This is a genomic window from Parvibaculum sp. (assembly GCF_039973015.1).
In the GTDB taxonomy this organism is placed as follows: domain Bacteria; phylum Pseudomonadota; class Alphaproteobacteria; order Parvibaculales; family Parvibaculaceae; genus Parvibaculum.
This window is the reverse complement of the sequence record NZ_JBDWLT010000003.1, coordinates 1-230085: the sequence shown is the minus strand read 5'-3', so window position 1 is coordinate 230085 and position 230085 is coordinate 1. Positions and strand designations below refer to the sequence as shown.

Below are 230085 nucleotides of genomic sequence, written 5' to 3'. Positions count from 1 at the left end.
CGGATGCGGCTCATGAGGTGGGAGGAATCGTAACAGTCGGTGCGCGGAGCGTCGGAGGAGGACGCACCCCGCCTATTATATAAACATACTGGCGGCGTCGCCGCCGCTCCGCGCAACCTTCCTCTTTTGAAGGCCGCACATGCCTTGCGGAGCTAAACCTGTTTGCGCTTGCTGCCATGCGTCTCCAACGCGGCAAGAATATCCGCCGGACGGAACGGCTTGGCGATGTGGTCGTCCATACCTGCCTCGAAACAGGCCTCGCGATGATGTTCCATCGCATTCGCCGTGAGGCCGAGGATCGGCATGGCGAAGCCCTCCTCGCGCAGCTTCTTCGTCGCCGTCAGGCCATCCATCACGGGCATCATCACATCCATGAAGACGATATCGAAATCCTGTTCCTTCACGGCTTCAAGCGCCTGGGCGCCGTCGAAGGCATAGACGGGCTCGATCCTCGCTATCGAGAGAACCGAGCCGATGACCTTGCGGTTGACCGCATTGTCCTCCACCACGAGAACGGAGAGCGGCGCATTCGGCTGCGGCGCGGTGCCGGACGTTTCCTCGATGGCTGCGGCGGGGGCTTGCGCTTCCGCAGAGGCGGTGCCGGCCGCCAGCGGAAGGCTGACCGTGAAGAGGGAGCCTTTCCCTTCGATGCTCTCGACCCGCACCGAACCCTTCATGGCGTCGACGAGGCGCTGAACGATGGCGAGACCAAGGCCCGTGCCCTCGATCTGGTTCGACGCTCCGTCCTGCACCCGTTCGAATTCCCGGAAGATGCTGTCCAGTTTCTCCGCCGGAATGCCGCGCCCCGTGTCGGCCACACGCACAACCAGTTCAAGCCCGTTGCCGCTGTGGCGTACCTCCGCCGTCAGCGTTACGTCGCCTCGTTCGGTAAACTTCACGGCATTGCCGAGAAGGTTGAACAGAATTTGCGAAATACGGTCGGGATCGCCCTTCAGCCAGGTGCGCGTCGAAAGCGGCAGCACCGCATTGAATTTCAGTCCCTTGCTTTCGGCGCGCGCCGCCATCATGTCGCAGACGGTACGCAAAAGCGTTTCGGCATTGAAGTCGCGGCTGTCGATCTCCACCTTGCCTGCTTCGAGTTTCGCCATGTCGAGCACGTCATTGATGATCGAGAGCAGCATCTCTGCGGAACTGCGCGCCGTCTTGACCAGTTCGAGCTGGTCGCCGCTCACGCCGCTGTCCTGCAGCATGTCGAGCATGCCCATCACGCCGGTCATGGGTGTGCGGATTTCATGGCTCATCGAGGCGAGGAACGAGCTCTTGGTGGCACTTGCGCGCTTTGCCTCGTCCCGCGCGGCAACGAGCTCGCTTTCGGCCTGCTTCTGGGCAGAGATGTCCTGGATCTGTGAAATAAAATAGAGCGGTACGCCATTCTCGGCGCGCAGGATGGCGACTGCCAGATACGCGGAGATGATATCGCCATTCTTGTGATAGTAGCGCTTTTCCATCTGATAGGTGTTGCGCGTACCCTCGATACATTCGTGAAGAAGATCGAGATCGTTCTCGAGATCGTCGGAATGCGTAATATCCAGGAACGTGTGCTCCCGAAGTTCCTTCTCGGTGTAGCCGAGCATCCGGCACAGCGCCTCATTGACCTGGAGCCAGCTTCCATCAAGGCCAACAAGTGCAATACCGTGGGCAGCCCCCATGAAGGCCATACGAAACCGCAGATCGCTCTCACTTGTCAGCGTTTCCGTCGTGCAGTCCTGGAGCAAACCTCTCGCCGTGGTTTCGGTGCGTTCGACACAGAGGATGCGGACCGCAACCGGATCGGTACGCAGTGTGAAGCTGGCCGTGTTCATCGCGCCCGGGGTGCAGGTGTCCAGCCAGCGATGCAGCAGCTTCATGGCCGGGGTCGCATCCGCGTTTCGGGTTTTGAGGGTTCGCGGTACATTGCGGGCGTCGAGAACAGTGGAATGGAGTTCGAGATCGCCACTCGCTATGTCCCACGTCCAACTGCCAATAGAAAAAGCCTCGGCAAAAGCATCGAAAAGATGCGCCGGAAAATCTGCAGTGCCGGGCCCCTCGGGCGGCTTGCTCTGTCTCGAAGTTTGCATTCGAACTATCCAATGAACCGGGCTTTTTACCCCCAGCGAATACCGGCTCGTTCAGGATTGTTACCGCCCGGGGCTTAACCACAGGTTTCCATTAACCAAATTGCGTGTTTCAACTGCCTGCAGGAAACCAGGACTTTGACGAGAGACAGGTAAACCTTCGGGTTTCGGGCCGGGATTAGCGGGAGGCTTTCGTGGACGCCTATCAGGTTCTTGTCGCCGTCGCGGCTCTCATCATCGCCTATGGGCTTGTCTCCGGCAGCCGCGCGGGCCGGTACATCACGGCCCCCATGGTCTTCACTGTCGCGGGGGCTGGCCTCGCCACCTTTGGTTTTGGCGGCAATGGCGGCGTTGCCCAGAACGAGATCGTTAACGAGGCGATGCGGCTCCTTGCGGAATTCGGCCTCGCCATCTTGCTGTTCACCGATGCGGCACGGATCAATCCTTCCCATCTCAGGAAAAACGATCTGCTGCCCACGCGCATGCTGCTGGCGGGCTTGCCCGGCACGGCCCTGCTCGGCTTCGCCATCGCCTTCCTGCTCTTTCCCGATGCGCAATGGTGGGCCCTTGGACTCATTGCGCTCATTCTCGCACCAACCGACGCCGCGCTGGCCCAAAGCGCCATCGCCAACCCGAAAATGCCGGAACGCATCTCACAGACGCTCAATGTCGAAAGCGGGCTCAATGACGGGCTCGTGCTGCCGCCGATCCTCATCGTGCTCGGCATTGCAGCTGGGCATGGCAATGAGAACGGCATCGCCGCAACGGTGGCGGCGCATCTCATCCTCGGGCCGCTTGCAGGCATCGTCATCGGCTATGGCGGGGGCTGGCTCGTCCGCCGCGCGGTACACGCTCGTGAAATGACACCGCTCTTCCAGAGGCTGTCCGCCCCCGCGCTCGCCATTATCGCCTATGCGGGGGCCGAAGCCATTTCGGGCAACGGCTTCATTGCGGCCTTCGTGGCGGGCGGAATGCTCCCCCTGACGCTCCACAGGTACAACCCGGCGCAGCGTCTTGAAGATTTCGCGGAGGCAGAGGCAAGCATTCTGACTTCCGCTCTTTTCTTCCTGTTTGGCGCCTTGATCCTGCCGCTGGGCGCTCCCTTGTGGGACATGGCGGCGCTGCTCTACGCCATCCTCAGTCTGACGGTTATCCGGATGCTGCCGGTTGCACTTTCGCTGGCGGGGGCGGGCCTCAGCACCGCCACAACAGGGCTTCTCGCCTGGTTTGGGCCCCGGGGAATCGCCTCCGTCCTCTACCTTCTGATCGTCATTCAGTCGCTTGGCGGGGAGACCCCCGACCGGATCGTCTCGGTCGTTTCGCTGACGGTTCTGATTTCAATTTTTGTTCACGGCATCTCGGCAGCGCCGCTCGCCGCCCTTTATCTGCGCCAGGCCAGGGGCGGCAAGCAGGATGGCTGAGCAATGTCGCAATCCGGTCAAAATCCGGGCCTAGAGATTTCAGCGCTTGGGGTTTTGAGGCGACCAGCAATTCGAAAGGCATAACGATGAAAAGAACCGGAGTTTTCCTTGCGGCCCTCGCTATGAGCGCGATCAGCGCCGCGCCCGCTTTCGCTGCGAACGTATACGAGACGCTTAAAAGCAATCCGCAATTCTCGACCCTGACGAAGATCATCGAGGCGAATGATCTCAAGTTCCGCTACACAGAGGGCAGCATCACGGTCTTTGCGCCGACGGACGAGGCGCTGGCGAACCAGCCGGGTGGTATCGACGACCTGCTGGCAGGCGATAATCCGAGCAACAAGGAGAATGCGCGCGCGCTGCTGCTCTACAGCATCGTGAGCGGCCGCCACGTACCCGCCCGGCTCGAAGGCAAGGTGACGGAGGCGACGACGCTCCAGCGCGGCAAGGTGAAGATCGACGGCACGAAATCACCCATCCATTACGGCAGCGAGAAGTTCGGTTCGAATGTCTCGGGCGAGGCCATCGAGGCATCGAACGGGGTCATCATTCCCGTGGACGCGCTGGCGATCCCGGTCTTCGAGGATGAGACTCCGAAGGCCGAAAGCAGCGCGCAATAATCGGCGTCAGACGTTGTAGCTTTCTTCAAGCTGCTGCTTGATCTCGCGCGGGGTGAGCCGGGTGTAGTCCTTGTTCACCTCGCCGAGCAGCTTCTTCTTCGTTTCCTCGGAGAGATGCAGCCGCAGATTGCCGAGCATTTCCGGCGGCGCAACAAGGATCAGATTGTCGAAATCGCCGGTCCGGGACTTCTCCTTGAGAAGTTCACCGATGTCTCGAGCGAAATCGCGTTTCGCCTGCTCGTGCCAGTCAACTGGCGGTTCATAAGCCGAGCGGCGGGTGCCGACGCTCTCGAAAGTACGTCCAGGCTTGTCCGTTCCCTGCTCACGCGTGGGGGGATTGGGTAAATTGATATCCGGCAGGGCGACCACGGGGTCCGCATTGCGCTTCTCGCTGGCGAGAAACCGGCAGGTGCCGCCATCTGTCACGACAATCCAGATACATTTCGGCTGCATCGAAACCTCCGCATCCTGTTATCCCCCTCACAACACATAGTGACAGGATGGGACGCGGCAAGGTAGCCGGACCGGAAGGATGCGCCGAAAGGTCTCAGCCTTCCTTTTTCTTCTCAAGCGGCGGCACGATCCGAATATGCAATTCCTTGAGCTGCTTCTGCTCTACTTCCGAGGGTGCCTGCATGAGCAAATCCTGCGCCTGCTGGTTCATCGGGAACATGGTGACCTCGCGCAGGTTCTCCACGCCCGCCAGCAGCATCACCATACGGTCGATGCCGGGAGCGAGACCGCCATGCGGAGGCGCGCCATATTTGAAAGCGTTGAGCATGCCGCCAAACTTCGTCTCGACGACGGATTTGTCATAGCCTGCAATTTCGAAGGCCTTGTACATGACATCCGGCTTGTGGTTGCGCACAGCACCCGAGGAAAGCTCAACACCGTTGCAGACGATGTCGTACTGGAAAGCCGTCATGCCGAGGATCTCGTCGGCGTCGTCCTTGTCGAGTGCGAGGAACTTGTCCAGCGGGTAGTTCGGCATCGAGAAAGGATTGTGCGAGAAGTCGATCTTCTTCTCATCCTCATTCCATTCGAACATCGGGAAATCGACGATCCAGCAGAACTTGAAGACGCCCTCTTCCACAAGCCCGAGCTCGGTGCCGGCACGAGTGCGCGCCTGACCGGCGAAGCTCGCAAACTTCGCGGGCTGACCGGCAACAAAGAAGACGGCGTCGCCAGCTTCGAGACCAAGCTGAGTGCGGATCGCATCCGTACGCTCCGGTCCGATATTCTTCGCGACCGGGCCCGCGCCTTCCAGTGCGCCGCCCTCTTCGCGGAAGAAGATGTAGCCGAGGCCCGGCTGGCCTTCGCCCTGCGCCCAGGCATTCATGCGATCGCAGAAGGCACGGTTACCACCGCCCGGGGCCGGGATCGCCCAGACCTCGACCTTCGAGTCCTTCTCGATCATGCCCGCGAAGACCTTGAAGCCGGAACCACGGAAATGATCCGTGACATTCTGCATCTCGATCGGATTACGCAGGTCGGGCTTGTCGGAGCCATATTTACGGATCGCATCGGCATAGGGAATGCGCGTGAAGGGATAGGAAGACACCTTGCGGTCGCCAGCGAATTCCTCGAAGAGGCCATGCAGCACCGGCTCGATGGCGGCAAAGACATCGTCCTGCGTGACAAAGCTCATCTCGACATCGAGCTGGTAGAACTCGCCAGGCGAGCGGTCGGCACGGGCGTCCTCGTCACGGAAGCAAGGGGCGATCTGGAAGTAGCGGTCGAAGCCCGCCACCATGATCATCTGCTTGAACTGCTGCGGGGCCTGCGGCAGCGCATAAAACGTGCCGGGGTGCATTCGCGAGGGAACAAGAAAGTCCCGCGCGCCTTCCGGGCTCGAAGCCGTCAGGATCGGCGTCTGGAATTCATTGAAGCCCGCATCGGTCATACGGCGGCGCACCGACGCAATGATCTTCGAGCGCAGCAGAATGTTCTTGTGCAGCGTCTCGCGACGGAGATCCAGAAAGCGGTAGGTCAGACGGATGTCTTCGGGATAGTCCGGCTCGCCGAAGACCGGCAGTGGAAGATCCTGCGCCTCGGAGAGCACCTCCATGGAGGAGACGGCAATCTCGATATCCCCGGTCGGCAGGTTCGGATTTACGGTCTCCGCGGAACGAGCAACCGCCGTGCCCTCGATGGAGACAACGAATTCGGAACGGACCTTTTCGGCGAGCCCGAAAGCTTCGGCCCGGTCCGGGTCGAAGACGAGCTGGGTGAGCCCGTAATTGTCACGCAGGTCAATGAAGAGGAGACCGCCATGGTCTCGCTTGCGGTGGACCCAGCCCGACAGGCGGACTGTCTCGCCCACATGCGACTTGCGAAGCTCGCCACAGGTGTGGCTGCGGAAACTGCTCATATTCTAAGGCCTTGGAATTCCAGAACGAATCGGCGGAGGATAGCAAAAGACATACCCTAGCGAAGGGGAAAAGCGCACGGATCAGCCGCCCTTGTCAAGGGCGGGAGGATTGGTGTGTTCCCTTATCTCGCGCGCGACAAGATATCCAGGATCGGCTATAGAGCGGCGCATGGAAATCATTACGACGAATGAGGCCTTGCGGGCCGCTTGTGACCGGCTTTCAACTGCCGGCTTTGTCACCGTCGATACCGAATTCATGCGGGATTCGACCTTCTGGCCCATCCTGTGCCTGATCCAGCTCGCCGGACCCAGCGACGAGATCATCATCGATCCCCTCGCTCCCGATATCGATCTCGCACCCTTCTATGCCCTGATGAAGAACCGGAAGGTCGTGAAAGTTTTTCACGCGGCGCGGCAGGACATCGAAATTTTCTATCATGAGGGCGACGCCATCCCGGACCCGCTGTTCGACACGCAGGTCGCGGCCATGGTTTGCGGCTTTGGCGACTCCGTCGGCTACGAGACGCTGGTCCGCAAGCTGACCGGCGGCAGCGTCGACAAATCCTCGCGCTTCACGGACTGGTCGCGGCGTCCGCTCTCCGAGAAGCAGCTCCAGTACGCGATGGCGGACGTGACCTATCTGCGTACCATCTACGAAGTGCTGGCGAAACGGCTCACACAGACAAAGCGCTCGCACTGGGTGGGCGAGGAGATGGCCGTCCTTCAGGATCCCGAGACCTATGCGATGCGACCGGAGAATGCCTGGAAACGGTTGAAGATGCGTTTTCGCGGCCGCCGCGGGCTTGCCGTCCTCATCGAGGTCGCTGCCTGGCGCGAGCGTCAGGCGCAGGAACGCGACATGCCGCGTTCGCGCATCATGAAGGATGACGCGCTCTATGAGATCGCAACGCAGCTTCCCAAGAGCGTGAACGACCTTGACGCACTCCGCGCCGTGCCGAAGGGCTTCTCGAACAGCCGGGGCGCGGCAAGTCTCATGGAAGCCGTCGAACGGGGGCTCTCCATGAAGGAAGAAGATATTCCCGTCGTCGAAGGGCCTGAGCCCCTGCCCGCCGGGATAGGTCCGCTGGTGGAGCTGCTCAAGGTGCTTCTCAAACAGAAATGCGAAGAGCACGACGTTGCGCAAAAGCTCGTGGCCAATGTCAGCGACCTTGAACTGATCGCCGCCCATGCCGAGGCAGATGTCGGCGCGATGAAGGGCTGGCGGCGGGAACTTTTCGGGGAAGATGCATTGCGCCTCAAGCACGGCGAACTCGCCATCGGCGCCAAGGGAAAGCGGATCGTGCTGATCGAAACGGGGAAAAAGTAGCGCGCGCTACTTGCCGATCTTGATATCGCTCTTTCGGCCTATCGCCTTTGCCAGCGCAGCGAGACGTTTGGCCACGATCTCGCCTGCCAGCGCCTCATATTTCTTCGGCAAGACCAGGGTGAGCATGTTCTTGCCAACTTCGAAACGTGTCTTCGGCAACATACCCATCGTGGCGCCCGAAAGAGTGAAAGCGAGACGGAGCGCGAGGCCAAGGGTCAGCGCCCGATCATTGTCGCGTTCGGGAATATAGGCCGAGAGATTGCCAATCATCTCCGGCTCTCCCCTGCCCTCATGACGGTGATAGCCAACACGCGCAAGATAGAGCCTGCCCTGATGGTCGATGCCGGAGAAGGGCGCGAGCAGGATCTGCGTCATTGCATGATGCGCACGATAGTCTGGATGCACGTACCAGCCGATATCGGCAAGGATGCAAGCTGCATGTCGCAGCCGCGCTTCTTCCTCTATTTCGCCCAGCACGTCGTTTGCAAAAAGAGGTGCCGTCCATTTGAAGAACTCGTTGCCGTGTTGCGGAAACCGCGCGAGGCGTCCAGCGAGATCGCGGCAACCTTCGATCAGCGGATCCTTCTGCTGTTCCTTTTTGTCGAGACTTTCGAAAAGAATTCCTTCGCGAAGACCATAAGAAGAAATCACGATTTCCTTCGCCCGTGTGGCGGCAATCAGCTTGTCGAGCACCAGCGCACCGAAAGGCAATGCTTCGACACGGCGCTCGGAAACATCGGGAATCTGTGCAAGCGATTTCGGCCCCAGCCTCTCTATCACCCGTGAGATATCCGCGGCATCGCGCGCAGGGATTACATATTGATGCAGCACATGGATCGGGTAATTGCGCTGCGCCATGTGAATGCGCGCCAGATTTCGCCAGACCCCGCCCACCGCGTAGATCGGTTTGCCTTGATAGTCCTTCAACCATGGCTGCTCGCCGAGCGCCCGCTCGACAAAGGCTTCTGCCTCCGCAAGGCTGCCATGCGAGAGGTCCATCAAACGGAGAGGGCCAAGCGGCAGCGTCGCACCGGCACCCGGCTTCCCGCCGGAAACAGGTACGACTTCGAGACTGCCGCCACCGAGGTCGCCGACCAGTCCCTCCGCATCTGGAATACCGGAAAGGACGCCCTGTGCAGAAATTCGGGCTTCATCGAGACCCGAAAGAAGCATGATCTTGAAGCCGCATATTTTCTCGGCCCGGTCGAGGAAATCCGCCCCGTCTTCCGCATCGCGTACGGCTGCGGTTGCCGCGACCACGAGGGTCGTTATTCCAATCTGCTCGCGCAGGGCTATGAAACGGCGCAGCGCGTCCAGCGCCCGCTCAATCCCCTTTGGGTCCAGACGGCCCGTCGAAGCGAGGGAGCGACCAAGACCGGCCATGACTTTTTCGTTGAAAACGAGCACCGGGTTGCGCTCGACGCTTGCATAAACGACGAGGCGCACCGAATTCGAGCCAAGATCGACAATGCCGAACCGGCCTCCGGCTTTTCCGCGACTCACAGCCTGACCTCCGCCGTTCGCCGCAAAGCAGACTTACGCCGACTTGATGTCGAACTTCGGGGGGATGTTTTTCTTGAGAGAGGTGCCACGCCCGGAAAGGCTCGCGTTATTCATGAAATAGGTATGGGCGTTGAACGGTTCGTCACCCTCCCGCACCCTGATCCGCGTATACGTGCCATCCGGTTGCAGTTCGTAACTCTGCTGGTTGTCCTTGAGGTTGGCAACCATGATCTGGTCGAGAACCTGATCGTGAACCGTGGGGTTCAGGATCGGGACAAGTATCTCCACCCGGCGGTCGAGATTGCGGGGCATCCAGTCGGCAGAGCCGATATAAACCTTCGCCTGGTCATTCGGCAAGCCATGACCGTTGCCGAAGCAGACAATACGCGAATGTTCGAGGAAACGCCCGATAATGCTTTTCACTCGTATATTCTCGGAAAGGCCCGGCACACCGGGGCGCAGACAGCAGATGCCGCGCACGATGAGATGGATTTGCACGCCTGCCTGGCTCGCCTGATAGAGCGTGTCGATAATTTGTGCATCGACGAGCGAATTCATCTTCGCCCAGATCGCCGCCGGGCGTCCTGCCTTGGCGTGACCTATTTCTGCATGAATATCGGTAATGAGCCTCGAACGCATGTTGATCGGCGAGATCGCGAGAAGTTCGAGATCCTTCGGCTCTGCATAACCCGTGATGTAGTTGAAGACCTGCGACGCATCATGTGCAAGACGCGGATCGCAAGTGAACATCGAGCAGTCGGTGTAAATCTTTGCGGTGACTGCGTGGTAGTTGCCAGTTCCAAAATGCACATAGGAGCGGAGCTGCCCGCCCTCGCGGCGCACCACCAGCGATATCTTCGCGTGGGTCTTCAGTTCGATGAAGCCAAAAACGACCTGTACGCCGGCGCGTTCGAGATTGCGCGCCCACACGATATTGGCCGCTTCATCGAAGCGTGCCTTGAGCTCGACCAGCGCCGTAACCGACTTACCGGCTTCCGCAGCCTCGATCAGCGCCTCCACGATCGGGCTGTCCTTGGAGGTACGGTAGAGCGTTTGTTTGATCGCGACGACATCAGGATCGGCTGCGGCCTGACGGATAAACTGCACGACAACGTCGAACGATTCGTAGGGATGATGAACGACAATGTCCTTGGAGCGGATGGCCGCGAAGCAGTCCCCGCCATGGTCGCGGATACGCTCCGGGAAGCGCGCATTGTAGGGCGGAAATTTCAGATCCGGCCTGTCATCCACGATGAGCTGGCTTGTCTGGGCGAGACCGAGAAGGCCTTCGACGGACACGAGTTCGCGCTCGGTGACGCTGAGTTCATGCACAACGAACTGGCGGAGCGACGGCGGTGTGCGTGCCTCGATCTTCAGGCGGATAACGCTGCCGCGACGACGGCGTTTCAAGGCGCTCTCGAAATAGCGCACCAGATCTTCGGCCTCTTCCTCGATTTCGATATCGCTGTCGCGCAACAACCGGAATGCGCCCTGCCCGATCACCTTGTAGCCAGGGAAAAGTCTGTCGAGGAACAGACCGATCATGTTCTCAAGGCTGACAAAGCGAATGCCTGGTTCGCCCTCGCGCGCAGGCAGCCGGATAAAGCGTTCCACCTGCGTCGGCACAGGCAGCAGCGCATCCATGAGCTTGCCGTCCGAAATGCGGCGAAGCTGCAGGGCCAGCGCAAAGCCAAGGTTCGGAATGAAGGGGAACGGATGCGCCGGATCGATTGCAAGCGGCGTCAGGACAGGGAAAACCTGTTCGAGGAAACGCGTCTCCAGCCAGGCGAATTCGTCCGGGTTCACTTCTTCGGGTTCAAGAACCGCAATGCCGTTATTGCGCATCTCCTGGCGGAGCGACACCCACTGGCGCTGCTGCTCGCGCATGAGATGGTTCGCCATCGCATTGACGAGATCCAGTTGCTGGGCCGGCGTGCTTCCGTCCTGGCTCAGCGTCGTCACGCCCGCACTCACTTGCCCGCGAAGGCCGGCGACGCGAACCATGAAAAACTCATCAAGGTTGGAGGCCGAAATCGACAGGAAGCGCAGCCGCTCAAGCAGCGGGTGGTTCGTGTTCTGCGCCTCTTCCAGCACCCTCATGTTGAAGGCAAGCCAGGATGCTTCCCGATTGATGAAACGGTCGGGACTGTCGGCGGCCACGCCCGGAACGTCGGAGGATGCCGGGAGCGTCTCCTTGGCGTCGGTTTTAGCGGCCGGGCTCTGCTGGGCGGTCGTCATGAGATCACTTCTGCAAAAAAGGGAGTAAGTGTCTGCTATGGCTGAATATTATGACAAACATATGACCGAGTCATGACTGCGGGCTTACGATTGCCCCCCGGATCAGTCCCGCCCAAGGATTTCCGCGGCCAGAGGCACCGTAATCGGCCGTTTTCCCGAGAGAGAGGTGCGATCAAGCTCCTCAACAATATTTCGTGCCGCCGCCACCGAACGCTCGATCCGGCTTGCCACATAGGAGACGACCTGCGGCGTCACGCGGAGCTGTCGGTCGTCGAAGAGCTTCACAAGGATGCCGGAAAGCAACGCATCATCCGGCGCCCCCAGCTCAGCCACCGGGAGGGCGCGAAGCCGCGAGACGAGATCGGGCAGCTTCAGGGGCAAGCGGGCGACGGGCTCACGCGCGGTAATGAGGAGCGAGGCCCCCTCCGCCCTCACCAGATTGATCAGATGGAAGAGCACACGCTCGCCTGCCGGGTCGAGGGCCGCAAGGTCTTCAAGGATCAGCGCGCCTTTTGCGACCGAGGCGGGAATATCGGCTTGGGCAAGTTTTTCCGCGACGATCATTTCGGCACCCGATGCAGCGCGCCAGACCTCGGCGAGATGCGTCTTGCCGCTGCCCTCCGGGCCTGCAAGCGCAACGACGCGGTCCGGCCAGTCCGGCCAGGAATCGATCAGCGCAACGGCGGCCTCATTGGGCGGCGCCACGAGAAAATCCTCCCGGCCGGATGCCGGGCGGTGGCCCAGTTCGAAAACGAGCTGCCGTATCATGACTAGCTGTCGGTATCGCGAGGGGGAATCACGGCGCCGGGCGTGTCACCGAGATAGAGCTTGCTCTTGCGATATTGCCCGATGCCGAAGCGCGCCAATACACCCAGCGCGGCGGCAATCGGAAGAGCAAGCAATGCACCTACGAAGCCGAATAGCGCCGCGAAGGCGAAGATCGCAAACATGACCCAGACAGGGTGAAGCCCGACGCGATTGCCGACAAGCTTCGGCGACAGGAAATTTCCCTCGATGAACTGGCCGATAGCGAAGACGCCGACCACCATGCCGATCTGCACGTAGTCGGGCCAGAACTGGAAAAGCGCCAGGGCAACGCCGATGATGAAGCCGAGAATTGTTCCGAGATAGGGAATGAAACTGATGATGCCTGCAAGAATACCGACGATGAGGCCAAATCTCAGACCGACCACGGTGAGGCCGACGGCATAGATCACGCCGAGCACAAGGCAGACGATGACCTGGCCGCGCACGAAACCTTCAAGAACCGCATTGATGTCTCGCGCGAGACGACGGATCGTCGGCTGATGGTCGCGCGGGAGCAGCGCATCGACGCGCTCCACCATGCGGTCCCAGTCGAGCAGCATGTAAAAAGCGACGACAGGTGTCACCACGATGAGCGATATGAGGGCGACGAGCTGAAGACCTTGCGAGCCGAGCGACGTCACGAGGTTCACAAGCCAGTCGAGCGAACCGCCGAGGCTCTTCGAGATCGCCTGCTCCACATCCGGGCCGTGAACGCCAAGGAGACGACCGAGGCGGCCATCGCCAACCTGCAGCAGGAATTCTTGTCCCCGCTGCAAAACGGCGGGTGCAATCTCGACCAGCGCCACAAGCTGATTGTACAGGACCGGAACCAGCACAATCATCAATATGATCGCGATGAGGATGAAGGAGATCGTGATCACGCCGGTCGCAGCGCCACGCGAAAGACCGTATTTCTCCAGCCGGTCGGCCAGCGGATCGAGAAAATAGGCGATCGCCATGCCGGCAACGAAGGGCAGCAGAATACCCTTGAGCAACCATAGCATGAGGATGAAGACGGCGATGACGGCCGCCCAGATGGCGATCTGCCGCTGGATACTCATGCGTGTGACTTCTCCTCCCCGGCTCGGGTTACTGGCGGACGCTGAGATGCCAGCGCGGCGACGCACGCACCGGCGCGATCCCCGGCTCGGCATTCATTGGCGCCACGTCATCCTGGAAGGCTGGCCCTTCGTCTTCGGCCTGTGCCGTGCCATCGGACAGTTCGACATTCTGTTGGGCCAGCGACAGAGCCAGCATTTGCGTGCTGCCTTTGTGCGAGATGCGTATCTCCGCACCATGTGCGGCAATGCCGGCGACTTCCATATTCTGTACGAGCGGCGTCGAGGTAAGCCCCTTGCGGATCGTCTCCCATTCGGAAAGCGTGGAGAAATCGGCCTGTACCGTGAGCGTCGACAGCGTGCCGTCGCGCACGATGATCTGGCGTTTCCACTGCACGGCAAGGGAACTCATCATATCGGCCGCCGCAGCCTTCATGAGTGTGGTGGCATCACGGCCTTCTGCCTGATAGCTGCCGCTGAGCGGGTCGGCAGGAACGGAACCGTGATGGGTCACCTTCACCTCAAGAGAGCCACCATCAGCGCTCAACGTCGCCTCGGCCACGACGACTTCCGCCGTACCATAATTGGCGGCGAGACCAGCAAGAGCTGCCTTCGCTTCCTCGGTGTTCGAGATAGCCGTCTCGGCGGGCACACTGTTCATTTCCATGATTTCGCCGATGGGCAGCATGAGCGGCGCCAGCTCATCTGCGGGGCGCAGCGATGCCCATGCATCGCGCCAGGGGTTGCTTTCTTCCCACAACACCAGTTCGCCGCCTCGCCGGAGGACAGGAAGCAGAAGTGCAGGCCGCGCCTGCGTCTCCGCAAAGGGAAGGCCCGCGCCGCGCAAGAGGCGGCGCACAGCTTCCGGCTGGAAGCTCACAATCATGTCGGCGATATAGCGGGTGGAGCTCGTCTTTTCGCTCGCCACCTGAAAGCCGCGAACCGCATTCTGCGCGGTCGCGTCGTCCACATCCGGGAGGGAACCCCAGTCGTCGGGCAAGGTCAGCTTCTTCATCATGGACGTCAAGGCAAGGCGCTGTCCTTCGGCCTGGGCAGCGCTGCGGGCGGCCGTGGCACTCTCCGCGGTCTTGTCCACATGAACGCCGCGCACGGTGAAGACATCGGCCGCCGCGGCGGACCCCGAAATGGCTGCGGCAAAGACGATGGCGCAAAGCGGCGCCAGCAGAAGCCTGAAGGCAGAAATCATGGATAGACCCTTGATCCGTCTCGATATTCGGCGATTCAACGTGCCGCCGTGACGCACACTATAGCACCGGGAAGCGGGCGCGAAGGCTGCCCCACAAGCTTTTTCGCCTTTCTCTTGCGCCGAGAGGCGATTTCGGGTGATTTGTGCGCTCCACAGCCCAACCGAGTCCCGTTAGAGAGCGTCATGGCCCCCACTCCCCCGAAGGACCGTCCGAACCGCTATACTTATGCCGGAGCGGGCGTCGACATCGATGCCGGTAACGAGCTTGTGCGCGCGATCGGGCCGCTTGCGGCTTCCACGAAGCGAACCGGCTCGGATGCGGCGCTTGGCGGCTTTGGCGGGCTCTTTGACCTTGCCGCCTGCGGTTTCAAGGATCCGGTTCTCGTCGCGGCCAATGATGGCGTCGGCACCAAGCTCAAGGTCGCCATCGAGGCCGACATACACAGCACCGTCGGTATCGATCTCGTCGCCATGTCGGTGAACGATCTCGTGGTACAGGGCGCCGAGCCCCTCTTCTTTCTCGACTATTACGCAACAGGCAAACTGCATGTCGACGTCGCGCGGGATGTCGTGGCAGGTATCGCCGAGGGCTGCCGCCAGGCGGGCTGTGCGCTGATCGGCGGCGAGACGGCGGAAATGCCCGGCATGTACGCCAAGGGCGATTATGACCTCGCCGGTTTCGCGGTCGGTGCCGTCGAACGCGACAAGATATTGCCGCGCGGTGACGTTCAGCCCGGCGACGTGCTGCTCGGCCTTGAATCCTCGGGCTTTCATTCAAACGGCTATTCGCTCGTCCGCCGGATTGTCGAGGACAACCGGATTTCCTATTCCGCGCCCTTCCCCAATGGCGATGGTGCGAGCATCGGCGAAGTGCTCCTCGCACCGACGCGCATCTATGTGAAAGCGATGCTGAAGGCAATCCGCGAGACCGAAGCCGTGAAGGCGATGGCGCATATCACGGGCGGCGGTTTCGTCGAAAACATTCCCCGTGTTCTGCCCGAGGGCGTCGCCGTCGAGATCGACGGTGGCTCCTGGGCGATGCCCCCCGTCTTCCGCTGGCTGATGGAACTTGGCGGGCTCGAAGATGCCGAGATGGGCCGCACCTTCAATTGCGGCATCGGCATGGTTGTCGTTACCGCAGAAGATGAGGCTGACAAGGTTGCCGCCGTGCTCACTGAAGCAGGCGAGACCGTTCACCACATCGGGCGCCTCACGGAAGCCGCAGCGGGCGAGCCCCGCGTGCTCGTGAAAGGCGCGTTGGGCAGCAAGGCGTGAAGATCGGCATTCTCATCTCGGGTCGCGGCTCGAACCTCAAGGCCCTGATCGACGCCTGCGAGGAACCCGGATTTCGCGGACATATTGCGCTCGTGATTTCCAACAGACCGGGAGCAGCCGGTCTCGCCATCGCCGAGTCGGCTGGCATCCCGACGCTCGTCATCGACCACAAGGAATTTACGACGCGCGAGACATTCGATGCGGAACTCGACCACGCCCTGACCAAGGCCGGTGTCGAACTCGTCTGCAATGCGGGCTTCATGCGCATCCTGACAGACGGCTTCGTCGAGAAGTGGCGTGACCGACAATTGAACATCCACCCTTCCCTGTTGCCGGCCTTCAAGGGACTGCATGTGCATCAGCGTGCCCTCGATGCGGGCGTGAGGATTACGGGCTGCACGGTCCATTTTGTGCGGCCGGAGATGGATGAAGGGCCAATCGTGGCGCAGGCGGCCGTGCCCGTGCTGCCCGGCGACACGGCAGAGACGCTTGCCGCGCGCATTCTCGAGGCCGAACACAAGCTCTACCCGCTGGCGCTTCGCCTCGTCGTGGAAGGCCGCGCACGTGTCGTCGGAGAGCATGTGATGCTGAACGATGCGGATGGCACGGATATCCCGGCACCATTGTTCATGCCCGGGTTTCAATAAAAAAGCCCCGCCGTTTCCAGCGGGGCCCTATGCACTTCAGCGGCAGATGAAATCAGCCGACGATTTCGTCGTCCTTGAAGAAATACTTGATCTCTTCGGCGGCCGTTTCGGGCGCGTCGGAACCATGAACAGAGTTCGCCTCAATGGATTCCGCGAAATCCTTGCGGATCGTACCGGCATCTGCGTTTTCAGGGTTGGTCGCGCCCATGACTTCGCGGTTCTTCGCGATGGCGTTTTCGCCTTCGAGCACCTGAACCACAACCGGGCCGGAGATCATGAAAGAGACAAGATCGTTGAAGAAGGGGCGTTCCTTGTGAACGGCATAGAAGCCTTCGGCCTGCGCCTTCGTCATGTGGATACGCTTCGAGGCGATGACCCGGAGGCCTGCGCTTTCGAAACGATCAATGATCTTGCCGGTGAGATTACGCCGGGTCGCGTCCGGCTTGATGATCGAGAAGGTCCGTTCGAGGGCCATTGCTCTGCTTTCCCAATTCTGCAGGTGGAAGATTTGGCGCGGTTTATAGCCGGGCTTGGTGACGCGGGCAACCTGTGGTGCTAAAAGCCCGCTCATCATGTTGCACATTAACGATCTCACCTTCCGGATGGAGGGACGCCTCCTCCTCGACCGTGTCACGGCTGCCATTCCGCCGGGCCAGCGGACGGGCTTTGTCGGCCGTAACGGCACCGGCAAATCCACGCTCCTGAAGCTCATAACCGGGGAATACGGCCCGGAAACGGGCAGCGTTACCTTCCCGAAAAGCTGGCGTATCGGCATGGTCCGGCAGGAGGTTCTGGCTGGCCCGACCTCGCTGATCGACACGGTACTCGCCGCCGATGTCGAACGGTCGTCGCTGCTGGCAGAGGCCGAGACAGCGACCGATCCGCACCGGATCGCGGATATCCATACGCGGCTCGCTGACATGGGCGCTCATGCGGCCCCGGCCAAGGCGGCCACCATTCTCTCCGGCCTTGGCTTCGACGAAGCAGCCCAGGCGCGGCCCTGCTCCGACTTCTCGGGCGGCTGGCGAATGCGCGTTGCGCTTGCGGCGGTGCTCTTTTCCGAGCCCGATCTTCTGCTCCTCGACGAACCGACCAACTATCTCGACCTCGAAGGTACGATCTGGCTTGAGGATTATCTGCGCTCCTACCCCTATACGGTTCTCATCGTCAGTCATGACAAGGATCTTCTGAACAATGTGGCGCAGAACATCCTGCACCTCGAAAACCAGAAACTGAGTTTCTACAGCGGCAATTACAACCGCTTTGACCGCACAAGGCGCGAAAAGCTGATGCTCCAGCTTTCGATGAAAAAGAAGCAGGACGAGGCGCGCCGCCACATGGAAAGCTTCGTCGAGCGTTTCAAGGCGAAAGCATCGAAGGCTCGTCAGGCCCAAAGCCGCATGAAGGCGCTCGCGAAGATGGAGCCCATTGCGGATGTGCTGCAGGAACGCGTGTTACCGTTCCGTTTTCCGGCACCGGAAAAGCCCCTCGCCTCGCCGATCATCCGGCTTGAACATGCGAGTATTGGCTATGAACCGGGAAAGCCCGTTCTGCAAAACCTCGACCTCCGTATCGACCACGACGACCGGATCGCCCTTCTGGGGGCAAACGGCAACGGCAAGTCGACCTTCGCCAAACTGCTTTGCGACCGGTTGCAGGTAACGTCCGGGAGCAAATTCGCTTCCAAGAAAATGCGCATCGCATATTTCGCGCAGCATCAGCTCGACGAACTCAACATGGGCGAGACGCCCTATGAACATTTCCGTGAGTTGAAGCCCGATGCAACGCAAGCGCAGGCGCGCGCCATAGCCGGTTCCTATGGATTCGGTGCGGACAAGGCGGACACGAAAGTCGAAAAGCTGTCGGGTGGCGAGAAAGCACGGCTGCTTTTTGCCATCGCGACCTTTCACAAACCCCACATTATTATTCTCGACGAACCGACCAACCATCTCGATGTCGACAGTCGCGAAGCGCTCGTTATGGCAATCAACGAGTATGACGGCGCGATCATTCTGATCAGTCATGACAGACACCTGGTCGAGACATGTGCCGACAGGCTCTGGCTCGTCGCGGATGGCTCTGTCGCGCCTTACGAGGGTGACCTCAACGACTATCGGAAGTGGCTTCTCGATCCCGCGCGGCGAGTAAAGCCGCTGACGGCGGATGCAGAAGAGGACGGTGCCGCCGAAGCGCCACCGCCGCGCCCCTCCATCGACAAGCGCGAAGCGCGCCGTCTCGCGGCGCAGAAGCGTGAACAGATGGCTCCGCTAAAAAAGAAGACGCAGGCAGCCGAGAAGGAAATCGCCCGCCTGCAGAAACTTGTCGAAGAACTCGATGCGAAGCTTGCCGATCCCAAAGTTGCGGGCGATACGAACACAATGACAGCAACAGCGAAAGAACGCGCCGACATGCTGAAGGCTGTCGCCAAGGCGGAAGAGGTCTGGCTTGAGGCGAGCACCGCTTACGAAGAAGCCATGGCAGCGGACTGACCAAAATACGGGTTGGCAGGCCGCCGCCTTTTGCTAGTCGACATCACTCCGTGTGGCCGCTTCTAGATTGAATCCTTCCGTCAAAACGCCTGCTTCGACGAGACCACCGACGATCTCCCCATCATGCCCCGGGACGATGATAATTTCCGGCTCTGCCTCGTTTAGCTCTTTGAGCGCCTTAAGCTGTCCGAAGACAGCGTCGCGGTCTTCTTGCAGGAAAAATTGGGTGACAAGACGTGCCCGCTCGCGTTGAACAAGGATGTTTCGGTACTTCCATGCGACATCGCCGATGAAGAGAACCTCCGAACCATCCGCCATCTGGACATAGACCATCTGACTGCCGGGCGAATGGCCAGGCGACTTGATGACGGCCAAGCCGGGCGCGAGCACTTCGTAATGCTCATAGACGAGCGGCGCGTAGTCGTCGAGAGCACCGTCAGGGAAGCGCGCGGGTACGCTTCGCTCGGGATGATCGACCTGCTCCTGCGTCAGCCGTGTCGCCGGTAGAACGGCGGGAAGGTCCGGGTGCAAGGTAAGGCCGCCAATGTGATCCATATGCTCATGCGTGATGACAATCAGCGAGGCTTCGCTCAACGCCTCTTGCACACGCGCGAAGGCTTCTGGATCGAAAGACGCAAGATTGCCGCTCCCCAGCCGTTCATCGAGCGCAGTATCGACAACCACGCTGAGATCGGGATAGACAAGCCTGTAGGAGAAAACTGGCATCTCGCGCGAACGCCAACCGTCCCCCGCCACAATGGCTGTTGCGGGAAAGCTGAACGATCCGACATTCTCGAACTCGATCTTTTCCGGCTTGTCACCGGGGACGGCCCCGACCATGCGTCGCACCTTGCCTATATCGAACTCGTAATAGGCATCTTCCGGCATGCTGCTTTCGACAACGAACCAGTAATAGGCTGCGCCGCCGACAGCGACCAGCACTCCCAATGCGATGAGACTTCTCTTGAGCCAGACCGGCATAACTTCCCCCCTACCTGTGCGGCCCATCATGATCCGGCCCCTGTCGCGGATCAATCCATGAACTGCGTATGCGGACTATGCTTTTTTGCACAGTCTCACGCCTTCTTTTCCCACCGGCCTTCTATACCGGCCAAGATGGCCCCTATTTCAGCAGACCAAGGTCACGTGCCGCATCCAGAGAATTCGTCAGCGCAGACCACCACTGTGGCTCTGGCACCCCGGAACACCACCAGATGACGGGACTGATGAAACTGTACAGGACCGCCAGCCGGTAGCGATCATAGAAAGCAGCCTCCTCTACAGGTGAACCACAAGCCGCCATTTGACTGAGATAGACGCCTATCATCTCTTGCTCCCACTCCCTGCGCAGGTTTGGTGGAAGATTCAACGCAAGTGCGTGCGCCAGATCAATCTCTCCAAATCCGATCATCGGCATACCCCAGTCAATGAGACACGCGCGCTGTTCGGGAGAAAAGAGCGCGTTTCCAAAGTGCGCGTCCCCGTGAACGATCACATCGGCTTGAGCTCCCATCCGCTGTATCTGATGTTCGAGGTCGCTCAAGTCGGTCAGAAAGCTCTCAACCGCACGATCTACTCGTTCATGAATCATGGCGATGAATGAGCCCAGCACCAATTGAAAGAAACTCAGCCTCTGCTGGATCGTGCCAGCCGGAAGATCAGCCGCGACCTTTATCCATTCACTCTGGATTCTTGAATGACGCCCTGTTAGTCCATGCAATGTTGCCAGCGCTTCCACAAAACACCGACACTCCATGCGGGTCGGCGCAGGGCTGCAGGCTGAGCGATGTGACCCGGACAAGTCCTTGATGAATAACCTGCCGGTCTGATCCCCTTCAACTATCAGCAAGCACTCAGGAACGAGCCAGCTTGGCAAGAGTGGCGCGATGTGACGGTAGAATTGTCGTTCCCTCTCAGCCAGCCCAGCGACATCTGCCGCGCCCGACTTTTTGAGGATCACACTCGTGGACAGCGAATCCAATCGAACACGGTAGACCTCCGAGTGCGCGAGCGTCTGCAGTGGTTCGACATGAACATCGTGAAGGGAAAGGTTTCTGAATCCTTCGAGCGATACGAGGTGGTTGTAAGTTTCTTCGACCATGTCCCCTCTTGACGTAAGGACTTTGATTTCGGTTTGGCGACCAAGCGAGCGCGGACATGCACCCGTAACTTTCGCACCTCCCGAACCAAGCTGGAAACTGTGCCGAAACTCTATGCCTTCTTTTCCCAGCGGCCCTGATCGCTTTGCTGCCAATAGGTCGCGTCGTGACCTTCAGCCTTCAGTGTCTTCCAGTGTTCGCGAGCTGCGGCAACGGCCGTTTCGTCCCTTCCCTCAAACATCAGCACACAACGCTCATAGGCATCGATAGAGGCCGGTTCCGCTCCATCCACGAGAAAAAGGACGCTCGCTTCGTTTGGATTATCGTCCTCAACAGTGAGGAAAACAGGCATGAGCGCCGCAGGACCATCATTGCGTGTACCGTGTGGCAGGAAACTGTCGTCGCTATAGGTCCACAGCGCGCTGTTGATAGCCTCCAGCCGCTCCGGACCACCCGCTTTCACGATGACCTTCCAGCCTCGTTCCAGCGAGCGCTCCAGCAATTGCGGCAACACCCGTTCCAGAGGGGCATTCTGCAAGTGATAGAACAGAACCTCCGTCACAGGCCTCTCCCTCAGCGTTCGTAATGATCCGTGACAAGACGGTTGAGGAGGCGCACACCCCAGCCCGATCCCCAGCTCTGGTTCGTCGCCGTTTGCGGCGATGCCATTGCCGTTCCGGCGATGTCCAGATGCGCCCAAGGCAGCTTATTCACGAAACGCTGCAGGAATTGTGCGGCGGTAATTGAGCCGCCATCACGACCGCCCACGTTTTTCATATCGGCAAAGCGGGACTCGATCATCTTGTCGTAGGCATCGCCCATGGGCATGCGCCAAACCTTCTCGCCTTCGGCATCGCCCACCTCTGCGAGTTGTTTCGAAAGCTTGTCATCATTCGAAAAGAGGCCCGCATATTCCTTTCCAAGCGCGACCATGATCGCCCCTGTCAGCGTCGCAAGGTCAATCATGAATTTCGGCTTGAAGCGGTTCTGGGTGTACCAGAGAGCGTCGGCCAGCACGAGACGGCCTTCAGCATCCGTATTGATGACCTCGATCGTCTGGCCGGACATGGAGGTAACGATATCGCCGGGACGCTGCGCCTTGCCGTCCGGCATATTTTCAACAAGACCGATAACACCGATGGCATTGACCTTTGCCTTGCGCGACGCAAGCGTGTGCATCAGGCCGGTGACGCAAGCCGCACCACCCATATCGCCCTTCATGTCTTCCATGCCTGCCGGGGGCTTCAGCGAAATGCCGCCCGTGTCAAAGCAGACGCCCTTGCCGACGAAGGCAACGGGTTTCTCTCCGGCCTTCCCCCCCATCCAGCGCATGACAACAAGCTTGCTCTCATGCTGGGAGCCGTACCCAACGCCCAAAAGCGAGCCCATACCGAGCTTCTTCATTTGAGCTTCACCGAGAATTTCGACCTTCATGCCAAGCTTCGACAGCGCTTTTGCGCGTTTCGCGAATTCACCCGGGAAAAGGATATTGGCAGGTTCGTTGACGAGATCGCGGGTAAGGAAAATACCCTCGGCAACGCTGGAAAGCGGACCGTATTGCTTGCGCGCGGTGGCCGGCGCGCGCGTGAGTATGGCAACCGACTTCAGATCGCCTTTCTTCTCGTCTTCCTTCTTTTTCGTCTTGTACTTGTCGAAGCGATAAGAACGCAGCTTCGCGCCAAACGCCACATGGGCGGCAGCGTCTGCGGCGGGCAATTTCGGCGCTGAAATGCCATCCAGCACAATAGAAAGGGTGCCCTCTTTCGTCTTCGCAACCCGGCCGGCCAGTTCGCCGCCTGCCTTTTCGAGGCTGGTGGCGGAAAGATCGCCGGATTTACCGAGGCCGGCGAGCAACACGCGACCGGCACTCACCCCCTGGGGGCCAACAAGCTCAAGAACAGTCCCCGCCTTGCCCGTAAAGCCCGCAGCCTTCATCGCCCTCTTCAGCGCGCCCCCCAGCTTCGTATCGAGATCTGCGGCAAGGCCACGCAGAGTGGTTCCTTCGGTGACGAGGACTGCCAGAGCCCCCTGCTTCGTGAGCGAAATATCGGCGAAAGTGACGTTCATTCAGGGCCTCATGTGATCTGCCGTGCGACGGCGGTCCGTCTCGCATCTTTTACCGGGCTCTGAAATAGGATAACCATTGCTTCAGATAGCCCGGCAACAAGGCGCATATCCTAGCTGAATCGGTGCAGAGGAAAAGCCATGCCTCGCCATTCAGGCTGCCGAGATCCCGGCAGATTGGTCCGGAGCGTTGCCCAAAGCATATGCGGGCACACATAATCCGGAGAGCCGGTGGGGAGCCGGAGATTAATGCTGAAAAGCCTGTCTCAATATCTGTTTCTACAGGCGCTGGGCCCTTTCATCGTCGCAAGCATCGTTCTCACCGGCATTATCTGGCTGACCCAGGCGCTCCGAATGCTCGACGTGCTGATCACGCAGGGGCAAACGCTGGTGACCTTTTTTGAGCTGACGGCTTTGGCACTGCCCAGCACACTCGTCATCGTACTGCCAATCTCGCTCTTCTGCGCGATTCTCTACACCCTGCACAAGCTGATCAGCGACAGCGAAATCGTGGTGATGTTTTCGGCGGGAATCAGCCGATCGGTCATCGCGACGCCTTTCCTCGCGATCGCCCTTGCGACTTCCGCACTTATTCTGCTCTTCAGCATCTATGTCGCTCCGGCTGGCTTGCGAGAACTGAAAAGCCAGCTCTATGAGATCCGCTCCGACGTGGCCACAGCGATGATCCGGGAGGGGACTTTTGCCAACCCTGCTCAGGGGCTTACCGTCTATGTGCGCGAGCGGACATCGGATGGCACCACCTACGGTATTCTCGTGCATGACAGCCGCAATCCGAAGGAACCAATCACCTATATGGCCGAGACGGGAAGCCTCGTTGAAGGCCCCAGTGGACCGCTTCTTGTCATGTTCAACGGGAACATCCAGCGCATTTCCCGAGAGGGCGACCGGGAGATGGGGGCGGCGACCCTCCTGTATTTCGACAAATACACTTATGACCTGTCGCAATACATCGATACCAAACCAAGCTTTAGCTACGAGGGTCGGGAGCGCTATTTCAGCGAATTGATCGATCCGGCCCGAGACGACACATATGGGCAGACTCATCGGAAGAAGCTGCTGGCCGATGCCCATGAACGGCTCGTCGAAGGTGTCTACCCGACCATGCTCACGCTAATCGCGCTGGCCACGCTACTGCCCGCCCCTTTCAATCGGCGAGGTTACGCTTCGCGAATGGCTCTTGCGGCCGTGCTCGCACTCGCGATTCGCCTGCTCGGTTTCGTGCTCGCCAACGGGGCTTCGACTTCGACCTATTTGATCCCGCTCATGTATCTGGTTCCGCTTGCCGTTTGCGGTGTCTGCATTGCCATTATTGCGGGCGTCCGCTTCGATTTCCTGTTCCAACGATTCAGGGCCGCCATGCCCGGGGGGCGCGCATGAACCTCTCGTGGACCCTGTCGCGCTATCTCGGAAAACAGTTTCTAACCGTGGTGCTCATCACCTTCGCGATCTTCTTGTCACTCATCTTCATCATTGAGCTGGTAGAGCTTTTGCGCAGGGGCTCAGACAAGCCGGGAGTCAATTTCGGAATTCTTTTCTCCATGGCTCTCCTCGAAGTCCCGCGCCTCGGCAGCAGAACACTTCCCTTCGCCATCCTCTTCGGCGGAATGGCGGCTTTCCTGCGGCTGAGCCGGAATAACGAACTTATTGTCGCGCGCGCCGCCGGCGTCTCTGTCTGGCAATTCATTGCCCCCGCACTGGCAGTAGCATTCGCGATCGGTACCTTCGTTATCACGATCTACAATCCAGTTGCCGCGACGCTGACGACCCGCTTTGGACAGCTGGAATCCAAATATCTCGAACAGCGAACGAGCTTCATTGCCGTGTCCGCGAATGGGCTCTGGCTTCGTCAGGCGGATTCAAACGGCCAATCTGTCGTCCATGCGCAGCACATAGACGGGAGGGGGCTCAAACTCGATGAAGTCACGATTTTCCTTTACGGGCAGGGAGACATATTTCTCGGACGTATAGATGCGGCGACCGCCCTGCTGAAGCCGGGGCATTGGCAGCTCGATGACGTGTGGGTGCTGATGGTCGATGACCAGCCAAGGCATTTCGAGACCTACCGGCAGGAAACCTCCCTCACAGAAAGCCAGATTGAGGAAAGCTTTGCCCGGGAAGAGAGCATCTCCTTCTGGGAGCTACCTCACTTCATAAATACGGCCGAGGCTTCGGGCTTCTCTGCTCGCAGGTACCAGATCTATTTCCACCAATTGCTGGCCACTCCAGCCATGCTCTGCACCATGGTGCTCGTCGCAGCGGTGTTTTCCATGAAGACGAGCCGTATGGGTGGCCTTCTCCAAATGGTGCTTGGGGGCATTCTGGCGGGATTTGTGGTCTATTTTCTGGGAAACCTATCGCTTGCCCTTGGACTTTCCGGGATTCTCCCGACGGCCCTGGCCGCCTGGGCACCTTCGATAGTCGTCATGCTTTTGGGGCTTGCGGTTCTCTTTCACCTCGAAGACGGTTAGAAATCGAGGGTCGTTCGTGATGGGCGATTCTGGACGACCGGGGGACTTAAATACAAGTGATTGAGGGGCAGCGGATGAGTGTGGGCAGCAAACGCAGCCTCCTTTTTCTGGCGACGGTGTTGATACTGGCGCCACCGGTCGCATTGCCTGCGAACGCCCAGCAGTCCCGCGATCCGGACCAGCAGCCTTCACCTGACTTATCCTTTCCGGAGTCCGGTGAAGTCCTGATGCAGGCAGACGAGCTTTCCTACGATAAGGAAACCCGGATCGTTACAGCCTCCGGGAATGTGGAACTGGCCTATGGTGAACGAGTTCTGGTCGCCGACCGTGTCACCTACAGCGAAACCAGCGGTGTTGTGACGGCAGACGGGAATGTCGCGTTACTCGACCCGCAGGGGGATGTCGCCTTCGCGGATCATCTGGTCCTTCGCAATGAGATGCGCGATGGCGTGATTGACACGCTCAAAGTTCTGCTTAGCGACAACTCGCGCCTTGCCGGCCATAGCGTGGTTCGCAGTGGCGGCAACATCACGACGCTTCATCGCGGCGTCTACAGCCCGTGCGATATATGTGAGGAAAAAGGTCAGACGACACCACTCTGGCAAATCAAGGCCTTCCGCGTCATCCACAACAAGCAGGAAAAACGCATCATATATGAAGATGCGTTCATGGAATTCTTCGGTGTCCCTGTACTTTATGTGCCCTATTTTTCGCATCCTGACCCGACCGTGAAACGCCAGTCCGGCTTCCTGCCGCCCACCATTGCGAGTTCGAGTGAGCTTGGTCAGGAAGTCGAAGTGCCGTATTTCTGGGCAATCTCTCCGGATAAGGATATGACGCTTATCCCTCGCTTCACGACAAAGGAAGGCCCCGTATATCAAGGCGAATACAGGCAGCGTTTCGAGAGTGGCCGGATGGAAGCCTTCGCCACCGGGACATGGCCGCGAACGCGTCAGACAGCGACGCCGGGGGACACAGATTTCCGAGGAAGCTTGTTCGGTGATGGTGAGTTCGATATCGACGAATACTGGAAATGGAGCTTTCGCACCGAGCTAGCCACAGATGATACTTATCTGCGCAAATACGATCTATCGAGCGCGACGGACCTTATCAACAATATCAACGCGACTTATGTAAACGGCCGCAACAGCTTTACGGCAGACGCCTATTACTTCCGGGGCCTGCTTACGACCGACAGTGAGTCCACAACCCCTTGGGTCGCGCCGGTGCTTCAATATGAATATGCTTATCCCGACCAAATTCTTGGGGGCAATATCGGCCTGTCCGCCAATGCCATGATCCTTGGGCGCAACGATGGCCCTCAGTCGCGGCGCGTTTCCAGTACTGTCCGCTGGGACAAGCGGGAAACCTCGACGAGTGGTTTCGTCTATCGTCTGTTTGGCAGCCTGAGAGGCGATATTTATTCAGTTGAGGACGTTCCAAATACCGCCGTTCCGGGAAACGATTTCGAACCGCAGACGATCGCGCGCGCGTTGCCCACGATAGGAACAGAATGGAGCTACCCTCTTGCTCGCTCGGATGGTGGCGTGCACCAGGTCATCGAGCCCATCGTACAGCTCATCTATTCGCCGAATGTGGGGAACACGGTCGAAATACCCGACGAAGACTCCTTGAGCTTCGAGTTCGACGACACCAACCTCTTCTCCGAAGACAGGTTCTCGGGTCTTGATCGATGGGAAACAGGCGCGCGAGCAAATGTTGGCGTACGCTATTCCATCTACACACCCGACGGAGCACAGGCGAATGCGTTGTTCGGCCAAAGCTACCGGTTGGAAGACAATACAAGCGTCGCGGCGGAAACTGGACTGAGAGACGAGACCTCGGACTATGTCGGCCGCGTAATGGTCTCGCCTTCCAATGATTTTCTGGTTGTCTACCGCTTCCGCATGGATGACGAGCGTTTCAAGGTCCGGCGAAACGAAGTAAACCTGCTGGGGCGACATGGGCCTGTCAGCGCCGAACTTGGCTATGGTTACTATGCGGCTGACCAATCCGTTACTTTTCAGGAGCGCGAGGAAATTTACCTGGGTTCGGTCCTGAAACTCGACGAGTATTGGCGTCTTTTCGGCCAGACCAGACGCGATCTCGCCGACGACCGAACCGTGGCAAACCGCATCGGCGTGGGCTACGAGGATGAGTGCGTGGATGCCTCCCTCATGTTCAGCCAGTCTTTCTATAGCGACCGAGACTACGAGCCTGACAGTTCCGTCATCTTTCAGGTCACCTTCAAGACTCTGGGAACGGGCAGCCCGGCTGGGGCACGAGGGTTCGAGTGACCTTTAGCCGCATCGGTTCCAAGCTCCTGAAAAATGGCGTTTTTCTGCCCTTCGGATCGGTTGATCGGAGGCTTGATTCAAGTATTCTGTCGGCCCGGAACAGGTGGAGACCGGACGCAGAACGCGTCCAAAAGAAAGAAGCCATGAAATTAGCGGATGTATTTGCGAGCGGCTCGCCGCGCGGGGGGCGCAAACTGCTCCGGATTTTGCCCGGCCTGACGGCGGCGCTGCTGCTGGTTCTTGTGACCTTGCCTGACCGTCCGGCAGTCGCCCAGGAGTCTTCTTCAAGCGCTTTGATCGGCAGTTCCGATTCACAGGCTATTGCCGCGATCGTCAATGACCAGGTGGTTTCGTCCTATGACCTTGATCAACGCATCAAGCTCGTGCTCCTGAGTTCGGGGATACCCAATACACCAGAAAACATCGCGCGCATTCGCGGCCAGGTTTTGCGCTCGCTGGTCGATGAGCATTTGCAACAACAAGAAGCCCAGCGACTCAATGTCGAAGTTGCTCAGGAAGAAGTCGAAAAGGCATTCGAGCGTATTGCCCAACGCTCCAACATGTCCGTCGACCAAATTAGCGCTGCTTTGGAAGAAGGCGGCGTGGCACGCTCAACGCTTGAAACGCAGATCCGCAATGACATTGCCTGGAATCGCGTCGTTCAGCAGCAGTTCGGCCCTCTCGTGACAGTTGGCGAGGGAGAAGTCGATGAGGTGATGCAGCGTCTTGAAGAAGAATCCGGGGAACCGCGTTACCTCGTTGCGGAAATTCTCGTCACCTTCGACAATCCGGCGCATGCGGACGAGATTGCCGCGGGTACGCAGAGACTGGTGGACCAGATCCGGCAGGGAGCACCCTTCGAGGCTGTTGCACGTCAGTTCAGCCAGTCTGCTTCCGCAGCAAATGGTGGTGACATAGGTTGGGTGCACAAGAGCCAGCTTCCCGATCAAGTTGCGGACATCGTGACCCAGATGCAACCGGGGATGGTGTCGGACCCGATCCGGACCCTTACCGGCTTCTACATTGTGCAGCTGAAGTCCATGCAAACCGGTACAGGCGCGGACCCGATGATGGATCAATATTCGTTGATGAAGATCCTTCTGCCTCTCACGCCGGATGCCGGCCAACAGGCTGTCGCAAGGCGCGCGCGAGAAGCGGAAGAGTTCCGGGCACAGGTCTCCTCTTGCGATGAAGCGTCGACGCTCGTCAAAAAGTATGTAAGCGGTCAGGCGAGCCCTGCCGAGAACGTCATCGCTGGGCGACTCCCGGCACAGACCCGACAGGCGATAGCTGGTGTTCCTGTCGGCAAGGCGACCGCCCCGCTCCGCTCCGAATATGGAGTGGAGATGATTGTGGTCTGCGGACATCGGGCCGCTCAGGGTGAAATGCCGACACGGGACCAGATCGACAATTCGCTTTACGAGCAACAGCTTTCAATGATGGGACGTCGCCACCTGCGCGATCTGCGGCGCGATGCGGTTGTCGTCTACCGCTGACGGCATCATTTTCACACGGTCCCTTCAGGGTGCCGGGCATGACAAGTAACAAGGATATTCGACCGCCTATCGTGCTGACGATGGGGGAGCCTTCGGGAATTGCTCCGGAGATCACACTCAAGGCATGGCTCGCTCGCGGTGAAATTCCCATGCCTACATTTTTCGTTGCTGGAGATGCGGACCTCTACCGGCAGGTAGCGATGGCTCTGGGCATGAACGTTCCCGTCGAAGAAATTCGGGTGCCCGGAGAAGCGAAAAACGTCTTCTCCCGCGGCCTTCCCGTTTTGCCCATTGCGCTGAAGAATCCGTCCGTACCGGGGAGCCTCTCTCCTGCGAATGCCTCTGCCGTACTCTCCTCGATTGACCTCGCGAGCGACCTCGCGCTCGGTGGAGAGGTGAGCGCTATCGTTACCAACCCAATCCACAAGCGTGCTCTTTACGAAGCCGGGTTCAACCTGCCGGGCCATACGGAGTATCTTGCCGGACGCTGTGGTGGAGCGACCCCCGTAATGATGCTGTCCTGCCCCGGGCTGAGAGTTGTCCCCGTCACCGTGCATCTTTCGCTCGGAGCAGCAGTAGCCGCGCTTAGCGCAGAAGCAATCATCGAGCAGGGGCAAATCCTTGCGCAATCGCTCATTACCGATTTCGGTATTGACCGGCCCCGTATCGCCGTCGCAGCTCTTAATCCACATGCAGGAGAAGAGGGGCATTTGGGGCGCGAGGAAATCGAGATCATCGCACCTGCCATCAAGACACTCCGCACACGGGTGCCGAAAGCAGAGATTCGTGGACCTGCGCCAGCCGACACCCTTTTCCATGCCACTGCTCGCGAAGGCTACGACGCAGTTCTTTGCATGTATCATGACCAGGCGCTGATCCCGCTCAAGACGATTGATTTCGACCGTGGCGTCAATACGACGCTTGGCCTGCCTATCGTGAGGACTTCCCCCGATCACGGGACTGCTCTCGATATCGCCGGGCGCGGGCAAGCACATGCAGGCAGCCTCATCGAAGCGATCCTTGCGGCCGATCACATTGCGCGTCACCGAGCCTCAACATGACCCCAGCCGCCCTGCCCCCTTTACGAGAAGTCATTTCCCGCCATGGCCTCGCCCCTCACAAGTCGCTAGGACAGAACTTCCTTCTCGATCTCAATCTGACGGGACGTATCGCCCGTTCGGCTGGCTCCCTCGAAGATCATGACGTGGTTGAGGTCGGCCCGGGGCCGGGCGGTCTGACGCGCGCATTGCTGGATGCCGGCGCCCGACGGGTTGTCGCGATTGAAAGAGACCATCGTTGTATTGCGGCGCTCAACGAAATTTCCGATGCATATCCGGGGCGCCTCAATGTCGTGGAAGGCGATGCGCTGGCAACCGACATGGAAAGACTGGTCGCTCGCCCAGCCCGAATTGTCGCGAACCTACCATACAATATAGCAACGCCGCTTCTTGTCGGCTGGCTGCAAACCGAGCCGTGGCCAGCATGGTTCGACAGCTTGACGCTCATGTTTCAGCGGGAAGTTGCGGAACGCATTGTCGCCACCCCTGGCGGAAAAGCATATGGCCGGCTTGCCGTTCTCGCTCAGTGGCGCACCCGGCCTCGCATTCTCTTTGATGTCGACCGGCGAGCCTTTACGCCTCCGCCTGCCGTCACCTCTTCCGTGGTTGAACTTGTGCCGCGAGCGGAGCCCCTTGCCGAGGCGAACCCACGCGCTCTTGAACGCGTGGTGGCAGCCGCATTCGGGCAGCGCCGCAAGATGCTCCGTGCGAGTCTCAAGTCGCTTGGAGGCGACCCTCTGCCCCTTCTGGAGGCAGCGGAGATCGAACCGACCCGGCGCGCCGAAGAACTCAGCGTCGAAGCTTTCTGCGCGCTCTCCCGCGCCTTCGCAGCAAGTCGCTAAAGGCAGCCAAGCAAGGTTGTAGGCTCGCGCTCCCCATGCCACATTGTCGGCCAAACAAGCCGCCAGGCGGCCAGGATACGTAGTCAGGAGGCATCCCGCATGAAGTCCGAAGCCATCGTCGAATACGGCCAGCCCTTGCAGATCGTGGACAGCGAGACGCCTGAGCCGAAAGGCACCGAAGTCCTGCTCAAGGTCACGCATTGCGGTGTTTGCCACTCCGACGTCCATATCCATGACGGTCATTTTGACATGGGCGGCGGCAACCAGCTCGATGTACGCGCAGGCCGCAAGCTCCCCTTCACACTTGGTCACGAGATCGAGGGTGAAGTCGTAGCCGCCGGTCCGGACGCCGAGGGCGTCGAAATCGGTGTTCATCGGGTTGCCTATCCCTGGATTGGCTGCGGCGAGTGTCCGACCTGCAACCGCGGTGACGAACATCTCTGCAACAAGCCGCGCAGCCTCGGCATCAACGTGGCGGGCGGATATGCCACTCATGTGATTGTGCCCCACCCCCGCTACCTGCTGGACTACAAGGGTGTCGCCAACGGACTTGCCGCTACCTATATGTGCTCTGGCCTTACCGCTTACAGCGCCATGAAGAAACTTGGCGACATCAGCCCTGAAGAGCGCGTGATGGTGGTTGGTCTCGGCGGCGTCGGCATGATGGGCCTGCAGTTCGCGAAGGCGCTTTTCCCCGCCGAGCCGCTCGGCGCAGATGTGGACGAGAACAAGCTTCAGTCGGCAAAGGGCAGCGGTGCCCACGAGGTCTACAACCCGAAGGACCCCGAAGCGATCAAGAAAGTACTGGCCGACACAAATGGCGGCGTCCCCGCCGCGGTCGACTTCGTCGGCTCGGAGGCCTCCCTTAAATTTGCGACCAGCGTCGTCCGTAAGGGCGGCCGGGTGATCGTGGTGGGGCTTTTCGGCGGCGGCTTCGCGATGCCGATCCCGCTCTTCCCCATGCGCGCCATCACGATCGGCGGTTCCTATGTGGGCTCGCTCGGCGAGACCCATGAAATGATGGAGCTTGTAAAAGCAGGCAAGATCGACCCGATCCCGGTGAGCGAACGTCCGCTCGGTGAAGGCTCAAAGTCGCTCGACGATCTGCGCAACGGCACTGTCATGGGGCGTGTCGTTCTGAAGCCGTAGACAAAAAAGCTGTGAGACGCCACTGCGTCTCACAGCTTCCTCTCGAAACAATCAGATTTCATTCGGCACGGCGCACCCATGCGTCCGGCCAATGCGTGATATTGCCCGACAGGGTTGATTCATTAAATGGCCAAGCCGGTTCTTCAAGCTTGAATCCCGGATTCTTGGCTACGAAATCCCGTGCAGCTTTTGCAGGATTATCGCTATCCCAATCAGGGCGCCCGCGCGGTGCATCCGTCAGATCCTGCATAAGACCATCTGTTGCAACAATCCATGACCCTTTGGAAACCAGAGGTGCATAGGCTTCCAGTTCGTCCATGACATGCTTGTACGAATGGTCAGAGTCCAGCACGACGAGAACTTTCTCACCCGGTTTGATGCCATTGCGAATCTGTTCGACGATCGAAGCGTCCGTGGATGAACCCTCGATCAAAGTAATCAAGTCCGCGAAAGGATGATCTTCGATCCGCTTCCGGTTATGCGGGCGAATTTCTATATCAACCGCGATGACACGTCCCTTACCCATAAGCCGGCAGAGACTCGCGGAAAAGATCGCCGAACCGCCGTGTGCGACGCCGGTCTCCACGATGACGTCTGGCTGCAATGCCCACGCGGCTTCCTGATACCGGACAATATCCTCCGGCAACTGAATGATGGGGACGCCCAGCCAGGAGAAGCTGTAGGAATACTTCTGGTTCCAGCCCACCTTGACCCAAAGATCGGACAGCAACCGAAACGCATCATCGCTATAGAGGTCCAACGTTTTACCGTCGGCCTTCACGACCTTCTTCTCCGTATCGATCTCTAGCTTCATTCCATTCTCCTCAGTCGATTGGCACCAATCGCGCGTTGAGGCCAACCTCGCGAGCAGTTGCAGCAATTTCATCAAAGTAATTCGGGTTCATGACGAACACGGTCTTCGTTTTCCTCGAAATCGATTCTGCGGGCGGTACGACCAGAAGACCCGAGCGCGGTAGATACTTCCCTTGTTTGGCAGGATTGACGTCGATTACGTGATCGATGATCTGTCCTTCAGGGTCTGCGAGGATTGCAAAGCTGACACCTTTTGCTCCCGCCCCCCAGAGGGCGACTGTACCCTCTTCACTGGCAGCAGCAATTTCTGTTCTCCATCTCTCGATGAATTCCGCCCTCACCCTGTGCAGTGGTTCGTGAATGGAGGCAACCGGTTCACCGGGTTGAACACCTCCTGAAGCCACAGCTTCCGCCCAAAGATATTGCCCGCCAAATACATGCCGGACACGCGGAGAATCGAACCCGGCTTTTTCCAGGGCGAACGCCAGAGAACTGGCGGTAAACAACGAGCAATGTTCGTAGAAGAAATCCTGCATGGCACGATTTTGAAGTATCCATTCGACGCAAGGCGTCTCAACCCACAGGCGGGCGGTTGAGTCTTGCCCCAGCGCATCTCGTATCGCACTGAGAAAGCCCACAGGATCGGGCACATGTTCGATGGTGTGTCGCGTCGCAACGACATTCGGCTCGTTTTCGAGGCGAGAAGCTGTGTCCTTGTTGAAATAAACTCGATGAATACGGCTACCTGCCGGGCCTGTCGCCTCAGAGCCACGCCAGGCCGGATCGAACCCTTCGGCCGATTGCAAACGCTCCCCCGCAGCAGCAATGACCTCTTCAATGAACCGCCCCTGACCGCAGCCAACCTCCAGATAGACAACGGGAGTATCGGCAGACGCTGAGGCAACTACGTCTCGAGCGCGATCTCGCATATGGTTTCGAAACGATGGCGAGTATGTTTGATCGTTCTCATACTCCTCGTCGTAAACAATAAGCGAGGGATCGAAGGCGAGATTCCAGGTGAAGCCACATCGGGGACAGGCCACAAACTCAAGCGGTCCAAGAGCGGCTGCCTTACCCTCTGCGGGTGTTGCATAAATTCTGTTCATGAGGATCGGCATAGCGAGCGGCTCGTCCAGACGCGATGCAGTGGTCCCCCCACATACAGGGCAGTTGGCGCTCATCGGGTAGCTCCATTCTCAACATGAGTCCGCCAGAACCCGAGTGCGTCGGACAGCCCCTCGTCCAATGAACGGCTGCTCTTGAACCCAACTTCCGTGCCGAGCCGATTTGCATCCGCAACTATGAATGGAGGCTCGCCCTGACGATCAGGTAAGGCGCCTATCCGCACAAGCTCAGGCCTTCCCGAAAGCTCGCCCAGCCTCCGTGCTATGTCTGCAATGTTGTGCCCCTCGCCCGTTCCGATGTTTACCGCACCTTCCACTTTGGACAAGGCAAGAGCCGCCAACGCAGCGCCTGCGTCTCGTACATCCATGAAATCGCGGAAGGCCGTGCCCCGAGAGCAAGGCGCATCTCTTCCCGTTATCAAGTTGCGCGCCACCGACGACACAAGTCTGTTCGCTGCTTCATGGGGGCCATAAAGAAAAAAGAGCCTTCCCCATGCAAAGCTTGTTTCTTCCCCGGTGAATCTGGCTGCGAGCACGCGGCGGCAGGCGTCCTTGCTTGTGTCGTACAGAGTATGAGAGGCAAGCGGTGTATGTTCTTCAACGCAAGGGCTGGCGGCCGGCCAATCATATTCGTAGCACGTACCAACCCCGACAAACCTCCTCACACCGCTTTCTGCCGCAGCAGAGGCCAGCCTCATGGTTGCGGCTGTCCAATCAAGGTTCGAGGGATCGGTCCAGAAGAGACCTGGCTCAACGTACCAGGCGAGATGAAGAATGCAGTCCGGGCGGGTTGTCTTTACCAGCGCTTCAGCTGTGCCGTCCGTCAGCAGGTCCGCCCGGTGCCAAGTGACCTTTGCGTCCGGCGCTGGGCGACGGCTGGAAACAGCGTGGACCTCAACATCGGAAGAGGGCAGCGCGGCAAGAACCTGCCGTCCAACAAAGCCGGATGCCCCGGTTAACAATATCCGCATGTCCAGCGTCCGGCGCCCTCAACTTCCGCAATTTCTGATATTTTGTAACAGAATTGCCGTCGCTGCCCCAATTGAATAATAGATTCGCGCCCTCGCTCTCAGTGGCGTTTGCCCGTGATCTGCCTCAACTGGCGGCGAACTGTTTTCCAGAAGCGGTACACCCGAACATTCGCATATCTCAGAATGTATGGTGAAAGCAGCAAGCGCTCCCATAGCGGCCAGTCAAGCCGCCGAAGTTCGGCGAAGCAGGATTTTCGAAAAGCACCACGCATCTCCCACATAATGCGGGCTGGCTCCTGCGCAGAGTATCTAGCCGCCTCAGGTTGGCCGACATAGAGCTTCGCCGCGTTGTTGCCGGTGACGCTTTCGGTGAGGATAACCGGCACCATCGCCATATGATCCCATGCCCAAATGTATGGGTAATTGGCGCGTGTACGAGACAGGATTTCCATCAAAGTCGGCTTGTGCCAGAGCCCGTAAATGCTACTCGCACTGAGGCGCATGAGCATGTGCCCAACCCGGCGTGCACGAAGTTTCTGACCAGGCAAGATGAAACTATTGACGCCAGCAATCGAACCGTCCCGCCGAACAATAACGGTTTCGGGGCCCGCAAGCCTAATCCGCGCGTCCTCATCAAACTTCCCCTTGAGCTCCTCGACATATTCGGCATTCGACCAGTCATCATCGGCTCGCCACATGAAGAGATCGGATCGCGCCATTTCGAGCAGCGAAAAGAAGTTGGGAACGGGACCGACATTACTCTCGCGGCGAACAACGCGAAACCTTGGATCACGATCCGCGAACCCCTGCGCAATATCGGCACTACGATCCGTCGATGCATTATCGGAAACAATCACTTCGATATCACGATAGGTCTGCGTTCGAAGACATTCGAGACTTCTCTCGAGTGTTGCCGCGCCATTATAGACAGGAACGCCTATCGTGATCGTCGCCATGAGTGTCTCCCGTCAGCCCGACACGACCGCAAGCTCCGGCACGGCCGTCACAAACTGTGCGCCCCACCCGCGCGCATGGTCGAGTTGCCGCATGACCTCATCGCGGATGTTCCAGGGAAGGATAACGATAAGGTCCGGGCGATCCGCTTCGAGATGCATCTCGTCTACGATGGGGATGCGGCTTCCAGGCATATACTTCCCCTGCTTCGCTGCTGCGCGGTCCACGACATAGGGGATAAGGTCGGGGCGAATGCCGGCAAAGTTCATCAGCGTGTTGCCCTTCGCCGCCGCTCCATAGGCACCAACCTTGAGCCCCTTGCGCTTCGCGTCAATGAGGAATGCAACGAAGTCGTCCTTCACTTTTTCGGCCTTCGCCTGAAATCCGTTGTAGAAAGCCGAATTCTCTATCCCCGCTTCCGCCTCGATCCTCTCCATTTTTGCAAGGCGGTCCGTGCGCTCGCGTTTACCCGTATCGCTGCGCTGCGCAAATACCCGCAGGCTCCCGCCATGGGTTGGCAATTCCTCGACATCGAAAACAGAAAGGCCGTTCGCCGCAAAAATGCGTGCGACGGCGGCGAGCGACAAATAGGAATAATGTTCGTGGTAGATCGTATCGAACTGGGTCTGGCGAACGAGATTGAGAAGATGCGGGAATTCGAAAGTCGAGACGCCTTCCGGTTTCAGAAGACGCTTGAATCCCGACACGAAGTCATTGATATCCGGCACATGGGCAAGAACATTGTTTGCGGCAGTGAGGTCCGCCTGCCTGCCCGCTTCCGCCAGTTCCGTGGCAAGCTCGACACCGAAAAACCGTTCGATTATGTCGATGCCCTTCTCCCGCGCTGCGGCGGCTGTGCTCGCTGTCGGCTCGATGCCGTAGCAGGGAATGGCCTCCTCCTTCACGTATTGAAGAAGATATCCGTCATTTGCCGCCACCTCGACAACCATGCTGTCACGATCGAGACCAAATCGCGTTGCCATTTCATCGACATAGGCCTTCGAATGCTTGAGCCAGCCCGATGAGGTCGAGCTGAAATAAGCGTAGTCGCTCGCGAAAAGCTCCTCACGGCCCGCATGGTCTTCCGTCTGGACAAGCCAGCAATTCGTACACACGAGTACGCGTAGCGGATACCAAACCTCGGGGCCAACAAGTGCTTCCCCCGTCAGATAGGCGTTGGAAGGCGGCGAGGCGCCGAGATCGACAAAAGTCTGTTCAAGCGGTGTACCGCAATGCCGGCATTTCACGAAACTACCTCATTCCTTCCCACCGCCGAGAAGCGGGTGATTTCTGTCGCGCTCAGAACGCTCACCAATCCTGAGCGGCCATTCTATGCCAAGTGCCGGATCGTCTGCTCTTACACCACCCTCGGCACCCGGCGCGAAGGAAGCCGAATGGAGATAGAGCATTTCAACATTGTCCGTTAGCGTCTGGAAGCCATGTGCGAAACCCGGTGGAATGAGAAGGCTTGTCGCATTCTCATTCGAGAGCCGCTCACCATGCCAACGGAGATAAGTTGGCGATCCTCGCCGCATGTCGACCGCGACATCAAAGACCTCACCGGCAAGACAAGTGACGAGCTTCGCCTCTTCATGCGGCGCATTCTGGAAGTGCATGCCGCGTACCGTTCCGGTCTTTGCGGTATATGTTCGGTTCATTTGAACGACAGGCCAGAACCATCCGGCCTCGCGTAATTCATCCGCGCAGAAGAGCCGTTCCAGCCAGCCACGCTCATCGCCCATGCGCTTCCGTTTCAGCACGACGACACCCTCAAGCGGCATTCGTTCAATGTCAAAGCGGGCGCTCATGAAGCTTCACCACGATAGAGTTTTTCATACGCGGCAATCTGATCGAGCGTGCGTGCGCGCATATCGGCTTTTGCATTGAACGCACGATACCAGTCCGCGAGCCAGGAGACGCAAGGCGTTCCGGCAAGCTGATCTTTCCAGCCGAGAACGGAACGCGCTTTCCGGCTGTCGATCTCAAGCGTCATCATCTCGCGCGGGCCGGTATCGTTTGCGGGCTCCCAAATACAATCCGCGCCAAGCGCTGACTGAACGGCATTCGCCAGCTCCGCAACAGTGAGAGGGACGGCATCGTGCGGCGGTCCGAAGTTGAGAGCTGCCGGAAGTTCTGCCCTCTCGGTCAGGGCGCGAGCATAGGTGAAATACCCGCAAAGGCAGTCGAGCACGTGCTGCCAAGGCCGCGCCGCAGCGGGGTTGCGCAGCACCAACGGTTGTCCTGCCTTCAGTGCGCGCCAGATGTCCGGCACAAGCCGGTCTTCTGAAAAATCCCCGCCGCCGATCACGTTGCCCCCGCGCGCCGTCGCCACGCGCACACCCTTCTCTTCAAAGAAGGACCGGGCATAAGACGAAGTGATAATCTCGGCTGCAGCCTTGGAAGCCGCATAGGGATCATGGCCACCGAGCGGGTCTTCCTCGCGAAAGGAGACACCACGCTCCGCATTTTCGTAAACCTTGTCGGTGGTGACGACGAGAACGGATTCCAGCGTTTCCACACTGCGCAGTGCCTCAAGAAGATGGACGGTTCCCATCACATTGGCATCGAAGGTGCCGACCGGATCCACGTAAGAGCGGCGGACAAGCGGCTGGGCCGCCATGTGGAGAACGATCTGCGGCGCCGCTTCCTGTACCACGCGGTGCACCGCATCAATGCCTCGCAAGTCTGCGAAGTGAGAGCGGATCGAACCCGCAATATTCGTGAGGTCAAAGAGATTCGGATCGGTATCAGGTGCGAGCGAAAAGCCCGTAACGTCGGCACCCATTGACGCGAGCCAGAGCGACGCCCACGAACCCTTGAAGCCGCTGTGCCCTGTCAGCAGGACGCGCTTGCCGCTCCAGAACGCTTTGTCGAGGCCGTCGATCTTCAACTAGTCCCTCCATACCTTCCAGGGAGCCTTGCCAGCCGACCAAAGCTCCTCCAGATAATTCTTCTCGCGAAGCGTATCCATTGGCTGCCAGAAGCCGGAATGCTTGAAGCTCATGAGCCCGCCATCGGCGGCAAGCCCCATGAGGGGGTCGGCTTCAAAAGGTGTTTTGTCACCTTCGATGCGATCCAGCACCGAAGGTTCGAGTGCGAAAAAACCGCCATTGATCCAGGCGTTATCCCCGGGGGGCTTTTCGATAAACCGCCGAACCTGATTTCCCTCAAGTTCCAGCGCGCCATAACGTCCCGGCGGGATAACGCTGGTGAGGGTCGCTTCCTTACCGTGCGATTTATGAAAGGCGAGAAGCGAGGCGATATCCACATTCGCGACGCCGTCTCCATAGGTCATGAAGAATGTTTCATCCGGGTCAAGGTAGTCGCGCACCCTCTTGATGCGGCCGCCAGTCAGCGTGTCCTGGCCGGTATCGACCATTGTGACGCGCCAGGGTTCGCTCGCTTTCTGATGATAGGTGATCTGGTGGTTCGCCGTATCAACCGTCACGTCCGACGAATGAAGCACATAGTTGGCGAAGTATTCCTTGATCATATATCCGCGATAGCCGACGCAGATCACAAAATCGTTGAACCCGAAATGGGTATAAATCTTCATGATATGCCAGAGGATCGGACGCCCGCCGATTTCGATCATCGGCTTTGGCCGAAGCTGGCTTTCCTCGGATATGCGCGTACCGAGCCCCCCGGCCAGTATCACCACCTTGGTCATTTTGTCCCCACCCTAAAGCGCCTCGCGCAATTGTTTCACAAAGTTGGAAAGACCCGTGAGCCGGCGGCGGCGAAGACGCTCAGCCTTCAGGATCGCCTGCAGCTCGGCAAAAGCCTTGTCCATATCTTCGTTGATGATGATGTACTCATATTCCTGATAGTGACTGATTTCGTCGGAAGCTTTGGCCATACGCTCCGCAACGACCTCGGCAGGGTCCTGCGCGCGCGCTTTCAGGCGTTTTTCAAGATCGTGCACAGATGGCGGCAGGATGAAGACCTTCACGATATCTTCCTGCGCCGTCTCATCGAGTTGCTGCGTACCCTGCCAGTCGATGTCGAAAAGAACGTCTTGTCCGCGGGAAAGCGCATCTTCCACAGGTGCCTTCGGTGTCCCGTAGTAATTCCCGAAGACCTTGGCATGTTCGAGGAACTCGCCACGATTGCGCATGATCCCAAAATCTTCCGTACTCAGAAAAAAGTAATCCCTGCCCTCCTGCTCACCGGGGCGGGGTTTGCGCGTTGTCGCAGAGACCGACATTTCGATCTCGGCATCGCTTTCCAGTAGACGGCGCGACAGCGTCGTCTTGCCCGCACCTGACGGCGAGGACAGGACAAGCATCAGGCCACGCCGATGAATATCAATCCCGGTCATCTGACGGTGTTACTCCACATTCTGAATCTGTTCACGGAACTGATCGATTACCGCCTTCAGATCGAGACCGATCCGTGTGAGGCTGACATCCGCGGCTTTGGAGCAAAGCGTGTTCGCCTCGCGATTGAACTCTTGCGTGAGAAAGTCGAGACGTCGCCCCACAGCCTCCTTGCTGCCGAGCAATTCGCGAGCTTGCTCGACATGGGCCTTCAACCGGTCGATTTCCTCGCGAATGTCCGCGCGGGTTGCAAGCAGCGCCGCTTCCTGCGCAACGCGATCTTCTGCAATTGCAGTCGCATCTCCCAGCAATTCCTGCAATTGCTCCTTGAGCCGCGATTGCAGGGCAGCAGGGGCCGCCGCCGGACAATCCGCCGCCGCGTACGTCAACCGCTCAATTTCGCCGACATGGCCGGTCAGTACCGCTTCGAGCTTCGCGCCTTCCTGAGCGCGGGCCTCCGCCAGCGCTTTTGCCCCCTCGGCAAATGAAGCCGTCAGCGCGGCTTCCAGGGCCGACTTCGCTTCCTCGTCCGCCGCCACGTCTTCGGCATTCTCCAGCACCCCCTTGAGGGCGAGGATGCCTTCCGGCCGGGGGGGCATGACCTCGATGTTTTTCTGGAGGTCTTCAATTGCTTCCAGCACAACCTGAAGCGCAGCGCGATTGACACGAAGAGGCGCGGCTTCGCCTGTACGCTCGAGTACGAGATTGATCTGACAATTGCCGCGCTTCAGATGCCGCGCGAGCTCTGTACGCAATTTCGTTTCGATGCCGTCAAGACCGGCCGGCAGGCGCAGCCGGGCATCGAGCCCCTTGCCGTTGACGCTTCGCAGCTCCCAATGCCAGCGCACGGCGCCATGGGCACCCCCGACGCGGGCAAAACCTGTCATGCTATTGAGCGGCATCGCGTTTTCCCGGAATCACTTCGATATGGTGGGGACTATAACAGCCACAAACCGGCTTTTCTCTCGCCTATCTGAGACCCGTCTGACCAGCTTATTTGTCCTTCTGGCGCTCGATCTGCCGCCATTCACGGACGCGTTGCTGGTGTTCCCGGAGTGTGCGGGAAAAGGCGTGGCCACCCGTCCCGTCTGCAACGAAGTAAAACTCGTCTGTCTCCGGCGGGTTCAGCACGGCCTCGAGGGACGCCTTGCCGGGATTGCAAATCGGCGTGGGCGGCAACCCGTCCACGAGATAGGTGTTGTAGGGCGTCTGACGATCGAGCTCACTGCGGCGGATGGGCCGTCCCAGCGCGCCCTTGCCGCCGACAAGGCCATAGATAATCGTGGGGTCGGACTGGAGCCGCATAGGCACGTTGAGGCGATTCACAAAAACCGCGGCGACCCGGGGACGTTCGGAAGCTACGCCCGTCTCCTTCTCAACGATGGAAGCAAGGATGACCGCTTCCTCGCGCGTATCGAATGGCAGATCTTTCGCGCGGTCTTCCCAGATTTCATCCATCAGGGTACGCGCTGCCTCCTTCATATCGGAGACGATTTCCTTGCGCGTTGCGCCACGAGTGAAGCTGTAGGTTTCCGGCAGAAGCGAGCCTTCCCGTGGCGCGGGCGGCGTCTCACCGACGAGAACCGGGTTGGCCTCCACCAGCAACATGATCTGCTCGCTGGTGAGCCCTTCGGGAATGGTAATCCGGTGAAGAATAGAGCGCCCCTCACGCAGGATGCGCATGATCGAAGCCATGCTGGCCCGGGCGGGGATTTCGTACTCCCCGGCCTTGAGATCACCCTCAGCGCGATTGAAGCGGACGCCGGCAAGGAAGATCACGGTATCGGAAATCACGCCGGCCTTGTCGAGGCGGCTTGCGATGGCGCGGACGCCGAGGCCCGGATCGAGCATGACCACACGGGATTCAGCATGAGGCCCCGCGGCCTCGAACCGATATTTTCCATAGAGAAAGACAGTGCCTGCCAGAGCGAGCCCCAACAGGGGCAGACAAATTGCCGCTATCAGAATGAAGCGCACCCAGCGGCTACGAGGCTTTCGCGATGCGGGCCCGGCTAAATTTTCGGTTGGAGTTGCCTTGCCCTCTTCAGGCGCGGCAGGAGTATCGCCACCGTCCGTCAACCATCGACCTTTTTCATGACCAGCGACGCATTCGTACCGCCGAAGCCGAAGGAGTTGCTCAGGGCGTAGTTTACTTCCTTCTTGCGTGCCTCGTTCGGGACCAGATCGATCAGCGTTTCGGTCGCCGGATTGTCGAGATTGATCGTGGGCGGCAAAATGCCGTCTCGCATAGCCAGAAGGCAGAAGATCGCCTCGACCGCCCCTGCCGCACCGAGCAGATGACCGATTGATGATTTGGTCGACGACATGGAGACTTTCTCGACCGCGTTGCCGAGAAGACGGGTGACGGCGCCAAGTTCGATCGTATCAGCCATTGTGGACGTGCCATGCGCATTCACATAGTCGAGGTCCGAAGCCGTGATCCCGGCGCGCTTCAACGCGGCCTGCATGGAACGGAAGCCGCCATTGCCGTCCTCAGGCGGGGCCGTCACGTGATAGGCATCGCCCGAAAGGCCGTAACCGACGATCTCTCCGTAAATCTTCGCCCCACGCGCCTTGGCGTGTTCATATTCCTCAAGAACGACAACACCCGCCCCCTCGCCCATCACAAAGCCGTCGCGGTCCCTGTCATAGGGGCGCGAAGCCTTTTCCGGCGTGTCGTTATACCCGGTGGAGAGGGCGCGGCAGGCAGCGAAGCCCGCAATTCCGATGCGGCAAATGGCGGATTCAGCGCCTCCCGCCACCATCACGTCAGCGTCGTCCAGCGCGATCAGCCGCGCGGCATCGCCAATGGCATGGGCGCCCGTTGAACAGGCCGTCACGACCGAGTGGTTAGGCCCCTTGAGGCCATGTTCGATAGAGACATAGCCCGAGGTGAGATTGATAAGCCGGCCGGTGATGAAGAAAGGACTTACCCGGCGGGGGCCCTTCTCCTGCAAGGTGAGGGCCGTTTCGGCAATACCTTCAAGCCCGCCGATTCCCGAGCCGATCATCGTACCCGTGCGGCACTGCTCTTCTTCGGTTGTGGGCTTCCAGCCGGCGTCGGTCAGCGCCTGCGTAGCGGCCGACATCGCATAGACGATAAAATCGTCGACGCGCTTCGATTCTTTGGGGTCCATCCAGTCGTCGGGGTTGAAGGCGCCTTCGCCCTCACGCGGCACCGGCATGGCGATCTTGCAGGGAAGATCCGAGACATCGAATTTCTCGATCTTCCGGGCACCTGATTCACCCTTGAGAATGCGCTTCCAGGTGGTCTCAACCCCGCAACCGAGCGGAGAGACCATGCCCAGACCTGTTACGACCACACGCCTCATGCCGATGAAAACTCCCGTCCCGGTCAAGCCACCGGAAGCAAACTGCAAATAGGGCGGAGGGCCGAGAGCTTGCGCTCCCGGCCCTGCCAATCAAACCGGTATCAGGACTTTGCGTTCGCTTTGACGAACTCGATAGCGTCCTTGACGGTCAGGATCTTCTCGGCGGCATCGTCCGGGATTTCCACACCGAATTCTTCTTCGAACGCCATGACCAGCTCGACGTTATCGAGACTGTCAGCGCCCAGGTCGTCGATGAAGCTCGCGTTCTCGGTGACCTTGTCCGCGTCGACGCCCAGGTGCTCGACCACGATCTTCTTCAAGCGTTCAGCGATATCACTCATTTCAAGTCCTCAGATCTTTTGGTTTTAACCGGCCTCGCACATCCCGCTGCTCGCTGTAAGGCATCGAGGACTGGATGTGATCGAATTCGGCGGAAAGGTTGCCCCTCTTCTGGCCCATTTCAAGGCAGAACCGCAAGCCAAATCGAGGGCTTAGGTAACACACTTTTTTGCCCTGTACCAGCAAACGCGCGCGGGCGACGCAACTCTCTACACAGGTGATTTCTCGTTTGTTTTCAGCATCTTGCAAGAAAACAATCGTCAGATCATCGCCATGCCACCATTCACGTGCAAGGTCTGGCCCGTGACATAGGCCGCCTCATCGCTCGCCAGATAGACAGCGGCGGCAGCGATTTCCTTTGCCTCGCCGAGTCGGCCGGCCGGAATGGTCGACATAATACGCGACTGCTGCTCCTCGTTCAGCGCGTCCGTCATCGCGCTGCGGATGAAACCGGGAGCGATACAATTCGCGGTGATGTTGCGGCTCGCAACTTCCTGGGCGATCGACTTCGTCATGCCGATCATGCCGGCCTTGGAAGCGGCATAGTTCGCCTGCCCCGGATTGCCTGTCACGCCGACGACAGAGGTGATGCCGATGATGCGGCCCCAGCGGCGCTTCATCATGCCGCGCATGACACCCCGCGAAAGACGGAAGGCAGCGGTGAGGTTCACCCGAATAACCTCTTCCCATTCCTCATCCTTCATTCGCATGAAGATGTTGTCGCGCGTGAGACCCGCGTTGTTGACGAGGATATCGAGACTGCCGAGCGCTTCTTCCGCCTGCTTCGGCAGCGCGTCGACAGCCTCTGAATCCGAAAGATTGCATGGCAGCACGCGGGTGTGTTCACCAAGCTCGGAAGCCAGCGCGTCGAGCGCTTCCTTGCGTGTACCCGACAGCGCCACCGTCGCGCCCTGCCCGTGCAAGGCTCGCGCAATGTCGGACCCGATGCCGCCCGACGCACCGGTGACCAGCGCGCCCTTGCCTGTGAGATCGAACATGCCGACTCCTATCATTCAGATGGTCTTGAGAAACGCCTCGACGTCGGCAGGCGTACCAACGGCGAGAATTTCGGGTTCCGTTGCAATGCGCTTCACCATGCCGGACAGCGCCTTGCCGGCACCGATCTCCGCATAGGATCCGACGCCCTGGGATTCCATATAAAGGACGCTTTCGCGCCAACGAACCATACCCGTCACCTGCTTGACGAGGAGATCGCGGATGGTCGCAGGGTCCGCCACTTTCGAGGCCGTGACATTGGCAACCAGCGGAACCGAGGGCGCCTTCAGGTCGACAACGCCAAGCGCCTCTGCCATTTCGTCGGCAGCGGGCTGCATCAGCGGGCAATGAAACGGCGCGCTCACGGGGAGGAGCATGCTGCGCTTCGCCCCCTTGGTCTTTGCGATTTCGATCGCACGTTCGACGGCGGCCCTTGTTCCGGAGACGACGACCTGCCCGCCGCCATTGTCGTTCGCCGCTGTGCAGACATCGCCCTGTGCCGCTTCGCTGGCCACTTCCGCCGCCTGATCGAATTCGAGACCAAGCAGCGCCGCCATGGCCCCCTCGCCCACCGGCACGGCACGCTGCATCGCCTGTCCGCGGCGTTTCAGGAGGCGGGCTGTGTCCGCGATGCTGAAGGTGCCTGCCGCAGCAAGCGCAGAATATTCACCGAGCGAATGACCTGCGACGAATGCCGCCTTGCCGTCGAGGTTGAAGCTACCTTCCTTTTCCAGGGTGCGGATAACCGCGAGGCTCACCGCCATGATCGCAGGCTGGGCGTTCTCGGTAAGAGTGAGATCCTCCTGCGGACCTTCCCACATGAGCTTCGACAGCTTCTGGCCGAGAGCATCGTCGACCTCGTCGAAGACTTCCCGGGCAGAAGCGAAGGCCTCGGCGAGTTCGCGGCCCATGCCGACCGACTGCGATCCCTGGCCGGGAAAGATGAAAGCCCTCGTCATTGTCGCTCCCTATGTCCCGCCCGCCGTTTCAAAGGGCAGATTTCCGCGCTTTTTCACCGTTCGGGGACTCGACCCCCCGGAGGCGCCAAGTGATACCTTGTGCAGACCTCGAGTCAAGCGGCCCGGCAAGCCAGATACCCCTTGCTTCGCCTCGGCTTTTACGTATATTCCGGCGCTTCTGAAGGCCTTGGTTGGAGGCTGAACGGAACACTGTGTCCGCGAGGGTGCAGCGGGACGAAAGTCCGGGTTCCGGTGTCTCCGCTTCTTTGGTGGTCCTTTCGAGCCTTTTGAGGGCTCAAAGGGGGCTTTGCGCCGGGGCCGGTTAAAAAAGGAAGGCTCAATGGCTCTATACGAGCATGTTTTCATTGCGCGGCAAGACGTGTCGCAGCAGCAGGTCGAGACGCTCACCGAGCAGTACTCGAATATCCTCAAAGAACAGGGCGGCAGCGTCAGCAAGACCGAATATTGGGGTCTTCGCAACCTTGCATTCAAGGTGAAGAAGAACCGCAAGGGTCACTACACGCTGATGAATATCGATGCACCGCACGCCGCGGTCGCGGAGATGGAACGCCAGATGGGCATCAGCGACGATGTCATCCGCTTTCTCACGATCCGCGTCGAAGAGCACGAGGGCGAGCCGTCGGCCATGATGCAGAGCCGTGGCGACCGTGGTGATCGCGGCGATCGCGGCAGCCGCTTCGGCGACCGTGGAGACCGGGGCGATCGTGGTGATCGCGGCAGCCGTTTCGGCGGCGACCGGGACCGCGGCCCGCGCCGTGACCGTGAAGAAAATTCGGACGGAGGCAACGAATAATGAGCACGACATCTCAGCCCGCGCGCCGGCCCTTCTTCCGCCGTCGCAAAACCTGTCCGTTCTCCGGCGCCAACGCTCCGAAGATCGACTACAAGGATGTGAAACTTCTGCAGCGCTATGTTTCCGAGCGCGGCAAGATCGTTCCTTCGCGCATCACGGCCGTTTCGGCCAAGAAGCAGCGTGAGCTCGCCCGTGCCATCAAGCGCGCGCGGTTCCTCTCGCTTCTTCCCTATGTGATCAGCTAGGGCCCGAAAGGAGAAAAAGCGATGCAAGTCGTACTTCTGGAACGGGTCGAAAAGCTCGGCCAAATGGGCGATGTCGTCAAAGTGAAAGACGGCTTCGCGCGCAACTTCCTGCTGCCTCGCAAGAAGGCGCTTCGCGCCACAAAGGCGAATATCGAGCAGTTCGAAGCCCAGCGCACACAGCTCGAAGCCCGCAACCTGGAACTCAAGAAGGAAGCCGAACAGGTTCACGCCAAGGTGAACGGTCAGGCTTTCACCGTGCTGCGCCAGGCGGGCGAGACCGGCATTCTCTACGGTTCGGTCAGCACACGCGATATCTCGGACGCCATGACGAATGGCGGCTTCTCGACCGCCCGCAATCAGGTCGTTCTCGACAAGCCGATCAAGATGATCGGCCTTCACGATATCCGTATCGTGCTTCACCCCGAGGTTTCCGCCACCATTTCGATCAACGTGGCGCGGACCGAGGAAGAAGCGCAGCGGCAGGCGGAGGGTGAAGACCTGACGCGGCGTCGCGACGATGAGGACGAGGACACCCAGGAAGCTGCCGAATTCTTCGAGTCCGAAGAACTGGTGCCTGAGGACGGGGAAGCGGAAGCCTCCGAAGGCGAAGGCGAGGAAGAGGCCGACAAGGCCTAAGCCTTTCCTGCACAACGGAAATTTGAAGGGGCGCCCATGTGGCGCCCCTTTTTATTTTGGAACCCGCACGGATGAATAGCGTTCCTCTTGCAACGGCTTGAGGATTAACTTTAGATAGATTCCAGAAAACTTGTCCGCGCCGCATCCCCCCAACGCGCGACGGGACCGGATGGGGCATCTGAAATTCAATCCTCGGTACGGGAGGGTTCGATGCTTTTCAGTGCGCTTCTCAGGAAGATCGTCAAACGAGGTTCGTTGACGACAATCGAAGCCGACGGCAAACGAAAAGAGTTCGGCGACGGCTCGGGAGAGCCTGTCGTGGTTCGTTTTCATGACAAAACGGTCTCGACCGAGATCGCGTTCAACCCCTATCTCAAGCTTGGCGAAGCCTTCATGGACGGAAGGCTGACCATCGACAAGCCGGCGACGATCTATGAATTGCTCGACCTGCTGACGTCGAACCTGGGACGCGATTTCGCGGGGCCTGCCTTCGAAATCTATGGTGCGCTGCGCCGCATGAAACGGCGTATCGACCAGCACAATCCCGTGGGCAAGGCGGAGAAGAATGTCGCCCATCATTACGACCTCGACGGCGGCATCTACGACCTCTTCCTCGACCGCGACAAGCAGTATTCCTGTGCTTATTTCCAGCGCCCGGACATGACGCTGGAGGAAGCGCAAACCGCAAAAAAGCGCCATATAGCAGCGAAACTGGCCATCGAACCGGGGATGCGTGTGCTCGATATCGGCTGCGGCTGGGGCGGCATGGCGCTGACGCTGGCGGAGGAAACGGGCGCGGAAGTCGTGGGCGTCACGCTGTCCCGCGAACAGCTGAAAGTGGCGCAGCGCCGCGCGGAAGAGCGCGGGCTTTCAGGCCAGGTCGAGTTCCGCCTGCAGGACTACCGCCTCATCAAGGAGAACTTCGACCGCATCGTTTCGGTGGGCATGTTCGAGCATGTGGGGGTCGGTCACTACCGGGAATATTTCGACGGGGTGATGAAGTTACTCACGCATGACGGCGTGGCGCTGATCCATACGATCGGCCGGCTGGACCCGCCTGGTGCCACTAACCCATGGATTGCAAAGTATATTTTCCCTGGAGGCTATATCCCGGCGCTGAGCGAGATGTCCGGCGTCGTGGAACGCTCCGGCCTCTTCATGACGGACATCGAAATCCTCCGGCTTCACTACGCCGAAACGCTGCGCGAATGGCGGCGGCGCTTCATGGAAAGGCGCGAAACGGCGGCGCGCATCTATGACGAACGCTTCTGCCGGATGTGGGAGTTCTACCTCGCCGGTTCCGAAACATCCTTTAGAAACGAGGGGATGGTCGTTTTCCAGATGCAGATCGCCAAGCAGATCGATGCCCTGCCAATGACCCGCGACTACATGCATGACGAAGAGCGCCGGCTGAACGGCGCCGGCAAACCGCAGCAGCAACGCCTGATGGCGGGCGACTGACTTGTCCCCTGCCCCGGGGACAAACCGGGCCGACTGTCATCGAAACGTCATCAAACCGTCACATGACGCCGCGACGGCAAGCGGGCCGGGGATAAGAGCGGGCCTGTCCGGCCCCTGCCCGGCCCCCGTTCACCCCCCTATTCGCCCCTGCTCACCCGGCCCTCGCCTGCCCCTTGTCCCCGGTTTGCGGGACAAGGCCACAAGCCCGATGCCTGGCAAGGCGCTTCGTGCCCGACTCATAGTAAACTCGAAGCCATCCACAGCTTCTCCTTCGGCAAAGCTTATTGATTTCAACGGCTTGCCGGAAATCTCCACAGTTACCCACAGGGTCTGGAGAAGAAAGCTGGGGACGAGCGGAAATATCCCCGCATTTGAAGGCCACCGCCCGGCCGCTTCGTTTAGAACTTGTGCCCATGGACAATACCACCGCCGCCTATTCCCAGATGCCCGACGCTCATTCGCATGACGAGGGCTCCCCCGCCGAATACAGAGTGCCCCCGCATAACATCGATGCGGAGCAGGCGCTGCTTGGCGCGATGCTCGTGAACAATGAGTCCTATGACCGGGTTGCGAGCTTCCTCGACCCAACACATTTCTTCGATGCCGTACACGGACGAATTTACGAAGCGGCGGCGAAGCTCATCACGCAAGGGCACCTCGCCTCTCCCGTCACGCTGAAGAATTTCTTCGAGCGCGACGCGGCGCTGGCCGAGATCGGCGGCCCGCAATATCTGGCGCGGCTCGCGGGCGCGGCAACGACCATCATCAACGCCGAGGAATACGGGCGGACGATCTACGACCTCGCCATCCGCCGCGAGCTCATCACGGTCGGCACCGATATTCACAACCGCGCCTTCGATGCGCCGGTGGACGACACGCCGGGCGCGCAGATCCTCGACGCGGAACAGGCGCTCTACCAGCTTGCCGAACAGGGCAAATATGAGGGCGGCTTCCAGAGCTTCCATGAGTCGCTGAAAGTCGCCATCGACATGGCGGCCGAAGCCTATAAACGCGACGGCGGCCTTTCCGGCATTTCGTCCGGCCTGCGCGACCTCGACCACCGGCTGGGCGGGCTGCAACCCTCCGACCTCGTCATCCTTGCGGGACGCCCCTCCATGGGCAAGACGGCGCTGGCGACGAACATCGCGTTCTCGGCGGCGAAAGCCTACAAGGCAGAGCACCACGCGGATGGCAGCGTGACGGCGAAGGACGGCGCGATTGTGGGCTTCTTCTCGCTCGAAATGTCGGCCGAACAGCTCGCCACCCGTCTGCTGGCGGAGCAATCCGGCGTACCGTCGGAAAAGATCCGGCGCGGCAATATTCACGAGGACGAGTTTCACCATCTGGTCGACGCGGCGCGCGACCTGCAAAGCATCCCGCTCTATATCGACGATACGGGCGGGCTGACCATCGGTACGCTGGCGGCGCGCGCAAGGCGGCTGAAGCGCCAGCGCGGCCTCGGGCTTCTCGTGATCGACTATCTGCAATTGTTGGCGGGCTCCGGCAAGTTCGGCGACAACCGCGTACAGGAAGTGACGCAGATCACGACCGGGCTCAAGGCGCTGGCGAAGGAGCTGAACGTGCCCATTCTGGCGCTGTCACAGCTTTCGCGACAGGTGGAAAACCGCGAGGACAAGCGGCCGCAGCTATCGGACCTGCGAGAATCGGGCTCCATTGAGCAGGACGCCGACGTGGTCATGTTCGTGTTTCGCGAGGAATATTACGTCTCGCGGCGCGAGCCGACGGAGGGCACGCCCGAACATCTTCAGTGGCAGGAGGAAATGGAGCGCGTGCACGGGCTCGCCGAATGCATCATCGGCAAGCAGCGCCACGGGCCCACGGGGACGGTCAAGCTGCAGTTCCAGGCGGATGTGACGAGGTTCTCGGATTTGGATCAGGTGCATACGGAGGATTTTGAGTAGAGGGCGCTAGACATCACTAGTTCCTAATCCTTCCTCGCGTTGGTCGCTATCCCTCGCCACGTCGAATTTTCAATTAGAGTCGAGCGGACGATCTTCAGTTTTTCGCATCCGTGAATTGATCTCAAAGTGCTTACGACCGACGCTTTCTGGACTATAGGCATCCATGGACTGAGCGTAATGCTCTTGATCCAGTTCAGATCGATTTCGAGATCAAGAGAGCCGAGGAGCTCATTCCTATTTACATAGACTGCCCGATACTCCACTTCATCCACATATGGCGCACGCTTCAGGAAAGGAAGTTCGGCCGCATTGAGTTTGGGAACGCTCTTAAGATCGCCCAACATTTTGTAGTTCATATACTGCGCCGTGACGCCTTCTGTGTCCTCCAGCATTTTGATTAGCGGCTTGCGGAGAAAGTCGATGCACACGCCATCTGGACCGCCGGAAAAGACTCGCCAGTGATGATATGTTTCCTGACTTTGTGTGAAACAAAGCGCCAGGACAGTTTGCGCGTCGATCTTTTGCTTATACTCCGCCATGAAATGCGCGTCATTCTTATCGTCCCAAGATGCTGGACTCAGCAAAGTGATTTTCTGTGTCTGAAGAACGTGGATAAGCGAGGCCAGGTTTGTAAACCTGCGCAGGACAGTTTTCAGTCTCCGTGGTTCCTTGGCGGACATTTCTCCCTCCCCCGTAGCGATCAGCAAGCATTGAAGCTAGTCATGCATCCTGCCACAGCTTTGGATGAAGCGGGTGGCGCTCACGTCGAATACAATCGCCCTTGCTGAGGGAACCAATGGGTCCCGGCCTGCGCCGGGATGACATCTGTAGGTGTGGTGACGGCTAACAACAAACGTCATTGCGAGGAGCGCAGTTGCGCGACGAAGCAATCCATCGGGCCTCTCGGGTTGCAGCGGTCTTCCTATGGATCGCCGCGCCTCGCGCAGCGAGGCTCGCGATGACGGGTGTGGGGAGAGTGTGGCGGGTGAACGCCGATGCTGCGGCAAGGGGCGCTGCGAGTGGGTCCCGGGAATGAATCCCGGGATGACAGTTGTGGGGTTGGATGGTGCGGTGCATCCAGCGCACCTGCTGCTCAATCGTAGCAAATACCCGGATTCGTGGTGCCGGTCGTTACAGCATCGATCTCACCGCTTCGCGTGACGCGAATATCGCGAATTTCGCCGAGGCCGCAATTCTCCGCAAGATTCACGCCCTCGAAGGTCCAGCCTTCCGCCTCGGCGGTCGCATCTCCGGCTTCACACAGTGACACTGCGCGCTTGTCCGGCGCTTCGTCGATGACGAAGCCAAGCTCCTTCTTGAGATAGAGCAGGTTCGCTGCCCCCGCGAGCGACTCCACTTCGCGGAAACGTTCATCGAAATCTTCGCGTGACAGGACGTAGTCGAAGGATGCTCCGTCGTCCGTCAGCAGAATGACCGAAACACCTACCGACTGATAGAAAGCCAGGATGGCGAGCGGAAGACCGAAGCCCTGCTTTTCCCTGTCTCTGGCATATTGCCCTTCGATCAGATCATCCGCGTTCGTTGCTGCCGGATGAAAACTCCTCAATGCGACGGGGAAACCGAAGGCGTCGCGCAGCTTGTCATGGAGATTGCGGGCCTTAGTCCGCTCTTTCTTCATCATCGCCCTGAATTCCGCTTCGTCGAAATAAGGACTGCCTTGTTCCTCTTCGATCCGGCGCCGCTGATATTCCTCCCCCTGCTCTTCGAAGAAGGCGTGATCGAAACGCAGAAGGGAGAGACGGCACTCATAGGCGGCGGCATCGGTGTCGAAGCGCAGGCCCTTCATCCGGGACAGATTGCAGACCTCGCCGAACCGGGTGGCGACAGCCGCATCGCGGGGCGACGCCGGGTCGAGCGGCTCGGCCAGTGCCGTGGAGGACGGGCGGCAGAATTCCGCAACTTCGGCGCTTACGCTTTTCGTTCCGGGTTCCGCACACGCCGAGAGAAACGAGACAAGAAGAAACGCCGCAACCATTCGCGCCAATCTCATCTTTCACTCCCCTGCCCCATCTGTCCTTTCGGCAAGGCTATTCCGGGGTGCGGCGGGCGGCAACACGGTAAAGCTTCATGGATCGCCGCGCCACGCGGAGCGAGGCTCGCGATGACGACGGGGGAGAGCGTCAAGCGCATAAGCCGCCGCTTACCCCTCCCCAAAATTTGCGATGCAAATTTTGACCCTCCCACAGGGGGAGGGTGGGAAGCCACGCCGTGCGTTTGCTCGCAATGACGTTGAATGGAACGTCAGGACCCTTCCTCTTTCCCCCGGCCGGCAAAGCGGTCGGCGAGGTTTTCCAGTCCGTGGGCGGAGGAAATGTGGAGGTCGCGCTGGGGAAAGGGGAATTCGATGCCGTTTTCGTGGAAGGCATCCCAGATCGCGAGGCGGATGTCGCTGGCGATATTCACCGTGCCCTTTTCAGGGTCGGTCACCCAGATGCGCAATTCGAGATCGACCGATGAATCGCCAAAGCCCAGGAGGCGGACGACGGGCTTGTGCAGCTCGTCTTCCAGCACACGCGGCTGCGCGGCGGCGGCCTTTGCCATGAGTTCCATCGCGGTGCGGACATTGGAGCGATAGGAAATGCCGACGCCGACGCGCAGGCGGATGGCGCGATCCGTATAGGACCAGTTGATCACCTGCTGGGTGATGAGGTCTTCGTTCGGGATCAGATATTCCTTGCCGTCGCGCGTCGCGACCGTGACATAGCGCCCGCCCATCTTCTCGATCCAGCCATAGGCATCGCCGACCTCGATGACGTCGCCGGGCTTCAGCGAACGGTCGAGCAACAGCAGGATGCCGCTGAGAAGATTCGACACGACCTTTTGCAGGCCGAAGCCGAGGCCGACGCCGAGCGCGCCGGAGAAGACGGCAATCGCGGTGAGATCGACGCCAACCGTGGTGAGCGCGACGACGACCGCCGCCGCGATGACGGCGATGCGCAATATCTTGAAGATGAGAAGGCGGGCGGCGGGCGTGACACCTTCGAGATGGGCCATGCGGGCATCGGCAAGCTTCAGCAGGAAGCCGGCGATGAGAAGGAAGGCACCGAACAGCACCAGGCTTTTGACGATGCCGAGAATGGAAATGCGGAAATCGCCCGCCGTGAAGGCGGCGGCGTCGAGCAGCGCGTAGAACGGGACAAGCCAGCCAAGAAGCGCAAGCGCCGCGACGAGCCAGACGAAAGTGGCGATGAAGGAAGCCCAGCCGGGCTGGCGGATGAAGCCGGTGACGAAGCGGATCACCACCCAGGCCGTCAGCAGATTGCCCGCGATACGCAGCAGTTCGCCTTCGATGCCAAACGGCTCGCGCAGGCCATAGACGAACCAGACGAAGAGCATCGCCGCCAGCGCGGGGATGAGAACCGGGAGCCGCGCAATGGGCTCGGCCAGCGGCTCGCGAAAGCGGAGCCTGCCCGCGCCATGCGCCGTGAAGCGCGCGAGCCCCGGCACGACGAGACGGCGCACCGCCAGTGCAACAAGAACCGCAAGGAGGAGAAGACCGAGCTGAAGCAGCGCGGGCCAGCTGAAGAGATGGGTGTTCGCCCATGTTTCCGCGGCGCGTGCGGCCTCGTTCATATCCATCCAGCCGCCTTGCATCGGGTTCCCGTCCGCCATTGGCATCAAAGACCGATTATGACCTTCGCCGCCGCCGGGGCAACAGCCAGAGAGGATCTTGCTGGCGGCGTCAGATTGGCGGCATCAGGCGGATTGCGTGAGCCGGCCGGAGAGGCAGCGCTCGGGCGGCAGTGTGACGGTGACGGTGGTGCCGCGCCCCGGTTCGCTCTCGATGGTGAAAAAGCCGCCATGCTGATCGGTGAGGGCCTGCACGATGGAAAGGCCGAGGCCGAGGCCTTCATATTTGCGGGCGAACTGGTCTTCGACCTGGCCGAAGCGGGCGAGCGCCTTGGGGATGTCGCGGCTGGCGATCCCGATGCCGGTATCGGCGACGGCGATGACGAAGCCCTCGGGCGTTGCGTCGAGACTGACGGTAATGGCGCCGCCCTCGACGTTGAACTTGATCGCATTGCCGACGAGATTGGTGACGATCTGGCGAAGCTTGCGCTCGTCGGCGAAGACAGGCGGCAGGCCGGAGGGCGCGTCGAGACGGCAGGCAACGCCCGCGCTGTCGGCCTTCTGTTTCGTCGTGTCGAACACCTCGCGCACAAGGGCATCGACCCGGACCTCCTCTTCCACCAGCGTATCGGTGCCGGATTCGACGCGGGAGATATCGAGGATATCGCTGACGAGATCGAGAAGATGGGCACCCGAACCGTTGATGTGACTCGCATAGTCTGCGTATTTGGCATGGCCAAGCGGACCGAACATTTCGAGCTTCATGGTTTCGGAGAAGCCGATGATGGCATTGAGCGGTGTGCGCAATTCATGGCTCATGGTGGCGAGAAATTCGGACTTGGCGCGCGAGGCCTCTTCGGCCTGCATCAACGCATAGCTGAGATCTGCGGCACGCGCTTCCAGAACCGCATTGGCCTCGACGAGATTTCCATGCAGCACGTCGCGCTCGCTTTCCACGCGGCGGAACTTGAGCACGAAGGCACGGGCGTGAAGCGCCGTGACGAAGAGAACCAGTAAATTCGAGAGTTCCATCGACGAGCCGATGACCTTCATGCTCGAAAGGATTTCGTAGACGAAGTAGACCATCGCGGCGAGAAGAACGATGAGCGCGTCCTTGCGGGCTTCCTTTTCCGTCAGCAGGGTGCGCAGGATCATGCCGCCAACCGCGACGACGATGACGCCCCAGAGAAGCTGGAAGGGCTCGCGCAGCAGCGTGATCGTACCCGGCGCCAGGAAGGGGGCGATGAAAAGCGCGAAGAGGCAGAAGGCGGCGGAGATGGCATAGATGAACTTGTCGATCCAGATCACCCTGCCCTCACGGAAGAGATAGCAGATGAAGGCGTAATAAGCGGGCGCGATCAGGAAGAGGGAGAGATATTCGAGATCGTATTTGCGCGCTTCCGGGAAGGCCGGCAGGTAATCCCAGACGAGGTTGCTGACGAGGAAGACGCGCAGCGCGGACGCGGCGCAAAGCGCGGCGAAGATGAAATGGCCGCGGGAATTGCCGATGGAGCGGCCGACGGCGATTGCGACAAGGGCGGCGATGAGCAGCACCATGCCAAGCGCCGTGGGAAGTGCGCTCGCCCGGCGCTGCATGGAATCCATCTTCTGCAGGAAGCCGACGGACGGCACGTCGACGATGCCGCCCTGCTTGTGGACATAATTGGCGAGCTGAACGACGAGGCGGAAATCGCGGAGACCGTCGGGCAGCGCGATGACCGGCGCGGTCGGATTGACGGCGACGAGATGTTCGGCATCGGCGGGATTACCGTTGCGATGGAGAAGTTGCAGCTTGAGCTCGCCGTAGCGCCCCTTCGAGACCGCATGGATCGCGTAGACGGAGCGCGTGGTGCCCATCGACAGGGCGAGGAACTGGGACGTGTAGGGAAGAAACAGGTCGAGGCAGTAAGTGGCGACGCCGTACCCCGTTGAGACATCCGTGGTAAGTGCCGGCCCCCAGACATCGGGAAGCGAGACTTTCTCCGGCGTCAGCCCCTCAATGCCGGCATCGCAGCCTGCTGCGAAATGCGCCGGCGTCACAAGCTCTCCTCGATAGACGCGCCAGCCGGTGCCGAGGGTCAAAGAGCCTTTCTCGGGAAGGCTCTCTGTGGCCGTGGTCTCGATGCCCTGGCTTCCCCGCGCGGCAACGGGCCCCGCGACGGTGGCGCAGACCACCAGTCCCAGGACGAACAGGGCGGCCAGCTTCATCGGCCGCGAAAACCCCTCCCAAATCCGAAACATCAGAGCGCCCTCCAAAGGCACTCCGAGTGTCGGCCGATAACATTAAGAAGTTCTCCCAGAAAACACGATTCAAGGGTTAGGTTGCAGCCGTTTCACACCAGCTCTGTACGGTATTCGTGTGCGTCTCCATTTGGTACGCAAAGTAAAAAAATCATTTTCGTGCGGGCTGGAACGACACGCGGCGCCCCGGGCGCGATACGTAATTTTGCCTCATTAACCCTCCAGTTTTTCAGCAACTTCCCCTTCATCCGCGATCCGCTATGATCCGCGGGAACCGAACGACAAGCGGCCCGGAGGGCCAGGCGCCCTGCCCGATACGTCACACCCCATGAAGACACCCGATATGAGTGAAGCAGCGCAGGAGACCGCAGCAGGCGCGATCCTGACCGTCGATCTCGATGCGGTGGCGGCGAACTACGCCATGCTGAAGAAGCAGGCGGCAGGGGCCGAGGTCTCGGCGGTTGTGAAGGCGGATGCCTATGGGCTGGGGCTTGGGCCGGTGGCCAGACGGCTGGCCGCCGAGGGGTGCCGGACCTTCTTCGTGGCGGACGCCAATGAAGGCGCGGCGCTCAGAGAGATGCTGGCGGATAAAACCATCCCTGACGCGATCATCTATGTGCTGAACGGGCTCTTTCCCGGCACGGCGGGACTTTACGCCAGAGCGCGGCTGCGGCCCGTGCTGGCCTCACTGCCGGAGCTCGCCGAGTGGCGGGACGCCGGGCCCGAAGTGACCGGGACGCTCCCCGCCGCCCTCCATTTCGACACGGGCATGAACCGGCTCGGCATGAGTGCCGCCGATGCGGCGATGCTGGCGCAGGACGAGACGCAGACGGCCGGGCTGGAGATTTCGCTGGTGTTGAGCCACCTTGCCTGCGCGGACGATGCGGCCCATCCGCAGAATGCGAAGCAGCTTTCGTGCTTCCGCGAGATATGGGAACGGCTGGGGCCGCGCTTTCCGGGCGCTGTCGCGAGCCTGGCGAACTCGGGCGGCATATGGCTCGGGCAAGACTATCATTTCGGGCTGGTCCGGCCCGGCGTCAGCCTTTATGGCGGCAATCCGTTCACGGGGCGCGCCAACCCCTTCCGCCCGGCGGTTCGCGCGGAGGCGCGGGTGATCGCGCTGCGCGAGGTCGCGCCCGGCGAGACCGTCGGCTATGGCGCCACATGGAACGCGGGCGGGGCGCCCCGGCGCGTGGCGATCCTGGGCGCGGGCTATGCCGACGGCTATTTCAGGGCGCTGTCGTCCGGGGCGAGGCCCGAATCGGGCGGCGTGGTACATATCGGGGGTGCGGCCTGCCCCATCGCGGGCCGTGTCTCTATGGATATGGTGGCGGTGGATGTGAGCAGCCTGCCGGAAGGCGCCGTGAAACGCGGCGACATGGCAGAACTGATCGGCCCCCACGTCACCGTGGACGATGTGGGGCTTCGGGCGGGGACGCTCGGCTATGAAATTCTGACAGCACTGGGCAGGCGCTACATGCGGCGATACATTCCCGGACCGAACGGCAAGAGAGACAAGGAAGGCAGGGGGCAGGCGTGAACGTCTTCGCGATCATCGGGCGGGTGGTGCTCAGCACACTTGCCGAAATCGGCGCGCTGACGCGCTTCATCTGGCTCTCGGTGAGCCATATCTTCCGGCCGCCCTTCTTCTGGCGGCTGGTGGCGCAGCAGATGCTGAGGATCGGCTATTTCTCGCTGCCGGTGGTGGCGCTGACGGCCTTCTTCACGGGCGGTGCGCTGGCGCTGCAAATCTATTACGGCGGCAACTCGTTCAATTCGGAATCGATCGTCGCGACCATCGTCGCGCTCGGCATCACACGCGAACTCGGGCCCGTTCTCGGCGGGCTGATGGTGGCAGGCCGCGTCTCGGCTGCCATCGCCGCCGAACTCGGCACGATGCGCGTCACCGAACAGATCGATGCGCTGACGACGCTTTCGACCAACCCGCATAAATATCTCGTTGTGCCGCGGGTGGTCGCCGCCGTCATCACGCTGCCGCTGCTCGTGTTCGTCGCCGACATCATCGGCATCATGGGCGGCTTCGTGGTCTCGACCGGATCGCTCGACTTCAATGCGGGCGTCTACATCAAGAATACGGCGGACTTCCTGAAGCTCGACGATGTGACCTCCGGCCTCATCAAGGCAGCGGTTTTCGGTTTCATCATTGCGGTGATGGGCTGCTTCCACGGCTTCAACTCGAAGGGCGGCGCGCAGGGCGTGGGCCGCGCGACGACAAATGCCGTGGTGACGGCCTCCATCCTGATCCTTGCGGCGAACTACGTCATGACGTCGCTGCTGTTTGCGAATTGAGGCGGGCCATGAGCGAAGCAAAAATCGAACTCAGGAACGTCCACAAACGCTTCGGCAAGAAGGTCGTTCTGGACGGGATCAACCTGACCGTACCGAAGGGCGAGTCCCTCGTCGTGATCGGCGGCTCGGGCACCGGCAAATCGGTGATGATCAAATGTGTGCTCGGCATCATCCGGCCGGACAGCGGCGAAATTTTCGTCGACGGCAAGAACGTGCTGAAGATGGATACGGGCGAGCGCGAAAAGGTTCTGCGCAAGTTCGGCATGCTGTTTCAGGGCGCGGCGCTGTTCGACAGCCTGCCCGTCTGGGAGAATGTCGCCTTCGGCCTCATCCAGGGCCGCAAGATGAAGCGGAAACAGGCGAAGGACATCGCCATGGAGAAGCTCGCCAAGGTGGGCCTCGCGCCGGAAGTGGGCGAACTCTACCCGGCGGAGCTTTCGGGCGGCATGCAGAAGCGCGTCGGCCTTGCGCGCGCCATCGCGGCGGACCCCGAGATCATCTTCTTCGACGAGCCGACGACAGGGCTCGACCCGATCATGGCGGACGTGATCAACGACCTCATCGTGGACAGCGTGAAGGATCTCGGCGCGACGACGCTTTCGATCACGCATGACATGGCGAGCGCGCGCAAGATCGCGGACAAGGTGGCCATGATCTACAAGGGCAAGATCATCTGGTCGGGCTCGCGCGCGGAAGTGGACAATAGCGGCAATGATTATGTCGACCAGTTCATCCACGGGCGCGCGGACGGACCGATCCAGATGGAAGTGCTGAAGCCCTGACCCCCACCCGAACGGCTTCGCCGTTCGACCTCCCCGCAAGGGGGAGGTGGAGATAATTGCATGGCCCGCCAATCCCGCACATTCGTCTGTCAGTCCTGCGGCTAACCTCCGGCAATGTGAGTTGAGGCCACGATGAGACGAAAGGCTCTTGCATCAAGCGTATTCCTAATCGTTTTTTTGGTGGGTGCTTTCGTCGTCGGCTTTTTTGTGGGAGGGGGAATTCTGGTAGTTGGGCCGGCCTTCCTTGTTGCCGCAGCATGGCAATTGATCAACGTCAGCAAATTCAGATGCCAAGTTTGCGGCAAGTCTCTGTATGAAAGGCGCTTCTTTTTTCAATCCATTTGGCCAGCTCGCAAATGCGCTTTCTGCAAAGCTGACATTTCCAAGCAGTAAAGCGCTTCAAATATCCCCTGCCGTTCTGTTAGATACCTCAAAGGAAACTCATGGCCCGCCAATCCCGTACCTTCGTCTGCCAGTCCTGCGGCGCGGTGACACCGCGCTGGGCGGGGCGCTGCGAAGCTTGCGGCGAGTGGAACACCATCGTCGAGGAGGCAGGCGCGGCCGGCGGCGTGGGCGCGGGGCCCGCAGCGAAGACACTGCAGGGCAAGGGCCGCAAAATCGAACTCGTGGAAATGAGCGGCGAGAGCGCGGAGCCGCCGCGCTATGTGACGGGCGTCGGCGAGTTCGACCGGGTGACGGGCGGCGGACTGGTGCCCGGTTCCGCCCTGCTCGTTGGCGGCGACCCCGGCATCGGCAAATCGACGCTGCTCTTGCAGGCGATGGCGGCGCTCGCGAACAAGGGCCATTCGGTCGTCTATATTTCGGGCGAAGAAGCCATTGCACAGGTGCGGATGCGGGCACGCAGGCTCGGCCTCGCGGAAGCGCCGGTGCAGCTCGGCGCGGAGACAAACCTGAAAGACATCATCGGGACGCTCGAAGGCCATAAGGCCCCGGACGCTGTCGTCATCGACTCGATCCAGACCATGTGGGCGGACAATCTGGACAGCGCGCCCGGCACCGTGTCCCAGGTGCGGGCTTCGGCGCAGGAGCTCGTGCGCTTTGCCAAGAAGAGCAATACGGCGGTCATTCTTGTCGGCCATGTGACCAAGGAAGGCCAGATCGCGGGGCCGCGCGTGGTCGAGCACATGGTCGATGCTGTGATCTATTTCGAGGGCGAGCGCGGACACCAGTTCCGCATCCTGCGCGCGGTGAAAAACCGTTTCGGCCCGGCAAACGAGATCGGCGTCTTCGAGATGGGCGAGCTTGGGCTGGCCGAAGTGCCGAACCCCTCCGCCCTCTTTCTGGGCGAACGCGACGGGGGCACGAGCGGCTCGGCGGTTTTCGCCGGGATCGAGGGAACGCGGCCCGTACTCGTCGAAATTCAGGCGCTGACGGCGCAAAGCACACTCGGCACGCCGCGGCGCGCCGTTGTCGGCTGGGACAGCGGGCGGCTCTCCATGGTGCTGGCGGTGCTCGAAGCACGCTGCGGCCTGTCGCTCGCGGGGCAGGACGTTTACCTCAATGTGGCGGGCGGGCTGCGAATCAACGAGCCCGCTGCGGACCTTTCCGTTGCGGCGGCGCTCATTTCCTCGATCACCGGGACGCCGCTTCCCAGCGACTGTGTGATCTTTGGCGAAATCAGCCTGTCGGGCGCGGTGCGCCCGGTGAGCCAGATGGATGCGAGGCTGAAAGAGGCGGAAAAGCTCGGCTTTACGCGGGCAATCCTGCCCGCAGGCGCGGGCAAAGGCCGCAGCGGAGCCGGCCTGAAATTCACGGAAATTTCGGATCTTGCGGGTCTTATTGCCTGTCTGGCGACGGAAGAGCAAAAGGGCTCGAAGGGACGCCGCGCCGGGGATATGTGATAGAATTGAACCGAGTTTCCGGGAGAGAGTTTTGACGCTTTTCGACCTCATCGTCATTGGCGTATTGCTGGTTTCCAGCGTGCTGGCGCTGTTGCGCGGTTTTACCAGCGAAGTGCTTTCGATCATCGCATGGGTGGTTGGCGCCCTTGCAGCGCTGTGGCTCTTTCCCTATCTAACGCCGGTATTGCGCGGCGTGATATCGCCGCCCTGGCTTGCGGCCGTGATTGCCGCCGTCGGCATCTTCATCGTCGCCTATGCGATCTGCGCGGCCCTGACCTCGCGCTGGACCGGCGGGCTGATGGACCTGCATGAACGCGCGGAGCTTCTGGACCGGACGCTCGGCTTCATTTTCGGACTGGCGCGCGGCCTGCTGATCGTGACCATCGCCTATCTCTTCTTCGCCTGGCTGGTGCCCGACCCGGACGACCAGCCGGACTGGATACGCAACGCAAAGACCCGGCCCACCATCGAGAATACGGCTGCCCTGCTCTTTTCGCTGGCGCCGGAACCCGGCAACGGCGCCACGAAGCAGCAGACGAAAGAGCCGGTCCGCCCGGCTCCCCGGCAGAGCGCCCCGGCGCCGCGTCAAGAAGCCGCGCCCGCCCCGGCAGCACCGCGGCAGACCGCCCCCGATTCCGGCGCTGACACGGAGAGGGCCCCGGGGTATAACCCGTCCGAACGGAGGGGGCTCGACCGCCTGTTCGAGAACACGACCGGGGAGTAGATGTCCGCTTTTTCTGGAGTCCCAGCGATGTCCGACCAGATGCAGCTCGCTCTCTCCGCGCCCTCAACGGCGCGAAAACCGGCGGACGAACGTCTTACCCTCAGCGACAATGAATTGCACGACGACAAGCTGCGTGAGGAATGCGGCGTCTTCGGCATATTCGGGCATCCCGATGCGGCGGCGCTGACCGCGCTCGGCCTTCATGCGCTCCAGCATCGCGGACAGGAGGCGGCGGGCATCGTCGCCTATGATGGTGAGCACTTCCATTCGGAGCGCCGGCTTGGCCTTGTCGGCGACCACTTTTCGTCCGCCAAGATGATCGACAGGTTGCAGGGCGAAATGGCCATCGGCCATGTGCGCTATTCGACGACGGGTGAAACGATCCTGCGCAACGTGCAGCCGCTGTTCGCCGACCTCTGGGGCGGCGGCTTCGCGGTCGCCCATAACGGCAACTTCACCAACGCGATCACGCTGCGCAACGACCTCGTGCGCGACGGCGCGATCTTCCAGTCGACCTCCGACACGGAAACGATCCTGCAGCTTGTCGCGCGGAGCCGGAAGCCGCGCGTGATGGAGCGTTTCGTGGACGCGCTTGCCCAAATCCAGGGCGCCTATGCGCTGGTGGCGCTGACCAACAAGAAACTGATCGGCGCGCGCGACCCGCTGGGCATTCGTCCGCTGGTGCTGGGCGAACTTCAGGGAGCGCCGATCCTTGCCTCGGAGACGGTGGCGCTCGACATTATCGGCGCAAACTTCGTGCGCGAAGTGGAGCCCGGCGAAATCGTTCTCTGCACACGCGAGGATGGCGAGATCAAGATCGAGTCCATCCGCCCCTTCCCCGAGCAGGCGGTGCGGCCTTGCGTGTTCGAATATATCTATTTCGCGCGGCCGGACAGCATCGTGGGCGGCAAGAGCGTCTATAATGTACGCAAGCGGCTCGGCCAGGAACTCGCGCAGGAATCCGGCGTGGAGGCCGATGTCGTGATCCCGGTGCCGGACTCGGGCGTACCCGCCGCCATCGGCTATGCGGCGGAAAGCGGCGTACCCTTCGAGCTCGGCATTATCCGCAATCATTATGTGGGCCGGACCTTCATCGAGCCGACACAGCATATCCGTCAGCTCGGCGTGAAGCTCAAGCACAATGCGAACCGCGCCATCGTGGAAGGCAAGCGGATCATCCTCGTCGATGACAGCGTGGTGCGCGGCACGACCTCGATCAAGATCGTGAAGATGATGTATGAGGCGGGCGCGAAGGAAGTGCATCTGCGCGTGGCAAGCCCGCCGATCACGCATCCCGACTTCTATGGCATCGACACGCCGGAGCGCGAACAGCTTCTCGCCTCCAACTACGATCTCGAAGGTATGCGCGCCTATATCGGCGTCGACAGCCTTGCCTTCATCTCCGTGGACGGGCTCTACCGCGCGATGGGATTCAACCATCGCGACGATCAGCACCCGCAGCTCACGGATCATTGTTTCACCGGCGACTATCCGACGCTGCTGGTCGACCGCGACGGCGAACAGCGGACAAGGCAGCTATCGCTTCTCGCCGAAATCGCCTGACGGGATTCCTTGAATGAGCGGACGTTTGCAGGATCGCATTGCGGTCATCACCGGCGCATCGCGCGGCATCGGGCGCGCGGTGGCGCTTGGCATGGCGGCCGAAGGCGCGCATGTGATCCTCGTTGCGCGCACCGTCGGCGGACTTGAGGAAGTGGACGACGAAATCCGCAAGGTCGGCGGCAAGGCGACGCTGGTTCCCTTCGACCTGACGGACCTGCCCGCCATCGACCGGCTCGGCGCGACGATCTTCGAACGCTGGGGCAAGCTCGACGTGTTCGTCGGCAATGCCGGCATGCTCGGCACGCTGACGCCGCTCAGCCACATGGAACCGAAGGACTGGGAAAAGACGCTCGCCGTCAACGTGACCGCGAACTGGCGGATGATCCGCTCCTTCGAGCCGCTGCTGAAGCGCTCCGATGCGGGGCGCGCGATCTTCGTGACCTCCGGCGCGGCACATAAATGCAAGCCCTATTGGGGCGGCTATTCGATCACCAAGGCGGCGCTCGACGCGATGATGAAGACCTGGGCGGCGGAAATCGAGAAGTCGCCGATCCGCGTGAACTCGATCAGCCCCGGCCCGACGCGCACCGCGATGCGCAAGAAGGCCATGCCGGGCGAAGATCCGACGACGCTGACCAAGCCCGCCGACCTCGTTCCGCTGTTCATCGAACTCGCCCTGCCCTCCTGCACCCGCCACGGCGAGATCATCGAATATGCCAAGGTGAAGGCCTAGTTCCAGAGGGAACTTCCCTCCTGTCTTTCCGTTCCTTCAGGGGCACTTACTCCCGCATCGATCTGACTGTAAGCTCCCCCGCAATGCGGCGGCGAAGAGAGCGAGACCGAGGGATATGGCTGGGGGGAAACAAGAGGGGCGCGGGGACAGCTATTCGTTCCTGCCGGAGAGCGGGGCGACAAGTGCCCTGATCGCGGCGTTCGACTGGTCCACGACATCGCTCGGCCCCATCGAAAGCTGGCCGCAAAGCCTCAAATCCACTTTAAGCGTGGCGCTGCGTTCGCCCGTACCGATCGCTATCCTGTGGGGGCCGGACGGCGTGATGCTTTATAATGATGGCTATGCCGAAGTCGCAGGCGGACGGCACCCCACGCTTCTTGGATCGAAGGTACTGGACGGCTGGCCGGAGATTGCCGATTTCAACCGGCATGTGATCGAGACCGGACTGGCGGGCGGGAACCTTGCCTATCGCGACCAGGAACTGACGATCAAGCGGCACGGTGCGCCGGAGCAGGCCTGGTTCAATCTCGACTATTCCCCCATTCCTGACGATGACGGCAACCCGGCCGGCGTGATCGCCATCGTGGTGGAGACGACGCGCCGCATTCGCGCGGAAAAGCAGCTCGAAAAAGGTTTCGAAACGCTGCGCAGCATGTTCGAGCAGGCGCCGGGCTTCATGGCGATCCTGACCGGCGAGAAGCACAGCTTCGCCATGGTCAACGCCGCCTATATGCAACTCATCGGACACAGGGATGCGCTCGGCAAGCCAGTGGCGGAAGTGCTGCCGGAAATCGTCGAGCAAGGCTTCATCGAATTGCTCGACCGGGTCTACACGACCGGAGAGCGCTATGTCGGGCGCGGCATTCGCGTGGCGCTGCAACGGCAGCCGGGCGCGGCGCCCGAAGAACGCTTTCTCGACTTCCTTTTTCAGCCGGTGATCGGCGATGAAGGCGAGACACGCGGCATTTTCGTGCAAGGCCACGACGTGACCGAGCAGAAACTCGGCGAGAACGCATTGCGCGAAAGCGAGGAGCGTTTCCGTCTTCTTGCCGAAAGCGCGCCGGTGAAACTGTGGATGGGCGATACGGGAGGAAGATGCGTCTATCTTAACGCGGGGCTTCGCCGGTTCTGGGGCGTGACGCCCGACGAAGTGCCGGATTTCGACTGGATGGAGACGGTACATCCCGAGGACAGGGAAACGCTGAACCAGTCATTCGCAAAGGCGATGAAGAAGAATGAGCCCTTCTCCGTCGAAGTTCGTTTTCGCCGGACGGACGGGGCCTATCGCATCATCAACACCTCGGCCCAGCCCCGCTTCGGGCGGCATGGCGAATTCGAAGGCATGATCGGCGTCAATGTCGACGTGACGGAGGCGCGCCGCGCGGAAGAGGCGCAGCAGGCGCTGAATGTCACACTCGAACAGCGCGTAAGCGAAGAGATATCCCAGCGTTCGAAGGCTGAAGACGCGCTCCGGCAGGCACAGAAGATGGAGGCCATCGGCAAGCTCACCGGTGGTGTCGCCCACGACTTCAACAATCTGCTGCAAGTGGTATCGGGTAATCTGCAACTGCTGACGCGCGATGTCGCGGGCAATGAGCGCGCGGAAATGCGCGTCGGAAATGCGCTGGAGGCTGTCAGCCGCGGCGCACGGCTCGCCAGCCAGCTTCTCGCCTTCGGCCGCCGCCAGGCGCTCGAACCGAAGGTCGTGAATGCCGGGCGCCTCGTGACCGGCATGGGCGACATGCTCAGGCGAACCATCGGCGACGGCGTCGAAGTGGAGACGATGGTTTCGGGCGGGCTGTGGAATACGCTTGTCGATCCGGGCCAGCTCGAAAATGCCGTGCTGAACCTCGCCATCAATGCGCGCGACGCGATGAACGAGACCGGCAAGCTCACCATCGAAACCGGCAACGCCTTTCTCGATGACGAATATCTCGTCAATCACCCGGAAATTTCGCGCGGGCAATATGTGGTGCTTGCCGTGACGGATACGGGCTGCGGCATCGAGACGGATGTGCTGCCGCAGGTTTTCGAGCCATTCTTCTCCACCAAGCCGCAGGGAAAGGGCACCGGCCTCGGGCTCTCGATGGTCTATGGCTTCGTCAAGCAGTCGGGCGGCCATGTGAAAGTTTATAGCGAGCCCGGCCAGGGTACGACGGTGAAACTTTACCTACCGCGCAGCATGGAGAAGGAAGACCTTTTGCCTGCGAACCGCAGCACGCCGGTCTCTGGCGGCGACGAGACCGTTCTCGTCGCGGAAGATGACGATTCCGTGCGTTCGATTGTGATCGATATGCTGGAAGACCTTGGCTACAGGGTGCTGACGGCGAAAGACGCGGCAAGCGCGCTCACGGTTATCGAGAGCGGCGTTCACATCGACCTTCTGTTTACCGATGTCGTGATGCCCGGCCCGCTGAGGAGCATCGAGCTTGCAAAGAAGGCGCAGGATCGCCTGCCCGGTCTCGGTGTGCTCTTCACTTCGGGGTACACGGAAAATGCCATCGTGCATGGCGGGCGGCTCGACGCGGGCGTGGACCTTCTATCCAAGCCCTATACGAAGGAAGCACTGGCGCGAAAGCTGCGGCAAATTCTGGGCCCGCGCAAAGAAGCACCGGCGCGGCCGGCCAGCCCAACGGCGGTGCGCAGTATTCTCCTTTGCGAGGATGACATGCTTATCCGCATGAGCACGACGGAGATGCTGGAGAACGCGGGCTACAAAGTGAGCGAAGCGGGGAGCGGCAAGGAAGCTCTGGCGCATCTCAACAGCGCGCCGCACGATGTGCTGATCGCGGATGTAGGCCTTCCCGACATGACGGGCGTGGAACTTGCCGAGCAGGCGCGGGCGCTTCACCCGGATATGCCAATCGTCTTCGCGACCGGGCATTCGATGGTTCCGGGCGCGGAAAAACTCGATCGTTCGGTGCTCGTGCCGAAGCCCTATGACGTCAAGCAGATGACGTCGGCCGTCGAGAAGCTTCTCGCCGAAGACTGAGCTTCAGTTGTTCCGCTTCTTCTTTCCGGCGTAGGGGTTCTTGCCCTTGCGCATGAAAAGACGGATGGGCACGCCGGGCAGATCGAAGGTTTCGCGCAGTGCGTTCACGAGATAGCGGCGGTAGGAGGTCGGCACGTCGTCGGCGCGGCTGGAGAAGACAGCGAAAGTCGGCGGACGAGACTTCACCTGCGACATATATTTGAGGTTTACCGGGCGGCCCTTCGCGGCGGGCGGCTGGTGACGGGAAACGGCCTCCGTCAGCCAGCGGTTGAGGCGCGCCGTCGGCACACGTGCATTCCACAAGGTATGGACACGCTCGATCGCGGGCATGAGCTTGTCCACGCCCCTGCCCGTCAAGGCGGAGAAGGTGACGATGGGCACACCGCGGATCTGCGGCAGAAGACGCTCCAGCTCTTCCTTGAGCATACGCAGCACTTCCTGCGGCTCCTCGACGCGGTCCCATTTATTCACGGCGATGATGAGGCCGCGGCCTTCCTGCTCGACGAGATCGGCGATGTGCAGATCCTGACGCTCGAAGGCCTGCGTCGCATCAAGGAGGACGACGGCAACTTCGGCAAAGCGGACAGCGCGGAGCGTATCGGCGACGGAAAGCTTTTCGAGCTTCGCGGTCACCCGGGCGCGGCGGCGCATACCTGCCGTGTCCCAGAGCTTCACGCGACGGCCGCGCCACTCCCATTCGATGCCGATGCTGTCGCGCGTGATGCCGGCTTCGGGGCCGGTCAACATCCGGTCTTCGCCAAGCAGCTGGTTCACGAGGGTCGACTTGCCGACATTCGGGCGGCCGACAAAGGCGATGCGGAGCGGCGCTTCGAGGTCCGGCTCGTAGGGGGCGTCGGGATCGAAGCCTTCGGCGACTTCGGCTTCCTCGGCCAGCGCATCGTCAAGCGCCTGTTCGGCCTCGCTCTCCTCCAGCCCCTTCGCGAACTCGGCCAGCGCATCGTAGAGGTCAGAGAGGCCTTCGCCATGTTCGGCGGAAAGCGGCAGGGGCGCGCCGAGGCCCAGCTCGTAGGCCTCCATGCGGCCCGACTGGCCGGCCCCGCCCTCACACTTGTTGGCAGCAAGGATGACCGGCGTCGGCGATTTGCGGAGGATCTGGGAAAAGCGGCTGTCGAGCGGGGTCACGCCCGCGCGCGCGTCGATGAGGAAGAGGCAGACGTCCGCCTCGGCGACGGCAAGCTCTGTCTGGCGGCGCATGCGCGCCTCAAGGCTGTCGCCGCTCGCCTCTTCGAGGCCCGCCGTGTCGATGACGGTGAAAAAGAGATCGCCGAGCTGCGCATCGCCCTCACGCCGGTCGCGCGTGACACCCGGCGTATCGTCAACCAATGCGAGCTTTCGGCCCACGAGCCTGTTGAACAGGGTGGACTTGCCGACATTGGGCCGTCCAACAATGGCGACCTTGAATGACACTTTATGCGGCCCTTCTCATGCCGTTTTACGAGGGCTCATGCTCTTCGCGGGCCGCGAAAGCCGCCCCTTACTTCAACGCGATGAGCGAGGCTGAGTCCGTCAGAATATAGAGCGTTTCGCCGGCGACAACCGGCGCAATCAGCACATCGTCCGGCAGGTCGATGCGGCCAAGAATTTCGCCGGTATAGGGCGAGACGGAGGTCGCATCGCCATTGGACGAAACAAGGACGAGACGATCGCTCACAAGCACAGGGCCGGACCAGACGATCGGGTCTTCCCTGTCATCCGGGTCTTCCCAGCGAGGCATGGGCGTGATCCAGCGGATGCGGCCATCGCGGCGCGAGATTGCAAGCAGTTCCTGCGAATTGGTGATGAGGAAGAGATAGTCACCCGCAACCCAAGGCGTCTGCACGCCGCCGATATCACGCGTCCAGGCCCGCTCGCCGGTGCGCAGGTCAATGGAGACCATGCGGCCCGAATGGCTGACCGCGAAGACCCGGTCACGATCGATGACGGGACGGCCCGCAATGTCGTTCAGTTCGCTGAGCGAGGTCAGTGTTCCGGTGCGCGTCAGCGAATCCGACCATACCGGCGTGCCGTTCGCGACGCGCAGCGCCACGAGTTCACCCGAGGAATAGGGAGAGATGACGACGGAGCCTGCAACGGCGGGGCTCGGCGAACCGAGGATGCCCGCGCTTTCCACGATGCCGCGATGACGCCAGAGCACCTCGCCCGTTTCCTGCGCGAAGGCGATGGTCTGGTTGTCCGCCGTGACAGCAAAGACGCGGCCGCCATTGGCGGTGGGCGCAGAGCGGAAAGGCTCACCGAGGCTCTGCGTCCAGACGACGGCGCCGCTGCCCGCGTCGAGCCCGTGGCCGGTGCCGAAGCCGGTCACAGCGAAAATCTTGCCATTGTCGAAGGCGACACCGCCGCCCCGGCCTTCATCGGCATCTTCACCTTCAGGCACGAGATCTGTTTCCCAGAGCCGTTTGCCGGTCTTCTGGTCGAAGGCATGGACGGTCGACTCGGCATCGAGAACGAATATCTTGCCATCCGCAATGACGGGCGAAGCGGTGAGCTGAGCGACGCGGCCGGAGCCTGCGCCGGCATTGACCGACCAGAGGCGATCCAGCGGGCCGGGGGCCGCAAGGTGGTAATTCGCGTTGTCAGTGGCACCGCCGGGCTGCGGCCAGTCCGCGTTCGCGTAAGGCTTGGGCAGGATGACGAGTTCATCGGCGATGGCGGGGTCTACCTCGAGGGTCGAACCAAGCTCCATGACCGAGAGACGTTTGCCGGGCAGCACCGTCTTGTCTTCGGATGTGAAAATACCCGTCACGCTATCGCAGCCCGCCAGCGAGCCGAAAGCGAGAGCGACCATCGCCACGCGCAGGAGGGTTCCGCTTTTGCGCGCCGCAACCGACATGAATTCCGTCGTCATCGCCATTACTCCGTCTCTGCCGGGGCTGCCGGGGCTTCCGGTGTGGTCTCTTGAATGTCGTCTTCGGATGTGTCCCGGGGGGTCTCGGACGGCGCTTCTTCCGCCGCGGCCGGCTCCACAATGCGCGGCAGATTGGGCGCAATCAGCGCCTGCATGACATGCGCGCGGTCGCGCAGGCCGGGAGGCGTCGCCTGATTGGCGATGATCTGCTTGACGCTGGTGTCAGCCGTCTGCCACTCGCCGGCCTTCAGGGCTGACAGGGCAACAAGCTCCAGCGCGTAACCCTGCCAAGGCGAATCGCCGGAGGTATAGGGTGCCATGCGCGCTTTCATGTCGTCATGGCTTGCAGTATCGACAACGAGGAGACCTGCCTTGATCGCGGCAAGGCCACGGATGATGGAGGGCACGCCGCCATCGTTCGAGACCTGCTCGTAAATCGCGCGGGCGGCATCCGCCTCGCCTACCGCAAGACGAATATCGGCCTCGCGCAAGAGGGCCAGCGTCTCGTAGCCGCCACCCATTTCAGCGGCGAGCCCGGCAAAGGCTTCGGCAGCCTCGGCGGGTGCGGCATCGGCGGTTTCCTTCACAACGGCATTATAGGCCGCCGAATCCGCAACCCGGGTCGAATGGACCCAGGCGCGCCAGCCAACGAAAGCGGCCGTTATGAGCACGATGGCTACGGCAAGGCCAATGACCCAGGTTCCGTATTTTTCCCAAAGTTTGCTGAACTGCTCGCGGCGAAGGTCTTCTTCGACTTCGCGAAAGAGATCGGTCACAAGAATACTCCGCGGAGAATGCTATGGGCACAGGCAAGGCGCCCGGCGCCTGCCCCCTGCAGGCGGCGCAAAATAGCCCGGTCAGGGCCTATTGGCAAACAGCGTTGCGGGGCCCGAAGGCCCCGCGGCAAAGTTCTCAATTGTTTGAGCTGTTTTGCTTTTTCATGCTGTAGGTGTGTTCGGCCGCAGGAAAGCTGCGATCCCGCACGGCGCGGGCATAGGCTTCCGCCGCGCCGGCGATCTGAGCCCCCAATGTGGCGAACTCGCGGACGAATTTCGGCGGCTTGGGCGAGAGGCCCAGCATATCCTCAAGTACCAGAATCTGGCCGTCGCATTCAGGCGAAGCACCGATTCCGATGGTCGGAATGTCGATCTGGGCGGTGATTTTGGCCGCGAGAGGCTCGGCCACACCCTCCACGACGACGGCGAAGGCACCGGCTTCCGAAACCGCCTGCGCATCGGCCTCGATGGAGGCCCATTCGCCGGTTTCGCGGCCCTGCGCCTTGAAACCGCCCATGACCTGCACACTTTGCGGGGTGAGGCCGATATGGGCCATGACGGGAATGCCGCGGTCGACCAGATAGCGGATGGTCGGCGCAAGGCGGGCGCCGCCTTCCATTTTCACGGCAGCGCAGCCCGTTTCCTTCATGACGCGGACGGCATTGCGGAAGGCGACCTCGGGGCTTTCTTCATAGGAGCCGAAGGGCATATCGACCACGACGAGGGCGCGCTCGGTGCCGCGGACCACGGCGGAGCCATGCGCGATCATCATGTCGAGGGTGACGCCCAGCGTCGTCTCCATGCCGTACATGACCATGCCGAGGCTGTCGCCCACGAGCAGGAAATCGACGTAGGGATCGACGTAGCGGGCCGTATGCGCGTGATAGGCCGTGAGCGAGACGATGGGCTCGCCGCCCTTGCGCGCACGGATTTCCGGCACGGTGATGCGCTTGATCTTCGAGTGAACGGACATTCGGATCATCCCTTGTCAGGAGCCGCACGAAGCTGCCCCATCTAAATGGGCATTCGCGCGGGACTTTGCGATGGCGGCCGGATGCCGCGGCGAAAAGGGCTTACATAACAACCCTTTAGGCGCCTCCCAGCGCCTTTGCTGATCCTTATGGGCGGACCCTACCTAAATCGGGGCCAAAGCGCAATCAGAGCGCGGAGGCGGGCTCCGCAGCGGCTGGCGCGCCCTCCCCGCCCGGCAGACCGACAATCTCGCGATAGGCGACGGAGAGCATGGTGACGCCGATCATCGATGAATAGAGATAGATCGGAATATTGAGCAGGGCTGAAGTGAGCATTGCAGCACCGTTCGTGCTGTCGGCGAACACGCTCATAAGAACAAGCCCCGCGATCAGGCTGTAGATCAGGCTCACGACCATGAGGGCGAGCTGCACCAGGACGTTGTAGCCCAGCAGCCGCCAACTGTTCCCCTCTGTCCGATCAAAGGTTGCGCGAACGGAGCCGCGGCCGCCAAGGGCCGCGTCTGGCAGGGCAATTGAAATCCGCACGAAAAGCAGCATCAGAAGAAAGAAAACACCGAGGAACAGGACCGCCCCCAACGCGCCCGGACCGGAGCCCTCGCCTCCTTTCGCCAGATAACCCGCAATGGCGCTACCGGCCACAACCGGGATCATGGCGAAGATCATAACCAATGAGAGTTTGAGAATGGTGATGACATAGCGGCCATCCTCACCGCGCCAGATGGCAAGGGGGGCACCGCTCGCCCCCGGCCGCTCGCCAAGGAGAACAAAGCGATGCCAGCGAACGGCGCAGGCCGCAAAGAGGAGCATCACCACGATGACGAGAATAACAATCAGAAGGCCGGAACCGCCACTTACCGGCGGAACCGTTTGCGCAGTGCTGCCCACCGGCTGCCTGAGCATCTCCATATACCAATGTGCGAGATCGGACTGCCAGAGCAAGGCGCCGCCGATTACCATCACTGTCAGCATGGCAAGGAGCGGCAAGGCGGCGACGCCGATCAATTCGAAATAGTGCCTCGTGACGCCCGAGAAGACCTCGCTCACGGAACGAAAGACCGGCAGCTTTCTCATGACTTTCTTCCCCCAAGGAATCGACAGCGCTCCTCCCCGGAACGGCGCTTTTACTTTAGCGGGGGAGGCCGCGGGAGCAACCCGGAAAGGGGTCAGTAATCACCATTGTCGGGCGCCTGCGTTCCGGCCGGGCCTATCAGCTCGCGATAGGCGATGGAGAGAATGGCGATGTTCACAAGGGCAAAGAAGATGAGCACGAGGCTCAATATGCCGACTGCAACAAGGCGCATGGCGAAGCTGCCTTCGAGCAGCGCGCCGACAAGCAGGGCAACTATGAGCATGGGCAGGACGACGGCGGCGAAGACCAGAACGAGACGCCAGAAATTTCCTCTCGTGCGCTCAAGTACGAGACGCGGATTTATCGGATCGCCCACGGAGACCGCAGGCAGGAGAAGGGTCAGCCGGGCCATGAAATAGATGCCCACCATGATGAGAATGACGCCGAGGAAGCTCACGAGCGAGGCGGTCATATTGGCCGGCATGAAGGCGGGCGCCACACTGAGCACAAAACCCGGCACAAAAAGCAGCGTCAGAAAGACGGAAACCACGAGATAGCGCGCCTCGCGGCGGCCAAAGGCGATGTGGAAATGGCCGGACGGTGCATCGCCAAGAAGAATGAAGCGATGCCAGGCAACGGCGATGACGGGCCAGAGAAAAAGCGAGGCCAGATTGATCAGAACGGCGGCCACACGCTGTTCCTCGATATCAACGAAGACGCTGGCGATAGAAAGTCCGAGATAGAGCAGGCCCGGAAGCCAGATGAGGCGCACCATCTCGCCGAGATGTTCCCAGGCGCCGCGATAGGCTTCGCCAATTGTCTTTACAACGTCGAGACGCGCTGTCATCGCGAACCGTTCCCCAGAATTTTTCCGCGGTAGACCTTGTTCTCGGGCTCGAGGCTCAAGGCCGTCATGTAATATTTGCGGGCATCGCCTGAATTGCCGCGCGCTTCGGCGATAGCGCCGCGCACATACCACGCGCCCGCGCTTTTCGGGTCGAGGTCAATCGACTTCTGGATGTCACTCAATGCGGCATCGTAGTCGCCCATCGCGCGCAGCGCATTTGCACGGTTCTGGTAGAGGAGCGGATCCTTCGGTGCGATGCGGAGCGCGCGCGTATAGTCGCCGATCGCGAGCTCATATTGCTCCGTCGTCTTGTAGGCGACACCACGATTGATGAGGGCGGCGATCAGGTCCGGGTCGGAGAGTTCGCCGGAGTCGATGGCGCTGGTGCAATAGCGGATCGCGCCCTTGTAGTCGGCCGTGGCGAATTTTTCGTAGCAGATGTTATTGTCGCCAATCGCGTCCGCACCCGCCGGCAGCGGCGCTGCCAGCAGGCCAGCGAGAACAAGGGCAAATCCCGTTTTCTTCAGCATCTCGTCTCCCGGTCAATATTCCGACCGGGAGACTACCCCTTCCCGCCCTTACGAGAAAGCGGCGACAGCGACGGCCGTGTTCATGAAATCGCGGAAGCGAAGCCATTTGCCGTCTTTCAGAGTGATGACATGCACAAAGTCGGAGTCGATGGTCCGGCCTGTCGCAATCGCCGTGAGGTTCAAGTGGCCGGTCACGACCACCTTGTCCCGCTCGGAGATGAATTCTTCGGCGTCGAACTGGCATACCTCGACCGAGGAAAGCACCCGCTCGAAGAAACCACGGCACTTCTCGGGACCGCGATAGATACCCGCATAGGGAATGACCGGCGGGCCATAGAACTCGATGATAATTTCCGGGTGGAGAAATTTCACGATGCCCGGAATGTCCTTTGCGCCGAAGGCAGCGAAGAGTTTCTTCGTGGCCGCGAGGTTGCGTTCGATTTCTGTGTCCCCGATTTTCTGCGAAATGTTCATTCGGCTGCTCCCTTCATGCGCGGCTCGAAGCGAAGCGTGAGCCGGTCTAGACCGTGATTGAGAAGGCTGGCGCGCTGCGGCCTTGGTGCTTCATGACCGAGCGAAACATTACCCATACGGTCGAGGATCGCCTCGATGAGCGCCCTGCCCTCCATGCGCGCGAGAGCCGAACCGAGACAATGATGAATGCCGACGCCGAAGGTGAGCTGCTTGTTGAGGTTCGGCCGGGTGATGTCGAAGGTTTCGGGGTCCGGGAACATGGCCGGATCGTGATTGGCGGCAGCGAAGAAGAGCGCGACCCATTCGCCCTGCCTGATGAGCTTGCCACCGATCTCGATGTCCTGTGTCGCGACGCGGAAGAGGCGCTGCGGCGGGCCGCCATGACGCAGGCTTTCGTCGATGAAGGCACCAACAAAGGAACGGTTCTCTGCAAGACGCGCTCGAAGCTCCGGCATGATGGCCAGATTGTGCATGAGATTGCCGAGCAGAAAGGTCGTCGTTTCAGCGCCCGCCACCACGAGCGTGATGCAGAAGCGGATGACTTCATCGAGCGTCAGCTTTTCGCCGTCGGCCTCCGCCTTCAGCAGTGCCTTGATGAGCGAATCCGGTACACATTTTCCGGCCTTCATCCGGCGGTCGACCTCGCCGACGGTTTCGATGAAATAGCCGACGAGTTCGGCGTTGCTCGCCTCGCGCTCGGCGGGGCGCAGATCAGCCGAGAGCATGAAGGCGGTCGCCCAGTTGCGAAAGCGGTCCACGATCTCTTCGGGCAGGCCGAGCAGCCCGACCATGACCTGCGCGGGAATACGCGACGCGAGCGCCTCCATCACCTCGACGTCGCCCGTTCCGATTTCCGCGACCATGCCGCCCACGACAGCACGGACACCGGGCTCCATTTCCTCGATGCGGCGGCGGGAAAAAGCGAGATTGACGATGCCGCGAAGGCGGTCGTGCTCGGGATTGTCATGATTGACGAGCATCAGGGTCGGTGCGGAAGACTGTTCCTGGAGCGGATCGCGCGAGGAAAAAACCCGGTGGTCGCGCGCGGCCGCCGAGACCTGATCGTAGTCGAGAAGTACCCAGGCGGTGACGGGTTCGTCAGCCTCCGGCACCGTCCCCGGCGGGTAATCGCGATAGCCATAGACCGGAGCGAAAGGCCGAAGCCGCTCGTAGAGCGAATAGGGAGCGGCGATGGTATCCCCGCGCGGCAAGGCGGCCACAAGCGCCTCCGCCTCCTGCTCACCGGCAAGCCAGACGTTCTGCATGAAATCCTCCCTCTTTGTGCGATGCGCGCCTCCACGCGCTTATTATTTATTTCAGAAATTGTTTCTTTTGTAAATTGTTTAACCGATGATGGATGGCGCGGCAGGGCCTAGAATGAGCGCAGGATTCGGGCGCAGAGGAGTGAGCGCCCGCCGAGGAGGCAGTGTGACGACGAAAAAGATGAGTGAGACAAAGGCCAGGCGGAAATCGGCCATCCCCGATGCGGCGCTGCTTTTTCTCGAATATTACTATCCAATCCACTATCAGGCGGGGATCGGAGTTGAGGACGCGCTGCGCGGCGGCATGCTCAACCGTCATCAGGTGGCGATGCTCTGGCTCATCCATTCGGAAGGCCGCGAGGGCCGGGAGATGAACCGCAAGGCCATTGAGCGCTCGCTGGAAAGCTGGTTCGAAATCTCGGGTGCTGCGATCACCAAAGCGCTTCGCGGCATGGCGATGCCGCCGCTCGAACTGGTACAGCTCGTGGAAGACCCGCGCTCGGCGCGCGAAAAGATCGTTCGCCTCACGCCCAAGGGCGAGACCCATATGAAGAAGATGATGGCGGGCGGCGAGGCCTATGTGCAGCGGATCATCGACCATATGAGCGATGAGGAAATCGCCCAGGGCCTTCATTTCTTCAAGCGCATTTCGGAGATCGTGGCAGGCTTCCGGCAGGAATGAACCGCCTCTTGCCGGAGCCCGGCGGCGCTGTTATAGGCACGGCGCAATAAACGAGCCGTCCAACTGTCTGTGGCTCGATCCGGAGTACCCGACATGAATGCCAATCCCGTCATCGCCATAGCGGGCGCGACCGGCGCCGTGGGCGTCGAGATGATCCGCTGTCTGGAAGAACGCAACTTCCCGGTAAAGGAACTGAAGCTGCTCGCCAGCGCGCGCTCGGCCGGCAAGACGATGAAATTCCGGGGAGAGGACATTCTCGTCGAGGAACTGACGGAAGAGAGCTTCAAGGGCGTGGACATCGCGTTCTTTTCGGCAGGCGGCAGCATCTCGAAGAAGTTTGCCAAGGCGGTGACCGATGCGGGCGCGGTGATGATCGACAATTCGTCGGCCTATCGCATGGACCCGGATGTGCCGCTGGTCATTCCGGAGATCAACCCGGAAGCCGCCTTCCAGCACAAGGGCATCATCGCCAATCCGAACTGCTCGACCATCATCGCGATCACGCCACTCTGGCCGATCCACAAAGTGAATCCGGTGAAGCGGCTTGTCGCGGCAACCTATCAGGCGGCCTCGGGCGCGGGCGCGGCGGCGATGGAAGAACTGGAACAGGCGACGCGCGCCTTCCTCGATGGCGAGCCCTTCGAGCAGAAGATCATTCCGCATCCCTACCCCTTCAATGTGTTCAGCCACAACTCGAACATCGACCCGGAGACGGGCTACAACGAGGAAGAGCTGAAGATGGTGAAGGAGACGAAAAAGATCTTCGCTGACCCGGACATTCGCGTGACGGCGACCTGTGTGCGGGTGCCGGTCTTGCGGGCGCATTCCGAGGCGCTCGACTTCGAATGCGAAAAGCCGATTACCCCGGCGCAGGTGCGCGAAATTCTTTCCGGGGCGCCGGGCGTGAAAATCGTGGACGATCTCGCCGAGAACTATTTCCCGATGCCGAAGGATGCTTCCGGCCAGGACGATATTCTCGTCGGCCGTATCCGGCAGGACATATCGGACCCTTCGGGCCGGTCGATCGCGATGTTCGTCGCGGGCGACCAGCTCCTGAAGGGGGCGGCGCTCAACGCCGTGCAGATCGGCGAAATCCTCGTCCGCGCGGCGTAGGCCTCAGGGGCGAGCGCCAACAAGCGCGAAGGATGCGCCCTGCGGATCGAGCGCCTGTACGATCCAGGCGTCGCCTGGCACCTGATGCGGCCCCATTGTGACGGAGCCGCCCTTCTCGCCGATGCGCGCCATGGCGGCATCGATATCATCCACGCAGAAATAGAAGTTCCATTGGGGGCCGGGGCCACCCTCCTGCATCTTCATCATCGCGCCGACGGGCTCACCGCCCGTCGCGAAGAGCTGGTATACGCCCATGTCGTCCATCGGCATGGCCTCGTCCTTCGTCCAGCCGAAAAGGCCCGAATAGAAGGGAAAGGCCGTGTCGACCTCACCACCATAGAGTTCATGCCAGCCGATGGCTCCTTGCGTTCCCGGTGCGATTTCCGGCATGTCGTCGCCTTTGCCGCGAAAGACAACAAAAGGCGCGCCCGCCGTGTCCGCGACGACGGCAAAGCGGAGTACGCCCGGAATATCCGCCGGTTCGCGGAAAACCATACCGCCGGCCCGCTTCACCTTTTCCGCATAGGCATCAACATCGTCAACGGCGACGTAACCGATCCAGCCGGGGCTCGCGCGATCGCATTCTTCCTCGGGGATGGCCATCATGCCACCGATGCCGATATCGTTCACGGTGAAGCAGGTATAGGGATTGGCATCCGTGCCGACCGGCTCCGTCTTCCAGCCAACGACATGGCTGTAGAAGGCACCTGCCGCCTCTGTGTCGGACGTCATGAGTTCGTACCAGCGGAACCTGTTTGGCTCTGTCATCTCGCTTCCTCTACCTCTCTTCTACTTCGGATTTCAATGTCGCGAGGCCGGTCTCGAAATCGGGACCGACCATTTTGTCCATGACCATGAATATCTGCATCGTCTTGGCGACGAGATTTGCCTCGCCTTCCATCGCCCAGGTGACGCGCGTACCATTTTCTTCCGGTGCCAACGTGAAGATTGCGATGTTGCGCGCCTTCATCGGCGCCGTGAAATTGAGGTCGATGACGAGACGCGAAGGTTCATTCGCCTCCAGTATTTCCATGCTTCCGCTGCCGACATTGCTGTTGCCTTCCCAGGCGTAGGTTGCGCCGACACCTTTTTCCGCACCGCCATAGACGCGCGACATATGCGGGTCGCGCCTTTCATAAGGCGACCAAGCGCGCCATGCATGAAAATCCATGAGGTGCGGATATATCTGCGATGCAGGCGCATCGCTACGGACGGAACGCTCGATGCGGAACCTGTCCGGTCGTGTCGAGGCATAGACGAGAAGCACGACGACGATGACGATGATTGCGACCATGACGATCAGCAGGAACTTGAGCACGAATATTCCCCAGTTCATTTCAGAAATCAGGCAACGGAACCGCAGCAACCAGCCGATGGCTTCGCTTCGTATTCATCGTGACGGCGCATCCAGCCCATCGGCCCATCCTCGTTGCGGCCAAGCGGCGCGAGATCGAGGATCATGTAGGTACCGAGCAATGTTTCCGGTCCCCGGGCATAGGTCGAATAGGTGTGAAACACCTCGCCCTTCTCATTGCGATAGAAGGCGCTGAGGCCCGGCAGTTCGTCCATTGCCTTTGAGGAGGGAAGTTTCTCGAAGTTGTAGAAAACATCTTCACCGGCGAGTTCTTCCGACGTGAAGGAGACGTGGTAGTCGAAATTGAAATCGCTGCCGCCGGACGACACCCAGGGAAACTTCCATCCCATGCGGGTTTTGTAGCGTTCGATTTCGGCGAGCGGCGCGCGCGAAACAGCGAACAGCGTCACGTCGTGATTATTGAGGTGAGGCAACGTGCCGTCGAGATGGTCGGCAATAAAGGAACAGCCGAGGCAGCCTGCCTCCCAGCCCGGCCCGAGCATGAAGTGGTAGACGATAAGCTGACTGCGACCGGCAAACAGACCGGCGAGCGATTTCGGTCCATCCGGCGTTTCGAAAACATAGTCCTTTTCGACCTTCACCCACGGAAGCGCGGCGCGGGAAGCAGCAATTTCATCGCGCAAACGCGTCTCCGCCTTCTCCTTCTCCACAAGCGCCCTGCGCGCCACCAGCCACTCCTCGCGGGAAACAACCCTGTTCTGCGGCATCGCGCACTCCTCCCTGCAAAACCCGTTTCGATTTTTATTTTGATATCAATATATTTTGGCGCCGTCAAAGGGCTGAGGGCATTAATTTGCGAGCCCTGCCCAGTCAAGCTCCACGCCAAGCTATTGACGGAACGGGCGTTTTATCTCTAATCCCTTCATTCCGGCTTGCCTGCCCCCCATTTAACGGACGGGCATTCGACGCACGGGGCACGACTCACTATTCTCCCGGTTCCCGATCAGCGGAGCACGACCACCAAAGGACGAGATCATCATGAGCAGCTATCGCTCACGCACGACGACCCATGGCCGCAATATGGCCGGCGCACGCGGCCTGTGGCGGGCCACTGGCATGAAAGACGGCGATTTCGGCAAGCCGATCATCGCTGTGGTGAATTCCTTCACCCAGTTCGTGCCGGGGCATGTGCATCTGAAGGATCTCGGTCAGCTCGTTGCGCGCGAGATCGAAGCGGCAGGCGGCGTTGCCAAGGAATTCAACACCATCGCCGTCGATGACGGCATCGCAATGGGGCATGACGGCATGCTCTATTCTCTGCCATCGCGCGAAATCATCGCCGACAGCGTGGAATACATGGTCAACGCGCATTGCGCGGATGCGATGGTCTGTATCTCCAATTGCGACAAGATCACGCCTGGCATGCTGAATGCGGCGATGCGCCTGAACATACCGGCAATATTCGTTTCCGGCGGACCGATGGAAGCGGGCAAGGTGGTGCTCCGCGACGAAACCAAGGCGCTCGATCTTGTCGACGCCATGGTGGCAGCGGCAGACGAGACCTATAGCGACGCGGAAGTGCAAACAATCGAGCGCTCGGCCTGCCCGACCTGCGGCTCATGCTCGGGCATGTTCACCGCGAACTCGATGAACTGCCTGACCGAAGCCCTCGGCCTCAGCCTGCCCGGCAATGGCTCGACGCTGGCGACCCATGCCGCGCGCGAGGCGCTTTTCCTCGAAGCAGGCCGCCGGATCGTCGGTCTTGCGAAGCGGTGCTATGAAGAGGACGATCAGTCCGTTCTGCCGCGCTCCATCGCCACGAAGGAAGCCTTCGAAAATGCGATGTCGCTCGACATCGCAATGGGCGGCTCGACCAATACGGTGCTCCACATTCTTGCCGCCGCGCATGAAGGCGAAATCGACTTCACCATGGCCGATATCGACCGGCTGTCGCGCCGTGTGCCCGTGCTTTGCAAGGTCGCCCCCTCCAAGGCGGACGTGCATATGGAAGATGTGCATCGCGCGGGCGGCATCATGTCGATCCTTGGCGAACTCGACCGGGGCGGGTTGCTGCATACGGGACTGCCGACGGTCCATGCGGCAACGCTGGGCGACGCGCTCAACGAATGGGACATCAAGCGCAATACGGCGAGCGATGCGGCGAAAGCTCTCTTCCTCGCCGCGCCCGGCGGTGTGCCGACACAGACGGCCTTCAGCCAGAACCGGCAATGGGAGAGCCTCGATCTCGACCGTGAAGGCGGGGTCATTCGCGAAGCCGATCACGCCTTCTCGAAGGATGGCGGGCTGGCCGTTCTCTACGGCAATCTCGCGCTTGATGGCTGCGTGGTGAAGACAGCGGGCGTCGACGACAGCATCCTGAAGTTCACTGGCCCGGCGCGCATTTTCGAGAGCCAGGACGATGCGGTGAGCGCGATCCTGACCAATCGGGTGAAGGCCGGCGATGTGGTCGTCATTCGCTATGAGGGGCCGCGCGGCGGACCCGGCATGCAGGAAATGCTCTACCCGACCTCCTATCTCAAGTCGAAGGGTCTCGGCGCGAAATGCGCGCTCATCACCGATGGGCGCTTCTCTGGCGGCACGTCCGGTCTTTCCATCGGCCATGCTTCGCCGGAAGCGGCGGAAGGCGGCGTCATTGGCCTTGTTCGCGAAGACGACATGATCGAGATCGACGTGCCGGGACGCGGCATTCACCTCAAGGTGAGCGACGAGGAACTGGCGGAGCGCCGGGCCGAGCAGGAGAAAAAGGGCTGGCGGCCGGAGAAGCCCCGCAAGCGTGCCGTCTCCACCGCGCTCAAGACCTATGCCGCCTTCGCGACCAGCGCGGCGAAGGGCGCCGTGCGCGACAAGGATGCCATCGACAAGGCGGCGGGTCTGCACTGAGACTGAGCGTTTCGGCAGCTTGCCGCCGATGCGCCATTCATGACGCGAACGTCACGGGGAAAAGATGCGACTTGTCATACGAAATGCGCGACGGCTCGACGTCGATAAAATGGCATTCGTCGAGGATGGGCCCTTGGTCGCGGAGGCCGGCAAGGTTGTGGCGATCGGCGAAGATGCGACGGGGGAAGTCGAGATAGATGCAAAGGGAGGTTTCATGCTTCCCGGCTTCATCGATGCCCATGTCCATTTTCGCTTGGCAACACTCGATTTCGCAAAACTTCAGCGCTGGTCCGAAGTCGAGTTCGGCATCGTGATGGCCCGGCTCGCAACAGAAACGCTTCAGCGGGGCTTCACCACGGTCCGCGATCTGGGCGGCGATGTCGAAGGCTTGATACGCGCGATCAAGGCGGGTATCGCCGAGGGGCCACGCATCTTTCGCGCCGGACGGATGCTCACCCAGACAGGCGGGCATGGCGATGCAGAATCCGGCCCCCGACCCGTTCCGGCTTGCGCCTGCGAGATGCGGCACACGGCTTTCGGCATCGTCGCAGACGGTCCCGACGCCGTCCGCAAGGCCGCACGCCATAATCTTCGCGACGGATCAGACTTCCTGAAGATACATGTTTCCGGGGGTGTAGCCTCACCCGCCGATCCGCTGGAATCCGTCCAGTACACGCCGGCCGAGATCGCCGCCGCCTGCGAAGAGGCGCGTCACCGGCAGACTTATGTGGCGGCACATGCCTATTCGGCGGAGTCGATCAAGATGGCCGTCGAAAACGGCGTCCACACGATCGAGCATGGCAACATGATTGACAGCGATTCCGCCAATGCCGTCGCACGCCATGGCGCCATCATGGTGCCCACGCTTTCGACCTATGAAGCAATGGACCTGTTGGGACGAAAGATGGGCTTTCCTGCAGCCAACCTCGCCAAGAACAGCAAAGTGCTTGAGGCGGGCCTCCGCTCACTGGAAATTGCACGCGATGCGGGAGTAACGCTCGGTTGGGGTACGGACCTCATCGGCGAAAGCCAGGCCCGCCAAAGGCGCGAATTCGCCATCCGTTCGGAAGCCGAAACACCTGCCGAGATCCTGCGGTCCATGTATGTGGTCAACCCGAAGCTATGCGGCATGGAAGGCAAGATCGGTACGCTCGCCCCCGGCGCGGCAGCGGACATAATCCTGACAAGGATCAATCCGCTTGAAAACATCGCCGCACTTGGCGATGAAGACGCCATTGAGCGTGTCTTCCAGGCCGGACGCCCCGTAGCCTGACCACAACGAACGAGCTATCCCTCCAGCGCCACGATCATCTCCACGCGCGTCGAATGCCGTCCACCCTCGAAATTGGCGGAGAGAAACGCATCGACAATATCGAGCGCAAGGCCTTCGCCCACCACGCGCGCGCCGAGCGAGAGCATGTTGGCGTCATTGTGCTGGCGGATCATACGGGCCGAGAATGTATCGGAGCAGACGCCGCTACGTATGCCCTTTACCTTGTTCGCCGCCATCATGATGCCCTGTCCGGTACCGCAGAGGATGATGCCAAACCGGCAATCCCCGGAAGCGACACGCCGCGCCGCCGCTTCCCCGTGTTCCGGATAGTGAGTGCTTTCCGGCGTCGTCGGGCCGATGTCGACAACCTCCCAGCCCTGCGCCGCGATATGAGCGGAAATAGCCTGCCGGAGTCCGATAGCGGCATGGTCGCTGGAAAGGACGATGCGCTTGCTGGCTGTCATGGAGGAGCTTTCCTTCATTCCCACTCGATCGTGCCGGGCGGCTTCGAGGTCACATCATAGACGACACGGTTGATGCCGCGCACCTCGTTGATGATGCGGGTCGACACATGACCGAGGAACTCATGTGAGAACGGATAGTAATCCGCCGTCATGCCATCAAGCGAGGTGACGGCACGCAGCGCGCAAACGAAATCATAAGTGCGTTCATCGCCCATGACGCCAACGGTACGCACGGGAAGCAGAACGGCAAAAGCCTGCCATATCTGATCGTAGAGACCGGCTGCGCGGATTTCTTCCAGATAGATCGTGTCGGCCTTGCGAAGGATTTCAAGCCTGTCGCGCGTGATCTCGCCGGGCACGCGGATCGCGAGGCCCGGTCCGGGGAACGGGTGACGGCCGACAAACTGCTCCGGCAGGCCCAGTTCGCGGCCGAGATCGCGCACTTCATCCTTGAAGAGTTCGCGCAGCGGCTCGACGAGCTTCATGTTCATGCGCTCAGGCAAACCGCCGACATTGTGATGGCTCTTGATTGTGACCGAAGGGCCGCCCGCGAAGGAGACGCTTTCGATCACATCTGGATAGAGCGTGCCTTGAGCGAGAAAGTCCGCACCGCCGACTTTTTTTGCCTCCGTTTCGAAGACGTCGATGAAGGTTGCGCCAATGATCTTGCGCTTCTGCTCGGGGTCGGTGACACCATCGAGCTTGCCGAGAAAAAGGTCGCTCGCATCGACCGAGACGAGCGGAATATTGTAGTGATCGCGAAAGAGCGAGACGACCTGCTCGGCCTCGCCCGCGCGCATCATGCCCGTATCGACGAAGACGCATTGAAGCTGGTCGCCGATAGCCTCATGCAGCAGCACGGCAACAACGGATGAATCCACGCCGCCGGAAAGACCGCAGATCACCCTGCCAGACCCCACCTGCTCGCGGACCTTGGCGATTTCCGTTTCGCGGAAAGCGGCCATGGTCCAGTCGCCCCTGCAGCCGCAGATGCGATGCGTGAAGTTCCACAACATGTCGCGGCCACGCGGCGTGTGCACCACCTCCGGGTGGAACTGTACGCCATAGAAGCGGCGCTCCTCATCCGCAATGACTGCGAAAGGCGCGCCCCGGCTCTGCGCCATAACCTTGAAGCCCGGCGCAATGGACACCACGCGATCCCCGTGGCTCATCCAGACAGGTTCCGTCTCCCCCTTCTGCGCGATCCCTTCGAGCAGCGGCGTATCTTCGGTCACCTCGATGGAGGCGCGCCCGAATTCACGTTCGTCATGGCCTTCGACCTGGCCGCCGAGCTGCAACGTCATGGTTTGCTGGCCGTAGCAGATACCGAGAACGGGAAGCCCCGCCTCGAAGACGAATTGCGGCGCGCGCGGAGAATTCTCACGGCTGACGCTGGCGGGACTGCCGGAGAGAATGACGCCTTTCGGCTCAAACCCTTCCCACATCTCCTCGACCTTGTTGAAGGGCACGATCTCGCAATAGACGCCGCTTTCGCGAACACGCCGCGCGATGAGCTGCGTTACCTGGCTGCCGAAATCGATGATGAGAATGCGGTCTTCAGTCATGTTCCGTCTACGGATTTGGTTTCACTTCGGGCGAGGGAGATGAACCGGCATCGAGCGCGCGTTCGATTTCGCGGGTTTCGGTGCAGGCCGGGCAGGAAAAGCGAAGTTTGTCGAGCAAGAGCTTCGCGGCGTCCTCGTCTCCCGCCATGATGTTCAGGCGGGCAAGCCCGGCCAGAGCGGCGGGAAAAACAGGGTCGATGGCAAGCGCGATTACATAATATTTTCGGGCGAGTTTGCGATTGCCCGCGGCGTTCTGCACAGCTGCAAGCTCGGTATAGGCACGGGCATTTGCGGGGTTGGAGACAATCGCCTCCTCAAGAAGACGCCGCGCGGCGGCGAGGTCGCCAGCCTGTGCGGCCGCTATGCCCTTTTCCGTGAGGCTCAGGGAGGCGCTTTGCGACCTTGCATCGACGGCCAAAGCCGTTCCGAGCGGCAGCAGCGCCGTCACCGAAAGAAGCCAGCAGATCAACAGCGCAAAACGCGAGATTTTTTGGAAGAATACGGCCGCCATCGATCCAGGCCCGTGGGAGGAAAGACCTTCGATAGACCATCCTTGCCCCGACCCGTCAAGCCCGATGCCGCACCGCGTCATGTGTTCTCTTCCTTCCGAAGAATGGCAGCAAAAAAGCCATCCGTACCGGTGGAGGCCGGGCTCAGGCGAAGCGAATTTCCGGGCGGCGCAGGTGGGGGGGCCACCCCTTCCGGCCAGAAAGCAGCCCAGGACAAGGGGGTGAAACCGGTATGACCTGCGAGAAATGCCTCCACCTGGTGCTCATTCTCCGAGGGCAGAAGCGAACAGGTGACATAGACGAGCCGTCCGCCGGGCCTGACCAGCGCCGCTGCACGAGAGAGCACTTCCTCCTGTGCTGCCCGATAGCCTGACAGCATGTCGGGGCCCAGACTCCAGCGCGCATCGGGGCTGCGGCGCCATGCGCCGGTACCGCTGCAAGGCGCATCAACAAGGACACAGTCCGCGCGAGCGGCGAGGCCTGCAAGATCCGGGTCCGGCTGGCCTGCATGCCAGGGCCCGAGGGTGGTCGTTTGAAGGTTGCGGACGCCTGCACGCTGAGCGCGCGGCTCAAGCGGCGCGAGGCGGCGGCCATCCGTATCGCAGGCATAAATCTGTCCGCGATTTCCCATCATGGCGGCGAGCGCGAGCGATTTGCCGCCGCCGCCCGCACAGAGGTCCACAACCTGTTCGCCGGGCTTGACGCCCGTCAGCAAGCAGGCAAGCTGCGAGCCCTCATCCTGAATTTCGACGGCACCTTCGCGATAAACCGCAAGGGCCGGCAGATTGCCACGCGATGTAAGCCGGAGCCCCCAGGGCGACCACGGACAAAGCTCGGCTGTTAGACCCGCTTCCTCCAGCGACTTGAGAGCGCTCTCCCTGTTCGTCTTCAGTGTGTTGATACGAAGGTCTGTCGGCGCGCGATCGATAAGCGCCGACATCTCGCGCTCCAATGCATCGCCGAAGGCGGCCTCAAGTTCGGTATGGAGCCATTCGGGATAATTGAGGCGTACCCACGGGGCGGCATCGGGACCGGGCAGCGAGGCGGTGGTCAGTACCGTCCTCTCCGCTTCGGTCAGAGGCTCCGGCGCATGGCGACCGCCATCGGCGAGCGAGGATATATCCTCGCCGTTCACCAGCGCGTGTGCGGCAAAAGCCAGAAGCCGGGCATCCTCATGTCCCGTGGCAGCGGCAAGCTCCGCCCGGCGGCGAAGGACGGTGTAGACAAGCTCTGAAATGGCTTTGCGATCTTTCGAGCCCGCATAGCGGTTCGACCGGCCCCAGTTCTCCACGATGCGATCCGCCGGGCGGCCGCTCTGGAAAATATCGTTGAGGATCTCGATGGCAGATTGCAGACGTGCGCCGGGTGTCATTTCACGTCACCCGCGACCGGACGGGCGGTCAGCTCGCACCGCCGGGGTAGTTGGGGGCTTCGCGCGTGATCGTAACGTCGTGAACATGACTTTCACGCAGGCTCGCAGAAGAAATGCGCACGAACTCGGCATTCTTCTGGAAGTCCTTCACGGTCGCATTGCCGGTATATCCCATGGCCGCCCGAAGGCCGCCCACAAGCTGATGGATCACCGCCCCCACAGGGCCCTTGTATGGCACCTGACCTTCGATGCCTTCCGGCACGAGCTTCAGCGAATCTTTCACATCCTGCTGGAAGTAGCGGTCGGCGGAGCCTATGGCCATCGCACCCACCGACCCCATGCCGCGATAGGCCTTGTAGGAACGCCCCTGGAAAAGGAACACCTCACCGGGGCTTTCTTCCGTACCTGCGAAGAGCGAGCCGAGCATTGCGCAGTCCGCACCCGCGGCAATCGCCTTGGCAAGGTCGCCTGAAAACTTGATACCGCCATCGGCGATGACCGGTGTGTCGGCCTTCCGGGCCGCCTCGACGACATCCATGATGGCTGTGAGCTGCGGTACGCCGACGCCTGCAACGATGCGCGTGGTGCAGATGGAGCCCGGTCCGATGCCGACCTTGATCGCGTCCGCGCCTGCATCGATGAGCGACATGGCGCCATTCGCAGTCGCGACGTTGCCCGCGATCACCTGTGTCTTGTTGGAAAGCTTCTTGATGCGCGTCACCGCCTCGGCGACGCGGGCCGAGTGACCATGCGCCGTATCCACGATAATAACGTCGGCACCCGCGGCAATCAGCGCCTCGGAACGCCCATAGCCTTCGTCTCCAACCGTGGTCGCGGCGGCCACGCGAAGGCGGCCCTGCTCGTCTTTCGCGGCATTCGGGTGAAGCTGCGCCTTTTCGATGTCCTTCACCGTAATGAGACCGATGCAGCGATAGGCCTCGTCCACCACAAGAAGTTTTTCGATCCGGTTCTTGTGAAGGAGGCGTTTCGCCTCTTCCTGGCTTACGCCATCGGCGACCGTGATGAGACCTTCTTTCGTCATCAGGTTGCGGACAGGCTCGGCCGGGTTGCTGGCGAAGCGGACATCGCGATTGGTGAGGATGCCAGCAAGGCGGCCGGAAGGCTCGACGACAGGAATGCCGGTAATGCCATGACGTTCCATAAGGGCGAAGGCATCGGCAAGGGTCGCATCCGGCTCGATGGTGACAGGGTTCACCACCATGCCGCTCTCGAATTTCTTCACCTGCCGGACCTGCTCGGCCTGCTGCTCGGGCGTCATATTGCGATGGAGAACGCCGATGCCGCCGGCCTGCGCCATCGCGATGGCAAGACGCGCCTCGGTGACGGTATCCATGGCGGCGGAGATGATGGGAATGCCGAGATCGATCGTGCGGGTAAGGCGTGTGCGCGTATCGGCTTGAGTAGGCAGAACCGTGGATGCTGCAGGCAGCAGGAGAACGTCGTCGAACGTCAATGCTTCGCGGATCATACTGCCAACCTCCTGGGCCGCTACTGGCCGGGCACCTTATCGTGTGTTGGCGCTGGCTTTTAACACCTATATGCGGGAATGCAAAGAGCCGTATGCCGCAGCTGCGAAATATTCACACAGCGTCTTCGGCACTGCTTTCAGAACGCCCCTTAAAGCCTTGAGCCAACACATACATCTCCGCCGAGTCGGCCCGGCTCGCCTTGGGTTTCACATGGCGAACTGTCTTGAAGTGCTGCTTGAGGAGCGTCAGAAGCTCGCTCTCCGTTCCGCCCCGTAACACCTTGGCAAGAAAGGTTCCTCCTGGCGCGAGAACCTCCACGGCAAAATGCGCGGCGACCTCGCAAAGATGCATGATGCGCAGATGGTCCGTCTGCTTGTGGCCTGTGGTGGGGGCCGCCATATCGGAGAGCACGAGGTCCGCTTCGCCGGCAAGAAGCGCCTTCACCGTGTCGTCGGCTCCTTCATCCAGAAAGTTAAGCTGGAGAATAGTGGCGCCGGGCACCGACTCGGTCTCAAGATAATCGAGACCGATCACCCTGCCCTCGCCCTTGTTTTCGCCCTGACCGAGCGCCTTCACGCGTGCGACCGCAACCTGACACCAGCCGCCGGGTGCACAACCCAGATCGACCACGCGGGCACCGGGTTTCAACAGGCGATACTTGTCGTCGATCTCGGCGAGTTTATAGGCCGCGCGGGAGCGATACCCATCGCGCCTAGCGGCATGAACATAGGGGTCGTTCAACTGGCGTTGCAGCCAGCGAGTGGACGAATTCGAGCGTCTGCGCGCCGTCTTTACGCGCACCTTCAACGCACGGGCACCGCCGTCTCCGGCCCCGCCGCCCTTCTTCTCACCGGCCATCTTCACACCGTTCCATTATCACCTGCCGGACCTGGCTTTCTTCGGCGCTTTCTGCGGCGTCGCTTTCTCTTGCGGACATCCGCTTCCATCAGCGAGAGCAGAATACCCTCGCGAAGCCCCCGATCCGCGACACGCAACCGGTCGGCCGGCCAGGCCCGCGCTATCGCCTCGAAAATGGCGCAGCCCGCCAACACGAGATCCGCACGCTCCTGTCCGACGCAGGGATGAGCCGCGCGGCTTTCATAATCCATCTCGAGAAGAGACTGCGTAACATTTCGCACCTCCTCCGGCGATATCCAGATGCCGTCCACCCGTGTGCGGTCATAACGCGCAAGGCCGAGATGAACACCTGCAATGGTTGTCACTGTGCCGGAGGTGCCGAGCAGATGAAAATCAGCGGGTGCAATGCCGCTCACATCCGGCTTCATGCGCTCGAGAAAGGGGGCGAGCTGACTGCTGACCTCACCCACCATGCGGGCATATACGTCTTCCGGCACCTCTACGCCACCGTGGCGTTCCGCAAGCGTGACGACACCGCAGGGCAGCGATATCCAGTCCGCTATGGCGGGGCCCCCACCGGCACGGCCATCCATACGGACCCAGATAAGTTCGGTCGATCCGCCGCCAATGTCGAAAACGAGCGCCGAGGTGCAGTTCTTGTCGAGAAGAGGCGAACACCCGGCAACGGCGAGTCGCGCCTCGTCCTCTGTCGAGACGATTTCGAGCGAAAGACTGGTCTCCCGCTTCACGCGTTCGATGAAGTCCGAGCCGTTTTCCGCCGTGCGGCAGGCCGCCGTCGCTATCGTCCGGGACCGGGCGACGCCTCTGCGTGCCATCTTCTCAGCGCAGATGCGCAGGGCATCGATTGCGCGGTCCATCGCGGCATCGCCCAGAGCGCCTGTGTGGGCCAAGCCTTCCCCCAAACGGACAATACGGGAATAAGCATCGACAACCTTGAACCCCTCGGGAGAACGCCGCGCAATCAAAAGGCGGCAGTTATTCGTGCCAAGATCGAGCGCCGCATAGAGGTGATCCTGGGCACTATGACCTTTGGCCGGCCGACGGGAATTTCTGGGTGCCGATTTGGGACGAGGCTGCTCTACCGATTTATCGGGGGCGGCAGCGTCCTTGTGCGCGCCTTCCTTGCGGCGGCCTCTTCCCCGCCGACCGCGGCGGCGCGACTTTCCGGGCCCGAGCGAGGCTGCGCTTTTGTCTCTCGACCCGCCGTCCGGGAAACCGCGTGATCCTTCGTCATCCGCTTCCTTTGGGGAAGCAGTGCTGTGGTTCGCGGCGGAGGAGACCTGTGGCAGGCCTTCGATAGCGGCATGGGCCCCGCCAGGACCGTTCATGCCGTCGTCACCTTCATGGTGCACTTTGTTCAGACCCGGGAAGCGCAGGACACCGCCACAAGCGGACCGCGCTATCGACCGGATTCCCTGTATTTTTCAGTTGTGTGGAGTGTAGCAGCCTGAGCCGCGCGGTAAAGACGGGCTTGTCGCTGCTGTCATACAGGAAAGTGGCTGGGGGACTAGGATTCGAACCTAGACTGGCGGAGTCAGAGTCCGCTGTCCTACCGTTAGACGATCCCCCAAAACGCCGCCCAGAACCTCGGTTTACGACCGTTTCCGGGCGATTCGAGGTGCTGCTCGTCTTGGTTGCGCGGGCGAAACCTAGTCGCCGCCCTTGCTTTCGTCAACACTCTGAACTCAATGCAGTTCCAGGCCCGGCAGGCCACCCTCTCCGCGCCAGTCTTCAAGTATCTTGATGAAGGCGATAGAGCCGCCGCCAAAGGGACCATTACGAATGGCGGCTTCGGATGGCTGACCCTCATTGTTGTAGTAACCGGGCGTACATTCCTCAAGGAAGCGCTTGTTGAAGACAGCGGCTTTGAGCACCGTGTCGAGCCATTCCGCCTCGGCTTCCGGCGTCGTTTCGACCACACGGGCCTGACGGTCGATGCATTCCTTCACGATGTAGGACAAGTGTTTCGATTGCTCGTTCAGCATGTGCGGATAGTTGGCGGTAAAACCTGCCTGTGCATTGCTGACGATGAAACAGTTTGAAAACCCGCGCGTATGCATGCCGTGCAGCGAGGAAACACCATCTTTCCATTTTTCGGTGAGCGTCACTCCCCCCCGGCCATAGATTTCAAAACCGGCGCGCCGCGTGTAGCCGGTGCCAACCTCGAAGCCCGTCGCATAGATGAGGCAATCGATTTCGAATGCCTCGCCATTCGCAACCACGGCATTTTCGGTGATGCGCTCGACGCCCCTGCCCTGTGTATCGACGAGATGGACATTCGGACGGTTGAAGGTGGCGAGATATTCGTCGTGGAAGCAAGGGCGCTTGCAGAACTGATTATACCAGGGCTTCAACGCTTCCGCCGTCGAGCTGTCTTTCACGACATCCTCGACCCTTTTGCGGATCGATTCCATTTTCTGGAAGTCGGCGAGTTGGACCACCTCCGCCATCTCGGCGGGTGAGCGGCCCGCGGCACCCTTGCGCGCCATGACGAGAAGATTACCGATGATATCGGTCCAGCCGTCATTGACGAGGTCTTCCTCCTGAAAGCCGCCGGAGACAAGCGTATTGAAATTGTCCATCCGGTTCTGCTGCCAGCCCGGCGTCAGGCTCTGCGCCCAGCCGGGGTCGGTCGGCCTGTTGTCGCGGACGTCAATCGAGGACGGGGTGCGCTGGAAAACATAGAGCTCCTTCGCGTGGGCTCCGAGATGCGGCACGCATTGCACGGCCGTCGCGCCTGTGCCGATAATCCCGACGCGCTTGTCTTTCAACTTTTCGAGGCCGCCATTGCAGTCACCGCCTGTGTAGTCGTAATCCCAGCGGCTCGTATGGAAGGAGTGCCGCTTGAAACCTTCGACTCCCGGAATGCCAGGCAACTTCGGACGATGAAGCGGGCCGCTCGCCGTTACAACGAAGCGTGCGCGAATGGCGTCGCCGCGGTTCGTGTGAACGACCCAGCGGGCGATTTCATCATCCCACCGCATCTCCTTGACCTCGGTCTGGAAAAGCGCATCGCGATAAAGATCGAAGTGACGCCCGATCGCCTGACTGTGCGCGAGGATTTCAGCCGCCTTGGAATATTTTTCGACCGGCATGTATCCGATCTCTTCAAGGAGAGGCAGATAGATGTAGGATTCGATATCGCAGGCAGCGCCGGGATATCGGTTCCAGTACCAAGTACCGCCGAAATCACCACCCTTCTCGATCATGCGGACATTTTCGACCCCCGCCTCGCGCAAACGCGCGCCCGCAAGCAACCCGCCAAAGCCGCCGCCCACCACCACGACATCCACTTCGTCGCTCAGCGGCTCACGCGCAAAACCCGGTTCGACATATGGGTCTTCAAGATAGTGGGCAAACTGGCCCTTGATCTCGACATATTGCTCATTCGCATCCTGCCTCAAACGCTTGTCGCGCTCCGCACGGTACTTCGCCTTGAGTGCAGCCGGATCGAACCCAAGTTCTGCCTTATCAGCCATCTCATCCCCCTAATACGTGCCGCTTTCTGATGTGCGGCTGCTCGGGCTTTGCCCATTTCGTGTTGATAGAGATAATAATGCAGCCTTACTATCAGTCAAAGACTGCTTGCCGCGACCGGGTCACCCCCCCGCCGCCCCGGCGTCAATGGAGGAGAGACGCTCTCAAAGCTTTCCGCGGTGAACCGGCGTTACGACAATATCGTAGAGTCGCCAGTCACTCGCTTCGACCGCATCGCGCACCTTGTCGAGACGACCGATCACCTCTTCCTCGTCAGCGAGTTCCGCATATACCGAGCCGGTGAGAAGGTGTCCTTCCTCACGAAGCTTCACCTCTGCCGACCTCACTCCATAAACCGACATTGCGGCCTTGGTTGCCGCCCCTATTGCGGGATGCAGCTTATCTCGATCGACGGTGTGCGGGATACGATCGGCAAGATCACCCATGGCGCGCCAGACGTGACGCACACCATCGCGAATAATATCGAGAGAAATGAGAAGCGCAGCAGTCGCATCCGCCCACCAGAAGCCAAGCCCCACCCCGGCTATCCCGACAATGGCGCCAACCCCCGTCATCCAGTCCGCCTTCTGCATGGCGGCATCCGCCATAAGTGGCTTGTCATGGATCTCGCGGGCTATCGGCATCTTGAGATGACCAAGAATGACGGGTGGAACAATGCTGTAAAGAAGTGCGGACATCATCAGCCAGCCGCCCCAAACATCATGTCCTGCCACCGACATCAGGCCTATTGTCGGATGCTCTCGCTCCAGAAGCTTTATACCGTTCTCGGCCAGCAGATAAACACCAACAAGAAGCGTCGCGGTCGCGCCGACGAGATAGGCAATGGACACCGCACGATAAAGGCCAAGAGGGAAACGCTCCGTGGGGCCCCGGCGCTCGATGGATGCGGCGACGAGATAGGCGATGGCAGGAAGGAGACCCAACACATCCTCGATCCAAGCGGTGCGCGTCGCCTGAGCGTTACCCAGAACCAGATAGAGAACCGCAATGACGGTACTCATGGCTGCGAGGGTCGCCCATTCGAGATGTATGGCGCGACGGCGGAGTTTCGCTTTGTCTTTCGGCCAAACATATGCTTCGCGAGTTCTCACTGGCGCGCCTCTGCCGTGAGATCGAGAATTTCACTCTCGTGTTTCCTCAGAAATGTTTCCAGGGCAATGAGCCAAGCGTTTTCGCCCTTCGGTACTGCCATGACATGCTTCGTACCGGGAATATAAGCGCGGGTAAAACCGACCTCGGAACGCCATGAGTCTGTCTGAAGAAATCCGCCCACCACGAGGTCCAGCTTGCGGGTCTTCAAGGCCCGCATAGCGACAGGCCCGGACATCTCCGACCATTCAACCTTCCCGCCTAGAGATGAGGCGAATTGTTCGACGAGCTGAACTTCAATACCTCGCGCTTCACCATTGTCTCGTACAGCCCAAGGCGCATTTTCAACAATACCGGCCTCGATGGTACCGCCTTGTGCGCGGGCAAGCGTTCCGTGGGGATCTTTGGGATAATCGTCGCAAGCGGTCAGGAGGGCCAATAACAAGCCTGCAAACACTGACCCAAACCGTGCCGCCTTTCTCATCGGATCCTCGCCTCACGCATTGCGTGATTTGAGAGAAGAACGTCCCCAGACAGCGCCGGTTCCCGCCTGCTCTTTCATTTGAAACGAACCGGGCCCCGCCATATGGCGGAGCCCGACAAGCACCTCAGAAAAAGTTACGCTCAGCCATAGCGATAGGGCGCGCCAGCCTTGCGCATCGTATCGGCGTAATTTTTGAGGATTTTGACCACGCGCGCGTTGCGCTCGCTTTTCTGCGCCACTTCATCCCAGAATTTAAGTGCTTCATCTTCTACCGTCTGCCACTCCGCTTCGGGAATGGTGGTCAGTTCGAGCTTGCCGCCCGTTGTGCGGTAATGAGCTTCACCCCACCAATACCAATGCTGGCGGTAGTAGTGTGAGCTGTCCATCGAGAGCTTGAACAGCGTCTTGAGATGCTCGGGCAAAGCCTCCCACTTCTCCGTATTGGCGATATAGGAACCGGCCCACGCGCCCGAGATGTTGTTGGTGAGATAGTACTTGTTGATATCCGCCCAGCCGACCGTATAGGTCTCGGTCGCGCCGCACCACGCAACGCCGTCGAGCTCGTTCGTCTGGATGGCTACTTCGATGTCTTCCCAGGGAAGCGTGACTGGCACGACACCAAAACGTTCCAGAAATTTGCCGCCTGTCGGAAAGGTGAAAACGCGAAGCCCCTTCAAATCTTCGAGCTTGCGGATCGGTTTCGTCGTCACGAAGTTGCACGGGTCCCAGGAACCGGTGCTGAGCCAGGTAACCCCCGGCACTTCGGCATAAGCTTCTTCCCAGATTTCGCGAAGACCGTACCACTCCCACAATACCGGCACATCCAGGCTGTAGCGCGATGCGAAGGGGAAATAAGCGCCGAACACCGACACATCGACGGGTGCCGCCATGGAGTCATCGTCGCTCTGCGCGGCGTCGATGGTGCCATTCTGTACAGCGCGGAAAAGTTCACCCTGCGGCACGAGCTGGTCGGAGGTATAGAGCTCGATCGTCATCTCACCATTGGCTGCATTGTTGAAAGCATCAATGGAGGGCTTGATCACATGTTCAGCGAGCGCCGGACCTGCATAGGTCTGCAGACGCCATTTGATCGGCGACTGGGCGCGAACGATATTGGGCGCGGCGATTGTGGAAGCACCTACGGCTGCCACGCCAACGCCTGCCTTCTTCAGGAAGTCGCGCTTGTTCATGTTCTTGGGATCGTCAGTCATATAAAAGGCTCCTTCTTCTCTGGATGGTTTCGGGTCGTATCCAGCCCCAGAAGCCAGACCCGGCCCACTCACACGAAGAAATCCGCTACTGCCTCGAACGCCTGAACTTTTCTGAAAAACCTCCTATCGCCCGGAATACATATCGGGCAGCCAAAGGGCGAGCTGCGGAAATGCCATCACGATTGCGATCGTGACGAGCATAATCATGACAAACGGTACGATTGAGCGATAGATATCCACAAGGGTTATCTCCGGTGGCGCCATGGCGCGCATAAGGAACAGATTATAGCCGAAGGGCGGCGTGATATAGGCCACCTGACAGGTGATCACATAGAGAACGCCGAACCAGATCGGGTCGAAACCCAGGCTCCTGACAAGCGGAATATAGAGCGGCGCCACGATGACGAGCATGGCCGTGTCATCGAGAAACATGCCGAGGACCACGAAGGACAGCATCATCATGATGAGGATTTCCCATGGCCCGAGTTCCCATGTGTCGAGCAAAAGAACCTTGATCGCATTCTTCGCGCCCAGCCCATCATAGACCGCACCGAAACAGAGGGCGGCCAGAATGATCCACATGAACATGCAGGTGATGCTCAGGGTCTGACGCATGGTGTCGTCCATCACGCGGAATGTCAGGCGACGTTTCCACAAGGCGGTCAGCGTTGCGGCCGTCGCGCCGACGGCGGAGCTTTCAACGAGGCTTGTAACGCCGGTAAAGAAAAGCCCCATCATGGACACGAAGATCAGAATTGGCGCGATGCCTGCTTTCAGCAGGATGAACTTTTCGCCCCAGGTGATTTTCTCCAGCTCTTCCACCGGCAATGCAGGGCCGAGTTCCGGGCGCATCCTGCATCGGATATAGATGTACAGACCGAAGAGGCACGCCATGAGAAGGCCGGGGAGAATACCGGCGAGCCAAAGCTGTAGAACAGGCTGACGCGCAATCATCGCGTAAAGCACCAGGACCACGCTTGGCGGGATCAGGATGCCAAGCGAGCTACCGGCCTGAATAACGCCGGTGACCATGACCTTGTCATAGCCGCGCCGCAAAAGCTCCGGCAGGGCAACGCTCGCGCCGATCGCCATCCCCGCAACACTGAGACCGTTCATGGCTGAAATGACGACCATGAGCCCGATTGTACCAATGGCAAGTCCCCCCCTCAGCGGCCCCATCCAGACGTGGAACATGCGGTAGAGATCGCTCGCGATACCCGACTCGGAGAGCATGTAGCCCATATAGATGAAGAGCGGCAGCGTGAGCAACGGGTACCAGTTCAGCACCTGAAAGCTGGCGTTGAAGGGCATTTCGGAGGCACCGTCACCCCACAGAAGAAGCGAGGCCGCGGCCGCGACAAAGCCGATAGCGCCAAAGACGCGCTGGCCCGTCAGCAGCACCACCATGAGCGATGAAAACATCAGCAGTGTGATGAGTTCGTAGCTCATTCGATCTCCTCGCCACGAGCGCGAGCCAGATCCTTGAAGAAGAAGGCGACCGCCTGGAGAAGCATCAACGCGATACCAACGGTCATGATTGTCTTGATGGGCCAGAGCAATGGCGCCCAAGCGGTGTAATTGACCTGGTTGTAAGTGATGGCATATCGCGTACTTGAGACGCCGCCCATGAGCAGCACGACCAGATAGAAGATGAGGCAAAAGGATGTGATCGTATCCGTGAAAGCCATCTTTCGCGGCGACAGGCGGCCGTAAAGGAGATCCATTCTCACATGCGAGTTGATCTGCATGGAGTAGCCGCCGCCCAGCAGATAGTAGGCGGCCAGCAGGAACTGGCCCATTTCCATGACCCAGGAAATCGGTACATCGAAGACGGTGCGGGAGATCGAGGCGTAGAGCAGGATACCGATCATCACAAAGATCAGTAACATGACGACCCGGCCGACGGCTCTGTTCACCGCCTCTACGTACCGGACATATGCTCTGGCTGCTCTTGGCAAGTTGCCTCTTTGACACTCGTACAAGACTTCAGGCCAGAAGGATCCAGCCTTTGGGCAGGAAACACAGCAATATCATCAAGGCTGGCACGGATTAACGCGACAAGGCAACTGAAGACACTGCCCTGGTGCAGGAAAACGCTTTCTCCCCTGACCTTTCCCGATCTCGTGGACGCAGTGACCATACCGCAGGCGAAATGGCGCCCGGTGAGGCATGTCCTGCCAAAGAGGGAGGCATTCGCTAGCGCGTCACTCGTGCGAAGGTGAGGCCGCCGACCGCGCCTGCGATCATCTGAACGATGAAACCCATCATGGTGCGCGCTCCTGCGATCGGCGTGATGTCCAACACGATCCTCATAGCAACAAGCGCAACGCCAAGTGCAACGGCGCCCGCCACGCCATAGACCAGATAGCGCTGCGTACCTGCCAACCTGTAGACCAGAGCTGCCGCCGACATCGCAATCAGGAAGGCTATGGCGATGATCATGCCGAACATCGGGCCCATGCCCGCAATGTCCTGCACGGTGGTGGAAAGACGGTCCGAAACCGGAATTTCGATGCCAAGACCGGTCAGCTCCGCGAGAACGAATTGCGTGTGGGCAATCGCGCCCAATACGGTCGTCACGATCACGGCCAGGACAAAGCCGGCCCCCATCCTCGCAATACGCATCCGCCACCCTCATTTCTTCAAACGCCAATTCGCTATATGATTGCACAGAATATCAGCAGTTGGGACGGGAAACAGCCGATGATGAAGCGGGCATTCGCCAAGAGAGTACTGGCCGGAGCGGCATTGCTGCTTCTACTCACAGGATTTGCAGGCGCGCAGGAAACGTCCTCGACAGATAAAGCCTATCGGATTACGCCGGTAGCGGAGGGACTCGACCACCCATGGAATCTGACCTTCATGCCGGACGGATCCATTCTTGTCGTATTGCTGCCAGGTGAAATTCGCGTTCTTCACGACGGCGCTATGTCCGAGCCCGTCGCCGGTGCACCCGAAGTGTATTTCGAAAGTCAGGGTGGCCTCTTCGAAGTCAAGCTGGACCCCGCTTTCGCGGACAATGGCTATGTCTATCTCTCATATGCGCATGGTACGCCGGACGCGAACGGCACCCGCGTCGCCCGCGCCCGTTTCGACGGCAAAACACTCTCCGACCTTGAAGTAATCTTCGATGCAACGCCCACAAAGGACACGCCGGTCCATTATGGCGGCGTGATGACCTTTCTGCCCGATGACACCCTGCTCATCGCGGTGGGCGACGGATTCGATTATCGCGAAGATGCGCAGCGTCTCGAAAACAGTCTCGGCAAGATCGTGCGTATCAACCGCGACGGGAGCATTCCCGCCGACAACCCGTTCGTGGACAAGGAAGGGGCGCGGCCCGAAATCTGGAGCTACGGCCACCGGAATCCGCAGGGTCTTCTCTATGATGAAACGTCTGGCCGCGTCTATGAACACGAACACGGGCCGCAGGGCGGCGACGAAATCAACATCATCGAAGCCGGCAAGAATTACGGCTGGCCCGTAATTACATGGGGCATCGACTACTCCGGCGCGCGGATTTCACCCTTCACGGAGTATGACGGGATGGAACAGCCTTTGCTCCACTGGACGCCTTCCATCGCACCCTGTGGCTTCACCATCTATCACGGTAGCGCCTTCCCCGAGTGGGACGGCGACCTCTTCGTCGGTGCACTGGCCGCAAAGCTGGTGCGGCGTGTGGATATGGAGGGTGGAGAGGTCGTGGGACAGGAGGAATTGTTCGGTGAACTCGGCAAGCGGATCAGGAACGTTACGACGGGGCCGGACGGCTACCTCTATCTTGTAACGGATGGTGAGGACGGTTCCATCCTCCGCGTGGAACCAGCCGAATAACGCATCATGTTCCAAGGCGACGCAAGGCATTCGTCGTCAGATAGCGGTCGAATGCCGATTGATCGTTCACCATCATCGTATGACCACCGGTGACACGTTGTACCTGCTCAAGCCGCGTGATGCGGTTTGTCTGGATATTGTGCGCATGGACGTGGGTCCATGACCAATAGGGATGAGCCCCGTCCATGACGGCATCCCCGCCCTTCTTGTAGAGCGAGAAGGCTCCATCGAAAGAACGGAATACCTGTCCCTTTCGGTCGAAGGAGACCATAACGAAGGGCAGCATGGTGCGCGCATCGAACCAGACGTACTTCTTGCCGACGGGTGCGCGCGGGAACTTCACGGGCTCCGCCTCCACAACCAGCGCTTCGGGAACGAGCTGCACTTTCGTATCCCAGAAGCTCACCCCGTTTGGGCCGCCATGCGTTTTGTGCTCCCAGTTCGGGTGGCTGGCCTCCCATCCATCGGACAAGGCAGCCAGCGCCGGTCCCTGATGCACGAGGCGATAGTTGCCCCAGGTGAGTAGCGGATCGCCCGCCGCCCAAGCATCCGAAAGATACATAGTCGAGCCCGCAATCAGCGGCTCGAAGCGCTGGTTGGTTGGAAAGCGGCGGATACGTTTGAAGGCAGGCAGGTAACCGTAAAGGTCAGGAAATTCATTCTGGTCATAAGGCCAGATATTGAGGAAGGAGGTGCCCTTCTCCTCGTTTGGATAGGTGAAGGCGACAGACTGGAAACGCAACTTGTCCTTGAACTCAGGCCAATAGGGCCTTGGTTCAACGACAATACGCGCAACAGGCGCAAGCTCCGCCCAGACGGACTCATAGGTGTAGTCGACCCTGCCCTCGGGGCCCAAGTCGTATTCCTTTGTCGCATAGACGGAAACGTCATGCCGCCCCCAACTCAATGTGAGTGCCGCGAATATCTCAAGTGCGGTCTTGGGATCGGGAAATGGGTTTCCGCCAATCCACGGATCGCCATCGAGTGTGACGACATTCCCCGTCTTGTCGAAACGCGCCTTGCCCTTGTTGCGAAGCGTTGCTTCGATGTACTCCCAAGGGCTCAGGGACATGATGTCGCCCGTCGGTGCGACAACCTCAAGTACACGCCCCATATCCTTGATTTGGCGGTAACGGATCGGGTCGAGAAGCTCCTTAACGAGATCGACATTGCCCGCATCGATACGACCACCTGTCGATATGCGGCCCTTCGTATAGGCCTCGATCGATAGAAGCTCATCGGGATAGGCTTTCGTCGCGTCGCCGTGTGCGGCAAGCGTCTGCCAAAGCGGAGCGGTGACGCCAAGGCCCACAACACCGGATGCGAGACGCCTCAAAAACAAGCGACGTGAATAGTCATGCGTGAAACGCCGGATATGCACCCTCATCTCCATCCGGGTCAGCGGTCAGGCAGAGCCTGACGATATCCGTCCGGAGAACCGGCGCGCCTTAGGGGAACACATTGCCGCAAGCGGCCCTGTTTTAGCGCCGGCGCTCCGGACGGAGCTAACGATGACGAGACTCAGAACTGATAGGTAATGCGGAATGTCAGTTCGTCGGCCCAGTCAATCGTGTCGATGATGTCGTCATTGCCGCCATCGGAAAGCGTAACATTGGCGAAAACTTCCGCCGTCCACGCCTCATTCGGCTTCCACTTCAACCCCGGCTGAATAAGCGCGCCACCGTTCACGTCGTAGAGAACGGAGAAGTCTGCCCGCCAGATCAGGTTCGGAAACGGCTGCTGCAAAGCAAAGGCGATGGCATTGAAAGAGTCTTCACCCTGAGGCAGTCCGGTTGTGCGCGCACCGGTTGCCCCCATACCACTCAAGTGCCGGCCGAACATGTCGCTTTCCGATTTGAACAGATATTGCAGCACCATGAAGGTCGCCGGAAATTCCTGCGAGAAGCGGTGGTACTTTTCAAACACAAGCGAGGCGACATATTCGTCTTCGACGATGTGATTGCGGCTCAAGTCCGGGCTTGTGAACACCTTGTCCGGTGTCCAGGTGAACTCGCTGCGGATGACGAGCTGGTCGAAGAAGGAACCGGCTCCTGCGTCCACGACGTAGTTCGCACCGATGCCAAAAATATTCTCACGCGGATAGACCCGCGCGATGTGTCCGCGAAGCGGTCCAAGTGCCTGAAAGAAGTAGTCCAGCTCGGCAGCAGCCAAAGTCTGGTTAGGTGCTTCAAAAGCACCGAGGCCGCCTGTAGCAGGCTGAAATTCCCGGATTGCCGCATTAAAACCCGCGAAGCCATTGAGTCGGGCCATCCCGGCATAGGTGAACCATTCCTCAGCAGAATAGACGCCCGTGCTGCTCATGGAGAACGGTGTGCCGCCGAGGATGGGATCACCAGAATCCGTCCAGTGGAAGACACCGTCCGGGTTGCGGCGGTTGACGGCAATCGCCTGTATGGCGAGATCGCCGAACTGCGCCTGGATACGACCACCGAAATTCATGGAGCCTTCGGCGTCATCAAACCCCTCATCCTGATGGATGGCGAACTGCGAAGGGATCACATTGTACGGCGTGTCGGGGTTCGCGAGCACCGAGGGGCTGAAGAGCTGCGTGAAGCCTTCAATTTCGATGTCATTCGTCACCCGGTAGGAACCACGAAGGCCAGGCGCTGCAACGCGTTCATCGGCAAACTCTTCAGCCACGAGGTCGAGCAGGAGATGGCGGCGAAGATCGAGGCCGTTCGGCACATCCAGTACGCGGAAGAAAAGCGACTCGCCCCATGCAATCTGCTGATTGCCGAGACGCAGCCAGAGCGGACCATCAGCATAGTCCAGATAGAGCGAAGGCAGGTCGACCATATAGTTCTGGCCGTTTGCTTCGAGGAAAGTACCGCGCCCACCGCTCCAGAGATCCGTCTCGAAGAACTCGGGATCACCATGCCCATCAAAAATGTCCGGCTGAAAATATCCCCGTAGCTTCGCAAAGCCAGTCCAATTAGCGTTGAAGTTCGCCTGGAAGTCGACCTCAAGGCGTGTCGCCATCAGATTGAAGTCATTGTCAGCACTATCAATCGGACGCGTAGTTGTCGTCACGCCCGCACCCGGCGCCGGGGCAAGGAGCGACGAATCCTGTGTAATCGTCCGGCCGTTGAAAATGTTGCCCTGCTGGTTGTAGGGATTCTCTTCGTCGGTGAGCTTGATAGCCGGTTCCTGCCGGATAAAGCCCTGAACATTGTAGTCGGCAGCCTGAGCGCCGGTTGCAAGCGCCGCGACAGCGAACACTGCTCCGACAAGAAGCCCCCCGGCAGCCTCGATCGATTTACGAGACATTATCTCCCCTCCCTTGGATAACCCGTAACGGGTTGAAGCCAGTTCCAAACCGCCCTTGCGGTTCACTCGTCCATTTCAAGAATTCTCCCGCGGTGACCGACAAGCATCGGCTTGTCCCGCGCCGCCGAAGAAGCGACCGCCTGATACCAGCCGGTTTCAATGTCGCTGCGCGTCACGGGCTTCCATGTCTTTCCACCATCGTGACTTGCATAAGCTCCGCGGATACCGGCTGCGAAAGCACGCGAGCCGGAACGCCAGATGCCAAGAAGATTGGTTTCGCCGGGTTCAGCGTGTTTCGTCCATGAGCGACCGCCATCGGAAGTACCGAGTACGAGCCCGTCCTGACCGACGGCCAGCCCCTCGCCTTTCGTATCGATGGTGAAGTCGAAGATCGATTCCACGCCCCTCCGCACAACGCTCCATGTGGCGCCGCGGTCAGGCGACTGAAGAATGAGGCCAAATTCTCCAGCGACGGTGATCCGGTCTCCGGCGACATCTACCGCATAGAGATGCGGCTCGACGTAGTCGTCCAGGATCTCCATCCAGTCGAATTCAGGGGAAGACCAGGTCCACCCGTCGTCACGCGAGACAAGGATGGCCCCAAAGCCCCCCACTGCAACGACAAGACCATTTTCGCCAAGGGCCACCTGAAAGAGACGGGCATCTGTTCCACTATCGAACTCTACCCAACGCCCACTCTCATAGCGGAACATCTTGCCCGACTGACTGACGAGAAAACGCCGCTGCCCCTGGAATGCAACGCCGAGCAAGGCGAGCTCTGTGTCGGGTCTCGCGCCGGCCGCCCAGCTCAAGCCGCCATCTGTACTTTCGAGGACAGTTCCTCCTCCACCCACAGCAAGCCCGTGGGAACCATCGAAGGCAATATCGAAGAGCGCATCGTGCGGTGTGCCCTGATAGCGGAGTGACGAACCATCCGGTGCTGCCTGCGCAATTGCAGGAAGCAACAGAGAGACCAGCACCAGAATCGAAAATTTCTTCAATATGGAATCCTCCCGGCCAGCGGGTACGGGAAATGCTTCCCGTACCCTGCAACCGATATCCTCAGGTTCCGAAACGCCGGATTGCCTGTGCGGTCAGATACTTGTCGTAAATCTCCGGCCCGATGTTGTATTCAGGACCGAAACCACCGGTGATCTGTTTAGCCTGAACGAAGCGGCTCATGCGGTTCGTCTGGATGTCGTGGCTATGCACATGGGTCCATGACCAGAGCGGATGACCGCCATCCATAAAGCTCGTATCTCCGTCCTTGTACTGACTGAATGCTGGCTCGAAGGATTTCCAGAGTTCGCCACGCCTGTCGAAGGTAAGATAGGAGACGAACATCATGTTACGAACGTCGATATAGACCCGCTTCTTGCTCACAGGAGCCCGTGGATATCCGATGGGTTCTGCTTCCACGACGAGAACTTCGGGAACGAGTTCCTTGTAGTCCTCGAAGAAGGTCTGCCCCTGCGGACCGCCGTGAACCTCACGTTCCCAATTGGAGTTGCTCTTCCCGGTCCAGTTTCCGGACACCGCGCCGAGATGCGGCTTGGTACCGATAACCTTGTAGTTGCCCCATGTGAGCATCGGGTCGCCTGCTGCCCAGGCATCCGAGAGAAAAATCGTGATACCGGGCACCAGTGGTTCGAAACGCTGGTTGGTCGGGAAATTTCGAACCCGCTTGAAGGCGGGCAAATAGCCGAGCAGATCCGGGAACTCACGCTGGTCATAGTGCCATGTGTTGAGGAAGGCTGTGCCCTTTGCGTCCGTCGGTGACGTAAACCAGACAGCCTGATAGCGCAGTTTGTCTTCCTGGCCTTCGAGATAAGGCGAAGGTTTGTTCACAAGGCCAACAGTGTTCTGTTCGGCCCAGATGAAGTCATATTGATAGGAGAGATCACCGTTCGGCGAGATGTCCCAGTCGCGAACGCCATAGACGGATTCATCGTGACGCCCCCAGGACATGGTGAGGTTGGAGAAGGCCTCTTCACCTGTTTCGGCGTTGGGAAATGGATTGCCGCCAATCCATGGCTTACCTTCAGTGGTGACCACATTTCCGTTGGCGTCGAACTTCCCCTTGCCGGCGTTGCTAAGCGTCGCTTCCAGATACTCGTGCGGGAACAGCTTGGTTACATCGGTCGTCGTTTCGACGATGTTGATGCGCCGCCCCATCTCCTTCACCTGACGATAGGCTATGGGGTCCAGCAGATCCTTCACCACCTCGACGTTCTCGGCCGTGACAACGTCACCGGGCTTGATGGCGCCCTTGGTATAGAGATCAATGGAAAGAAGCTCATCCGGGTAGACCTTGTCGATCGTCCCGGAGCGGGCAATTTCAGGCCAGAGCGGCGCGAGCACGCCCGCCGTGGCAATCCCCTTAAGCGACTTTTCCAGAAAAGCGCGCCTTGTGAAGTCTCTATCGTATTTCCGAATTCGCATTTTCCTTCCTCCTCCCAGTAGGACAGGAACCCTCCAGCCGTCTAAGGCCGGACCGGGGCCACCTCAGCCAGCTCGGTTTTCGGGTGTTGCACCTTCTCCGACGATTTCTTGCGGAGCATTTCGCTGGATTCTTCGGCGAGCGCGGCGAGATCTATGCCCTCGCTCACCATCAGTTCTCTGGATTCGATGAAGCGCGGCCTGATCAGCCAGACGAGCAACGGCACCACGATGAGCGCGATCACCATGTTGATCAGCATGACCATCACGAGCAGCAGACCCATGTCAGCAAGAAACTTGAGCGCCGACAGGAAATACCAGGGCAGGATGCCAATCAGCACAATGGTCGCGGTGAAGAAGATCGCCTTGCCGGTCGTCGTCACCGCGGTGAGGATAGCCTCCGCCATCTCCTTGCGGATCTGATATTCCTCGTAGATGCGGCTCAAAAGATAGATGCCGTAATCGATACCGACGCCAACGCCGATTGCGGCGATAGGCAACGTATTAACATCGAGGCCGATGCCCATCTCGGTCATCACTGCGCCGAGAAACAGGTTCGACAGGTTGACCGGGATCAGCAGCAGGATGCCGGCCGCCATGGAACGATAGGCGATGCTGCAGGTGATAAAGATCACGGCATTCAGCAGCCCGAGAATGACCCACTGATAGAGATCGACCGTATCGTTGATGGATTGCTGAAGAGCGATCGTGCCGCTGCCAAGACGAATACGGAAATCGTCGAACTCCGTGCCTATGATGGCAAGGGCGGAGCGCGCCTGATGCAATGCTTCATCGACCGTTTGCTGCTTGTTGTCCTTGTACCAGAGGGAAACCGTTCCGTTGCGTTGCTCGAAATCGGCGACATGCAGAAATGCCTTGGGGCCCGTGCCCACCATGAGAGCGCCCGCCGCCGCGCTCACCGCTGCGTCATCGTGGTCGAGCGGCGCCCATTTGGGATTGCCACCGCTGAACAGACGATTTGCTTCGGGCAGATAGTCGGCGAAAGAAAGAGAGGCTTCCGGTGGATTTGGCTGGCTTTCCAGCATGTGCTGAAGCCGTTGCATGGTCAGCGCCGTTTCGGCCTTGCGCACAACACGGTCGAGACTGTCCGGCGACTTCGACTCGAAGACGATTTCAAGCGTGTTGAGGCCGGGGAAATTTGCATTGATACGGGAGACGGCGACATTGAACTCCGAGTCATCCCAGAGAAGGTTGCTCCCCTCAACGGGATTGCCAACCTTGATATCCATGACCTTGCCGACGCTGAAGACTGTAAAAACGACGAGACATGCGGCGGTGAGCCATGCGCGAGGGCCGAAAGAAAGATGCGCGATTATCCGCAAGAACCACTTTACGAATCCATGCTTTGCCTCGCCCTGGTTCGCGCCGACAAGGCGCGAGACGTTCTTGGGCTCGGGAAGCAACATGATGAGAAGCGGTGTAAGCAGGACGTTTGTGGGGATCAGCATCATCGCCCAGAAGCCACAGAAGAGTGCGAAACGCTCCATGGCCGGAATCGGTGCGACACCGATCAGGAAAAGACCAATCGCATCCGTAGTGATGCCAAGAACCCCTGGCACCATCATGACGCTCAGCGCGATCTCCGCGGCCCGCCTGCGGTCCTTCACATGGTGCAGGACTTCGTAGAAGCGCTCAATAAACTGCACACAATGGCTGAAGGAACGCGCAACGAGGAGCAGCGGCACGACCATGATAAGCGGCTCGATAGGCTGACCCAGCCAACCGACAAAACCGAAACCCCAAACAGCGGCGACCAGGCTTGTGGCAAGTGGCGCAACAACACCCACCACATTTCGCATGTAGAAGATGAGCGCGACGAGAAGCGCAAGACCGGTAACGGCAAAGATGCCGAGCATCTGCAGTTCGTAATAATAGACCCACCCGGTAAGAATCGGCTGACCGGCCATGTGGACATCGTGCTTGTCGTCTCGTGCGTCCTTAACCAGCTTGTCGAGATACTCGAAGGTCTCGCCATAATCGAGAAGGCGCTCGATAAACGTGGCGGTGATGAGCGTCGCGGTGCCGTCTTCCGACACCATGAAGTTGCGAACATTCGGTGACTTGAGCAGTCGCGCACGGAAATCCTCGACCTCTTCCGCCGTCCGCGGCGCGTGGTCGCCCATGACGGGACGCGAGTCGATTCCGTTCGGCGTCGCCTCGGAGTACCGGGCTTTTTCAGTCGCAACCGAGAGAATCTGGTCGTGATCAACGGCTGGAGCCAGATCCACATCCCGCGTCAGATCCCAGACCTTCTGCAGCGTCTCGGGGTTATAGATATCACCGCCATCGGTGCGCTTGACCATGATGGTAACGGTGAGCGGATTTCCGAAGTTCGGATGATCCTTGTAGGTTTGCACGAAAGGATGATTGCTCGGCAGGAGATCGCTGAAGATCGTGCGGAGTTCGACGTTCTTCAGCTGAAAGCCAAAAAAGAGCGTCACGGCCAGCAACACAAACAGCGACAGCCACCGATGGGCCATCGTGACCCTGGCAATACGGGCACTCAACCTTTCCACTTAAACACTCCCCCAGAGCAATCTGCGACATAGCAGCGGACTGCGCATTGCGATGCACAATCCGGCCTCCACCTTGTGTCGGGATATCCTCACCCCTGTTTCCCTCCCGTTCGGTCCTTGTCGGCTCGCCTGGGCGATTCCGGACCGTTGCAACGATGGTGAGTGACGGCCCTTCAAAGCGCCCCGCCCTAAAGGATGGCGCGAGAGGAGGGGCGGAAAATGCGCGGAAACCATTGCCTTTTTTGCTCTTCGGTGAGCTCTGCTGCGGTGCAGTCGAAATGCGGCTTCTCCTCACCTCACGTCATCGCCCTTTGATGAAAGCGTTACGCGAAGAGGCTAAGTGCCCCCCGAAGGGGTGGGGATAGCCGGGCGAACGCTTCCTAGCATCCAGGCCAATAAAGAAGCCGAAGGCACGAGGGAGAACCGCCATGGCGAATATGGGAGATCTGCTCTGGACACCGTCGAAGGAGATGGTGTCGGACGCAAACATCACGGCCTTCACGGCCTGGCTCAACGAACGGGGGCACGACTTCAAGAGCTATGAAGACGTCCGGCGCTGGTCTGCGGACGACATCGAGGGGTTCTGGGGAGCAATCTGGCAGTATTTCGACGTCACCTCCTCCACGCCATATGACTGTGTGATGCGCGGCTCCGAAATGCCGGGGGCGGAGTGGTTTCCAGGGTCGAGGGTGAACTACATCCGCGCACTGCTCTCGAAAGGCGATGGTGAAAAGACTGCCATCCACGCCGCGGGCGAGGCCGGTCCGGCCCGGAAAATCAGCTGGGCCGAGTTGCAGGACCAGGTCTTCAAACTCGCCACTTCGATGAGAGAGCTGGGGATAAAGCCCGGCGACCGTGTGGTTTCCTACATGCCGAATATCCCCGAAGCGGCCGTCGCTTTCTTTGCGACGGCAAGCATCGGTGCGGTCTGGTCGAGCTGCTCACCCGATTTCGGATCGGCGAGCGTGATCGACCGCTTCGGACAGATCACGCCGAAGCTCATGTTCGTCACGGACAGCTATCGCTATGGCGGCAAGGATTTCGACCGCCGCACGGAAGTACGCGCCATGGCGGACGCCCTGCCCTCGCTGAAGCATGTGGTGCATGTGAAGGGGTCGTCGCCAGCGTTCAACAGCGAAGCGGCCGTCGAAGGCGCGCATGCCTGGGAAACGCTGGTGAACCGCGCGCCCGTAAAGGATTTCGAGTTCGAGGACACGGCATTCGACCACCCGCTCTGGATCGTCTATTCATCCGGTACGACCGGCCTGCCCAAACCTTTCGTGCACGGACATGGCGGAGTGCTGCTGGAAGCGCTGAAATTCACGCATTTTCACCTTAATCTGAAGCCTTCGTCCTGCATGTTCTACTTCACCACGACGGGCTGGGTGATGTGGAATATCCTGCTTTCCGGTCTCGTCGCCGGATCTGCCGTTGTGCTCTATGACGGCAATCCGATGGCGCCGAAAGCCGACCGTTTGTGGGAGCTTGCCGCCGAAACCGGCATGACGCTCTTTGGCGCGAGCCCGACTTTCCTGAACGGACAGATGAAGGCCGGCATTCATCCGAACAAGCTTTACGACATGTCGAAAATGAAAAGCATCCTGCTCGGCGGCTCACCGGTTATGCCCGAACATATGGAATGGTGCTTTGAAAACCTGCAATCCGACATATGGGTCACATCGCAGAGCGGCGGCACGGACGTGGCTTCGGCCTTTGTCGGCGGCATGCCGACATTGCCGGTTCATGCCGGCGAGATACAAACGCGCTGCCTCGGTGTCGATGTCCAAGCCTTTGACGATGAAGGGAAATCCGTAACCGGAGAAGTGGGCGAACTTGTCGTCTGCAAACCGATGCCCTCCATGCCGCTCTACTTCTGGAACGATGAAGGCGGGCACCGCTATCACGACAGCTATTTCGATACCTATGAAGGCCATTGGCGGCATGGCGACTATTTCAAGGTCAATGAACGCGGCGGCTGCTTCATCCTCGGACGCTCGGATTCAACGCTGAACAGATTTGGCGTCAGAATCGGCACAGCCGAAATTTACCGGACGATAGAAGGACTTGAGGAGATCGAGGACTCGATCATCGTCAATCTTGACCTGCCGGGCGGGAATTTCTTCATGCCACTTTTCGTGGTGATGCAAAAGGGCGAGGCGCTCACCGACGAGGTGAAGGCGAAAATCAACAAGGCGCTGCGCGAGAAGTATTCCCCGCGCCATGTGCCTGATCGCATTTACGAAATCGATGCCGTGCCCTACACGCTGACCGGCAAGAAGATGGAAGTGCCGGTGCGCAAGATACTCCTCGGTGCGGCACTGGAGAAAGCGGCGAGCCGCGACGCGATGGCGAACCCCGACGCGATCGACTATTTCGTGCGCTTCGCAAAAATGCAAACCGAGTATAAAACAGCCGCTGCATAGACCGACTGTCATCGAAACGTCATCATAACGTCACAATTGAACGTGGACGGATGATGCGGTGCAGCGAACCGGGAATATCTCGCGGCCATCCAGGAACAGTTGCACCCGGTTCTGGCCGTGAATGACACGGGGAGAAGGGAGGCCCCCCACCCGATCCGCTTCGCGGATCGACCTCCCCGCGAGGGGGAGGTGATTATTTTGTACCCGCCTTTGCAAAAAAAGGCTGCCTCGCAATCAAACGAGGCAGCCAAGGAACCGGGAGCGGAGGGATGCTCTCCCGAGGAGGTATTCAGGCAGCCTGCCCGCCCAGTTGCCTGAGCCTCGCGAGCACGGTTTCGGGAACCATGTCCGCCGGCACTTCCGTGAATGATTTATTATCCGTCAGCGGAGGATTGGACGCCCCCTCCCAAATGACGGCATCGAGAACCTTGCCTTCCCCGCCCGCGCCATAGACCAGATCGAAGCCGGACGCCTCTTCCGCGGAGGCCGCGCCCTGAACGACGAGGACCGAGGCCGCCTCATAGTGGCGGGCGACATTTGTGAGTGGATCGAAGAAGGCCAACGCGCGCGGATCGCTCTCCACAAAGCGGAAGACCGAAATGCCCGAGCGATACAGGAAGCGGAGAAGATCGGCGAGAGAGAGCGAGAGATCGTCCAGCACATCCTCGTCTATGTCGTCCTCGTCCATGAAGAGAGCGGCAAGCGCACCCGGGCCGGGCAAGGAGAGAGCGAGAGGGCGGCCGCCAAGGGCGCCGGACGCGGTGTCGAGCCCGCGTCCGAGCACCGCCCTGAACCCCGGATCCGCCAGCAGGTTTTCCATGCCGCGCGGATCGAGCGAGGCAAGCGCCACGCCCTGCATCTCCGCCCAGGCCAGAATGGCAGGCAGGACGGGTACCTCCACAAGCTCCAGCGAGAGAAGCTGCGAGAGATCGCGCAGGAAGAAGCCGAGATCGTCCGGCGTCTTCCACGGCTCCTCGCCGCCCCGCAGGATAGCCCTGCCAAAGGCATAACCGTCTATCCAGAGCGGCGGTATCACGTTTATCTCATCTGGCATCTCATCAGGCTTTCGCGCGAGCGGCCTCAAGCTCGGCTTCGAGCTTGTCGATCTTGACCTGAAGAGGATTGGCCATGACGACAGGCGGATTTACCTGTCCTGCCGGATGGAGCGCATCGGGCGAGCCCGCATGCACCATCGTCTTGTCATCCCAGCAGCCATAATAAGGAACCTTGCCGGAAGGCTTGTCCTTCACCCAGTCCTTGCAGAAGGCGTCGAACGGCTTGCTCTTCGCGATGCGCTCGCGGCGCATCAGCTCACGCGCTTCCTCCGTCGCCTGCTCGTCCACATGAAGCGTGTCGCGGTCATAGACGACGCGGTAGATGCGCCAGGCGACATCATGGGAGATCAGATCCTCGTCGAGATCGCGGATCACTTCCGCCGGATTACGGTCCAGCGGATCGCCGAAGCCGCCGCCCGTTCCTTGCGAGATCATGTAGAGCTCGCCGCGCTGCGCCAGCGTGTAGGCGAGCGTCATCGGATGCGTCGAGTATTTCGCCTCCTTGAAGGGGCGCTCGTTCATCAGCTCCTCGATCGAGTAGCGGAAGGAGCCGGGATCGTTTTTCAGGATTTCGAAGACATCGATGCCCGAGACGCGCGAGAGCGGATAGGTGGGGCTGCCATAGCCGCCGAAGAGCCCCGGAATGTTCGGGAACCTGGCGCCCATCGCCGTCAGCATGAAGCCGAAGGCGGGACTGTCGCGCATGGCCAGCACCATCTGATAGCCCATGCCGCCGCGCTGGCGGCCGAAGCCCTGATTGTCCCTCATCATCTTCTTGGAGACGATCTGGATGAAGGGCATCTCCTCCTCGATGAACTCCTGTTCGCCGAGGTCCGACATGGTGGCGAAGATAGGCGCGCAGCCATGTTCACCGTCGCGATCCGCCAGTGCGCCACCGCCCATGCCGTTGATATCGGCGCAGACATTGCCCACCATTTCGCCGTGCTGCGTGAGCCCGCCGAAAAGGAAGGTGTTGATCATGTTGAACCAGGGTGCGAGCACGCGCGTATATTTGTTCGGGTTGGAATAGAGGAACTTCATCGCGCAAACCTGACCGGCGCTCCAGGCTGTGAAAACAGTCATCATGGATTGCGCGTTCGGTGTCCCGAAGGCCGGCTTCAGCACCGATGGATTGTCGAAGAGGAACTTCATCGGCGCGAGCACGCCCTGATTACGCGGGATGTCCGGCCAGATGAAGGTGAGGAAGAGCTGCGCAAGCATACCCTTCACCGTCACATCCAGACTGTTGTTCGACCGGTTGGTGAATTCGGGACTCGAGCCGCGATAATCGAAGATGAGTTCGTCACCCTTTTTCGTCAGTTCGAGATTGATCTTGATCTGCACGTTCTCGCGAAGCGTGCCATCGGTCCACCATGCATGCCGCGTCGTACCGTCCGGCCATTCCTGAAGACGGCGGCGAACCTCCGTATCCGTATCTTCCAGGTTCATGCGCAGCGCGGCGACGACGGCCTCCACGCCATATTCCGCTATCGCTTCGTGAATACGCGCCTCGATGCGGCGGCAGACATACATCTTCACCTTCATGTCCGCATATTGCAGCTTCGGCTCCCGCACGGAATTTTGCAGGAAGGTGACGAGATCGCGGCGAAGCTTGTAGTTCTCGGCGACCTTGAAGGGCGACATCTTGAGCCCTTCGTCCCAGACCTGTTCGGCGAGAGAGGGCATGCCCCCCGGCTCGATGGCGCCGTTCTCGCCCTCATGCACGGTCGCGCCCGCCCAGGCGACGATCTGTCCTTCATGAAAGACGGGCATCATCATGGACTGGTCGGTGTTGTGCGCCTGACCGTAACGGGCATCATTGACGATGAAGACATCGCCTTCCCTGATGCCGACTGTGGGATCGCCCGCCCAGTACTTATTGACGAACTTGATCGGGTATTGAACGAGGTTGCAGAAAATGACGACGCCGCCGGAACTCGCAAGCGAGAGGTCTCCCGAGGCCGTGTAGACGGCGGAAACGCAATCGCCCCACTTCGCGCCGGGCGCCGCGCCCATATTCTCGAGCATCTCGAAGCTCTCGTTGACGCCTGCGAGGATGCGCTCGCGGACGATTTCGAGGCGGACGGGATCGTTCTCCTTTTCGATGCACTGGTCCTCATAGGCCGTGCGGGGCTCAAGCCCGTGGTTCTCCATGATCTCCGGGTCGGGCGCGAGATAGAGGCTCGTCTCCTTCAGGAAATCCTGAACGGCGGAGGACGGCGCGCCGCCGATATCCATGTCGTCACCCATTGTTCTTCCTCCCGGGAATAAGTGTCTTTTCGTTCGTCATTGCTCCGCCCTCACAAAGAGGCCTGCGCCATAATGACCGATGCGGAGATTCCAGCCCGGCTCGACGAGATAGGTCGTCGAGGGCGAGATGACGACGGCGGGCGCCGCGACCACGGCGCCGAAGGCGAGATCGGCAAGTTCGTAGAAGCCGGTTTTCAGCGCGCCTTCATGGCCGACAAAATGGCAGTCGCGCGTTTCACGAGGAGCGGGCGCATTGGCGAGATCCTTCTCCTCGGGCAGGACGCCGCGGAACTTCAAGGTGGACATGCTGGAATAGGTCGCGACGCGGATCGTGTTGACCCGGATGCCTGCTTCGGGCGCCTGACTGCCCTCGCCGTAGCGGCGGCCATAATCCTTCGAGAATTCCTCCATGACTTCGAGGAGGTCTTCGGCGGAACTCAACCTGTTTTTGGTAACGACGACGGCGGTCTGCGCGAGCTGATTGCCATAACGCATGTCGAGTTCGAGACGGTGCCGGATCGCGTCTTCCGGCACGCCCTGGCGGATGAGATCTTCCCTGCCCTTCGCTTCCAGCTCTTCGACCAGCGCATTGAAGCGCGGGAAATCATCGAAAAGCGCGCGCGTGTTCGAGTCGTAGAGCGAGAGATAGAGCGAACGCTCATGGAAATGGAGCTGATCCATGTTGCCTGCGCCGATGGCCGAGAAGATGGCGCTGAAGGGCGGAACCATGACGCGGGAGACGCCGAGCATATTGGCGATGCCACAAGCATGAAGCGGGCCGTTGCCGCCATAGGCCAGCAGCGTGAAATGGCGGGGCTCATAACCACGGACACGCAGCTCCTGCGCGATGCCGTTCGCCATGTCGTTATCGACCTTGTCGCGGATGAGCTTGGCCGCGCCGATGGCATCGACGCCCATGACCTCACCGACTTCCTTTTCAAGCGCGCGAAGGGCGCGGCGCTCGTTCAGGGGAATGGAGCCGCCCGCGTAACGCTCCGCAATCAGATAGCCGAGAGCGAGGTCGGCATCCGTCACCGTCGGGTTGCGGCCGCCGCGATTGTAGCAGGCGGGGCCGGGATCGGAGCCTGCGCTTTCGGGGCCGACGGCGACGGCGCGGCGAAGCCTGTCATAACGCGCGATGGAACCGCCGCCCGCGCCGAGCGTGACGAGATGAACCATCGGGATGTTGACGAGCCAGCGCTCGATCACGGGATTGAAGTCGTAGAACTTCACGCCGCCCTTCACGACGAGGCCGATGTCGAAGGAGGTTCCGCCCATATCCGTGCAGACGACATTGCCGAGATCGGTTTCGGTGGCGAGATGCTCCGAGGCGTTGATGCCGGCGACGGGACCGGAATGGATGGTCTGGAGGGCATCCGTCGAGTTCAACTGCGCCATGCCGCCCGAATTGTGAATGACGAGCATGGGCTTCTGGTAGCCGTTGTCGCGGAGGTTCAGCTCCAGCGAGGAGAGGCCGTGATACATCGCATTGTGCAGGAAGGCGTCGATGATGGCCGAAGAGGTGCGTGCATACTCGCCCTTGCGGCCGCCAACCTTGTGCGACATGACGATGGGGGCGGAACCGAGCAGATGCTCCGGGAATTCCTCGCGGATGATTTCCTCGACGAGGAGTTCATGCTCGGGCTGCACGACGGCATTCACCAGCGAGACGACGAAGGCCTGGACGCCATTATCCACGAGCTTGCGCACGCAATCGCGCACATCCTCCGGGTCCACCGCCATGACGATCTCGCCCGTTTCGGCGACGCGCTCGCGAATGCCGACGATCATCTTCACCGGCACCAGCGGCGTGGGGCGCTGCGCCATAGGCAGGTCGCGGCGGAGGCGATCCGGCAGGCCCTCTCCGTAGCCGCGGCCACGGCTCAGCGGCACCATCGCCTCGAAGCCCGCCGTCGTGATGAGGCCGACGCGAGGACCGCGGCGCTCGATCAGCGCATTCGTGCCAAGCGTCGTCGCGTAACGCACGCTGTCCACTTCGCGCATGACCTCTTCGAGCGAGAGGCCGATCTGCTCATAGGCGATCTTGAGTGAGGCATTGAAGCCCAGCGCGAGATTCTGATGCGTGGTGAGCGCCTTCGCCTCGACATAGGCATCGTCCCAGACGAGCGAGCAATCCGTGAAAGTTCCGCCGATGTCGACCGATACGCGGCGCATGTGTTTCGTCCCTTGTTGCTTTTGTTCAGTGCGAGTGAGGCGGCGCGACGAATTCAGGCCCGAGGACCGCCTTCTCCAGCGGCTCGCGTCCGGCCCATTGCGCCTTCAGCGCATCGATATCGAAGTCGATGTCATGGGCGGGCGGATGGCCCGGCGGCAGGTATTCGACTTCCGCGAGATGGCCGCAGTTCGGGCAGCAATATTCGAGGATGCGGCACCAGTCGGCATCGGGCGCGAAGGTGATGTCGTATTTTTCCGCATCGAGGATGGGCGCGTGGACCTCGGAGGGGTCGCGCTCGCGGACGAGCAGGCCCTTCTTGTAGTTATCGCGCGCATTGCCGATATCGTGGCCGCAGGCGCCGCATTCCCAGCGTTCGTTATCGAGGTCGATGGTGAGCATCGACGTGATGAAAACTTTCATTTTGTTTCTCCCCTTCGGGGGGTCGCAATCCCGGACGGCGAACCGGTCTCTTTGTTTTAAGAGGGCACTTCGCCTGGGATTGCTCCCGGTTACTTCTTAAGCAAGAGGTCGCCATTGCCGCTGACGGCGAAGCGCCAGCCCTCGCGCACATGCGTGGTGAAGAAGGCTTCTTCCACGAGGCAGGGGCCCGCGCCGAAATCGCCGGGCTGGAGATCCTCCAGACGGAAGAGCGGCAGATCGGAGGTTCCCTTGCGCAGCCCCGCAGGCTTCGCCTCACGCTTTCCATCCGCGAGCGGCGCGCCGAGCGCGATCTTCTCGATGGGTTTCGTCACGCGCAGTTCGAGCCAGCTTTCGGTGTTCGCGCCGTCATGCCGGCCATTGAGCTTCGCGCGGCTATAGCCTTCGCCGTTCTTCGTCAGCACGGCATAGTCGAGATTGCATTCGGCGAGATCGAAGCCCTCGGCGAGCATGCCGCGGCGAGCCTGCTCCACGAGACCGGACTTCGCGGCATCGAGCGCATCGTCACGGCCCGCGACAAGCTCCGCCATGTAGCTGTGTTCGATATCGGAGAAGGCGATGCCATAGGCCGAGAAGACGGCGGCGAATTTTGGAATGAGGACGGTATTGAGGCCGGCCTTTTCGGCGACGCCGCAAGCGGACATCGGCCCGGCACCGCCGAAGGCGAGAAGCGTCGCGTCCGGGTTTTTCTTGCTCCAGGCGGCAAGCTCACCGGCGATCTTGCCGTGATAGGCATCCGCCATCGCCTGTGCGGCTTCGGCAAGGCCCAGACCGAGGGGTTCGCCGACTTCGGCCATGATGGCGCGTTCGGCGCGCTCACGGTCGAGGGGCATACGGCCGCCGAAATAGGAGCCGGGATCGAGAATGCCGAGGGCAAGGAAGGCATCCGTCATGGTCGCCTTCGTGCCGCCGCGCGCGAAGCAGGCGGGGCCGGGGGCGGAGCCGACGCTTTCGGGGCCGACGAGAATTTTTCCGCCCTCCGCGCGGATGATCGAGCCGCCGCCCGCGCCGATGCTTTCGATGGCGGCAAGCGGGATCGAAACCGGCGCGCCCTCGATATGACCGGAAGAGGCGACGGAAACCGACGCATCGTCGAACATGGCGATGTCGGTCGTCGTGCCGCCAATGTCGATGGAGACGGCGGCGGGGATGCCGTAATGCTTCAGGAGCACTTCGCCGCCGACAACACCGCCCTGCGGACCGGAGGAATAGGTCTTGATGGCAACGGTTTTTGCGACGCGGGTGGAATTGCCGTCATTGCGAAAGATGAGAAGCGGCTTGCGCGCACGATGTTCGCGCAGACGGTTTTCCGCATTGTAGAGGAAGGCTTCCATCGCGGGGTGGAGGAAGGCGTTGACAATGCTCGTCCAGACTCGCTGGTCGAGCGTGCCGATGCGCGTCAATTCCGTGGAGAAGAGAAGCGGAACGGCACCCAGAAGATGACGCGGGAAAGCACGATAGAGCGTGCGCTTGGCGGCCTTTTCGCGGGCAGCGGCATCGGCGCCGGAGAAGGCAATGACGATGCGGCTTGCGCCGGCCGAGACGAGCCGGGAGACGGCGGTGACGAGTTCGGTGCTCCCCTCACCTGCCGCCATGTTCGACAGGACGCGGACGCGGTCGCCGATAAAGGCCTCGAAAAGCGCGGGCGCGGCATTCATCGCTTCCGTGGCGACGGCATCGTCATCCGTCAGCAGACCGATGCGCGGCCCCTTGCGCTGCACGATGGCATTCGTGCCCTGGGTGGTGGAATAGCGAATGTAGTCGATGGTGCTGACGAGCTTCGGCAGATCGATTTCACCGTCGATCTTTTCCGACAACGCCTCCAGACACTTCACAAAGCACTCGGTGAGATCATGCGGCGTGGTCAGCGTTTTCGCGTGGATGGTCGACACACCATCCGTCGCGCAGACATCCGTCAGCGTGCCACCATTGTCGATGCTTACCAGAAGCCCCACGGCCAGATCCTCCCCGATCGTCTTTTAGGGGCGCCGTATAGCGGCACCCTCACCGTTTATGAGGAGGAAATTAAGGGGCCGGCACCCCCCTCGCCCCACCCGAAAGGATGGAGTTTGGCTGGAGCCGATCACCCTTTCAGGAAAGCGGCGGTCGGCTCGCAAGTTTTTGTGAGGCCGCGTTTTCGAACCGCAAAACCGGTAGCCAATTTTGCTGAAAACGCCCTAATCGATCAGACCGAAATGACGAGCGACGGAAACCGCCTGCATGCGGTTGCTGATCTGCAATTTCTCGAAGATGTTCCGCAGGTGCCACTTCACCGTATTGGTGGAAAGGGAGAGGCGGTCGGCAAGCGCCTTGTTCGAGAAGCCGTTGGAGACGAGACGCAGAATTTCGCGTTCGCGCTCGGTCAGTTCCTCAAGCAGGGGAACGGACGGCTCGTCATGATCATCGTCTTCGTATTCGTCCTGCGTCATGAGCACGGGTGCGAACTCTCCGGCCTCGGAGAGAAGGCGGTCGAGATAGGCGGAGACGCGATCCTTCTGCGGCAGGTCCGGGAATTTCGGCAATGCCTGCCGCGCCTCCTGAAGGAGACGGACGGCTTGCGGGCCTTCGTCGAGAACAAGACGGATGAACTGGTCCGGGGCACCGGCCTGAAGCGCCTCTATCAATGCACGGCGCGCCGAGTTCACCTGGCCTTCGACATTGAGCGAAATCGCCAGCAGGAGATTGAGCTTCACGAAGCGGCGTATGCGGCGCTGCGCACGCGCCTTGCGGGCCGCGGGCTGGAGCAGCGCACGCGCATCGGCATGACGCCCGGAAAGGATAAGCAGGCGCGCCTCGGTGACGGTCTGCGCTTCGGTTTCGCCCGCATGGAAGACAAGGTCTTCCTCGCCTTCGACCTCCGAGGTGCCAAGCCCGGCCAGGCGCGAGCGTGCCTTGTCGAGATCGCCCGCGAGCGTTGCCTGACGCACAAGCTCCGCCTTGGCGTAGAGCACGAGACGGCGAAGATTGTAGCGATGACCGAGATACATCATCCGGTCGAGGACTTCTTCCGCATCGCGCTCCTCACCGCGCAACATGGCGACACGGGCCATCGTGAGGAAGGCGAGTGCAAGCGGTTCAACGATTGCCTGCTGCTCGATAAGCAGGAAGTGATCGTTCAGCAGCGTCTCGGCTTCGGCAATGCAGTTCTTCTCATAAAGCGTTTCGGCGAGGCAGGCGGCAATGACGGAGCCAGCGGTGACACTTGCGGTCGCGCATTCCTCATTGTGGACATAGGCCTGCTTCAGCGCCCGAAAGGCATCTTCATTGTGCCCCTGTGCAGCGAGGACATTGGCGTTGATCCATTCGCAATAGGACAGACCGAAAAGATTATGCGCCTCGTCATGGAGGGCACGGGCGCGGGCAATCGTCTCGCGCGCTTCCTCGAACTGGCTGTTCAGATATTGCCAATAGGCGCGCGCGTTGAGGGCAACCGCAAATTCCAGACCCTCGCTGCCTTCGAGCAGTTCGATTACCTTGTCGCCGGTCGCGCCGATCTCAAGCACACGGTCCTGCGCGGCGTTGGTGAAAATACGGGTGTAGTTGTGGACGCCCCAGGCCTTTTTCGGGGCGTTCTCACGCTCCAGGGCGGCACGGCGAAGCGCGATGATCCTGTTTGCCTTTGCGAATTCGCGGCGGAAGCCATAGGCGATAATCGCGGCGTTCAGGATATCCTCGTATTTCTGGATCGTCTCGGGCTGAAGCCGGTCGGTAAACCGCACGATGAGATCGAGCCGTTCCTCGGCGATGAGCCGGTCGATCCCGGAGTTGAGAAGCGACGCTGCTTCCTGCTCATGACCCGCATCCAGATAATGCGCGATTGCTTCCTCGCAGAAGCCATGCGCCTCGTACCAGCCCGCGATCTTGTGGTGATGGGCAAGGACTTCCGCCTCCGACATCTCGCGGCGCAGGCGCGTGAGCAAGACCTGCCGGAAGACGGTGTGAAAACGGAACCAGCGGCGATCCATATCGACTGGCGTCAAAAAGAGGCCGAGATGCTCGATCTCGTTCAGACAGGCCTCTCCATCCTCCCGCCCGGCAATATGTTCGAGAAGCTCCGGGCAGATGCGCTCCGGCATGCAGGCTTCGAGAAGCACACGCTGGAAATCGGCGGTGAGGTTTTCAAAGACATCTGTGGCGAGGAAGTCGATCAGGTCGGGCGTGACGCCGGATGTGGGCAGGGCCCGCGCGCGGCCCGTGCGGCCACGCATGGAGAGGCGGATGCACTGGAGCGCGGCGGGCCAGCCATCCGTCGCCGACTGATAGCGGTCGACCTCCTCGTCCGAGATATCGCGAAACTCGCGAAAGAATTCCGCCGTTTCGTTTGCGCGGAAACGCAAGCCCTCGACATTCACCACCACTGCCTGTTCGCGAAGCTGGAGGCGCGGCAGATTGATCGACGGGATAACGCGCGTACCGATGCAGAGCTGTGCCCCTTTGGGGACGATGCGAACCAGTTGCGCAATGACGGCTTCCATGCCCGTATGAGCGGCCTGCTCGAAATTGTCGATGACGATGACAAGCTCGCCCTCCACCGCCTGCACACAGCGAGAAAAATCCTGAATGGAGGCGGATGAACTCTCCGGCAGAGAGATATTGCAATCCGGGCACGCGGCGGCCACGGCCTCGCAGAGAAGCCGGAGAAAACGCGACGGATCGGAATAATGCGCTTCGAGGTGAAGCCAGGCGACGATTGTGCCCTGCTCCTCGCGCCATGCGCAATATTGGCGCAGAAGCGTCGTCTTGCCAAAGCCCGCAGGCGCCTGAACGACGAGAAGGCGAACGCCGGTATGGTTCTTGAGCCTGTCGAGCTGATATTTGCGAAGAACAAGATTGTTCGACGCGGGCGCCGAGCTGTCCGCCCGCATGAAAGAGCGCCGTGGCGAATGACCACCCTTACCCGCTTCCGATGTTTTCGGTTCCAACGCTCCCATTAGCACGCCCTCCTCCAGGGACGGCGGCGCACCCCCTGCACACCGCTGGCCCGCGTTCACACGGGACTTTTATTTTCTCGTTATGCCCGACGATCCGTTATCGGCTCTCCCCTCCGATGCGAACCATCAGCTTGCCGTTATTGCCGCCCGTATAGAGCAGACGCAGCGCGGCGACCGCGTTCTCGATGCCTTCCTCGACATGGATGCGATATTTGAGATCGCCCGAACGCATCCACTCGATCAGTTTCGCGTGATATTCCGGGTAATGCTCCGCGTAATCGAGGATCACGAAGCCCTGAATGGTGAGGCGCTTCATGATGACATTGCGGAACATGTAGGGCCCCGGCACCGGGCCCGACGAATTATAGGTGGAGATGAGGCCGCAGATGACGACGCGCCCGCCATCGTTCATCAAGGTGAGGGCCGCATCGAGCTGGTCGCCACCGACATTCTCGAACTGCACGTCAATGCCGTTCGGGGCTTCGCGCTTCAAGGCTTCGAGCAAGTCTTCCTTGCGGTAGTTGGTGGCGGCATCGAAGCCAAGCTCGTCCGTCAGCCATTTGCACTTGTCATCCGATCCGGCGACGCCGACGACGCGGCAACCATGCAGCTTCGCGATCTGGCCTGCCAATGCGCCGACGGCACCCGCTGCGGCCGTCACGACGACCGTGTCGCCCGGCCTGGGTTTGCCAATCTCGTGAAGGCCGACATAGGCCGTGGGGCCCGCGACCGCGAGAATGCCGAAAGCATCCGCAAGGGAAACGCCTTCCGGGCGAGGGAAGGCACCCCAGCCCTCGCCGTCCGTCACGATCCAGTCCGACCAGGTGCCGAGACCGGTGACGAGAGAGCCTTGCGGGAAAGCCGGGTTCTTCGATTCCGCCACCTCACCGAGGATGAAACCGAGCATCCGCGCGCCAATGGGCAGCGGGTCCATATAGGTGTCCCAGTCGCTGAGCCAGACGCGGTTGGTGGCGTCGAGCGACATATAGAGGGATCGAATGAGGATTTCGCCATCCTTCAATTCGGGGATGGGGTCCTCGCGCAGGACGAGTGTGTCGTCCTCGATGACATCTTTCGGGCGCTTGTTGAAATACCAGTGATGGGCCGTTTTCGGCACGATCCGTCCTCCCCCGCTGGCTGCCGTCGAGGAAATTCCTCCACGAATCCAGCTACTTATCCTTTTCAGCACGCTTTCCTCCCAGATCGCGTTTCCCCGGCTTTCCAGAGCCTGCGGATGCTGAAACGGTTACGCCATCCCCACCCCACCCATAAGGGTGGGTGGGTGAGAATGGCATATTTCAGGACGTTACCGGGAGGGAATTGGCATGGGGAGGGTGAGCGCGAAGGGTTCGACCTCCTGGGGAGCGCCAGAGGGAAACGGCGGAAAAGGCGCGCATCTGGCAATGACTTCGACGGCTGCCCGGTCCAGCGCGGGAACACCCGCCGACTTGATAAAGCCGACGCGCAGCACCCGGCCGGAGCGATGAACGTCGATACTGAGGACGGCTACGCCGCTCTGGCCCGCCGCTTCACGCGGGAAGATGAATTTATCCGCAATGCAATTGCGCGCCGAATTCATGTAGGCATCGCCGCCCGATCCCGAGGTTGCCGTGCGGTCGCGGCCGGAGGCCCTGGGGTCGCCTCTGGGAATGCCATAGCCTTCGCCTACATCCATCGCCCATCCGGGGAGGTTTTCGTCCGGCGTCGTGTTTTCGCGCTGGCGAGAGGTCTTGTCCTCGGGGACGGGGTCCGGGCGAAGGTTCATATCCTCGTTCTTCTCGCCGCCGCTTCCGGCGTCTTGCGCTTCATTGCCGACACCAGAGCGCGTGAAGAAGCCCGAGGATTCTTCTTCGGAAGGCTGCGGCTCTGGTTCTGGTTCCGGTTCCGGTTCCGGTTGGGGCTCGGGCTCGGGCTGGGGCTGGGGCTCCGGCTCGGGCACGAGATCCACGGAGATGGATGGCGGTTCGGCCGGCGGCGTCGAGACCGGCGGCTTGAAGATGAGAGACAGGACCGCGATGAGATTGATGAGGAGCGCGAGACCAATGGCGATGGCAAGCTCGCTCCAGGGTTTCTTCCGGGGCGGCGGCGGCGGAACGACATGAAACGTGTTGCGAAGCAGGCCGTCATCCGAAGCCGGGGCATCACTTGTAGCCGTTGTACTCATTATCCTGCCCGACCGCACCGGCTCCTCTTTCGCGGCAGCTTAGCAGGCGGTGGGGCATTGCGGCAGGGGGCAGAACGGCAGAGTTTCAAGGGTCGATACGCGTGCCGGAACGGCCCGAAAGGATGTCTGCCGCCTGCCCCAATGCGCCGATGAAAGCGGGGCGGCCACTGGCGAGCGCAAAATGGCGCACGGCTTCGATCTTGGGCGCCATCGAGCCCGACGCAAAGGAAGCGGGGTCGAGCGAGCGGGCGGAGATCGCCTCAATGCGCGTCTGCGCTGGCGTATCCCAGCCTTCATAGACACCGTCCACATCGGTGAGGATCAGCAGGCCGTCCGCATCGAGATCCGTCGCGAGAAGGCAAGCTGCAAGATCCTTGTCGATGACGGCTTCGACGCCTTCTACCGCGCCGCCCTCGCCCGGCAGGACGGGAATGCCGCCGCCGCCCGCACAGATGACGAGGCAACCGCTTTCGACGAGATGACGGATGGCGCCAAGCTCCACGATACGGCGCGGCGCCGGCGAGGCGACGACACGGCGCCAGGTCTTGCCGCCCGGACCATCCGGCGCGACTGACCAGCCGCGCTCGGCGGCGAGCGCCCTCGCCGTCTGTTCGTCATAGACGGGGCCGATGGGCTTCACCGGATTTGCGAAAGCGGGGTCATCCGGATCGACAAGGGTCTGCGTCAGCACGGTCACGACCTCGCGCTCCGGCAAGGCCTTGCGCATGGCCTGCTCGATCACATAGCCGATCATGCCCTGCGACTCCGCGCCGAGAACATCGAGCGGATATGGCGGCGCGCCCTTGTAGGCATCGGCTTCGAGCGCGAGAAGGCCGACCTGCGGGCCGTTGCCATGCACCAGCACCAGCTCATGTTCCCGGGCGAGACCGGCAATCGCGGAGGCAGCCTCGCCCATGTTGCGGCGCTGTTCGCCGATACCCAGCGTATCCCCGCGCTTCAGGAGCGCGTTTCCGCCAATGGCGACAAGGAGGCGCATGATCTAGCCAGCCTTTTGCGGTGCGGGCTGCTGCTGCGTGATGCAATGGATGTTACCGCCGCCAAGCAGGATTTCGCGCGCGGGGACAGCGATCACCTTGCGATCAGGAAACAGGGCAGCGAGCTGTTTTTGCGCAGGCTCGTCATGCGGGTCATTGAAGGCCGGCATCACGATTACACCATTCGCAATATAGAAGTTGATATAGGAAGCGGCGAGACGCATGCCCTCCTCTCGGGGCAGCGTTCCCTCCACGACATCAACGCCGCCACTTTCCTCTACGGTAATCAGGATCGGATCCGGCTGGTGAATGCGATGGATTTCGAGCTTGCGGCCCTTCGCATCCGTCGCGGCTGAAAGACGATCGAAAGCGTCCTTTGAAATTTCATACTGAGGGTCGGTCTTGTCGTCCGTCCATGTGAGCGAAACGACGCCCGGCCGGATGAAGCAGCAGATATTGTCAACATGGCCGCTGGTTTCGTCTTCATAGACGCCTCGGCCAAGCCATATGACCTTTTCGATATTGAGGTAGCTTGCAAGCACCTCTTCGATCTGCTCGCGTGTGAGATTCGGGTTCCGGTTCCTGTTGAGGAGGCATTCCTCCGTCACCATCAGCGTGCCTTCGCCATCGACATGGATGGAGCCGCCTTCAAGGACGATAGGCGCACGGTAGCGGTCCACGCGTTCTATCTCGGCGACCTTGGCCGCTACGAGGTCGTCCTGGTCCCAGGGAAAATAGAGACCGCCATCGAGACCGCCCCAGGCATTGAATATCCAGTCCACCACGCGGACCTCGCCCTTGCCGTCCACGACGAACGTGGGACCGCAATCGCGCATCCATGAATCGTCGTTCGAGATTTCAACGACACGAATGTGCGGGGCGAGCATCGCGCGGGCATTGGCGAATTGGCGCGGCGAAACGCCGACCGTTACCGGCTCGCCCTCCGCGATGGCGGCGGCGACAGCCGCGAAGGCATGTTGCGCAGGCTTTGCACCGAGACGCCAGTTATCCGGGCGCTCCGGCCAGAGCATCCATGCGCCTGTATGCGGTTCGAACTCGCCAGGCATGCGGAAACCATCCGCACGGGGCGACGTCTCCAGTTTTCGTACCATTCGCCATTACTCCGAAAGAGAGACAGAGAGGGGCGGCAGCACGAAGCGCACCGCCCCCACCCTGCCGATCGCATTCAGCCTGCGAATTTTCGCTCGGCCCAACGAACAAGCCCTTCGCCGATCACGATTGTCACAAGAACACCGATGAGTACGGAACCGGCATAGTTGAGATCGAATTCACCCGGCGTGTAGATGAAGAAGACAATCGCCTGCAGGATGAAGAGCATGCAGAGGATCGCAAACACCCAGGCGCCGCCATTTCCGCCAGGTACGCGATAAGGCCGCGGCGTGGCGGGGTCGATGCTGCGAAGCCGGAGGAAGGCCGCAAACATGACGAGGTAGGGAAGCAGGAAGACGATCGAGGAGAAGGCAAAGAGCGTCCAGAAGAGGTCTTCCGCATCCGCCGCCAGAAAGCCGTAGATCACGATGACCACGGTGGTGACGATGCCTGTGACGATGGCGGCGCTGGCGGGTGTCTTGTGGACGGCATGGAGCCGCGCAAACATGGGCGGCAGGTTGCCATCGAGCGCCGCCTCCGCCGCAGACCGGTTCGCACCCATCGTCCAGGTGACCATGTTGGCGACAAAGGAATAAAGCGCCATCAGGCCCAGCGCGATGACGAGAGCGCCACCGGCCCCGCCCTCGCCGAGGAAGACGCGCAGCGTATCGATGATGCCGCTCACCAGATTGATTTCATCGAGCGGCAGGGCGATCAGGATGCCTATGGTGGCGAAGAGATAGAAGGCGGCGATCAGAATGCCCGACAAGGCAATCGTCAGCGGAACATCGCGGGCGGGGTTTTTCATTTCCGCGCTCGCGCCGGACATGAGTTCGAAGCCCATGAAGTTGTAGACAATGACCGGCAGGAAGGCGAGCGAGGCGCCCCAGCTCGGCGTCATGCTGGAGATCGTCAGCTCGTTTGCGACACCGTGATTGGCGGCATAGACAAAGCCGCCGATGCCAATGGCGAGCATGATCGCGACCTTGAAGATCGCGCCGAGGTTCGGCACCCATTTGCCGATATCGAGCTGGACGATGTTGATCCAGACCGTGAGCCAGGTGAGCGCGATGGCGATAACGATCTGCGACCACAGAGGGAGATCGGGCATGAACAACGCGGCAAAGATGCCGGCGAAAAGAATGAAGACCGAAGGCTGCCAGAGCGCGACATTGATCCACCAGAGCCAGGCGGTGCGACCGCCCCAACGCGGCCCGAAGGCACGGCGAACCCAGGCATAGATGCCGCCCTGATCGGGATAGGCGCTGCCGAGTTCGGCCGTGATGAGGCCATAGGGGATAAAGAACAGCACCATGGTGAAAATCCACCAGAAGACCGATTGCGGGCCGATGGCCGCCGATGCCGCGAGCTGGTCGATAACGAGGATGGCGCAGACTGTGAAGAGAGTGAGATCCAGCCCCTTCAGCACCTTCTTGTAGCCACGCTGTCCGGGCGCGCCGGCGGTCGTATCAGCCATTTTCTTGTCCTCCTTGCGAGGGTGGTTCAGATGGATTGGATACTTTGAACAGGCGGCCTAGCCGAGGAAAGCTTCGACGAGACCGCGATGATGCGCCACGAGCGCGTCGGATGGATGTTTCAAACGCGGGTACACAAACCATACAAGCAGAGCTTTTTCAGTGTGCAGCCTGTTCTCGGACTGGTCGTAGATGATCGATTGAGGGCCATCCATGACCTCGTCCGTCGCCTCAACGCCGCGCGAGGCCGGCAGGCAATGCATGAAGTGTGCGGTGGACGGCGCCTTCGAAAGGAGATCCGCGTTCACCTGATACTTCGGCATGAAGGCGGTACGCCGTTCCGGGATTTCGTCTTCCTGACCGACCCACCACCAAAGGTCGGTATAGATGAAGTCGGCGTTGGAGACGGCGGCGGCGGGATCATCGGTGAAGGTGAGCTTCGCCCCCGACTCTGCGCAGGCTTCTGCCACCATCGCGCGGTGTTCCGCGGTGACCTGGTATTTTTTGGGGGCGGCTTGCGTGAAAGAAATGCCAAGGCGGGCGCAAATGAACATGAGCGACACACAGACATTGGTGGCGTCGCCCACGAAAGTGAGGTGAATGTCCTGAAGCTTCTTGTCCGCCGGAGAGTGCTCAACCATCGTGAAAACGTCGCAGAGAACCTGCGTGGGATGATTGAAGTCGGTGAGCCCGTTGATGACCGGGACGGTCGAGTATTTTGCGAGGTCGAGAACTGTCTGATGCTTCAGGGTGCGCGCCTCAATAACATCCACCATACGGGATACGACACGGGCAGTGTCCTTCATCGACTCGCGGACGCCGAGGTGAATTTCGCCCGGACGGAGATAGAGAGCATGGCCGCCGAGCTTCGTCATGGCGACCTCGAACGAAACACGCGTTCGCGTCGAGGGCTCTTCGAAGATCATGCCGAGGGACGCACCCTGAAGAAGCCGCGGACAGGCACCTTGCTTGTCGGCGCGCTTCAGCAGCGCCGTCAGCTGCATAATCTTCTGGAGTTCATCGCTTGAAAAATCGAGGATTTGAACGAAATGACGCAGCACGAGGTGCCCTCCTGTCGTTACCTGAACGCAGTTTTCATCAGCAACAACATGAAACTCCTGTAAAACTCTCAACGCAAGAACCCATTACGGCGGCAAATTGAAGCAATACGGACGAAATGGTGTCCAGCTTCACCGACGGAGGGTTTTGGGACAGTATGACTGACATGAATGCCGCTACAGCGCGCACTGCGGATGCCTCTCCTTCGCAGATCAATGAAGAGTATGTGACATGACCCAGATGACCGTCGCCGCAACTCAGATGGCCTGCGGGTGGGACCGCGACGAAAACATTGCGCGAGCGGAAAAGCTCGTCGAGGCTGCGGCTGAAAAAGGCGCGGGCGTGATCCTGCTGCAAGAGCTCTTCGAGACACCTTACTTCTGCAAGGACACGGAGCCGGATCTCATGCACCTGGCCGCTCCGGTGAACGAGAATCCCGCGGTGCAGCATTTCCGTGCGCTCTCCGCGAAATACGAAGCTGTGCTGCCGATCTCGATCTTCGAGCGGGCGAACAACGCCCAGTATAATTCTCTCGTCATGATCGACAGCGGCGAGATCATCGGTGTCTACCGAAAGTCGCATATTCCCGACGGACCGGGTTATCGGGAGAAATATTACTTCAGTCCGGGCGACACGGGCTTTCATGTCTGGGAGACGAGGCGCGGTCGCGTGGGCGCTGCCATCTGCTGGGATCAGTGGTTTCCCGAGACAGCGCGCATTCTTGCGCTCAAAGGCGCGGATGTCGTTCTCTACCCCACCGCCATAGGCTCGGAGCCTCATGACGAGACGATCCATTCGCGCGATCACTGGCAGCGAACCATGCAGGGACACTCGGCGGCGAACCTTATTCCCGTCGTGGCGTCAAACCGGATCGGACGCGAGGAAGGGAAAAGCTGCAACATCACCTTCTATGGCTCGTCCTTCATCACCGATGCGACGGGCGCGAAAACCGCCGAGGCCAGCGAGTACGAGGAAGAAGTGCTCACGGCGACATTCGACATCGAGCAGAACAGGCGGCAACGCGTTGCATGGGGCGTCTTTCGCGACCGGCGGCCCGAGCTCTATGCCGACATCATGACACTGGACGGCGCACAGCGGCGCTAATCGAAAGCGATGTCCGCAATGATGGGCAAGTGATCGGAGATTTCGCGCGCCTTGGCATCGGTCCAGCTGCGCAGCAGGCGTGCGGGCGCACCGCAATAGATGCGGTCAAGGCGGAGGAAAGGCCGGAAGGCAGGAAAGGTCCGTTCCATGGTGCGGGCGGGAAGCTCGCGCTTCAAGCGGCGGCGCACCCAGCCGAAAGAAAACCAGTCATTGAAATCGCCCATCATGATGCAGGGGCTCTCGCCCACCCGCGCGAGCGCGGCGAGCCGGGCCGACTGCACACGCCGCTCCCAGATGCTGAGGCCGAGATGCGTCGTGACAAGGCGAAAGCGGCCCTGGGGCGCGTCGACTTCCGCCGAAATGGCGCAACGCGGCTCACGCGAGCGGAAGGAAAGATCGTGTACACAAGGGGACAGGAGCGGAAAACGGCTGATGACCGCATGTCCGTAGTGACCATCCGGCGCCGAGATCGTGCGGGCCTCGGCGGCATGTTCACCCAGCGCCTCTGTCAGCATGAGAAGCGGCGCGGCGCTGCCGCTCCGGCCCCGTGAATCGATTTCCTGAAGAGCAATCACATCGGCATCGTGAGCGGCAACAAGATCGACGATGCGCGCGAGATCGTAACGCCGGTCGGGCCCGACGCCGCCGTGAATGTTCCAGCTCAGAACGCGCAGGCCTTGCCGCATCAACCGCGTTTTCTCCAACGGTTGGCGAGCTTCTGGAGGCCGAAGGCAAGGCCGATCCAGAGCGCCAGTGCGCCAAGCACCGTGGCGAGGTCGGCGAAGGAAGGATTGTCGAGCAGGGCAAAGACGCGATCGCCCAGAACGGAGAGAACCAGGATGCCGGGGGCGAGGCCGAGAAATGTTCCCAGCGTGTATTGCCAGAAGGGAATACGAAAGGCGCCTGCAACGAGGTTCACTAGCATGAAGGGGGCAACCGGTACGAGGCGGATAGTTGCGATGGCGAGAATGCCGCGCTCGCCGATACCCCGGCTGATGCGATTGACGCGCGGGCCCACAGTATTGCGAAGGAAGCGCGCGCCGAGACCACGGCCTGTTCCATAGGTTGCAAGCGCACTCGACATGGAACCGAGCGCCGCATAGAGAAGCCCCGGCCAAAGACCGAAGGTGCCCGCCGTGACGATGATCAGAACCGTGACCGGAAAGGCGAAGAAGCCGGTGACGACATAGGCCGCGATGATGATGAGGGCCGCGAAGGGATTGTCCGATATGCCGCCGAGAGTTTCGCGCAGGGTCGCGGGGTCGGCATATTCCGATAGCGGCGTATAGCGCCAGAGGAGCCCAAGTGCCGCGATGAAGGCCACCAGCGCGATCCCCTTTGCCATGGCCGAGAGACGGCTGTGCCCGGTTTCGCCCGGATAGTCCACAATGTCCGCCAGATGTTCGTCCGCACCGATCGGACGGCCGGGATCGGCAATCGACTCGATAGCGCCAAAGCCCTCCGAGGCGGGCTTGGTGCCGTCCTCGATCTGGCGCAGGCGCCTGCCCTTCTGCTTTCGGCAATGCTCCATAGCGGAAAAAAGCGACCTGCTTTCGCGAAGCGAGGCAAACAGGCTTTCAGGTTCGCCGCCGCAATGCTCGCCGAGCAGACGGGAAAGCGCGCGGACGACGCCCTCACGCTCCTCATCCGTTTCCGACTCTATGGCGAGATCGCACTCTGTATCCGTTCCCATCGAACGGTTGCAGATATTGGCCGAGCCAACGCGCAAAAGCCGGTCGTCCACGATCATCACCTTGGAGTGGACCATGACGTCGATCTCGTTCTTGCCCTCTCCCACCGAGGGATAAAGGAGGCGGACCCGGTCGGCGACGCCCGCATCGCGGAGGGCATTCATGAAGCGGATGCGCCCGGCGAGCATGGTCTGCTGCTCAAGCCAGGACTCGTGGGTCTTGGGGGCGACGAGCAGAACTTCGAGTTCCGGCTTTTCTTTCAGGCGGGCGGCAAGCGCATTGGCAACCCCAAGGCAGGTCAGGAACTGGTTCTCGATATAAATCCAGCGCTCGGCGCGGGCGATGGAATCCTCGAAGAGATGTTCGATCTCTCGCGTTTCGCCTTCACCGTTTCCCGGCGGAAGCGTGCGCGCGATACCAATATTTACATCGCGGAAATGGGGCTCGATCCCCTCACCCCACATATCGGCCTCGCCCGCCGCGGGCTCCAGTTCTTCGCAGGCAGCGTTGCGCCAGCGCCAGCGCGCAAGCTCGCCCAGCGCCGCCGCCGCCTCTCCGTCGACCATCATCTGAACATCGTGAAAGGGACGATAGGGGTCGCCGTTATGATCGACGCGATGTTCGTTCGCGGGATCGTGCGCGGACGTATCCCAGCGTCGCACCGTGAGATCGAGACCGCCGCTGAAGGCGAGACTGTTATCGATCACCACGATCTTCTGGTGATGCGAAGCGCCGAGCGGCACCCGGTCGTCGAGGCAAAGGTCGATGTTGTGAGGCGTGCCCCAGCGCAAGGGTACAGCCGGCAGAAATTCGCGCTCCTTCGCATAGATGACGGAATAGTCCCAGAGCAGGAGCTTGATTTCGAGGCCGGGTTTTTCGCTGGCGAGTTTTGTCAGAAAATCTCCGAAGAGCCCGGGATAGCCATCATCGGCATCTCCCTCCGGCCCGACAAAGCAGGTGCGGCTGTCGATATCCCAGCCGACGATGAGCACGGATTGCTTGGCGCGAAGCAAGGCTGCCCGGAGAATGGAAAAATATTCGGCGGCATCAACCAGCATACGCGCGCGACGCGCATGCTCGACGCGCCAGACATTGCGGGCCGGTTTGAAAATGCGCCTGTCTTCAATATTTGCTGCCGCTTCCGCACCGGAAGCGCGCTGTACCGACATTTGAAACCCTGAATCCATCGGAAGCCCTGAACATCACAACGCTCCAGGAGAAAGAAAGTCTCATAATGCCGTCAAAATTTCTACGCTCAGGGCCCGGTGCCGCTGGCAACGGTGCGGAAGCCGAGATGCGTGGTCGCGAGGTCCGCCTCCTGCGGCTGGCGGGCACCCGGCCTGTAGCGCAGGCAATAGGACGGCGCGCAGAGCCATGAACCGCCCTTGATGACGCGCGAGCCCGGCGCACCTTCATATTTGTCGGCCGTCCATTCCCAGAGATTGCCGATCATGTCGTAGAGGCCGAGTGCATTGGGCTTGAAGCAGCCGACCGGAGCAATCCCAACGAAACCATCATCCGCTTCATTGATAATCGGGAAGATGCCTTGCCACGTATTTGCCTCTCGCGGCTGATCGCGCGTAGCGGGCGCGTCCGGGTCCGCGGCGCGGGCGGCCCATTCCCATTGCGCCTCGCCGGGAAGCGCCCTGCCCTTCCAGGCCGCATAGGCTTGCGCATCTTCATAGGCGATGGCGGTCACCGGAAACTGCTGGCGATTTTCGATGGACGTGCCGGGACCGCCAGGCTGACGCCAGTTTGCGCCGGGCACGTATTGCCACCATTGCGAAATATCGCCCGTGCCACCGACGTCATTGGGCATGACGAAAACAACGGCACCGGGCTCTTGCATATAGGCGGGAAGGCCGGGATGGGCGGCAGTATCCACCGCGCGCTCGGCGACGGTGACATAGCCTGTCGCCGCGACGAAGGCGGCAAACTCGGCATTGGTGACTTCGGTGCGGTCCATCCAGAAGCCTTCGACGCGGACTTCGCGCAGCGGCTTTTCTTCCGGGTAGTAAGTGTCGCCCATGGTGAAGGTGCCCTCCGGCACCCAGACCATTCCCGCATGCGGGGCGGAGGTGTCTGCTACCGGGGGCAAACAGCTTGAGCGTTCAATCTCCGCAAGGCGCGCAGCCTCCTTGCCGCCACGCATCCACAGGTTTGCCGCCGCCGTCCCGAGGACGACGACGGCAATCAAAAAACCACCCGCAAGCCAGTGTGCCTTCACGATATCCGCTGCCTAATTGGCCCAATAGATATATTCATCTTCCGGCCCGCGCGGCGCACCGCCAAGCGGCCTGTCGATCATTATGGGCGCCTCAACGAGTGCGGGCCAGATGGGCTTTGCCTGCGTGGCGTCTATCTCCTCAAGCGCAGCCATCATCCCGGCGAGCATGGCCGGGTTTTCGTCCGCGAGGTTTTTCTGCTCGGCCGGATCTTCCGCGAGATTGAAGAGCCAGGTTTTCTCCGGCCGTGCGGAAACCTGCAGCTTCCAGTCGCCCTTGAGGAGCGTCTTGTAGTCACCATCGCGGAAGAAGAGCGGGCGCTCGCCAAGACCGCCGGTCGAGTCCGCAAGTTTCACGAGGTCCATGCCATCATAAATGCGATCCTGCGGGAGGGACGCACCCACGGCTGCGGCTGCCGTCGCGAAGATATCGACATGAGCTGCGCGGTGGTCGACGACCTTGCCGGCAGGCACCCGGCCCGGCCATTTCATGAAGAAGGGAACGTGAATGCCGCCTTCGAAGAAGGTCGCCTTCCAGCCGCGATAGGGATCGTTGATATCCGGCAGGCCAACATAGTTTGCGCCGCCATTGTCGCTTGTGAAGATCACGATGGTGTTTTCATCGAGACCTTGCGCCTTCAATTCGTCCAGCACCCGGCCCACGCCGCGATCCAGCGACATGATCATCGCCGCGTAGGTGCGCAGTGTGTGGTCCTCGATCTCCGACAGCTTGTCGTAGTCCGACTTCAGCGCCTGCAGCGGCGTATGCACCGCATTGTAGGAGAGATACATGAAGAAGGGGCGGTTGCGGTTTGCCCTGATCGCCTTCACGGCTTCGTTGCTGAAATAGTCGGTCATGTATTCCGACGGCTCGAAGCGGTCGCCACCATTGAACTGAACGGCAAAAGGCAGGTTCGCCCAGAGAAACCTGTCGATGGGATCGAAATCCTGCACCGAGTTCACGACATTGGGATCGTCCTTCGGCAGGAAGAGGGAGGCGCCCGGCATGAAGCCCAGAGCCTCATCGAAGCCGCGCTTTTCAGGGCGCGTCGTGTCCGTGCCGCCGAGATGCCATTTGCCGAGCATGAGCGTGTGGTAGCCCTGCCCCTTCAGCATTTTCGGAATATAGATCTCGCTTTCCGGCACACTCATCTCGTCCACATGGGGCACGTCCTTTTCGCGGTCTGCGAAATAGACCGCACCATTGCCCGCAAAGGTCGCAATGGTCTCCGCGAACTGGGGCGGCGCGGGCGTGAACTCGAAACCGAAGCGCGTCGCATAGCGGCCCGTCATGATGGCGGCGCGGGACGGTGCGCAGGTAGCGTTGCCGGCATAGCCATTGGCGAAGACCACGCCATCATTGGCGATGGAATCGATATTGGGTGTGGGAACCGCGCCACCGGCCACGCCGCCGCCACCGAAAGACAGATCGTTGAAGCCCAGATCGTCGGCGAGGATCACGATGATGTTCGGCGGACGCTGGTCCGCGGGGACGGCAGGCTCCGCCGGCCCTTCTTCCCATGTCACCTCGCGGTTCGGCTGAACAGGATCACGCAGCTCCTGCACTATGCCGGGGATGAAGTACCAGTAGCGCTGAAACAGCACGACACCGACAACGCCAATGACGACGAGCGCGGCGAGGATGACCACGCCACGTTTTCCGACTTTCATGTCTCAGCTCCCTCCCAGTATTAATGTATAACATTAATACTCGCCGGGCGAAGAATAAGCAAGCGGGCCCCGAAGGACCCGCTTGCCTATTCCGCGTTTCGTGAAATGGCTCCGCGCGTCAGGCGGCGGGCCGGGCCTGGCGGCCGGTGCCCCGGAACCGGCGTTCGCCCCGGAAAGGGCTGGCGGCGAATGGACGCCGCTGCGGCTCTTCATCGAGGAAAGAGGTGATCAACGGCAAAATCTCGTTCATCTGCGATACGAGAAAGAGATGGCCGCCCGAAACCGTTTCAAGACGAGCGTCGGGAATGAGCTGTGCGAGGAGCTTTGCGTTCACGAGAGGAACGATCTGGTCGTTCTCGCCCGCGAGCACCAGCGTCGGCTGCGAGATAAAAGGAAGGAAAGGAAGGCTCGTCCAGCCCATCCCGGCGAGCAACTGATAGAAGTAGCCACGGGTCGACGGCGCACGCAGGCGCTTTGCATGACCATCCGCACCGTCGCCCTCGTCGCCATAGAGCATCTCGAAATGGCGAAGCATGTAGGCCGGGTCCATGTAGCGGCGCGGATGCGCGAGCTTCATCAATGCACGCGGTTTGCCCGGCACCATGAACATGCCGGCCGAAGTCGCGGCAAGGATCAGCCGGTTGACGCGCTTGCCGAACTGAAAGGCGAATTGCTGCGCCATCGCGCCGCCCCAGGAGACGCCCATGACATCCACTTCGTCATAGCCGAGCCGGTCGAGAATACCGGCGGCCATGCGCGCGAACTGCCAGGGGCGGTAGGGAAAGGACGCAGACGGAGAACCACCGACACCCGGCGCATCGAAGGCGATCACATCGCGGTCATGCAGAGCTTCGGCGAAGGGTGCGATCAACTCGATATTCGCACCGATACCGTTGAAGAAAAGCAGCGGGCGTCCCGGTCCCTTGCCTTCCCAAACCGCGGTGCGGAGTACGTTCGATCCGACTCGGATGTCGCGGTATCGGGGTTTTCTTTCACTCATTCAATGGCTCCGGGGCGGTTCCGACTCATATCGATGGTTCTAGCCTAATACATAGGTCCCCGGAGCGGGATCCAAAGGCTTGTACTTCCGGTTTCCGGTTTTTTTCGGTGCAAGGACCATTTCACCCGAGCGTTCGCCAAGCCATGTTCCCCAGCGTTCCCACCAGGAACCCTGCACTTCGCTTGCACCAGCGGCCCATTCATCCGCAGTTTCGGGCAGATCGCCGTTAACAAAATATTTTGCCTTCGGATTGCCCGGCGGGTTCAGAATCGCCTGGATATGCCCACTGTTCGACAGAACGAACTCACGCTTGCCGCTCAGCATCTGGGTGGTGCGGTAGCAGGCTTTCCACGGCGTGATGTGATCCGTCACACCGCCGACGATGAAGGCGTCGATATCGACCTTTCCGAGATCGATCGGCTGGTCGAGAATTTGCTCCTTACCCGGATTGGCGAAAGGCTGCGTCTCGTAGAGCGAGAGATAGTCGGAGTGAAGCGCGGCGGTGAGGTTTGTCGAGTCGTTGTTCCAGTAGAGCACGTCGAAAGCCGGCGGCTTCTGACCATGCAGATAATTGTTCACCACATAGTTCCAGACCAGATCGTTCGGGCGGAGCCAGGCAAAGACGCGCGATAAATCGGAACCCGCAAGCACACCCTTTTTTGCCGACCTTTTGCGCGCCATCTCGATGCCGCGTTTCGTCACAAGGACGCCGACGTCGCTGTCTTCCATACGCGGGTCGAGGACACAGACCCAGAAGGTGACAGAGTTGACGCGCTTGTCGCCCTTGGCCGCGAGATAGCTCAGCAGCGTCGCCGTGGTGATGCCGCCAGAGCAACCGCCGGAAATGTTCACCTTCTCCGACCCTGTGATGCCGGTGACGACACCGATCACATCCACGAGGGCGGAGACATAATCCGCGAGACCCCAATCACGATATTCCGGCCCCGGATTGCGCCAGCTCACCACGAAAACCTGAAAACCCTGATCGACGAGATAGCGCGACATGCTCTTTTCGGGCGTGAGGTCGAGCACATAATATTTGTTGATCTGAGGCGGCACGAAGAGGAGCGGCATCGCATGCACCTTCCCCGTCTTCGGCGTATACTGAATAAGTTCCAGCATCTCGTTGCGATAGACGACGGAGCCTTCGGTGGTGGCGAGGTTCTCCCCGACCTTGAAGGGCGTCTTGTCGACCTGCGAGGGCATGCCGTGATTGTTGCGCAGATCGTCAAGGGCGTGACGAAGGCCCTGCACCAGCGATGTGCCCCCCGTATCAAGAGCGAGCTTTACCGCGGAGGGGTTGCCGACAAAGGTATTTGTCGGGGCAACCGCGTCGATCATGATGTCGGCAACGAGCATGGCGCGACCGTGCTCGACCGGATCAAGCTCCAGAGACTTGATGAAACCATGCATCTCTGTCTGGAAGGCGAGCCACCCTTGCATCAGACGCCGATAGACAGGGCTTTTCTGCCAGGCAGGATCAATGAAGCGGCGGTCCTTCGGTTGCGGCGCGAATTTTTGCTGCCCGCCAACGATATCCACCAGATTGCGGCCAAAGGAGCCGATGTGCTGCATGAATGTGAACGGCTGACGAACGGCACCGCCGGCAATCGAGCCAATGGCGGATAGTACGTCCTCGCGGCTTATGCCGACGATGGGGCTGAGTACATTTGGCGTTTCCGCAGCCTCCTCACCAATGCCCGGACCGAATTCGTCCTTCTGCCGTCGCGCCATATGCTTCCCCTCCTCCATTTGTCTTCGCTGCACGACCTTCCCTCCCCGGAAGGCTGCCCCGCACGATTTTCCGGGCGCAGCGAGCGGATATGATGCGCCGCGACGGCGCAGGTCACAAGGGGGCACTAAAAAGTCCGGGGTTCACCGGGAAGACACGGCAGGGTAAAACCGGACAATTCATATTTCAGCCTCGCGAGTACACCCTTCGAGGCTTTGTTGCGGGGGGGGGCTCGGACAAGTTTTGGGCAGAAAGCTGTTTATTCATATAGGGCCGCCGAAGACCGGCACTTCGTCGTTGCAGTGGTTCCTGCGGGCGCAGCGCGACCGATTGCTCGAAGAAGGGATTTTCTATCCTGAGGACGACGCACATAACTGGCAGTCTCAGCGCAGGCTGGGATTTGCACTCCGCCGGAAAGCCGACCCCAAGAATGGCGATATACCTGATCTGAAGGTCACGCTGGATGACCTGCACCATCAGATTGAAAATACCGACGCACATACAGTCGTGCTGTCCTCGGAAGAATTCTTCGCCATGCGTCCAGAGGCTGTTCACAGGCTTCTGGACGCCTTTGCCAGTTTCGATATCCAGATCGTTTTCTATCCGCGGCGGCAGGACGATGCCTATGTTTCCAGCTTCACCCAACGGGTGAAGGTTGCACGCCGCCAGTTCACGGAACCGATCCACTCGTTTCTCGACGAGCCACACCGAATGAGCAGGGGGCTCGACTTTTATCGCCGTGGACGTGTATGGGCGAAGAACCTCGGCAAAGACCGGATTGCCGCCCGGCTCTTTGACGGCATGGAGGACATCCGGTCGGATTTCATGGCCATGCTCGGAAACGGGGCACTTATACAACTCGCCCAGGACACAGCACCTGAAAAGTCGAACAAGAGTCCCACGCTCGAGGCTATCGAACATATTCGCGTGTACAAGAGCCTCGTTAAAGACCCCAGCCTATACGGGCCTGCCAGCAAAGCACTGATCGAGCATTTTTCATCAGGCCAGAGGCCGGGCAACTTCCTCGCAACCGACGACAGACGGCGCATCCTCGAATTCTTTCGCCTTTCCAACGAGAGTTTCTTCGAAGAGTTCCTGGGCATGGAAAACAGGTTCGACCCCGACCTTTTGCTGGGAAACGCCAATGAAGAACGCGCAATCATCGACACGTCGAACACGGTCGAGCTTGTGAACAACCTCATTGCCGAGCGCAGAAGGCAGAAACAAATCGCCAGAGCACACGCAAAGCCGCGCAAACGAATTCTTTCCGCCCTACCCGGCCGAATGAAGCGCTGGTAAAGGCTAACCGGGCGAGCGGGTTCCTATATTCAACTGGCCTGCAAGCCCCGCCTCGCGGTGAACTTCGATCGCGCGATACTCGGGCGATACAACCATTTCCAGAAAGACTGCGCGAGAGGGATATTCAACCAGAGCAACCTGGTCCCAGAGTTCTTCGCATTCCCCGAGCATGAGGCCATCGACCAGGCCATTGTAGACCATTCGTCCGCCAATCTTCGCGAGGATCTTCGAAACCTCCTTGCCATAGCGGATATAGGCTTCGAAGCCTGACAGATGCGCATCGCTGCCATCGGGATAGACAGCCCGCTCACGGAATTTCAGCAGATTGACCATGACGACAGGTCCGTCCCGGTCCGTACCGGCATCGGCAAAAAACGACTTCAGCTGTTCGTCCGAGGGGCGCACCGCATTCTCGACTTTCATGTCTGCCTTTCCTCCGGGTCCGTTCGATTGAAGCTGGACCGGGCTTTCATTTAATGACATTTTAAATGCCATTTTATTGACGATATGCGGTGCCCGGTCAAGACGACGCCCCCGCAAAACACCGAGGCCAAGGGAAGACAAATCTCGCGAAAAAGGCGGCGGGCTGATGCAGAATAAGCGTCAACCGTCAGAAAGAGGCCAACCAGGGAGGCTGATATGAGTATCACCATTCGCGAATTTGTCGTGAACCGGCCAGATTACGGGCAGACGAAATGGGTCGACCGTATTGCCGAGATTGAAGAGGGTCAGATACTCGTCGAGGTCGAAAAATTCGCCCTCACGGCCAACAACATCACCTATGCAGTCGCCGGTGACATGCTGAATTACTGGTCATTTTTTCCTGCCGAAGACAGTTGGGGGAAAATTCCCGTCTGGGGCTTTGCGCGCGTCACACAATCGAAATGCAAGGATGTCACGGAAGGTGAGCGCATCTATGGCTACCTGCCAATGGCGACCCATCTCGTGATGCAGCCGGAGAAGGTGACGGACGAGAGCTTCCTCGACCTCTACAAGCAACGCCGCGAGTTGCACCCGGTCTATAACAGCTACACGCGGGTCGAGAATACGAGAGCCCATGACGACCTCGAACCCGTGCTGCGTCCGCTCTATACGACTTCGTTCCTGATCGATGACTGGCTCGACGACAATGATTTCTTCGGCGCGAAACAGGTGCTGATCCTCAGCGCTTCGTCGAAAACCGGGCTCGCGCTTGCCTATGGCCTGCATCGGCGGCGGCCGGCAGGGCCGGAAGCGGTCGGGCTTACCTCTGCCGGCAACAAGGCATTCGTGGAGGGGCTCGGCTATTACGACAAGACCGCGACCTATGGCGATGTGGCAACGCTCGATGCCAGCATACCCACAGCGGTCGCAGACTTCGCTGGCGATGGCGACGTGCTCGCCTCGGTTCACAGGCATTTCGGCGACAACATTGTGGAGAGCACCACCGTCGGCCTCTCACACAAGGACGCGCCGCGCCCACCCGACGACCTGCCTGGCGCAAAGCCGCGCTTCTTCTTTGCGCCGGATCAGATGAAAAAACGCAGCGACGATTGGGGCCGTGACGGTTTCGACCGCAAGCTCACCGAAAGCTGGAACGCCTATGCCAGCGCGGCCGGGGACTGGATCAAGATCGAGCATGGCAAGGGCGAAGGCGCGATTTCGAAAGTCTATGCCGACATGCTTGCGGGCAAGATCAACCCGGCGGAAGGGCACCTTTTCGGCTTCAAATAGGCGCCTTCAAGACAAAGACAAAAGGGAGAAGAAATTGACGCTCGAAACACCCCTGCTGCTCAGCGGCGCACCCGGCTCGCCCTATACGCGCAAGATGCTCGCCGTGCTGCGCTACCGGCACATTCCCTATCGCTTCCTGTTGTCGGGACACGTGCCCAAGGAGTTGCCGGCGCCGAAAGTGGCGTTGCTGCCGACCTTCTATCTGAAGGAGAAGGGCGGCACGTATCAGGCGGCTGTCGACTCGACACCGCTGATCCGCCGCTTCGAAGCGGCGTTCTCCGGGCGAGCCGTGGTGCCGAGCGATCCCGTGATCGAATTTCTCGACTACCTGCTTGAGGATTATGCAGACGAATGGCTGACCAAGGCGATGTTTCACTATCGCTGGTATTACCGTCCTGACATCGATCGAGCGGCCGCCATTCTGCCACGCTGGCGCGGCATTTCGGCACCCGAAGACGACATGCAGAAAATGGGCAAGGTCTTCGCGGACAGGCAGATCTCGCGGCTCTATGTGGTCGGCTCCAACGACACGACCGCGCCTGTCATCGAAGCCAGCTATCTGCGCTATCTCGAAGCGATGAAGAAGATTCTCGAAACGCAGCCTTTCCTGATGGGCCAACGGCCGGGCGGCAGCGACTTCGGCGCCTATGGCCAGCTGACGCAGCTTACGCATTTCGATCCAACGCCGATGGATGAAACGCTGAAGCATGCGCCGCGCGTCTTTGCCTGGGTCGACCTGATGGAAGACCTTTCAGGCCTGACACCCACCGAAACAGACTGGATGAAGCGAGACGCCGTTCCTGACGCCATACGCGCGTTGCTTGCGGAAGTGGGCCGCGTCTATGTGCCTGCCCTTCTCGCCAACGCGAAGGCACTGATGGAGGGAGCAGAACAGGTCAAGACGGAGATCGACGGCAAGCCGTGGGTGCAGCAGCCCTTCCCCTATCAGGGAAAATGTCTCCAGTGGCTGCGCGAAAAACATGCTGCGCTGAGCGAGGCGGACCGGAAGGCGGTGAACAATATCATCGCGGATACGGGCTGCGAAAAGCTGTTTGAGAACTGAGCCTCGCGGCCGCGCTAGCGCTTTACGCCAATCAAGGGCGCGGCCGTCGCCTCGATCACCCGCCTTGCCTGCGCGATGGAGAGGCGCTGATCGGAGCGCAGACGGCGCCAGAAGTCAAAGCTGAGAACCGCATCGAGCGCATCCACGGCCACACGGTCCTTGCGGATTGCGGCGGGCAGGGCCGAGCGCATGATCTCACGCAGACCTTCATTCATCATGCGGCGTTCTTGCATCAGATATGGCGAACGGTGGGAGTGCATGTCTGCGGCGATACGGAACGGCATGATGCGCTCAAAAAGCTTTGTGCGCCGCTCGATCATTTCGGCAAGAATTTCCTCGGCTGTACCGGACGGCGGCGGCAGCTCCAGCATCGGCGCCACATCGGCGACCATAAGGTCTCCGATCTCCCGATAGAGGCTCTCCATATCGTCAAAGTGACGAAAAACACTACGCAAACCAACATTTGCGCGTGCGGCAACTTCTTCCGCACGCGGCGAAAGAGTGCCTTCGCGGATCAGATCTCGCATTGCCTCGACGATGCGACGGCGGCTGGCGGCGCTGCGGAGACGGCGGCCATCCTGTTTCGGTTCGGAAGGGACTACGGTCATAAGGCGAGTCTCTTGGGAGAATTTCCTGTTGGCTCATCATCCCAAAGCAGAGGTCCAAAAGCTACCCGGTAATCCTCACGGCACTAGAACGAGATTCAGGACTGCTCATTCTCCAGCGCGCGCCTGATCCGCCGCAAGACGACGCGGCGGGCCTTGTCATCAGCCGCCTTCTCAAGTTCCTCCTCAAGATCGAGCCAAAGCCTTGAAAGGTCATTGTGCCAATCCAGATGCCCCACGACTTCGGGCTGAAGGCGCCGCGGGGCCGGACGCTCGCGTGCGGAGGGAGATTCGGCGAGCAGATCGAAAACGGCATCGAGCTCAGGCGCAAAGATTCGGTCACCGTCGAGGCCCCTTTTTGCCAGCCGCTCATGCAGAGCTGCGAGGCCTTCTTCCTCACCATGCACGAGAATGATGCCTCGCGATACGGGCCCGCGATCTTCCACCCAGCGCTCGAGAGCCGTACCGTCTGCGTGACCGGAAAAAATGTCGAGCGTTCGGATCCGCGCTCGCACCTTGACCTCATCACCCTGAATACGCACGGCACGGGCACCGTTCTGCAGGATGCGGCCGAGCGAACCTTCTGCCTGATAACCGACTATAAGGACGGTGGCGTTGGCGCGCCAAAGATGATTTTTCAAATGATGCCGGATACGGCCTGCATCGCACATACCGCTGGCGGCGACAATGATGTGGCTGCCATCGATGCGTTCGATCATTCGGCTTTCTTGGGCTGACTCGGTTGTGCGAAGAAGAGGCGATCGCATGGCATGGCGGAAAGCTTCTCCATCTTCGAGTTCGTCCGCATGGTCCATGAAGACTTCGGTGGCGCGGATCGCAAGCGGCGAGTCTAGAAAGATCGGTGCTTGAGGAATGCGCCGCTCCCTGACAAGTGCCAGAAGATCGGAAAGAAGCTCCTGCGTGCGCTCAACCGCAAAAGAGGGAATGATCAGAACACCATTGCCCTTCAGAGCGTCGTTGGCTTCCGCTGCCAGAAGGTCACGACGGGAAGCAAGCGTCATCGGCGGACGTTCACGCGCACCGTAGGTGGATTCGCAGATCAAGTAATCGAGCCCTTGCGGGGATTCCGGAACGGGGTGGAAGCTCGTCACCTCAGGGCCGATGTCACCCGAAAAGAGCAGCCGCATCAAACGCGGGGACTCGAGACCCGTTGTCAGTTCAATTTCAATGGAAGCAGAACCGAGAATATGTCCCGCATTCCAGAAACGGGCGCGCACACCTTCGGCAGGCTCTATCCATTCGTCATAGGTCACCGGACTGAAAGTCCTGAGCGCGGTCTCCGCATCCTCCACGGTATAGATCGGCGTTACCTCGGGACGGCCGCGGCGGACATTTCGCCTGTTGAGCTGGGAAACCTCCATTTCCTGAATGTGTCCGGAATCCGGCAGCATGCAGCTCAGCAGGTCAATCGTGCCATGCGTTGCGTAGACGGGGCCGGAGAAACCGTGCTTCACGAGTTTCGGGATCAACCCCGAGTGATCGATATGGGCGTGAGTGAGGAGAACGAAATCGATCTCGTCCGGCTTGAAGGGGAAGTCTCCGTAGTTCAGGGCCTTGAGTGTCTTTGAGCCCTGAAACATGCCGCAGTCGATCAGAAAACGCGTCCGCCCCGACTGAAGCAGATAGCATGACCCGGTCACCGTATGAGCAGCGCCATGGATACTCAGGGAAATGGACATTCAATTTACTCGTTCAGTTCGCGGCGGAGGACTTCAGCGAGAATACCCGCAAGAGAGATAGTATTTGTCTGATGCGGAACAGAGGTAGTCGACCATATCGCGCTCGCACCGGCGAAGAGAATTTTCTCTTCTACCGCCTTGCCGAAGAGAGCATGTGTGACCGCAACATGGATCGTCGCTGCGCCACGCTCCTTCATCGCGGAAACGGCAGACAGGATGGTCCCGCCGCTGGATACGATATCGTCGACAACAAGCACCGGATTTCCGGCGACGTCAGGATCATCTGGAAATTCGATCTCGACATCCTGGTCCCCTCGCCGGATCTTGCGCCCGACCGCATGCCTCGCGCCGAGTTCGTCAGCCAACTGAGCAACCCACTGGACAGACTCTTCGTCCGGGCCCAGCACGATCGTCTGCTTTCCATGTCCCTTTTCTGCTGCGAAATGTGCAATGGCTTTGGCTGCAAGCAGATTATCGGCTTCAATTCCCGGAAAGACCTCGCCTATTGAAGAGACCCTGTGAAGATGGGCGTCCACCGTCACTACGCGGTCGAAGCAAGCGGACAGAAGCCGGGAAACCGCCTGCTGGCTAACAGCTTCACCGGCGTGAAAGGCCTTGTCCTGACGCATGTAACAAAGATAAGGCGCAACGAGTACGAGACGGCGGGCACCGCCCCGACGAAAGGCGTCTGCCGCCAGCATGAGCGCGATGAGCTTTTCGTTCGGCCGGTCCAGTGGACAGTAGACGATGGCTGTGTCTGGAACAGAAGGCACACGAACAAGGCTCTCGCCATCCGGGAACGTATGGACATCGATCTGCCTGACATCGAGGCCGAGCGCGGACCCCAGTTCCGCTGCTCCGGCAGCTCCATGTGCGAAAGTATACAAGGCCACAGACGTCATTCGAGAACCTTGGCAGGCACACCGGCGCTGGTGAGCGCGAACCCGTTCGATTGTTCGGCTTCTTCGACCGCAAAGTTGAAATGGGACTCGCCCGCGGAATATATCCGGTAAAGCGGCTCGCCGGCCTCCACCGTGTCTCCTATGCGCTTCAGCACATCGATCCCTGCGCCTCGATCCAGCGGCGCTCCGGCCAGCCGGGCGAGCTGCGATATTCTCAGACAATCGACCGAGGCAACGACGCCGTCGGCATGGGCGAGTATGTCGGCCTTGAGTGGCCCCGGCGCGGAGGCTTCAGGTGCTCTCCCCTGTGCATCGATAATCTTCTGCATGCAGGTCATGGCGGCGCCAGTCTCCAGCAAATGGCGCGCACGCTCATATCCCGTACCGCCCCTGACCAGGGGGTCACACTCAATGACGCGGGCAGCAAGCTGCAAGGACTTCTCCCGCAGATCGGCGGGCGCCAGCGCATCGTTTGCAAGAACCGCCATCACGTCGCGCGCCTCGAGTACGGGACCGATACCGCGTCCGATCGGCTGGACCCCGTCCGTGACCATGATTTCCACGTGGAGGTTCATGCGATCCGCCACGAATTCGAAGAGCTTGCGCAGCCGCATTGCCTCCGTCGCGTCGCGCACCTTGGCCGTCGGGCCGAGAGGCAGGTCAATAACCAGGTGTGTCGATCCTGCCGATTTTTTCTTCGACATGATGGACGCGACCATCTGTTCGCGCGTGTCCAGATTGAGCGGCCGCTCAACACCGATCAGAATGTCGTCGGCTGGGGAAAGATTCACATGACCGCCCCAGATGAGGCAGCCATTGCACTCACCGACGACTTCTTTCATTTCGTCGATTGTAAGGTCCACGCGAGCGAGAACTTCCATCGTATCGGCCGTTCCGGCGGGTGACGTGATCGCGCGAGAAGAAGTCTTGGGCATGGTGAAGCCATGCGCAGCAACAATCGGCACTACGATCATCGAGGTCCGATTGCCGGGTATGCCGCCGATGCAATGCTTGTCTACGACAATCGGGGCATCCCATTTGAGCGAGGTCCCGGCGGCGGCCATGGCGAAAGTCAGATGAAGAAGCTCGTCCGTCGAGAGAAACCCGGCACAGGCGACAAGGAAGGCTGCAATTTCCATATCGGAATAGCGATAACCGGCAATGTCCTGGATGATCGTCTCGATCTGGTGCCTGCTCAACGTCTCACCAGCGATCTTCGTCCGTACGTAATCCAGACTTTGAGGGCTGCGGGCAGGCGAGATGAATACAGTGTCCCCTTCCGCAAGCCCCATGCGACGAAAAGCCGGTTCCGTAAGGCCGATCTCTTCCGGGCCGACCATCGAGAGGTCATGGCAAATGTCCAGACTGGCGATGATCGAGCGGCCATCATGCTGAACTTCCAGGCGCTTGAATGCCTGAAACGCCTCCGGGCGAAGGGCCTCGCAGCTGGAGGCGAGAACCGCAACATTTTCCCGCAACGTGTCGAGCGGAATTCGCCTTATTCTCAGCCGCATTTCCCTGGCCCCTCACGCACGGTAAATCGTCTCGCCGCGCTTGATCGTTTCCACAACCGTGAGGTTGAGCAGCGCATCGGTGGCAATGGTTTCGGGATCTTCCTTCAGGATCACGAAGTCGGCGAACTTCCCTTCCTCGATCGATCCCTTCAAATCGTCCTCAAAGTGCTGGTAGGCAGCATCGATTGTTATGCCGCGCAACGCCTCATGCGCAGTTATACGCTGCTCCCCTCCTAGCACCTTGCCGCTACGTGTCTTTCGATTTGTCGCCGCCCAGAGCAACATACGGCAATCGGAGGGAACAACCGGCGAGTCGTTGTGTAGCGTATAGCGCATGCCTCTATCGATCGTCGAGCGCACGGGACTGATGCGCGCGCCGCGCTCCGGTCCAAGAACGGAATCGCGGTGCCAGTCACCCCAATAGAAAGTGTGGCTGACGAAATAGGACGGCATGACGCCGAGCTTCGCCATGAGGTCCAGCTGATCTTCGCGAAGCGTCTGCGCGTGAATAACAGTGGAGCGACGGTCGGCAGGCCCATATTTTTCCGTCGCCTTGCCGATGGCGCCGATGAACTGATCTGCGGCAGCATCCCCGTTGCAATGGGCATAAACCTGCCATCCATTTCCGAAGGCGTCGTCCACCAGTTTTGCCGCCGTATCGTCATCCACGATGCGGTAGCCACTGTAGTCCGGCGCAAAACCGGGCGGCACGACTTCATAAGGCTTCGTCAGCCAAGCCGTTTTCGCTTGCGGCGAACCATCGAGCATCAGCTTCACGCCACCGAATTTCAGCCCGTTATAATCGCGCCGCATTTCAATATCGCCATTCGCGAGATCATCCATATGCGTGAAAAAAGGATAGGCGACAATGTCGAGGCGAAGCCGGTCGCGAGATGCAGCAAGCGTCAGCAAATCATAATCGGGACGGCGTGTTGCCCCATCCTGCGCCGTCGTGATCCCCCATGCGGCATACTGATCTTGCACCTTGTCGAGCAGAACGAGGAGCTCATCCGCCGATGGCTGCGGCAGACGCGGAAGGGCGAGCGAAATCGCGCCTTCTTCCAGAATGCCGTTCGGCTCCTTCGTGCCCGGCCACCGGCGAATGACGCCGCCTTGCGGATCGGGCGTGTCCGCGCCGATACCGAGCAGAGAAAGTGCATTGGAATTCACGACCACAACATGCAGCGAGGCATGATAGACGAGGATTGGCTGCTCCGTCGAAACCTCATCGAGGTCAGCGCATGTGAGAGCACGTTTTTCCTCAAGCAACGAGTCATCGTAGCTGGCGCCGAGAAGCCACCCGCCTCGTCCCCCGCCCGTCTCATCGCGATAGAGGACGAGTTCGCGCTGAATGTCCGCAATGCAGCCAATGGGGCCGGCCGGCCGGGGCGCCAGATTGCGAAACCCCATGAGGAGAGCGGTGATAGAAATGTGACCGTGACAGTCGATAAAGCCGGGCAACATGGTCCGACCCTCCAGATCGACGATACGGGCATCGCCACCTGCTCTTGCCGCCACCTCCGCTTCCGTTCCGACAGCGACAATATGGCCGCCTCGCACCGCCACCGCTTCCGCGAGAGGCGTCTCTTCGTTCATGGTGCGGATGGTTCCGCCACGGTAGACCGTGACGCCCGCCGCCGCAGCGCGGTCACGCCGCGTTTCGCCTGCCGCAATCACCGGGGCCGTGAATGCGAGAGCCGAGAGCCCGGCAGCATCGCCCTTCTTTCCGCCCAGAACAGACAGCGCGGCAGCCGTGAGCGCAGCACCTGCTCCAAAAAAGCCGCGACGGCTCAAACCCGGGTCGCGAGGACGCCGGTTACCCCAGAGATAAGGTGAGCAGCAGGGGCATCCCGTGCCATGATCTTCAGGCGTGTTGTGTGTCATGCGCCCTACTCCTCAGCGGCCTGTGAATTTCGGTGTGCGTTTTTCGAGAAAAGCTGCCACGGCTTCGCGTTGATCTTCGCTGGTGGAAACGAGAGCGAACTGATCCGCATCCATGAATGTCGAAACCGAATTGAGTGCGGTGGCGGCTTGCGTGATACCGCGCTTTGCCATGCGAACGGCGACAGGCGGGAGCGCCGCAACCTTTTCTGCCCACAGCCTGGCGGCGGCATGCGCCTCGCCATCCTCGCAAATCTCGTCGGCAAGTCCCCAAGCCTCGGCTTTCCCGGCGCTGACGCGCTCGCCGAAGATCGTGAGCTGCTTGGCGCGAGACGGCCCTATCAGGTTCACGAGCCGGGGCTGCGTATGCCAGCTCATATTCATGCCGAGCGGAATTTCGGGCAGGCGAAAATGGGCGCTGCGGCCCGCTATGCGAAAATCGCAAGCAACAGCCAGGGCAACACCACCGCCAATGCAGAAGCGTTCAATGGCGGCAACGGTCACCTGGTCCAAGGCTTCCCATGCATCGCACATTTCGGGGCCGACGCGAAGCATCTCTCGTCTTTCGAGAAGCGAAGCCTCCGCGCGTTTCGCAATTTCGGGATCGGCAAGGTCGGCGCCGCCAGAGAAGGCCTGCCCGCCGGTGAGAACGATCGCACTGGTCGAAACATCGTCGCGAAGCGAGCGGGCGGCCGCCGTGAGATCGCGCATGAGCTGGACGGATAGAGGATTGATCCTGTCTCCCCGGTCGAAGCGCAGCGTCGCGATGCGCCCTTCCCGCTCGATGCTGATGAATTCGCCGATATTTTCCGAACCAGACATTTCCCCCGCCTTTCCTGTGGCCGCGGCATCTGCGCGCCGCTTTCAGGCGATGATGGCCTTTGAAGGGCGGCCTGCCTAGGGGTTTCATGGCCAGACATGACAGAGCGGGCGACGCGAAGACCGCATCGCCCGTCTCCGGCAGGGCGCCAAGCTAGCTGACGATCTGCCAGCTTCCGTCCGGCTGGCGGCAAGCCGTGCCATATGCCTGTTCAGCACGACCGCCGATGGTCACGACCGTTTGGTACTCGCGGCAATACCGGCCCTGTTCGGGTTCGTAAGTACGCAGCGGCGTCACCTCATAACCATAGCCGCCATCGTCCCAGTAGACAGGCTGGTTCGACGGTACATATTCGAGGATGTCGCTTACGCAGGCGCGATTGCTATCGTCAATCGCCTGCCCGAGCAGGCCCCCGACGAGTGCGCCGACCAACGCACCGCCGACAACGGGGCCTGCCCCACGATCCTGATGCACGCCGATAACACCGCCCAACACGGCGCCGATCACCGCCCCTACCTTGTCGCTGTTGCACGCGGATGTGCGATAGCCATAGCCGGAGCTGCCATAGCTATAGACTGAATCGTAACCGGCATAGGGGCCCGAATAGTAGTAGTCGTCGTAGTAGTAGCCTGCGGCCGGCTGCACATAGACGGGCTGCGGAATCGTCACGATATGCGTCACATTGCGGTAGACCACAACGGGGCCGCGGCGATGCGGATAGTGGCCTTTGCCATGGTAACCGTACCAGGGGCGGTCGTTGTAGACCGGGCGATAAGGGCGCTTGTAATTTCCGTCGCGATAATTCCGTGGCGGAGCGCGGTACTGGTGCTCACGACGACTATCTCGATACTGCGTCCTGCTACGATTGCGTTCGAGTTGCTGCTGGCGGATGAGCGCCTGTTGCTGGGCCTGCCGCTGCGATTGCTGGCGTATATCCCGTTCGCGCCGTTCCGCGGCGTCGCGGCGCTGGCGAGCTGAATTTGCCTGCTGCCAGCTCTGCCGCTCCGTTACCTCCCGGCGCCTGTCCCGCTCGCGCTGCTCCACCTGCTGACGACGGACCTGCTCGTTATAGACCTGCTGACGGCTCTCGCGCTGACCAGCCGTTTGCTGCTGGCGCTGACGTAAATCGAGTTTCGGGCGGCGTTGATCCGCCTGCTGCTGACGCTGGCGTCCCTGTTGCGCCCGCTGTTGCTGCTGACGACGCTGATTTTCCTGCACAGCCTGCTGCTGGCTTTGCCGTGCGCGCTGTTGCGCCTGCTGGGCATTCTGTCCAGGCCGGCGCTCAATCTGCCGGGACGGGCCGTTTTGCGCCTGACCGCGCTGCGGTCGATTGCTTTCCGGGCGCTGCTGGCGCTGACGCGTATCGGCTCCACGAGCATCTCTCTGTTGCTGAAACTGAAACGCATCGCGCCCCTGAGCAACACCAGCCGCAGGGAAAAGCCCGAGGCAGAGCATCAGCACACCGGAAATAGATGCAATTTGTCCGTATCGCCGCATGATATTCCGGCGCCTCCCTCATATCGCAGACTGGCCGCCCCTGACCCGATACAAGTTTTTCATTCCCGACCTGAACGGCGCATGAACCACTTGTTAATCTGCGGCACAAGGCGCGGCGGTATGCCGGTTGAATTCAGTCGCGGTTTCCCCTCAAATCCGGCGCTTCGACGCCATGCATTTTCACTGGAGGCGGAATGACCGAAAAAAGCTCGATGCAATCAGACTATGAGTCCTTTCTGCACGCCGCCTGCGACCGCCTTGGCTACAGCAAATCCACCCTGTCGCTGCTTTCGCTCGCAGCCCTTGAAATCAAGGTCGAAATACCGATCATTCGCGACAATGGAGAGCTGGCCGTTTTCAGCGGCTATCGTGTGCAGCACCAAAATGTGCGCGGGCCGTGCAAGGGCGGTCTGCGGTATCATCCGGAAGTCGATATCGACGAAGTGCGCGGACTCGCCTCGCTCATGACGATGAAAACCGCGCTGGCGGATATTCCGCTCGGCGGCGGCAAGGGCGGCATTCGCTGCAATCCCCGCGAACTTTCCAGGCGCGAACTCGAAGTGCTGACCCGCAAATTCGTGAAGCGCATTCACCGCGAGATCGGGCCGAATAGCGACATCATGGCGCCGGATGTCGGCACCAATGCGCAAGTCATGGGGTGGATCCACAGCGAATATTCCGCGATCTACGGACATTCGCCCGCTGCCGTCACGGGCAAACCGCTGGCACTGGGAGGTTCAGCAGGCCGCGACAAGGCAACGGGTTATGGCATCGGTATCGTCGTGAAGGCCTATGCCGAGCGTTATGGCACCCCCCTCGAAGGGGCCACTGTTGCGTTACAGGGCTTTGGCAATGTCGGCTTTCACGCGGCAAAGGCTCTTTGCGATCTGGGCATGAAGGTTGTCGCCGTCTCGGACGCGCGCAGCGCCGTCTATCACGAGGACGGCGTCGATATCGCGGCGCTCGCCAAACAGAAAAGCGAACGGGGATTGCTTGCCGATGTCGATGGCTACAAGGCGCTCGATCCCGGGACGGAACTCGAAGTGGAGTGCGACTACCTGGTCCCCGCGGCACTTGGCGGCGTGATCACGAAGGAGAATGCGCCGAGGATCAAGGCCAAGGTCGTCGTAGAGGGAGCAAATGGCCCCGTGACCAGCGAAGCGGACGTGCTCCTGCATGACAGAGACATTCCAGTCATCCCCGATATTCTTGCCAATTCCGGCGGCGTTATCGTCAGCTATTTCGAATGGGCCCAGAATCTTCAGCGCGAAGTCTGGCCGCTCAAGCGGGTCGATGGCGAACTGGAACGCATTCTGACCAATGCCGCCCGTCAGGTCTTCGACCACGCAGCGCAAACTACGCTTGATCTGCGTTCGGCAGCCTTCGACATCGCTGTCCGCCGGGTGAAGGAGGCACTGGACGCCTCGGGTATCTGATAAATAGAGTCCGAAACGGCTTTTTCACTGTCTGACATGGAGCCGCCATAAGGTTCGTGTAAGGCTCGCCATGCTAGGCTCATAGCGAATCATCCCTCTCCAGCGCAGGATTCTCGGCCTGACATGATCGAGCACAGTTTTCTGCAGGCCCTCATCCTTGGCATTGTCGAGGGCGTATCCGAATTTCTGCCGATTTCGTCGACTGGTCATCTCATCGTGGTTGGCCAACTGATCGGCTTTTCAAGCATGCCGGGCAAGGTCTTCGAGGTGGTGATCCAGCTCGGCGCCATTCTGGCTATCTGCGTTCTGTACTGGCGCCGGCTTCTGCATGTGGTTCTGGATGCACGCCGTGACCCGGCGGCGCGAACTTTCATCGGCGCCATTCTCGTCGCGATGATCCCTGCCGGACTCCTGGGGGTGCTCTTTCACGACTTCATCATCAATGTTCTTTTTTCGCCCTATGTGGTTTGCACAACGCTGATCCTTGGCGGGATTGCAATCATTGTCATCGAACGGATGCATCTGGAAGCACGCATCACCTCCATCGAGACGCTGCCGATGAAGACAGCGCTGAAAATTGGCCTGTTTCAGTGTATGGCGCTTGTGCCGGGCGTCTCGCGTTCGGGCGCCACGATCCTTGGGGCGTTGCTTGTCGGGGTTGAGCGTAAAACGGCGGCGGAGTTTTCCTTCTTCCTCGCCATCCCGGTGATGCTCGGGGCTTCCGCCATCAATCTCATAGAGACCTGGGATCTGATCCAGCCCTCTCACGCCTACCTCATCGCCACCGGCTTCATTGCCGCGTTTCTTTCCGCGCTCGTCGTCGTGCAGTGGCTGCTCAACTTCGTGAGCAATCACGGCTACACGATCTTCGGCTGGTACCGGATCGTATTCGGCTGTTTGCTTCTCGTATTCTTCCTGACCTGGGGCTGAGACGCCGCCTCTTTATCCCCGCCAGCCTACTCCGCCGGCGGTTCGCCGCCAGATGCCCGGCGGCGTGCACTTGCCGCATCGCGACGAGGCGTACGAACGGCTCCCGGCACACGCCTCGGCGCAGCACGAGGGCCAGTGGATGGCTGCAGGGGCACGGAAGGCCTGAACGAAGCAGGCACTTCGCGGCCATGCGTGTCGAGGCTTATCGCTTCCGCCGTCGGATTTCCGTTGAAATCTGTCCACTGCTTACGTTCATAGTCGAAGAGTTTGCATTTGCTATAGACGTTCCGGTATTCGCGAAAGCCGAGCCGGTATCGCACCACGTCGTCGCCATAAGCCTCGATCAGTTTTGCCTGGGCTTCGGTGAGCTTGTAGCCCGGCACCGAGGGCAACGCGTGATGCGCATGGTGCAGCATTACCCATTTGAAGAGTGGCAGGAAACTGAACGGCAGGTCCACATGCGCGGTGCCGCGAATATTACCGCCATAGAAGCTCCACTCGTCCCGGTCCTTGAACCAGGGCACCTTTGGATGATTGTGCTGCAGGTAGATCGAGGCCGCCATGAGGTAGTTCCACACAGCGAATGGGATGAACCAGCCAAGCAGCATGGTGAGCCAGAGAGGACGATCAGGCGAAAGCGAGCTTCCCAGAAGCCCGATAAAGGCAACGAGACCGCCGCCCACCAGAATGACGAAGAGTGAATCCGGCAGATGCCTCTTCCATTCCGGACGCATCTGCCTTGTCACGGGGACGATAAGCTTGGGAATCCAGAATTCGATCCAGTAATAGATGAGCGGCCCGGCGGCACTGCGATAGACCCGCTCCAGCAAACGGCGTGGCAAGGAGGCCGCGTCGTATTCCTCTTTCGACATCGGCGCCCAGACGTAATCGAAGCCTTTGAGGTTCGTATAACGATGGTGGGTGCGGTTGTGCACCACGTCCCACTGGCTGCGCGAATGCAGGCAAGGCAGGAAGACCAGCCGGGTAATCCAGCGATTCATGGTCCGGCCCGGCACGAAGGCAGAGTGACCGCTGTCATGGCCGATCAGGAAAAGAAGCCCGATCAGCGCGCCATTGGCGATCCCGAAAGCAATATTGACAGCGACCGGCAGCGGCGCCACGGCGCCAGCCATGGTCGCAAAATAAAGGAAGTAGTGGATACCAAGCAGCCAGAGCCCGCGACCGAGCGACTTTTCCGTCACGTCCGCCCGCTCATCGGCTGTCAGCCAATCCGAAGGGCGGCCAAGCTTCGCGCCCTGCGGCTTCTCCGACTTTGGTACTACCGCCATGCTCATACGACTACCACGCCATTCGGGCTCAACTGTCCCAATTCGAGAAGGATCCTAGGTTAATCGATACTTAATTGTGAAGTGCAAGTTTTCCCTTGCAAGCACACAGCCAGCCCCCTTAAGGCGATCTTAGGGAAACCTGTGCCAAAACTGGCGGTGAGATTGCGTTTTTGGCCTTCAGCCAGAGCTGCGACAAATCGCGGCGGGCAGGGGCAAGTTTGGTAACTGGGCCCGGGACCGACGCTTTGACCCCTGACGAAAGTTCAATTCCGGCGGTGGATCGAACGGATTATTCGAGGCACTGGCTTACGCTGAGGTTCCGCGATCCAAAGGTCGAGGATGCCTTTGCACAAAAGAACTACGCCCAGCAGATCGGCATCACCCGGCTGTCCGTGGCCGGTGGTGCTGTCGTTTTCGCGATGTTCGGACTGCTCGATGCCTACATTATTCCCGATGTGCTCTTTGAGGCCTGGGCGTTGCGCTTCGGCCTCGTCTGCCCCGCCCTGTTCGGGCTCGTCGCACTTTCATACACACCGCTTGTCACACACCGGAACACGGGATGGCTGTCCTTTGTGATGCTCATTCCCGGCCTTTCGGTCACGGTAATGACAGCGATCGCGGACGCACCGGGCGCTTATCTCTACTATGGCGGCCTTGTGGTCGTTATCGGCTACAGCAACTGCCTCTGGCGGCTGAGTTACATCTACTCGACCATCGTATCGGCAATCACAATCCTGGCTTACGAATGGGTCGTCCTGTTCGTCAATCCTGTGCCGCAGGATATCCTGATCAGCAATACGACATTTCTCGCCTCCACAGTCGGTATCAGCATGTTCCTGAACTACGTCCAGGAAATGCAGCTCCGCAACAGCTTTGTGGATAACGAGAAACTGCGTTCTGAGCAGCGGCGTTCCGAACGGTTGCTCAGCCGGTCGGAAGCGGCGAACCGCGCCAAGAACGACTTCCTCGCGATCATGAGCCACGAACTCCGCACACCGCTCAATGCGATTATCGGCTTTTCCGAAATCATCTCGAACCAGATGTTTGGCCCGGTCGGCCAGCCTAAATACGTGGACTACGCCACCGATATCCGCGCGAGCGGCGCACATCTGTTGAGTATCATCAACGATATTCTCGACATCTCGAAGGCAGAAGCCGGAAAACTGCAGCTCGAAGAAGAACCGATCGATCCGGTGGAGGCATTGAACTCCACGATGCGCATGTTCCGTCAGCGTGCCTCGGAACTCGGCGTCGATCTGACTTTCCGCGTCCGCGACGATATTCCCTGGCTCATTGCGGACCCGAGACTCTTCAATCAAGTCGCGATCAACCTCACCTCGAACGCACTCAAATTTACACCCGAGAACGGCAATGTGTGGGTCGAGCTAAGCTTCGATGCGGCGGGTGACATGGTGCTTAGCGTGAAGGATACAGGTATCGGCATAAAGCCGTCCGACACCAAGCGTATCTTCGAGCCCTTCGTTCAGGTCGAGGATGCCATGTCCCGGACCCATCAGGGCACCGGTCTCGGCCTGCCGCTGGTGCGCAAGATCATGAGCCTGCACGGCGGCACCGTCGACCTCAAGAGCATCGTCGGCGAAGGCACGACCGTGAGCGCGACGTTCCCGAAAAGCCGGTTCGTCGCGCCCCAGGCCGATGAGCTGCAATGGCAGGCAAGCTGACGTCAGACCGTCAGACGGGCTTGTCTACCACCATCAGGTAGATGCACTTCGTCGAATCCACCTCGATCGTGACATTGGCGACATCAAGCCCTTCGATCAGCGCCAGCATGTCTTCTTCCGTGCGATAGATCAGGCTCCAGTCAGTAACGAATTCGAGAGGCCACTCGCAGCTTTCCCTGCCCTTTCTGACGTTGGCGAGGATAAGCTTGCCGCCCGGTTTCACCTGCTCATAGAGATCCCGGGTGAGCGCACGGGCGCGCCGTGCGGAGAGATAATCGTAGAGCCCGAGGCTGTAGATCGCGTCCTGCGGCGGCAGCGCCCGGAAGAGTGCCCCCGCCTTGAGCAACTGCGCAAACGAGGCCTGCAGGCACTGGACCTTCGCTCTTCCGGCATGGCGCACCACTTCCGGATAGGCGTGTTCATAGGCATGGGTAAGTGCCCGATCATCCTGATCGATCAGGGTGAAGTTTACGGGGCGCGGCAGCGTACCAATCTTAAGATAGTCGTAGACTTCATAAGCGGAACCACAACCGAGATTGGCGATGTTCAGCGGCGTATCGCCGGGCTTATCGGCGACATAATCGGCGACAATCTTCTGCGTCATGCGAAGACGCGTACCGACGCAAGCTCCGGTTTCGATACCGATGCGATGCAAAAGCTTTTCGTATGGCGTATTTCCGACGCGCTGCCACTCATAGACATAGTTCATGATCTGGAAGTCGCCGGGATAGCCCAACGGCTTCTCAAAGCAGCGCTTCATTACGGCGCCCGGCATGAAATCCGGCGTCAGTACACGCTCGGCATAGCGCTTGTGCCGTGCAAGAACGGCCGGATCGTGCCAGACGGGCTCAAGCACATCATTGCCCCGATACCAAAGCTCCTGCCATTGCGGCACTATGCGGTCTTCACAAGCGATCAGGGCCTCCATAAGCAGTTTGTCGCGATCTCCGCCCTTTGCCGTCAACCGCGCCTCATAGCTTTCGAGTACGTCTTTATAGGAACGGAAGAGATTGATGATCTCGCTGCAAAGTTGCTGAAATTCCGGCAGGATACCCTCCGCGGTAGCGAAGAGCGGGTCGGCAAGGGCTTGCGAAAGCACAAGGTTGTCGTGCTCGCTGACAATGCCGGGAATGTCGAGATAGCCGGAGGTAAACTCCAGACCAATCACTGTCCTGACGCCCTGTGGCTCTACCCGGCGAATACGCCCCGCGCCTCCAAACAACCGGGCAGCGCCCACCCGGAATTCAAAGGGCATTTCCGACCCCATGAGATCGTCCCAGCCCTCGGATCGCGAACTCTGAATCGCGATGCCCGTCATGCTGAGATTTTTCAGCTGTGCACGCTCGTTCTCGATCAGGACCGCGGGAACGGCCTCCCGGAAAAGCTCTTCAGGCCGAAATCGTTCGGCCCGGTAAAACATCCGGCGGCCTTCGGCCCCCGTCAGTTGTTCATAAGTACGTATCACTGGCCCCACCTGTCTCAAAAGCAGACAACAATAAGGAATCACAGGCTTCTCGCTGTTGCAATTGCTAACAAAAGCTTAAAGCGAGAGTTGCGGCTATTCCACAATGACCGTTTTAGGCAACTGTCATGCCAGACCTCGCGATGAAAGCCTCACAACGCCAACACTTCCTTTTTTTGATGGAAAACGGCGCTTTCCGCCATGCAGAGCGCTCGTGCTTCCCGAGTTGGGGCATTGCCCGGTCAGGACTCGCGTAGCACAATGACGCTATACAAAAATTCCGTGTAAAAGCGGAAGAATGTCACTTTTGAGGGGGATAGCGGACATGGCGGAAGCGTCATTCGTGAAGTTGCCGCAGCAAGACGATGACAAGGCTTCTGACCTGCTCATCGATTATGCAGCTCTACAAGACAGTGCCAACGGTTTGGCCCGTCAGTACCGGGCGAATGATCCTTTCCCCCACATCGTGATCGACGATTTTTTGCCCCGGCAGACCCTCGACCACCTGCTCGAAGAATATCCATATGACCAGAACCTTCCGGTCTGGAATGACGCCACTCATCGGCACAAGGAAACCGGTGAATTCATTCAGAAAGACAAACGCAACATCCGCGACCTTCTCCAGATGCCGCCCAGCTATCGGCAGCTCATCTGGGAATTCAATTCCAACTACTTTCTGGAGTTTCTCAGCAAACTGAGCGGGATCAAGAATCTGCTGCCGGACCCCAATCTGCGCGGGGCGGGTATCCATCAGATCGGCAGAGGCGGCTTTCTGAAAGTTCATGCTGACTTCACACTTCAGCGCGACTTCGGATTATCCCGCCGGATTAATATGCTGCTCTACCTCAACCGGGACTGGCCGGAGGAATATGGCGGCCACCTCGAATTGTGGGACAAGGAGATAAAAGGCCCCCCCAAGCGCGTCCTCCCGATCGCCAACCGCTGCGTGATCTTTTCGACAACGGCCAACTCGTTTCACGGGCACCCAAAGCCGCTAAGCTGCCCCGAGGATGTCTACCGAAAGTCCATCGCGCTATATTTCTACACGAATGGACGCCCGGGCGACGAAACGCCGCCCGTCATATCAACAGATTGGCGTGACACGCCGTACTGACGGCACCCGACGGAAAAATGGAAATGCCCCTGCTGAGAAGGAGCGCTATTTTTTCACCTTGGGCTGAGCTGGCTTCTTCTCTTTTTCCTTTAACCTGGCTTTTTCCTCCTCAAGCTTCCGCAAGCGCTTCACCTTGTGAGTGTTCTCCATGTGCTTGCTGGCATGAACATAGAAAGCTCGAAGAGAGGCCGAAGCTTCAGGGGCCGGCTGTGCAGGAAAGAGCAGGTTGACCAATTCGGGATCATTATCGCGGTTACCGCCGGGTTTACGGAGTACACCGAGCCCAAAGCCATGATTGAAGGTGAAGGTTTCGTGTTTACCCGTTAGTTCCTCCCAGAACTTCCATGCCCCGAAATCCTGCAGCCTCGCCTGCACATCGTGAAACAACATGATGCCGCCTGGCTTTACCTTCGGATACCAGTTTGCGAAATCCTCGCTGACGGCCTCGTAAGTGTGGAAACCATCGATGTGAAGAAGATCCACGCTGTCATCGCCGAAGTGCCGAAGCGCATCGTTGAAGAACATACGCATGAGGTATGAAAACCCGTGATAATTATGCCGGTTGTGATCATTCACCATCGTGAACACCGACTCGTCATATTTATCCGTATGCGCATCGCCCTCGAAAGTGTCGACCGCATAGCACAGGCCGTCCACGTCATTTTCCTTCATCGCCTGGCAAAAGGTGAAGTAGGAGAGCCCTTTATGCGTACCCAGTTCAACGAGCAGTTTTGGACGCAACGCCGTCACAAGATCATAGCCAAAAGGCAGGTGATCGATCCAGGTGCTGAAAACCCGATGTAGAGGTTCAAAGTGCCGGATGGAGGGCGGCATATAAACGGTAGTCATAACTTCTTTCTCCCGACGCAGTTGCGCCTGCAAATGCGAATCTCAAAAACACAAAAGCTCAAACCGCAACTTTCTTTCGTTTCTTCCGGTCGTCGTCATAAGGGTCCCGCCCCTCGGCATCCAGACGCCCGAATCTGCGGATCCCCCGCTCAACGGAAAACTTGAGATATCGAAGAGCCGGCCCCCGGAACTTCCCAAGAAGGGTGAACTCCACTGTCGGCGACCTGAACGGGTGCCCCAGCAATTCGGACAGCTGGTTGTTGATTTTCTCCAGCAGGTCTTCCCTGTCTGCCTTGCTTGAGGTCGTGACGCCACCGTGAATCTGATGAAACGACCCCTCACCGGCGAGAAGAAAAACCTCAGTGTCCTGATGTGTTGCCAGCTTGTAATAGATGTAGAGGTTCAGTGCGCCGCCGCCCGGCATGTCAAATCGTTCATCCGCGCCGCCAATCTCAGTGAATATTTCCTTCGAGACAAACAGGCAGTTGCACTCAAGAAAGGGGTGGAAGAAACCATTCCGGTTTGCCCCGCAATTGCAGGAAATGTCAAAAAGACGATAGCCATTATTGCGCCAGTCTACGCCATCGAGAAGCTCCTTTTCGACCTCCTCGTTATATCCATGCTCCAGATTGAATTGCTGTTCGTTCTCCCCCAAGTGATAACCCGGCACGAGAACGAGGGCATCGTCAGTCATCCGAAATGACATAAGCGCGTGACGAATAACGCCCGGCGTAACCATGCGTGCGCCATCAATCAGCAGACCGATGAATTTTCCCTTTGCCTTTTCCACCCCAAAGTTAATTGCGGCGGCGGGCGAAACTCCCTTTTCGTCCCGCAGAAAATAGTGGAAATTACCGGGAAGACGATCAATCTCGGCGGCATTCATGTTTCTCGCCGACCGGTTTTCGACGACAATGACCTCGTAGTCATCCGCATCCACGCCCTGTTGATAGCTGGGAGCAAAGCTCAACAGCGTGTTCAACGCCTGCCGGGGCATGTCATAGGCAATCACGATGACAGAAAGAAGCGGCTTCTTCATTTCTGATCGTCCTTCCGCGTTTTCTGCGCCTTGTCGAGCGACTGGCGAAGAAACCGGTAAACCGGCGGACGAGCATATCCAAAGAGGATCGGCTTTGCCTTCGGTGCGGAGCGGTCTTCACCGCGAATAGCAATGTCCTGTTCGGTCAATTGCCGGTAGACCTTGTTGCGCTCCTCGCTTCGCGTGCCCGTGGTCACGCCACCATGGAATTGATGAAACGACCCTTCTCCGAACAGCAAATAGTAAGGAACGCCGGGAGGATCGAGCAAACGCTTGTACAAGTCGAGGTTTGCATTGCCGCCACCAAAATCATTGTAGCGGCTATCCATGCCCCCCACCTCATTCCACTTACGAACTGACAAGGCTATGAAATTGCTCTCGGCAGTTGGCCGAAAGAAACCCGACTGACAAGAGCCGCTGAACACTGCTATCTCGAACAGGCGGTATCCGTTCTCCGGCCAGCGAATGCTTTTGAGCATCTTCGCTTCCTCACGCTCGTCGTAACCTTCGTTGACGGCGACCTGTTGAAGCTTTCTACCGATATGATAACCGGGTGTCGAAACGATCCCCTCTGGGCACATGCGAAACACCTGAAGTGTTTGCCCCACAACGCCCGGGGACACCATCCGCGCCCCATCGATCATGACCGCAACATGCGTTCCTCGTGCTTTGGATACGCCGAAGTTCACCGCATGCACAGGTGTGCGCTCGGTTTCCTCGCGTAAGAAATAGCGGACATTTCCGGCATATTTCTTCGCTCGGTCCGCACCAAAAATCTTGTCCGATCTGTTTTCGACGACGATGACTTCGTAGTCCTTCTCCTCAACCTCGTGCTGATATGCAGGGCTGAGGGAAAGTAGCGTCTTGTCGGCTTGATCCGGCATCTTGTAGACGATCATGATGATCGAGAGATATGGCTTCCGGCGAAATATGCTGACCATGGGCGATTACCGGGCCACTTCGCGCAACGCGCGGTACAAGGCTTTAAGTTCCTGCGGAATCGAACTTTTTCTCGCCTTGTGATGCTTTAGTTCGGCACTGAAGAAGCGCTCATCCGGCGGTGCCTTAAGCCCCAACTCGGCGCATACTTCATCCAGCTTTTCGTGGAGAACCTGTTCGTCTTCGTCGAAGCAAAGGAGCGGAAACTTCCTTTGGTTGTGAAGATCGAGCAACCTGGAATTATATGACCTCCATAAGCCCAGAGCCTGCTCCTCTGTTATGCGCCCCCTCTTGCGCAGCGACCGAGAGACGGCTTCAGGATGCCGGAAAATGCCCACGAATTGAAGATTGGGCAAGAGGGCAAGCCAACCTTCCACAAGCAACAAGCTTCTGGGATCCTTGAAGCCCCAACGCGCTTCGCTTTTATATTGCTCCATCCAACGATGTGCGCTGGCTACTTCTTCCTCCGTCCACGACAGAGGCCCCGGAGGCGGATTGTCCCAGGCAAAACCATTGCGCGCCAAAATCATATCGTGGAAGGCCACGATCTCCTGATTTTCGCGATTGCCTTTCTGGTTATGCCGGTTCCATTCGCTGTGCTCGCCCAGTTCCAGGCCGGCAAGCTGAAGCGATCCCGTGAGAAAGCTGGTGCCGCTACGATGCATACCAACAATCATCACCGGCGGAGTCAGATAGTTCGAGATTCCGCCTGAAGCGGTTCTGTCGATATTCACTGCTCTCCCCCAAAAATCGCAGTCTCACCGCCAGGATGTGAGATGGTAAATTGGTATTATTTCTTCTCCCGCGCAAGAGGCGGCGGTGCAAACGGCAAGACTGAACGACTATTCCGACCGGTCCGACCCCAGCATGGACAAACTGCGTCCTCGCGGCGGCGTTCTTTCCTTTCTCCCCTCCGCCTCAATCAACCTCCTGCCCCCGCCCGCCGGAGAGCTCGCGATCGTGCGTTCTCCATAATTCTCATCACAGGTGGCAGCATGAGCCAGTCGATGAAGAGGTTGGACATGATTACAAGCGCCGTCATGGCCCCCAGTGAGCGGTTCACCTCGAAGCCAGAAAAAACGAGCGTACCAAAACCGATAGTCAGTGAAACCGTGATTACAAGCATGGCCACGCCAACCGTGGCAAAGACGTGGTTGATGGCACCCTCCGGGTCCAGTCCGCGCGCCCTCGCCTGCTGATACATCAAAAGGAAGTAGATCGTGTCATCAACAACGAGGCCGATGGTCATGGCGGTAACGACGGACGCCGCCAAACCTATGTCCTGATAGAGAAGGCCCCACAAACCGAAACCAACCAGCGAAGGCAACATATTCAGCAAAATGCTGAGCGCGCCATAGACCGGGCTTCGTAGCGCCAGACCAACAACAACGGCAATGATGAGTACCGAGACAAGCGTTGCAAACATCATGGAGCGGATATTGATGCCCGACAGGTTAGCGAAGAGGACGTTAACGCCTGTCGCCCTCGCCTGCATTTCCGGTGGCACATTCTCCGCCAGCCACAAGGTCGCCCGTTCATCAAGATCACGGATCTGGCTTGATGACATTTTCCGCAAGATGGCCGTGACGCGGCTCGAAGAACGGCTGACATTTATCTGGTCATTCAGAGAGACGCCGTAAGGAAGTGAAAGCTCGTAAAGGAGAAAGTACTGCGCGATGGTCTCCCTGTCGGAAGGAAATTCGGTCTCCGCATTGCGCCCTGCATTCATTGCGTCGTGCACACGTCGCGTGATGTGGGAAATTGAAAGCACACTCACAACGCCGGGTTGCTCGCGAAGCCACGCATCGAAGGCTGCCAGCTTTTCCTGATAACCGGGCTCGAAAACACCGCCATCCCTGCCCGAACCAACATCGAACTCAACAATATTGAGTCCTGTCAGATGCTTCTCGGCAAAATCCGAATCCTGCCGATAGTCAAAACGCTCATCGAAGTAGCGTGCAAAATCATCGTCGAGGCGAATATTACCGAGCCATATGGCACATGAGACGACAATAATACTGCAAAGGAAAAAGAGCTGCCTGTAGTAGCGGTTCACGAAATGGCCAAGCAGCACCATGACCCGCTCCGAACGCTGTACGGCGGGCCGCAGCTCCATCAGCGAGAGAAGTGCCGGAAGCCAGGTGAAGGTGAAGATGTAGGCGAGGCAGATGCCGACAACCACGACATTGCCCTGCTGGCGAAGCGGCGGCGCATCGGCGAGGTTCATCGCCAGAAACCCAATCATCGTCGTCGCATTTGTGAGGGTCACAGGCCAAAGATTGATTGAGATCGCTTCCGCGATCGCCTCATGGCGCGTCAATCCTCTTCCAAGCGCGCCGAGCGCCGTCGTCACGATACGCACCGCTGCCGCCATGTTGACGGTCATGATGATGATGGGACAGGCGACCGTACCTGTATTGATCTCATAACCGTACCAGCCGGCGAGGCCCATGGCGGCAGCGCTGGAAAGACCGAGCAGCGAGAGTATCGCGACGCTTGGCAGGACGGCTCTCACGAAAACAAACATGACGATCGCCGTGATTGCCAGGCTGACAGGAATCAGCACCTTGACGTCACTCATCGCGGCTTCGGAAAAAGCCGCCATCAGCATCACGTTGCCTGTGAGCTTCACCTCGATGCCGGGGTGATCAGCCTCGAAAGACGCTGCGAGTGCGCGGGAAGCCGCGACAATCTCCTGCACCTCGACGGACGCTTCTTCCGGCAGATTGAAGTTCACGAGAACGCCGGCAGCGCTTGCATCCGAGGCAAGCAAGCGGTCGCGGATCAGAGGGTCAGCGAGCGCGATCCGCTCGATCTTCTCCGCTTCATCGGGGGTTACCTTTCCCGGCTCAGGCACGAGGTCGGCAACGGCAAAGCTGTCAGCACCAGCCGTGACGTGGGGAAAATTGGCGAGCGAATCCACGCGCGTCGAGTGTGGCAAACGCCACGCTTCGGAAACAAGATCGCCGAGCGCTGCCAATACGTCCGGCTCCGTTACTTTGCGGCCGTTCGCCCAGAGGACCATCAGCACGTCGTTATTCTGGCCGTATTTGGACTCGAAATCGCGCAGCTTTGCGAGATCGGCCCCTTCCGGGTTGAAAAAGACGCGTGTGTCGTAGGACAGCGAGAACTGAAAGACGCCCGCCACCGAGACCGCAAATATCGCCAGACAAAGAGCGATAGTCAGGCGCGGAAAACGCAAAACTGGATTTCTCAATTTCTGCATGGACTAGCGCCGCCTTCCCCCCAAAAACAACCCGGCGCACGCGTAAATTGCGGGATTCCGCCGCGAAAGAAAAGGGCCGATTTACCTAGTGTTAACCATAAGCCTTTGTCAGGAAACGATGATTTAACGGGCCTTATGCCATTAAGGATGACGGGTTTGTCCATCCTCCAGCCGGGACGGACGGACCGAATGGGGAAAGAACGGCCGCCGTTTCCAGCAGGACACGGGGCCACTTTGGGGATCAACGGACGATGAGCAATCCAGCGCTCGTCAATCTGGCAACGGTCGGTAGCGATGAGCTGCAGACGATGCCGATGTCTGTTTTCACAGCCGCCCTCGACCAGATGTCGGCGGAAGCAATCGTTCGGTTTCGCCGCATGCGGAAGCTCAACGCGATGCAGCGCTCCGCCGTCGAGAAGACTCTGGCCAAACGCCCCAAGCCCCCTGGCGAAGCTGACGATTCTGACGGCGCCGACGCGAAGTCCTCCGGGAAGCCCGAAAAGAAAAGGGCCAAGGAGGCCGGGACTGTCATGGAAATTCTGCTGCGCGTCATAGCGTGGTGGGAAGGGATGGAGACGGACGACGTCGCGCGCGCAAAAGGAATTACACGCAAAGCACAAAAGCAAAAGCCATCCTCCGCGGCTATCAAAAAGCCGGCCGCCCCAGCGATGCCGGAAAAAGCCGAGCCTCCCAAATCGCTAAGCCGTCTTGAGATCATCCAGGAACTGTGGGGGCCCGGCTTCAGCCTCCCGGGCAGCGCAGACTTCGCGTTGCGCGTCGCATCTCTGGCCGACTTCACGCGCAAGGGCCGTTTTCTCGACCTTACCCCCGGACTCGGCGGCGGCATGCGCGCAGTGGCTGCAAAGCATGGCGTCTCGATCCTCGGCATCGAGCACGACCTCGAAATAGCAGCCGAGGCAATGAGATTGTCCGCCAAAGAAGGTATGAGTGAAACGGCTCCCGTCCATGCCTGTGGGCCGGACGGGCTGGAGCCTGCGGACTTCAATCCGGCGGGTGGTCATGCGGCGATCTTCATGCGCGAAGCGATGTTTGCCGTCGCTGACCGCGAAAAGATGCTCGCAGAAATACATAGGGGGCTCTGCGATGGCGGTTCCCTGGTGCTCACCGATTTTGTTCTTGCCGATGGTATCGATACGGAGATGGACGAGGCCGCTGCGCTTACTGCCTGGCGGGCCGCGGAAGGCGGTATCGCGTCTCCCTGGAGCGAAGCGGAATACCGGCAGGCAATCGCCGCACAAGATTACAAATTGGAAAGCTTCGCAGACATTTCGTCAGAATATCTGCCGCTTATTCAAGCCGGTTGGCGACAGCTCCATGATTGCCTGCAAAATGCCAAACTTCTGCCGGAAACCGCCCCCACCTTGATAGAGGAAGGCGCTGTCTGGCTCGCTCGCAGTCAAGCGCTGGAAACAAAACAGCTTCGGCTCGTTCTTATTCGTGCAATCAGATTGCCGGCAAGGAATGGAGGGGCTGAAGCGGGCGAATACCCCGCGTCGCAAGACGCAGGTGACATAGATGAGTAGGTTTCACAAGCAGCGTACCGGCAAAGATACCGGGGCAGCGGAGCAACAGATGCAACGGAGTCAACCGCATTCGGAGATCAGACGCCGCGTAGAGCCGATCCTCGACGCATCGGGGACATTGAAGCGGCATGTGATGTCGAGGACCGAAAAGGCCGGTTTTCAAGAGGCCGAAGGGCCGGCCGAGAACGGCGGTTACGACCGGGAAGAGCACTAGACCTCAGTCGATTTCGAGATCGTCCGTGTCGGGATGCGGTTCAGAGGAAGCAGTCCGCTTCTTGTGATAGCGGTAGCGCAAGACAGCTACCGGAATTGACGCGAGATAAATCGCGCACAGGCCTGTGAAGGCAATCCACGGAAAATTCAAAATGACCGCCGCGCTCATGCCCACAAGCAGGAGCACGGGCAGCACCATGTCTCGCCGGATGCGCAACCCCATGCGCTTTCCCGAGAATGTCGGAATCTGGCTTACCATCAGGAAAGCGATGACGAGAACATGGGCCGCGATAAGAAGCGGTGTTTCCTTTATCCACTCCACTCCAATGAAGGAGAGATAGAGCGGCAGCATGACGAGACCGGCTGCAGCGGGTGAAGGCATGCCTACGAAATAGTTCCCGGTCCAGACCGGCTTGTCTGGATCTTCGAGCGCCACGTTGAAACGGGCGAGGCGAAGCGCGCAGCAAACCGAGAAGCCTAGTACTGCAATCCAGCCCAGACCGCCAATCTCACCCAGAGACCAGAGATAGAGGATAACAACTGGCGCCACACCAAAGTTCACGAAATCGGTGAGCGAGTCGAGCTCGGCGCCAAAACGTGTGGACCCGCGCAGCATGCGGGCGATGCGCCCATCGAGGGCATCGAAAACGGAGGCAATGATGATTGCGGCGACCGCTGCCTCGAAACGACCCTCAATGGCAAAGCGGATTGCAGTGAGGCCCGCGCAGAGCGCAAGAACAGTGAGCGAGTTCGGCACGATGGTGCGGACCGGCAGTTGCGAAAACTGTCGCGCCCGGCGTTGGCGCATGGTCTCGCTCGCCCGGAAACCCGGTCCCGGACGCTGCTCGAAAGGCGGTATAGAGCCTGCCATCTGCTTCAGTCCTTCAAAGTGCGCCCCAGCGCCCTCTAGATGTGGTGCGGCTGGGCTGCGGTCGAATCCGCAAGCACCGTCTCACCGGCAATCGCCGTCTGCCCCACAGCTACAAGCGGCACCGCCCCTTGCGGCAAATAGACATCGAGACGGCTGCCGAAACGGATGATGCCGAAGCGTTCCCCCGCAGCAAGATCATGCCCCTCTGCAACGTCGCACACGATACGCCGGGCGACGAGCCCTGCGATCTGCACAACCACGATCTGCTCCCCGTCCGCGCGCTCGATCACCAGAGAGTTTCTCTCGTTGGCATCGCTCGCTTTGTCGAGATCGGCATTGAGGAAGAGCCCCGGCCGATAGGCAACACGCTTCACGATCCCTGCGATGGGTGCCCGGTTCACGTGGCAATTGAAGACATTCATGAAAATGCTCACGCGGGTGCGTGTCATATCGCCAAGACCGAGTTCCTCGGGCGGGGATGCTTCAGTGATCATGTTCACGACGCCGTCTGCCGGGCTGATGACGAGCCCCTCGCGCGACGGGGTTACGCGGTCGGGATCGCGGAAGAAATAGAGGCACCAAAGAGTGAGAACGACACCGAGCCACCCGAGCGGATTCCATATCAGAAAGAGAACGACCGTCACCGCAGCGAAGATGACCACCCAGCGGTGCCCCTCGCGGTGGATCGGTGTCAGTATCGACGTGATGCTATCCATTGAACTTTCCTGGCCTCTCGTTCTCGTCTGTCGAGTTTAGCCGAGTGTAACCCGGCACTCCGCCCGGGTTAAGCAAATCCGTTATCCGCTGAATTCGACGCCAGCTCGGTTTCCACCCCGAACTCGCGCCCCTCGCTTGCGGCAAGACGCCGCTCCTCTTCACGTTCGACCTCTTCGCTCTCGCGCTGCCGGTTCCACATGGCCGCATAGGCGCCGTTCCGGGCCAGGAGCTCCTCATGGCGGCCGCGCTCCACCACCCTCCCTTTGTCGAGTACGAGGATTTCATTGGCGTCCACGACAGTCGACAGGCGATGCGCGATGACCAGCGTGGTGCGGTTTCGCGAGATGCCTTTCAGCGCCGTCTGAATTTCTTTTTCGGTGTGCGTGTCGAGGGCGGATGTTGCCTCATCGAGAAGAAGGATTGGCGGGTTCTTGAGGATGGTCCGCGCGATGGCAACGCGCTGCTTCTCGCCGCCCGAGAGCTTCAGCCCGCGCTCCCCGACGCGCGTCTCGTAGCCTTGCGGGAGGGCTTCGATGAAACGGCCGATCTGGGCGAGCTCCGCGGCCTCATGCACTTCTTCATCGGTCGCATCCGGGCGGCCATACCGGATGTTGTAGCGAATGGTGTCATTGAAGAGGACGGTGTCCTGCGGAACCATGCCGATGGCGGCACGCAGGGAATCCTGCTGGACATCTCGAATGTCCTGTCCGTCGATCCGCACAGCGCCTTCCGAGATATCGTAGAAACGGAAAAGAATGCGAGCGATGGTGGACTTTCCAGCGCCTGAAGGGCCGACAATCGCAAGGGTATCGCCCGGGGGGACGCGAAAGGAAACGCCGTCGAGAATGCGGCGGTCGCTGTCGTAGTAGAAGCTCACATCGTCGAATACGACTTCCCCGCCCGAAACATCGAGAGCCGGCGCGCCGGGCTTGTCCTTGATCTCGGCAGGCACCTGCAGCAAATCGAACATGGTCTCCATGTCGATCAGCGCCTGCCTGATTTCGCGGTAAACCGTGCCTAGAAGATTGAGCGGCTGGTAGAGCTGGATCAGGTAGGTATTGATCATGACGAAGGAACCGACTGTCAGCACACCCTGCGCGATACCGTTTGCCGCCATCAGCATCAGCGCGGTGAGGCCGGCACTAAATATCAGCGTCTGACCGGTGTTCAGCAGCGAGAGCGATGTCGCAGTCCTGATAGCGGCGCGCTCGTACCCCGTCATCGAGCGATCGAAGCGGCGCGTTTCATGCTCTTCATTGCCGAAATATTTGACCGTCTCGTAATTCAGAAGACTGTCCACCGCCTTGGTGTTTGCCTCGGTGTCGAGATCGTTCATCTCGCGGCGGAAGCGCGTGCGCCACTCGGTCACAACGAAGGTAAAAACCATATAGACGATCACCGTCACGGCGGTAACGACCGAGTACCAGACGTCGAAAGCATAGGCGAGAATGACGCAGACGAGGATAAGCTCGATGACGGTTGGCACGATGTTGAAAAGCGAGAAACGCAGCAGGAAGTCGATGCCCTTGGTGCCGCGCTCGATAACGCGTGAAAGGCCGCCCGTGCGCCGCTCCAGATGGAAACGCAGAGAAAGCGCATGCATGTGGCGGAAGGTTTCGACGGCAAGTTCGCGGACCGCGTTTTGCCCGACTTTCGCAAAGATCGCGTCACGCAGCTGAGCGAGAGCGATCATCAAAATACGCCCGACGCCATAGGCGACGATCAGCATTACCGGCACGATGACCGCGGCGGCGGCTACTGTTTCCGGCGAGAGAGCATCCACCGCGCGCTTGTAGAGGAAGGGGATGTAGACCGTGATGCCCTTTGCCGCGACGAGCGCGAGCATCGCGAAGACAACGCGCAAACGCAGGTCCGCCCTGCCCTTCGGCCAGAGCCGGGGCAGCATGTTCACGAGGGTGCGGGTCGCATTGCGACCTTCCGGGTTCACCCCCGTGACAGGGTTGGGACCGCCTCGCAAGGCGGTTTTCAAACGGCGTGGCATGGGCTTTCAAGGTCTCCGCGCACAACAAGCAAACGCCCCGTCCGGGAGCCCGGACAGGGCGTAATTCCTTATACTAGATAAGGTTTATCGATCCGGGGACAATGTTTTGTTTGCGCGCCCGGATTTCCTGCCTTTTCAGCGGCCCTTGGCGGGCGTTTCAAAGACCTGGCCCGGATAGATCAGGTTCGGGTCGCGAATCTGGGCCTTGTTGGCTTCGTAGATGATTGTGTAGCTGAAGCCGGACCCGTAGACGTTGCGCGCAATATTCCAGAGATTGTTGCCGGGCTGGATCACGACCTTGCCCTGCTTGAGAGCGGCAAGAACGGCTTCGCGTTCGCCCCTTTCGAAAGGCACCTCGACGCGACCGACGACCTGCCCCTGCTCGTCCACCTGATCGACGCGGAGCGCGTATTGACCGGGCGCGATATCGGTTTCAGGGCTCAGCTCCCAGCGGCCGGTTTCATCCGCCTTCGTCTCGCCGGCAAGCTCGCCGCCGATATAAATGCGGACAGTGGCGCCCGCATCGGCCCGGCCCGAAATGATGACATTGCCTTCGTCGTCATAATCGACGGTTTCGAGAACGAGGCTGCCCGCATCGGCGGGGACGCCCGGTCCCTGAAGAACCTTGCTCGCTTTGCCCGGCTCGCTGCGGACGACGAGCATCTGCTCGTCTTCACTTTCGGGGACGGAGACAGTCACGACCTGCTTGCTGTCCTTGCTGCTGCCGTCCGGGTTGATCGCCGTGAGACGGAGTTCAATAGTGCCCGCGGAGAGCGGCTTTTCGAGGACGGCGACCCATTCGCCATTGTCATCCGAGGTTGTCTCGGCAACCACTTCGCCGTTCGCCTTGAGCTGGATACGGGCCCCCGGAAGGGAGCGGCCAGCGGCAAGCGCCGAGCCGTCGCGCTCCACACGAACGATGTCGAAAGTCGGGATCGCGGGGTCTTCCTCTTCGGCGCCCGGTTCCGCAGGCTCCGAGGGTGCTTCGGCTATGACTTCGGACGGTGCGGGCTCCGTATCGCCACGCAGAAAAAACCACCAGCCGCCCACGAGAAGAAGCAGCGCCACAACAAAGGCGCCAACTATTGCCCCAATTTTCATTTTCCCTGTTTCCTTCCCCGATACGGCTGTGCCGAAACGGAACAGAACACCACCATCAGCCTATGCTACCGCGTAGCTTGCAATTACGGCACCAATGTGAAACCTCGCGAGTGAAACAGCGACCATAAAAATTGAAGGTCACCCTTCTCATGCAGCTCTCAAGTCTTTGTGTTTACTGCGGTTCGAGCACCGGCAGCGATCCTTTTTTCATGGAGGCGGGAGACGAATTCGGACGGCGGATGGCGAAGGCCGATGTCGAACTCGTCTATGGCGGCGGCGGCATCGGCGTGATGGGCGCGGTGGCGCGCGCGGTGCTCGCCGAGGGCGGCCGGGTGACGGGCATCATCCCCAAATTCCTGACGGAGGTGGAAGTCGAGTTCAAGGAGGTGAGCGAGCTCATCGTTACCGACAGCATGCATGCCCGCAAACAGCAAATGTTCGAGCGTTCTCAAGCCTTTGTGGCTCTTCCCGGAGGTATTGGAACGGTTGAGGAAACCATCGAAATGCTGACCTGGGCGCAGCTCGGGCGGCATTCGAACCCGATCATCATCGCCAATCTCAAGGGCTTCTGGGACCCGATGATCGAGCTGCTGGACCACATCATCAAGGCCGGATTCGCGCGCTCCGAGATCCGCCGGATCTACTCGGTGGTGGACAAGATCGAGGATATCATCCCCCGGATCGAAGCCTCGCTCTGAGGATAAACACGACCGACTGTCATCGAAACGTCACGATAACGTCACAAAAGATTCCCGGCGAAATCTATCCCCGGTTTGCGAGAGCGGCCATGCGGCGGAGCGAACGCTCCGAGCGCCATGTCTCGAAGGAAAATATCCCCAGTCCGAACCAGATGAGGCCGAAGGTCATCAACTGGACGGAACCGAGCGGCTCTCCATAGAGAAAGACGGCGACGAGGAACTGCGTCGTCGGGGCGAGATACTGCATCAGGCCGAGGGTGGCGAGGCGGATGCGCTGCGCCCCGAAGGCGAAAAGGAAGAGCGGCACAGCCGTCATCGGACCCGTCAGTACAAGGAAGGTCCATGTGAACCAGCTGCCGCCGCCGAAGCTCGTACCGCCATGCCCCGAAAGCCACCAGAGATAGGCGAGCGCGAGGGGAAGCAGCACCAGAACCTCGACAAAGAGACCTTCGAGGGGCGTGGCGCGCGACACCTTGCGCAAATAGCCATAGGCCGCGAAGCTCGCCGCAAGGTAGAGCGATATCCAGGGAAGCTGGCCAAGGTCGAAGGCGAAGATCGCCACGCCGATGGCGGCGAGCACGACCGCGAAGATTTGCGCGCGCGACAGACGCTCGCCGAGAAAGGCGACGCCGAGCAGCACGCTGACCAGGGGATTGATGTAATAGCCGAGGCTCGTCTCGACGATGCGCGCCTCGTTGATCGAATAGATGAAGACGAACCAGTTGGAGCCGATCAGGAGGCCGGTGCCGAGCAGCGTCAGCATGGTGCGGCGGTCGCGAAGCACCGCCATCAAGGCGGCGCGGCGGCTGAGCGCGAAGATGAGGAGGAGCGTCAGCACGACGCTCCAGACGGAGCGATGGGCCAGCACCTCGAAGGGCGGCACATCCATGAGCTGCTTGTAGAAGATGACGGAGAGGCCCCAGAGGAGATAGCCAAGGCCCGCCGAGGCGGCGCCGAGCGCGGCTTCGCTTGAGGGCGTTGAGGGGGCGGGTTTTTCCTGCACTTCGTTTCTCCTGCGGAATGCCGGGGGCGCATCCGCGCGCATCTTGTATCACAGAGAAAGGCGGGATGCCGGGCGCGTCAAACAACTCAACCCTTTGCGAGAGGCACCTTACGCGCCATCATCGCCAAACAGCGCGACCCCCGAATCGCAAGGGAACAGCGGAATAACGCCGCCCGGTCTTCAATCCGGTTTTCGACCCGGTTTTTCAATGGCAAATGGATGAACCTTTTCAATCGCAAAACGCTGAAACGCCATTTGAAGCCCGGGTCCGTACCCGCCGACCATGCCGCAGCGCTGAAAGCATGGGCGGAGCTCATCGAATCCGAACGTGTCTACGACCTGAAAGAGACAGCTCTTCACGGTGAATTCACATCGAAAATCGTTGAAGGCGTCCTCGGCTATCAAGGGCCTTCCAGCGGCGCCGAATATACAGTCGCAACCGAGCAGGCCATCTTGCGCGGCAGCGTCGATCTGGCCCTTGGACGGTTTGGCGGCAAGACGGCCGAAATCCTCGCCCCCTTCGAGCTGAAGGGCGCGGACACACGCGATCTCGACACCATCATGCCGGGGCGGAACAAGAGCCCGGTCCAGCAGGCATGGGAATACGCCATGAATGCGCGGGGCGTGAAATGGGTTCTCGTTTCGAACATGATCGAGCTGCGGCTCTATGGATTTGGCGAAGGCACGGCTGCATATGAGACTTTCCGGCTCGACAAACTTGCCGATGCCGAGGAGTACGCGCGGTTCATGCTGCTGCTTTCGGCGGAAAGCCTGCTGTCGGGCCGCACGCTCGAATTGCTCAAGGAAAGCCGCCTCGAAGACAAGGACATTACCGACAAGCTTTACGACGATTATAACGCTCTGCGCGTAAAGCTGATCGGTGCCGTGCAGTCGGCGAGCCCCGGCGTCGCCCCGCTCGACGCGATCGCAACAGCCCAGAAAATTCTCGACCGTGTGCTCTTCATTGCCTTTGCAGAAGACACAGGGCTGCTGCCCGACAACACGCTCGCCGACGCCTTCAGCGCGCGCGACCGCTACAACCCCCGCCCTGTCTGGAGCAATTTCAAGGGGCTGTTCAACGCCATCGACCGCGGCAGCGCGGAACTGAAAATTCCCCGCTACAATGGCGGTCTGTTCCAGCCCGATGAAAGCATCGACACTCTCGATTTGCCCGACGAGGTATGCGAGGGATTCAAGACGCTCGGCGAGTACGACTTCGCATCGGAAGTGTCCGTGACTGTTCTCGGGCATATTTTCGAGCAGTCGATTGCCGACGTCGAGCGGCTTCAGGCGCAGGCGCGCGGCGAAGCAAGCGAGCCGGAAAAGACCAGCGGTACAACCGGACGGCGCAAGCGCGATGGCGTCGTCTACACGCCCGACTATATTGCCCGCTTCATCGTCGCCGAAACTCTGGGGGCGCATCTCAAGGAAATATTCGCCGATGTCTTGCGCTCTCACGCAAAAGCCGGGGCGGATATTTCCGACTATGAGAACATTCCGTGGCGCAGGAAATCAGCCGAACGGGAAGCGTGGCAAGCCTATCGCGAACGGGTCAAGACGTTGCGCATCGTCGATCCTGCCTGCGGATCGGGCGTGTTCCTCATCATGGCTTTCGACTTTCTCAAGGCCGAATTGTCGCGCGTGAACGACAAGATCGCCGAGCTGGAAGGCAGGGACCGGCACATTCAGGACTTGCTGGACCCCGACAGCGAAATCCTCACGAACAATCTCTTCGGCGTCGATGTGAACGAGGAAAGCATCGAGATCGCCAAGCTGTCTCTCTGGATCAAGACCGCGAGGCGCGGCAAGGTGCTGGACAGCCTCGACGCCAATCTGCGCGTCGGCGACAGCCTGATCGAAGACAGCAATTTCGCCTATCTCGATCATGCCTTCACCTGGGCCGATGCTTTTCCCAAAGTGTTCGCCGAAGGCGGCTTCGACGTGGTTCTGGGCAACCCGCCTTACGTGCGCATGGAATTTCTCAAGGCGATAAAGCCCTATCTCGAAGCCCGCTATGAAGTCGTCTCCGACCGGGCGGACCTCTATTGCTATTTTTACGAACGGGGCTTGCGCCTTCTGAAGCAGGGCGGGCGGCTTGGCTATATTTCTTCCAATACTTTCTTCAAGACCGGGTCGGGAAAGCCGTTGCGCGACTATCTGCTGCGCGAGGCAACCATCGAAAGCGTGGTGGACTTCGGCGACCTTCAGGTCTTCGCGGGCGTGACCACCTACCCGGCCATCCTGACCATGAGGCGAGGCGCGGCACCCAAGGGCCACGAGCTGCGCTTCTGGAAGGTGGACGTGCTGCCGGAGAACAATTTTCTCGCGACATGGGCAGCGGCGGGCGGGCCCTATCCGCAAGCAGCGCTGGGGGACGGCTCGTGGGAACTGGAAAACCCGGCCCTGCGCCGCCTGCGCGACAAGATCAAGGAGGGAAAGAAGACCCTGAAGGAGGTCTATGGATCGCCCTGCCGGGGCATCGTGACGGGACTGAACGAAGCCTTCGTGATCGACAATGAGACGAAAGAGCGGCTGTGCGCGGAAGACCCGCGCTCATCCGAACTCCTGAAACCCTTCCTCGAAGGCAAGGACGTGAAGCGCTGGCGGGCCGAGCCGCGCGGGCTCTGGCTGATCTACATCCCGAAAAACCGGATCGACATTGACGACTATCCGGCCATTCGGGATTGGCTGCTGCCCTTCAAGGACCGGCTGGAGAAGCGCGCGACAAAGCAGGAGTGGTTCGAGCTGCAACAGGCGCAGGAAGCCTATGCACCACACTTCGCCGCGCCGAAGATCACGTACAAAGATATTGGCGACAGTGCGCCGTTTCATGTAAGCGCAGACGAGTCGTTCTTGGCGAACACCGGGTATTTCATTCCCAGCGACGAGCACCACCTGACCGCTTACCTAAATTCCAAGCTGCTTTGGTTCACTTATCTCAACGTCAGTGCGCAGATCAGGGGCGGGTTTGTGCGTTTCTTTTCAAACCATCTAGGTGAAATGCCAATTCCTGATTGGCCGGGCGAGGCAAAGGCAAAGCTCGCGGCTCTGTCTGAAGCGGCACATGACGCCGCAAAAGCCCGGCTTGCGCTGCAAACCGGCCTTACTCGACGCATTCCCGACCTGTGCCCGCCGGGCCGCGAGCCCAAGCTGACGACGCGGCTTCAGGAATGGTGGACCCTGCCCGACTTCGCCGCCTTTCGCGCCGAGGTGAAGAAGGTTTTCAAGGCGGATATTCCGCTGGCCGAACGCACCGGCTGGGAAGAATGGATCGACCGCGACCGCGCGGAGATTGCGCGGCTGAGCGCCGAGATCGCGCGCTGCGAAGCAGAGATCGACGGCATCGTCTATGAGCTGTTCGATCTGACGGAAGATGAAATCGCGCTGCTTGAAAGTACCATTCAGGCGTGACGCCGCAGCCTCTTCGCGAGGCCCGGTCCATGCTGCTCAAAACGAGATGCGCGACGCGCGGATTCAGAATATTTCGGGATGACAATCAGGGGGCGATCATGTCCGGCATTATATTCGTGGTGACGCTTGCGGCCGCACTCGGCAGCGGGATCGTGGCAGGCATCTTCTACGGCTTTTCGAGCTTCATCATGAAGGCGCTCGGGAAACTGCCGCCGCATGAGGGGATCTCGGCGATGCAGTCGATCAATATCGCCGTCATCAATCCGGTTTTCTTTCTCGCCTTTTTCGGGACGGCGGCGCTGTCGCTGGTGCTTGGCGGCTATGCGGTGATGTATTGGGGCACGGCGGAGGCGGCGCTGCTTCTGGCGGGCGCTGTGTTCTACCTCGCGGGTTGCATTCTCGTGACCATCGTCTTCAACGTGCCGCTGAACAACCGGCTTGCGAAGGTCGAGCCCGCAAGCGCGGAAGGCGCGGCGATGTGGAAGCATTATCTCGTGGCGTGGACCATGTGGAACACGGTGCGGACGGTCGCGCCTTCCGTGTCGCTGGTGCTCTATGTGCTGGCGATGGTGTGAGTGTCACCGCCTCCCCCGCCCCGAGAAATCCTTCGCAAGCTCGAATTTCTCGACCCGCCCCCAGGGGCGGGTGGGAAGCAGGAGGCGCGGAGAACGCGGAGGCACGTTTGTCTGCTTCGCAAACAACAAGTGTCACCCCGGCACTCGTTGCCGGGGCCCAATCCACGCTGCGGCGAAACGAGAGGCGAGCGGGTCCCGGGAATAAATCCCGGGATGACATTTGCGGGTTAGGCCGGTGTCACCTCCTGTCGAGAGCCTTATGGATTGCCATGCCGCCTCCCCCGCCCCGAGAAATCCTTCGCAAGCTCGAATTTCTCGACCCGCCCCCAGGGGCGGGTGGGAAGCAGGAGGCGCGGAGAACGCGGAGGCACGTTTATCTGCTTCGCAAACAACAAGTGCCACCCCCGGCACTCGTTGCCGGGGCCCAATCCACGCTGCGGCGAAACGAGAGGCGAGCGGGTCCCGGGAATAAATCCCGGGATGACACTTTTGGGTGTGGCGGAGGCTGTTTCCCCTCCCCCAGAAATCCAGAAGGATTTCTGGACCCTCCCACAGGGGGAGGGTGGTCCAGATGGAGAGGCTGAGTTAAGCGCCCGCGCTTTCCTTGCGGTTATGCGTGGTGGGGGCCGGGGCGCCATCGCGCAGGAGCTTGTGCGTGATGGAATCCGTGAGCGCCTGGAAGGACGCATCCACGATATTGGGCGAGACGCCGACCGTGAACCAGCGATTGCCCTTGCCGTCCGCGCTTTCGATCATGACGCGGGTGACGGCTTCCGTGCCGCTTGTCAGGATACGCACCTTGAAGTCCGCGAGGCGCAGATCCTCGATATAGGGCGAGTATTTGCCGAGGTCTTTTCTGAGCGCCTGATCGAGCGCATTGACGGGGCCGTTGCCCTCGCCCACCGAGATCAGCTTTTCGCCATCGACCACGACCTTCACCGTCGCTTCCGAGACGGTGACGAGATCGCCGAGCGCGTTGTAGCGGCGCTCGACCAGCACACGGAAGGATTCCACATCGAAGAAGGCGGGCACCTCGCCGAGGATGCGCCGCGCCAGAAGCTCGAAAGAGGCTTCGGCGCCGTCATAGGAATACCCCAGAAATTCGCGCTCCTTCACCTCGTCCAGCAGGCGGCCGATGCGGCGGTCTGCCGGATCGAAGGCGATGCCCGCTTCTTCGAGGCGCGCGAGGATGTTCGACTTGCCGGCCTGATCGGAGACGGCGATCTTGCGCTTGTTGCCAACGCTTTCGGGCGGCACATGCTCATAGGTCTTGGGGTCTTTGAGGATCGCCGAGACATGGATGCCGGCCTTGGACGCGAAAGCGCTTTCACCGACATAGGGCGCGTAGCGATCCGGCGCGCGGTTCAGGATTTCGTCCAGCGTGCGCGAAACATGGGTGAGGTTTTTCAGGCGCTCATGGGTGACGCCGATCTCGAAGCGGTCCGCATATTCGGACTTCAGGAGAAGCGTCGGGATGATGGAAACCATGTTGGCATTGCCGCAACGCTCGCCGAGCCCGTTCAACGTGCCCTGCACCTGGCGCACGCCTGCGCGCACGGCGGCGAGCGAATTCGCCACGGCATTTTCCGTGTCGTTATGCGTGTGGATGCCGAGCTTTTCGCCCGGTACGCCAGCGGCGATGACCTCGCCCACGATGCGCTCCACCTCGTCCGGCAGGGAGCCGCCATTGGTATCGCAGAGGACGGCCCAGCGCGCGCCGTTTTCCAGCGCGGTCTTCACGCAGGAAAGCGCATAGGCGGGGTTTGCCTTGTAGCCGTCGAAGAAGTGCTCGCAATCGATCATGGGCTCGCGGCCACGGGCGGCCACGGCCTTCACGCTGCCGGCGATGCTTTCGAGGTTTTCGTCATTGGTGATGCCCAGCGCGACCGAGACATGAAAATCCCAGCTTTTGGCGACGAGGCAGACGGCATCCGTATCGGCATCGAGGATGGCGGCGAGGCCGGGATCGTTCGAGGCGCTGCGCCCTGCCCGCTTCGTCATGCCGAAGGCGGTGAACTTCGCGTGGCCGAGCTTCGGCTTTTCGGCGAAGAAGGCGGTGTCGGTCGGATTGGCGCCGGGATAGCCGCCCTCGATATAGTCCAGCCCCAGATCATCGAGCAGGCCCGCAATGAGGCGCTTGTCCTCCACGCTGAAGTCGACGCCGGTCGTCTGCGCGCCGTCGCGCAGCGTGGTGTCGAAAAGGTAGAGGCGGGTTCTGCTGGTGGACTTGCTCATGGTGTCGTTCGCTTCTTTGCCGCATTGTGGAAAGGCGCTGACACGCCAGTCAAAAATCGTCCAAGGGGTGACTTCCGCCACCGGCCAGACCCGTTATCCACAATGTATTGCAAGCGTGCTTGTACGGCGGCGGCGGAGCTATGTCAGCCGCTAATAATCAGACCCTGAATGATCGAGCGTGCCGGGTTCATGCCGGTATCCTGATCTGTTGCCGTTAAAAAACTATAACAGTTTCAAGCCGTTAGTCCGCTGAGCCGGGCCTTTGCCCGCTCCCGTCCGATCAGAGGTAGCAGGTTTTTCAATTCCGGTCCATGCGTCAAACCGGTCAGCGCGAGGCGAAGCGGCATGAAGAGCGCCTTGCCCTTGCGGCCCGTCGCCTGCTTCACGGCATCGGTCCAGAGGCCCCATGTGGCCTGGTCCCACGGCTCCGGGGGGAGCGCGGCGGCGGCGGCGGCGGCGAAATCGCGCTCCTCGATGACGGGCTCGACCGGCCCCTGGACGATGCGCGCCCAATCCGCCGCATCGGCAAAGAGGACGAGGTTCGGCTTCACCGCTTCCCAGAAGGCCTCGCCCAGATCGGCGCCGAGGGCGGCGAGACGGGGCTGCGCCTGCGCATAGGACATGAGATGAAGGCAGGCGGCATTGACGCGGGCGAGGTCCGCCGGGTCGAAGCGGATGTCCGAGCGGCCAAGGCTCGAAATGTCGAAACCTTCGGCCAGCGTCGCGAGCGAGAGGCAGGGCTCGACCGGCTCCGGCGTGCCGAGGCGCGCGAGAAGCGCATTGAGCGCCATCGCCTCATAGCCCGCCTCGCGGAGCGCGCGGAGCGAGAAACGCTCGGCATCGTCGCGCTTCGACAGCGGTTTGCCCTCCGGACCGTTCAGGAGCGAGTAATGCGCGAAGGCGGGCGGCGCCGCACCCAGCGCGCGGATGATCTGGATCTGGACGCCGGTGTTGGTGATGTGGTCGGACCCGCGAATGACATGGGTGACCCGGAAGCCGATGTCGTCGACGATGCTCGGCAGCGTGTAGAGGAAGCGGCCATCCTCGCGGATGAGCACGGGGTCCGAAAGCGAGGCGCCATCGACCTCGACATGGCCCTGGATCATGTCCTCGAATGTCGTGTGCTCGTGATCGAGCTTGAAACGCCAATGGGGCTTGCGGCCTTCGGCCTCCAGAGCGGCGCGGTCTTCATCGGTGAGGTTGAGCGCGGCGCGGTCATAGACGGGGGGAAGGCCGCGCGCGTGCTGGCGCTTGCGGCGGCGGTCGAGCTCGGCGGCGCTTTCATAAGCGGGATAAAGGCGGCCATCGGCTTTCAGCTTTTCGGCTGCCGCCTCATAGGCCGCGAGGCGTTCGGACTGGCGGGCGAAGATGTCGTGGGTGAGACCGAGCCAGCGCAAGTCTTCCTCTATCGCGGCGGCGAATTCGGCAGTCGAGCGCGCATCATCCGTGTCATCCATGCGGAGCATGAAGCGGCCGCCATTCTTCCGTGCAAAGAGGAAGTTGAAGAGCGCAGCGCGGGCATTGCCGACATGAAGACGGCCCGTGGGCGACGGGGCGAAGCGGACGATTATGTCCGAGGGATCGGGATTACCGCTCATACATCCTGATCCCGGAAGCCGTTCACGATCGGATAGCGGCGGTCGCGGCCGAAATTGCGCGCGGTGACCTTGACGCCGGGGGCGGACTGGCGGCGCTTGTATTCCGAAATGTAGAGCAGATGCTCGACGCGCTTCACGAGGTCGCGGTCATGGCCGCGCTCGACGATCTCGCGCGACGACATTTCCTCTTCCACGAGACAGTGGAGAATATCGTCCAGCGCCTCATAGGGCGGCAGCGAATCCTCGTCCTTCTGATCGGGACGGAGTTCGGCGGAGGGCGGGCGCGTGATGATGTTTTCCGGGATCACGCGTCCTTCCGGCCCGAGACAGCCCTTCGGCATGTTCTCGTTGCGCCAGCGCGACATACGGAAGACGCGCGTCTTGTAGAGATCCTTGATCGGATTGAAGCCGCCATTCATGTCGCCATAGATGGTGGCGTAGCCCGCCGAGATTTCCGACTTGTTGCCGGTGGTGAGCAGCATGGAGCCGAACTTGTTGGAGATCGCCATGAGAATGACGCCACGCGAGCGTGACTGGAGGTTTTCTTCCGTTGTATCGGCCTGCGTATTCTCGAAGAGTTTTTCGAGTGCGGAGGTGAAGCCCGCGACCGGCGCTTCGATGGGAACGGTGTCATAGCGCACGCCGAGAAGTTTCGCGCATTCCGCCGCATCGCCGAGGCTTTCCGACGAGGTGTAGCGGTAAGGCAGCATGACGCAGTGAACCTTGTCGGCACCCAGCGCGTCGACGGCAATGGCGGCGACGAGCGCGCTGTCGATACCGCCCGAGAGGCCGAGGACGACGCCGGGAAAATGGTTCTTTTTCACATAGTCGCGCAGGCCCTGCACGACGGCGAGATAGAGTGCTTCGTCGCTCTCCTCGATCCTGGCGCGTTCGCCGGTCTCGCAAAACCAGCCCTTGTCCCCGCGCGTCCAGTCGGTGAGCGCGACCTTCTCTTCCCATGCGGGCATCTGGACGGGGAGCGAGAGATCGGCATTCAGCACGAAGGAGGCGCCATCGAAGACGAGTTCGTCCTGACCGCCGAGCTGGTTCACATAAGCCAGCGGCAGGCCGCTCTCCTTGATGCGGGAGACGGCAAGCTGCATACGGGCATCGAACTTGTTGAAATCGTAGGGCGAGCCGTTCGGCACGAGCAGGATTTCGGCGCCGGACTCTTCAAGGCACTCCACCACATCCGGGAACCAGATGTCCTCGCAGATGGGGGCGCCGATACGCACACCGCGAATGTTGAAGGGGCCCGGCATGGGGCCTTCATCGAAAACACGCGGCTCGTCGAAGACGGAATAGTTCGGCAGGTGGGCCTTGGCGCGGTAGCCGCGGACCTCGCCATGATCGAGGTGGAGGACGGCGTTGAAGAGCTTGCCGTCATCGGCGAGCCAGGGACAGCCAATGAGCACGGCGGGGCCGCCATCGACCGTCTGGCGGGCGAGCTCGATTGCAGCATTGCGCGCGGCCTGCTGGAAGGCGCGCTTCAGCACGAGATCTTCCGGCGGGTAGCCGGTGAGGAAAAGCTCGGAGAAGACGATAAGGTCCGCGCCCTCGATCTCCGCCTCGCGGCGGGCTTCGACGGCTTTTTGAAGATTGCCCGCGATGTCCCCGACGACGGGGTTCAACTGGGCGAGAGCAATGCGGAGCTTGTCGGTCATGTCGCTTTCGGCATTTTCACAAGGAATCGCGGGGGGAATCGCGGGGGGAATCGCGAGGGCTTAGCCGCATGTATGATGGCGGTTTTAGCCGTTGAGAAGCGCACTCACAATAGTTCAGGGTTGAACGGCGGCGAGGATCATTCCGGGGTGCACCCGGCGCGCGCTGCCGCTAGGCTCGCCTCAACAGAAAATATTGCAAAGGGAGAAGCCGCCATGACCGCCAACCGCCAGGTGCTGCTGACAGAAACGCCGCAGGGAAAGCTCGCCGAGAGCCATTTCAAGTTCGAGCCGAACGGCAAGATGCCAGAGGCAAAGGATGGCGAGCTTCTGCTGAAGACGAAGATGATCTCGCTCGATGCGGCGAACCGGGCCTGGATGCAGGGCGCGACCTATCGCTCGGCGGTGGAGGCCGGGACGGTGATGGCGGGCGGCTCGATCTCCGAAGTGGTGGAGGCAAAGGCGCCGGGCTTTGCCAAGGGCGACCTCGTTTTCTCGGATACGGGCTGGCAGGATTATGCGGCGGTGCCCGCGAAAACGGCGCAGAAGCTGCCGAAGATGGAGCCCCTCTCCCACCTTCTCAGCGTCTATGGCATTGCTGGGCTGACCGCCTATTTCGGGCTTCTTGAAGTCGGCAAGCCGAAGGCCGGCGAGACGGTGGTCGTCTCCGCCGCGGCGGGCTCCGTCGGCTCCATCGTCGGGCAGATCGCCAAGATCAAGGGCTGCACCGTGATCGGCATCGCGGGCGGCGCGGCGAAATGCAAGCTCCTCACCGACGAACTCGGCTTCGATGCGGCCATCGACTACAAGGCCGAGCCCGTGGGCAAGGCGCTCCGCAAGGCGGCGCCGAAGGGCATCGACGTCTATTTCGACAATGTGGGCGGCGACATTCTCGAAGCCGTGCTGTTCGGCATGAACAATCACGGACGCATCGCCTGTTGCGGGGCGGTATCGCAATATGACGGCGCAGCCCCCGCACACGGGCCGCGCGGCATTCCCGGCCTCGTCGTCGTGAAGCGGCTCACCATGCAGGGCTTCATCGTGACGGATTATCAGGATCAGCACGACAAGGCGCTGGCCGAGCTTCAGGGCTGGGTCGAGAGCGGCAAGCTCAAGGTCAAGGAAGACATCATGGAAGGGCTCGAAAACACGCCGAAGGCGCTGATCGGGCTGCTCGCCGGTGAGAATGTCGGCAAACGCATGATCCGGGTGTCCTGAACCCGCTGCATATTGCACCTATCCGCGCGTTAACTGCCCTTCATTGCCGATTTTGGCCGCTTTCCCGCGACGGAAGCGCCATACCACTCCGTTATAAAAGGATGCGGCGGCAATGAAGAGGCAGACGGGCCAATGGGCTACGACAGCGATACGAGAGACGAAATCCAGAACGGCGAGGCGCGGCGTTTTCCCGCGCGGCTGAAGGCGCATTGGCGCGGCCTGCCCGGCGCTGTCCGCTGGGGCGGCATCGGCGTTGCCGCGCTTGTCGCGCTGTGGCTCTTCTATGGGTGGGCGTTTGACGGCGAAAGCACCACCTATCGCACCGCGACCGCGGCGCGCGGCAATATCGAACAGACGGTGACGGCGCTCGGCTCCCTGCAACCCAAGGATTATGTGGATGTGGGTGCGCAGGTTTCCGGCCAGCTCAAGACCGTCTTTGTGGATGTGGGCGACGAGGTGAAGGAAGGTGACCAGCTCGCCGAAATCGACGCCCAGACCTATGAAACGGCAGTGGCGGCGGCGCGCGCCCGGCTCGTCCAACTCCAGTCCGAACTGGCCGGCTCTCAAGCGGAACTCTCCCTGGCACAACGGCAATACAAGCGAAACCTCGACCTTGCGAAAATCGATGCGGTAAGCCGCGACGATCTCGACACGAGCGAGACGGCCGTGAAGACGACGCAGGCGACCATCGCCTCGCTTCAGGCGCAGATCGAACAGCAGAAATCGACCGTCGAAGGCGACGAGATCAATCTCGGCTATACGAAAATCTATGCCCCGATGAACGGCACCGTCACCTCGCAAACGGCGCTGCAAGGCCAGACGCTGAACGCGAACCAGACGGCGCCGACGATCCTGACCATTTCGGACCTCAGCACCATGACCGTGGAAGCGGAAGTGGCGGAAGCGGATGTGGGCCGGCTCACGCCGGACATGCCTGTCTATTTCACCACGCTGGGCGCACCCAACGAGCGCTGGCGTTCGACCATACGCCAGATATTGCCGACGCCGGAAATCGAGAATGACGTGGTGCTCTATACCGTGCTCATCGACATTGCCAACCCCGACCGCAAGCTGATGACGGATATGACGACGCAGGTCTTCTTCCTGCTGGGCGAAGCCGACGATGTGGTGACCGTGCCCGTGGGTGCGGTGAAAAGCAGCGCTGACGGCCAGTCCTATGTGACGGTGCTGACGAAAGACGGGCCGCGCCCGCGCGACGTCGAAACGGGCATCGCCAACCGCATCAGCATTGAAATCAGGAGCGGGCTTGAAGCCGGAGAAATTGTTGTGACGGGAACGGAGACGGGCAGCAGCGAAAGCAGCAGCCGCCGTGGCCCTCCGGGCTTCCTGTAAGGCAAGACAGATGCACGCTCCCAACTCCCGCAACAAAACACCGCTGATCCAGATCAGCGACGTGACGAAGGTTTACCGCACCGGCGGCGCGGAAGTGCGCGCGCTCGACGGCGTGTCGATGACCATCGATCGCGGCGAGTTCGTCGCCATCATGGGCCAGTCGGGTTCGGGCAAGTCGACGCTGATGAATATTCTGGGCTGCCTCGACCGACCGACGGACGGGAAGTATACGGTGGCCGGGACGGATGTCGCCCTGCTCTCCTCCGATGAGCTGGCAACACTCCGGCGCGATACATTCGGCTTCGTGTTCCAGCGCTACAATCTGCTCGCCACGATGACGGCAGTGGAGAATGTCGAGCTGCCCGCCGTCTATGCCGGCACGACAAAGAGCGAGCGCAGCCGGCGCGCGCAGGAACTGCTCGTGCAACTCGGCATGGGCGAGCGCGCCGCGCATCGGCCATCCGAGCTTTCGGGCGGACAGCAGCAGCGCGTTTCCATTGCGCGCGCGCTGATGAACGGGGCCGACGTCATTCTCGCGGACGAGCCGACAGGCGCGCTCGACACGCAAAGCGGCGCCGACGTGCTGGAGGTTCTGAAGAGGCTCAACGCACAAGGGCATACCGTCATTCTGATCACGCATGACCCGGCGGTTGCCAAACATGCCGACCGCACCATCCAGATCAGCGACGGGCGCATCGTCTCCGACAGCGGAGCGAAAACACGCGCAAGCTCAAGCGAAACCGGCAAGCCCCTCGCAGAAGGAGGCTTCGCCATTCAGACGGAAGTCGCGGAAGCCATGAAAATGGCGTTCCGCTCGTTGCGTGCAAATATTTTCCGCACGGCCCTGACGCTGCTTGGCGTCGTGATCGGCGTGGCGGCGGTGGTCGTGATGCTGGCCATCGGCGACGGCAGCAAGGCGAATATCGTAAGTTCCATGCAGAGCATGGGCACGAACCTGCTTGTGGTGCGCCCCGGTGCGCCGGGTGTGCGCTCGAGTGGCGAGATTGCGACGCTGACAACGGCGGACGCCGAAGCGATCCGCCTCGAAGTGCCGAACGTGGCCGCCATCGCACCGGCCCGCAGCAGCGCCACCACCTTGCGCTACGGCAATATCGACTATCGCACGCAGGTGGAGGGCACCTGGCCCTCGCTGCCTGCGGTACGCGACTGGAACATGGCGGAGGGCGGCTTTTTCACGGAAGCGGATCTCAACGGCTATGCGCCGGTGATCGTGCTCGGCCAAACGGTGGTCGATGCGCTGTTTCCCGATAGCGGCGACCCGGTCGGAAAATACGTGCTTGTCGGCAATATTCCCTTCGAGGTGGTGGGCATACTGGAACCGAAAGGCGCCGCCGCGTTCGGCCGGGACCAGGACGATATTGCCTATGTGCCGATCACGACCGGTTTCATGCGGCTCTTCGGGCAGCAATATGCCAACTCGATCACGGCAAAGGTGACGAATTCCGATTTCGTGGACGACACGGAAACCGCGATCCACACGCTTCTTCTCGCCCGCCACCGGACGGAGGACTTCCAGATCCGCAATACAGCCTCGATGCTGGAGACGCTGGAGAGCATGTCGAACACCATGACAATATTGCTCGGCTCGGTGGCGGCGATCTCGCTGCTTGTCGGCGGCATCGGCGTGATGAACATCATGCTTGTGAGCGTGACGGAGCGAACGCGGGAAATTGGCCTGCGCATGGCGACCGGCGCGCGGATGAGCAATATCCTCGTACAGTTCAACACGGAAGCGCTGGTCGTTTGCGGCGTGGGCGGCATGATCGGCGTCTTGCTCGGGATTTCCGTCGCCTATGTACTGAGCAGCGCGGGCATGAACATTGCGATCAATGCGATGCCGTCCATCCTGGCGTTTATATGCGCGTTCCTGACGGGGCTCGTATTCGGCTACCTGCCCGCGCGGAAAGCGGCGCAGCTCGACCCCGTGGTCGCGCTGGCATCGGAGTGAGGTTCTTCATGACACATCAACTCAGCGCCCCCGCCCCGAAAAATTCAGGAATTTTTCGACCCTCCCCCCAGGGGAAGGTGGGAAGAATAGTGCCTCTTGCGTTGGCGCTGATGCTCGCCGCCTGCACGATGGCGCCGGATTATGAACGCCCCGCCATCGACACGCCGCAGGGCTATTCCTCGGCGCAGCAGACGGGCGGCATGGAGATTGCCGCCGATACGCAATGGTGGACGGCTTTCGGAGAACCGGAGCTGACGCTGCTGATGCAGGCGGCGCTGGCGCAGAACCTCGACATCGAGCAGGCGCTGGCGCGCGTCGAACAGGCACGCGGCGCGGCACGGGCGGCGGGGGCATCACTGCTGCCGCAGGTGAATGGCAATGCCAATGCAAGCCGCAGCGACCCGCGCGGCGGGAGCACACGGGAGAGCGCGGATATCGGGCTTTCCGCGAGCTATACGCTCGACATATGGGGCCGCTACCGCGACGAGGCGCGCTCGGCGGCGCTTTCGCTGGAAGCAACGCAATATGACAAGGAGAGCGCGGCGCTGATCGTGCAATCCAATGTCGCGACGACCTATTTCACGATCCTGACGCTGAAGGACCGGATCGCGATTGCCGAAGACTCGCTGAAGGCGGCGCGCGGCACGCTCGACATCGTGGAAGCGCGCTACAGGGCGGGAAGCATTTCCGGCCTCGACCTCGCGCAGCAGCGCAACACCGTGGCGGCCATCGAGGCGACCCTGCCCCCGCTGCGCGCGGACCTTGCGGCCAACGAGAATGCGATGGCCATCCTGATCGCGACGACGCCCGGACGCTTCACGGTTGAAGGCGACACACTCGACAAGGTGGCGCTGCCCGCCATCGCGGCGGGACAGCCCTCGGCGCTTCTCGAACGGCGGCCCGACATCAAAAGCGCGGAAGCAAGCCTCAAGGGGGCCAATGCCGATATCGGCGCGGCGCGCGCGGCCTTCTTCCCAAGTCTCGACCTGACGGCCTCGCTGACGCGGAGCTTCGCCACGGCAAGTGCGGCGGAGACCGCCTCCTCGCTCGGCGCCTCGCTGCTCGCACCGATCTTCTCGGGCGGGTCGCTGGAAGGGAACCTGCAATCGGCGAAAGGGCGGCAGGCGGAACTCGCTGCCGCCTATCAGCAGACGGTGCTCACCTCCTTCTCGGAGGTCGAGAACTCGCTGAACAATGTGGAAGCGACGGCACAGCGCGAAGCCTCGCTCGACATCGCGGCGGCGGAAGCCGGAAAGGCCTATGAACTTTCGCAGGCGCGCTACCGCGCGGGCGCGAGCGACCTTCTCTCCGTGCTCGATGCGCAGAGAAGCTGGCTCTCCGCGCGGGACAGCGCAGCGCAAGCGCAGCTTGAACGCTACAGCACCGCCGTCGAACTCTTCATCGCGCTCGGCGGCGGGTGGAAATCCATATAGCCGTTCAAGTGTTCACAACGTGTTGTTCAGCGCTGGGCGGGGCTTTGCTTCCGCCAACGGGCAAAGGCGGCTAGTCTCCTCCCCAACGAAACCAAAGAACCCCGGAGGAGACCCATGATGAACCTGACCTCAAAGGAAATTCGCCTGAAGGCGCGGCCTGTGGGCATGCCCAAAGACAGCGATTTCGAAGTCGCGACGACGGAAGCGCGCCAGCCCGGCGATGGCGAGGTGCTGGTGCGGAACATCTGGATGTCGGTCGACCCCTATATGCGCGGGCGCATGATGGACCGCGAGAGCTATGTGCCGCCGTTCCAGATCGGCAGTCCGCTGGAAGGCGGCGCCATCGGCCAGGTGGTGGAATCGAAAAGCGACAAGCTGAAGGTCGGGACTTACGTGAACCACATGCTCGGCTGGCGCGAATTCGCGACCGGCCCCGCGGGGGGCTTCACACCGGTCGACCCTTCGCTCGGTCCGATCGAAGCCTTTCTCGGTGTGCTCGGCATGCCGGGCATGACGGCATGGGCCGGCCTCTTCAAGGTGGCGGAACTGAAGGATGGCGAGACGGTGTTCGTTTCCGCGGCTTCCGGCGCCGTCGGCTCAGTGGTCTGCCAGCTTGCCAAGGCGCATGGCTGCTACGTGGTCGGCTCGGCCGGTTCGGACGAGAAATGCAAGTGGCTCGAAGAGGTCGCGGGCATCGACAAGGCGATCAATTACAAGACGTGCGGCGACCTCACCAAGGCCGTGAAGGAAGCATTCCCGAAAGGCATCGACGTCTATTTCGAGAATGTGGGCGGCAAGCACCTCGAAGCGGCCATCGAATCCATGCGGGTGAACGGGCGCGCGGCGCTGTGCGGCATGATCGAACAGTATAACGACACCGAACCGCGCCCCGGCCCGACGAACCTCATTCAGATCGTCGGCAAGAGCCTCCGGCTTCAGGGCTTCATCGTTTCCAACTATTTCCAGCATCTCGGCGATTTCTTCGCGGAGATGGGCCCGCTGATCCAGGGCGGCAAGATGAAATGGGAAGAGACGGTTGAAGAGGGCATCGAGAATGCGCCGAAGGCCTTCCTCAACCTCTTCAAGGGCGCGAATTTCGGCAAGATGCTGGTGAAGATCGGGCCCGACAAGGCGGTCTGACCTCGCATTTTCCGATGACGGCATAGTGGCCCGGGTTCAAAGCCCGGGCCATACTGCTTTGAAAGAGGGAGGAGATCACATGCCGACAAAAGCGAAACGATGGGTGCTGGCGTCACGGCCTGACGGAAAGCCGCGCGCGGAGAATTTCCGGCTTGAGGATGTGACGCTGCCGGATATCGGCGAGCATGAAATCCTGATCCGCACGGAATATCACTCCGTCGATCCGGGCATGCGGGGGCGGCTTTCAGGCGACAGCTATACGGCGGCGCTGCCTGTCGGCGAGACCATCGACAGCGCGATGGTGGGCGTCGTCGAAGCATCAAACAACGAGAAGTTCAAACCGGGCGACCGGGTAACGGGCGGCTTCGGCTGGGTGACACATGCGGTGTCGAACGGGCGCGGCGTGCAGAAGCTCGCGCCTGAAATGTTTCACGGAAAGCTCCGCCCGACCGCAGCCATCGGCGTGCTCGGCATTCCGGGGCTTACGTCCTATTTCGGCTTGCTGGAACTCGGGGCACCGAAGGAAGGCGACACGGTGCTGATTTCCTCCGCCGCCGGGCCCGTGGGCGCGACGGCCGGGCAGATTGCGAAGATGAAGGGCTGCCGCGTGGTCGGTATCGCGGGCTCGCAGGCGAAGTGCGACTATGTGACGGGGCTAGGCTTCGATGCCTGCTTTTCCTATCGGGGCGCGGATTTGCGTGCGGCGATCAAGGATCACTGCCCGGACGGGGTCGACATCTATTTCGACAATGTGGGCGGCGAGATGCTCGACGCGGCGATCCTGAACATGAAGGAACATGGGCGGATCGTGATTTCGGGGCAGGTCAGCGAATATAACCGCGCGGACGACGAACTCGTCGGCATCCGCAATGTGACGCGCTTCATCACGCACCGGCTTCGCATGGAAGGGCTCGTTGTGTTCGACTATTTCAAGCGCTTCCGAGAGGCACAAGCCGAGATGGCCGGATGGATCCACGAGGGGAAGCTCGTCTACACGGAAGACGTGTCGGAGGGGATCGAGGGATCGGCGGAGGCCTTCATCGGCTTGTTCGAGGGAGAGAACCTCGGGCGGCGGCTGATCAAGGTGAGCTAGAAAAAAGGCCCGGCGTTTCCACCGGGCCTTTTCATTTTGTTCGCGTGCGGCTCTTACCAGGCGCCGAGCGCCGCGACGGGCCCCGCGCGACGGGCCTCCGCCCTCTCCTTCTTCAGCCCTTCGGCGATGAGGAAGGCGAGTTCGAGAGACTGGTTCGCGTTGAGGCGCGGGTCGCAATGGGTGTGGTAACGGTCGCCCAGTTCCGTTTCGGTGATCGCCTGCGCGCCGCCGATGCACTCGGTGACGTTCTGGCCGGTCATTTCGAAATGAACGCCGCCCGCATGCGTACCCTCGGCGCGATGAACGGCCATGAAGGCCTGCACCTCGGCGAGGATGCGGTCGACCGGCCGCGTCTTGTAGCCCGACGACGCCTTGATGGTGTTGCCGTGCATCGGATCGCAGGACCAGACGACCTTCTTGCCCTCGCGCTCGACAGCGCGGATGAGCTGCGGCAGGTGCTTCTCGACATTCTCTGCGCCGAAGCGGCAGATGAGCGTCAGGCGGCCCGGCTCGTTCTTCGGGTTCAGAAGATCGGTGAGGCGGACAAGCTCTTCCGGGTCGAGCGAGGGACCGCACTTCATGCCGATCGGGTTCTTGATGCCGCGCATATATTCGACATGGCCATGATCGGGCTGGCGCGTACGGTCGCCGATCCAGAGCATGTGGGCGGAGGTGTCGTACCAGTCGCCCGTGGTGCTATCGATGCGCGTCATCGCCTGCTCGTAGCCGAGCAGCAGAGCTTCGTGGCTCGTGTAGAAATCCGTCGTGTGAAGCTGCGGCTGCGTCTCGCCGTCGATACCGCAGGCGCGCATGAAGTCGAGCGTCTCGGTGATGCGGTTCGCCAGCTCCTCGTAGCGCGCGCCTTCCGGGCTGTCGGAGACAAAGCCGAGATTCCAGCGATGCACGAAGTCGAGATCGGCATAGCCGCCATTCGCGAAGGCGCGGATGAGGTTCAGCGTGGAGGCCGACTGCGAATAGGCGCGCAGCAGGCGCTCGGGATCGGGCACACGGGACTTCTCGTCGAAATCGATGCCGTTGATATTGTCGCCGAGATAGGACGGCAGCGTCACGTCGCCAATGGTTTCGGTGGGCGAGGAACGCGGCTTCGCGAACTGACCGGCGATGCGGCCCACCTTCACGACGGGCGAGGCGGCGGCGAAGGTCAGCACGACCGCCATCTGCAGCAGCACGCGAAAGGTATCGCGGATATTGTCGGCGGAAAATTCGGCGAAGCTCTCGGCGCAATCGCCGCCCTGAAGCAGGAACGCACGGCCCTCGCAGACCTCGGCGAGATCTGCCTTCAGCTTACGAGCTTCACCTGCAAACACGAGCGGCGGATAGGAGCGCAAGCGCGCTTCTACGGCGGCCAATGCCGCCTCGTCCGGGTATGCCGGGAGATGCTTTGCGGGCTTTGCGCGCCAGCTCTCCGGTTTCCAGTTCTCCGCCATGTTGTCTTCTCCGAAACGCAAAAAAGGCCGGGTCTCCGGGGTTTTACCCGGAAGGCCGCACCCTTCTCATATGGAAGGCGGATATATAGTCCACAAGGGCTCTAAAGGGAAGTCTAAGCCCTTGATCGTGCTGACGGACGGTTAATCCGCCGCCTTGATGACCGGGGCCTGCCACTTCTCTTTCATGGTGACGAGCTCCTCGGCCGCTGTCGGATGGACGGCGATGGTCATGTCGAACTGGGCCTTGGTGGCGCCCATCGTGACGGCGATGCCGATGGCCTGGATCACCTCGCCAGCGCCTGAGCCCATGATGTGAACGCCGAGCACCTTGTCGGATTTGGCATCCACAATAAGCTTCATGAAGGTGCGCTCCTGCGAACCCGAAAGTGTGTTCTTCAGGGCGCGGAAGGCGGTCTTGTAGATGTCGACCTCCTCATATTGTTCGCGCGCCTGCGCCTCGGTGAGGCCGACGGTGCCCATTTCCGGCTGGGAGAAGATCGCTGTCGGGATGATCGAATGATCGACCTTCACATCCTTGCCGCCAAAGACGGTATCGGCGAAGGCATGGCCCTCGCGGATCGCGACGGGGGTCAGGTTCGCGCGGTCGGTGACATCGCCCACGGCATAGATGCTCTCCACGGAAGACTGCGAATAATCGTCGACCACGACCTCGCCCGCCATGCCGAGCTTCACGCCTGCGTCTTCAAGGCCGAGGCCCTTCGTATTGGGCGCGCGGCCCGTCGCATACATGACGCAATCGGTGGAGATCGTATCGCCATCATTGAGCTTCAGATGCAGCTCGCCGTCCTTCTTTTCGATGGCGACGATGTCGCTGTTCATGCGCAGGTCGATGCCCTTCTTCGTCATCTCCTCGGAGAGAAGATCGCGGAGATCGTCGTCGAAGCCGCGCATGAAGAGGGGGCCGCGATAGAGCTGCATGGTCTCGACGCCGAGACCATTGAAGATGCCCGCGAACTCAACCGCGATGTAGCCGCCGCCGACAACGACCACGCGCCTGGGCAATTCCTCGAGGTGGAAAGCCTCGTTGGAGGTGATCGCATGTTCGATGCCGGGAATGTCCGGCAGGAAGGGCGTTGCGCCAACCGCGACCAGAATACGCTCCGCCGTGATCTCGCGCTCCCGCCCTTCGAGCCGGATGGTATGCGCATCTTTCACCGTGGCGCGGCCATCCAGAATCTCGACGCCTGCCTTTTCAAGATTGCGGATATAGATGCCGTTCAGGCGGTCGATTTCCTTGTCCTTGTGGGAGACAAGCGTCTTCCAGTCGAATTTCGTTTCACCGACCGTCCAGCCGAAGCCCGCCGCATCCTCGAAATCATCCGAGAAGTGACTTGCATAAACGAAGAGCTTTTTCGGGACGCAGCCGCGAATGACGCAGGTACCGCCAACGCGATATTCCTCGGCAACGGCGACCTTCGCGCCGTGGTTCGCGGCGATGCGGGCTGCACGCACACCACCGGAACCCGCGCCGATGACAAAGAGGTCGTAAACATATTCAGCCATCGTTCGGGCTCCCGGTTTTTCGTGCTTTATGTCTTTTCGATGATATCGGTGCCCGACGGCGTACCTACAATGGCGAGAGCGGCAATGCCGATAAACAATCCGTTATCGACAACGCCGGGAATGAGGTTCAGCGCCGCTGCGAGACCATCCGGGTCCGGGATCTCCCCGAAAGTGCAATCGTAGATGAAGTTCTCGCTGTCGGTGAAGAAGGGTTCGCCATATTCGTCGGCACGGCGAGACATCTTGCCGGTGCAGCCGAAGGCGCTGGCGACTTCCGCGATCTTGCGCGCCGTGACCGTGGCGCCGAAGGGAATGACCTCGACGGGAAGCGGAAAGGCGCCGAGCGTCTCCACCAGTTTCGACGCATCGGCAATCACGATCATTTGATCGGACGCCGTGGCGACGATCTTCTCGCGAAGCAGCGCGCCGCCACCACCCTTGATGAGACGGAGCTGGCGGTCCAGTTCATCCGCACCATCGACGGTGATATCGAGATGCGGCGTGTCGTCGAGATTGGAGAGCGCAATGCCGAGGCTCGCGGCGAGCTTGCCCGTGCGTTCGGAGGTCGGCACACCGACAACCTCAAGCCCCTGCGCCACCTTTTCGCCCAGCGCACGAACGAAATGTTCCGCCGTCGAGCCCGTGCCGAGGCCGAGCTTCATCCCGGGCTTCACATAGTCGAGCGCACGAATGGCCGCCGCCTTTTTCTCGTCGTCAGCCGTCATGCGTCAAAGCCCCGCCATCGCCACATATTTCACTTCGAGAAATTCCTCGATACCCCAAGGCCCGCCTTCGCGGCCAAGCCCGGATTCCTTGAAGCCACCGAAGGGCGCAAGCTCGGTCGAGATGATACCGGCATTGACGCCTACAAGGCCTGCTTCCAGCGCTTCCGCCGCGCGCCAGACACGGCCGATGTCGCGGCTGTAGAAATAAGAGGCGAGACCGAAGGGCGTATCGTTCGCCATTGCGATGCCCTCCTCGTCCGTTTCGAAGCGGAAGACGGGCGCGAGCGGACCAAAGGTTTCTTCTCGCGCGGCTTTCATGTCCGGCTTCATGCCCGTGAGGACAGTCGGCTCGAAGAAGGTGCCGCCCTTCGCATGACGCTTGCCGCCCGTGAGAATCTTCGCGCCGCCCGCAACGGCATCCGCAACATGCTCCTCGACCTTTCCGACCGCCGCCATTTCGATGAGCGGGCCTTGCGCCACGCCCTCTTCAAAGCCCGCGCCGACTTTCAGCTCTGCGACTTTCTTCGCGAGCTTTTCCACGAACTCGTCATGCACGGCGGATTGCACGAGGAAGCGATTGGTGCAGATGCAGGTCTGGCCGGTGTTGCGGAATTTCGAAGCGACGGCGCCTTCGACCGCAGCGTCGATATCCGCATCGTCGAAGACGATGAAAGGCGCATTGCCGCCGAGTTCCAGCGCGACCTTTTTCACCGTGGAGGCCGATTGCTGCATCAGCTGCTTGCCGATTTCCGTGGAGCCGGTGAAGGTGACCTTGCGGACGATGGGGTTAGACGTCATTTCGCCGCCGATGGCACCCGCCTTGCCGGTGATGACGCTGAGGACGCCATCGGGTACACCGGCGCGGCTTGCCAGTTCCGCCAGTGCAAAGGCGGAGAGCGGGGTCATGGTGGCGGGCTTCACCACCATCGAGCATCCGGCGGCAAGCGCAGGGGCAGCCTTGCGTGTGATCATGGCGGCGGGAAAGTTCCACGGCGTGATGGCGGCGCAGACGCCAATGGGCTGCTTCAGCACGACGATGCGGCGGTCGCTCGTGGGCGCGGGCACCACGGCGCCGTAAACGCGTTTGGCCTCTTCGGCGTAAAACTCGATGAAGGCGGCGGCATAGGCAATTTCGCCCTTGGCTTCCGCCAGCGGCTTGCCCTGCTCTGCCGTCAGGATCGCGCCGAGATCATCCTGATTTTCCATCATCAGATCGAACCAGCGGCGCAAGATGGCACCACGCTCCTTCGCCGGACGAGCGGCCCATTCCTTCTGGGCCCGCTCCGCGGCCTCAAGGGCTTCGCGCGTCTCCGCGGCGCCAAGAGAGGGAACCGTCGCAATCGTCTCTCCCGTCGCCGGGTCCACGACATCGATCCGGGGGGCGTCCGCCCCTACCCATTTTCCGTCCAGAAAACAGCGCGTCTTTAGGAGTGTCTTGTCCTTGAGGCGGGTGGAGAGTGTCATAAAATTCCCCTGAAACTGCGGTACATGGCCGGGTTTATTGCTTATCCTTGCCTGCAAGCGTCATATAGGAATTCAGGCGGGTGAGACCATATCCTTGTTAGCATCCCCCGGCATGGGACGGAAAGAGCCCGAAACGGCACGGAACGCATGAAGGCCAGCGAATATTTCTCGGATAGCTATGTAGCGGCGCGGCGGCGCTTCCTCGATGCGGCAGAAACGGCAGGCGCGCGGCTTGCCGCTTACGAGAACCCGCATGCGAAGGGACCGGGAAAGACAAGGCTTTTCACCGATACAGCCTGGTTTGGCCCGGCCAATGCCGAGACGGTTCTGCTCAATACATGCGGCACACATGGCGCGGAGGGCTATGGCGGCTCGGCGGCGATGACCGCATGGATCAGCGAAGGGGGCCCGGCCGCGCTGCCGCCGGGCGTGGCCGTGCTGATGGTTCACGCGGTCAATCCCTTCGGCTTTGCCTGGGGACTGCGCTGCACGGAAAACAACGTCGACCTCAACCGCAATTTCCTCGACCACACGAAACCGCATCCCGACAATCCGCTGTACGAGGAGCTGCACGGCATTCTCTGCCCCAGTTCTCTCGCGGAAGGCGAGGTGCAGAAAATGCTGATAGCGGGCGCGCGCTTCGTCGAACGCCATGGCCAATGGGCGCTCGAAGACGCGATCAGCCGCGGACAATACACCCATGCCGATGGCTACCACTTCGGCGGCACGGCGCCCGAATGGTCGAACCTGACCATGCGCGAAATCGTGACGCGCAACCTCGCCCATGCGCACAAGGTCGGTTTCATCGACTGGCATTCGGGCCCGACAGGCAATGGCGAACTCATCTATCTGTGCTATTCGAAACCCGGCAGCCCGAGCTTCGAGCGCGCGGCACAATGGTGGGGCCGGGGCGCGCTCGACCCGAAGACGGTCGATGCGATGTGGGGCTCCAAGCGGCCGACGCGGCGCGGGACGATGTTCTGGGGGATCGAGGACATGCTCTCCCCCCATGCGCAATTCGGCGGCGCGGCCATCGAATTCCGTTCGGCGCAAGCCAAGAACAATGCGGCGAAGGCCATGCGCGTGCCGATGCTGGAGCGCTGGCTGCGCTTTATCGGCGGCTTCGATGCGCCGGAAGCGCCCGGCTATTTCGAGGAAATTCGCGAGGACTATGCGCCGCGCCGCGCCTCCTGGCAGGAGAATGTCATCGAGAACGCGCTTTCCTGCTACGAGCGAACGCTGGCGGGACTTGGCGAATGGGCGCGCGAGAACGGGCTGAAGGCGGCGGACTGAAAGCTCAGTCCAGCATGAAGTCGTAACGCACTTCCATGATCTCGGGGTGGCGCGCGAAGCCGACGGGACGGCGCGCAACGAGCCGCCCGCCCATGCGCTCGTAAAAGCCGCGCGCCTTCGCATTCTTCTCCAGCACCCAGAGAAAAGCCTCGCGGCGGCCGAGGCAGGAAATCTCGTCGAAAAGATGCGTGAGAAGCGCCGCCCCAACGCCCTGCCCGTGATCTTCCTTGCGGATATAGAGTGTGGTGACTTCCGCGCCTTCCATATGGCCGAAACCGACGGGGACACCCGCCTGCTCCGCCATCCAGGCGATACCGCGCCCGAGCGCATCGCTCCAGACGGTCTCCTCGCGCTGTGCATCCAGCTTGTCGAGAAGCGGCTGCGGGAGAAGGCCGGGATAAGCCTCGCGCCAGCACACGACCTTGAGGCGAGCGAGCGTTTCCTCATCCTCGCCGGGCATGGCCATTCGTGTCTGGTAGCGCGTAAGCAATTTCATGCCAAAAGTATGACGAAGATCGGCTCCCGACCGAAGCGGAAAATGCCGGTTTGCCGCGCAGGGCTTGCAAGCGCCGGAGACCCATGCGAGAGAGACCCCGGTTTCCCCTCCCCCCGGATGCATGCCATGTCTCGCCCTGTTGTCCTTTTCGATCTCGATGGAACGCTCGCCGACACGGCGGCGGATCTCTGCGAGACGCTGAACGTCATTCTCGAAATGCATGGACGCGAACGCGTACCCGAGACCCGTGTGCGGCACCTTGTCGGCGGCGGGGCACGGCTGCTGCTCGAACGCGGCTTCCAGGAGACGGGGGAGCCGGCAAGCGACGCGATGCTCGACCTCAGCTTCGACGAATTCATCGACTATTACGGGCGCCACATTGCCGACCATACGAAGCTCTGGCCCGGTATGCGCGACCAGCTCGACATGCTCGCGGAACGCGGCGCGCTGATGGCGGTTTGCACGAACAAGGTGGAAGGCCTGTCGCGGACGCTGCTCGCCATGCTCGGCATCGACCATTATTTCCCTGTGGTCATCGGCGGCGACACGCTGCCGGTTAAGAAACCCGACCCGGAACATCTTTTCGAGGCGATCCGTCAACTCGGCGGCGCGCGGGAAGACGCCGTGATGGTTGGCGACAGCGAGACGGATGTTTATGCCGCGAAGAATGCGGGCCTGCCCTGCATCTGCGTGAGCTTCGGCTATACGCGCGTGCCGGTGCCGGAACTCGACGCCGAAGCGGTGATCGATCATTTCGACGAGTTCCCCGCCGCACTGGCGAAGCTCATGCCGAAATATTTCGCCTAGGCGATCGTCAGGATCCGATCGCCATCCACCAGCTCGATATCGGCATATTCGCAGATGCCCTCGCGGCGCTGGAAAACGCTGACGGCAATGAGCCAGACCTTCACGATGCGGGCGGGCGGGACACCGACGGCTTTCGCATAATCCGCCCTTACCGGCTGCTCCTCCGACAACCATTTCCCGATATTCGCCCGGTCTGAACGCAGCACCCAATGCGTCTCCACCTTGTCCCAGTAGGGAAGCGGACAGGGAAAGATCGTGCCTTCGGGGAGCGATGACGACCACATATAGGTGAGGTCCTGGCCGTTATCGAATTCGACCGCGATGGAGAGATAATCGTGGGTGGGCTGGATATCTTCCGGCAGATCGCAGGGTAGCTTATCGACCTTCCAACGCCAGCGAAGACGCGTGTTCTCCGTAAGCGGAACATCGACCGGATATTGCAGGATACCGACATCGCCCGCTGTGTGGCAGCAGATGCTGTGACCATCGGCGCTGTTCGCATCGCGGAAGATGCGGCCGTCGCCAAGCCGCCAGAGGTAGCGCCAGCCTTGCGGCGCGAAGACGGGGCTCAGCACTTCTTCACGCGCCCGGCCGACAAGGCCCTCATAGTCGCCCGCCCGCGCCATGGCCTCGAGACCGGCGACCGCCCCTTCCTTCCAGACGATGACGCAGGCGCATATTTCGCCCGCGAGACCGCCGCGCGGATATTCGGGATCGAAGGCGCCCTGCTCGTCCGCCCATTCGCCGGGAGGCTTGGCCACGATTTCGAGCGCGCCGCCGGGCGCGGCCACCGTGGAGGTGTTGGTGGGGGTTTTCAGGATCGAGCTGCCGTCCGCCCGCAGCCAGAGGCCGATACGCGCGCCGAAACCGAGATCGAGCGGCTTCGACGCCCAGAAACCGCCTGCGGCGAAGACCGTCACCTCTTCGCCCGGCGCGGTATCGATATCGAGGGACTGCCAGTCATCCTCCGGCGCGAGCGAGACAAACCGCGCAACGCGGATATGGGGCACAACCGGGGACGCGGCCAGAAGGCGGGAAAATGCCTGCTCGAAGGCAACGCCGGCCTGCGGCCCGAGCGGACGCGGGCTGACAAGGCGGCCCACGCCCCGGACCGCCAGCCGCGCCAGGGTCATCATGTTCCTCAATCCCGGATTTCCCGCCATAGGCCGCCTCTCCCCCTCTATTCTCAGGATCTTTTTGCCATGAACGAACATAGCGCATGACAGAGGCATTTCGACGGCTTGACTTGGCGCGGGCGCAAAGCCTATAGACGGGCTCCCTCGACATAATTGCCGCGCTGGCGCCCCATGCGCCCCGGCCATGTCGCGAAGGACGGTTAGCTCAGTTGGTAGAGCACTGTGTTCACATCGCAGGGGTCACTGGTTCGAGTCCAGTACCGTCCACCATCTTTCCCCACATGATTAAATCGCCAACCCCTTCAAATGAAGGCGGTCAGCGCGTCCATGCCCGTCCCGACGATATAGAGCCCGGTCGTGATGACGACAGCCGCAAAAACCACCGATAGCGCCTGACGCGAGCCGGAAAGGTGGCGCGCCAGCCGGAGACCGGCGAAAGACCCGCCAAGGCCGCCCAGCACCATGAGGCCGGCCGTCGGCCAGTCGACAAGGTCCGAGATGGCGTAGCTCGTGGCGGTGGTCAGCCCGAAAACCGTGACAGAGACGAGCGAGGAACCAATTGCGTTCAAAAGCGGCATCGCCGTCGCGGTGACGAGACCCGGCACGATGAGGAAGCCGCCGCCTATGCCGAAAAAGCCCGAAAGACCGCCAACCATGAAGCCCGTGCTTGCCAACGGCGGCAGAAGACGAGGCGCCGTGGCGCGATCAAGCCGGACGTCCGGGTTTCCGCCCGCTCCGCGCCGGAAGAACATGGCCACGCCGACGAGAATCATGACCAGGCCGAAAAGCGCGAGCAATATCTCTCCGCCGACGGCCTTGCCGAGCTGCGCGCCGAGCGCCGCCCCGGCAACGCCCGAGCCCGCGAAAACGAGGGCGCAGGGCCATTTCACCGTGCGGGCGCGCGCATGCATGGCGAGGCTGAGGGCGGCATTGGCTGCAACCGCCAGCGCGCCTGTGCCGATCGCCACATGAGGCGAAGCGACACCTACAACGTATAGAAGGAGGGGAACGGCAAGGATCGAGCCGCCGCCGCCTATGAGCCCGAGCGAGAGGCCGATCAGTACCCCCGAGGCGAGCGCGAGGAGCGTGTGGGTCAGAACGGGGTCCAGCATGAGCTATTCCTTGATCGCGGCGCGAGCGGCAGAGCCCTTTCGCCGGGCCCCTTATTTACGTATTTGCAGCGTAAATAAGAATGGCGCAAGCTGTCGCAGTATCGTTAATTGGTCATGAGGGGCTCCTCTCCTAGACTGGCCGCCGAGTCGGAGGGCCCGTGCGGGCACCCGAAGCCAGCCAATGCCGAGGCCGGGGGCATGAAGGAAAAGGAACTCAGGATCGCGCTTGTCTGCTACGGCGGTGTTTCGCTCGCCGTCTACATGCATGGCGTGACCAAGGAAATCCTCAAGCTGATACGGGCCTCGCGCGTCTATCATCACGACCTTGCACGTTCTCATCGTGCCTCGGCGACCTATAGTGATCTCGAACATGACGGGCGCGAGACAGATACCGAGGAAATCTATTTCGAACTGATACAGGCGATCGGCGAGACGCTGGAACTGCGCGTGTTTGTCGACACCATTGCCGGCGCTTCGGCAGGCGGCATCAGCGGTGTACTGCTCGCCCGCGCGCTTGCCCACGACCTGCCGATGGACCCGCTTCGCAAGATGTGGCTTGAACAGGCGGACATCGTGGCGCTGATGGACGAGCATCATCTCGCCGGGCGTTGGGACAAACTGTTCATGAAGCCTCTCTTCTGGGGCATCACGGAAAAATGGCTCGCGAAATATGCGCCGGACATGGAGATGCGGCAAAAGCTGCAACTCTTCACGCGCTCGCGCTGGTTCGAGCCGCCCTTCTCGGGCGAGATCATGAGCGGCATGCTGCTCGATGCCTGCCTTGCGATGGGCGAGCCGAACCCGGCCAACGCCTCACTGCTACCGACGGGGCACCGGCTCGACCTGATCGTCTCGGTGACGGATTTTCACGGCTACAGTCAGAACATTCCGCTGCACGATCCGGTTTCAATCCGCGAACGCGAACATCGCCATACGCTGAAGTTCAGCTATTTCCAGCATTCGGGCGGGGCAACGCTGAGCGATTTCGACACGGCTCATGTACCCGGGCTCGTTTTCGCGGCGCGGGCGACCTCATGCTTTCCCGGCGCCTTTCCGCCTGCGCGGATCGGCGAGATCGACGCACTGCTCAAGGAACGGAAGCTTCCCTGGCCGACGCGCGACGAATTCCTGCGCGGCAATTTCAAGCCGCTCATTGCCGCCGGATCAGACCCGGTGAAGGCTTCCTTCATCGATGGCAGCGTGCTCAACAACAAGCCTTTCGGCGAAGCGATCAGCGCCATTCGCGGACGCCCCGCCTACCGCGAAGTCGACCGCCGCATGATCTATATCGACCCGGACCCGAAAGGCGGGCGCGCGGAAGCCGGCGGCGCGGCGCCCGGCTTCTTCCAGGCGATACGCGGCGCGCTTTCCGACATTCCTCGCAACCAGCCGGTGCGCGATGAACTGGAAGCGCTGCACGATTTTTCGGAACGTGTCCGGCGCTACCGACAGATCGTCGCGGCGACGCGGCCTCATGTGCGCACACGCATTACCGAGCTTTTCAACGGTAACGGAAAGACACTTCCTGGCGCGGAGGAGCTCGCCAAGCTCCGGAACAATGCTAACGCACAGGCGGCCGTGGAAGCGGGATATGCATATGACGCCTATATCCAGCTCAAGGTTGCGTCGGTGCTCGACCAGATCACAAACATCATTGCCGATCTCAGCGAGGCCGTGAACCATCCAAGCGACAAGCTGGCGCTGTCCCGCGCGGTGGAAAGCTGGGCCAAGGACACGCGCATTTTCCCGGTGCAGTGGCTGGCGGGCGCTGGCGGCAATGCGGAACCGAGCAAGGAAGATGCATGGGTACGCTTCCTGCGCGAATTCGACGTGAGCTTCCGGGTGCGGCGCTTGCGCTTCGTGATCCGCAGGCTCAACGAACTCTACCAGGATATCGAAGCAAGCGACGAAGGCAGCCTGTATTCGGACGCACTGGATGAATTCAAGACCAGCCTTTATCGCATCCTCGACCGCATGCAGTCGGAGACGGCATCGCGACTCAGAACCGATGAAATTCGGCACATATGCAAGTCGATCTACGAGGACGGTATTGCCGAGCCGCACGAAATCGACGCTTTCACAATTCATGTGGCGCCAGTGCTCGACCTTGTCGGTCTCGACGGGGATGCCGACGCACATTTCGCGGAAATGGCAGCGAGCACCCTTCCCTTCGACATTCGCGCCGAACTCGTGCAGGCTTATGTCGGCTTTCCCTTTTTCGACGTGCTGACACTGCCGCTCAACAAGTGGCAGGATCTCGACGATGTCGACACGGTGCAGGTGGACCGGATCAGCCCGGAGGATGCACGCTCGATCCGCGAGGGCGGCGCGCCCGCGACACTGATGGGGCGCGACCTCGGCTATTTTGCGGCTTTCTTCAGCCGCCGCGCGCGGGAGAACGATTACTTGTGGGGCCGATTGCACGCGGCAGAACGGCTGGTCGACATCGTGACGAGCAGCGCCCCCGTCGCGATCAAGAAGTCGGGGATCGACCTGGTGCAGCTGAAGGCGAGGCTCTTCCGCTCGATCCTCAAAACGGAAAAGCAGCATCTCGACCATGTTCCCGAGCTCTTCGCCGATCTCGAACGGGAACTCAAAATCCGCTTCGGCGAGGAAGGTGCGCCGACCGCGGAGGCCGCCTCCGAGGAGGATGAGGGCGGCAAGGCCATGTCGCAGGACGCCTGAACCGATCTAGCCTTGTTTCTTCGCCAGAGGACCGCAGGGCTGCAGATTTTCATCTTGCCCCGAAGGTAACGGGCCGCTCCTCTTCGATATCCATGCGGCGATATCCCTCCAGACGGTCTCACGAGCGAGATCGCGCAGAAGCATGTGGTAGCCGCCGGGATAGCAGGCGACCGTGACGTTCGCCTTTGCCCTTTCGAATTTCTCGAGAGTGTCTGCAATAGCGGGCGCCGGCACAATTTCGTCTTTTGCGCCATAGAGCAGCAGCACGGGCTTGCGGATTTCAGGTACCGCTTCATAGGCACTATCCATCAGGCCGACGAGACCGTAAATCGTGCCGATGCGAGTTTCCTTGATAACGAGCGGGTCTCGGCCCAGCGCGCGCAGCATCTCGATATTGTCCGACGGCCAGATATCAAGACCGCGTCCGGTAAGCGTCACCGATGGCACGAGATGGGCGGCGCTCCAGAGAGTGACGGCATAAACCTCATTCAGTTGCTGCCAGCCCCATACCGCAGGCGCGGACAGAACAAGGCCATCGACATCGGGTGGCGCGGGCAATGTCATGGTGCGCATGGCAACGGCGCTGCCCATGCTCTCGCCCATCAGATAGAGCGGGAGGCCCGGATATTTTTCGCGCAACAATGCAACAACCTCTGCCGCGTCCTCCGCCATGCGATCATCGCCCGCCCAGAGCCCTCGCCCCGGCGCGCGGCCAAAACCGCGCTGGTCGATTGCGACGAGCGTGAGCCCCTGTTCGGCGAACCAGGGCCCCGGCCCGGGCCCGGCGAAAGCATTCGAGTAATCGTTGAACCCGTGAAGCGCGAGGATGACTGCACGCGGCTCCTCCGCCTCGAAGACAAGCATGGGAAGGCGCGCACCATCCGCCATGACCGCCTGCGCGGCGGAGGCCTGCTCGATATGCGGTTCGAAGACGGGATCGCCTGTACGCATCGTCTGCGGCGCGCAGGCCGCAGCAAAGGCGAGAAGAACAAGGGCAATGAGCAAGCGAGACATGGACCGAGGCTATCGCATCGGCCAGGCACAGGCGAGGAAGAGAGGGGAGGAAGCGCAGGCTCCCTCCCCATCCCGCTTAGAACTCGAAATTCACCTGAAGATAAGCAGAGCGGCCGGGTTCGTTCACCTGCACCACGGCAGGATCGAATCCGTTCGCCTCGTTGAGGTAGGACGCGTAGGTCGTGTCCAGAATGTTGGCGATGCCGCCCTGCAGCGTCAGCGCATCGGCGAGCCGCCACGTGCCGAACAGGTCGATCACGGCATAGCCTGACGTTTCCTGCAGATCGAGGCCCGAACCCGTCGCCGTGCTCGTGTCACTCCGCGACTGTTTGGCGGCCCAACGCAGGCGCGACCCCGCGCTCCATTCCGTAACATCATAGGTGAGCTCCAGGCTGCCGCTCAGTGGCGGTATCTGGTAGAGCGGCCGGTCATCGGTGGTGTTCTCGCCATAGGTGTAGGCGATGTCTGCGCCGATACGCCAGGAAGGTGCGAAAGCCCACTGAGCGGCAATATCGATGCCTGCCAGTTCCGCATCGACATTGCGGAAGATGCTCGACACACCATCATTGACGAGGACGCCGGACTGGCCCCGCGCAATATCGCGCGAGATGAAATCCTGAACATTGTCGTACCAGATGCTCGTGGACGCCTTCCAGACGGGGCGTGTTATCTCCATCCCCATATCGACCTGATGATGCTTCTCGGGATCGATGCCTGGATTGCCAACCCAGCCACCGCCGCCCATTGCGGGAGCGCGGACGATGCCACGCTCCGTCGCATCCGCCGTGCGTACGGCGCGGCTTGCGCCTACCCAGCCTGAGAAATCGCCGAAATCGTGCATGACGCGTACGAGGCCGCTCACATTGGTTTCGTCCTGGTCCGTCTGCGTGACACCGTAGAAGGTGCCATAGAGTGTGCGGGCCGTGACCGCGCCCATACCACCCGGCAGAACATCGGCCTTTGTTGCCCTGACGGAAACGAAATCGGTACGAATGCCCGTAATGAGGTCCGTCTTTTCCGCCAGCGGGGCCTTCACCTCTGCGAAGATACCCACATCCTCGATTTCCATGCCCGGCCAGGTGTAATTGGAGATCGTGGTCGGCGGGACGGCAGCCATCATGGAGGAATAGCTCACCGCGTCGCGATCGTTACGCCGGTAGTCGCCGCCGAGCGTAACTTCCACCGCTCCAAACGCGAAATCGCCCGCGAGGCGAGCGCCGCGCGTGTCGGACGTTGCGTCGGTGCGCATGGTCATCATGCCGGGTGTACGCAGCGAATAGTTGTCCATCACATGATCGACGAAGGAACCGTAGACGCTTGCGTCAAACCCCTTGAACACGCCTGCTTCGGCAAAGTTGTGGTCGACCGCCAGGCGATAGGTATCCGTTGCGGTCCAGGGTGCGTCCATGCCGGCGCCTGCAAAATAGGCATCGACGACATGGTTTTCTTCCATGGAGAGGGAGAGAAGCGAATCCGCGCCATAACGCAGGCCAACCTCGCCGCCACCGCCATATTGCTTGAAGGCGGAGCGGACTTCGCGACCGTCGCCATCTTCATAATTGTCCGCGCGGCGGCCCGTGAAAAAGCCGCGAATATAGCTGCCGTTCTCGACAGCACGCGCCTGCATGCTCGCATAGCGCTGGGAACCGTTCGACTCGTAGCCGCCCTCCAGGTTGCCGGAGAGCCCCTCAGCGAAATCGGCGGAATCGGCGCGTTCCAGGGAGACCGTGCCCGCCGGTGCGGGCGGTCCGTCCAGCACCGTCTGATAGCCCCGGCGAACGGTGATGCTGTCGCCGGACATGGGCATCATGGAAGAGGTAGGCGGGTCCATGCGGCTCGGGCAAGCGCCAAAGACATAGGCGCCATCGCTGATGACGGCGATGCGATCTTGCGTCATACCGCGAATGCTGATGTCGGAACCGTGTCCGCCGCGACGGCCCGCGCTCACGCCCGGTATGCGGGAGATGAGTTCGCCGGCATCGCGCGCGGGCTGGCCGCCGATTTCCTCCACCGCGAATGTCCGGGAATCGGCCGGGTCTTCCTCCGGCGCATCGACAACGAGTTCGGGGATGAGAATGGGGGAGACTTCGTCTTCCGCCGCATGGGCGGGAAGTGTCCACAAGGCCGACATGGCGACGGCCGAAGCGGTGCCGGCGAGCAACATGGCGCGCCGCGCCGCAAGAGAGCGCTGAAACAACATTGAATCTTTCCTGTCTTGTCTGAGTTTTCGAACGGTTTCAGACGTAGACAGGCGGTCCCCGGGTGAGCGCTGGAGGATGCTCTGTGCCGTGCGGCGGCAGGCGGAGCGCAGCAGCGGGGCGCGGAAGGTCCGGCAAGCGCGGCCGGGGCAACTGGATGAAGAGCCCGTCGCGGAATTCCGCCAGCGCAGCTGTCGCCACCGGCGCGCAGAGGCCGGGCGCAATGTTGTATTGCTCTTCTTGTTCGGGAAGAGGCGTCCCCTGACTATCGAGCCAGATGACCTGAAGTCCACTGCCGGTACAGATGACGATGCGATCGGAAAAGACGCCGGTAGCCTCCAGCGGGCGAGCGGTGACGGTTCCTGCAAGAGCCGGGAACAGCATCGCGACAGCGACAAGCGCCAGAAGCAACCGGGAGAGGAGCGGCGTCCCGCCAGCGCCACGGCGCGGCATTGTGCCATTCCTTCTTGTCACGTGCAGAATCCCCAACGGCCCGCTTCCCCATTTTTCGGCAGTATCGGGAGAGGGGGTAGAGCTGTCAAAACGCCGATGCGCCGATGGCTGTGGCTCAATGACGCAGCCCTAGCCGATGAGGCGGCGCACATCGTGCTTCAGGACTGGCAACAAGTCCTCCGCGAACCACGGATTCCTCTTTATCCATGCGTTGTTGCGCCATGAGGGATGCGGCAACGGGATAAAGCGGGGATGGTATTCGCGCCAGGCGGCAACCGTTTCAGTCAAGCTGGCCTTACGCGCCCTGCCGAGATGCCAGGCTTGCGCATACTGACCGACAAGAAGGATCAGTTCGATTTGAGGCAGGTGTTTGAAGAGCGGCTCGTGCCAGGTTTGCGCGCATTCGCGGCGAGGCGGCAGATCGCCCCCCTTTGCATCTAGCCCGGGAAAGCAGAACCCCATGGGCACGATGGCGATACACGCAGCGTCGTAAAACTCATCGGGCGATACGCCCATCCAGTCACGCAAACGATCGCCGCTCGGATCGGTAAAGGGCATGCCGGAGGCATGAACGCGGGTACCGGGCGCCTGCCCTGCGATGCAGATGCGTGCCGTGCGCGAGACTCGCAAGACCGGACGCGGCTCGTGCGGCAGCGGCGTCTTCAGCGGGCTTTCAACGCAGAGGCGGCAGGCGCGTATATCGTCGGTCAGGCGGTCGAGCTTCGTCATTGCCCGCATTGTGCAATGCGGATGGAAAGAAGCAAATCACGTCTCAGTTCACCGCCTTCAGAAGGTTGCGGGCAATGATGACCTGCTGCACCTGGCTCGTACCTTCGTAGATGCGGAAGATGCGCACATCACGGTAGAAACGCTCGATGCCATAATCCGCGACATAACCCGCGCCGCCATGCACCTGCACCGCGCGGTCGGCGATGCGACCCACGGCTTCCGAGCAGAAGAGCTTGGCACAGGAGCTTTCGGTCGCGACGTTTTCACCGGCGTCGCGGCGGCGCGCGGCGTCGATCACCATGCAGCGGCCGGCATAGGCTTCCATCTTCGAATCCGCGAGCATCGCCTGTACAAGCTGGAGATTGCCGATGGGTTCACCGAATTGCTTGCGCTCGGCGGCATAGAGGACGCTGTCCTCGACCAGCCGGTCTGCCACGCCGATGCAGACAGCGGAGATGTGCAGGCGGCCACGCTCCAGAACCTGCATGGCAGTAACGAAGCCCTTGCCCTCCTCCGCGCCGAGAAGGCATTCCGCGGGGATGCGCGCATCCTCAAAGACGACGTCGCAGATATGCGCGCCCTGCTGACCCATCTTCTTTTCTGGTTTGCCGATATGGATGCCAGGAATATCGCTCGGTACGACGAAGGCGGAGACGCCCTTCGCGCCCGGCGTCTTCGGATCGGTGCGCGCCATCAGTGTGAAGGCATGCGCCTTGTTGGCATTGGTGATGTAGCGCTTGGTGCCATTGACGATGTAGTGATCGCCGTCCTTGATGGCCGTGGTCTTGAGGGAAGCTGCGTCCGAGCCCGCTTCAGGTTCCGTCAGCGCGAAGGAGATAATCGCTTCGCCGCTGGCAATCTTCGGGAGCCAGTATTCCTTCTGATCCTGGCGGCCGTGCATGACGATGCCCTGACTGCCGATGCCGACATTGGTGCCAATCACGGAGCGAAAGGCAGGCGACGTACGGCCCAGTTCGAACATGAGGAGACATTCCTCCTCCATGGTGAGGCCGAGGCCGCCATATTCGACGGGAACCGAGATACCAAAAAGGCCAAGTTCCTTCATCTCCTCGACGATTTCGTCCGGCACCTTGTCGGTTTCGGAGACCTTGTCCTCGATCGGGCGCAGGCGCTCGTCGACAAAGCGGCGGACGGAGGAAATGAGCTGATCGCGTGTTTCGGCGTCGAGTGCCATGAGATTTCCCGGCTGTTCTTCTTGAAAGGCTGCGGGAATTTAGGCCAAGGGCCGCCGGGGGTCAAAACCTCCGAAAAAGCCAAGAATTCAGCGGCGTGGAAGCTCAATGGAGACCGTGGCGCCGAGAATCCGGTCGGTGCGGTTTCCGTCGAGCGAGAATGGCAGGTAGACAGCCTCGACCGAGACGGGACCACGCGCCGTGTATTCCATCGTGCCGGCAACCGCATAGGGCCGCTTCTGCTCCGCGACGAACTTGTAGAAGCTGAAAAGAACTTCGCTGAAACGGCCTGTGTGCGACGGGCTGTCGAGTACGCGCCGCCCGCGGAAGTTCGAGCCATGTGCATTCACGACATCGCCGCCCAGCAAGCGATAGGTCAGGTCGAAGGGCTGCCAGTTCACTTGCACCATGAGGAGGTTCGGCATGTGGCGGGCGAAGCGAACGGGATCGATTTCGCCGGGGCAAGGCATGGCGCGTACCCCGCGCAGTTCTTTCCAGTAGGAAAGCATATCGCGGCAGAGCGGTTCCTCAAGCTCCTTCAAACGGCGAAACGCGATGCCATGAGCATCCGCCTCGGCGAGCACATCCGCGTAGTCTTCGCTACGATAATCTTCCGCCAACTGCGTCATTGCCCACGCTCTGTCATTGAGATGGCTCCCTGCCCGAGTCATCAATCGGGAGAGTGCCGGAAGTCTCCTAATGCCGAATGAACCCAATCCGGACAATTTGAACTATTCTCGGTTTGTCGTCGCGGAAACACCGGAAAGACCGAGCCCCTCTCGCACCTCATAGGAAGAGCAACAAATGATCCTGTTTACCTTCTCTCCATCGGCACAAAGAGGCATATAGACGCCCTGAAAACCGGTATAGCCGCGCCCGAGCGACGCGAGCGTTCCTCCCGCCGCATAGGGCCGCCTGTCCGTTGCGACGGCGCGAAAAAGTTCAAACATCATCGTGCCGAAGCCGTCGCTCACCGCATTGAGCTCAAGCACCGCGCGGCCCGAATAATTGCCGCCATGCACACCCGCTATTTCCTCACCAAGGAGACGATAGCTGAGATCGAAGGGTTCCCAATCGACCTGGACCATCTGGAGGTGCGGCATGAGGCGCGCGAAATCCACCGGGTTCATATCGTTCGGCGAAGGCATAAGGCGGCTTCCGCGCTTTTCCTTCCAGTAGTCGAACATGAAAAGAACGATCGGATCGGTCAGATCCTTGAGGCGAACGAGGTTCGCACCTTCCTGATGTGCCGCTTCGTTCAGTTTAGGATTGCAATCGTCCATCTTTCCGAAATCTCATTCGCGGCCCATCTCATAGGCTGCCGCTCCCATGATATGGCTCACCGTACCCTCCGCAGAGGCGAGGGGGAGATAAATTGCCTTGAAGCGGCAAAAGCCCCTGTTCACGAACTGCAGCGAGCCCTCGGCGGCGCAAGGACGGCGGCGCCGCACGATGGAGGTATAGAAGCGCTGCATCGACGCGCCATAGCCCGGCGCATGGCGATCAAGTTCACGAACATCCATGCCCGTATAGTTGTCTCCATGTGCTTCCACGGTCTCGTTGCCGGCAAGGCTGTAGACGAAGGATGGACCTTCCTGCACCCGAACCATGAACATGCGGGGCATCAGGCGCGGAAAAGCAGTCGGCACGATCTCGCGCCGCACCGGTATGTCGCGCCCGGCCCTTGTCCGCTCCCAATAGGAGAGCAGATCCCGAAGCAATGGATCGGAAACATCTTCCAGGGACACGATGCGTGCGCTGTCCTCAAGAGAGGTCTTTTTTTGAAGGGCGACGCCCATATCAAGTTCCTTCAGACTGCATTCCCGCATTCTGACAAGCTTACGTAACGAAGACCTTAAATTCCAAGTTCCCATATGGAAAAGCCGCGGCACGGTTGGGAACCTCGAAGCTTTCCTGCTAAAAGCGCCGCAAGTGAATTGCAGTATCGGGGCGTTGCAGAAATGAATACGAGTTTGAACGATCGGCTGACTGGATACCAAAGCTGGGAAGGGCACGATCCCTTCGAGGATCATGCGGGGCCCTTCTTTTTCAAAAAGCATGACGACGGGCACGTCACCTGTGCGTTCGAGGCGACGCCGACACATTGCAATGGCGGCGGCTTTCTGCATGGCGGCATGCTGATGACATTTGCCGACTATTCGCTTTTTGCCATTGGCGGAGACGTGCTGGAAGGGCCGGCCGTGACCGTTTCTTTTTCAGCGGAATTCACAGCCGCCGCGGGCGCGGGCGAATTCGTCGAGGCGCGGGGCGAGATCGTGCAGAACACCGGCAGCATGGTATTTCTTCGCGGCCAGGTCTTCACAGGGAGCGGCGCTGCGGAGCGCATCCTTCTGAACTTTTCAGGCATCGTGAAACGCGTGAAGAAGAGGCCGCTTTCGGACTGATGGACTCAAGCTCCCATAAACGGACCGCGCGGGCGCAAGGCCGCCGTCTGGCGGCGAAGGTTCATTGATTCCAAATACGTGACGGTGACATCCATGAAACGATCGATGTTTTCTCCATCGCTCGACAAGGGGAGATATATCGCCTCATAACTTCTGTAGCTCTTGCCGAGCATATCTTGCGTTCCCCTGACTGCGGCGGGGCGGCGTTCCGAAAGCAGCCATGTGTAGAAGCCCTGCAGCAGGGTTCCGAGACCTGGAAGTTCCTTGTTGAAGCTGAGAACGTCTCTACCCTTCGGATTGAAGCCGAGATTCGCGATCACTTCTTCTCCGGCAAGACGCACGGGGAAACGCAAGGGGTCGTGCTCTACCCCGATCAGCGTGATCTTTGCTGCATGGCGCGCAAAACCGGCAAAATTCATCTCAATGGGCAACGGCATCGGCCGGGCGCCCTTCTTGTCCATCCAGTATTGCAGCATGTATTGCGTGACGGGATCGGAGAGCTCCGACAGATCGACGAACTGCGCCTTCGTCGCCTTCGCCTCCGCAACAAGTTCATCGGTAGGCAGCATGATTACTTTCCTCGCATAGCGGATATTGCGAATGTGACGATTAACGAGTTTTTAAACCCCGGCGGCGGGAAATCGCGGCTTTACCGATTTCGGCTGGAATCCGCCAAATCCACTGTTACAACGGCCTCTCATGAGCCGCCGCAAGAACGGACGATTTCTTCATGGTTACATTGAGCGTTCTCGATCAATCGCCGATCCGCAAGGGTGGAACCGCCGCCGAAGCGATCACGAACACGATAGACCTCGCACAACAAGCAGAGCGCTTCGGCTATAGCCGGTACTGGCTCGCCGAACATCACAACACGTCGTCCTTTGCGGGGTCCGCGCCCGAAGTGCTGATTGCCGCGGTCGCCGCCGCCACGGCGCGCATTCGCGTCGGCTCGGGGGGCGTGATGCTGCCGCATTACAGCCCTCTCAAGGTCGCGGAGTGCTTTCGGGTGCTGGAAACGCTCTATCCCGGCCGCATCGATCTCGGGCTGGGACGGGCACCCGGCGGTGACCAGCGAACAACGCGCGCGCTGCAACCGGGGCCCCAAGCCTATGACGTCGGCGTTTTTCCACAGCAGGTGGAGCTGCTACGGCAATTCCTGGAAGACTCGACGGGGCTTCAGGGCGAAGAAGGCGGCTTTCCTACCGACCATCCCTATACCGGGCTCCACGCGACGCCGCGCGGGCCGGGCATGCCGGACCTCTGGATGCTGGGTTCCGGTGGCGATGGCGCGCTCATCGCCGCGCAGTACGGCATGGCCTATTGCTTCGCCCATTTCATCAATCAGGATGCGGGCACGCAACCGCTCGATGTTTACCGAAAGAATTTTCGTCCTTCCCGCGAGATCAACGCTCCGAGGGGAGCCATTGCCGTCTCCGTCACCGTCGCGGATACGGAAGAAGATGCGAAACGTATCGCTTCATCGCGCAACCTCTGGGTGATGCATTTGCTGCAGAACCGTGGCGGCCCCTTTCCCTCCATTGAGGAGGCGCTCGACTACCCTTATACGGATGAAGACCGGGTGATGCTGCGCGCCATTGAGCAGCGGGGGTTTGCCGGTACGCCGGAGCAGGTTCGCGGGAAGCTGCTGGCGCTTGGCGAGGCACACGGCGTCGACGACTTCACGATTCTCACGATCACCTACGATCAGAAAGACCGTGTACGGTCTTATGAGCTGCTGGCCGAGGCAATGGGCATCAGAGCGGGTTAGTCCGCCGGTGAACGATGCATCCCCGTGCGGCGAAGGTCGCGCTTTTCGAGTGCCGTCCTGAGCCGTAACTGGCGCTCCTGCGTGATCGGATAGCGCAGGATGATAGCAATCGAAATCAGCCAGAGCACAAGCGGAACCAGGCAATACATCACGAGAAGCGCGAAGAGAGCCTCAGGCGAGTTGTCGGACGACTGCGCGTTGAACCCAGCCCAGGCGAGAATGGGCAGCGCGATGCCGACGCCGAAGGCCTCGGAAAACTTCCGCACCATACCAAGAAAGGCGAAGAGAAAGGCGGCGCGCGGCTCGCCGCTTTTCAGCGTATCGAGGTCCACGACGTCGGCCATGATCGACGGGCCGAGAATGGGCGCCGCGCCAAGCGCCAGCCCTTGCACCACGTTGATGAAAAAGAGACAGGCGAAGACGGCTTCGGGCGCGGCGGGCTTCACGACATAGATCACGACAGGGACCAGGGCGAAAACGAACATGGAGACAAGGCCCGCCAACGCGATGGCCTTGTGCTTGCCCATGCGACCGCCGAGCCAGACCCAGAAAGGCGAGCCGAGAACGCCCGCGACGAAAAGAACGAAGATCAGCACCGTGCCGGACTGGCCTATGCCCGCGACATGCTCGAAGAAGAAGATGACCACACCAATATTGATCGATCCCGCCAGCGCCCCGAAAATCGAACTCAGCAATACGATACGGAAGGGGCCGTTCTTCATGGCGACACGCAGGCCGCGCCGGAAGGGAATTGTCTTCGCCGCCGCGATTTGCGGCTCCGGCACCGAGGAAAAGGCGATGAGCGCGCAAACGGGCAACATCACCGCCGTGAGCCATCCGAGTACGCCGACGGCCGAGCGGCTGGCCGCACCTTCATCCACAGGAGCGCCGCTCCAGTAAGCACCGACTATGGGCGCGATGATGGCGACGAGGAGCCCGACCAGCAGGAATATCTCTCGGCTGCCTGCGATCCGGTTGCGCTCGCGATAGTCGCCCGAGAGTTCCGCACCCCAGGCGCCATAGGGAATCGTGATCAGCGTATAGCCGAAATAAATCGCGGCGATCCACATGAGCAAATAGGCATTCGAAACGCCATCCGGCGGCGCGAAAAGCATCAGTGACGAGACAACCATGATGGGTACACCGGCAGCGACCCAGGGTCTGCGCCTGCCCCAGCGCGTTCTCGTGCGGTCCGACAACCGGCCAATCAGCGGGTCCGTTATGACATCGGAAATCCGCGCCAGCATGAGAATGAAACCGACAGCCGCGAGGTCGAGGCCGAGAGTGCTCGAATAAAAGGGTGGAATGTAAACGGCGACCGGCAGACCGATGACGGCGAGCGGCACGACGAGCTGGCCATAGGCGATGAGCTGCCAATTCGACAATCTTTTGCCGGATGTCTCGCCCGTCATTCCCCCGCTCCTCCCAAAGCGTGGCGCGCTTTCGCGCCAAATCGTAAATGTAGTTTACTAGGGTCGAGACTCATTAAATCCACCATACGAGAGCTGCGACAAGGCAGACTGAGGCGAGATAGTTTCGCGCCAGACGATCGTAACGGGTGGCAATGCGTCTGAAGTCCTTCAACCTGTTGAAAGCACTTTCGACGCGCCAGCGCAGCTTATAGAGGCGCTTGTTGAAGCGGAACGGCTGCTTTCTGTTGCTGCGATTGGGAATGACCGGCTTGGTCCCGCGCTTGTCCAATTCCTCGCGCAATTCGGCGCTGTCATAGGCCTTGTCGCCCATCATGCGCTTGGCCGGCTTCACTCTGTGGATGAGGCGCTTGGCAACCGGGCAGTCATGGGCTTCGCCGCCAGTCAACAGGATGGCGATCAAGCGCCCCTTAACATCTGCAAGTGCGTGAATCTTCGTGTTGCGCCCGCCGCGTGAGCGGCCGATAGCCTGTTTCTGCTCCCCCCTTTTCCGCCCGTTGCCGAGCGGTGCGCCTTGACGTGAGTGGAGTCGATCATTTGCGTGTCTGCGCCGCGCCCTCTCCCCGCCAATTGCCGGAACAGGTTTTCCCAGATGCCGCGCCGTGCCCAGCGCACGAAGCGGTTGTAGATCGTCGTATGCGGGCCATAGGCCTCCGGACAATCGCACCAGCGGCAGCCGCTCTTGAGAACATGCACGATGCCGCTGATGACGCGGCGGTCGTCCACCCGCGCCACCCCACGCACATCCGTCGGCAAATGCGGTTCGATCCGTGCCCATTGTTCGTCGCTCAGCCAGAAAAGTTTCCTGCTCATGATCGCCATCCCCTTCCAATACAAATCAGATTCGCATGGAATCAGGATCACCCCGCCGCCGCATCAAAATTAATGGGTTTTGACCCTAGTATAAACCTCACACGCAATGGCCCGGTTCAGGCTGCGTTCAGGTTGGAAAAGCCATTCTACGTCTTGCCGATGGGTCGAGAGTTCATCGGACCTTATTCCACCCGATTTGTTGAGTACGGGTGGAGATTGGCGGCGTCCGTTCCGTACCCCGCGGACGCCGCCTTTTCTTATGTCAGGCAGCAGCCCCCAGGCGCGATGCAGAACTCATTCGTTCCGCTCTCCTTGTTTTTGGCCTGATCGTTATTTCGCTCAGATGATGAGACCAACCACTGCCCCCGTCATGGAGGTCGCAAGCGTGCCGGAAACCAGCGCGCGGGTGCCGAGCTTCACAATCTCAAGACGCCGGGAGGGCACGAGCGAGGTCAATCCGCCGATCAGGATGCCGACCGAGCCGAAATTCGCAAACCCGCACAGCGCGTAAACCATGATGAGGGTCGAGCGCTCCGAAAGCGCCCCCTCCGGCAAGGCGGCGAGATCGAGATAGGCAATGAATTCGTTCAGGATCGTCTTGGTGCCCATGAGCTGCCCCGCGAGATGCATTTCCTCCGCCGGTATACCCATCGCCCAGACAAGGGGGGAAAAGATCCAGCCCAGCATCCGCTGAAGCGTGAGCGGCGCTCCCCAGACTTCCGGGAACAGAGCGAGGACGATGTTCACGAGCGCGACGAGCGCGACCATCACGATGAGCATGGCCATGATATTGAGGAGGAGCTGGAGCCCCTCGAAGGTGCCCCGCGTCACCGCATCCATGCTGCTTTGATATTCGAGATGAGGCACGTCATCGCCGATACCCGTGGGTCTTGCGCCATGCTCCTCGGGCACCATGAGCCGCGCGACAAGAATGCCCGCGGGGAGGGATATCAGCGAGGCGACGAGAATCTGGCCGAGCGCGCCGGGGACGACGGGTGTGATGATGCTGGCGTAGAGAACGAGGACCGTGCCGGAGACCGTCGCAAGCCCTACCGTCATGGTCATGAAAAATTCAGCGCGGGTCAGCTTTTCCAGATAAGGGCGGATCAGAAGCGGTGCTTCCACCATGCCAACAAAGGCGTTGGCGGCGGAGGCCAGGCCGACGGCGCCGCCAATACCCATCGTCTTCTGCAGGACGTAGCCGAAGCCCCGCGTGATCCAGCCGAGGATACGCCAGTACCAGAAGAGCGCGGAGAGCGCGGACATCACGAGAACGAGCGGCAGCGCCTGGAAAGCCAGGATGAAGCTGTTCTGAGGGGCCGTGGTTTCGAAGGGTACAGCGCCGCCGCCGACATAACCGAAGACGAAGCCGGTGCCCGCCTTTGTGGCCTCCGTCAGCGCATCCACCACGCCGTTGAGCGCGAGGAGCGCACCTTGGGAAGCCGGAACCTTCAACAGCAGCAGGGCAAGTGCGATCTGGACCGCGAGGGCGGCCGCAACGGCTCGCAGCGAAAAGGCCCGCCGGTTCTCGCTGAACGCCCATGCGAGAGCAATGATGAGAGCAAGCCCAAAGGCGCTCTGAAGCGGGTAAAGGGTCATCGGGCTGAGGCTTTCCGGCTGATTTCAATGGATTTTGGGCGGGTTTCGGGCGGGTTTCGGGAAGGTTTCCGGGGCGTTTCAGCGGGCCGGCACATCATAAGGAGAGGCGGGAACAACGCAACGAGCGGGCTCTCCAAGCCTCCCTTGACCCCTGCCCGGCTCTCATGCACAAAGTCCCGCAAGTTTTTTCGGGCAAGGCCAACGAAGCCCCTCCACGAGGCATGCTGCCAGCCCTCCCCGTAGTCCAACTGGAGAAATACCCATGAGCATTCGTTTTGACGGCAAGGTCGCCATCGTGACCGGCGCGGGTGGCGGTCTTGGCCGGTCCCACGCGCTGGAACTCGCGCGGCGCGGCGCGAAAGTGGTGGTGAACGATCTCGGCGGCGACCGCACGGGCGCCGGTGGCTCGTCGGACGCGGCAAACAAGGTCGTCGAGGAGATCAAGGCGCTCGGCGGCGAAGCGATCGCCAACGGCTCGTCGGTCACGGACGACGAAGGCGTCGCCAACATGATCAAGCAGACCATGGACCAGTGGGGCCGCATCGACATCCTCATCAACAATGCCGGCATTCTTCGCGACAAGTCGTTCTCGAAGATGACGATGGAAGACTTCCAGCTGGTGGTCGATGTGCATCTCATGGGCACCGTGAAGCCGACCAAGGCCGTCTGGGAAATCATGAAGGAGCAGAACTACGGCCGCATCATGGTCACTGCTTCCTCGACCGGTCTCTACGGCAATTTCGGCCAGACGAACTATGGCGCGGCGAAGCTCGCCGTCGTCGGCTTCATCAATACGCTGAAGCTCGAAGGCCAGAAGAACAACATCCACTGCAACGCGCTGGCGCCGGTCGCCTATACGCGCATGACCTCCGACCTGATGCCGCCGGAAGCCGAGCAGATGCTGACGCCGGAAAGCGTTACGCCGGGTGTCATGTACCTCGTGTCGGAACAGGCTCCGACGGGCATGATCCTCTGTGCGGGCGCTGGCGTTTTCGCTGCCGCGCGGATGGAAGAAGCCGAAGGCATCTTCCTCGGCCGCGACGACCTGTCCGCCGAGAAGGTCGCCGAAAACTGGGACAAGATCTCCGACTTCTCGAACGCCACGCCTTTCCACATGGGCGGCGAGCAGACGGGCAAGTTCTTCAAGCTCGCGACGGGCGGCAAGTAAGCCTTTCCCGCACAAGCCGATCGAAGGGGAGCCCCATGCGGCTCCCCTTTTTCTTTGTCTTTTTGCGTATGAGCGGGCTCTGTGCATGAATGGTCTTTGTGCATGAATGGTCAAGGGCGTGCGCGCTCCCTATGATGCGGTCATGTTTACCCGGCTCCTTTTTGCGCTTGCCGCCCTCTCCTTCTCGGCCCTTGCGCCCCGCGCCGGGCTGGCCGCCGACCCCGTCTGCGCCATCGAACGGCCGGTCATGTTTGGCGGGCTCGACTGGGATTCCAACGCCTTTGCCACGGAGCTTGCACGGATCGTCCTCGAGCGCGGCTATGGCTGCGAAACGGATGTGCTGCCGGGCTCGACATTGCCGCTCATCACCGGCCTCGGCCAAGGCGACATCGACGTCATCATGGAAGTCTGGCGCGACAATGTCACCGAGCCCTGGAACGAGGCGCTGGAAGCCGGAACGGCTGTCTCGCTCGGCACGAACTTTCCCGACGCCATTCAAGGCTGGTATGTGCCCCGCTACGTGATCGAGGGCGATGCGGAACGCGGCATCGAAGCAATGGCGCCCGGCCTTCACACCGTTTCAGATCTCAAGGAGCACTGGCAGCTCTTTCGCGACCCGGAGGAGCCGACGAAAGGACGCTTCTACAACTGCATCCTGGGCTGGAGCTGCGAAGAGCAGAGCACGCGAAAACTGAAAGGCTACGGGCTCGACCGCTTCTACACGAATTTCCGGCCCGGCACGGGCGCAGCGCTCGCCGCCGCCATCGCCTCGGCCTATCAACGGGGCGAACCCGTCGTCGCCTATTACTGGGGACCGACATGGGTGCTTGGCGCCTTCGACCTCGTGAAGCTCGACGAACCTGGCTATTCGCCGGAAGCATGGGACGCCTTCAACGCGGACCCCGAACGCAATCCCCCTGTCGCCTTTCCGACCGTCGAGGTCATCATAGGTGCAAATGCCGCATTCGTGGACAAGTCACCAGAGGTTGCGGCCTTCCTGCGCCGCTACGAGACGACGGGACAGATGGTAAGCGAGGCGCTTGCCTTCATGCAAAAGAACGAAGGCGCGACGGCGCGGGATGCCGCGCTCAACTTCATCGAGACGCGGGGCGATGTGTGGCGGGGATGGGTGAGCGCGGAGGTTGCCGCACGCATCACCGGCGAGCGGGAAAAAGTCGAGGAGAGCTTTCCCGTCACGCTCGAATTCCCCGTCGAGCAATGGGTGAACAACGCGATGAAGAGCTTCGTCGCGAAATATGGCGATGCCTTCCAGACGGCAAGCAACGGCTTGCTGCGGGTGATCGTGGGGCTTGAGTCCCTGCTCAATGCCATGCCCTGGTGGCTTCTTGTCCTGACTGTCGCGGGCATTGCGTTTCACGCTTCGCGGCGGCCCTTGTTGCCCGTGGCGCTGGCGGCAACTTTCTTCCTGATCGGCCTTCTCGGGCTCTGGAATCTTGCCGTGCAGACGCTGGCGCTGATGATCGTGTCGGTCTTTTTCTCCGTGCTGATCGGATTACCAGCGGGCATTGCGATGTCGTCGAACGACATCGCCCGGCGGATCATGCTGCCCGTTCTCGACGCCATGCAGACGCTGCCGAGTTTTGTCTATCTCATTCCGGCGCTGATGCTGTTCGGTCTCGGCAAGGTGCCGGCGCTTTTTGCGACGGTGATCTATGCGACGCCGCCTCTCATCCGCCTTGTCGATCTCGGCCTCAGAACCGTCGACCGCGCCTTCATTGAAGTAGCGGCCGATCTCGGGGCCGACCCCAAGCGGCAACTGCTCGATATCAAGCTGCCGCTTGCGCTGCCGAACATCATGGCGGGCGTGAATCAGACCACGATGATGGCGCTTTCGATGGTCGTCATCGCCTCGATGATCGGTGCGCGCGGACTCGGCGAGGAAGTGCTGCTCGGCATTCAGCGGCTCGATATCGGGCGCGGGCTCGTTGCAGGCGTCGCCATCGTCGCGCTCGCCATCGTCTTCGACCGGATCACGCAAGCCTATGGCGGCACACGCGACAGGCTTCCGCCGCGCTGATCAGCCGAAACCCGCATGCCATGCATCGTGCCAAACGCAAGCGAGCGCCGGAATGTCTCCGGCGCCCGCCCTCTCGATACCGATTTTCGCGTTGGCGCTCAAAGGCCGAGCACGGCCTTTGCCATGATGTTGCGCTGGACCTCGTTCGATCCGGCGTAGATCGACGCCTTGCGCAGCGAGAAGTAGTAAGGCGCGGCGGTGAATGCACCTTCCGGGCCCACTTCCGGTTCATTGGTATCCGAAAGGCCGTTCTCGATGGTCGGCTGCGCATAATCGCCCAGCACTTCCACCATGAACTGCGAAATCTCCTGCTGCAATTCGGTGCCCCGGCACTTCAGGAGCGAGCTTTCCGGGCCGACATTGCCGCCGATGGAAAGCGAGGAGAAGATACGAAGCTCGGTGAACTCCATCGCCGTGATCTGGCTGCGGATATCGGCGTAACGGGCCTTGAACGAAGGCGTGTCCGCTACCGGCTTGCCGTCGACGGTCGTTTCCCTCGCCATCTCACGCACTTCATCGAGCGCGCTGTAGAGACCCGGCGAATAAGGATTGCCGCGTTCGAATTCGAGCAGGTACTTGGCGTAGGTCCAGCCCTTGTTCACTTCGCCGATCAGGTTTTCCTTCGGAACCTTCACGTCCTCGAAGAAGACCTGGTTCACTTCCTGGTTCGGCGCCGGTGTACCGTCGAGACAGACGATGGGATCGACCGTGATGCCCGGCGTCTTCATGTCGATGAGAAGGAAGGAGATGCCCTGCTGCGGCTTGCCCTCGTTCGAGGTGCGAACGAGACAGAAAATCCAGTCCGCCCACTGCGCGACGGAGGTCCAGATCTTCGAGCCGTTGACGAGGAAATGGTCGCCCTTGTCTTCGGCCTTGGTCTTCAGCGAGGCAAGGTCAGAGCCCGAACCCGGCTCCGAATATCCCTGACACCAGAGAACATTGGTTTCGAGAATATCCGGCAGGAAGCGCTTTTTCTGTTCGGGAGAACCGAACTTCATGATGACGGGCGCGACCATGGTCGGTCCGAAAGGAATGGTGTGCGGCACACCGGCCCGGCCCATCTCGACGTTGAAGATATATTTCTGCGACTGGGTGAAACCCGGTCCGCCGTATTCTTCAGGCCAGTTGGGCGCAAGCCAGCCCTTTTTCGCCAGCGACTTCTGCCACTGGATGTGAGCTTCCTTCGTGATGTAGCCATGCTTGGAGCGCGCGTGAAGGCGGCGCATTTCCGACGTGTAGCACTCGTCGATGAATTGACGGACTTCCTTGCGGAAGGTCTCGTCTTCCTTGCTGAATGCGAGATCCATATTCGTCTCTCTCGTTTTCTGCCTTACCGCTTACTCAACCTTGTCGAGGAACTGCAGCGACGGCGCACCGCCGAGAACCGCACCGAGCGCCGGGCCGGCAGCACGGAAATATTCCGACTTGCCGTGGGCATCGAGGTCTTCCTGCGTGGCGTATTGTTCCATGACGATGTAGGTGGCGGGCTCGGACTTGGACTTGAAGAAATCGTACTGGAGGCAGCCCTTCTCGTTCGCCTTCACCTTCGAGCGCAGGTCGGAGAAGACCTTCTCGAATTCGGCTTCCTTGCCCGGCTGGACCGGAAGGGTCGCAACGATACCGATGACACTCATGTTTCGCTCCCGTTTTGGACTGGGCCGTCGGCCCATTGTTTGTTAGCGGCATTTGTTGGCGGCGACTTTAGGGGCAAAGTTCCCCCGCTTCAATGCGCGGTGCGCCGCAGTCTGTTCGAGAAGGTGCGGCCTGCTGTTCAGTTTCGAACGCCCGTCAAGCCCCCTTGTAGTTCGGGGCGCGCTTTTCGAAAAAGGCGTCGAGAGCCTCCTTGTGGTCCTCGGTGTGATGGGCAAGCGCCTGCATGGATGCCGACAGCTCCATGATATTGTCAAAGTCGCTCAGCATGCCCCGGCGGAGAAGCTGCTTCGTCATGCGCAGTACATCCGGCGCCTGATTGCAGATCTTCGCGGCAACGGCCCTGGCGCGGTCCATGAGTTCGTCAGCAGGGACGACTTCCGAAACGAGGCCCCATTCCTTTGCCGTGGCTGCGCTAATGGTATCACCCGTGTAGAGAAGCTCCGAGGCCCGCGCCATGCCGATGATGCGCGGCAAGAGCCACGCCCCGCCATCGCCGGGGACGAGGCCGATCTTGAGGAAGGTCGCCCCAAAAATTGCACTGTCGGCGGCGATGCGCGTATCGGCGAGGCAGGCGACATCGTTGCCAAGCCCGATCGCCGGGCCGTTGACGGCGGCGATGACCGGCACCTCGATGCCCCATACCGACTTCACAATGCGGTGGATGCCGTTGCGATAAAGCTCGCGGATATGAACACCGGGGCCGCCGAAGCCGTCTCCACCTTCTCGCATGGCCTTTACGTTGCCACCCGCGGAGAAGGCCTTGCCGGCACCGGTCAGAATGACACAACGAACCTCGCGATCATCGTTGATACGCGCGGCCGCGGCCGAAAAATTCCCGGCATCTTCGGGCGCACCAAGCGGGTTACGAGTCTCGGGCCGGTTGATGGTCAAGGTTACGACGGGGCCGTTTTTCTCAAAAATCAGGTGTTCGCTCATCGCCGGGCTGCCTCTCCTTTGTGCATTTTTTCCGCTGCCTGTTGTTATGGCGTCTCATACGCCAAATAAAGCGCTGCGTTCAGCCCGATTATGCCGCCTTAACCATTTCTCGGAAAACCTTATTAAGACTTTTCGCCCAGCCTGATCGTCAAGACACACCCGGCGGGCGGTATTTACCGGGCGTGACGCAAGGCCAGGGCGGCCAAAAAGGGCACATCCAATGACAGCCGGCGAAATGCGGCAGAATGAATCCGTGCAGCGGCCGACCGCTACAGGTCCAGCCGGTGGCCGCGGTGCATTCCAGACCCCCGACGAGGCTGGTGAGGCGCGGTGGTTCTCGGCTTTCCTGCCTCATACCGGCAATGGTAAACCGCTCACGCCGGAAATCAGACTCGAGCAGCTTCGCATGTTCGTGGAAAGCCAGAAGCTTCCGTTGCCTTACGCCTTTCCGCTGCTGATGATCCCCTATGCGGCCTGTTTTGCCGGATCTGTCGCCTGGTACTGGCTGGCCATTCCCGTGATCCTCGTTTTCATCTCCGCCTGGTTCAACCGGCAGAACATTCTCGCCTTCACCACCGCTCAGCCCGAACCGGCGAGTGTCGCGGCATGGGAACGCCGCTTCCTCGCAGTGGGCTTCCTGTTTTCACTCAGTCTCGCATCCACGGTGTTCTTCTTCTGGGTGCCCGGAAGTGAGGTCCAGCAATCCTATGTGCTGACGACACTGCTGCTGATCATTGCGCCCATTTCGCTCATCACGTCGTGCTACATGCCTGCCTTCTATGCCACCGCGCTGCCGCTTGCCGCTGCCGTGACGGGGCGGCTTCTGTCCTATGGTGACCTGCTGCATGTGTCGCTCGCATTGGTTCTCGCCGTTTTCGCCGTGCTGCTCGCGCAGCTTATGGCGCGGGTCAACGGGATCATGCTGCACTCGATCACGCTGCGCGAGGACAAGTCAGGCCTTGTCGAACAGCTCTTCAAGGCGAAGCGGGATTCAGACGAGGCGCGGGCACGTGCAGAAGAAGCCAATCGCGCGAAATCGCACTTCCTCGCCAATATGAGCCACGAGCTTCGCACACCACTCAACGCGATCATCGGCTTTTCGGAGGTGATGGCCTCCGAAATCTTCGGCAAGCACACTGTGCCGACCTACAAGGAATATGCGAACGACATCAACCGTTCCGGTCAGCACCTGCTCGGCCTCATCAACGATGTGCTGGACCTCTCGCGCATCGAGGCGGGCCGCTTTCAGATCACCGAGGAAGACGTCGATATCGTTCAATTGGCCGAAGACTGCCGTCGCATTGTGGAGATCAGGGCGCAGGCGCAACGCGTTGCGCTTGTCGCAGATTTCGAACCAGACCTGCCCGTCATCTATGGCGATGCCCGCGCGCTTCGCCAGACCTGGATCAACCTGCTTACGAATGCCGTGAAGTTCTCGCCGCCGGGCGGCGAAGTGCTCATGTTCGCGCGGATGGAAGCCGATGGCGAATTGCGCTTCGGCATTCACGACAACGGACCCGGCATCGCGGAAACCGAAATCGAGAAGGTCCTCCACGCCTTCACGCAGGGTGCTTCCGGTCTTGCGCAGCCCGGCAAGGGCTCCGGCCTCGGCCTTTCCATCGTGAAGGGGCTGCTCGCGGTTCATGGCGGGCGCTTCGAACTGAAGAGCAAGGTCGGTCAGGGTACGCAGGCTGAATGTGTGCTGCCGCCGCAGAGGCTGCGCGCAAGAGCTGCTGCGGCGCGGCGCGCCTGACAACAGACCACCTCCCAAGAAAAAAGGCCGCTCCGGAGAGCGGCCTTTCGTATTCGCGAAGTGAAGCGGCTCAAGCAGCTTCGGAGTAGCGCTTCAGCTGATAGTCGACATTGCCGAACTGCGTGTCGATCATCGTCAGGCGCTTGAAGTAGTGGCCGACATTGAGTTCGTCGGTCATTCCCATGCCGCCATGAAGCTGCACGGCTTCCTGGCCAACGAAACGGCCGGCCTTGCCGATCTGGACCTTGGCGCCTGCGGCAGCCCTGGTGCGCTCTGCATCGTCTTCTTCGAGCTTCAGATTGACCATGTAGGTCATGGAGACGGACTGCTCATAGGCCATGAACATGTCGACCATGCGGTGCTGCAGCACCTGGAACTTGCCGATGGGTACGCCGAACTGCTTGCGCGTCTTGCAATATTCGACGGTTGCCGTGTTCAGTTCCTTCATGCAACCCGTGGCTTCGGCCGAGAGAGCGGCAATCGCCTGATCCGTGATCTTCTCGACGAGGGGCAGGCCCTTGCCTTCTTCGCCGATCAGCGCGTCGGCCTCGACCTTCACATTCTCGAAGGTGATTTCCGAAGCACGGCGGCCATCGACCGTCGGATAGTCTCGCGTCGAGACACCCGCCGCCGACTTGTCGACGATGAAGACCGAGACGCCATCGCGGTCGCGCTGGCCACCGGAGGTACGTGCCGTCACGATGAGCTTCTGCGCCCAGGGCGCGCCGAGAACGACGGCCTTGTAGCCGTTGATCGTGTAGCCTGCGCCGTCCTTCTTCGCCGTCGTCTTCAAGTCGGCAAGATTGTAGCGGCCCTGCGGCTCGGCATAGGCGAAGGCCCAGACCGTTTCGCCACCGACGATGCCGGGAATATGCGCTTCCTGCTGCGCGGCAGAACCGCCTTCACGCAGGAAACCGCCAGCGATCACGACCGTCTCGACATAAGGCTCGATCACGAGGTGACGGCCAAACTCTTCCATGACGATCATGGTTTCGATGGCGCCGCCACCGAGGCCGCCCATCTCTTCGGAGAAGGGAGCGGCGAGAAGACCAAGCTCGGCGAACTGCGCCCACATCTCGGGACGCCAGCCATCGGCCGATTTTGCGACCTTACGGCGCGTGTCGAAGTCATACTTGTCCTGAAGCAGGCTCTGCACGGTATTGCGGAGCAGGGTCTGCTCTTCGGTGAACGAAAAATCCATCTTCCGACCTTCCCTCGTTGCTGTTCTTTTGCGGTGCTGTCTTTTTATTCCGTCGCGAAACCGGATGAAAAACCGGCTTCCACTTTTTCTGGTTTCGCTCCTAAAGCCCGAGCACCATTTTTGCGATGATGTTGTGCTGGATCTCGTTCGATCCGCCATAGATCGAGGTCTTGCGCATGTTGAAATAATCCTGCGCAACACCCTGCGAGCCCTCCGGGCCGGGCACGAATTCATTGCCGGTCACTTCGAGACGCGGCGCCTCGACCAGCGCGTAGTTGCCGACCGCCTCGACGGCGAGTTCGGTGATGCGCTGCTGGATTTCGGTGCCCTTGATCTTGAGGATCGAGGCTTCCGGTCCCGGACCGCGGCCCTTGCTCTCGGCGGCGAGCGTACGCAGCTCGGTCACTTCGAGAGCGGAGAGGTCGATTTCGAGTTCGGCCACCTTGCGGGAGAACTCGTCTGTCTTCATCAGGGGCTCGCCATCGAGAAGCTCGGCGGTCGCGAGTTTCTTCAGACGTTCGATCGCCTTCTTGGAGCGCGCGACGCCCGCGATGCCCGAACGCTCGTTGCCGAGCAGGAACTTCGCGTAGGTCCAGCCCTTGTTCTCTTCGCCGATGAGGTTTTCGGCGGGCACCTTCACATCTTCGAGGAAAACCTCGTTGACCTCGTGCGAGCCGTCCATCGTGATGATCGGACGGACGGTGATGCCCGGCGTCTTCATGTCGATGAGGAGGAAGGAGATGCCTTCCTGCTGCTTCACATTCGGGTCCGTGCGGACGAGGCAGAACATCCAGTCGGCATGCTGGGCGAGCGTCGTCCAGGTCTTCGAACCATTGACGATATAGTGGTCGCCCTCACGCACGGCCTTGGTGCGCAGGCTGGCGAGGTCCGAACCCGAACCCGGCTCCGAATAACCCTGACACCACCAGTCGTCGCCCGAAAGGATGCCGGGGATGAAGCGCTTCTTCTGCTCTTCGTTGCCGAAGGTATAGATCACGGGGCCGACCATGGAGAGGCCGAAGGGAAGCAGCGGTGTCGTTTCCGCGCGCGCATTCTCTTCGTTCCAGATGTAGCGCTGCGTGATCGTCCAGCCGGTGCCGCCATATTCCACGGGCCAGTGCGGGACGACCCAGCCCTTCTTGTAGAGGACGCGGTGCCACTTGAGGATATCTTCCTTCGACATCTCGCCGCGGCGGGCGCCCCGGAGTTCGTCAGGATAGTTATTCGCGATGAATTCGCGGACTTCGTCGCGGAAAGCCATTTCCTCGGGGGAAAAGCGCATATCCATGGGTCAACCTCCAATAACGGCAGACGCGCGGGCGGGTTTCCACCTCAGCGCCGACATACCGGGTTATCATTTGCACTGGCCCGGTGCCGCCCCGAACGGAAGAACCGCCGATCCCGCGTCCATAGCCTTATTTTGGCGGTGATAATAGTCGCAACGTCCCCTGTTGCAAGCATGCCGACTCGTAAGCAGCGAACGGGGCGCTGTGCGGATTTGAACGGGGAGAGCCTATCTTCAGGCCGCCTTTGTTCGCTTCCCGATCAGCAGGGTCTCTCTCGCGATCTCGTCCTTCGGAAGCGCCGTGTGGTCGGCAAGCAGATCGCAGAAAACCCGCCAGAGATCGCCCTCGCGCATTCCCGCCCCCTCGCCCACCAACCGGCCGTAATTTCGGGTCGCCGCAGCGCGGGCAAGGCCGCCAAGCGTTTTGCTCCCCATCGGCAGCATTCCCCGATCCACCGTCCCAATAACGGGAAAGCCCAGGACAAGAACGGCGAGCAGGCAGAGGATCAGCCACCCATTTCCGATAAAGAACGAGGCGACCAGCCCGGTGAAGGCAAGCAGAAGAAGACCCGCCCCCGCATAGCTTAACGTCGGGGACGGAAGGCGAAGACCGGAACGTTTTTCCAATTCCTTGATCAAGCGCCTGGGGGACAGCTGCTTCACGGCCGAGAACGAAAAATCAGGCTTCAATCGTCCTTCGACGCCCAGTTCCGTCAATGCCCGCCGCAAACGGAAGAAAGCCATGCTCGTTGCGCATTTTCCACCGGCGGAGGCCTGAACGGAGAACTCCCTTTCGAGAGCAGCGAAGACGTCTCCGACGGTGAACCATTTCGTCGGCTCATCGTCGCAAAAGGAAACGTCGAAGCTCGCTTCTATGTCCCGAAGGAGCTCTAGGTCGTCAAGGTCACCCCATAGTCCCAGCGTGTTCGGCATTGTCTGGCCCTTGCTTCGTTGGCAGCCAAATTATAGCGCCGGTTGCCGGGTGGGGACTAGTCGGCGATCTGGTCCTTCCGAACGGTACCGCGATGGATGGCGAGGGCCGATTTCACCAAGGCGAGGCCGAGAGCGGCGCCCGCCCCTTCCTCAAGGGAAATGCCGCTTTCGATGAGCGGCTGCTTGCCAATGGCGGCAAGAAGACGAGCGTGAGCGGGATCGGCGGAGACATGCGCGGCCATGCAGTGGTCGAGCGCCGAGGGCTCCATCTTGTGGAGGACGGCGGCGGCGGCGCAGGAGACGAAACCGTCGAGCAGAACGGGGATGCGCTGATAGCGGGCGGCGAGAATTGCACCCGCAATGGCCGCAAGCTCCCGCGAGCCGACACGGCGGAGCGCCTCCAGCGGATCTCCGAAATGACCCTCATGGGTGGCGAGTGCTGCGGCGACGGCTTCGTTGGCAAAGGCAGAACCGTCTGCCCAGTCGCCCGGCGCGCCGCCGGACAATGCGGCCATGAGCGCGGCTGCGGAAATACGGCCGCCCTCGCCCGCCGCACCGAGGCAGAGAATGTCGGTGCCGCCCGCAATCGATTCCATGCCGAAGGCCATGGTGGCCGCGCAGGCCGCTTCGGAAAGCGCCTCGCTGTCACGGATGTCCGGCACAGGCATGTCGAGCGCGAGGTCGAAGACCTTGAGGCCCGCCTGCGCTTCGAGTGCGAGCTGGTTCACGGCGCCGCCGCCCGCTGCGTAAAGCTCAACCAGACGATGGGTCGCATTCGGCTCCGCGCCGGGCATGGCGGCGGCAAGGCCGTGTGTGCCCGCAAAAATCGCGATGAGAGGCCGGGTGATCGCGGGTTGCGTCATGCCGGCCCAACCGGCCACCCATTCCGCGATTTCGGCCATGCGGCCAAGCGAGCCTTCTGGCACGGCAAGCGAGGCTGTATGCGCGGCGGCAGCGGCGCGCGCTTCCTCGTCCACGGGAGGCAGGCCCCCCAGAAGGTTGCGGATATCGTCGAAGGGCATGCCGGTTGCGGCGCGGGTCATTGACGTCTCGGATGTGGCGTGGGAATTGAAGTGCCCCGCTCTATACTCTCTCGCAGAGCCACAGGAAACCCATGAGCTATTCAAAACCGATCAAAAGCCCCTGCCTTCGCGTCTGCGCCGTGGACGGCCGCGCGAATGTGTGCCGGGGCTGCGGGCGGAGCCTCAAGGAAATTGCCGGTTGGGGCGGATTGAACGATGACGAGCGGGACGCGGTGCTGCGCGAACTGCCTGCGCGGATCGATGCTCTGGGCGAGAGAGCAAGCGCGCGGGAAGAGGCGCTGGCGAAGATCCGCGAGGCGCTTGGAGAATAAGAAGCACTGGGCGAATAGATGCACCGATGGCTCCGCAAGGCATGAGCCTTCGGAGGTTTGCGTGATGTGCGGCCTTCAAAAGAGGAAGGTTGCGCGGAGCGGCGGCGACGCCGCCAGTATGTTTATATAATAGGCGGGGTGCGTCCTCCTCCGACGCTCCGCGCACCGACTGTTACGATTCCTCCCACCTCATGAGCCGCATCCG

Annotated in this window: 190 protein-coding genes, 2 tRNA genes and 3 pseudogenes; 64 read left to right on the top strand and 131 right to left on the bottom strand. The window is 60.6% G+C overall.

What is annotated here, in order from left to right:
- Positions 1–152: 152 nt before the first annotated feature.
- Positions 153–2078, bottom strand: a complete 1926-nt coding sequence (locus ABJO61_RS02875; RefSeq protein ID WP_348327104.1) for an ATP-binding protein — start codon at positions 2076–2078, stop codon at positions 153–155.
- A gap of 191 nt (positions 2079–2269) precedes the next feature.
- Here ABJO61_RS02875 and ABJO61_RS02870 point away from each other — a divergent pair, with 191 nt between their 5' ends.
- Both ABJO61_RS02870 and ABJO61_RS02865 read left to right on the top strand, forming a co-directional pair.
- Complete coding sequence (locus ABJO61_RS02870; RefSeq protein WP_348327101.1) at positions 2270–3496, top strand: cation:proton antiporter; 1227 nt, start codon at positions 2270–2272, stop codon at positions 3494–3496.
- An 86-nt stretch (positions 3497–3582) separates the two neighbouring features.
- Positions 3583–4116 (top strand): fasciclin domain-containing protein, encoded by a 534-nt coding sequence (locus tag ABJO61_RS02865; protein WP_348327098.1) that lies wholly within the window; start codon positions 3583–3585, stop codon positions 4114–4116.
- A gap of 6 nt (positions 4117–4122) precedes the next feature.
- Here ABJO61_RS02865 and ABJO61_RS02860 read toward each other — a convergent pair whose 3' ends face one another.
- Both ABJO61_RS02860 and aspS read right to left on the bottom strand, forming a co-directional pair.
- Entirely contained in the window at positions 4123–4569 is a 447-nt protein-coding gene (locus tag ABJO61_RS02860) for a host attachment protein (RefSeq protein ID WP_348327095.1), read from the bottom strand.
- 94 nt (positions 4570–4663) lie between these two features.
- A complete protein-coding gene (aspS, locus tag ABJO61_RS02855) occupies positions 4664–6487 on the bottom strand; it encodes an aspartate--tRNA ligase (RefSeq protein ID WP_348327092.1) in 1824 nt (607 codons plus the stop codon).
- A 169-nt stretch (positions 6488–6656) separates the two neighbouring features.
- On the opposite strand from aspS, the gene rnd reads away from it, so the two are divergent.
- Positions 6657–7814, top strand: coding sequence for a ribonuclease D (gene rnd, locus ABJO61_RS02850; protein WP_348327089.1), 1158 nt, complete (start codon positions 6657–6659; stop codon positions 7812–7814).
- A 6-nt stretch (positions 7815–7820) separates the two neighbouring features.
- Here the strand turns inward: rnd and ppx are convergent, their stop codons facing one another.
- The 5 genes from ppx to ABJO61_RS02825 all read right to left on the bottom strand — a co-directional run bounded on the left by ppx (position 7821) and on the right by ABJO61_RS02825 (position 14627).
- A complete protein-coding gene (gene ppx, locus ABJO61_RS02845; protein WP_348327086.1) occupies positions 7821–9317 on the bottom strand; it encodes an exopolyphosphatase in 1497 nt (498 codons plus the stop codon).
- A gap of 33 nt (positions 9318–9350) precedes the next feature.
- A complete protein-coding gene (locus tag ABJO61_RS02840) occupies positions 9351–11555 on the bottom strand; it encodes an RNA degradosome polyphosphate kinase (RefSeq protein ID WP_348327083.1) in 2205 nt (734 codons plus the stop codon).
- Between the two features lie 102 nt (positions 11556–11657).
- Positions 11658–12323 carry a DnaA/Hda family protein gene (locus ABJO61_RS02835; RefSeq protein WP_348327080.1) on the bottom strand — a complete coding sequence of 222 codons (666 nt, stop codon included), beginning with the start codon at positions 12321–12323 and terminating at the stop codon, positions 11658–11660.
- Positions 12324–12325: 2 nt separating this feature from the next.
- Positions 12326–13423 carry an AI-2E family transporter gene (locus ABJO61_RS02830; RefSeq protein ID WP_348327077.1) on the bottom strand — a complete coding sequence of 366 codons (1098 nt, stop codon included), beginning with the start codon at positions 13421–13423 and terminating at the stop codon, positions 12326–12328.
- Positions 13424–13451: 28 nt separating this feature from the next.
- The gene (locus tag ABJO61_RS02825; RefSeq protein WP_348327074.1) at positions 13452–14627 is read right to left on the bottom strand and encodes a DUF2066 domain-containing protein; all 1176 of its coding nucleotides are present in this window, start codon (positions 14625–14627) and stop codon (positions 13452–13454) included.
- Between the two features lie 183 nt (positions 14628–14810).
- On the opposite strand from ABJO61_RS02825, the gene purM reads away from it, so the two are divergent.
- Complete coding sequence (purM, locus tag ABJO61_RS02820) at positions 14811–15902, top strand: phosphoribosylformylglycinamidine cyclo-ligase (protein WP_348327071.1); 1092 nt, start codon at positions 14811–14813, stop codon at positions 15900–15902.
- Positions 15899–16549, top strand: coding sequence for a phosphoribosylglycinamide formyltransferase (purN, locus tag ABJO61_RS02815; RefSeq protein WP_348327068.1), 651 nt, complete (start codon positions 15899–15901; stop codon positions 16547–16549). The genes purM and purN overlap by 4 nt, the downstream gene beginning before the upstream one ends.
- 52 nt (positions 16550–16601) lie before the next feature.
- Here purN and ndk read toward each other — a convergent pair whose 3' ends face one another.
- Entirely contained in the window at positions 16602–17024 is a 423-nt protein-coding gene (gene ndk / locus ABJO61_RS02810; RefSeq protein WP_348327065.1) for a nucleoside-diphosphate kinase, read from the bottom strand.
- A gap of 97 nt (positions 17025–17121) precedes the next feature.
- On the opposite strand from ndk, the gene ABJO61_RS02805 reads away from it, so the two are divergent.
- Positions 17122–19038 carry an ABC-F family ATP-binding cassette domain-containing protein gene (locus ABJO61_RS02805; RefSeq protein WP_348327062.1) on the top strand — a complete coding sequence of 639 codons (1917 nt, stop codon included), beginning with the start codon at positions 17122–17124 and terminating at the stop codon, positions 19036–19038.
- A 33-nt stretch (positions 19039–19071) separates the two neighbouring features.
- Here ABJO61_RS02805 and ABJO61_RS02800 read toward each other — a convergent pair whose 3' ends face one another.
- From ABJO61_RS02800 to ABJO61_RS02785, 4 genes are all read right to left on the bottom strand, one after another.
- Complete coding sequence (locus ABJO61_RS02800) at positions 19072–20019, bottom strand: MBL fold metallo-hydrolase (RefSeq protein WP_348327059.1); 948 nt, start codon at positions 20017–20019, stop codon at positions 19072–19074.
- A 142-nt stretch (positions 20020–20161) separates the two neighbouring features.
- Entirely contained in the window at positions 20162–21139 is a 978-nt protein-coding gene (locus tag ABJO61_RS02795) for a phosphotransferase (protein ID WP_348327056.1), read from the bottom strand.
- A 110-nt stretch (positions 21140–21249) separates the two neighbouring features.
- On the bottom strand, positions 21250–21699 hold the full coding sequence (locus ABJO61_RS02790; protein ID WP_348327053.1) for a DNA polymerase III subunit chi: 450 nt from the start codon (positions 21697–21699) through the stop codon (positions 21250–21252).
- Positions 21700–21710: 11 nt separating this feature from the next.
- The gene (locus tag ABJO61_RS02785) at positions 21711–23204 is read right to left on the bottom strand and encodes a leucyl aminopeptidase (RefSeq protein WP_348327050.1); all 1494 of its coding nucleotides are present in this window, start codon (positions 23202–23204) and stop codon (positions 21711–21713) included.
- Between the two features lie 246 nt (positions 23205–23450).
- Between ABJO61_RS02785 and lptF the strand changes: the two genes are divergently transcribed.
- The 7 genes from lptF to ABJO61_RS02750 all read left to right on the top strand — a co-directional run bounded on the left by lptF (position 23451) and on the right by ABJO61_RS02750 (position 32532).
- Positions 23451–24599: an LPS export ABC transporter permease LptF gene (gene lptF / locus ABJO61_RS02780; RefSeq protein ID WP_348327047.1), complete on the top strand. Its 1149-nt coding sequence runs from the start codon at positions 23451–23453 to the stop codon at positions 24597–24599.
- On the top strand, positions 24596–25690 hold the full coding sequence (gene lptG / locus ABJO61_RS02775; protein ID WP_348327044.1) for an LPS export ABC transporter permease LptG: 1095 nt from the start codon (positions 24596–24598) through the stop codon (positions 25688–25690). The genes lptF and lptG overlap by 4 nt, the downstream gene beginning before the upstream one ends.
- Before the next feature lie 74 nt (positions 25691–25764).
- Positions 25765–27987 carry an LPS-assembly protein LptD gene (locus ABJO61_RS02770; protein WP_348327041.1) on the top strand — a complete coding sequence of 741 codons (2223 nt, stop codon included), beginning with the start codon at positions 25765–25767 and terminating at the stop codon, positions 27985–27987.
- Positions 27988–28130: 143 nt separating this feature from the next.
- Positions 28131–29483: a peptidylprolyl isomerase gene (locus tag ABJO61_RS02765; RefSeq protein WP_348331012.1), complete on the top strand. Its 1353-nt coding sequence runs from the start codon at positions 28131–28133 to the stop codon at positions 29481–29483.
- A 38-nt stretch (positions 29484–29521) separates the two neighbouring features.
- Complete coding sequence (pdxA, locus tag ABJO61_RS02760) at positions 29522–30544, top strand: 4-hydroxythreonine-4-phosphate dehydrogenase PdxA (protein WP_348327035.1); 1023 nt, start codon at positions 29522–29524, stop codon at positions 30542–30544.
- Positions 30541–31383 (top strand): 16S rRNA (adenine(1518)-N(6)/adenine(1519)-N(6))-dimethyltransferase RsmA, encoded by an 843-nt coding sequence (gene rsmA, locus ABJO61_RS02755; protein WP_348327032.1) that lies wholly within the window; start codon positions 30541–30543, stop codon positions 31381–31383. Before pdxA ends, rsmA begins: the two co-directional genes overlap by 4 nt.
- Positions 31384–31482: 99 nt before the next feature.
- Positions 31483–32532: an alcohol dehydrogenase gene (locus tag ABJO61_RS02750; protein WP_348327029.1), complete on the top strand. Its 1050-nt coding sequence runs from the start codon at positions 31483–31485 to the stop codon at positions 32530–32532.
- 58 nt (positions 32533–32590) lie between these two features.
- Here the strand turns inward: ABJO61_RS02750 and ABJO61_RS02745 are convergent, their stop codons facing one another.
- From ABJO61_RS02745 to fabD, 15 genes are all read right to left on the bottom strand, one after another.
- Positions 32591–33346, bottom strand: coding sequence for a cephalosporin hydroxylase family protein (locus ABJO61_RS02745; RefSeq protein ID WP_348327026.1), 756 nt, complete (start codon positions 33344–33346; stop codon positions 32591–32593).
- Between the two features lie 10 nt (positions 33347–33356).
- Positions 33357–34463, bottom strand: coding sequence for a class I SAM-dependent methyltransferase (locus ABJO61_RS02740; protein WP_348327023.1), 1107 nt, complete (start codon positions 34461–34463; stop codon positions 33357–33359).
- Between the two features lie 59 nt (positions 34464–34522).
- Positions 34523–35440 (bottom strand): NAD(P)-dependent oxidoreductase, encoded by a 918-nt coding sequence (locus ABJO61_RS02735; RefSeq protein WP_348327020.1) that lies wholly within the window; start codon positions 35438–35440, stop codon positions 34523–34525.
- 98 nt (positions 35441–35538) lie between these two features.
- Positions 35539–36396, bottom strand: coding sequence for a glycosyltransferase family 2 protein (locus ABJO61_RS02730; protein WP_348327017.1), 858 nt, complete (start codon positions 36394–36396; stop codon positions 35539–35541).
- A gap of 12 nt (positions 36397–36408) precedes the next feature.
- Complete coding sequence (locus tag ABJO61_RS02725) at positions 36409–37641, bottom strand: class I SAM-dependent methyltransferase (protein ID WP_348327014.1); 1233 nt, start codon at positions 37639–37641, stop codon at positions 36409–36411.
- A gap of 9 nt (positions 37642–37650) precedes the next feature.
- On the bottom strand, positions 37651–38202 hold the full coding sequence (rfbC, locus tag ABJO61_RS02720; RefSeq protein ID WP_348327011.1) for a dTDP-4-dehydrorhamnose 3,5-epimerase: 552 nt from the start codon (positions 38200–38202) through the stop codon (positions 37651–37653).
- Entirely contained in the window at positions 38199–39284 is a 1086-nt protein-coding gene (rfbG, locus tag ABJO61_RS02715; protein ID WP_348327008.1) for a CDP-glucose 4,6-dehydratase, read from the bottom strand. The genes rfbC and rfbG overlap by 4 nt, the downstream gene beginning before the upstream one ends.
- Positions 39285–40064, bottom strand: a complete 780-nt coding sequence (gene rfbF, locus ABJO61_RS02710; RefSeq protein ID WP_348327005.1) for a glucose-1-phosphate cytidylyltransferase — start codon at positions 40062–40064, stop codon at positions 39285–39287.
- Between the two features lie 12 nt (positions 40065–40076).
- Positions 40077–40715, bottom strand: a complete 639-nt coding sequence (gmk, locus tag ABJO61_RS02705) for a guanylate kinase (RefSeq protein WP_348327002.1) — start codon at positions 40713–40715, stop codon at positions 40077–40079.
- A gap of 9 nt (positions 40716–40724) precedes the next feature.
- The gene (locus ABJO61_RS02700; RefSeq protein WP_348326999.1) at positions 40725–41615 is read right to left on the bottom strand and encodes a YicC/YloC family endoribonuclease; all 891 of its coding nucleotides are present in this window, start codon (positions 41613–41615) and stop codon (positions 40725–40727) included.
- Between the two features lie 91 nt (positions 41616–41706).
- A complete protein-coding gene (mltG, locus tag ABJO61_RS02695; protein ID WP_348331010.1) occupies positions 41707–42690 on the bottom strand; it encodes an endolytic transglycosylase MltG in 984 nt (327 codons plus the stop codon).
- 98 nt (positions 42691–42788) lie between these two features.
- The gene (gene fabF, locus ABJO61_RS02690; RefSeq protein WP_348326993.1) at positions 42789–44045 is read right to left on the bottom strand and encodes a beta-ketoacyl-ACP synthase II; all 1257 of its coding nucleotides are present in this window, start codon (positions 44043–44045) and stop codon (positions 42789–42791) included.
- Positions 44046–44146: 101 nt separating this feature from the next.
- Positions 44147–44386, bottom strand: a complete 240-nt coding sequence (locus ABJO61_RS02685) for an acyl carrier protein (RefSeq protein WP_012112293.1) — start codon at positions 44384–44386, stop codon at positions 44147–44149.
- A gap of 258 nt (positions 44387–44644) precedes the next feature.
- The gene (gene fabG, locus ABJO61_RS02680; protein WP_348326991.1) at positions 44645–45382 is read right to left on the bottom strand and encodes a 3-oxoacyl-[acyl-carrier-protein] reductase; all 738 of its coding nucleotides are present in this window, start codon (positions 45380–45382) and stop codon (positions 44645–44647) included.
- A 15-nt stretch (positions 45383–45397) separates the two neighbouring features.
- Entirely contained in the window at positions 45398–46339 is a 942-nt protein-coding gene (gene fabD / locus ABJO61_RS02675) for an ACP S-malonyltransferase (protein ID WP_348326988.1), read from the bottom strand.
- A gap of 340 nt (positions 46340–46679) precedes the next feature.
- Here fabD and rpsF point away from each other — a divergent pair, with 340 nt between their 5' ends.
- The 5 genes from rpsF to ABJO61_RS02650 all read left to right on the top strand — a co-directional run bounded on the left by rpsF (position 46680) and on the right by ABJO61_RS02650 (position 51417).
- Positions 46680–47153 carry a 30S ribosomal protein S6 gene (rpsF, locus tag ABJO61_RS02670; RefSeq protein ID WP_348326986.1) on the top strand — a complete coding sequence of 158 codons (474 nt, stop codon included), beginning with the start codon at positions 46680–46682 and terminating at the stop codon, positions 47151–47153.
- Positions 47150–47398, top strand: a complete 249-nt coding sequence (gene rpsR / locus ABJO61_RS02665; protein ID WP_322313354.1) for a 30S ribosomal protein S18 — start codon at positions 47150–47152, stop codon at positions 47396–47398. The genes rpsF and rpsR overlap by 4 nt, the downstream gene beginning before the upstream one ends.
- 21 nt (positions 47399–47419) lie before the next feature.
- Positions 47420–48034 (top strand): 50S ribosomal protein L9, encoded by a 615-nt coding sequence (gene rplI / locus ABJO61_RS02660; protein WP_348326984.1) that lies wholly within the window; start codon positions 47420–47422, stop codon positions 48032–48034.
- A gap of 210 nt (positions 48035–48244) precedes the next feature.
- Positions 48245–49495: a cyclopropane-fatty-acyl-phospholipid synthase family protein gene (locus ABJO61_RS02655; protein ID WP_348326982.1), complete on the top strand. Its 1251-nt coding sequence runs from the start codon at positions 48245–48247 to the stop codon at positions 49493–49495.
- Between the two features lie 443 nt (positions 49496–49938).
- Positions 49939–51417, top strand: coding sequence for a replicative DNA helicase (locus tag ABJO61_RS02650; protein ID WP_348327110.1), 1479 nt, complete (start codon positions 49939–49941; stop codon positions 51415–51417).
- A 23-nt stretch (positions 51418–51440) separates the two neighbouring features.
- Here ABJO61_RS02650 and ABJO61_RS02645 read toward each other — a convergent pair whose 3' ends face one another.
- The 4 genes from ABJO61_RS02645 to ABJO61_RS02630 form a co-directional block, all read right to left on the bottom strand.
- Positions 51441–52097, bottom strand: a complete 657-nt coding sequence (locus tag ABJO61_RS02645; protein WP_348326979.1) for a hypothetical protein — start codon at positions 52095–52097, stop codon at positions 51441–51443.
- A 413-nt stretch (positions 52098–52510) separates the two neighbouring features.
- Positions 52511–53428, bottom strand: coding sequence for a hypothetical protein (locus tag ABJO61_RS02640; RefSeq protein ID WP_348326976.1), 918 nt, complete (start codon positions 53426–53428; stop codon positions 52511–52513).
- Positions 53429–53679: 251 nt separating this feature from the next.
- Positions 53680–55017 carry a mechanosensitive ion channel domain-containing protein gene (locus ABJO61_RS02635; RefSeq protein WP_348326973.1) on the bottom strand — a complete coding sequence of 446 codons (1338 nt, stop codon included), beginning with the start codon at positions 55015–55017 and terminating at the stop codon, positions 53680–53682.
- A 117-nt stretch (positions 55018–55134) separates the two neighbouring features.
- Positions 55135–57216, bottom strand: a complete 2082-nt coding sequence (locus ABJO61_RS02630; RefSeq protein WP_348326970.1) for an ATP-binding protein — start codon at positions 57214–57216, stop codon at positions 55135–55137.
- A 376-nt stretch (positions 57217–57592) separates the two neighbouring features.
- Here ABJO61_RS02630 and alr point away from each other — a divergent pair, with 376 nt between their 5' ends.
- From alr to ABJO61_RS02590, 8 genes are all read left to right on the top strand, one after another.
- Positions 57593–58789: an alanine racemase gene (gene alr, locus ABJO61_RS02625; RefSeq protein WP_348326967.1), complete on the top strand. Its 1197-nt coding sequence runs from the start codon at positions 57593–57595 to the stop codon at positions 58787–58789.
- Positions 58786–59559 carry an ABC transporter permease gene (locus ABJO61_RS02620; RefSeq protein WP_348326964.1) on the top strand — a complete coding sequence of 258 codons (774 nt, stop codon included), beginning with the start codon at positions 58786–58788 and terminating at the stop codon, positions 59557–59559. Before alr ends, ABJO61_RS02620 begins: the two co-directional genes overlap by 4 nt.
- An 8-nt stretch (positions 59560–59567) precedes the next feature.
- Positions 59568–60341, top strand: coding sequence for an ABC transporter ATP-binding protein (locus tag ABJO61_RS02615; RefSeq protein ID WP_348326961.1), 774 nt, complete (start codon positions 59568–59570; stop codon positions 60339–60341).
- Positions 60342–60784: 443 nt separating this feature from the next.
- Positions 60785–62203 carry a DNA repair protein RadA gene (gene radA / locus ABJO61_RS02610; protein WP_348326958.1) on the top strand — a complete coding sequence of 473 codons (1419 nt, stop codon included), beginning with the start codon at positions 60785–60787 and terminating at the stop codon, positions 62201–62203.
- Positions 62204–62234: 31 nt separating this feature from the next.
- The gene (locus ABJO61_RS02605; RefSeq protein WP_348326955.1) at positions 62235–62927 is read left to right on the top strand and encodes a CvpA family protein; all 693 of its coding nucleotides are present in this window, start codon (positions 62235–62237) and stop codon (positions 62925–62927) included.
- Positions 62928–62966: 39 nt separating this feature from the next.
- Positions 62967–64490, top strand: coding sequence for an amidophosphoribosyltransferase (gene purF / locus ABJO61_RS02600; protein ID WP_348327107.1), 1524 nt, complete (start codon positions 62967–62969; stop codon positions 64488–64490).
- A gap of 13 nt (positions 64491–64503) precedes the next feature.
- Positions 64504–65223, top strand: coding sequence for an SDR family NAD(P)-dependent oxidoreductase (locus tag ABJO61_RS02595; RefSeq protein WP_348326952.1), 720 nt, complete (start codon positions 64504–64506; stop codon positions 65221–65223).
- A gap of 115 nt (positions 65224–65338) precedes the next feature.
- Complete coding sequence (locus ABJO61_RS02590) at positions 65339–68215, top strand: PAS domain S-box protein (protein ID WP_348326949.1); 2877 nt, start codon at positions 65339–65341, stop codon at positions 68213–68215.
- Between the two features lie 3 nt (positions 68216–68218).
- Here ABJO61_RS02590 and der read toward each other — a convergent pair whose 3' ends face one another.
- From der to ABJO61_RS02545, 9 genes are all read right to left on the bottom strand, one after another.
- Entirely contained in the window at positions 68219–69643 is a 1425-nt protein-coding gene (gene der / locus ABJO61_RS02585) for a ribosome biogenesis GTPase Der (protein WP_348326946.1), read from the bottom strand.
- Between the two features lie 67 nt (positions 69644–69710).
- The gene (locus tag ABJO61_RS02580; RefSeq protein ID WP_348326943.1) at positions 69711–71087 is read right to left on the bottom strand and encodes a PQQ-binding-like beta-propeller repeat protein; all 1377 of its coding nucleotides are present in this window, start codon (positions 71085–71087) and stop codon (positions 69711–69713) included.
- Positions 71087–71857, bottom strand: a complete 771-nt coding sequence (locus tag ABJO61_RS02575; RefSeq protein WP_348326940.1) for a tetratricopeptide repeat protein — start codon at positions 71855–71857, stop codon at positions 71087–71089. The genes ABJO61_RS02580 and ABJO61_RS02575 overlap by 1 nt, the downstream gene beginning before the upstream one ends.
- A gap of 136 nt (positions 71858–71993) precedes the next feature.
- Positions 71994–72830, bottom strand: coding sequence for a 3-methyl-2-oxobutanoate hydroxymethyltransferase (gene panB / locus ABJO61_RS02570; RefSeq protein WP_348326932.1), 837 nt, complete (start codon positions 72828–72830; stop codon positions 71994–71996).
- Between the two features lie 184 nt (positions 72831–73014).
- A complete protein-coding gene (locus ABJO61_RS02565; RefSeq protein ID WP_348326929.1) occupies positions 73015–73920 on the bottom strand; it encodes a hypothetical protein in 906 nt (301 codons plus the stop codon).
- 92 nt (positions 73921–74012) lie between these two features.
- Positions 74013–74765 carry a hypothetical protein gene (locus ABJO61_RS02560; RefSeq protein ID WP_348326926.1) on the bottom strand — a complete coding sequence of 251 codons (753 nt, stop codon included), beginning with the start codon at positions 74763–74765 and terminating at the stop codon, positions 74013–74015.
- Complete coding sequence (locus tag ABJO61_RS02555) at positions 74762–75295, bottom strand: tetratricopeptide repeat protein (protein WP_348326923.1); 534 nt, start codon at positions 75293–75295, stop codon at positions 74762–74764. Before ABJO61_RS02555 ends, ABJO61_RS02560 begins: the two co-directional genes overlap by 4 nt.
- 48 nt (positions 75296–75343) lie before the next feature.
- The gene (locus ABJO61_RS02550; RefSeq protein WP_348326920.1) at positions 75344–75769 is read right to left on the bottom strand and encodes a nuclear transport factor 2 family protein; all 426 of its coding nucleotides are present in this window, start codon (positions 75767–75769) and stop codon (positions 75344–75346) included.
- Entirely contained in the window at positions 75766–77034 is a 1269-nt protein-coding gene (locus ABJO61_RS02545) for a cytochrome P450 (protein ID WP_348331006.1), read from the bottom strand. The genes ABJO61_RS02550 and ABJO61_RS02545 overlap by 4 nt, the downstream gene beginning before the upstream one ends.
- A gap of 163 nt (positions 77035–77197) precedes the next feature.
- Here ABJO61_RS02545 and ABJO61_RS02540 point away from each other — a divergent pair, with 163 nt between their 5' ends.
- Together ABJO61_RS02540 and ABJO61_RS02535 are read left to right on the top strand one after the other, a co-directional pair.
- On the top strand, positions 77198–77713 hold the full coding sequence (locus ABJO61_RS02540) for a hypothetical protein (protein WP_348324686.1): 516 nt from the start codon (positions 77198–77200) through the stop codon (positions 77711–77713).
- Positions 77714–77806: 93 nt separating this feature from the next.
- Positions 77807–78826 (top strand): aspartate-semialdehyde dehydrogenase, encoded by a 1020-nt coding sequence (locus ABJO61_RS02535; RefSeq protein ID WP_348324684.1) that lies wholly within the window; start codon positions 77807–77809, stop codon positions 78824–78826.
- Positions 78827–78829: 3 nt separating this feature from the next.
- On the opposite strand, the gene ABJO61_RS02530 is transcribed toward ABJO61_RS02535, so the two are convergent.
- Genes ABJO61_RS02530 through ABJO61_RS02520 form a run of 3 tightly spaced genes read right to left on the bottom strand, consistent with a single transcriptional unit; the run spans position 78830 to position 80908 of the window.
- On the bottom strand, positions 78830–79594 hold the full coding sequence (locus ABJO61_RS02530; protein ID WP_348324682.1) for a VOC family protein: 765 nt from the start codon (positions 79592–79594) through the stop codon (positions 78830–78832).
- A 10-nt stretch (positions 79595–79604) separates the two neighbouring features.
- Positions 79605–80162 carry an SRPBCC family protein gene (locus ABJO61_RS02525; protein ID WP_348324680.1) on the bottom strand — a complete coding sequence of 186 codons (558 nt, stop codon included), beginning with the start codon at positions 80160–80162 and terminating at the stop codon, positions 79605–79607.
- 8 nt (positions 80163–80170) lie between these two features.
- The gene (locus ABJO61_RS02520; RefSeq protein ID WP_348324678.1) at positions 80171–80908 is read right to left on the bottom strand and encodes a thioredoxin family protein; all 738 of its coding nucleotides are present in this window, start codon (positions 80906–80908) and stop codon (positions 80171–80173) included.
- Positions 80909–81179: 271 nt separating this feature from the next.
- On the opposite strand from ABJO61_RS02520, the gene ilvD reads away from it, so the two are divergent.
- Positions 81180–83042 carry a dihydroxy-acid dehydratase gene (gene ilvD / locus ABJO61_RS02515; RefSeq protein ID WP_348324676.1) on the top strand — a complete coding sequence of 621 codons (1863 nt, stop codon included), beginning with the start codon at positions 81180–81182 and terminating at the stop codon, positions 83040–83042.
- Positions 83043–83106: 64 nt separating this feature from the next.
- Entirely contained in the window at positions 83107–84315 is a 1209-nt protein-coding gene (locus tag ABJO61_RS02510; RefSeq protein WP_348324674.1) for an amidohydrolase family protein, read from the top strand.
- Between the two features lie 14 nt (positions 84316–84329).
- Here ABJO61_RS02510 and rpiB read toward each other — a convergent pair whose 3' ends face one another.
- From rpiB to ABJO61_RS02435, 15 genes are all read right to left on the bottom strand, one after another.
- Positions 84330–84779 (bottom strand): ribose 5-phosphate isomerase B, encoded by a 450-nt coding sequence (gene rpiB / locus ABJO61_RS02505; RefSeq protein WP_348324672.1) that lies wholly within the window; start codon positions 84777–84779, stop codon positions 84330–84332.
- A 14-nt stretch (positions 84780–84793) separates the two neighbouring features.
- Positions 84794–86344: a glutamine-hydrolyzing GMP synthase gene (guaA, locus tag ABJO61_RS02500; protein WP_348324670.1), complete on the bottom strand. Its 1551-nt coding sequence runs from the start codon at positions 86342–86344 to the stop codon at positions 84794–84796.
- A gap of 7 nt (positions 86345–86351) precedes the next feature.
- Positions 86352–86936, bottom strand: a complete 585-nt coding sequence (locus tag ABJO61_RS02495) for a hypothetical protein (protein ID WP_348324668.1) — start codon at positions 86934–86936, stop codon at positions 86352–86354.
- Positions 86933–88225 (bottom strand): RsmB/NOP family class I SAM-dependent RNA methyltransferase, encoded by a 1293-nt coding sequence (locus tag ABJO61_RS02490; RefSeq protein ID WP_348324666.1) that lies wholly within the window; start codon positions 88223–88225, stop codon positions 86933–86935. Before ABJO61_RS02490 ends, ABJO61_RS02495 begins: the two co-directional genes overlap by 4 nt.
- Before the next feature lie 28 nt (positions 88226–88253).
- Entirely contained in the window at positions 88254–89714 is a 1461-nt protein-coding gene (gene guaB / locus ABJO61_RS02485) for an IMP dehydrogenase (RefSeq protein WP_348324664.1), read from the bottom strand.
- A 112-nt stretch (positions 89715–89826) separates the two neighbouring features.
- Positions 89827–90573: an RlmE family RNA methyltransferase gene (locus tag ABJO61_RS02480; protein ID WP_348324662.1), complete on the bottom strand. Its 747-nt coding sequence runs from the start codon at positions 90571–90573 to the stop codon at positions 89827–89829.
- A 2-nt stretch (positions 90574–90575) separates the two neighbouring features.
- Complete coding sequence (locus ABJO61_RS02475; RefSeq protein WP_348324660.1) at positions 90576–91922, bottom strand: Ppx/GppA phosphatase family protein; 1347 nt, start codon at positions 91920–91922, stop codon at positions 90576–90578.
- 168 nt (positions 91923–92090) lie between these two features.
- Positions 92091–92164, bottom strand: a tRNA-Gln gene (locus ABJO61_RS02470).
- 115 nt (positions 92165–92279) lie between these two features.
- Positions 92280–94073 carry an NAD(P)/FAD-dependent oxidoreductase gene (locus ABJO61_RS02465; protein WP_348324658.1) on the bottom strand — a complete coding sequence of 598 codons (1794 nt, stop codon included), beginning with the start codon at positions 94071–94073 and terminating at the stop codon, positions 92280–92282.
- A 162-nt stretch (positions 94074–94235) separates the two neighbouring features.
- Positions 94236–95093, bottom strand: a complete 858-nt coding sequence (locus tag ABJO61_RS02460; RefSeq protein WP_348324656.1) for a cation transporter — start codon at positions 95091–95093, stop codon at positions 94236–94238.
- An 86-nt stretch (positions 95094–95179) separates the two neighbouring features.
- Positions 95180–95665 carry a transporter substrate-binding domain-containing protein gene (locus ABJO61_RS02455; protein ID WP_348324654.1) on the bottom strand — a complete coding sequence of 162 codons (486 nt, stop codon included), beginning with the start codon at positions 95663–95665 and terminating at the stop codon, positions 95180–95182.
- A 140-nt stretch (positions 95666–95805) separates the two neighbouring features.
- Positions 95806–96876 (bottom strand): TRAP transporter substrate-binding protein, encoded by a 1071-nt coding sequence (locus ABJO61_RS02450; RefSeq protein WP_348324652.1) that lies wholly within the window; start codon positions 96874–96876, stop codon positions 95806–95808.
- Between the two features lie 123 nt (positions 96877–96999).
- A complete protein-coding gene (locus ABJO61_RS02445) occupies positions 97000–98325 on the bottom strand; it encodes a TRAP transporter large permease subunit (protein ID WP_348324650.1) in 1326 nt (441 codons plus the stop codon).
- The gene (locus ABJO61_RS02440) at positions 98322–98834 is read right to left on the bottom strand and encodes a TRAP transporter small permease subunit (RefSeq protein WP_348324648.1); all 513 of its coding nucleotides are present in this window, start codon (positions 98832–98834) and stop codon (positions 98322–98324) included. Before ABJO61_RS02440 ends, ABJO61_RS02445 begins: the two co-directional genes overlap by 4 nt.
- Before the next feature lie 238 nt (positions 98835–99072).
- Positions 99073–99501 (bottom strand): hypothetical protein, encoded by a 429-nt coding sequence (locus ABJO61_RS02435; RefSeq protein WP_348324646.1) that lies wholly within the window; start codon positions 99499–99501, stop codon positions 99073–99075.
- Between the two features lie 78 nt (positions 99502–99579).
- On the opposite strand from ABJO61_RS02435, the gene ABJO61_RS02430 reads away from it, so the two are divergent.
- A complete protein-coding gene (locus ABJO61_RS02430; RefSeq protein ID WP_348324644.1) occupies positions 99580–100710 on the top strand; it encodes a PQQ-dependent sugar dehydrogenase in 1131 nt (376 codons plus the stop codon).
- 4 nt (positions 100711–100714) lie between these two features.
- On the opposite strand, the gene ABJO61_RS02425 is transcribed toward ABJO61_RS02430, so the two are convergent.
- The 5 genes from ABJO61_RS02425 to ABJO61_RS02405 form a co-directional block, all read right to left on the bottom strand.
- Complete coding sequence (locus tag ABJO61_RS02425) at positions 100715–102097, bottom strand: DUF1329 domain-containing protein (protein WP_348324642.1); 1383 nt, start codon at positions 102095–102097, stop codon at positions 100715–100717.
- 134 nt (positions 102098–102231) lie between these two features.
- Positions 102232–104064, bottom strand: a complete 1833-nt coding sequence (locus ABJO61_RS02420) for a DUF1302 family protein (RefSeq protein ID WP_348324640.1) — start codon at positions 104062–104064, stop codon at positions 102232–102234.
- Entirely contained in the window at positions 104061–104999 is a 939-nt protein-coding gene (locus ABJO61_RS02415) for a hypothetical protein (protein WP_348324639.1), read from the bottom strand. The genes ABJO61_RS02420 and ABJO61_RS02415 overlap by 4 nt, the downstream gene beginning before the upstream one ends.
- 61 nt (positions 105000–105060) lie before the next feature.
- A complete protein-coding gene (locus ABJO61_RS02410) occupies positions 105061–106440 on the bottom strand; it encodes a DUF1329 domain-containing protein (protein ID WP_348324637.1) in 1380 nt (459 codons plus the stop codon).
- Positions 106441–106481: 41 nt separating this feature from the next.
- A complete protein-coding gene (locus ABJO61_RS02405) occupies positions 106482–108974 on the bottom strand; it encodes an MMPL family transporter (RefSeq protein WP_348324635.1) in 2493 nt (830 codons plus the stop codon).
- Positions 108975–109402: 428 nt separating this feature from the next.
- Between ABJO61_RS02405 and ABJO61_RS02400 the strand changes: the two genes are divergently transcribed.
- On the top strand, positions 109403–111397 hold the full coding sequence (locus ABJO61_RS02400; protein ID WP_348324633.1) for an acetoacetate--CoA ligase: 1995 nt from the start codon (positions 109403–109405) through the stop codon (positions 111395–111397).
- A 289-nt stretch (positions 111398–111686) separates the two neighbouring features.
- Here ABJO61_RS02400 and ABJO61_RS02395 read toward each other — a convergent pair whose 3' ends face one another.
- The 12 genes from ABJO61_RS02395 to ptcA form a co-directional block, all read right to left on the bottom strand.
- The gene (locus tag ABJO61_RS02395; RefSeq protein WP_348324631.1) at positions 111687–112451 is read right to left on the bottom strand and encodes a hypothetical protein; all 765 of its coding nucleotides are present in this window, start codon (positions 112449–112451) and stop codon (positions 111687–111689) included.
- Positions 112452–112455: 4 nt separating this feature from the next.
- Positions 112456–114702 carry a hydantoinase B/oxoprolinase family protein gene (locus ABJO61_RS02390; protein WP_348324629.1) on the bottom strand — a complete coding sequence of 749 codons (2247 nt, stop codon included), beginning with the start codon at positions 114700–114702 and terminating at the stop codon, positions 112456–112458.
- Positions 114703–114738: 36 nt separating this feature from the next.
- Positions 114739–116877: a hydantoinase/oxoprolinase family protein gene (locus tag ABJO61_RS02385; RefSeq protein WP_348324627.1), complete on the bottom strand. Its 2139-nt coding sequence runs from the start codon at positions 116875–116877 to the stop codon at positions 114739–114741.
- A 25-nt stretch (positions 116878–116902) separates the two neighbouring features.
- A complete protein-coding gene (locus ABJO61_RS02380; RefSeq protein WP_348324626.1) occupies positions 116903–117298 on the bottom strand; it encodes an acetone carboxylase subunit gamma in 396 nt (131 codons plus the stop codon).
- An 89-nt stretch (positions 117299–117387) separates the two neighbouring features.
- On the bottom strand, positions 117388–119271 hold the full coding sequence (locus tag ABJO61_RS02375; RefSeq protein ID WP_348324624.1) for a hydantoinase/oxoprolinase family protein: 1884 nt from the start codon (positions 119269–119271) through the stop codon (positions 117388–117390).
- A gap of 222 nt (positions 119272–119493) precedes the next feature.
- Entirely contained in the window at positions 119494–122247 is a 2754-nt protein-coding gene (locus ABJO61_RS02370) for a LuxR C-terminal-related transcriptional regulator (RefSeq protein ID WP_348324622.1), read from the bottom strand.
- A gap of 97 nt (positions 122248–122344) precedes the next feature.
- The gene (locus tag ABJO61_RS02365) at positions 122345–123364 is read right to left on the bottom strand and encodes an NADP-dependent oxidoreductase (RefSeq protein WP_348324620.1); all 1020 of its coding nucleotides are present in this window, start codon (positions 123362–123364) and stop codon (positions 122345–122347) included.
- A 189-nt stretch (positions 123365–123553) separates the two neighbouring features.
- On the bottom strand, positions 123554–124411 hold the full coding sequence (locus ABJO61_RS02360) for a TonB family protein (RefSeq protein WP_348324618.1): 858 nt from the start codon (positions 124409–124411) through the stop codon (positions 123554–123556).
- Positions 124412–124496: 85 nt separating this feature from the next.
- On the bottom strand, positions 124497–125408 hold the full coding sequence (arcC, locus tag ABJO61_RS02355; protein ID WP_348324616.1) for a carbamate kinase: 912 nt from the start codon (positions 125406–125408) through the stop codon (positions 124497–124499).
- A gap of 3 nt (positions 125409–125411) precedes the next feature.
- The gene (aguA, locus tag ABJO61_RS02350) at positions 125412–126518 is read right to left on the bottom strand and encodes an agmatine deiminase (protein WP_348324614.1); all 1107 of its coding nucleotides are present in this window, start codon (positions 126516–126518) and stop codon (positions 125412–125414) included.
- 74 nt (positions 126519–126592) lie between these two features.
- Positions 126593–127993: an APC family permease gene (locus ABJO61_RS02345; protein ID WP_348324612.1), complete on the bottom strand. Its 1401-nt coding sequence runs from the start codon at positions 127991–127993 to the stop codon at positions 126593–126595.
- 57 nt (positions 127994–128050) lie between these two features.
- Entirely contained in the window at positions 128051–129052 is a 1002-nt protein-coding gene (gene ptcA / locus ABJO61_RS02340) for a putrescine carbamoyltransferase (protein WP_348324610.1), read from the bottom strand.
- A gap of 229 nt (positions 129053–129281) precedes the next feature.
- Here ptcA and aguB point away from each other — a divergent pair, with 229 nt between their 5' ends.
- Positions 129282–130154: an N-carbamoylputrescine amidase gene (aguB, locus tag ABJO61_RS02335; RefSeq protein WP_348324608.1), complete on the top strand. Its 873-nt coding sequence runs from the start codon at positions 129282–129284 to the stop codon at positions 130152–130154.
- Here aguB and ABJO61_RS02330 read toward each other — a convergent pair.
- The 6 genes from ABJO61_RS02330 to ABJO61_RS02305 form a co-directional block, all read right to left on the bottom strand.
- Entirely contained in the window at positions 130151–130840 is a 690-nt protein-coding gene (locus ABJO61_RS02330) for an endonuclease/exonuclease/phosphatase family protein (RefSeq protein WP_348324606.1), read from the bottom strand. The two genes, aguB and ABJO61_RS02330, sit on opposite strands and share 4 nt — an antisense overlap.
- Complete coding sequence (locus ABJO61_RS02325) at positions 130840–133014, bottom strand: VTT domain-containing protein (RefSeq protein WP_348324604.1); 2175 nt, start codon at positions 133012–133014, stop codon at positions 130840–130842. Before ABJO61_RS02325 ends, ABJO61_RS02330 begins: the two co-directional genes overlap by 1 nt.
- Before the next feature lie 86 nt (positions 133015–133100).
- Positions 133101–134072, bottom strand: a complete 972-nt coding sequence (locus tag ABJO61_RS02320; RefSeq protein ID WP_348324602.1) for a formylglycine-generating enzyme family protein — start codon at positions 134070–134072, stop codon at positions 133101–133103.
- Between the two features lie 12 nt (positions 134073–134084).
- On the bottom strand, positions 134085–135740 hold the full coding sequence (locus ABJO61_RS02315) for a sulfatase-like hydrolase/transferase (RefSeq protein ID WP_348324599.1): 1656 nt from the start codon (positions 135738–135740) through the stop codon (positions 134085–134087).
- A gap of 118 nt (positions 135741–135858) precedes the next feature.
- Complete coding sequence (gene phaZ / locus ABJO61_RS02310) at positions 135859–136740, bottom strand: poly(3-hydroxyalkanoate) depolymerase (protein WP_348324597.1); 882 nt, start codon at positions 136738–136740, stop codon at positions 135859–135861.
- Positions 136741–136779: 39 nt separating this feature from the next.
- Complete coding sequence (locus ABJO61_RS02305) at positions 136780–138474, bottom strand: alpha/beta fold hydrolase (RefSeq protein ID WP_348324595.1); 1695 nt, start codon at positions 138472–138474, stop codon at positions 136780–136782.
- A 241-nt stretch (positions 138475–138715) separates the two neighbouring features.
- On the opposite strand from ABJO61_RS02305, the gene ABJO61_RS02300 reads away from it, so the two are divergent.
- Entirely contained in the window at positions 138716–139771 is a 1056-nt protein-coding gene (locus tag ABJO61_RS02300; RefSeq protein WP_348324593.1) for a hypothetical protein, read from the top strand.
- Positions 139772–139774: 3 nt separating this feature from the next.
- On the opposite strand, the gene ABJO61_RS02295 is transcribed toward ABJO61_RS02300, so the two are convergent.
- A complete protein-coding gene (locus ABJO61_RS02295) occupies positions 139775–140194 on the bottom strand; it encodes a DUF1330 domain-containing protein (protein ID WP_348324591.1) in 420 nt (139 codons plus the stop codon).
- Positions 140195–140410: 216 nt separating this feature from the next.
- Here ABJO61_RS02295 and ABJO61_RS02290 point away from each other — a divergent pair, with 216 nt between their 5' ends.
- On the top strand, positions 140411–141484 hold the full coding sequence (locus tag ABJO61_RS02290) for a DUF2855 family protein (protein WP_348324589.1): 1074 nt from the start codon (positions 140411–140413) through the stop codon (positions 141482–141484).
- Positions 141485–141518: 34 nt separating this feature from the next.
- On the top strand, positions 141519–142547 hold the full coding sequence (locus ABJO61_RS02285; protein WP_348331003.1) for a glutathione S-transferase N-terminal domain-containing protein: 1029 nt from the start codon (positions 141519–141521) through the stop codon (positions 142545–142547).
- A 14-nt stretch (positions 142548–142561) separates the two neighbouring features.
- On the opposite strand, the gene ABJO61_RS02280 is transcribed toward ABJO61_RS02285, so the two are convergent.
- The 7 genes from ABJO61_RS02280 to ABJO61_RS02250 form a co-directional block, all read right to left on the bottom strand.
- A complete protein-coding gene (locus ABJO61_RS02280; protein ID WP_348323131.1) occupies positions 142562–143155 on the bottom strand; it encodes a TetR/AcrR family transcriptional regulator in 594 nt (197 codons plus the stop codon).
- A 95-nt stretch (positions 143156–143250) separates the two neighbouring features.
- On the bottom strand, positions 143251–144852 hold the full coding sequence (locus ABJO61_RS02275; RefSeq protein WP_348323132.1) for an MBL fold metallo-hydrolase: 1602 nt from the start codon (positions 144850–144852) through the stop codon (positions 143251–143253).
- A 5-nt stretch (positions 144853–144857) separates the two neighbouring features.
- The gene (locus ABJO61_RS02270) at positions 144858–145754 is read right to left on the bottom strand and encodes a ribose-phosphate diphosphokinase (protein WP_348323133.1); all 897 of its coding nucleotides are present in this window, start codon (positions 145752–145754) and stop codon (positions 144858–144860) included.
- Complete coding sequence (locus tag ABJO61_RS02265) at positions 145751–147268, bottom strand: thymidine phosphorylase family protein (protein ID WP_348323134.1); 1518 nt, start codon at positions 147266–147268, stop codon at positions 145751–145753. The genes ABJO61_RS02270 and ABJO61_RS02265 overlap by 4 nt, the downstream gene beginning before the upstream one ends.
- A gap of 12 nt (positions 147269–147280) precedes the next feature.
- Positions 147281–149152, bottom strand: coding sequence for an amidohydrolase (locus ABJO61_RS02260; RefSeq protein WP_348323135.1), 1872 nt, complete (start codon positions 149150–149152; stop codon positions 147281–147283).
- Positions 149153–149164: 12 nt separating this feature from the next.
- Positions 149165–149971: an enoyl-CoA hydratase/isomerase family protein gene (locus ABJO61_RS02255; RefSeq protein WP_348323136.1), complete on the bottom strand. Its 807-nt coding sequence runs from the start codon at positions 149969–149971 to the stop codon at positions 149165–149167.
- Between the two features lie 151 nt (positions 149972–150122).
- Positions 150123–150665 carry a hypothetical protein gene (locus ABJO61_RS02250; RefSeq protein WP_348332192.1) on the bottom strand — a complete coding sequence of 181 codons (543 nt, stop codon included), beginning with the start codon at positions 150663–150665 and terminating at the stop codon, positions 150123–150125.
- A 129-nt stretch (positions 150666–150794) separates the two neighbouring features.
- On the opposite strand from ABJO61_RS02250, the gene ABJO61_RS02245 reads away from it, so the two are divergent.
- The 4 genes from ABJO61_RS02245 to ABJO61_RS02230 all read left to right on the top strand — a co-directional run bounded on the left by ABJO61_RS02245 (position 150795) and on the right by ABJO61_RS02230 (position 153832).
- Positions 150795–150947, top strand: coding sequence for a hypothetical protein (locus tag ABJO61_RS02245; protein ID WP_348332189.1), 153 nt, complete (start codon positions 150795–150797; stop codon positions 150945–150947).
- Positions 150948–151112: 165 nt separating this feature from the next.
- Positions 151113–151664 (top strand): hypothetical protein, encoded by a 552-nt coding sequence (locus ABJO61_RS02240; protein WP_348323138.1) that lies wholly within the window; start codon positions 151113–151115, stop codon positions 151662–151664.
- On the top strand, positions 151661–152902 hold the full coding sequence (locus ABJO61_RS02235) for a Glu/Leu/Phe/Val dehydrogenase dimerization domain-containing protein (protein WP_348323139.1): 1242 nt from the start codon (positions 151661–151663) through the stop codon (positions 152900–152902). Before ABJO61_RS02240 ends, ABJO61_RS02235 begins: the two co-directional genes overlap by 4 nt.
- A gap of 123 nt (positions 152903–153025) precedes the next feature.
- A complete protein-coding gene (locus ABJO61_RS02230; RefSeq protein ID WP_348323140.1) occupies positions 153026–153832 on the top strand; it encodes an undecaprenyl-diphosphate phosphatase in 807 nt (268 codons plus the stop codon).
- Between the two features lie 26 nt (positions 153833–153858).
- Here the strand turns inward: ABJO61_RS02230 and ABJO61_RS02225 are convergent, their stop codons facing one another.
- A complete protein-coding gene (locus tag ABJO61_RS02225; protein ID WP_348323141.1) occupies positions 153859–155121 on the bottom strand; it encodes a fatty acid desaturase in 1263 nt (420 codons plus the stop codon).
- 245 nt (positions 155122–155366) lie between these two features.
- Between ABJO61_RS02225 and ABJO61_RS02220 the strand changes: the two genes are divergently transcribed.
- Entirely contained in the window at positions 155367–156803 is a 1437-nt protein-coding gene (locus tag ABJO61_RS02220; protein WP_348323142.1) for a HAMP domain-containing sensor histidine kinase, read from the top strand.
- A gap of 10 nt (positions 156804–156813) precedes the next feature.
- Here the strand turns inward: ABJO61_RS02220 and ABJO61_RS02215 are convergent, their stop codons facing one another.
- Entirely contained in the window at positions 156814–158268 is a 1455-nt protein-coding gene (locus ABJO61_RS02215; RefSeq protein WP_348323143.1) for a hypothetical protein, read from the bottom strand.
- A gap of 322 nt (positions 158269–158590) precedes the next feature.
- Between ABJO61_RS02215 and ABJO61_RS02210 the strand changes: the two genes are divergently transcribed.
- On the top strand, positions 158591–159379 hold the full coding sequence (locus ABJO61_RS02210; RefSeq protein ID WP_348323144.1) for a 2OG-Fe(II) oxygenase: 789 nt from the start codon (positions 158591–158593) through the stop codon (positions 159377–159379).
- Positions 159380–159424: 45 nt separating this feature from the next.
- Here the strand turns inward: ABJO61_RS02210 and ABJO61_RS02205 are convergent, their stop codons facing one another.
- The 5 genes from ABJO61_RS02205 to ABJO61_RS02185 form a co-directional block, all read right to left on the bottom strand.
- Positions 159425–160228, bottom strand: a complete 804-nt coding sequence (locus tag ABJO61_RS02205; RefSeq protein ID WP_348323145.1) for a class I SAM-dependent methyltransferase — start codon at positions 160226–160228, stop codon at positions 159425–159427.
- Between the two features lie 58 nt (positions 160229–160286).
- Positions 160287–161267, bottom strand: a complete 981-nt coding sequence (locus ABJO61_RS02200; RefSeq protein ID WP_348323146.1) for a glycosyltransferase — start codon at positions 161265–161267, stop codon at positions 160287–160289.
- Positions 161264–162166, bottom strand: a complete 903-nt coding sequence (locus tag ABJO61_RS02195; RefSeq protein ID WP_348323147.1) for a glycosyltransferase family A protein — start codon at positions 162164–162166, stop codon at positions 161264–161266. The genes ABJO61_RS02200 and ABJO61_RS02195 overlap by 4 nt, the downstream gene beginning before the upstream one ends.
- A 48-nt stretch (positions 162167–162214) precedes the next feature.
- Positions 162215–162940 (bottom strand): sulfotransferase, encoded by a 726-nt coding sequence (locus tag ABJO61_RS02190; RefSeq protein WP_348323148.1) that lies wholly within the window; start codon positions 162938–162940, stop codon positions 162215–162217.
- Between the two features lie 188 nt (positions 162941–163128).
- Positions 163129–165432 (bottom strand): MMPL family transporter, encoded by a 2304-nt coding sequence (locus ABJO61_RS02185; RefSeq protein WP_348323149.1) that lies wholly within the window; start codon positions 165430–165432, stop codon positions 163129–163131.
- 530 nt (positions 165433–165962) lie between these two features.
- On the opposite strand from ABJO61_RS02185, the gene ABJO61_RS02180 reads away from it, so the two are divergent.
- Positions 165963–166976, top strand: a complete 1014-nt coding sequence (locus tag ABJO61_RS02180) for a class I SAM-dependent methyltransferase (RefSeq protein ID WP_348323150.1) — start codon at positions 165963–165965, stop codon at positions 166974–166976.
- A gap of 49 nt (positions 166977–167025) precedes the next feature.
- Positions 167026–167190, top strand: a complete 165-nt coding sequence (locus ABJO61_RS02175) for a hypothetical protein (RefSeq protein ID WP_348323151.1) — start codon at positions 167026–167028, stop codon at positions 167188–167190.
- Between the two features lie 3 nt (positions 167191–167193).
- Here the strand turns inward: ABJO61_RS02175 and pssA are convergent, their stop codons facing one another.
- The 4 genes and pseudogenes from pssA to ABJO61_RS02155 form a co-directional block, all read right to left on the bottom strand.
- Positions 167194–168060 carry a CDP-diacylglycerol--serine O-phosphatidyltransferase gene (gene pssA / locus ABJO61_RS02170; protein ID WP_348323152.1) on the bottom strand — a complete coding sequence of 289 codons (867 nt, stop codon included), beginning with the start codon at positions 168058–168060 and terminating at the stop codon, positions 167194–167196.
- Positions 168061–168095: 35 nt separating this feature from the next.
- Positions 168096–168791: pseudogene (locus tag ABJO61_RS02165) on the bottom strand (phosphatidylserine decarboxylase); the annotation flags it as partial.
- A gap of 53 nt (positions 168792–168844) precedes the next feature.
- The gene (locus ABJO61_RS02160) at positions 168845–170779 is read right to left on the bottom strand and encodes an ABC transporter ATP-binding protein/permease (protein ID WP_348323153.1); all 1935 of its coding nucleotides are present in this window, start codon (positions 170777–170779) and stop codon (positions 168845–168847) included.
- Between the two features lie 135 nt (positions 170780–170914).
- Positions 170915–171880 carry a LysM peptidoglycan-binding domain-containing protein gene (locus ABJO61_RS02155; RefSeq protein WP_348323154.1) on the bottom strand — a complete coding sequence of 322 codons (966 nt, stop codon included), beginning with the start codon at positions 171878–171880 and terminating at the stop codon, positions 170915–170917.
- Positions 171881–172029: 149 nt separating this feature from the next.
- On the opposite strand from ABJO61_RS02155, the gene ABJO61_RS02150 reads away from it, so the two are divergent.
- Complete coding sequence (locus ABJO61_RS02150) at positions 172030–172578, top strand: TIGR00730 family Rossman fold protein (RefSeq protein ID WP_348323155.1); 549 nt, start codon at positions 172030–172032, stop codon at positions 172576–172578.
- Positions 172579–172642: 64 nt separating this feature from the next.
- Here ABJO61_RS02150 and rarD read toward each other — a convergent pair whose 3' ends face one another.
- Positions 172643–173581 carry an EamA family transporter RarD gene (rarD, locus tag ABJO61_RS02145; RefSeq protein ID WP_348323156.1) on the bottom strand — a complete coding sequence of 313 codons (939 nt, stop codon included), beginning with the start codon at positions 173579–173581 and terminating at the stop codon, positions 172643–172645.
- Between the two features lie 219 nt (positions 173582–173800).
- Between rarD and ABJO61_RS02140 the strand changes: the two genes are divergently transcribed.
- Complete coding sequence (locus ABJO61_RS02140; protein WP_348323157.1) at positions 173801–176992, top strand: DNA methyltransferase; 3192 nt, start codon at positions 173801–173803, stop codon at positions 176990–176992.
- Positions 176993–177090: 98 nt separating this feature from the next.
- Positions 177091–177567 carry an anthrone oxygenase family protein gene (locus tag ABJO61_RS02135; protein WP_348323158.1) on the top strand — a complete coding sequence of 159 codons (477 nt, stop codon included), beginning with the start codon at positions 177091–177093 and terminating at the stop codon, positions 177565–177567.
- 585 nt (positions 177568–178152) lie between these two features.
- Here ABJO61_RS02135 and cimA read toward each other — a convergent pair.
- The 3 genes from cimA to ABJO61_RS02120 all read right to left on the bottom strand — a co-directional run bounded on the left by cimA (position 178153) and on the right by ABJO61_RS02120 (position 183064).
- Positions 178153–179802, bottom strand: coding sequence for a citramalate synthase (gene cimA / locus ABJO61_RS02130; RefSeq protein WP_348323159.1), 1650 nt, complete (start codon positions 179800–179802; stop codon positions 178153–178155).
- Between the two features lie 233 nt (positions 179803–180035).
- Positions 180036–181400, bottom strand: a complete 1365-nt coding sequence (gene gltX / locus ABJO61_RS02125) for a glutamate--tRNA ligase (RefSeq protein WP_348323160.1) — start codon at positions 181398–181400, stop codon at positions 180036–180038.
- Positions 181397–183064, bottom strand: coding sequence for an NAD+ synthase (locus tag ABJO61_RS02120; protein ID WP_348323161.1), 1668 nt, complete (start codon positions 183062–183064; stop codon positions 181397–181399). Before ABJO61_RS02120 ends, gltX begins: the two co-directional genes overlap by 4 nt.
- A 213-nt stretch (positions 183065–183277) precedes the next feature.
- Here ABJO61_RS02120 and ABJO61_RS02115 point away from each other — a divergent pair, with 213 nt between their 5' ends.
- From ABJO61_RS02115 to ABJO61_RS02090, 6 genes are all read left to right on the top strand, one after another.
- Positions 183278–184279 carry an NADP-dependent oxidoreductase gene (locus tag ABJO61_RS02115; RefSeq protein ID WP_348323162.1) on the top strand — a complete coding sequence of 334 codons (1002 nt, stop codon included), beginning with the start codon at positions 183278–183280 and terminating at the stop codon, positions 184277–184279.
- A gap of 132 nt (positions 184280–184411) precedes the next feature.
- Positions 184412–185632: an efflux RND transporter periplasmic adaptor subunit gene (locus tag ABJO61_RS02110; RefSeq protein ID WP_348323163.1), complete on the top strand. Its 1221-nt coding sequence runs from the start codon at positions 184412–184414 to the stop codon at positions 185630–185632.
- 10 nt (positions 185633–185642) lie between these two features.
- Positions 185643–187601 carry a MacB family efflux pump subunit gene (locus ABJO61_RS02105; protein WP_348323164.1) on the top strand — a complete coding sequence of 653 codons (1959 nt, stop codon included), beginning with the start codon at positions 185643–185645 and terminating at the stop codon, positions 187599–187601.
- Between the two features lie 89 nt (positions 187602–187690).
- On the top strand, positions 187691–189034 hold the full coding sequence (locus tag ABJO61_RS02100) for an efflux transporter outer membrane subunit (RefSeq protein ID WP_348323165.1): 1344 nt from the start codon (positions 187691–187693) through the stop codon (positions 189032–189034).
- A 117-nt stretch (positions 189035–189151) separates the two neighbouring features.
- Entirely contained in the window at positions 189152–190174 is a 1023-nt protein-coding gene (locus ABJO61_RS02095; protein WP_348348366.1) for an NADP-dependent oxidoreductase, read from the top strand.
- A gap of 79 nt (positions 190175–190253) precedes the next feature.
- Positions 190254–191267 carry an NADP-dependent oxidoreductase gene (locus tag ABJO61_RS02090; protein ID WP_348323167.1) on the top strand — a complete coding sequence of 338 codons (1014 nt, stop codon included), beginning with the start codon at positions 190254–190256 and terminating at the stop codon, positions 191265–191267.
- 53 nt (positions 191268–191320) lie between these two features.
- On the opposite strand, the gene ABJO61_RS02085 is transcribed toward ABJO61_RS02090, so the two are convergent.
- The 4 genes from ABJO61_RS02085 to ABJO61_RS02070 all read right to left on the bottom strand — a co-directional run bounded on the left by ABJO61_RS02085 (position 191321) and on the right by ABJO61_RS02070 (position 196428).
- Positions 191321–192715, bottom strand: coding sequence for a 3-deoxy-7-phosphoheptulonate synthase class II (locus ABJO61_RS02085; RefSeq protein WP_348323168.1), 1395 nt, complete (start codon positions 192713–192715; stop codon positions 191321–191323).
- Between the two features lie 141 nt (positions 192716–192856).
- A complete protein-coding gene (gene gor, locus ABJO61_RS02080) occupies positions 192857–194239 on the bottom strand; it encodes a glutathione-disulfide reductase (protein ID WP_348323169.1) in 1383 nt (460 codons plus the stop codon).
- Between the two features lie 26 nt (positions 194240–194265).
- Positions 194266–194964 (bottom strand): ribose-5-phosphate isomerase RpiA, encoded by a 699-nt coding sequence (gene rpiA, locus ABJO61_RS02075; protein ID WP_348323170.1) that lies wholly within the window; start codon positions 194962–194964, stop codon positions 194266–194268.
- A gap of 3 nt (positions 194965–194967) precedes the next feature.
- The gene (locus ABJO61_RS02070; RefSeq protein WP_348323171.1) at positions 194968–196428 is read right to left on the bottom strand and encodes an NAD-dependent succinate-semialdehyde dehydrogenase; all 1461 of its coding nucleotides are present in this window, start codon (positions 196426–196428) and stop codon (positions 194968–194970) included.
- Between the two features lie 147 nt (positions 196429–196575).
- On the opposite strand from ABJO61_RS02070, the gene ABJO61_RS02065 reads away from it, so the two are divergent.
- Positions 196576–197721, top strand: a complete 1146-nt coding sequence (locus tag ABJO61_RS02065) for a M14 family metallopeptidase (RefSeq protein ID WP_348323172.1) — start codon at positions 196576–196578, stop codon at positions 197719–197721.
- Positions 197722–197725: 4 nt separating this feature from the next.
- On the opposite strand, the gene ABJO61_RS02060 is transcribed toward ABJO61_RS02065, so the two are convergent.
- Entirely contained in the window at positions 197726–198217 is a 492-nt protein-coding gene (locus tag ABJO61_RS02060; RefSeq protein ID WP_348330999.1) for a GNAT family N-acetyltransferase, read from the bottom strand.
- Positions 198218–198343: 126 nt separating this feature from the next.
- Between ABJO61_RS02060 and ABJO61_RS02055 the strand changes: the two genes are divergently transcribed.
- Complete coding sequence (locus tag ABJO61_RS02055; RefSeq protein ID WP_348330997.1) at positions 198344–199024, top strand: HAD family hydrolase; 681 nt, start codon at positions 198344–198346, stop codon at positions 199022–199024.
- Here ABJO61_RS02055 and ABJO61_RS02050 read toward each other — a convergent pair.
- Complete coding sequence (locus ABJO61_RS02050) at positions 199021–200187, bottom strand: DUF3047 domain-containing protein (RefSeq protein ID WP_348323376.1); 1167 nt, start codon at positions 200185–200187, stop codon at positions 199021–199023. The genes ABJO61_RS02055 and ABJO61_RS02050 overlap by 4 nt on opposite strands.
- A gap of 167 nt (positions 200188–200354) precedes the next feature.
- On the opposite strand from ABJO61_RS02050, the gene ABJO61_RS02045 reads away from it, so the two are divergent.
- Positions 200355–200430 (top strand) — tRNA-Val (locus tag ABJO61_RS02045).
- 32 nt (positions 200431–200462) lie between these two features.
- Here the strand turns inward: ABJO61_RS02045 and ABJO61_RS02040 are convergent.
- Positions 200463–201272: a sulfite exporter TauE/SafE family protein gene (locus ABJO61_RS02040; protein ID WP_348323377.1), complete on the bottom strand. Its 810-nt coding sequence runs from the start codon at positions 201270–201272 to the stop codon at positions 200463–200465.
- 198 nt (positions 201273–201470) lie between these two features.
- Here ABJO61_RS02040 and ABJO61_RS02035 point away from each other — a divergent pair, with 198 nt between their 5' ends.
- A complete protein-coding gene (locus tag ABJO61_RS02035) occupies positions 201471–203957 on the top strand; it encodes a patatin-like protein (RefSeq protein ID WP_348323378.1) in 2487 nt (828 codons plus the stop codon).
- Positions 203958–203963: 6 nt separating this feature from the next.
- On the opposite strand, the gene ABJO61_RS02030 is transcribed toward ABJO61_RS02035, so the two are convergent.
- The 8 genes from ABJO61_RS02030 to ABJO61_RS01995 form a co-directional block, all read right to left on the bottom strand.
- Positions 203964–204971, bottom strand: coding sequence for a lysophospholipase (locus ABJO61_RS02030; protein WP_348323379.1), 1008 nt, complete (start codon positions 204969–204971; stop codon positions 203964–203966).
- Positions 204972–205047: 76 nt separating this feature from the next.
- Positions 205048–207171: a TonB-dependent receptor gene (locus tag ABJO61_RS02025; protein WP_348323380.1), complete on the bottom strand. Its 2124-nt coding sequence runs from the start codon at positions 207169–207171 to the stop codon at positions 205048–205050.
- Positions 207172–207208: 37 nt separating this feature from the next.
- Entirely contained in the window at positions 207209–207622 is a 414-nt protein-coding gene (locus ABJO61_RS02020; protein WP_348323381.1) for a hypothetical protein, read from the bottom strand.
- A gap of 129 nt (positions 207623–207751) precedes the next feature.
- The gene (locus ABJO61_RS02015; protein ID WP_348323382.1) at positions 207752–208351 is read right to left on the bottom strand and encodes a uracil-DNA glycosylase family protein; all 600 of its coding nucleotides are present in this window, start codon (positions 208349–208351) and stop codon (positions 207752–207754) included.
- Between the two features lie 43 nt (positions 208352–208394).
- A complete protein-coding gene (locus ABJO61_RS02010; protein ID WP_348323383.1) occupies positions 208395–209546 on the bottom strand; it encodes an acyl-CoA dehydrogenase family protein in 1152 nt (383 codons plus the stop codon).
- Between the two features lie 87 nt (positions 209547–209633).
- The gene (locus ABJO61_RS02005) at positions 209634–210173 is read right to left on the bottom strand and encodes a PAS domain-containing protein (protein ID WP_348323384.1); all 540 of its coding nucleotides are present in this window, start codon (positions 210171–210173) and stop codon (positions 209634–209636) included.
- 102 nt (positions 210174–210275) lie between these two features.
- Entirely contained in the window at positions 210276–210827 is a 552-nt protein-coding gene (locus tag ABJO61_RS02000) for a PAS domain-containing protein (protein ID WP_348323385.1), read from the bottom strand.
- 12 nt (positions 210828–210839) lie between these two features.
- The gene (locus ABJO61_RS01995; protein ID WP_348323386.1) at positions 210840–211343 is read right to left on the bottom strand and encodes a PAS domain-containing protein; all 504 of its coding nucleotides are present in this window, start codon (positions 211341–211343) and stop codon (positions 210840–210842) included.
- Between the two features lie 162 nt (positions 211344–211505).
- Here ABJO61_RS01995 and ABJO61_RS01990 point away from each other — a divergent pair, with 162 nt between their 5' ends.
- On the top strand, positions 211506–211949 hold the full coding sequence (locus ABJO61_RS01990) for a PaaI family thioesterase (protein ID WP_348323387.1): 444 nt from the start codon (positions 211506–211508) through the stop codon (positions 211947–211949).
- 5 nt (positions 211950–211954) lie between these two features.
- Here the strand turns inward: ABJO61_RS01990 and ABJO61_RS01985 are convergent, their stop codons facing one another.
- Positions 211955–212518, bottom strand: a complete 564-nt coding sequence (locus ABJO61_RS01985; protein ID WP_348323388.1) for a PAS domain-containing protein — start codon at positions 212516–212518, stop codon at positions 211955–211957.
- 161 nt (positions 212519–212679) lie between these two features.
- On the opposite strand from ABJO61_RS01985, the gene ABJO61_RS01980 reads away from it, so the two are divergent.
- Positions 212680–213717: an LLM class flavin-dependent oxidoreductase gene (locus ABJO61_RS01980; RefSeq protein ID WP_348323389.1), complete on the top strand. Its 1038-nt coding sequence runs from the start codon at positions 212680–212682 to the stop codon at positions 213715–213717.
- Here ABJO61_RS01980 and ABJO61_RS01975 read toward each other — a convergent pair.
- The 3 genes and pseudogenes from ABJO61_RS01975 to ABJO61_RS01965 all read right to left on the bottom strand — a co-directional run bounded on the left by ABJO61_RS01975 (position 213714) and on the right by ABJO61_RS01965 (position 217559).
- Positions 213714–215129, bottom strand: coding sequence for an MFS transporter (locus ABJO61_RS01975; protein WP_348323390.1), 1416 nt, complete (start codon positions 215127–215129; stop codon positions 213714–213716). The genes ABJO61_RS01980 and ABJO61_RS01975 overlap by 4 nt on opposite strands.
- 73 nt (positions 215130–215202) lie before the next feature.
- Positions 215203–215960, bottom strand: a pseudogene (locus ABJO61_RS01970) (IS5 family transposase).
- A 339-nt stretch (positions 215961–216299) separates the two neighbouring features.
- Entirely contained in the window at positions 216300–217559 is a 1260-nt protein-coding gene (locus ABJO61_RS01965; protein ID WP_348323391.1) for a nucleoside transporter C-terminal domain-containing protein, read from the bottom strand.
- 262 nt (positions 217560–217821) lie between these two features.
- Between ABJO61_RS01965 and ABJO61_RS01960 the strand changes: the two genes are divergently transcribed.
- The 3 genes and pseudogenes from ABJO61_RS01960 to ABJO61_RS01950 all read left to right on the top strand — a co-directional run bounded on the left by ABJO61_RS01960 (position 217822) and on the right by ABJO61_RS01950 (position 220765).
- Positions 217822–218727 carry an SDR family oxidoreductase gene (locus ABJO61_RS01960; RefSeq protein WP_348323392.1) on the top strand — a complete coding sequence of 302 codons (906 nt, stop codon included), beginning with the start codon at positions 217822–217824 and terminating at the stop codon, positions 218725–218727.
- A gap of 106 nt (positions 218728–218833) precedes the next feature.
- Positions 218834–219817 (top strand): annotated as a pseudogene (locus ABJO61_RS01955) (ABC transporter substrate-binding protein); the annotation flags it as partial.
- Between the two features lie 144 nt (positions 219818–219961).
- Complete coding sequence (locus ABJO61_RS01950; RefSeq protein WP_348323403.1) at positions 219962–220765, top strand: ABC transporter permease subunit; 804 nt, start codon at positions 219962–219964, stop codon at positions 220763–220765.
- 98 nt (positions 220766–220863) lie between these two features.
- On the opposite strand, the gene ABJO61_RS01945 is transcribed toward ABJO61_RS01950, so the two are convergent.
- From ABJO61_RS01945 to ABJO61_RS01935, 3 genes are all read right to left on the bottom strand, one after another.
- The gene (locus tag ABJO61_RS01945; RefSeq protein WP_348323393.1) at positions 220864–222072 is read right to left on the bottom strand and encodes an acyl-CoA dehydrogenase family protein; all 1209 of its coding nucleotides are present in this window, start codon (positions 222070–222072) and stop codon (positions 220864–220866) included.
- 30 nt (positions 222073–222102) lie between these two features.
- Entirely contained in the window at positions 222103–222399 is a 297-nt protein-coding gene (locus tag ABJO61_RS01940) for an antibiotic biosynthesis monooxygenase family protein (protein ID WP_348323394.1), read from the bottom strand.
- 154 nt (positions 222400–222553) lie between these two features.
- Positions 222554–223354, bottom strand: a complete 801-nt coding sequence (locus ABJO61_RS01935; RefSeq protein WP_348323395.1) for a crotonase/enoyl-CoA hydratase family protein — start codon at positions 223352–223354, stop codon at positions 222554–222556.
- A 220-nt stretch (positions 223355–223574) separates the two neighbouring features.
- Between ABJO61_RS01935 and ABJO61_RS01930 the strand changes: the two genes are divergently transcribed.
- Positions 223575–225107 carry an ATP-binding protein gene (locus ABJO61_RS01930; RefSeq protein ID WP_348323396.1) on the top strand — a complete coding sequence of 511 codons (1533 nt, stop codon included), beginning with the start codon at positions 223575–223577 and terminating at the stop codon, positions 225105–225107.
- A gap of 70 nt (positions 225108–225177) precedes the next feature.
- Here the strand turns inward: ABJO61_RS01930 and ABJO61_RS01925 are convergent, their stop codons facing one another.
- The 4 genes from ABJO61_RS01925 to ABJO61_RS01910 form a co-directional block, all read right to left on the bottom strand.
- Complete coding sequence (locus tag ABJO61_RS01925) at positions 225178–226308, bottom strand: acyl-CoA dehydrogenase family protein (protein ID WP_348323397.1); 1131 nt, start codon at positions 226306–226308, stop codon at positions 225178–225180.
- A 100-nt stretch (positions 226309–226408) separates the two neighbouring features.
- A complete protein-coding gene (locus tag ABJO61_RS01920; protein WP_348323398.1) occupies positions 226409–227596 on the bottom strand; it encodes an acyl-CoA dehydrogenase family protein in 1188 nt (395 codons plus the stop codon).
- A gap of 231 nt (positions 227597–227827) precedes the next feature.
- Positions 227828–228337: a hypothetical protein gene (locus ABJO61_RS01915; RefSeq protein ID WP_348323399.1), complete on the bottom strand. Its 510-nt coding sequence runs from the start codon at positions 228335–228337 to the stop codon at positions 227828–227830.
- A 245-nt stretch (positions 228338–228582) separates the two neighbouring features.
- Positions 228583–229569, bottom strand: a complete 987-nt coding sequence (locus ABJO61_RS01910; protein ID WP_348323400.1) for a nicotinate-nucleotide--dimethylbenzimidazole phosphoribosyltransferase — start codon at positions 229567–229569, stop codon at positions 228583–228585.
- 71 nt (positions 229570–229640) lie between these two features.
- On the opposite strand from ABJO61_RS01910, the gene ABJO61_RS01905 reads away from it, so the two are divergent.
- Positions 229641–229880: a DUF1289 domain-containing protein gene (locus ABJO61_RS01905; protein WP_348323401.1), complete on the top strand. Its 240-nt coding sequence runs from the start codon at positions 229641–229643 to the stop codon at positions 229878–229880.
- Positions 229881–230085: the final 205 nt, after the last annotated feature.

Excerpts from the sequence above, each read along its gene's own strand:
- ABJO61_RS02875 (WP_348327104.1), bottom strand. The coding sequence starts at position 2,078 with ATGCAAACTTCGAGACAGAGCAAGCCGCCCGAGGGGCCCGGCACTGCA.
- ABJO61_RS02865 (WP_348327098.1), top strand. The coding sequence starts at position 3,583 with ATGAAAAGAACCGGAGTTTTCCTTGCGGCCCTCGCTATGAGCGCGATC.
- ABJO61_RS02860 (WP_348327095.1), bottom strand. The coding sequence starts at position 4,569 with ATGCAGCCGAAATGTATCTGGATTGTCGTGACAGATGGCGGCACCTGC.
- aspS (WP_348327092.1), bottom strand. The coding sequence starts at position 6,487 with ATGAGCAGTTTCCGCAGCCACACCTGTGGCGAGCTTCGCAAGTCGCAT.
- rnd (WP_348327089.1), top strand. The coding sequence starts at position 6,657 with ATGGAAATCATTACGACGAATGAGGCCTTGCGGGCCGCTTGTGACCGG.
- ABJO61_RS02840 (WP_348327083.1), bottom strand. The coding sequence starts at position 11,555 with ATGACGACCGCCCAGCAGAGCCCGGCCGCTAAAACCGACGCCAAGGAG.
- ABJO61_RS02835 (WP_348327080.1), bottom strand. The coding sequence starts at position 12,323 with ATGATACGGCAGCTCGTTTTCGAACTGGGCCACCGCCCGGCATCCGGC.
- ABJO61_RS02830 (WP_348327077.1), bottom strand. The coding sequence starts at position 13,423 with ATGAGTATCCAGCGGCAGATCGCCATCTGGGCGGCCGTCATCGCCGTC.
- ABJO61_RS02825 (WP_348327074.1), bottom strand. The coding sequence starts at position 14,627 with ATGATTTCTGCCTTCAGGCTTCTGCTGGCGCCGCTTTGCGCCATCGTC.
- purM (WP_348327071.1), top strand. The coding sequence starts at position 14,811 with ATGGCCCCCACTCCCCCGAAGGACCGTCCGAACCGCTATACTTATGCC.
- ndk (WP_348327065.1), bottom strand. The coding sequence starts at position 17,024 with ATGGCCCTCGAACGGACCTTCTCGATCATCAAGCCGGACGCGACCCGG.
- ABJO61_RS02805 (WP_348327062.1), top strand. The coding sequence starts at position 17,122 with ATGTTGCACATTAACGATCTCACCTTCCGGATGGAGGGACGCCTCCTC.
- ABJO61_RS02800 (WP_348327059.1), bottom strand. The coding sequence starts at position 20,019 with ATGCCGGTCTGGCTCAAGAGAAGTCTCATCGCATTGGGAGTGCTGGTC.
- ABJO61_RS02795 (WP_348327056.1), bottom strand. The coding sequence starts at position 21,139 with ATGGTCGAAGAAACTTACAACCACCTCGTATCGCTCGAAGGATTCAGA.
- ABJO61_RS02785 (WP_348327050.1), bottom strand. The coding sequence starts at position 23,204 with ATGAACGTCACTTTCGCCGATATTTCGCTCACGAAGCAGGGGGCTCTG.
- lptF (WP_348327047.1), top strand. The coding sequence starts at position 23,451 with ATGCTGAAAAGCCTGTCTCAATATCTGTTTCTACAGGCGCTGGGCCCT.
- lptG (WP_348327044.1), top strand. The coding sequence starts at position 24,596 with ATGAACCTCTCGTGGACCCTGTCGCGCTATCTCGGAAAACAGTTTCTA.
- ABJO61_RS02770 (WP_348327041.1), top strand. The coding sequence starts at position 25,765 with ATGAGTGTGGGCAGCAAACGCAGCCTCCTTTTTCTGGCGACGGTGTTG.
- ABJO61_RS02765 (WP_348331012.1), top strand. The coding sequence starts at position 28,131 with ATGAAATTAGCGGATGTATTTGCGAGCGGCTCGCCGCGCGGGGGGCGC.
- pdxA (WP_348327035.1), top strand. The coding sequence starts at position 29,522 with ATGACAAGTAACAAGGATATTCGACCGCCTATCGTGCTGACGATGGGG.
- rsmA (WP_348327032.1), top strand. The coding sequence starts at position 30,541 with ATGACCCCAGCCGCCCTGCCCCCTTTACGAGAAGTCATTTCCCGCCAT.
- ABJO61_RS02750 (WP_348327029.1), top strand. The coding sequence starts at position 31,483 with ATGAAGTCCGAAGCCATCGTCGAATACGGCCAGCCCTTGCAGATCGTG.
- ABJO61_RS02745 (WP_348327026.1), bottom strand. The coding sequence starts at position 33,346 with ATGAAGCTAGAGATCGATACGGAGAAGAAGGTCGTGAAGGCCGACGGT.
- ABJO61_RS02740 (WP_348327023.1), bottom strand. The coding sequence starts at position 34,463 with ATGCCGATCCTCATGAACAGAATTTATGCAACACCCGCAGAGGGTAAG.
- ABJO61_RS02735 (WP_348327020.1), bottom strand. The coding sequence starts at position 35,440 with ATGCGGATATTGTTAACCGGGGCATCCGGCTTTGTTGGACGGCAGGTT.
- ABJO61_RS02730 (WP_348327017.1), bottom strand. The coding sequence starts at position 36,396 with ATGGCGACGATCACGATAGGCGTTCCTGTCTATAATGGCGCGGCAACA.
- rfbC (WP_348327011.1), bottom strand. The coding sequence starts at position 38,202 with ATGAGCGCCCGCTTTGACATTGAACGAATGCCGCTTGAGGGTGTCGTC.
- rfbF (WP_348327005.1), bottom strand. The coding sequence starts at position 40,064 with ATGACCAAGGTGGTGATACTGGCCGGGGGGCTCGGTACGCGCATATCC.
- gmk (WP_348327002.1), bottom strand. The coding sequence starts at position 40,715 with ATGACCGGGATTGATATTCATCGGCGTGGCCTGATGCTTGTCCTGTCC.
- ABJO61_RS02700 (WP_348326999.1), bottom strand. The coding sequence starts at position 41,615 with ATGCCGCTCAATAGCATGACAGGTTTTGCCCGCGTCGGGGGTGCCCAT.
- fabF (WP_348326993.1), bottom strand. The coding sequence starts at position 44,045 with ATGAGGCGTGTGGTCGTAACAGGTCTGGGCATGGTCTCTCCGCTCGGT.
- ABJO61_RS02685 (WP_012112293.1), bottom strand. The coding sequence starts at position 44,386 with ATGAGTGATATCGCTGAACGCTTGAAGAAGATCGTGGTCGAGCACCTG.
- fabG (WP_348326991.1), bottom strand. The coding sequence starts at position 45,382 with ATGTTCGATCTCACAGGCAAGGGCGCGCTGGTCACCGGTGCGTCGGGC.
- fabD (WP_348326988.1), bottom strand. The coding sequence starts at position 46,339 with ATGACGAGGGCTTTCATCTTTCCCGGCCAGGGATCGCAGTCGGTCGGC.
- rpsF (WP_348326986.1), top strand. The coding sequence starts at position 46,680 with ATGGCTCTATACGAGCATGTTTTCATTGCGCGGCAAGACGTGTCGCAG.
- rplI (WP_348326984.1), top strand. The coding sequence starts at position 47,420 with ATGCAAGTCGTACTTCTGGAACGGGTCGAAAAGCTCGGCCAAATGGGC.
- ABJO61_RS02655 (WP_348326982.1), top strand. The coding sequence starts at position 48,245 with ATGCTTTTCAGTGCGCTTCTCAGGAAGATCGTCAAACGAGGTTCGTTG.
- ABJO61_RS02650 (WP_348327110.1), top strand. The coding sequence starts at position 49,939 with ATGCCCGACGCTCATTCGCATGACGAGGGCTCCCCCGCCGAATACAGA.
- ABJO61_RS02645 (WP_348326979.1), bottom strand. The coding sequence starts at position 52,097 with ATGTCCGCCAAGGAACCACGGAGACTGAAAACTGTCCTGCGCAGGTTT.
- ABJO61_RS02640 (WP_348326976.1), bottom strand. The coding sequence starts at position 53,428 with ATGAGATTGGCGCGAATGGTTGCGGCGTTTCTTCTTGTCTCGTTTCTC.
- ABJO61_RS02635 (WP_348326973.1), bottom strand. The coding sequence starts at position 55,017 with ATGGATATGAACGAGGCCGCACGCGCCGCGGAAACATGGGCGAACACC.
- ABJO61_RS02630 (WP_348326970.1), bottom strand. The coding sequence starts at position 57,216 with ATGAAGCTGGCCGCCCTGTTCGTCCTGGGACTGGTGGTCTGCGCCACC.
- alr (WP_348326967.1), top strand. The coding sequence starts at position 57,593 with ATGAGTGAAGCAGCGCAGGAGACCGCAGCAGGCGCGATCCTGACCGTC.
- ABJO61_RS02615 (WP_348326961.1), top strand. The coding sequence starts at position 59,568 with ATGAGCGAAGCAAAAATCGAACTCAGGAACGTCCACAAACGCTTCGGC.
- radA (WP_348326958.1), top strand. The coding sequence starts at position 60,785 with ATGGCCCGCCAATCCCGTACCTTCGTCTGCCAGTCCTGCGGCGCGGTG.
- purF (WP_348327107.1), top strand. The coding sequence starts at position 62,967 with ATGCAGCTCGCTCTCTCCGCGCCCTCAACGGCGCGAAAACCGGCGGAC.
- ABJO61_RS02595 (WP_348326952.1), top strand. The coding sequence starts at position 64,504 with ATGAGCGGACGTTTGCAGGATCGCATTGCGGTCATCACCGGCGCATCG.
- ABJO61_RS02590 (WP_348326949.1), top strand. The coding sequence starts at position 65,339 with ATGGCTGGGGGGAAACAAGAGGGGCGCGGGGACAGCTATTCGTTCCTG.
- ABJO61_RS02580 (WP_348326943.1), bottom strand. The coding sequence starts at position 71,087 with ATGGCGATGACGACGGAATTCATGTCGGTTGCGGCGCGCAAAAGCGGA.
- panB (WP_348326932.1), bottom strand. The coding sequence starts at position 72,830 with ATGTCCGTTCACTCGAAGATCAAGCGCATCACCGTGCCGGAAATCCGT.
- ABJO61_RS02565 (WP_348326929.1), bottom strand. The coding sequence starts at position 73,920 with ATGAGAAAGCTGCCGGTCTTTCGTTCCGTGAGCGAGGTCTTCTCGGGC.
- ABJO61_RS02560 (WP_348326926.1), bottom strand. The coding sequence starts at position 74,765 with ATGACAGCGCGTCTCGACGTTGTAAAGACAATTGGCGAAGCCTATCGC.
- ABJO61_RS02555 (WP_348326923.1), bottom strand. The coding sequence starts at position 75,295 with ATGCTGAAGAAAACGGGATTTGCCCTTGTTCTCGCTGGCCTGCTGGCA.
- ABJO61_RS02550 (WP_348326920.1), bottom strand. The coding sequence starts at position 75,769 with ATGAACATTTCGCAGAAAATCGGGGACACAGAAATCGAACGCAACCTC.
- ABJO61_RS02545 (WP_348331006.1), bottom strand. The coding sequence starts at position 77,034 with ATGCAGAACGTCTGGCTTGCCGGTGAGCAGGAGGCGGAGGCGCTTGTG.
- ABJO61_RS02535 (WP_348324684.1), top strand. The coding sequence starts at position 77,807 with ATGAATGCCAATCCCGTCATCGCCATAGCGGGCGCGACCGGCGCCGTG.
- ABJO61_RS02530 (WP_348324682.1), bottom strand. The coding sequence starts at position 79,594 with ATGACAGAGCCAAACAGGTTCCGCTGGTACGAACTCATGACGTCCGAC.
- ABJO61_RS02525 (WP_348324680.1), bottom strand. The coding sequence starts at position 80,162 with ATGAACTGGGGAATATTCGTGCTCAAGTTCCTGCTGATCGTCATGGTC.
- ABJO61_RS02520 (WP_348324678.1), bottom strand. The coding sequence starts at position 80,908 with ATGCCGCAGAACAGGGTTGTTTCCCGCGAGGAGTGGCTGGTGGCGCGC.
- ilvD (WP_348324676.1), top strand. The coding sequence starts at position 81,180 with ATGAGCAGCTATCGCTCACGCACGACGACCCATGGCCGCAATATGGCC.
- ABJO61_RS02510 (WP_348324674.1), top strand. The coding sequence starts at position 83,107 with ATGCGACTTGTCATACGAAATGCGCGACGGCTCGACGTCGATAAAATG.
- rpiB (WP_348324672.1), bottom strand. The coding sequence starts at position 84,779 with ATGACAGCCAGCAAGCGCATCGTCCTTTCCAGCGACCATGCCGCTATC.
- guaA (WP_348324670.1), bottom strand. The coding sequence starts at position 86,344 with ATGACTGAAGACCGCATTCTCATCATCGATTTCGGCAGCCAGGTAACG.
- ABJO61_RS02495 (WP_348324668.1), bottom strand. The coding sequence starts at position 86,936 with ATGACGCGGTGCGGCATCGGGCTTGACGGGTCGGGGCAAGGATGGTCT.
- ABJO61_RS02490 (WP_348324666.1), bottom strand. The coding sequence starts at position 88,225 with ATGACACCCGGCGCACGTCTGCAATCTGCCATCGAGATCCTCAACGAT.
- guaB (WP_348324664.1), bottom strand. The coding sequence starts at position 89,714 with ATGATCCGCGAAGCATTGACGTTCGACGACGTTCTCCTGCTGCCTGCA.
- ABJO61_RS02480 (WP_348324662.1), bottom strand. The coding sequence starts at position 90,573 with ATGGCCGGTGAGAAGAAGGGCGGCGGGGCCGGAGACGGCGGTGCCCGT.
- ABJO61_RS02475 (WP_348324660.1), bottom strand. The coding sequence starts at position 91,922 with ATGAACGGTCCTGGCGGGGCCCATGCCGCTATCGAAGGCCTGCCACAG.
- ABJO61_RS02465 (WP_348324658.1), bottom strand. The coding sequence starts at position 94,073 with ATGGCTGATAAGGCAGAACTTGGGTTCGATCCGGCTGCACTCAAGGCG.
- ABJO61_RS02460 (WP_348324656.1), bottom strand. The coding sequence starts at position 95,093 with ATGAGTACCGTCATTGCGGTTCTCTATCTGGTTCTGGGTAACGCTCAG.
- ABJO61_RS02455 (WP_348324654.1), bottom strand. The coding sequence starts at position 95,665 with ATGAGAAAGGCGGCACGGTTTGGGTCAGTGTTTGCAGGCTTGTTATTG.
- ABJO61_RS02450 (WP_348324652.1), bottom strand. The coding sequence starts at position 96,876 with ATGACTGACGATCCCAAGAACATGAACAAGCGCGACTTCCTGAAGAAG.
- ABJO61_RS02445 (WP_348324650.1), bottom strand. The coding sequence starts at position 98,325 with ATGAGCTACGAACTCATCACACTGCTGATGTTTTCATCGCTCATGGTG.
- ABJO61_RS02435 (WP_348324646.1), bottom strand. The coding sequence starts at position 99,501 with ATGCGTATTGCGAGGATGGGGGCCGGCTTTGTCCTGGCCGTGATCGTG.
- ABJO61_RS02430 (WP_348324644.1), top strand. The coding sequence starts at position 99,580 with ATGATGAAGCGGGCATTCGCCAAGAGAGTACTGGCCGGAGCGGCATTG.
- ABJO61_RS02425 (WP_348324642.1), bottom strand. The coding sequence starts at position 102,097 with ATGAGGGTGCATATCCGGCGTTTCACGCATGACTATTCACGTCGCTTG.
- ABJO61_RS02410 (WP_348324637.1), bottom strand. The coding sequence starts at position 106,440 with ATGCGAATTCGGAAATACGATAGAGACTTCACAAGGCGCGCTTTTCTG.
- ABJO61_RS02400 (WP_348324633.1), top strand. The coding sequence starts at position 109,403 with ATGGCGAATATGGGAGATCTGCTCTGGACACCGTCGAAGGAGATGGTG.
- ABJO61_RS02395 (WP_348324631.1), bottom strand. The coding sequence starts at position 112,451 with ATGCCAGATGAGATAAACGTGATACCGCCGCTCTGGATAGACGGTTAT.
- ABJO61_RS02390 (WP_348324629.1), bottom strand. The coding sequence starts at position 114,702 with ATGGGTGACGACATGGATATCGGCGGCGCGCCGTCCTCCGCCGTTCAG.
- ABJO61_RS02385 (WP_348324627.1), bottom strand. The coding sequence starts at position 116,877 with ATGCGCCGCGTATCGGTCGACATCGGCGGAACTTTCACGGATTGCTCG.
- ABJO61_RS02380 (WP_348324626.1), bottom strand. The coding sequence starts at position 117,298 with ATGAAAGTTTTCATCACGTCGATGCTCACCATCGACCTCGATAACGAA.
- ABJO61_RS02370 (WP_348324622.1), bottom strand. The coding sequence starts at position 122,247 with ATGGGAGCGTTGGAACCGAAAACATCGGAAGCGGGTAAGGGTGGTCAT.
- ABJO61_RS02360 (WP_348324618.1), bottom strand. The coding sequence starts at position 124,411 with ATGAGTACAACGGCTACAAGTGATGCCCCGGCTTCGGATGACGGCCTG.
- arcC (WP_348324616.1), bottom strand. The coding sequence starts at position 125,408 with ATGCGCCTCCTTGTCGCCATTGGCGGAAACGCGCTCCTGAAGCGCGGG.
- aguA (WP_348324614.1), bottom strand. The coding sequence starts at position 126,518 with ATGGTACGAAAACTGGAGACGTCGCCCCGTGCGGATGGTTTCCGCATG.
- ABJO61_RS02345 (WP_348324612.1), bottom strand. The coding sequence starts at position 127,993 with ATGGCTGATACGACCGCCGGCGCGCCCGGACAGCGTGGCTACAAGAAG.
- aguB (WP_348324608.1), top strand. The coding sequence starts at position 129,282 with ATGACCCAGATGACCGTCGCCGCAACTCAGATGGCCTGCGGGTGGGAC.
- ABJO61_RS02330 (WP_348324606.1), bottom strand. The coding sequence starts at position 130,840 with ATGCGGCAAGGCCTGCGCGTTCTGAGCTGGAACATTCACGGCGGCGTC.
- ABJO61_RS02325 (WP_348324604.1), bottom strand. The coding sequence starts at position 133,014 with ATGTCGGTACAGCGCGCTTCCGGTGCGGAAGCGGCAGCAAATATTGAA.
- ABJO61_RS02315 (WP_348324599.1), bottom strand. The coding sequence starts at position 135,740 with ATGAAAGTCGGAAAACGTGGCGTGGTCATCCTCGCCGCGCTCGTCGTC.
- phaZ (WP_348324597.1), bottom strand. The coding sequence starts at position 136,740 with ATGAGTGAAAGAAAACCCCGATACCGCGACATCCGAGTCGGATCGAAC.
- ABJO61_RS02305 (WP_348324595.1), bottom strand. The coding sequence starts at position 138,474 with ATGGCGCGACGGCAGAAGGACGAATTCGGTCCGGGCATTGGTGAGGAG.
- ABJO61_RS02295 (WP_348324591.1), bottom strand. The coding sequence starts at position 140,194 with ATGAAAGTCGAGAATGCGGTGCGCCCCTCGGACGAACAGCTGAAGTCG.
- ABJO61_RS02290 (WP_348324589.1), top strand. The coding sequence starts at position 140,411 with ATGAGTATCACCATTCGCGAATTTGTCGTGAACCGGCCAGATTACGGG.
- ABJO61_RS02280 (WP_348323131.1), bottom strand. The coding sequence starts at position 143,155 with ATGACCGTAGTCCCTTCCGAACCGAAACAGGATGGCCGCCGTCTCCGC.
- ABJO61_RS02275 (WP_348323132.1), bottom strand. The coding sequence starts at position 144,852 with ATGTCCATTTCCCTGAGTATCCATGGCGCTGCTCATACGGTGACCGGG.
- ABJO61_RS02270 (WP_348323133.1), bottom strand. The coding sequence starts at position 145,754 with ATGACGTCTGTGGCCTTGTATACTTTCGCACATGGAGCTGCCGGAGCA.
- ABJO61_RS02265 (WP_348323134.1), bottom strand. The coding sequence starts at position 147,268 with ATGCGGCTGAGAATAAGGCGAATTCCGCTCGACACGTTGCGGGAAAAT.
- ABJO61_RS02260 (WP_348323135.1), bottom strand. The coding sequence starts at position 149,152 with ATGACACACAACACGCCTGAAGATCATGGCACGGGATGCCCCTGCTGC.
- ABJO61_RS02255 (WP_348323136.1), bottom strand. The coding sequence starts at position 149,971 with ATGTCTGGTTCGGAAAATATCGGCGAATTCATCAGCATCGAGCGGGAA.
- ABJO61_RS02235 (WP_348323139.1), top strand. The coding sequence starts at position 151,661 with ATGACCGAAAAAAGCTCGATGCAATCAGACTATGAGTCCTTTCTGCAC.
- ABJO61_RS02230 (WP_348323140.1), top strand. The coding sequence starts at position 153,026 with ATGATCGAGCACAGTTTTCTGCAGGCCCTCATCCTTGGCATTGTCGAG.
- ABJO61_RS02225 (WP_348323141.1), bottom strand. The coding sequence starts at position 155,121 with ATGGCGGTAGTACCAAAGTCGGAGAAGCCGCAGGGCGCGAAGCTTGGC.
- ABJO61_RS02210 (WP_348323144.1), top strand. The coding sequence starts at position 158,591 with ATGGCGGAAGCGTCATTCGTGAAGTTGCCGCAGCAAGACGATGACAAG.
- ABJO61_RS02205 (WP_348323145.1), bottom strand. The coding sequence starts at position 160,228 with ATGACTACCGTTTATATGCCGCCCTCCATCCGGCACTTTGAACCTCTA.
- ABJO61_RS02200 (WP_348323146.1), bottom strand. The coding sequence starts at position 161,267 with ATGAAGAAGCCGCTTCTTTCTGTCATCGTGATTGCCTATGACATGCCC.
- ABJO61_RS02195 (WP_348323147.1), bottom strand. The coding sequence starts at position 162,166 with ATGATCGTCTACAAGATGCCGGATCAAGCCGACAAGACGCTACTTTCC.
- ABJO61_RS02185 (WP_348323149.1), bottom strand. The coding sequence starts at position 165,432 with ATGCAGAAATTGAGAAATCCAGTTTTGCGTTTTCCGCGCCTGACTATC.
- ABJO61_RS02180 (WP_348323150.1), top strand. The coding sequence starts at position 165,963 with ATGGAAATTCTGCTGCGCGTCATAGCGTGGTGGGAAGGGATGGAGACG.
- ABJO61_RS02175 (WP_348323151.1), top strand. The coding sequence starts at position 167,026 with ATGCAACGGAGTCAACCGCATTCGGAGATCAGACGCCGCGTAGAGCCG.
- pssA (WP_348323152.1), bottom strand. The coding sequence starts at position 168,060 with ATGGCAGGCTCTATACCGCCTTTCGAGCAGCGTCCGGGACCGGGTTTC.
- ABJO61_RS02160 (WP_348323153.1), bottom strand. The coding sequence starts at position 170,779 with ATGCCACGCCGTTTGAAAACCGCCTTGCGAGGCGGTCCCAACCCTGTC.
- ABJO61_RS02155 (WP_348323154.1), bottom strand. The coding sequence starts at position 171,880 with ATGAAAATTGGGGCAATAGTTGGCGCCTTTGTTGTGGCGCTGCTTCTT.
- ABJO61_RS02150 (WP_348323155.1), top strand. The coding sequence starts at position 172,030 with ATGCAGCTCTCAAGTCTTTGTGTTTACTGCGGTTCGAGCACCGGCAGC.
- ABJO61_RS02140 (WP_348323157.1), top strand. The coding sequence starts at position 173,801 with ATGAACCTTTTCAATCGCAAAACGCTGAAACGCCATTTGAAGCCCGGG.
- ABJO61_RS02135 (WP_348323158.1), top strand. The coding sequence starts at position 177,091 with ATGTCCGGCATTATATTCGTGGTGACGCTTGCGGCCGCACTCGGCAGC.
- cimA (WP_348323159.1), bottom strand. The coding sequence starts at position 179,802 with ATGAGCAAGTCCACCAGCAGAACCCGCCTCTACCTTTTCGACACCACG.
- gltX (WP_348323160.1), bottom strand. The coding sequence starts at position 181,400 with ATGAGCGGTAATCCCGATCCCTCGGACATAATCGTCCGCTTCGCCCCG.
- ABJO61_RS02120 (WP_348323161.1), bottom strand. The coding sequence starts at position 183,064 with ATGACCGACAAGCTCCGCATTGCTCTCGCCCAGTTGAACCCCGTCGTC.
- ABJO61_RS02115 (WP_348323162.1), top strand. The coding sequence starts at position 183,278 with ATGACCGCCAACCGCCAGGTGCTGCTGACAGAAACGCCGCAGGGAAAG.
- ABJO61_RS02110 (WP_348323163.1), top strand. The coding sequence starts at position 184,412 with ATGGGCTACGACAGCGATACGAGAGACGAAATCCAGAACGGCGAGGCG.
- ABJO61_RS02105 (WP_348323164.1), top strand. The coding sequence starts at position 185,643 with ATGCACGCTCCCAACTCCCGCAACAAAACACCGCTGATCCAGATCAGC.
- ABJO61_RS02095 (WP_348348366.1), top strand. The coding sequence starts at position 189,152 with ATGAACCTGACCTCAAAGGAAATTCGCCTGAAGGCGCGGCCTGTGGGC.
- ABJO61_RS02090 (WP_348323167.1), top strand. The coding sequence starts at position 190,254 with ATGCCGACAAAAGCGAAACGATGGGTGCTGGCGTCACGGCCTGACGGA.
- ABJO61_RS02085 (WP_348323168.1), bottom strand. The coding sequence starts at position 192,715 with ATGGCGGAGAACTGGAAACCGGAGAGCTGGCGCGCAAAGCCCGCAAAG.
- gor (WP_348323169.1), bottom strand. The coding sequence starts at position 194,239 with ATGGCTGAATATGTTTACGACCTCTTTGTCATCGGCGCGGGTTCCGGT.
- rpiA (WP_348323170.1), bottom strand. The coding sequence starts at position 194,964 with ATGACGGCTGACGACGAGAAAAAGGCGGCGGCCATTCGTGCGCTCGAC.
- ABJO61_RS02070 (WP_348323171.1), bottom strand. The coding sequence starts at position 196,428 with ATGACACTCTCCACCCGCCTCAAGGACAAGACACTCCTAAAGACGCGC.
- ABJO61_RS02065 (WP_348323172.1), top strand. The coding sequence starts at position 196,576 with ATGAAGGCCAGCGAATATTTCTCGGATAGCTATGTAGCGGCGCGGCGG.
- ABJO61_RS02060 (WP_348330999.1), bottom strand. The coding sequence starts at position 198,217 with ATGAAATTGCTTACGCGCTACCAGACACGAATGGCCATGCCCGGCGAG.
- ABJO61_RS02055 (WP_348330997.1), top strand. The coding sequence starts at position 198,344 with ATGTCTCGCCCTGTTGTCCTTTTCGATCTCGATGGAACGCTCGCCGAC.
- ABJO61_RS02050 (WP_348323376.1), bottom strand. The coding sequence starts at position 200,187 with ATGGCGGGAAATCCGGGATTGAGGAACATGATGACCCTGGCGCGGCTG.
- ABJO61_RS02040 (WP_348323377.1), bottom strand. The coding sequence starts at position 201,272 with ATGCTGGACCCCGTTCTGACCCACACGCTCCTCGCGCTCGCCTCGGGG.
- ABJO61_RS02035 (WP_348323378.1), top strand. The coding sequence starts at position 201,471 with ATGAAGGAAAAGGAACTCAGGATCGCGCTTGTCTGCTACGGCGGTGTT.
- ABJO61_RS02030 (WP_348323379.1), bottom strand. The coding sequence starts at position 204,971 with ATGTCTCGCTTGCTCATTGCCCTTGTTCTTCTCGCCTTTGCTGCGGCC.
- ABJO61_RS02025 (WP_348323380.1), bottom strand. The coding sequence starts at position 207,171 with ATGTTGTTTCAGCGCTCTCTTGCGGCGCGGCGCGCCATGTTGCTCGCC.
- ABJO61_RS02020 (WP_348323381.1), bottom strand. The coding sequence starts at position 207,622 with ATGCCGCGCCGTGGCGCTGGCGGGACGCCGCTCCTCTCCCGGTTGCTT.
- ABJO61_RS02015 (WP_348323382.1), bottom strand. The coding sequence starts at position 208,351 with ATGACGAAGCTCGACCGCCTGACCGACGATATACGCGCCTGCCGCCTC.
- ABJO61_RS02010 (WP_348323383.1), bottom strand. The coding sequence starts at position 209,546 with ATGGCACTCGACGCCGAAACACGCGATCAGCTCATTTCCTCCGTCCGC.
- ABJO61_RS02005 (WP_348323384.1), bottom strand. The coding sequence starts at position 210,173 with ATGACGCAGTTGGCGGAAGATTATCGTAGCGAAGACTACGCGGATGTG.
- ABJO61_RS02000 (WP_348323385.1), bottom strand. The coding sequence starts at position 210,827 with ATGGACGATTGCAATCCTAAACTGAACGAAGCGGCACATCAGGAAGGT.
- ABJO61_RS01995 (WP_348323386.1), bottom strand. The coding sequence starts at position 211,343 with ATGGGCGTCGCCCTTCAAAAAAAGACCTCTCTTGAGGACAGCGCACGC.
- ABJO61_RS01990 (WP_348323387.1), top strand. The coding sequence starts at position 211,506 with ATGAATACGAGTTTGAACGATCGGCTGACTGGATACCAAAGCTGGGAA.
- ABJO61_RS01985 (WP_348323388.1), bottom strand. The coding sequence starts at position 212,518 with ATGCTGCCTACCGATGAACTTGTTGCGGAGGCGAAGGCGACGAAGGCG.
- ABJO61_RS01980 (WP_348323389.1), top strand. The coding sequence starts at position 212,680 with ATGGTTACATTGAGCGTTCTCGATCAATCGCCGATCCGCAAGGGTGGA.
- ABJO61_RS01975 (WP_348323390.1), bottom strand. The coding sequence starts at position 215,129 with ATGACGGGCGAGACATCCGGCAAAAGATTGTCGAATTGGCAGCTCATC.
- ABJO61_RS01965 (WP_348323391.1), bottom strand. The coding sequence starts at position 217,559 with ATGACCCTTTACCCGCTTCAGAGCGCCTTTGGGCTTGCTCTCATCATT.
- ABJO61_RS01960 (WP_348323392.1), top strand. The coding sequence starts at position 217,822 with ATGAGCATTCGTTTTGACGGCAAGGTCGCCATCGTGACCGGCGCGGGT.
- ABJO61_RS01950 (WP_348323403.1), top strand. The coding sequence starts at position 219,962 with ATGAAGAGCTTCGTCGCGAAATATGGCGATGCCTTCCAGACGGCAAGC.
- ABJO61_RS01945 (WP_348323393.1), bottom strand. The coding sequence starts at position 222,072 with ATGGATCTCGCATTCAGCAAGGAAGACGAGACCTTCCGCAAGGAAGTC.
- ABJO61_RS01940 (WP_348323394.1), bottom strand. The coding sequence starts at position 222,399 with ATGAGTGTCATCGGTATCGTTGCGACCCTTCCGGTCCAGCCGGGCAAG.
- ABJO61_RS01935 (WP_348323395.1), bottom strand. The coding sequence starts at position 223,354 with ATGAGCGAACACCTGATTTTTGAGAAAAACGGCCCCGTCGTAACCTTG.
- ABJO61_RS01930 (WP_348323396.1), top strand. The coding sequence starts at position 223,575 with ATGACAGCCGGCGAAATGCGGCAGAATGAATCCGTGCAGCGGCCGACC.
- ABJO61_RS01925 (WP_348323397.1), bottom strand. The coding sequence starts at position 226,308 with ATGGATTTTTCGTTCACCGAAGAGCAGACCCTGCTCCGCAATACCGTG.
- ABJO61_RS01920 (WP_348323398.1), bottom strand. The coding sequence starts at position 227,596 with ATGGATATGCGCTTTTCCCCCGAGGAAATGGCTTTCCGCGACGAAGTC.
- ABJO61_RS01915 (WP_348323399.1), bottom strand. The coding sequence starts at position 228,337 with ATGGCTTTCTTCCGTTTGCGGCGGGCATTGACGGAACTGGGCGTCGAA.
- ABJO61_RS01910 (WP_348323400.1), bottom strand. The coding sequence starts at position 229,569 with ATGACCCGCGCCGCAACCGGCATGCCCTTCGACGATATCCGCAACCTT.
- ABJO61_RS01905 (WP_348323401.1), top strand. The coding sequence starts at position 229,641 with ATGAGCTATTCAAAACCGATCAAAAGCCCCTGCCTTCGCGTCTGCGCC.